This is a genomic window from Dysosmobacter sp. Phy (assembly GCF_054476235.1).
The window spans coordinates 1413892-1644577 of the sequence record NZ_CM136997.1 but is presented as its reverse complement, the minus strand read 5'-3'; the positions used below and the strand labels follow the sequence as shown (position 1 = coordinate 1644577).

The 230686-nt window shown below is 59.5% G+C and carries 196 protein-coding genes, 9 tRNA genes and 3 rRNA genes (2 of these 208 running past the window's edge); 79 read left to right on the top strand and 129 right to left on the bottom strand.

Translation table 11 applies throughout. The features are described 5' to 3' along the window. From ACVDHE_RS08000 to ACVDHE_RS07980, 5 genes are all read left to right on the top strand, one after another. Positions 1-814, top strand: partial view of a heavy metal translocating P-type ATPase gene (locus ACVDHE_RS08000; protein ID WP_458884259.1) — the 3' end only. Its footprint begins 1061 nt before the window's first position; only the last 814 of its 1875 coding nucleotides appear in the window; its start codon lies off the left edge, out of view; its stop codon occupies positions 812-814. 154 nt (positions 815-968) lie between these two features. Further along, positions 969-2909: an OPT family oligopeptide transporter gene (locus ACVDHE_RS07995; protein WP_458884258.1), complete on the top strand. Its 1941-nt coding sequence runs from the start codon at positions 969-971 to the stop codon at positions 2907-2909. Positions 2910-2987: 78 nt separating this feature from the next. Continuing rightward, positions 2988-3350 carry a PqqD family protein gene (locus tag ACVDHE_RS07990; RefSeq protein ID WP_213037525.1) on the top strand — a complete coding sequence of 121 codons (363 nt, stop codon included), beginning with the start codon at positions 2988-2990 and terminating at the stop codon, positions 3348-3350. Then, on the top strand, positions 3347-3691 hold the full coding sequence (locus tag ACVDHE_RS07985; protein WP_458884257.1) for a hypothetical protein: 345 nt from the start codon (positions 3347-3349) through the stop codon (positions 3689-3691). Before ACVDHE_RS07990 ends, ACVDHE_RS07985 begins: the two co-directional genes overlap by 4 nt. 35 nt (positions 3692-3726) lie before the next feature. Then, positions 3727-5166 (top strand): aminoacyl-histidine dipeptidase, encoded by a 1440-nt coding sequence (locus ACVDHE_RS07980; protein ID WP_458884256.1) that lies wholly within the window; start codon positions 3727-3729, stop codon positions 5164-5166. Positions 5167-5346: 180 nt separating this feature from the next. Here ACVDHE_RS07980 and ACVDHE_RS07975 read toward each other — a convergent pair whose 3' ends face one another. The 4 genes from ACVDHE_RS07975 to ppk1 form a co-directional block, all read right to left on the bottom strand. Then, positions 5347-6498 carry a YibE/F family protein gene (locus ACVDHE_RS07975; RefSeq protein WP_213037522.1) on the bottom strand — a complete coding sequence of 384 codons (1152 nt, stop codon included), beginning with the start codon at positions 6496-6498 and terminating at the stop codon, positions 5347-5349. Between the two features lie 68 nt (positions 6499-6566). Continuing rightward, entirely contained in the window at positions 6567-8150 is a 1584-nt protein-coding gene (locus ACVDHE_RS07970) for an alkaline phosphatase (RefSeq protein ID WP_458886163.1), read from the bottom strand. A 184-nt stretch (positions 8151-8334) separates the two neighbouring features. Next, positions 8335-9243: a Ppx/GppA phosphatase family protein gene (locus ACVDHE_RS07965; protein WP_458884255.1), complete on the bottom strand. Its 909-nt coding sequence runs from the start codon at positions 9241-9243 to the stop codon at positions 8335-8337. 28 nt (positions 9244-9271) lie between these two features. After that, the gene (ppk1, locus tag ACVDHE_RS07960) at positions 9272-11401 is read right to left on the bottom strand and encodes a polyphosphate kinase 1 (RefSeq protein ID WP_458884254.1); all 2130 of its coding nucleotides are present in this window, start codon (positions 11399-11401) and stop codon (positions 9272-9274) included. A 286-nt stretch (positions 11402-11687) separates the two neighbouring features. Between ppk1 and ACVDHE_RS07955 the strand changes: the two genes are divergently transcribed. Next, positions 11688-12491 (top strand): HAD-IIA family hydrolase, encoded by an 804-nt coding sequence (locus ACVDHE_RS07955; protein ID WP_249539243.1) that lies wholly within the window; start codon positions 11688-11690, stop codon positions 12489-12491. A gap of 273 nt (positions 12492-12764) precedes the next feature. On the opposite strand, the gene ACVDHE_RS07950 is transcribed toward ACVDHE_RS07955, so the two are convergent. From ACVDHE_RS07950 to ACVDHE_RS07905, 10 genes are all read right to left on the bottom strand, one after another. Then, positions 12765-13715, bottom strand: coding sequence for an Ig-like domain-containing protein (locus ACVDHE_RS07950; protein ID WP_458884253.1), 951 nt, complete (start codon positions 13713-13715; stop codon positions 12765-12767). Positions 13716-13800: 85 nt separating this feature from the next. Beyond that, on the bottom strand, positions 13801-14133 hold the full coding sequence (locus ACVDHE_RS07945) for a hypothetical protein (RefSeq protein ID WP_458884252.1): 333 nt from the start codon (positions 14131-14133) through the stop codon (positions 13801-13803). Further along, entirely contained in the window at positions 14134-15711 is a 1578-nt protein-coding gene (locus ACVDHE_RS07940) for a stalk domain-containing protein (protein ID WP_458884251.1), read from the bottom strand. It lies immediately after the preceding gene. 142 nt (positions 15712-15853) lie between these two features. After that, positions 15854-16765 carry a myo-inosose-2 dehydratase gene (iolE, locus tag ACVDHE_RS07935; RefSeq protein ID WP_213037517.1) on the bottom strand — a complete coding sequence of 304 codons (912 nt, stop codon included), beginning with the start codon at positions 16763-16765 and terminating at the stop codon, positions 15854-15856. Between the two features lie 12 nt (positions 16766-16777). Further along, positions 16778-17596 carry a sugar phosphate isomerase/epimerase family protein gene (locus ACVDHE_RS07930; RefSeq protein ID WP_458884250.1) on the bottom strand — a complete coding sequence of 273 codons (819 nt, stop codon included), beginning with the start codon at positions 17594-17596 and terminating at the stop codon, positions 16778-16780. 13 nt (positions 17597-17609) lie between these two features. Next, complete coding sequence (locus ACVDHE_RS07925; protein WP_458884249.1) at positions 17610-18590, bottom strand: Gfo/Idh/MocA family protein; 981 nt, start codon at positions 18588-18590, stop codon at positions 17610-17612. A 43-nt stretch (positions 18591-18633) separates the two neighbouring features. Then, positions 18634-19323, bottom strand: a complete 690-nt coding sequence (locus ACVDHE_RS07920) for a PIG-L deacetylase family protein (RefSeq protein WP_458884248.1) — start codon at positions 19321-19323, stop codon at positions 18634-18636. A 26-nt stretch (positions 19324-19349) separates the two neighbouring features. Continuing rightward, positions 19350-20312 (bottom strand): sugar ABC transporter substrate-binding protein, encoded by a 963-nt coding sequence (locus ACVDHE_RS07915; RefSeq protein ID WP_458884247.1) that lies wholly within the window; start codon positions 20310-20312, stop codon positions 19350-19352. Between the two features lie 73 nt (positions 20313-20385). After that, on the bottom strand, positions 20386-21348 hold the full coding sequence (locus tag ACVDHE_RS07910) for an ABC transporter permease (protein WP_458884246.1): 963 nt from the start codon (positions 21346-21348) through the stop codon (positions 20386-20388). 31 nt (positions 21349-21379) lie between these two features. Beyond that, positions 21380-22867 (bottom strand): sugar ABC transporter ATP-binding protein, encoded by a 1488-nt coding sequence (locus ACVDHE_RS07905; protein WP_458884245.1) that lies wholly within the window; start codon positions 22865-22867, stop codon positions 21380-21382. A gap of 293 nt (positions 22868-23160) precedes the next feature. Between ACVDHE_RS07905 and ACVDHE_RS07900 the strand changes: the two genes are divergently transcribed. After that, a complete protein-coding gene (locus ACVDHE_RS07900; protein WP_458884244.1) occupies positions 23161-24186 on the top strand; it encodes a LacI family DNA-binding transcriptional regulator in 1026 nt (341 codons plus the stop codon). Positions 24187-24489: 303 nt separating this feature from the next. Here ACVDHE_RS07900 and ACVDHE_RS07895 read toward each other — a convergent pair whose 3' ends face one another. The 10 genes from ACVDHE_RS07895 to ACVDHE_RS07850 form a co-directional block, all read right to left on the bottom strand. After that, a complete protein-coding gene (locus ACVDHE_RS07895) occupies positions 24490-25716 on the bottom strand; it encodes a CaiB/BaiF CoA transferase family protein (protein WP_458884243.1) in 1227 nt (408 codons plus the stop codon). A 156-nt stretch (positions 25717-25872) separates the two neighbouring features. Beyond that, positions 25873-27423, bottom strand: a complete 1551-nt coding sequence (locus ACVDHE_RS07890) for a BCCT family transporter (protein WP_458884242.1) — start codon at positions 27421-27423, stop codon at positions 25873-25875. 61 nt (positions 27424-27484) lie between these two features. Beyond that, positions 27485-27913 (bottom strand): aconitase X swivel domain-containing protein, encoded by a 429-nt coding sequence (locus tag ACVDHE_RS07885; RefSeq protein ID WP_458884241.1) that lies wholly within the window; start codon positions 27911-27913, stop codon positions 27485-27487. Beyond that, positions 27901-29166 (bottom strand): aconitase X, encoded by a 1266-nt coding sequence (locus ACVDHE_RS07880; protein WP_458884240.1) that lies wholly within the window; start codon positions 29164-29166, stop codon positions 27901-27903. Before ACVDHE_RS07880 ends, ACVDHE_RS07885 begins: the two co-directional genes overlap by 13 nt. A gap of 61 nt (positions 29167-29227) precedes the next feature. After that, positions 29228-29611 carry a RidA family protein gene (locus ACVDHE_RS07875; RefSeq protein WP_458884239.1) on the bottom strand — a complete coding sequence of 128 codons (384 nt, stop codon included), beginning with the start codon at positions 29609-29611 and terminating at the stop codon, positions 29228-29230. Positions 29612-29738: 127 nt separating this feature from the next. Next, a complete protein-coding gene (locus tag ACVDHE_RS07870) occupies positions 29739-30569 on the bottom strand; it encodes a YitT family protein (protein WP_458884238.1) in 831 nt (276 codons plus the stop codon). A 15-nt stretch (positions 30570-30584) separates the two neighbouring features. Further along, on the bottom strand, positions 30585-31121 hold the full coding sequence (locus ACVDHE_RS07865; RefSeq protein ID WP_458884237.1) for a 2-oxoacid:acceptor oxidoreductase family protein: 537 nt from the start codon (positions 31119-31121) through the stop codon (positions 30585-30587). Further along, the gene (locus ACVDHE_RS07860) at positions 31114-31860 is read right to left on the bottom strand and encodes a thiamine pyrophosphate-dependent enzyme (RefSeq protein ID WP_458884236.1); all 747 of its coding nucleotides are present in this window, start codon (positions 31858-31860) and stop codon (positions 31114-31116) included. The genes ACVDHE_RS07865 and ACVDHE_RS07860 overlap by 8 nt, the downstream gene beginning before the upstream one ends. A 1-nt stretch (position 31861) precedes the next feature. Beyond that, entirely contained in the window at positions 31862-32944 is a 1083-nt protein-coding gene (gene vorB, locus ACVDHE_RS07855; RefSeq protein WP_458884235.1) for a 3-methyl-2-oxobutanoate dehydrogenase subunit VorB, read from the bottom strand. Positions 32945-32959: 15 nt separating this feature from the next. Continuing rightward, positions 32960-33157, bottom strand: coding sequence for a 4Fe-4S binding protein (locus ACVDHE_RS07850; RefSeq protein ID WP_458884234.1), 198 nt, complete (start codon positions 33155-33157; stop codon positions 32960-32962). 280 nt (positions 33158-33437) lie between these two features. Between ACVDHE_RS07850 and ACVDHE_RS07845 the strand changes: the two genes are divergently transcribed. Further along, positions 33438-34214: an IclR family transcriptional regulator gene (locus tag ACVDHE_RS07845; RefSeq protein WP_458884233.1), complete on the top strand. Its 777-nt coding sequence runs from the start codon at positions 33438-33440 to the stop codon at positions 34212-34214. A gap of 817 nt (positions 34215-35031) precedes the next feature. Here the strand turns inward: ACVDHE_RS07845 and ACVDHE_RS07840 are convergent. Then, positions 35032-36453 carry an MATE family efflux transporter gene (locus ACVDHE_RS07840; RefSeq protein ID WP_458884232.1) on the bottom strand — a complete coding sequence of 474 codons (1422 nt, stop codon included), beginning with the start codon at positions 36451-36453 and terminating at the stop codon, positions 35032-35034. Positions 36454-36537: 84 nt separating this feature from the next. Between ACVDHE_RS07840 and ACVDHE_RS07835 the strand changes: the two genes are divergently transcribed. Together ACVDHE_RS07835 and ACVDHE_RS07830 are read left to right on the top strand one after the other, a co-directional pair. Beyond that, entirely contained in the window at positions 36538-37167 is a 630-nt protein-coding gene (locus ACVDHE_RS07835) for a hypothetical protein (RefSeq protein WP_458884231.1), read from the top strand. Between the two features lie 10 nt (positions 37168-37177). Further along, complete coding sequence (locus tag ACVDHE_RS07830; protein ID WP_458884230.1) at positions 37178-38056, top strand: GNAT family N-acetyltransferase; 879 nt, start codon at positions 37178-37180, stop codon at positions 38054-38056. Between the two features lie 710 nt (positions 38057-38766). On the opposite strand, the gene ACVDHE_RS07825 is transcribed toward ACVDHE_RS07830, so the two are convergent. From ACVDHE_RS07825 to ACVDHE_RS07815, 3 genes are all read right to left on the bottom strand, one after another. Then, on the bottom strand, positions 38767-38919 hold the full coding sequence (locus ACVDHE_RS07825) for a hypothetical protein (protein ID WP_458884229.1): 153 nt from the start codon (positions 38917-38919) through the stop codon (positions 38767-38769). A gap of 537 nt (positions 38920-39456) precedes the next feature. Further along, entirely contained in the window at positions 39457-39714 is a 258-nt protein-coding gene (locus ACVDHE_RS07820) for an HTH domain-containing protein (protein ID WP_458884228.1), read from the bottom strand. A 366-nt stretch (positions 39715-40080) separates the two neighbouring features. Beyond that, positions 40081-40872 (bottom strand): SDR family NAD(P)-dependent oxidoreductase, encoded by a 792-nt coding sequence (locus ACVDHE_RS07815; RefSeq protein ID WP_458884227.1) that lies wholly within the window; start codon positions 40870-40872, stop codon positions 40081-40083. 254 nt (positions 40873-41126) lie between these two features. Between ACVDHE_RS07815 and ACVDHE_RS07810 the strand changes: the two genes are divergently transcribed. Continuing rightward, positions 41127-42185 carry an aldose 1-epimerase family protein gene (locus ACVDHE_RS07810; RefSeq protein WP_458884226.1) on the top strand — a complete coding sequence of 353 codons (1059 nt, stop codon included), beginning with the start codon at positions 41127-41129 and terminating at the stop codon, positions 42183-42185. 67 nt (positions 42186-42252) lie between these two features. On the opposite strand, the gene ACVDHE_RS07805 is transcribed toward ACVDHE_RS07810, so the two are convergent. The 7 genes from ACVDHE_RS07805 to ACVDHE_RS07775 all read right to left on the bottom strand — a co-directional run bounded on the left by ACVDHE_RS07805 (position 42253) and on the right by ACVDHE_RS07775 (position 50209). Next, positions 42253-43080, bottom strand: coding sequence for an N-acyl homoserine lactonase family protein (locus ACVDHE_RS07805; protein ID WP_458884225.1), 828 nt, complete (start codon positions 43078-43080; stop codon positions 42253-42255). Between the two features lie 107 nt (positions 43081-43187). Further along, complete coding sequence (locus ACVDHE_RS07800; protein ID WP_458884224.1) at positions 43188-44495, bottom strand: NAD(P)H-dependent oxidoreductase; 1308 nt, start codon at positions 44493-44495, stop codon at positions 43188-43190. A gap of 40 nt (positions 44496-44535) precedes the next feature. Then, positions 44536-45450 carry a ribokinase gene (locus ACVDHE_RS07795; RefSeq protein WP_458884223.1) on the bottom strand — a complete coding sequence of 305 codons (915 nt, stop codon included), beginning with the start codon at positions 45448-45450 and terminating at the stop codon, positions 44536-44538. A 49-nt stretch (positions 45451-45499) separates the two neighbouring features. After that, on the bottom strand, positions 45500-46462 hold the full coding sequence (locus ACVDHE_RS07790) for an ABC transporter permease (protein WP_458884222.1): 963 nt from the start codon (positions 46460-46462) through the stop codon (positions 45500-45502). A 7-nt stretch (positions 46463-46469) separates the two neighbouring features. Next, positions 46470-47951 (bottom strand): sugar ABC transporter ATP-binding protein, encoded by a 1482-nt coding sequence (locus ACVDHE_RS07785; RefSeq protein WP_458884221.1) that lies wholly within the window; start codon positions 47949-47951, stop codon positions 46470-46472. A 102-nt stretch (positions 47952-48053) separates the two neighbouring features. Beyond that, positions 48054-49205 carry a sugar ABC transporter substrate-binding protein gene (locus ACVDHE_RS07780; protein ID WP_458884220.1) on the bottom strand — a complete coding sequence of 384 codons (1152 nt, stop codon included), beginning with the start codon at positions 49203-49205 and terminating at the stop codon, positions 48054-48056. Positions 49206-49276: 71 nt separating this feature from the next. Beyond that, the gene (locus tag ACVDHE_RS07775; RefSeq protein ID WP_458884219.1) at positions 49277-50209 is read right to left on the bottom strand and encodes a sugar phosphate isomerase/epimerase family protein; all 933 of its coding nucleotides are present in this window, start codon (positions 50207-50209) and stop codon (positions 49277-49279) included. 843 nt (positions 50210-51052) lie between these two features. Here ACVDHE_RS07775 and ACVDHE_RS07770 point away from each other — a divergent pair. The 3 genes from ACVDHE_RS07770 (at position 51053) to ACVDHE_RS07760 (ending at position 55486) form a co-directional block, all read left to right on the top strand. Next, positions 51053-51979, top strand: coding sequence for an AraC family transcriptional regulator (locus ACVDHE_RS07770; protein WP_458884218.1), 927 nt, complete (start codon positions 51053-51055; stop codon positions 51977-51979). Between the two features lie 134 nt (positions 51980-52113). Further along, the gene (locus ACVDHE_RS07765; protein WP_458884217.1) at positions 52114-54417 is read left to right on the top strand and encodes a pyruvate formate lyase family protein; all 2304 of its coding nucleotides are present in this window, start codon (positions 52114-52116) and stop codon (positions 54415-54417) included. Between the two features lie 166 nt (positions 54418-54583). Then, positions 54584-55486 carry a glycyl-radical enzyme activating protein gene (locus ACVDHE_RS07760; protein ID WP_458884216.1) on the top strand — a complete coding sequence of 301 codons (903 nt, stop codon included), beginning with the start codon at positions 54584-54586 and terminating at the stop codon, positions 55484-55486. A gap of 374 nt (positions 55487-55860) precedes the next feature. On the opposite strand, the gene ACVDHE_RS07755 is transcribed toward ACVDHE_RS07760, so the two are convergent. Further along, on the bottom strand, positions 55861-56040 hold the full coding sequence (locus tag ACVDHE_RS07755; RefSeq protein ID WP_458886162.1) for a hypothetical protein: 180 nt from the start codon (positions 56038-56040) through the stop codon (positions 55861-55863). 27 nt (positions 56041-56067) lie between these two features. Next, the gene (locus ACVDHE_RS07750; RefSeq protein WP_458884215.1) at positions 56068-56331 is read right to left on the bottom strand and encodes a hypothetical protein; all 264 of its coding nucleotides are present in this window, start codon (positions 56329-56331) and stop codon (positions 56068-56070) included. Between the two features lie 633 nt (positions 56332-56964). Here ACVDHE_RS07750 and ACVDHE_RS07745 point away from each other — a divergent pair. Continuing rightward, complete coding sequence (locus tag ACVDHE_RS07745; protein ID WP_458884214.1) at positions 56965-57438, top strand: tyrosine-type recombinase/integrase; 474 nt, start codon at positions 56965-56967, stop codon at positions 57436-57438. Positions 57439-58373: 935 nt separating this feature from the next. Here the strand turns inward: ACVDHE_RS07745 and ACVDHE_RS07740 are convergent. Further along, entirely contained in the window at positions 58374-58538 is a 165-nt protein-coding gene (locus tag ACVDHE_RS07740) for a hypothetical protein (protein ID WP_458884213.1), read from the bottom strand. 627 nt (positions 58539-59165) lie between these two features. Then, positions 59166-60215, bottom strand: coding sequence for a LacI family DNA-binding transcriptional regulator (locus ACVDHE_RS07735; RefSeq protein ID WP_458884212.1), 1050 nt, complete (start codon positions 60213-60215; stop codon positions 59166-59168). 358 nt (positions 60216-60573) lie between these two features. On the opposite strand from ACVDHE_RS07735, the gene ACVDHE_RS07730 reads away from it, so the two are divergent. From ACVDHE_RS07730 to ACVDHE_RS07695, 8 genes are all read left to right on the top strand, one after another. Then, entirely contained in the window at positions 60574-61641 is a 1068-nt protein-coding gene (locus ACVDHE_RS07730; RefSeq protein WP_458886144.1) for an ABC transporter substrate-binding protein, read from the top strand. Between the two features lie 145 nt (positions 61642-61786). Next, a complete protein-coding gene (locus tag ACVDHE_RS07725; RefSeq protein ID WP_458886143.1) occupies positions 61787-63268 on the top strand; it encodes a sugar ABC transporter ATP-binding protein in 1482 nt (493 codons plus the stop codon). 46 nt (positions 63269-63314) lie between these two features. Continuing rightward, positions 63315-64340 carry an ABC transporter permease gene (locus ACVDHE_RS07720; RefSeq protein WP_458886142.1) on the top strand — a complete coding sequence of 342 codons (1026 nt, stop codon included), beginning with the start codon at positions 63315-63317 and terminating at the stop codon, positions 64338-64340. 83 nt (positions 64341-64423) lie between these two features. Beyond that, positions 64424-65434: an ABC transporter permease subunit gene (locus tag ACVDHE_RS07715; RefSeq protein WP_458886161.1), complete on the top strand. Its 1011-nt coding sequence runs from the start codon at positions 64424-64426 to the stop codon at positions 65432-65434. 13 nt (positions 65435-65447) lie between these two features. Continuing rightward, the gene (locus ACVDHE_RS07710) at positions 65448-67037 is read left to right on the top strand and encodes a xylulokinase (RefSeq protein WP_458886141.1); all 1590 of its coding nucleotides are present in this window, start codon (positions 65448-65450) and stop codon (positions 67035-67037) included. Between the two features lie 28 nt (positions 67038-67065). Continuing rightward, positions 67066-68541, top strand: coding sequence for an L-arabinose isomerase (gene araA, locus ACVDHE_RS07705; RefSeq protein WP_458886140.1), 1476 nt, complete (start codon positions 67066-67068; stop codon positions 68539-68541). A gap of 67 nt (positions 68542-68608) precedes the next feature. Beyond that, positions 68609-69319, top strand: a complete 711-nt coding sequence (locus tag ACVDHE_RS07700; RefSeq protein ID WP_458886138.1) for an L-ribulose-5-phosphate 4-epimerase — start codon at positions 68609-68611, stop codon at positions 69317-69319. 15 nt (positions 69320-69334) lie between these two features. Further along, on the top strand, positions 69335-70372 hold the full coding sequence (locus tag ACVDHE_RS07695) for an aldose epimerase family protein (protein WP_458886137.1): 1038 nt from the start codon (positions 69335-69337) through the stop codon (positions 70370-70372). 458 nt (positions 70373-70830) lie between these two features. Here the strand turns inward: ACVDHE_RS07695 and ACVDHE_RS07690 are convergent. The 13 genes from ACVDHE_RS07690 to ACVDHE_RS07630 all read right to left on the bottom strand — a co-directional run bounded on the left by ACVDHE_RS07690 (position 70831) and on the right by ACVDHE_RS07630 (position 77233). Further along, positions 70831-70906, bottom strand: a tRNA-Thr gene (locus ACVDHE_RS07690). Between the two features lie 7 nt (positions 70907-70913). Continuing rightward, positions 70914-70990, bottom strand: a tRNA-Asp gene (locus ACVDHE_RS07685). A 60-nt stretch (positions 70991-71050) separates the two neighbouring features. Then, positions 71051-71126 (bottom strand) — tRNA-Trp (locus ACVDHE_RS07680). Positions 71127-71164: 38 nt separating this feature from the next. After that, positions 71165-71241: transfer RNA gene (locus tag ACVDHE_RS07675), tRNA-Ile, on the bottom strand. 54 nt (positions 71242-71295) lie between these two features. Then, positions 71296-71371, bottom strand: a tRNA-Asn gene (locus ACVDHE_RS07670). A 29-nt stretch (positions 71372-71400) separates the two neighbouring features. Beyond that, positions 71401-71516: ribosomal RNA gene (gene rrf, locus ACVDHE_RS07665) — 5S ribosomal RNA — on the bottom strand. Between the two features lie 71 nt (positions 71517-71587). Next, positions 71588-71662, bottom strand: a tRNA-Glu gene (locus ACVDHE_RS07660). Between the two features lies 1 nt (position 71663). Continuing rightward, positions 71664-71739: transfer RNA gene (locus tag ACVDHE_RS07655), tRNA-Lys, on the bottom strand. Between the two features lie 93 nt (positions 71740-71832). Further along, positions 71833-74674 (bottom strand): 23S ribosomal RNA (locus tag ACVDHE_RS07650). Positions 74675-74940: 266 nt separating this feature from the next. Continuing rightward, positions 74941-75017 (bottom strand) — tRNA-Ile (locus tag ACVDHE_RS07645). 79 nt (positions 75018-75096) lie between these two features. Then, positions 75097-75172: transfer RNA gene (locus ACVDHE_RS07640), tRNA-Ala, on the bottom strand. Positions 75173-75284: 112 nt separating this feature from the next. Beyond that, positions 75285-76814, bottom strand: a 16S ribosomal RNA gene (locus ACVDHE_RS07635). Together the 16S, 23S and 5S rRNA genes with 9 tRNA genes alongside form the textbook arrangement of a ribosomal RNA operon. A 245-nt stretch (positions 76815-77059) precedes the next feature. Further along, positions 77060-77233 carry a hypothetical protein gene (locus ACVDHE_RS07630; protein WP_458886136.1) on the bottom strand — a complete coding sequence of 58 codons (174 nt, stop codon included), beginning with the start codon at positions 77231-77233 and terminating at the stop codon, positions 77060-77062. 102 nt (positions 77234-77335) lie between these two features. On the opposite strand from ACVDHE_RS07630, the gene ACVDHE_RS07625 reads away from it, so the two are divergent. The 4 genes from ACVDHE_RS07625 (at position 77336) to guaA (ending at position 82940) form a co-directional block, all read left to right on the top strand. Then, on the top strand, positions 77336-79603 hold the full coding sequence (locus ACVDHE_RS07625; RefSeq protein ID WP_458886135.1) for an AAA family ATPase: 2268 nt from the start codon (positions 77336-77338) through the stop codon (positions 79601-79603). Positions 79604-79683: 80 nt separating this feature from the next. Beyond that, a complete protein-coding gene (locus ACVDHE_RS07620) occupies positions 79684-80505 on the top strand; it encodes an Mrp/NBP35 family ATP-binding protein (RefSeq protein ID WP_213037489.1) in 822 nt (273 codons plus the stop codon). A 204-nt stretch (positions 80506-80709) separates the two neighbouring features. Next, entirely contained in the window at positions 80710-81288 is a 579-nt protein-coding gene (locus ACVDHE_RS07615) for a xanthine phosphoribosyltransferase (protein ID WP_418725529.1), read from the top strand. A gap of 110 nt (positions 81289-81398) precedes the next feature. Further along, positions 81399-82940, top strand: a complete 1542-nt coding sequence (gene guaA, locus ACVDHE_RS07610) for a glutamine-hydrolyzing GMP synthase (RefSeq protein ID WP_458886133.1) — start codon at positions 81399-81401, stop codon at positions 82938-82940. Between the two features lie 175 nt (positions 82941-83115). Here guaA and ACVDHE_RS07605 read toward each other — a convergent pair whose 3' ends face one another. Both ACVDHE_RS07605 and ACVDHE_RS07600 read right to left on the bottom strand, forming a co-directional pair. Continuing rightward, on the bottom strand, positions 83116-84312 hold the full coding sequence (locus tag ACVDHE_RS07605; protein WP_213037486.1) for an ABC transporter ATP-binding protein: 1197 nt from the start codon (positions 84310-84312) through the stop codon (positions 83116-83118). 293 nt (positions 84313-84605) lie between these two features. Beyond that, positions 84606-85697, bottom strand: a complete 1092-nt coding sequence (locus tag ACVDHE_RS07600) for a tyrosine-type recombinase/integrase (RefSeq protein ID WP_458886131.1) — start codon at positions 85695-85697, stop codon at positions 84606-84608. 259 nt (positions 85698-85956) lie between these two features. Here ACVDHE_RS07600 and ACVDHE_RS07595 point away from each other — a divergent pair, with 259 nt between their 5' ends. Then, positions 85957-86496 carry a CarD family transcriptional regulator gene (locus ACVDHE_RS07595; RefSeq protein ID WP_458886130.1) on the top strand — a complete coding sequence of 180 codons (540 nt, stop codon included), beginning with the start codon at positions 85957-85959 and terminating at the stop codon, positions 86494-86496. A 71-nt stretch (positions 86497-86567) separates the two neighbouring features. Here the strand turns inward: ACVDHE_RS07595 and ACVDHE_RS07590 are convergent, their stop codons facing one another. Next, entirely contained in the window at positions 86568-88409 is a 1842-nt protein-coding gene (locus ACVDHE_RS07590; protein WP_458886129.1) for a peptidoglycan DD-metalloendopeptidase family protein, read from the bottom strand. Positions 88410-88726: 317 nt separating this feature from the next. On the opposite strand from ACVDHE_RS07590, the gene pta reads away from it, so the two are divergent. Then, the gene (gene pta, locus ACVDHE_RS07585; protein WP_213037483.1) at positions 88727-89707 is read left to right on the top strand and encodes a phosphate acetyltransferase; all 981 of its coding nucleotides are present in this window, start codon (positions 88727-88729) and stop codon (positions 89705-89707) included. Positions 89708-89774: 67 nt separating this feature from the next. Here pta and ACVDHE_RS07580 read toward each other — a convergent pair whose 3' ends face one another. Both ACVDHE_RS07580 and ACVDHE_RS07575 read right to left on the bottom strand, forming a co-directional pair. Continuing rightward, entirely contained in the window at positions 89775-90023 is a 249-nt protein-coding gene (locus ACVDHE_RS07580) for a hypothetical protein (protein WP_458886127.1), read from the bottom strand. Positions 90024-90044: 21 nt separating this feature from the next. Continuing rightward, entirely contained in the window at positions 90045-90518 is a 474-nt protein-coding gene (locus ACVDHE_RS07575; protein WP_458886126.1) for a DUF3795 domain-containing protein, read from the bottom strand. 148 nt (positions 90519-90666) lie between these two features. Between ACVDHE_RS07575 and ACVDHE_RS07570 the strand changes: the two genes are divergently transcribed. Both ACVDHE_RS07570 and ACVDHE_RS07565 read left to right on the top strand, forming a co-directional pair. Then, on the top strand, positions 90667-92238 hold the full coding sequence (locus ACVDHE_RS07570) for an N-acyl-D-amino-acid deacylase family protein (RefSeq protein ID WP_458886125.1): 1572 nt from the start codon (positions 90667-90669) through the stop codon (positions 92236-92238). 81 nt (positions 92239-92319) lie between these two features. Further along, positions 92320-93036 (top strand): helix-turn-helix domain-containing protein, encoded by a 717-nt coding sequence (locus tag ACVDHE_RS07565; protein WP_418725335.1) that lies wholly within the window; start codon positions 92320-92322, stop codon positions 93034-93036. Between the two features lie 46 nt (positions 93037-93082). Here the strand turns inward: ACVDHE_RS07565 and ACVDHE_RS07560 are convergent, their stop codons facing one another. Further along, positions 93083-94663 carry a peptide chain release factor 3 gene (locus tag ACVDHE_RS07560; protein ID WP_213037479.1) on the bottom strand — a complete coding sequence of 527 codons (1581 nt, stop codon included), beginning with the start codon at positions 94661-94663 and terminating at the stop codon, positions 93083-93085. A gap of 227 nt (positions 94664-94890) precedes the next feature. Here ACVDHE_RS07560 and ACVDHE_RS07555 point away from each other — a divergent pair, with 227 nt between their 5' ends. Then, the gene (locus ACVDHE_RS07555; protein ID WP_213037478.1) at positions 94891-95079 is read left to right on the top strand and encodes a hypothetical protein; all 189 of its coding nucleotides are present in this window, start codon (positions 94891-94893) and stop codon (positions 95077-95079) included. Between the two features lie 55 nt (positions 95080-95134). Here the strand turns inward: ACVDHE_RS07555 and ACVDHE_RS07550 are convergent, their stop codons facing one another. Next, on the bottom strand, positions 95135-95806 hold the full coding sequence (locus ACVDHE_RS07550) for a P-II family nitrogen regulator (protein ID WP_213037477.1): 672 nt from the start codon (positions 95804-95806) through the stop codon (positions 95135-95137). A gap of 25 nt (positions 95807-95831) precedes the next feature. Then, positions 95832-97379 carry a DUF1538 domain-containing protein gene (locus ACVDHE_RS07545; RefSeq protein WP_458886124.1) on the bottom strand — a complete coding sequence of 516 codons (1548 nt, stop codon included), beginning with the start codon at positions 97377-97379 and terminating at the stop codon, positions 95832-95834. A 185-nt stretch (positions 97380-97564) separates the two neighbouring features. On the opposite strand from ACVDHE_RS07545, the gene ACVDHE_RS07540 reads away from it, so the two are divergent. The 8 genes from ACVDHE_RS07540 (at position 97565) to ACVDHE_RS07505 (ending at position 106347) form a co-directional block, all read left to right on the top strand. Further along, the gene (locus tag ACVDHE_RS07540) at positions 97565-98431 is read left to right on the top strand and encodes a patatin-like phospholipase family protein (RefSeq protein WP_213037476.1); all 867 of its coding nucleotides are present in this window, start codon (positions 97565-97567) and stop codon (positions 98429-98431) included. Between the two features lie 228 nt (positions 98432-98659). Then, the gene (locus ACVDHE_RS07535) at positions 98660-100411 is read left to right on the top strand and encodes a Na/Pi cotransporter family protein (protein ID WP_418725340.1); all 1752 of its coding nucleotides are present in this window, start codon (positions 98660-98662) and stop codon (positions 100409-100411) included. A gap of 116 nt (positions 100412-100527) precedes the next feature. After that, entirely contained in the window at positions 100528-101139 is a 612-nt protein-coding gene (rbr, locus tag ACVDHE_RS07530) for a rubrerythrin (protein WP_458886123.1), read from the top strand. 279 nt (positions 101140-101418) lie between these two features. Further along, the gene (locus tag ACVDHE_RS07525; protein ID WP_418725342.1) at positions 101419-102255 is read left to right on the top strand and encodes an ABC transporter substrate-binding protein; all 837 of its coding nucleotides are present in this window, start codon (positions 101419-101421) and stop codon (positions 102253-102255) included. A gap of 94 nt (positions 102256-102349) precedes the next feature. Beyond that, positions 102350-103117 carry an amino acid ABC transporter permease gene (locus tag ACVDHE_RS07520; RefSeq protein ID WP_325227567.1) on the top strand — a complete coding sequence of 256 codons (768 nt, stop codon included), beginning with the start codon at positions 102350-102352 and terminating at the stop codon, positions 103115-103117. After that, positions 103104-103826 carry an amino acid ABC transporter ATP-binding protein gene (locus tag ACVDHE_RS07515; RefSeq protein WP_458886122.1) on the top strand — a complete coding sequence of 241 codons (723 nt, stop codon included), beginning with the start codon at positions 103104-103106 and terminating at the stop codon, positions 103824-103826. The genes ACVDHE_RS07520 and ACVDHE_RS07515 overlap by 14 nt, the downstream gene beginning before the upstream one ends. 218 nt (positions 103827-104044) lie before the next feature. Next, positions 104045-105403, top strand: a complete 1359-nt coding sequence (locus tag ACVDHE_RS07510) for a uracil-xanthine permease family protein (RefSeq protein WP_458886121.1) — start codon at positions 104045-104047, stop codon at positions 105401-105403. A 122-nt stretch (positions 105404-105525) separates the two neighbouring features. Further along, entirely contained in the window at positions 105526-106347 is an 822-nt protein-coding gene (locus tag ACVDHE_RS07505; protein ID WP_458886120.1) for a TraX family protein, read from the top strand. Positions 106348-106422: 75 nt separating this feature from the next. Here the strand turns inward: ACVDHE_RS07505 and ACVDHE_RS07500 are convergent, their stop codons facing one another. Both ACVDHE_RS07500 and ACVDHE_RS07495 read right to left on the bottom strand, forming a co-directional pair. Further along, a complete protein-coding gene (locus ACVDHE_RS07500) occupies positions 106423-107808 on the bottom strand; it encodes an MATE family efflux transporter (RefSeq protein WP_458886119.1) in 1386 nt (461 codons plus the stop codon). Continuing rightward, positions 107808-108257, bottom strand: coding sequence for a MarR family winged helix-turn-helix transcriptional regulator (locus ACVDHE_RS07495; protein WP_213037469.1), 450 nt, complete (start codon positions 108255-108257; stop codon positions 107808-107810). The genes ACVDHE_RS07500 and ACVDHE_RS07495 overlap by 1 nt, the downstream gene beginning before the upstream one ends. Positions 108258-108427: 170 nt before the next feature. Here ACVDHE_RS07495 and ACVDHE_RS07490 point away from each other — a divergent pair, with 170 nt between their 5' ends. The 4 genes from ACVDHE_RS07490 (at position 108428) to ACVDHE_RS07475 (ending at position 113578) form a co-directional block, all read left to right on the top strand. After that, complete coding sequence (locus tag ACVDHE_RS07490) at positions 108428-109273, top strand: DegV family protein (protein ID WP_213037468.1); 846 nt, start codon at positions 108428-108430, stop codon at positions 109271-109273. A 161-nt stretch (positions 109274-109434) separates the two neighbouring features. Beyond that, positions 109435-110658: an arginine deiminase gene (gene arcA, locus ACVDHE_RS07485; RefSeq protein ID WP_458886118.1), complete on the top strand. Its 1224-nt coding sequence runs from the start codon at positions 109435-109437 to the stop codon at positions 110656-110658. A gap of 520 nt (positions 110659-111178) precedes the next feature. Further along, entirely contained in the window at positions 111179-112177 is a 999-nt protein-coding gene (gene argF, locus ACVDHE_RS07480) for an ornithine carbamoyltransferase (RefSeq protein WP_458886117.1), read from the top strand. Between the two features lie 12 nt (positions 112178-112189). Beyond that, positions 112190-113578: a YfcC family protein gene (locus ACVDHE_RS07475; protein WP_458886116.1), complete on the top strand. Its 1389-nt coding sequence runs from the start codon at positions 112190-112192 to the stop codon at positions 113576-113578. 931 nt (positions 113579-114509) lie between these two features. Here the strand turns inward: ACVDHE_RS07475 and ACVDHE_RS07470 are convergent. Continuing rightward, a complete protein-coding gene (locus ACVDHE_RS07470; RefSeq protein ID WP_458886115.1) occupies positions 114510-114668 on the bottom strand; it encodes a hypothetical protein in 159 nt (52 codons plus the stop codon). A gap of 122 nt (positions 114669-114790) precedes the next feature. On the opposite strand from ACVDHE_RS07470, the gene ACVDHE_RS07465 reads away from it, so the two are divergent. Further along, positions 114791-115033: a helix-turn-helix domain-containing protein gene (locus tag ACVDHE_RS07465; RefSeq protein WP_458886114.1), complete on the top strand. Its 243-nt coding sequence runs from the start codon at positions 114791-114793 to the stop codon at positions 115031-115033. A gap of 62 nt (positions 115034-115095) precedes the next feature. On the opposite strand, the gene ACVDHE_RS07460 is transcribed toward ACVDHE_RS07465, so the two are convergent. From ACVDHE_RS07460 to ACVDHE_RS07405, 12 genes are all read right to left on the bottom strand, one after another. Further along, positions 115096-115809 carry an ABC transporter ATP-binding protein gene (locus tag ACVDHE_RS07460; RefSeq protein ID WP_213037462.1) on the bottom strand — a complete coding sequence of 238 codons (714 nt, stop codon included), beginning with the start codon at positions 115807-115809 and terminating at the stop codon, positions 115096-115098. Next, a complete protein-coding gene (locus ACVDHE_RS07455) occupies positions 115802-116644 on the bottom strand; it encodes an ABC transporter ATP-binding protein (RefSeq protein WP_325227315.1) in 843 nt (280 codons plus the stop codon). The genes ACVDHE_RS07460 and ACVDHE_RS07455 overlap by 8 nt, the downstream gene beginning before the upstream one ends. Then, on the bottom strand, positions 116637-117974 hold the full coding sequence (locus ACVDHE_RS07450; RefSeq protein WP_249539234.1) for a branched-chain amino acid ABC transporter permease: 1338 nt from the start codon (positions 117972-117974) through the stop codon (positions 116637-116639). The genes ACVDHE_RS07455 and ACVDHE_RS07450 overlap by 8 nt, the downstream gene beginning before the upstream one ends. A 14-nt stretch (positions 117975-117988) precedes the next feature. Beyond that, positions 117989-118864: a branched-chain amino acid ABC transporter permease gene (locus tag ACVDHE_RS07445; RefSeq protein WP_213037460.1), complete on the bottom strand. Its 876-nt coding sequence runs from the start codon at positions 118862-118864 to the stop codon at positions 117989-117991. A gap of 148 nt (positions 118865-119012) precedes the next feature. Beyond that, on the bottom strand, positions 119013-120233 hold the full coding sequence (locus ACVDHE_RS07440) for an ABC transporter substrate-binding protein (protein WP_458886113.1): 1221 nt from the start codon (positions 120231-120233) through the stop codon (positions 119013-119015). Between the two features lie 373 nt (positions 120234-120606). Next, entirely contained in the window at positions 120607-122472 is a 1866-nt protein-coding gene (gene ftsH, locus ACVDHE_RS07435) for an ATP-dependent zinc metalloprotease FtsH (protein ID WP_458886112.1), read from the bottom strand. A gap of 65 nt (positions 122473-122537) precedes the next feature. Further along, positions 122538-123092 carry a hypoxanthine phosphoribosyltransferase gene (gene hpt / locus ACVDHE_RS07430; RefSeq protein ID WP_458886110.1) on the bottom strand — a complete coding sequence of 185 codons (555 nt, stop codon included), beginning with the start codon at positions 123090-123092 and terminating at the stop codon, positions 122538-122540. Next, positions 123082-124443, bottom strand: coding sequence for a tRNA lysidine(34) synthetase TilS (tilS, locus tag ACVDHE_RS07425; RefSeq protein WP_458886109.1), 1362 nt, complete (start codon positions 124441-124443; stop codon positions 123082-123084). Before tilS ends, hpt begins: the two co-directional genes overlap by 11 nt. Continuing rightward, entirely contained in the window at positions 124427-125779 is a 1353-nt protein-coding gene (gene dnaB / locus ACVDHE_RS07420) for a replicative DNA helicase (RefSeq protein WP_213037455.1), read from the bottom strand. The genes tilS and dnaB overlap by 17 nt, the downstream gene beginning before the upstream one ends. Before the next feature lie 47 nt (positions 125780-125826). After that, positions 125827-126276: a 50S ribosomal protein L9 gene (gene rplI, locus ACVDHE_RS07415; RefSeq protein ID WP_418725310.1), complete on the bottom strand. Its 450-nt coding sequence runs from the start codon at positions 126274-126276 to the stop codon at positions 125827-125829. Between the two features lie 31 nt (positions 126277-126307). Beyond that, a complete protein-coding gene (locus ACVDHE_RS07410) occupies positions 126308-128302 on the bottom strand; it encodes a DHH family phosphoesterase (protein WP_458886108.1) in 1995 nt (664 codons plus the stop codon). A 135-nt stretch (positions 128303-128437) separates the two neighbouring features. After that, positions 128438-129463, bottom strand: a complete 1026-nt coding sequence (locus ACVDHE_RS07405; RefSeq protein ID WP_213037452.1) for a LacI family DNA-binding transcriptional regulator — start codon at positions 129461-129463, stop codon at positions 128438-128440. A gap of 432 nt (positions 129464-129895) precedes the next feature. Between ACVDHE_RS07405 and ACVDHE_RS07400 the strand changes: the two genes are divergently transcribed. After that, the gene (locus ACVDHE_RS07400) at positions 129896-131554 is read left to right on the top strand and encodes a ribonuclease J (RefSeq protein WP_213037451.1); all 1659 of its coding nucleotides are present in this window, start codon (positions 129896-129898) and stop codon (positions 131552-131554) included. A gap of 90 nt (positions 131555-131644) precedes the next feature. Continuing rightward, on the top strand, positions 131645-131944 hold the full coding sequence (locus ACVDHE_RS07395) for a DUF6506 family protein (RefSeq protein WP_213037450.1): 300 nt from the start codon (positions 131645-131647) through the stop codon (positions 131942-131944). A gap of 42 nt (positions 131945-131986) precedes the next feature. Here the strand turns inward: ACVDHE_RS07395 and ACVDHE_RS07390 are convergent, their stop codons facing one another. From ACVDHE_RS07390 to ACVDHE_RS07375, 4 genes are all read right to left on the bottom strand, one after another. After that, positions 131987-133045, bottom strand: coding sequence for a helix-turn-helix domain-containing protein (locus tag ACVDHE_RS07390; RefSeq protein ID WP_458886107.1), 1059 nt, complete (start codon positions 133043-133045; stop codon positions 131987-131989). A gap of 100 nt (positions 133046-133145) precedes the next feature. Next, the gene (locus ACVDHE_RS07385; protein WP_458886106.1) at positions 133146-133964 is read right to left on the bottom strand and encodes a polysaccharide deacetylase family protein; all 819 of its coding nucleotides are present in this window, start codon (positions 133962-133964) and stop codon (positions 133146-133148) included. Between the two features lie 202 nt (positions 133965-134166). Further along, positions 134167-135117: an SPFH domain-containing protein gene (locus tag ACVDHE_RS07380; RefSeq protein ID WP_213039877.1), complete on the bottom strand. Its 951-nt coding sequence runs from the start codon at positions 135115-135117 to the stop codon at positions 134167-134169. A gap of 2 nt (positions 135118-135119) precedes the next feature. Next, on the bottom strand, positions 135120-135596 hold the full coding sequence (locus ACVDHE_RS07375) for an NfeD family protein (protein ID WP_249539233.1): 477 nt from the start codon (positions 135594-135596) through the stop codon (positions 135120-135122). A gap of 192 nt (positions 135597-135788) precedes the next feature. On the opposite strand from ACVDHE_RS07375, the gene ACVDHE_RS07370 reads away from it, so the two are divergent. The 4 genes from ACVDHE_RS07370 to groL all read left to right on the top strand — a co-directional run bounded on the left by ACVDHE_RS07370 (position 135789) and on the right by groL (position 140219). Continuing rightward, on the top strand, positions 135789-136898 hold the full coding sequence (locus tag ACVDHE_RS07370; protein WP_418724867.1) for a THUMP domain-containing class I SAM-dependent RNA methyltransferase: 1110 nt from the start codon (positions 135789-135791) through the stop codon (positions 136896-136898). A gap of 69 nt (positions 136899-136967) precedes the next feature. Further along, entirely contained in the window at positions 136968-137894 is a 927-nt protein-coding gene (locus ACVDHE_RS07365) for a diacylglycerol/lipid kinase family protein (RefSeq protein ID WP_458886105.1), read from the top strand. Positions 137895-138056: 162 nt separating this feature from the next. Next, positions 138057-138341, top strand: a complete 285-nt coding sequence (locus tag ACVDHE_RS07360) for a co-chaperone GroES (protein WP_025544992.1) — start codon at positions 138057-138059, stop codon at positions 138339-138341. A gap of 252 nt (positions 138342-138593) precedes the next feature. Next, entirely contained in the window at positions 138594-140219 is a 1626-nt protein-coding gene (groL, locus tag ACVDHE_RS07355; RefSeq protein WP_213037445.1) for a chaperonin GroEL, read from the top strand. Positions 140220-140565: 346 nt separating this feature from the next. Here the strand turns inward: groL and ACVDHE_RS07350 are convergent, their stop codons facing one another. The 7 genes from ACVDHE_RS07350 to ACVDHE_RS07320 all read right to left on the bottom strand — a co-directional run bounded on the left by ACVDHE_RS07350 (position 140566) and on the right by ACVDHE_RS07320 (position 149180). After that, the gene (locus tag ACVDHE_RS07350; RefSeq protein WP_458886104.1) at positions 140566-141789 is read right to left on the bottom strand and encodes a MalY/PatB family protein; all 1224 of its coding nucleotides are present in this window, start codon (positions 141787-141789) and stop codon (positions 140566-140568) included. A gap of 159 nt (positions 141790-141948) precedes the next feature. Next, positions 141949-142836, bottom strand: a complete 888-nt coding sequence (locus ACVDHE_RS07345; protein ID WP_458886103.1) for an NAD(P)-dependent oxidoreductase — start codon at positions 142834-142836, stop codon at positions 141949-141951. Positions 142837-142872: 36 nt separating this feature from the next. Then, on the bottom strand, positions 142873-144600 hold the full coding sequence (gene lpdA / locus ACVDHE_RS07340) for a dihydrolipoyl dehydrogenase (RefSeq protein ID WP_458886102.1): 1728 nt from the start codon (positions 144598-144600) through the stop codon (positions 142873-142875). 15 nt (positions 144601-144615) lie between these two features. Continuing rightward, entirely contained in the window at positions 144616-145857 is a 1242-nt protein-coding gene (locus tag ACVDHE_RS07335; protein ID WP_458886101.1) for a dihydrolipoamide acetyltransferase family protein, read from the bottom strand. A gap of 13 nt (positions 145858-145870) precedes the next feature. Continuing rightward, positions 145871-146851, bottom strand: coding sequence for an alpha-ketoacid dehydrogenase subunit beta (locus tag ACVDHE_RS07330; RefSeq protein ID WP_213037440.1), 981 nt, complete (start codon positions 146849-146851; stop codon positions 145871-145873). Beyond that, complete coding sequence (locus ACVDHE_RS07325) at positions 146848-147837, bottom strand: thiamine pyrophosphate-dependent dehydrogenase E1 component subunit alpha (RefSeq protein ID WP_458886100.1); 990 nt, start codon at positions 147835-147837, stop codon at positions 146848-146850. Before ACVDHE_RS07325 ends, ACVDHE_RS07330 begins: the two co-directional genes overlap by 4 nt. Positions 147838-147863: 26 nt before the next feature. Then, positions 147864-149180 carry a GntP family permease gene (locus ACVDHE_RS07320; protein ID WP_213037439.1) on the bottom strand — a complete coding sequence of 439 codons (1317 nt, stop codon included), beginning with the start codon at positions 149178-149180 and terminating at the stop codon, positions 147864-147866. A 265-nt stretch (positions 149181-149445) separates the two neighbouring features. On the opposite strand from ACVDHE_RS07320, the gene ACVDHE_RS07315 reads away from it, so the two are divergent. The 6 genes from ACVDHE_RS07315 (at position 149446) to ACVDHE_RS07290 (ending at position 155773) form a co-directional block, all read left to right on the top strand. Continuing rightward, positions 149446-150363: a LysR family transcriptional regulator gene (locus ACVDHE_RS07315; protein ID WP_458886099.1), complete on the top strand. Its 918-nt coding sequence runs from the start codon at positions 149446-149448 to the stop codon at positions 150361-150363. A 291-nt stretch (positions 150364-150654) separates the two neighbouring features. After that, positions 150655-151650, top strand: coding sequence for a LacI family DNA-binding transcriptional regulator (locus tag ACVDHE_RS07310; protein WP_213037437.1), 996 nt, complete (start codon positions 150655-150657; stop codon positions 151648-151650). A 62-nt stretch (positions 151651-151712) separates the two neighbouring features. Then, positions 151713-152696 (top strand): ComEC/Rec2 family competence protein, encoded by a 984-nt coding sequence (locus tag ACVDHE_RS07305; protein ID WP_458886098.1) that lies wholly within the window; start codon positions 151713-151715, stop codon positions 152694-152696. 25 nt (positions 152697-152721) lie between these two features. Continuing rightward, positions 152722-153726, top strand: a complete 1005-nt coding sequence (locus tag ACVDHE_RS07300) for a Bug family tripartite tricarboxylate transporter substrate binding protein (RefSeq protein ID WP_458886097.1) — start codon at positions 152722-152724, stop codon at positions 153724-153726. A 67-nt stretch (positions 153727-153793) separates the two neighbouring features. Further along, entirely contained in the window at positions 153794-154258 is a 465-nt protein-coding gene (locus tag ACVDHE_RS07295) for a tripartite tricarboxylate transporter TctB family protein (protein ID WP_213037435.1), read from the top strand. A gap of 18 nt (positions 154259-154276) precedes the next feature. Next, complete coding sequence (locus ACVDHE_RS07290; protein ID WP_458886096.1) at positions 154277-155773, top strand: tripartite tricarboxylate transporter permease; 1497 nt, start codon at positions 154277-154279, stop codon at positions 155771-155773. A 216-nt stretch (positions 155774-155989) separates the two neighbouring features. Here the strand turns inward: ACVDHE_RS07290 and ACVDHE_RS07285 are convergent, their stop codons facing one another. The 4 genes from ACVDHE_RS07285 to ACVDHE_RS07270 form a co-directional block, all read right to left on the bottom strand. After that, positions 155990-157105, bottom strand: coding sequence for an ABC transporter ATP-binding protein (locus tag ACVDHE_RS07285; protein ID WP_213037433.1), 1116 nt, complete (start codon positions 157103-157105; stop codon positions 155990-155992). Then, on the bottom strand, positions 157102-158850 hold the full coding sequence (locus tag ACVDHE_RS07280) for an ABC transporter permease (RefSeq protein ID WP_213037432.1): 1749 nt from the start codon (positions 158848-158850) through the stop codon (positions 157102-157104). Before ACVDHE_RS07280 ends, ACVDHE_RS07285 begins: the two co-directional genes overlap by 4 nt. Before the next feature lie 277 nt (positions 158851-159127). Beyond that, complete coding sequence (locus tag ACVDHE_RS07275; protein ID WP_213037431.1) at positions 159128-160207, bottom strand: ABC transporter substrate-binding protein; 1080 nt, start codon at positions 160205-160207, stop codon at positions 159128-159130. A 233-nt stretch (positions 160208-160440) separates the two neighbouring features. Next, complete coding sequence (locus tag ACVDHE_RS07270; RefSeq protein ID WP_458886095.1) at positions 160441-160794, bottom strand: hypothetical protein; 354 nt, start codon at positions 160792-160794, stop codon at positions 160441-160443. A 20-nt stretch (positions 160795-160814) separates the two neighbouring features. Here ACVDHE_RS07270 and ACVDHE_RS07265 point away from each other — a divergent pair, with 20 nt between their 5' ends. From ACVDHE_RS07265 to ftsH (ACVDHE_RS07255), 3 genes are all read left to right on the top strand, one after another. Further along, positions 160815-161354: a TetR/AcrR family transcriptional regulator C-terminal domain-containing protein gene (locus ACVDHE_RS07265; protein WP_458886094.1), complete on the top strand. Its 540-nt coding sequence runs from the start codon at positions 160815-160817 to the stop codon at positions 161352-161354. Positions 161355-161514: 160 nt separating this feature from the next. After that, positions 161515-161988 carry a hypothetical protein gene (locus tag ACVDHE_RS07260; protein WP_458886093.1) on the top strand — a complete coding sequence of 158 codons (474 nt, stop codon included), beginning with the start codon at positions 161515-161517 and terminating at the stop codon, positions 161986-161988. Further along, the gene (ftsH, locus tag ACVDHE_RS07255) at positions 161985-163796 is read left to right on the top strand and encodes an ATP-dependent zinc metalloprotease FtsH (RefSeq protein WP_458886092.1); all 1812 of its coding nucleotides are present in this window, start codon (positions 161985-161987) and stop codon (positions 163794-163796) included. The genes ACVDHE_RS07260 and ftsH (ACVDHE_RS07255) overlap by 4 nt, the downstream gene beginning before the upstream one ends. A 68-nt stretch (positions 163797-163864) precedes the next feature. Here ftsH (ACVDHE_RS07255) and ACVDHE_RS07250 read toward each other — a convergent pair whose 3' ends face one another. From ACVDHE_RS07250 to ACVDHE_RS07230, 5 genes are all read right to left on the bottom strand, one after another. After that, positions 163865-164005, bottom strand: a complete 141-nt coding sequence (locus tag ACVDHE_RS07250; RefSeq protein ID WP_458886091.1) for a hypothetical protein — start codon at positions 164003-164005, stop codon at positions 163865-163867. Continuing rightward, positions 164005-164295 (bottom strand): hypothetical protein, encoded by a 291-nt coding sequence (locus ACVDHE_RS07245; RefSeq protein ID WP_458886090.1) that lies wholly within the window; start codon positions 164293-164295, stop codon positions 164005-164007. The genes ACVDHE_RS07250 and ACVDHE_RS07245 overlap by 1 nt, the downstream gene beginning before the upstream one ends. 23 nt (positions 164296-164318) lie before the next feature. Then, the gene (locus ACVDHE_RS07240; protein ID WP_458886089.1) at positions 164319-165296 is read right to left on the bottom strand and encodes a GntT/GntP/DsdX family permease; all 978 of its coding nucleotides are present in this window, start codon (positions 165294-165296) and stop codon (positions 164319-164321) included. Between the two features lie 244 nt (positions 165297-165540). Beyond that, a complete protein-coding gene (locus ACVDHE_RS07235) occupies positions 165541-166128 on the bottom strand; it encodes an acyclic terpene utilization AtuA family protein (RefSeq protein ID WP_458886087.1) in 588 nt (195 codons plus the stop codon). Then, positions 166091-166561 (bottom strand): hypothetical protein, encoded by a 471-nt coding sequence (locus ACVDHE_RS07230; protein ID WP_458886086.1) that lies wholly within the window; start codon positions 166559-166561, stop codon positions 166091-166093. Before ACVDHE_RS07230 ends, ACVDHE_RS07235 begins: the two co-directional genes overlap by 38 nt. 405 nt (positions 166562-166966) lie before the next feature. On the opposite strand from ACVDHE_RS07230, the gene ACVDHE_RS07225 reads away from it, so the two are divergent. From ACVDHE_RS07225 to ACVDHE_RS07205, 5 genes are all read left to right on the top strand, one after another. After that, positions 166967-167263, top strand: coding sequence for a hypothetical protein (locus tag ACVDHE_RS07225; protein WP_213037422.1), 297 nt, complete (start codon positions 166967-166969; stop codon positions 167261-167263). Positions 167264-167407: 144 nt separating this feature from the next. Continuing rightward, positions 167408-168415, top strand: coding sequence for a metal ABC transporter substrate-binding protein (locus ACVDHE_RS07220; RefSeq protein WP_458886085.1), 1008 nt, complete (start codon positions 167408-167410; stop codon positions 168413-168415). Positions 168416-168425: 10 nt separating this feature from the next. Beyond that, on the top strand, positions 168426-169148 hold the full coding sequence (locus tag ACVDHE_RS07215) for a metal ABC transporter ATP-binding protein (RefSeq protein WP_458886084.1): 723 nt from the start codon (positions 168426-168428) through the stop codon (positions 169146-169148). Further along, complete coding sequence (locus ACVDHE_RS07210) at positions 169132-169977, top strand: metal ABC transporter permease (protein ID WP_458886083.1); 846 nt, start codon at positions 169132-169134, stop codon at positions 169975-169977. The genes ACVDHE_RS07215 and ACVDHE_RS07210 overlap by 17 nt, the downstream gene beginning before the upstream one ends. Positions 169978-169980: 3 nt before the next feature. After that, positions 169981-170652: a hypothetical protein gene (locus tag ACVDHE_RS07205; protein ID WP_458886082.1), complete on the top strand. Its 672-nt coding sequence runs from the start codon at positions 169981-169983 to the stop codon at positions 170650-170652. 223 nt (positions 170653-170875) lie between these two features. Here ACVDHE_RS07205 and ACVDHE_RS07200 read toward each other — a convergent pair whose 3' ends face one another. The 4 genes from ACVDHE_RS07200 to ACVDHE_RS07185 are packed head-to-tail and all read right to left on the bottom strand — an operon-like array spanning position 170876 to position 177362. Further along, the gene (locus ACVDHE_RS07200; RefSeq protein ID WP_325285261.1) at positions 170876-171064 is read right to left on the bottom strand and encodes a hypothetical protein; all 189 of its coding nucleotides are present in this window, start codon (positions 171062-171064) and stop codon (positions 170876-170878) included. Positions 171065-171119: 55 nt separating this feature from the next. Then, a complete protein-coding gene (locus ACVDHE_RS07195; protein ID WP_458886081.1) occupies positions 171120-174560 on the bottom strand; it encodes a hypothetical protein in 3441 nt (1146 codons plus the stop codon). Further along, positions 174547-177072 (bottom strand): efflux RND transporter permease subunit, encoded by a 2526-nt coding sequence (locus ACVDHE_RS07190; protein ID WP_458886080.1) that lies wholly within the window; start codon positions 177070-177072, stop codon positions 174547-174549. The genes ACVDHE_RS07195 and ACVDHE_RS07190 overlap by 14 nt, the downstream gene beginning before the upstream one ends. Continuing rightward, complete coding sequence (locus ACVDHE_RS07185) at positions 177069-177362, bottom strand: hypothetical protein (protein ID WP_458886079.1); 294 nt, start codon at positions 177360-177362, stop codon at positions 177069-177071. The genes ACVDHE_RS07190 and ACVDHE_RS07185 overlap by 4 nt, the downstream gene beginning before the upstream one ends. Positions 177363-177700: 338 nt before the next feature. Here ACVDHE_RS07185 and ACVDHE_RS07180 point away from each other — a divergent pair, with 338 nt between their 5' ends. Then, positions 177701-178348 (top strand): TetR/AcrR family transcriptional regulator, encoded by a 648-nt coding sequence (locus ACVDHE_RS07180; protein WP_213037415.1) that lies wholly within the window; start codon positions 177701-177703, stop codon positions 178346-178348. 234 nt (positions 178349-178582) lie between these two features. Here the strand turns inward: ACVDHE_RS07180 and ACVDHE_RS07175 are convergent, their stop codons facing one another. The 10 genes from ACVDHE_RS07175 to ACVDHE_RS07130 form a co-directional block, all read right to left on the bottom strand. Next, positions 178583-179932 carry an MATE family efflux transporter gene (locus ACVDHE_RS07175; RefSeq protein WP_458886078.1) on the bottom strand — a complete coding sequence of 450 codons (1350 nt, stop codon included), beginning with the start codon at positions 179930-179932 and terminating at the stop codon, positions 178583-178585. A gap of 708 nt (positions 179933-180640) precedes the next feature. Then, positions 180641-181990, bottom strand: coding sequence for an NADP-specific glutamate dehydrogenase (gdhA, locus tag ACVDHE_RS07170; RefSeq protein WP_458886077.1), 1350 nt, complete (start codon positions 181988-181990; stop codon positions 180641-180643). A 15-nt stretch (positions 181991-182005) separates the two neighbouring features. After that, positions 182006-183190 (bottom strand): pyridoxal phosphate-dependent aminotransferase, encoded by a 1185-nt coding sequence (locus tag ACVDHE_RS07165; RefSeq protein WP_458886076.1) that lies wholly within the window; start codon positions 183188-183190, stop codon positions 182006-182008. A 39-nt stretch (positions 183191-183229) separates the two neighbouring features. Beyond that, complete coding sequence (locus ACVDHE_RS07160) at positions 183230-184564, bottom strand: acetyl-CoA hydrolase/transferase family protein (protein ID WP_458886075.1); 1335 nt, start codon at positions 184562-184564, stop codon at positions 183230-183232. A 12-nt stretch (positions 184565-184576) separates the two neighbouring features. Continuing rightward, positions 184577-185152, bottom strand: coding sequence for an indolepyruvate oxidoreductase subunit beta (locus ACVDHE_RS07155; protein ID WP_213037409.1), 576 nt, complete (start codon positions 185150-185152; stop codon positions 184577-184579). Positions 185153-185154: 2 nt separating this feature from the next. Next, positions 185155-186906, bottom strand: coding sequence for an indolepyruvate ferredoxin oxidoreductase subunit alpha (gene iorA / locus ACVDHE_RS07150; RefSeq protein WP_458886074.1), 1752 nt, complete (start codon positions 186904-186906; stop codon positions 185155-185157). A 172-nt stretch (positions 186907-187078) separates the two neighbouring features. Further along, complete coding sequence (locus ACVDHE_RS07145; protein ID WP_458886073.1) at positions 187079-188527, bottom strand: aminoacyl-histidine dipeptidase; 1449 nt, start codon at positions 188525-188527, stop codon at positions 187079-187081. A 35-nt stretch (positions 188528-188562) separates the two neighbouring features. Next, positions 188563-189672 carry a DUF917 domain-containing protein gene (locus ACVDHE_RS07140; RefSeq protein WP_458886072.1) on the bottom strand — a complete coding sequence of 370 codons (1110 nt, stop codon included), beginning with the start codon at positions 189670-189672 and terminating at the stop codon, positions 188563-188565. Positions 189673-189733: 61 nt separating this feature from the next. Continuing rightward, positions 189734-191044: a cytosine permease gene (locus tag ACVDHE_RS07135; protein WP_458886071.1), complete on the bottom strand. Its 1311-nt coding sequence runs from the start codon at positions 191042-191044 to the stop codon at positions 189734-189736. 166 nt (positions 191045-191210) lie between these two features. Continuing rightward, positions 191211-192800, bottom strand: a complete 1590-nt coding sequence (locus ACVDHE_RS07130) for a PucR family transcriptional regulator (RefSeq protein WP_458886070.1) — start codon at positions 192798-192800, stop codon at positions 191211-191213. Between the two features lie 325 nt (positions 192801-193125). Here ACVDHE_RS07130 and ACVDHE_RS07125 point away from each other — a divergent pair, with 325 nt between their 5' ends. The 10 genes from ACVDHE_RS07125 (at position 193126) to ACVDHE_RS07080 (ending at position 207957) form a co-directional block, all read left to right on the top strand. Then, positions 193126-194763 carry a tryptophanase gene (locus tag ACVDHE_RS07125; RefSeq protein WP_213037403.1) on the top strand — a complete coding sequence of 546 codons (1638 nt, stop codon included), beginning with the start codon at positions 193126-193128 and terminating at the stop codon, positions 194761-194763. Between the two features lie 780 nt (positions 194764-195543). Beyond that, a complete protein-coding gene (locus ACVDHE_RS07120) occupies positions 195544-195969 on the top strand; it encodes a hypothetical protein (protein ID WP_458886069.1) in 426 nt (141 codons plus the stop codon). A 1-nt stretch (position 195970) separates the two neighbouring features. After that, entirely contained in the window at positions 195971-197821 is a 1851-nt protein-coding gene (locus ACVDHE_RS07115) for a protein kinase domain-containing protein (protein ID WP_458886068.1), read from the top strand. Between the two features lie 262 nt (positions 197822-198083). After that, entirely contained in the window at positions 198084-200207 is a 2124-nt protein-coding gene (locus ACVDHE_RS07110) for a right-handed parallel beta-helix repeat-containing protein (RefSeq protein WP_458886067.1), read from the top strand. 94 nt (positions 200208-200301) lie between these two features. Next, a complete protein-coding gene (locus tag ACVDHE_RS07105; protein ID WP_458886066.1) occupies positions 200302-201990 on the top strand; it encodes a hypothetical protein in 1689 nt (562 codons plus the stop codon). Between the two features lie 38 nt (positions 201991-202028). After that, the gene (locus ACVDHE_RS07100; RefSeq protein WP_458886065.1) at positions 202029-202682 is read left to right on the top strand and encodes a hypothetical protein; all 654 of its coding nucleotides are present in this window, start codon (positions 202029-202031) and stop codon (positions 202680-202682) included. A gap of 654 nt (positions 202683-203336) precedes the next feature. Next, positions 203337-204911 carry an IS3 family transposase gene (locus tag ACVDHE_RS07095; protein ID WP_458885154.1) on the top strand — a complete coding sequence of 525 codons (1575 nt, stop codon included), beginning with the start codon at positions 203337-203339 and terminating at the stop codon, positions 204909-204911. 145 nt (positions 204912-205056) lie between these two features. Continuing rightward, complete coding sequence (locus ACVDHE_RS07090; RefSeq protein ID WP_418725850.1) at positions 205057-205356, top strand: DUF6809 family protein; 300 nt, start codon at positions 205057-205059, stop codon at positions 205354-205356. Between the two features lie 28 nt (positions 205357-205384). After that, positions 205385-206563 (top strand): tyrosine-type recombinase/integrase, encoded by a 1179-nt coding sequence (locus tag ACVDHE_RS07085; protein WP_458886064.1) that lies wholly within the window; start codon positions 205385-205387, stop codon positions 206561-206563. After that, the gene (locus ACVDHE_RS07080) at positions 206521-207957 is read left to right on the top strand and encodes a tyrosine-type recombinase/integrase (protein WP_458886063.1); all 1437 of its coding nucleotides are present in this window, start codon (positions 206521-206523) and stop codon (positions 207955-207957) included. Before ACVDHE_RS07085 ends, ACVDHE_RS07080 begins: the two co-directional genes overlap by 43 nt. Before the next feature lie 563 nt (positions 207958-208520). Here the strand turns inward: ACVDHE_RS07080 and ACVDHE_RS07075 are convergent. The 11 genes from ACVDHE_RS07075 to ACVDHE_RS07025 form a co-directional block, all read right to left on the bottom strand. Continuing rightward, on the bottom strand, positions 208521-209714 hold the full coding sequence (locus ACVDHE_RS07075) for a tyrosine-type recombinase/integrase (RefSeq protein ID WP_458886062.1): 1194 nt from the start codon (positions 209712-209714) through the stop codon (positions 208521-208523). Positions 209715-209802: 88 nt separating this feature from the next. After that, on the bottom strand, positions 209803-210015 hold the full coding sequence (locus ACVDHE_RS07070) for an excisionase (RefSeq protein WP_458886061.1): 213 nt from the start codon (positions 210013-210015) through the stop codon (positions 209803-209805). A gap of 423 nt (positions 210016-210438) precedes the next feature. Continuing rightward, a complete protein-coding gene (locus ACVDHE_RS07065) occupies positions 210439-210681 on the bottom strand; it encodes a helix-turn-helix domain-containing protein (protein WP_025654191.1) in 243 nt (80 codons plus the stop codon). After that, the gene (locus ACVDHE_RS07060) at positions 210674-211099 is read right to left on the bottom strand and encodes a sigma-70 family RNA polymerase sigma factor (protein ID WP_025654192.1); all 426 of its coding nucleotides are present in this window, start codon (positions 211097-211099) and stop codon (positions 210674-210676) included. Before ACVDHE_RS07060 ends, ACVDHE_RS07065 begins: the two co-directional genes overlap by 8 nt. A gap of 583 nt (positions 211100-211682) precedes the next feature. Continuing rightward, the gene (locus ACVDHE_RS07055; RefSeq protein WP_318271025.1) at positions 211683-213056 is read right to left on the bottom strand and encodes an ABC transporter ATP-binding protein; all 1374 of its coding nucleotides are present in this window, start codon (positions 213054-213056) and stop codon (positions 211683-211685) included. Positions 213057-213061: 5 nt separating this feature from the next. Further along, on the bottom strand, positions 213062-213757 hold the full coding sequence (locus ACVDHE_RS07050; protein WP_025654194.1) for an energy-coupling factor transporter transmembrane component T: 696 nt from the start codon (positions 213755-213757) through the stop codon (positions 213062-213064). Beyond that, complete coding sequence (locus ACVDHE_RS07045) at positions 213757-214356, bottom strand: MptD family putative ECF transporter S component (protein ID WP_025654195.1); 600 nt, start codon at positions 214354-214356, stop codon at positions 213757-213759. The genes ACVDHE_RS07050 and ACVDHE_RS07045 overlap by 1 nt, the downstream gene beginning before the upstream one ends. Continuing rightward, on the bottom strand, positions 214340-214960 hold the full coding sequence (locus ACVDHE_RS07040; RefSeq protein WP_025654196.1) for an L-2-amino-thiazoline-4-carboxylic acid hydrolase: 621 nt from the start codon (positions 214958-214960) through the stop codon (positions 214340-214342). Before ACVDHE_RS07040 ends, ACVDHE_RS07045 begins: the two co-directional genes overlap by 17 nt. After that, the gene (locus ACVDHE_RS07035) at positions 214957-216708 is read right to left on the bottom strand and encodes an ABC transporter ATP-binding protein (RefSeq protein ID WP_458886060.1); all 1752 of its coding nucleotides are present in this window, start codon (positions 216706-216708) and stop codon (positions 214957-214959) included. The genes ACVDHE_RS07040 and ACVDHE_RS07035 overlap by 4 nt, the downstream gene beginning before the upstream one ends. Then, a complete protein-coding gene (locus ACVDHE_RS07030) occupies positions 216705-218459 on the bottom strand; it encodes an ABC transporter ATP-binding protein (RefSeq protein ID WP_119980785.1) in 1755 nt (584 codons plus the stop codon). Before ACVDHE_RS07030 ends, ACVDHE_RS07035 begins: the two co-directional genes overlap by 4 nt. A 157-nt stretch (positions 218460-218616) precedes the next feature. Continuing rightward, complete coding sequence (locus ACVDHE_RS07025; RefSeq protein ID WP_025654199.1) at positions 218617-219234, bottom strand: TetR/AcrR family transcriptional regulator; 618 nt, start codon at positions 219232-219234, stop codon at positions 218617-218619. Positions 219235-219894: 660 nt separating this feature from the next. Here ACVDHE_RS07025 and ACVDHE_RS07020 point away from each other — a divergent pair. Continuing rightward, positions 219895-220224, top strand: a complete 330-nt coding sequence (locus ACVDHE_RS07020) for a plasmid mobilization protein (RefSeq protein WP_458886059.1) — start codon at positions 219895-219897, stop codon at positions 220222-220224. After that, positions 220185-221534 carry a relaxase/mobilization nuclease domain-containing protein gene (locus tag ACVDHE_RS07015; RefSeq protein WP_458886058.1) on the top strand — a complete coding sequence of 450 codons (1350 nt, stop codon included), beginning with the start codon at positions 220185-220187 and terminating at the stop codon, positions 221532-221534. The genes ACVDHE_RS07020 and ACVDHE_RS07015 overlap by 40 nt, the downstream gene beginning before the upstream one ends. 9 nt (positions 221535-221543) lie before the next feature. On the opposite strand, the gene ACVDHE_RS07010 is transcribed toward ACVDHE_RS07015, so the two are convergent. The 3 genes from ACVDHE_RS07010 to ACVDHE_RS07000 all read right to left on the bottom strand — a co-directional run bounded on the left by ACVDHE_RS07010 (position 221544) and on the right by ACVDHE_RS07000 (position 225749). Next, a complete protein-coding gene (locus ACVDHE_RS07010; protein WP_458886056.1) occupies positions 221544-223289 on the bottom strand; it encodes an ABC transporter ATP-binding protein in 1746 nt (581 codons plus the stop codon). After that, the gene (locus tag ACVDHE_RS07005) at positions 223286-225070 is read right to left on the bottom strand and encodes an ABC transporter ATP-binding protein (protein WP_458886055.1); all 1785 of its coding nucleotides are present in this window, start codon (positions 225068-225070) and stop codon (positions 223286-223288) included. Before ACVDHE_RS07005 ends, ACVDHE_RS07010 begins: the two co-directional genes overlap by 4 nt. A 61-nt stretch (positions 225071-225131) precedes the next feature. After that, on the bottom strand, positions 225132-225749 hold the full coding sequence (locus ACVDHE_RS07000) for a TetR/AcrR family transcriptional regulator (RefSeq protein ID WP_458886054.1): 618 nt from the start codon (positions 225747-225749) through the stop codon (positions 225132-225134). A gap of 217 nt (positions 225750-225966) precedes the next feature. Here ACVDHE_RS07000 and ACVDHE_RS06995 point away from each other — a divergent pair, with 217 nt between their 5' ends. Next, positions 225967-226302: a DUF6050 family protein gene (locus ACVDHE_RS06995; RefSeq protein WP_025654205.1), complete on the top strand. Its 336-nt coding sequence runs from the start codon at positions 225967-225969 to the stop codon at positions 226300-226302. A gap of 92 nt (positions 226303-226394) precedes the next feature. Here the strand turns inward: ACVDHE_RS06995 and ACVDHE_RS06990 are convergent, their stop codons facing one another. The 6 genes from ACVDHE_RS06990 to ACVDHE_RS06965 form a co-directional block, all read right to left on the bottom strand. Continuing rightward, on the bottom strand, positions 226395-227294 hold the full coding sequence (locus tag ACVDHE_RS06990) for a class I SAM-dependent methyltransferase (RefSeq protein WP_025654206.1): 900 nt from the start codon (positions 227292-227294) through the stop codon (positions 226395-226397). 123 nt (positions 227295-227417) lie between these two features. Further along, entirely contained in the window at positions 227418-228164 is a 747-nt protein-coding gene (locus ACVDHE_RS06985; RefSeq protein WP_458886053.1) for a class I SAM-dependent methyltransferase, read from the bottom strand. 108 nt (positions 228165-228272) lie between these two features. Then, a complete protein-coding gene (locus ACVDHE_RS06980) occupies positions 228273-229076 on the bottom strand; it encodes a class I SAM-dependent methyltransferase (protein WP_025654207.1) in 804 nt (267 codons plus the stop codon). A gap of 36 nt (positions 229077-229112) precedes the next feature. Continuing rightward, the gene (locus ACVDHE_RS06975; RefSeq protein ID WP_458886052.1) at positions 229113-229643 is read right to left on the bottom strand and encodes a hypothetical protein; all 531 of its coding nucleotides are present in this window, start codon (positions 229641-229643) and stop codon (positions 229113-229115) included. A 501-nt stretch (positions 229644-230144) separates the two neighbouring features. Next, positions 230145-230321, bottom strand: a complete 177-nt coding sequence (locus ACVDHE_RS06970; RefSeq protein ID WP_458886051.1) for a hypothetical protein — start codon at positions 230319-230321, stop codon at positions 230145-230147. Then, positions 230318-230686 carry the 3' portion of an antirestriction protein ArdA gene (locus ACVDHE_RS06965; protein ID WP_025654208.1) on the bottom strand. It continues 1110 nt past the right edge of the window, so the window shows 369 of its 1479 coding nt (coding positions 1111-1479); its start codon lies off the right edge, out of view; the stop codon is at positions 230318-230320. Before ACVDHE_RS06965 ends, ACVDHE_RS06970 begins: the two co-directional genes overlap by 4 nt.

Genomic DNA, 230686 nt, shown 5'->3' with positions numbered 1-230686 from the left:
GTCCGAGCATCCCCTGGGCAAGGCCATCGTCAGCGGCTGGAAGCAGGCGGAGGGCGGCGGCCTCCCCGCCGCCGGGAACTTCCGCATGATCCCCGGCCGGGGCGTGGCTGCGGAGGTGGAGGGCCGGTCCGTTCTGGCGGGCAGTCCGGAGCTGCTGGCGGAGCAGGGCGTGGCCTTCTGTCCGCCGCCGGAGGCGGAGGCGGCCCTGAGCCGGGGCTGCACCGTCACCTATCTGGCGGTGGACGGCGCCTTCGCCGGCTATCTCGCCCTGGCGGACACCCTCCGGCCCCAGAGTGCGGACATGGTGGCCCGCCTCTCCTCCCTGGGCGTCCGGCCGGTGCTGCTGACCGGCGACCACGAAAACGCCGCCCGGACCATCGCCGCGGCGCTGAACATCCGGGAGGTCCGCTCCGGCTGCCTGCCGGAGGACAAGCTCCGCTACATCGACGCCTGCCAGCGCTCCGGCGAGCCCGTGTGCATGATGGGTGACGGCATCAATGACGCCCCGGCGCTGAAGCGCGCCCATGTAGGCATCGCCATGGGCGGCGTCGGCAGCGACATCGCCGTGGACGCAGCGGACATTGCCCTGGTGGACGACGAGGTGAAGGAGCTGCCCCATCTGCTGGCCCTGTCCCGGCGGATGATGACCACCATTAAGCTGAACATGACCTTTTCCATGGCGCTGAACTTCCTGGCCATCACCCTGGCCATCACCGGCATCTTAAATCCCGTAGTGGGCGCCCTGGTCCACAACGCCGGGTCTGTGCTGGTGATCTCCAACTCGGCCCTGCTGCTGAGCTGGCGGCGGCGATAATTCCCAGGAAATCCCTAGGAACGAAAAGTCCTTGACGGAACCGTTAAGATTTTGTAAAATAACATGGTGATCTGCAACAGGCCGGACTCTGGAATACGAGGCCGGCCTGTTCAGCGCCATAAAAAAATTCTACAAGAGAAAGGAATTGGGTATCGTGGAAGAAAACAAATTTCGACCCTATATCCCCGCGGACAAGGTCATGCCCGAATTCACGGCGGTCTCCATCGTGCTGGGCGCCATCCTGGCCGTTGTCTTTGGCGGCGCCAACGCCTACCTGGGCCTCCGGGTGGGCATGACGGTGTCTGCCTCCATTCCCGCGGCTGTCATCTCCATGGGTGTCATCCGCAAGATCCTGCGGCGGGACTCCATTCTGGAGAACAACATGGTCCAGACCATCGGCTCCGCCGGTGAGTCCGTGGCCGCCGGCGCCATCTTCACCCTGCCGGCCCTGTTCATGTGGGCCAAGGATGGCCTGTGCGACGTGCCCTCCCTGGTGGAGATCGGCCTGATCGCCCTGTGCGGCGGCGTGCTGGGCGTGCTCATGATGATCCCCCTGCGCAGCGCTCTGATCGTCAAGGAGCACGGCGTGCTGGCCTATCCCGAGGGCCAGGCCTGCGCCGAGGTGCTCATCGCCGGCGAGGAGGGCGGCGCCAAGGCGTCCACCGTGTTCTCGGGTCTTGGCATCGCGGCGCTGTACAAGTTCATTGCCGACGGACTGAAGGTGTTCCCCAGCGAGATCACCTACGACGTGCCCGGCTACAAGGGCGCCGGCATCGGCATCGACGTGCTGCCGGCCCTGGCCGGCGTGGGCTACATCTGCGGCGTGAAGGTGTCCTCTTATCTGTTCGCCGGCGGCGTGCTGGGCTGGTTCGTGATCCTGCCCCTGATGGCCCTGTTCGGCGGCGACACCATCATGTTCCCCGTCACGGACATGACCATCAGTGAGCTGATTGCCAAGAAGGGTGTCTCCGCCCTGTGGAGCAACTACCTGCGCTACATCGGCGCCGGCGCCGTGGCCTGCGGCGGCGTGCTGAGCCTCATCAAGTCCCTGCCCCTGATCATCCGCACCTTCCGTGACGCCATGGGCGACTACGGCAAGGGCCGCACCGCCGGCACCCTGCGCACCGAGCAGGACATCCCCATGAAGGTGGTGCTGCTGGGCGTGCTGATCGTGGCCGTGGTGCTGTGGCTGGTGCCCGCCATCCCCCTGAACCTGTTCACCGCCCTGATCGTCATTGTCTTCGGCTTCTTCTTCGCCACCGTCTCCTCCCGCATGGTGGGCCTGATCGGCTCGTCCAACAACCCCGTCTCCGGCATGGCCATCGCCACGCTGCTGATCTCCACCCTGCTGCTCAAGGCCACCGGCACTGACGGCATCGAGGGCATGACCGCCGCCATCGTTATCGGCGGCGTGATCTGCGTGGTGGCCGCCATCGCCGGCGACACCTCCCAGGACCTCAAGACCGGTTTCCTGGTGGGCGCCACGCCCCGCAGGCAGCAGATCGGCGAGCTGATCGGCGTGGCGGTCTCCGCCGTGGCCATCGGCGCCATTTTGTATCTGCTGAGCATGGCCTGGGGCGGCTACGGCTCCAACGACCTGCCCGCTCCCCAGGCGATCTTGATGAAGATGATCGTCGAGGGCGTCATGGGCGGCAACCTGCCCTGGAACCTGGTGCTCTCCGGCGTGTTCATCGCCATCGTGGTGGAGGTGCTGGGCATCCCCGTGCTGCCCTTCGCCATCGGCCTTTACCTGCCCATCTATCTGTCCGTGCCCATGATGCTGGGCGGTCTGCTGCGCTGGTTCCTGGAAAAGCGCAAGTACAGCAGCGACAAGGTCAAGGACAACGTGGTCCAGTCCGGCGTGCTCTACTCCTCCGGCCTGATCGCCGGCGAGGGCATCGTGGGCATTTTGCTGGCGGTCCTCGCCATCATCCCCATCGGTGTAGACGAAAAGGGCGCCACCCTCTACGTCAGCAACGCCATCGACTTCAGCGAAAAGTTCAGCATCGGCCAGATCGGCGGCCTCATCTGCTTCGCCGTCATCCTGCTGACCATCTTCCTCTTTGCCACCAAGGAGCAGAAGAAGGCAAACTAACGATTGCATTCCCAAAAGCCGGGCTGTATACTTTGGTATGCAGCCCGGCTTGGGCTATTACCCGCAAGGAGCAGCGATATGGCAAAAAACAAACAAGACAACTATCTGGACCTGGTCCCGGTGAAAAATCCCCGCAACGGCTGGGATGCGGACGCGGACGGCTCTGTCACCATCCACATGGTCCACCGGGGCTTCTACGCCGCCATCGCCCAGAAATTCTTCCACACCCCCCGGGTCAGCCACATCCGGCTGGACGCGTACGGCAGCTTCCTGTGGAAGGAGATCGACGGGACAAAGAGCGTGGGCGACCTGGCCCAGGGGATGAAGGCGCAGTTCGGCGCGCAGGCGGAGCCGCTGTACGACCGGCTGGTGAAGTATATGCAGATCCTGCGCAACAACCGCTTCATCCTCTTCCGGGGAAGGGACAAGGTGGCGCCGTGAGCACTGGACAGATGATCCTGGGTATCCTGGGCTTCGCCCTGGTGACGGCGATCCTGTACGTGTGGGGCCTGCGCCGGAGCATGACCCAGGGCGCCGACCTGGAGCGGATCCTGCTGAGCAAAAGCGCCGGAAAAGTGGTACACTATCTGAAGGGGCACGACCAGATCGATCTTGCCCAGATGGCCCAGCTGTGCGCCGGCGTGAAGGCGGGGCAGTTCTGGTCCCGGCGGCGGGTGGCGGTGCAGGACTCCAGGGCCTTCGCCCCCCGGCTGGCCCGCTACATGGTGGACCAGCAGCTGCTGGAGGAGCTCTCCGGCGGCCGCTACCGGCTCAAGCCGTGATATCAGCGATCTTTCAACGAGAGGAGTTTTCAGCTATGAGCGTTTTGGAGCATTTGGAACCCCGCAGTGTGTTCCGGTTTTTCGAGGAGATGTGCGCCATTCCCCACGGGTCCCGGAACACCAAGGCCATCAGCGACTGGTGCGTGGCCTTTGCCAAAGAGCGGGGCCTGGAGTATCATCAGGACGAGAGCAACAACGTCATCATCATCAAGGAGGCCACCCCGGGCTATGAGGCCGCCAAACCGGTGATCCTCCAGGGGCACCTGGACATGGTGTGCGAAAAGGAGGCCGGCTGCGGCAAGGATATGAGCCGTGAGGGCCTGGATCTGGCCGTGGAGGGCGACTACGTCTACGCCAAGGGCACCACGCTGGGCGGCGACGACGGCATCGCCGTGGCCATGGCCCTGGCCATTCTGGACGCCGACGACATCCCCCACCCCCGGCTGGAGGCGGTGTTCACCGTGGACGAGGAGATCGGCCTGCTGGGCGCCACCGCCATGGACGTAACGCCGCTGAAGGGCCGCACCATGCTCAATCTGGACTCCGAGGCGGAGGGCATCTTTACCGTCAGCTGTGCCGGCGGCAACACCACCGCCTGCATCCTGCCGGTGACCCGGACCCCCTTTGACGGCTCCGCCGTAACCGTGAAGGTGGAGGGCCTCACCGGCGGCCACTCCGGCGCGGAGATCGACAAGGGACGGGCCAACGCCAACATGCTGCTGGGCCGGGTGCTGCGTGCCATGGCCCGGGAGACACAGCTGCGGGTGGTCAGCGTCAGCGGCGGCCTCAAGGACAACGCCATTCCCGTGGCGGCGCAGGCGCAGCTTGTGGTCTGTGATCCCGCCGCCGCTGAAAAGGCCGCCGGAGAGATGGAGGCCGTCTTCCAAAACGAGTACCGCACCACCGACGCGGCCCTGACCGTGACGGTGGAGATGTCCGCCGCCGGGGCCGTCCCCATGGACCAGGCCTCCACCGGCAAGGTGTTGTGCCTGCTCAGCTGCCTGCCCAACGGCATCCAGGCCATGAGCGCCGAGATCCCCGGTCTGGTGCAGACCTCGCTGAATCTGGGCATTTTGGTCACGGAGGGCGACGAGGTCCGGGCCTCCTTCAGCGTCCGCAGCAGCGTAGACTCCCAGAAGCAGATGCTCAAGGACCATCTGGCCTGCCTGACCGAGCAGCTGGGCGGTCATGTGGAGTTCTCCGGCGAGTACACCGGCTGGCAGTATCAGGAGCACTCCCCCCTGCGGGACCTGATGGTGGAGGTCTTTACAGAGCAGTACGGCAAGCCCCCCAAGGTGGAGGCCATCCATGCCGGACTGGAGTGCGGTCTTTTTGCCGGCAAGCTGCCGGGGCTGGACTGCGTGTCCATCGGTCCCGATCTGCTGGAGATCCACACTCCCCGGGAGAAGATGAGCGTCTCCTCCGTGCAACGGGTATGGACCTTCCTGCTGGAGGTCCTCAAGCGCTCCAGATGATCCCATCCCAACAGGCCGTCCTCCGGGCGGCGCGCAGCAAGAAAGGCACGACGCATGTCGTGCCTTTCTTGCTGTTTTTTTATCCGGCGGCAAGCTGCCGGACGATTTTCGAAAGCACAGCGGCCCATCCGGCGTCAGGCAGGCCGCCTTGCACCCTCCTGCCGTCCGGAAGAATGCTCTTCAGGGAGCGGTCCGCTCCGCCGTCCGCCTCGTCAGCAGCAGGCCGCTGGTAATGGCGGTCAGCGGAGCCACCGTCACCAGACCAAAGGACCCCACCACCGTGTGGACGATCTCCGCCGCCACATACTTATAATTCAGGATAAACTCCACCGGCGTCCCCTGGGCCATAAAGACCATCAAAAGCGCCACATAGCTGCCGGAATAGGCCAGCAGCAGCGTGGTCGTCGTGGATCCGCAGGCCGCCCGTCCCACGGCAAAGCCGGAGGCGATGGCCTCTCTGGGGCCGATATCCGGCCGCTTTTCCACCACTTCATGTACGGCGGAGCAGATATCCACCGACAGATCCATCACCGCACCGGAGGACCCCAGGAAAATGGAGGCCATGAAGATCAGGGTGAGGTCCAGGTTCTGATACCCGGCATAGAGCAGGCTCTCGCTGGACTCCATCACAGCGCCATGGATGCGGAACAGGTCCGTAAAGATCACACCCAGCACCGCTGTGACGGCGATGGCCAGCGCCGCGCCGGAGACAGCCGCCAGACACCGGCGGTCAAAGCCGTAGATCAGGCTGAGGATCAGCGCCGTCAGGACCAGTACCAGCCCCAGCGCCACCCAGACGGGGTTCCAGCCCCGCAGCAGACAGGGCACCAGCACCTTCCACATCAGCAAAATGGTATCCACGAAGGACAAGATGGCCCGCAGGCCGGTCCCTCCGGCAAACAGCACCAGCAGCAGCAAAAAGGCGCCCGCCAGCAGTGCCTCCTTGTCCAGCCGGTAATGGTCCGTCATGGAGACCACGGAGATGGCGCCGCCGCTGTGGCTGACCGTCACAAAGGCGATATCGCCGGGAGAAAACAGCTTGTCCTGGGCCAGGGAGCCGTTAAGCCGGTTCACCGCTTCCACGGTCTGTCCCCGGAACCGGCCGCCCAGCAGCGTCACTGTACACCGCTGCTCTCCGGTGCGGATCAGACCGGTGTCCACGATGTCGCTTTCGTCGGTGGCCAGCACCTCCGCCCGGACCCGGTCGGCGTTCTGATAGGTCAGATTTCCCTCAAAGCCCGTGGGCAGCACCAGCAGCACCGCCAGCAGGAGCAGAGCGGCCAGCACCGGTCCGTGGGTCTTTCTGGAAAATCGGAATACAGGGATCTTCATACTGCCTCCTGAAACAGCGGCACAGGGAGCGGCTGCGCCGCCCCCTGCTTCCGCGGAAGATACAGGTCTTACCGGACCTTGAGCATATTGGCCAGCTTGGTATAGATGGCGGTGTTGTCATAATAGCCGCCGAAGCTCTCCGCTCCGGTGCCCTCAGCAAATACCGCCACAGGCAGTCCGGTGTGAGAATAGCTTGTAAAATCAATGCCGGACTTGTTGTTCAGAATGTGGGTGACCGTGACGGAGAAGGGGTTATAGGTGCCATAGAGCACGTACTGCTCCTGGGTGTAGGCGTCGGAATCGTAGTCGCTCATGGCCAGCGCGTAGGCATCCTTCAGCCGCTGGACCTCATAGGCGGTCAGCACCAGCCGGTCGTTGGCGCTGCCCTTGAGCTTCAGGCCGAACAGCTCCTCCACATCCTTCATCGCGTCCGCAAAGGAGGTCTTTTCCGCCTTGTACCGAGCCACATACTGCTCGTCGAACTGGGCATAGGAGATCTTCTGGCTGGTCAGATTGGTGAGATAGGTGTCGTAGTCCGTGCCGGCATAGCCGATGGTCAGTCCGCCGGTCTCATGGTCGCCCGTCACCAGGATCAGGGTATCCTGGGGATGCTTTTTTGCAAAGTCCACAGCCACCTGCACCGCGTCGGCCAGCGCCAGGGTGTCGCTGACGGTGGAGCCGGCGTCATTGGCGTGGCAGGCCCAGTCGATCTTGCCGCCCTCGCACATCATGAAGAAGCCCTTGTCGTTGTCCAGGACCTCGATGCCCTTTTCCACATAATCGGCCAGAGCCCACTCGCCCTCCACGCGGTCCAATTCGTAGTCCATGGCGTCGTCGTCGGCAAGATGCTCGTCAATAAGAATGACCTTTTCATCCTGCGCGGTAACCTTGGCCGCATCGGCCTGGGTGGTCGTCACCTTGTATCCGGCCTCCGCAGCCAGCTCATACAGATCCCTCTGGGTGCCGTCGTTGCCGGTGGGTTTTTTCAGGGCGCCGCCGGCAAAATACTCAAAGCCGGACTCCACCATCTCCACGCCGATCTCATAGTAATTGTTGCGGCTGGCCTGGTGGGCATAGAACGCAGCGGGCGTGGCGTGGTTGAGGTTGACGGAGGAAATGACGCCCACCTTCCAGCCCTTCTGCTCATGGAGCTTTTCGGCGATGGTCTCATAGGTCTTTGTACCGGTTTCATCTGTGTTGATCATGCCGGAATAGGTCTTGTAGCCGGTGGCGATGGAGGTTGCGGTAGAGGCGGAATCCGGCGCAAAGCTGCAGGAATCGTAGGTGACGGCGGAGCCGGCCACTTCAAAGTCCATGAAGTTCAGCGCCTGAGGGCCGTTCAGCTTGGCGCCCTGATGGTCCTTCACACTGGGCAGGGCCTTGGTATAGTCAGGATCCGCCACAGCGCCCAAATAGTCCGCCGCGGCCTGGAACTGAGGATAGCTCATGCCGTCGCCGATAAACAAAAACACATATTTGGGTGCGCGCCCCGTCCACTGGGAATCATTTTGCACAGAGGCAGCCGCAAGGGTGCCGTCCAGCGATGCAGCCATCGGCTCTGCCTGTGCGCCGGGCTGCTGAGCGGCTGCGCCGCAGGCGGCCAGTCCCAGTACAGCGGCTCCGGCCAGCAGGCCCGCAAGAAGTCGTCTCATCATGGGGAGTTCCTCTCTTTTCTCAAAATATCGTGAAATACCGTGATCTCCGGGATCGCGCTCAGTATAAGCCAGGGCTGTGTAAAGCCGCTACCGCGGCCATGCAAAGAGTTGGTAAAATATCATCCCCCTGTCCGGCGCCGCCGGGCAGGGGGATGATACAAAGGCCGCCGGCTCCGGGCCGTCACGCCTGCACGGAGGGCTGGATCTTCCGGCGCAGATAGCCCTCCCGGACGCCGTAGTGGCTGACGGTGATGTCCTCCACGCCGTAGCGATCCGCCAGGAACCGCAGCACCATGACCCCGGGGACCAGGGTGTGGATGCGCTCGGGCTCGCAGCGCAGGATCAGATCCGCCGTGTCCTTTCCCGTCCCGCGCAGCTGCCTGTCCAGGGCCTCCAGCTGGGAGCGGGTAAAGGTCCGGCTGTCCTCCGGCAGGCCGAAGAGCCTGCGGCAGAGGCGCAGGGAGGCACGGGCCGTTCCCCCCACACAGACCAGGTGTGCCCGCTGCGGGAAGTCCCGGAGGTCGTCGCCTTCAAAGGCGGTCCGGACGGCCGCCTCGATCCGCCGCCGGGATTCCTTGCCCGGCAGGATCTTTTTCACGCACTCCCGGTAGAGCTTCAGGGATCCCACCGGCACGCTGGCGGCCTTTCGGACCTGTCCGCCGCCAAAGAGCACCAGCTCCGCGCTGGCGCCGCCCACGTCCGCAAACAGTCCGTCGGCGATCCGGATATCACAGGTGGCCCCCTGGAAGCCGTATTCCGCCTCGGCCTCCCCGGAGAGTACCTCCACCGGGATACCCGTGGCGCGGAAGATCTGCTCCACCGCCTGGGCGGTGTTGGAGATATTGCGCAGCGACGCCGTGGCAAAGACCGCCAGATTCCCGATCTGAAGCAGGTCCAGGGTCTGACGGAACTCCCGGAGGCTCTGGCAGGCACACTCGATGCCATCCCCGCTCAGCCGCCCGTGCTCCACGTATCCGGCAAGGCCCGCCATGATCTTCTCCCGGAACAGGATCTTAAATGCCGTCTGGTCCACGTCGTAGACCGTCAGCCGGATGCTGTTGGAGCCCATATCGATCAGCGCGTATTTCATTCCCGATTCCTCCGTTTCGCAGCTTTTATCAAGATATTCCCGCCTTTGCGCGAAACCATTCACCAAAGGAGCGGGGGCGTCTGCGCGGTGCCGGGGCGGCCTGCTGGGGCTCCGGCTGCTCGGCTGCGCGCTCATATGCCTGCCGGTAAAAATACTCCTGGGCGTTGAGCGCATCCTCCTGGGCGTGCAGGCGCACGTATTCCCCCGTGGGGCGCAGCTCCCGGGCCTGCTGGTTGTCCCGCAGCATGGTCTGAAACATCGCATTGACGCGGCGGCGCAGGTCCCCGTCCAGGATCGGAGCCGCCACCTCCACCCGCCGCAGGGTGTTGCGGGTCATGAAATCGGCGGAGGCCAAATACGCCGTCTGCCGCTCCTCCGGGCCGAAGAGGTAGATCCGGGAGTGCTCCAGGAAGCGCCCCACGATGCTGATGACCCGGATATGGTCCGTGAGCCCTGGGATGCCGGGCAGCAGGCAGCAGATGCCCCGGACGATCAGGTCGATCTGCACGCCGGCCCGGGACGCCTCGATCAGCCGGTCGATGATGGCCTTGTCGGTCAGGGAGTTGATCTTGACGCCGATATAGGCCCGCTGGCCCCGCCGGGCGAAGTCGGCCTCCCGGTCGATCAGCTCCAGCACCCGGTTTTGCAGGCACCGGGGCGCCACCAGCAGCTGACGGGAGGACTCCACCGTCTCCCCCTTGGCCAGGGCCTGGAACACCATGGCCGCCTCCAGCCCGATATCCGGGTCCGCCGTCATCAAAGAGAGGTCCGTGTACATCCGGGCGGTCTTTTCGTTGTAGTTGCCGGTGCCTACCTGGGTGAAATACTCGGTATGCCCCTTTTCCCGGCGAGTCACCAGGCACAGCTTGCTGTGGACCTTATAGCCCTCCAGACCGTAGATGACCTGGCAGCCCGCCTCTTCCAAACGGCGGGACCACTCGATGTTGTTCTCCTCATCAAAGCGGGCCTTCAGCTCCACCAGCACCAGCACGTTCTTCCCGTTTTCCGCCGCCTCGATCAGGGCCTCCACCACCTTGCTGCGCCGGGCCACCCGGTACAGCGTCATCTTGATGGACACTACGGCCGGGTCCCCGGCCGCCTCCTGCAAAAAGTCCAGGAAGGGCTTCATGCTCTCGTAGGGATAGGAGAGCAGCTTGTCCTTCTCCCGGATCTGGGCAAAGATCGGGCGGTCGGCGCGGAACTGAGGCGAGCGCTGGGGAAAGCGCTTTTCAAAAAACAGCTCCGGCCGCTGGCGCAGGGTGTCCTGGATCTGGGAGAGGAAGCTCAGCTCCAGGGGCGAACGGCAGCGGAACACCGCCTCGGGCTTGACCTCCGTATAGGCGCACAGTGTCTTGACGATGTCCCCGTCCAGCTCCCGGGACAGCTCCAGCCGCACGGGAGCCAGCCGCCGCCGGCGCTTGATGAGCTTGGCCATGAACTCCCGATAGTCCAATCCCTCGTCGTAAAGCGTGTCGGCGTCGATGTCCGCGTTCCGGGTCATCCGGAGCAGGGACTTCGCCACCACCCGGTTCCCTCCGAACACCTTGGGCAGGAAGTGGAGGATCAGCTCCTCGGACAGCATATAGGCCCCCGGGCGGCCCGGGACAGAGATCAGCCGGGGGATCACGCCGGTGCCGCAGGGAATGATGCCCAGCTTCTCCTTCCCGCTCTTCCCCACCAGAACGCCCACGGCATAGATCTCCCGGTTCTGCAGAAAGGGGAAGGGCTGCCGCCGGGTCACCAGGGTGGGAGAGAGCAGCGGCGCGATCTCTGCGTCGAAATACCGCTCCAGCTCCCGGCTCTCCTGCCCCTCCAGCTTTTTGAAATTCACCAGCCGGACGCCGCAGTCCTCCAGGCGGCTCATCAGCGTGGCATAGACCGCGTCCTTGCGCCGGTTCAGCCGGGCCACATCCTTCAAGACCGCCCGGATCTGCTCCTCTGCGGTCATGTGGGTCTTGCTGTCCCGCAGGTTTTTGGACAGCAGCATCCGGTCTGCCAGAGAGCCCACCCGCACCATGAAGAACTCATCCAGATTGTTCTGATAGATGGACGCGAAGCTCAGCCGCTCGCACAGCGGCACGCTCTCGCTCTCCGCCTCCTCCAAAACCCGCTCGTTGAATTTCAGCCAGGACAGCTCCCGGTTCCAATATGCATTCATCCCGCACCCACGCCTTCCCGTTCGACACGTTTCTTTTCAGTCTTTTTAGTATAGGAAAGCTGGAGAAAATCCGACACCCCGTTTGTGAAAAAGCTATGTGAAATCTCAGTAAAATGTTCCGGTGCCGGAAATGCCTGACAGTTTACGGTTTTTTTACCGTTTTTTCAGTGGCAGAGGCGGCGGATTTCGGGTATAATCAGAAAAACACCATCCACCGACGGCAGGCGCCCCGCCCCGATATCGTCCCCGGGGGCCGGCCCAGGCGGCATCGTCTTAGGAGGAGCACATGGAACATACACTTGACTTCAACCAAAAGCGCGGCTTCATCTGCGATATGGACGGCGTGATCTATCACGGCAATCAGGTCCTGCCCGGCGTGGCGGAATTCATCCGGTGGCTCCACGAGGAGCACAAGGAGTTCCTCTTTCTCACCAACAACAGCGGCTACACGCCCCGGGAGCTGCAGCAGAAGCTGGCCCGCCTGGGTCTGGACGTCTCTGAGGAGCACTTTTACACCAGCGCCCTGGCCACCGCGGCCTTTTTGAAGGAGCAGGCCCCCGGCTGCTCCGCCTTCGTCATCGGCGAGGCGGGCCTTCTCAACGCCCTCTACGACGCGGGCATCACCATGAACGACGTGAACCCGGATTATGTGGTGGTGGGCGAGGGCCGGTCCTACTCTCTGGACTCCCTGACCAAGGCCACCAACCTGGTCCTGGCCGGCGCCAAGCTGATCGGCGCCAACTCCGACGTCTCCGGTCCCATTGAGCACGGCATCGCCCCGGCGTGCCGGGCCCTGGTGGCCCCCATTGAAATGGCCACCGGCACCCAGGCCTACTTCTGCGGAAAGCCCAACCCCCTGATGATGCGGACGGGTCTTCGAATGCTGAACTGCCACTCCGCGGACGCCGTCATGGTGGGCGACCGGATGGACACGGACGTGATCTCCGGGCTGGAGAGCGGCATGTCCACTGTTCTGGTGCTCTCCGGCGTATCCACCAGAGACACCCTGAAAACCTACGCCTACCGGCCCACCGCCGTTTTGAACGGCGTGGGCGACATTGTAGAGCTGGCCCGCGCCGCCTCCCGGTAACGCTCATTAACGCGGCAAAAAAAGACGGCGGACACATGGGTGTCCGCCGTCGCAGAGTGTCGAAAAATTTTTCGCCGCTCTGCGCAAGTTTTTTGATCCTTTCAAAAGGTTCAAAAAACTTATGATTAAAAACGAAAGACACCCCTCCTGGGTTTCTTTCGTAACTATCTTCCTTCCCGGCGCGCAAGAATTGCGCCTTTTCCGGCAGGCTGAAACGGCGGACACCCATGTGTCCGCCGTCTCTTTTTCCGTTTCTTCCGTCCGGAGGCGCGCTCACTGAAACAGCGCGTTGAATTCATCCACGATCTGGTCGCAGTCCTCGTGGACCACCATCATCACGTAATTCCCGTTGGACACCACCCGGCTGGAGTTGGTCCACAGCTCCGTGGGTCCGGGGTACCAGGCGCCGGTCTCCGCCATATAATCGATGCGTCCCTGCAGGATCCCCTTCACGGTGTCCACGTCCGCCGCATCCGTCACTTCCACCAGACAGAATTCGCCGTTGTTCATGCTGAGCATCGTCCCCATGATCAGGCATTGCTTGGCGGCAACGCCGCTCATGCCGGGGTAATAGGCGTCCAGGATCTCTCCGGTGAATTCCTCCAGCGTCTGGAAGGTGTGCTTTGCCGTGGTATCCTGATAAAACGCGGACAGGTCCACGCTCTCATCCGCCGGTTTCTCCGCAGGCTTCTCGGCAGGGTCATCCGCCGCCTCCGCGGGCTCGTCCGCCGGCTGCTCCTCCGCCGTCCAGCGGCACCAGACCACGCAGGTGCGGCTCTCCGAGCCGCTGGTGACGGTGATGACCGCCTTGCCGGGCGATACCGCGGTGACGGTTCCGTCGCCGCCGACGGCTGCCACCTTGGGATCGCTGCTGGTATACGTGCAGGCCCCATCCGCCCCGGCGGCGGTAAGGCGGTAGCTGCTGCCGGCCTGGAACAGCGTGAAATCCGTTCTGCTGAGCGTCATGCCGCTCTCCTCCGGCGCAGAGGGAGGCGCCTCTTCCGCGGCGGCCTCCTCCCCGTCGGCCGGATCCTCCCCGGCTTCTTCGGGCTCCTGGGGAGGTGTTTCGGGCTGCTGGTCATTCTCTTCTGCAATGGGCTGCTCCGCCTGCGCGGGATCATCCGGGGCGTCTCCGCTCTCAGTTCCGCCGCAGCCCGCCAGGGCCAGCAGCAGCGTCAGCGCCGCCAGCAGCGCCAACAGCTTTTTCAGGTAGGGTTTGGTCATAGACTGCGTTCTCCTTTTTTCGGGCCGTCTGCCCGTTTACCGCCTTAGACGCAGCGGCAGGGAAAAAGGTTCCTGCCGCGAAGCGCTATTTCACGGTCTGGATCTCCCGCAGCATGATGCTGCCGGAGGGCTGGTCAAAGGTCAGCGTGATCTGGGTGATCCGTCCCAGATCCACGCCGGAAAATGCCGCCGTATCCAGCCGCAGCGTGCCCAGCGGCGCAAACGTGCTGTACTGGAGCAGGTCCTTCCGCCCCGCCACCGGGATCCGTTCCACAGTTCCCTCCTGCCAGGCAAGAGCCGGCGTGCCCGCCTCCGCTTTCACAGAGGCCTCCCGCCCTCCCGCGTCCCGCAGCGTCACCGTCAGGCTCTGGTCGGTCCGGCGGTTGCGCTGGTCTCCGCTGTCCTGCGCCAGATCCATCTACAGATAGACCGCCTGACGCAGATCGGCCGACACCGGAATCCGCACGGAAGCTGCGGCGCTGTCCCGGCTCAAGCGGGTCAGATCATAGCGCAGGAAAGATCCCGGGATGCGGAACGCCTCCGCCGTGTGATCCAGCGTGCTGCACGCATTCTCCGCCTCTGCCGCAACGCCGCTGGTCTCAAGTGCTTTTACGGAATCCCCGGACGCCTGGTAGAGCACCGTCCCACCGGCATCCACCCGGAGCATGACCGGGAAGTCTCCGTACATCCCCTCCAGAGTGGGCTTCGCCTCCAGCGGGGTTTTTCCCGTCTCCAGAACAGACTCCAGAAAATCCAGCACATAGGCGCCAAAAAACGCCTGCTGCCTCTCCGGTTCCATCACCAGCGGCAGCGTCTCCCGATCCGCAAAGGGATCCGGGCGCACCAGAGCGGTGCTGAATCCGCCGTGGTTGCCGTTTTTCAAGTAGATCAGATCCGTGCCGCTGCTCCGCTGCGGCGTATGCTCCAGCTGGTCGAAAAGGGTGCCGCCGTCCAGACTGGTCACGTCTCCGTCATACTGGGGAATGATGATCCCCACAGGCACATCCGCCAGCTCGCAGGACAGCGGGCTCACCAGCGCCGGAGCTGCCGACACAAGTCCCTGAACACCAAGGCCCTCCGCGCGGGCGGCCACCTCAAAGATATCATAGCCCGCCCAGGAATGGCCCACCAGGATCACCCGGTCCAGATCGCCCTTGTTCTTCAGATCGCAGGGAAAAATCCCCGTCTCCCCCTCAATGGCGCGCCGGAGAAGATCGCTCTGCTGCTCCACCACCTGTACCGTGCGCTCACAGCCCATGGGCTCTCCGTTTTCAAAGGAGTAATTGATGCCCACGTTCATGGACAGCGCCAGATATCCCGCGTCCGCCAGCTGGTCCACCAGATAGGAAAACCCAAGGTCATAGCGGTTTTCCGCCGCCGAACGGATGGGGTGAGCGCCGTGGAGGAGGATCACCACCGGACGGTCCTCCCCCTCCGGCACACCGATCACGCCCTGCATCCGGTAAGGGATCTCCCGCTTTCCCTGTGTCAGCACTCCCTCCCCCAGGTCGTAGCAGTACACATTGTCCCGGGGCTCATCGGTGACGACGACCGCCGTGTTGGTCGCGCCGTCCCAGTCCGCGGCGACACCCTCTACATAGTCAAACAGCTCAGCCGACACATAGGTAACTCCGTCCAGCACCACCGCCGCGGGGTCTGTCCAGAGTCGGGCTCCTTTCAGCGTCAGGTCTCCGGTGGCAGGGTCCAGCAGATACTCCCCGGAACCCTCCGCGGAAAAAACCGCGCCTCGGGCCCGGGCATCCCAGTCCACGGCATATCCGGCCTGCTCCAGGATGTTCCGCAGCGGCAGCAGGACGCCCCCCTCCAGATAGCGGGGCAGGGCCCCCTCCTCCACGGCCCGGCCATCCACCAGGAGACGGGTGGGATAGGCGGACAGGTCCGGCAGGGGGTCCAGGGCCGGTTCCAGAGCCTGGGCTGCCGAGCCCAGCAGGCACACCGCTGCGGCGCACGACAGCAAACGACGGACTTTTTTCATAGTGCACCTCCTGTAGGTTTTGATAATAAGGCGGAGAATCCCCCTGAAAAGTTCCCGGCATACAACAGTCCCCCGGAGCCCCTTAAAGGCTCCGGGGGACTGTGCTTATACGGCAGTGTTTGCAAAGCGGCCGGAAGGGCAATCAAAGCCCGGTCTGCTGGCGGATATACGATCTTGCCATTTTGGCAAAATGGAGCGCGCTCGGAGACGGCAGGTACTGCTCTGCCTCTACCAGCATCCAGCCCTCATAGTTGTGCTTGGCAAGGATCTCAAACACCGTCTGGAAGTCCACGGCCCCGTCATCGCCGGGCACAGTGAAGATCCCGAGCTTGACGGCATTGTTGAAGTCGATGCCGAACTCACGAACGACCTGAAGGACAAGCGGACGGATGTTCTTCAGATGGACATACTTGATGCGGTCAGCAAAATGATCATAGAACTCCGGAATGTTCACGCCGCAGAAGCACAGGTGTCCTGTGTCCGCCAGCAGATTCACATACTCCGGATCCGTCATGTCGCACAGCTTCTGCGTCTCATCAAACGTCTCGACGCAGGTGCCCGTATGCACATGATAGACGAGGGTGAGGCCGTTGTCCTTGCAGAAGCGCCCAGCCATGTTCAGTCCGTCGGTGAAGAGCTTCCACTCCTCTTCATTCAGCTTCTGAACGCCTTTCGCCGCACGGTACTCTCTGGGATCCCAGCAGGAGGAACCCGTTCCCTCTGCGGCGATCACGTACTTTGCGCCCATGTCCAGGAAGAATTTTGCCTTCTCCTTCAGCCCTTCAAAATATTCATCGCGCAGCTCCTTGCAGGCGAACATGGTGTCGCACCAGCCGGAGGTCAGTTCCAGACCCCGCTTGTCAAATTCAGGCTTCAGGACCTTCGCGTCGCGGGGGAATTTCCGGCTGTTTTCGATCCCCGCGTATCCCGCTTCCGCCGCCTGGTCGATGATATCATAAAATGAGTATCCATCTCCCAGCAGGGGATCCGTCATATCATCGTTGCACCAGTTGATGGGGTGCACGCCAATCCGTACGTTTTTCATCTGGACCATTACAAGCTCTCCTCATTCCTGCAAGCAGGCACGCACAAAATCCGTCACCTTTTTAATGTAGATCTTTTCGTCCTGCTCACCTTCATACTCAATAGACAAGGTACCATCATATCCGCTCTGCGTCAATACCTCCAGGATCAGCGGCAGATCATACACCGTGTCGTGTCCATCCTCCACCACCTGATTGACCTTCAGGTGGACATGCTTTTTCACCAGATGCGTGGTGGCGCGGATGCCGTCGATCCCATCCACATAATTGCCTGTATCCAGCAGCAGGCTCAAATTATCCCGCTTCACCTCATCAAACAGGCGCAGCACGTCTTTGGACGCAGAGAGGAACCCGCCGTGGTTGTGGTTCTCAATCACAATGGAGAGGCCCATGTCCTTTCCGTAATCACACAGCTCCTGCACACATTCCACCATTTCCGCCCATGCGGTCTCCGGCTTTTGAACGGCGGGCCCTTTTTTGTGGATCTCCGGGTCCGGTCCGCCCATCCAACCGGCAAACAGACGGAAATTAGGGCTGCCCAGCGCCTTTCCAATCGGCATCCATTCCTTTGCCCGGTCAATCTGCGCCCGGTTCTGCTGGGCGGTCGGATATCCAAAGCTGCAGTCGAACGCGATGTTGCACACTTTCAGGTTCTTTTTGTCAAAGTATGCCTTGAGTTCGGCCACATAGGCGGGGTCCGTGGAGGCAAAGTGCTTGTCCTCCACCTCAATGTATGTAACGCCAAGCACATCCGCACAGTAATCGGCAAAGTCAAACAGGGTGACCTTTCCCTGCATGAACAGGTGATCAAGAGACTGGGAGCTGCAGCTCAGCTTCATCATTTCGATCCCCTCCTCAGACGTCAAAGCGGATGATCTTGCCGTCCGCCCGGGCAGACTCATAGCAGGCCTCGATCAGTTCCACCACCTTGTAGCCGTCATCCACGCTGTTTTTCGGTGCCGCGCCGCCGAAGATGCACTCATTGAACATGTGATCATGCATCTGGGCATAGCCCCACTTCACATCGTGTTCCAGCGTAGAGAATTCGCGGCCCTCGACAACGGCCCCCAGCGCGGAGGAATATCGATAGCTGTCCAGCTCTTCCGTAATGACGCTCTTGTGATCTCCGACCACCTGCACACGCTCAAAGGGAGAGATCCAGGAGGCATAGCCGCAGGAGGAGATCACGCCGTAGGCGCCGCTCTTGAACTTCATCTGCACCGCAAAGCCATCCTCGATGGGATAGAAGGACGCCGCTCCCAAGGCTCGGATCTCACAAATATCCCCCAGCAGATACCGGGCCATATCCAGGAAATGCACCGTGGTATCATACATAAATCCGCCGGTCATCTTGATATCAGTGAGCCATGCGGGATTCTGCATATCGCCGTCATTCTGGATGATGTTCACATTGACAGGCTTGAAATCCGGCTGGGACACCGTCTTTTTGGCCTCCAGATACACGGGCGCAAAGCGGCGGTTATATCCCACAAACACATGCAGTCCCGTCTTGGCCTGGAGGTCCTTGATCTCCTTGGCATCCTTGAGATTGGTGGCCAGCGGCTTTTCCACGAACACATGCTTGCCGGCATTGAGCGCCTGGATGCAAAGCGGACCATGTGCAGTGTTGGGAACGGTGATAAACACCATCTCCACTTCAGACTCCAGCAAGGCCTCAACGGAAGCAAAACAGCGGCAGCCGAACGCGGCCGAAACCTTTTCCGCTCTCGCGGTATCCATATCCGTCATTCCGAACAGTTCCAGCTTCGGATTGGTTTTGATCAAACCGGCGTGCTGCTGGCCCATGTTGCCAACCCCAATGATACCAATTTTCATATGACTCACATTTCCTTTCCGATATGTTTTTCAAAAAATTGTTTTACGGCAGAACCGAGTAATCAGGCATCGATTCAAACAGCTTGAACCCCGTGAACGCTTCCGCGTATTTGACATTGTACTGCATTCCCCGGAATCTGGCCTGCACCTCCAGCATTTCCAGCCAGTGGGTATCCGCAGTCAACTGCGACTGGTGGCACAAAAGCGCTTTCTTCTTGATTTCAAATTGTTCTGTGATATCGACAAACGCCTCCGGCATCGGTCCGATTCCCGCGTAGTTGTCCACAAAGAACACCATGGGCTGCCGCTTGAGCGGCGGCTCTTCCACCCGTACATTTGACAGCGGTAGATAGGCAATACTGTTTCTGACCAATTCTCCAGTTGTAAAGTGATCGACATTTTCATCATATGGGGGATGCGTGAAAATCACATCCGGCTTTGCACGGCGGATCGCATTGATCACCTGCCGGCGCGTCTGCCGGTCATTGAACAGTTCTCCGTCATCCTGACGCAGGAACTGTACATCGGCCTCATAAAATTTCGAAGCCGCCAGCTCCTCCCGCTCCCGGCGCTCGATCAGCTCCCGGTCATCCGTTTCCCGGTGCGTGCCCGTCCGCCCGTTTGTTGCAACGATGATTGAGATCTTATGTCCCTTTTCCGCATACTTTCTAAGCGTACCGCCGCACCACATCTCCACATCGTCCGGATGCGCAACTACCGCCAAGATATTCATGCAGTCTCCTTTCGTCTCCGTGAAGCTCACTTCATGTACTCCGCCACGTTGTCCTTGGTAACGGCCTCAAAGGGGATATAGATGTCCTCCACGCTTTCTCCCTGCGCAAGCTTGCTGGCCATCTCCGCGCAAGCCTTGGCCTGCTCATTTGCATTCTGGAACGCGGACATTGCCATTTCACCGGCCTTAATTGCCACAAGGGCATCATCGACGGCGTCAACGCCGAGAACCTGCACGCCCTCCAGCCGCCGGGCGCCCTTCAATGCCTCAATGGCACCCAGCGCCATCTGATCATTTGCACAGACGATGGCATCAAATTCGTCATAGCTCTGGATCCAGTCCTCAGTGATCTGCATACCCTTTGCGCGGTCATAGTTTCCGTCCTGCTCGGCAATGATCGTGACATCAGGGCGCTCCGCTGCCAGCAGGTCCTTAAACCCGTTCATGCGCAGGGTCGTATGATTCATGCCCAGCGTTCCGGACATATACAGCACCTTTGCATTTTCCGGCAAATTCTCAATGCAATACTCCGCCTGCAGCTTGCCGGCGTCCTCATCATTGGAGCCGCAGTACACATAGTCGCCGCCGGAGATCTGTGCCCGGAAGGCAATGAAGGGAATGCCTGCCTCATTGGCCGCCTGAACGGAAGGAGTCAGCGCCTCATAGTCCAGCGGCAGCGCAATAATGGTATCAACACCCTGAGCAATGAAGTTCTCAATATCGGCAATCTGCTTTTCAATTTGGTTCTGAGCGTCGGAAGCCAGCACTTCCATTCCCTCATACTGCTTTGCATATTCCAGGAAGTACTCTTTGGTCAAGCGGCAGTTGACATCCGAATCCGCGAGATTGGCATACCCAACCTGGTACCCGGTCCCTTCTGTTTGCGCATCATTTTCCGCAGCCCCCGAATCAGACGATGTATTGGAAGAACAGGCAGCCAAGGTCAGGAGCATCGTCAGTGTGACAACAACAGTGATCAAGCGCTTCATTCTTAATTCCTCCGTTTTTCATGTTTTATTCGTCAGTCCCTGTATGAAAGAGACGTAACGCTGTCGGAAGCCGTCACTTTGAAGAGGTCTTTTTGCTCTTCACATCAATGATAACGGCAATCAGGATAACCAATCCTTTAACGATCTGCTGATAATACGCAGAGACGTTCTGCAGGTTCAGCATATTGTTGATAATACCGACGATCAGTCCGCCGGCAATGGTCCCGATAATGCTGCCGGAACCTCCGTTCAGGCTGATTCCGCCCACAACGCAGGCAGTGATGCCGTCAAATTCATATCCGACGCCAATCGCAGGCTGTCCGGAGTTCACCCGTGCCATCAAAATAATACCCGCAAGACCTACAAAACAGCCGTTCAGCAGATACGCCAGCACCTTGACCTTTTTTACGTTGATTCCGGATGCAACCGCCGCACTTTCATTTCCGCCAATGGCATAGATATACCGCCCAAGGGGACGGCGGCTCATAACGAACCACGTGACGAAAAGCACGCCCGCCATAATGATTACGGGAATGGGGATCGGGCCGAGATAACCCTGGCCCAAAGTGGTCAGGCGCCCGAGATTGGACACGGGTATGCCCCCGGTATACACAAGGGCAAGGCCTCTCGCGCTGGTTTGTACCGCAAGGGTCACAATAAAGGCGGGAATTCCGTAATGCGTGAGGACAAGACCGCTGAACAGCCCGCAGAGCGCGCCGATCAGGATGGAGGCCCCCACGGCCAGGATAATGCTGTCTGTTGCAACAAAGACCGATGTTCCGATAACACCCGCAAGCGCGACAACCGAACCGGGCGACAAATCGATATCGCCGCCGGTAATCACCAGCTGTTCACCGCAGGCGATGATCATGATTACAACGATCTGCCGCATAATGTTCGTAATGTTGGCCTGCGTCAAAAACCGGTCGTTCAGTAAAGCCGAGCCTATAATCATCAGAAGCAGGACGATGTATATACCGAATTTTTTAAAGATCATCGGCAGTTTCTTTTTCTGAACTGCGTGCATTTCGCTCATTTTTGACCCCCCATCAAATTATTCCGCATCTTCAGTCGGCAAGCGCAATCTTCATGATCCGTTCCTGGTTTGCCTCGTCCCTTTGCAGTTCTCCCTTCAGCCTGCCTTCATGCATGACCAGAATGCGGTCACTCATGCCAAGTACCTCAGGCAGTTCCGAGGAAATCATAATAATGGACATTCCCTCCTTTGCGAGCTGGCACATGATCTTGTGGATCTCTGCTTTCGCACCGATGTCTACACCGCGCGTCGGTTCGTCCAGAATCAGTACTTTTACATCGGAAATCAGCCATTTTCCAAGCACTATTTTCTGTTGGTTTCCTCCGCTGAGAGAATCCGCGCGATTATTTTGATCCTTGGTCTTGATTCGCAGCATATCAATGATATCCTGCGCCCTTTTCCCCTCTTTTCTGAGATTGATGGCAACTCCCGAGACAAACTCTTTCAGGAACGCCAGAGTAATGTTCTCCTTAATGGACATCCCTAGTACCAGCCCAGACACTTTCCGGTCTTCCGGCACCATGGCAATGCCATGTTTCAGTGCGTCGCCCGGGCTTTTCACGGAAATGGGCTTTCCATCCAAATAAATGCTCCCCGCATCGGCACGGTCCAATCCGAAAATACAACGCATGGTCTCAGTCCGGCCGGAACCAATCAGACCCGCAATTCCCAAAATCTCACCATGCCGGACAGAAAAGCTAATATCGCTGAAAGTACCTTTTCGAGACAGACCTTCTACCCGCAGCGCCTCTTCTCCGATCGGAGCGAACTCCTTGGGAAACACATTGCTCAGTTCGCGGCCGATCATCATGGAAATCACACGGTCATTATCCAGTTCCTCAGCAGGGGCAGTCCCAATCCACTGTCCGTCACGCAGCACCGTCACATCGTCTGCGATGCGGAACAGCTCGTCCAGCTTATGCGTAATATAGATGACTGCTACGCCCTCCCGCTTAAGCTCTTCAATGCATTCAAACAATGTATCGACTTCTGCATCTGTGATGGCCGAGGTCGGCTCGTCCATAACAATGATCTTCGCATTACAGGAAATGGCCTTGCAGATCTCCACCAGCTGCATGATGGAAACGCTTACCTCGCCCGCCTTTGTTGTAGGCGGATATTTAATTTTCATCCGCTTCATATAGGTCTCTGCATCCCGTAGCATGGCTTTGTGATCGATCGCACAGCCGCGCATCGGCTCCCGCCCCAGGAAAATGTTTTCAGCGAGGGTGAGATTGGGCGCTGAGCTCAACTCCTGATGTATCATCGCCACGCCAAGCGACGCCGCTTTTTTAGGGGTCAGTGCTTCCGCGCGCTTGCCGTCAATCCAGACCTCTCCTTCATCTGGTTGAATCAAGCCGTCCAGAATCTTCATCAGAGTCGATTTCCCTGCTCCGTTTTCTCCCATCAGCGCATGTACGGTGCCGGCTCTCACATTCAGATTCACCTTATCAAGCGCTTTTACGCCAGGGAAGGTTTTTGTAATGTTTCTCATGCTCAGTATGTAATTACCCTCCAATTTTCTCCCTCCTTCTTCCATTAATCTTTTTCTTTTCCTGTAATTTAATTTAATTTGTAATCTATATTTTACGTAATTTTTTTCTATTGTCAATAGTTTTTAGTATATAATGTAGAAAATCTTATTTTTAACAGAGTCATTTTTGTTTATTTTGTAAATTAATCACTTAATTAATTCATGATTTTTATGATTAAAAAAATTATAGCAAATTATTTACATTCTGTTTTTAATGGTTTATAATATTATCACACTAATGTTGCTACTGAAAGAAAACGTTCGGAAGAGGGAAATTTATGGAAAAGCGCATTACCTTAAAAGATGTTGCAGAAAAGCTAGGTGTTTCCCAAAACACCGTATCGGTTGCTCTTCGCGGCGGCAGCGGGGTCAGTCAGGAACTGCGGGAGCAAATCGTCACTGTGGCGGGAGATATGGGCTACTCCTCCAGGCGGATCTCAACCAAAGCGTCCATCCTCATATGCTCCACTGCGGAAAATTTCGGAGACACCTATTTCTTTTCAGATCTCTACCGCTTACTCTGCGCAAAAATCAAGGCACGGGGCGGGAATACCGTCACGATCAATCTGGACGCCTCATTATCGCCTGGAGAGATCGACCAGGTCATCTACAAAAACGATATCTGTGCAATCATCCTTCTGGGCGACTCTGACAAGCAGCTGGTCACGCACTTTGCAGGGACCAAAATTCCCGTTATCTGCTGCAGCTTTTTTTATCCGGATGTACCGACGGATGTGGTAATCGAAGACAATTTTGCCGGCACATATCTGTTGATGAAGCACCTGTATGAACACAACTACAGGAAAATAGGATTTATCGGCAATCCCAACCGCTACTTCTCTTTCTTCGAACGATACATGTATTTTAAAAGCGCCTGCGAACATTATGCGCTGCCTGTGGATCCGGATATATGCATCGCAGATCTGCCCCTGGATGAGCCGATTGCCTTGGAAAACATGGTCGCCCGGCTAAGGCATCTGCCCTACATACCGGAGGCATTCCTCTGCGCGGACAACCGCACCGCCGTCCTGACCATCAAGGCCCTTGAGGAAATCGGCTACAGCATTCCCGCCGACATTGCGGTCACAGGTTTTGACAACAACGACCTGTCCCGACTGTCCACCCCCGCTGTGACGACCATTGATACCATGATAGATCTGCAGGCCGAAACCGTTGCAACACAGCTATGGCGGAAAATCAACGCCGGCTCTGCAGACAGCGTGGACTGTAAGCGCATCTGTCTCCCCGTCCACCTGGTCAGCGGCGACTCTGTGGATTTGGAGCACAGGCTGTCTGCGGAATGATGCGGTTCCATCGCAAAGTTTTTTCTCCCCCCGATCATCAGAAATATTTTGTAACGTATCGTAAGCGCGGCTGGCGGCATTGAAAAGAGTTCTTTCCCGCAGCCTCCGCAGAAGCGCTGTAAACACAAAAACATACGCCGGAGAAGAAAATCTTCTCCGGCGTATGTTTTTTGATCAAGCATATCCCTGCGGGGGGCCGTTTCGTATCAGGCCGTAGCGCACGGCCATCTGGCAGCGGCACCAATGCCTGATGCACAGCGGATGTCCGGCAATGCCGCCCCGGGCAGTTCTGCATGTAGATAGTCAGACAACATGACCGTCGTGGAGCCGGCCGATCTCGGCCTCGTCCATTCCCAGTACAGCCCGCAAGAGCGCATCGGTATGCTCCCCCACCACAGGGGCAGAGCGCATCGCCGCATCGAGACAGCCGTGCATCTTGATGGGAGAACCGGGAATTTCGATCTCCTCGCCGATTCCGGTATCCTTTACCTTCCAAAGCATGTTCCGGTCCCGCAGCACGTCCTGGGCGCAGACCTGGTCCATGTTCAGGATCCGGCCAAAGGGGATTCCCGCCCCCACCAGCATCTGCTCCATCTCATCCACGGTATAGCCGGCAGCCCACTGGGCAATGATGCCGCGCAGCTCATGGATGTAATTTTCGCAGCGCTTGGCATTGGTGACAAAGCGCGGGTCCTCCGCCAGTTCCGGGCGGTTCATCAGGCCGCACAGCGCTCTCCAGAACCCATCCGTTCCGCAGGCCATAACAAAGTTCCCGTCCTTGGCGCTGAAGGAGTCGAAGGGAGAGATACCGGGATCCCGGTTGCCCTCCGGCTTGGAAACGTGGCCGTTGATGGTGTACTCCACCGCCCCGGCCTCCAAAACGGAAAAGATCGTATCCACCATGGACACATCCAGCCGGCGGCCCAGGCCGGTCTTGCTTCTCTGATACAGCGCCATCGCAATCCCCAGCGCCAAATAAGTACCGGAATAGTTGTCGGCAATGGCCGGGCCGACCTTCGTCTGCTGATCGCCGAAGCCCGTCATGCTCATCATTCCGCCCATGGCCTGTGCAATGATGTCATAGCAGGGCCGCTGGGCCAGCGGGCCCTCCAGGCCGAATCCGGAAATGGAGGCATAGATGAGGGAGGGGTTGATCTCCTTGAGGACATCGTAGCCGAGGCCCAGGCGCTCCATCGTGCCCACCCGGAAATTCTCACAGACTACATCGGACTGCGCCACCAGCTTTTTGAAAATCGCTTTGCCCTCTTCACTCTTCAGGTCCAGGGTCATACCGTATTTATTGCGGTTGATATAGGCGAAATAGCCGCTGGAGCCGTTTTTGAAGGGGGCCCAGTTTCGGCTCTGGTCCCCTTTTCCGGGGACCTCGATTTTGATGACCTCCGCGCCCTGGTCCGCCAGATGCATGGTGCAGAAAGGCCCGCTATACGCGTGGGTCAGATCCAGAACACGGACGCCGGTCAGCGGCTTGTCAGCCGGATTGCACTGGGCGGCCGGGGCATGTTGATTCATAGGTAGTCTCCTTTTCAAATACGATCAGATACGGTTGCGGCTGCCGCAGGGGCATCCCCCCTGCGGCGAAATGAAACGTCAGCGGGCACGGTTCCCGCGGATTTCTGCCCGGCGGCGCAGGTTCTGCGCCGCCGGACCTTTTTCAATGGGGCAGCCTTATTTCTTTGCCTCAGCAGGATCATCCAAAAGCATATGATCCTCCTTTGCCGCGCACTTTCCGGCATTGCGGAATGCAGAGACGATAATCACCATCATAATGAAGGCGATGGGGAAGCCGATGATGACCCACATTCCCTTGACGGAACTGACGCCGCCGGAGGCCACCAGCAAATAGGCGACGGTACCCATAATGATGCCGAAGAGGATCTTCAGCGTGCGGGGCGCCTCGTCATCCACACTGAGGCCATGGGTGCTGATGGTAGCCAGCGCGGCAGCCACAGGGTCCGCCATGGTGGCAAAGGATGTGAAAATGGAAATCAGGAACACCGCGATCAGGACCTTGCCAAGGGGGAAGGAACCCAAAATGTAGAAGATGGTGGACTCCATGCCGGTGGTGTTCACTGCATTCCAGATATCGAAGGAGCCGGTGCTCTGCATATTCAGTGTGATGCCGCCGAACGCCGCGATCCACACCATGCAGAAAATGGACGGAGCCAGCACATTCACCAGAATGAAGGAGCGGACCGTGCGGCCCTTGGCCATACGGCTGAGGAACATACCCAGAATCGGCGCGTACACAATGAAGGAGGCCCAGTACTGAACGATCCAGTCGGCATACCAGGTGTCCTCGTCCGCCATGGTATTCAAAATGGCCGTGTGGGTGAAGGTGTTATCCAGCAAACTGGCAAAGGACTCCGTTCCCAGCTTTGCCATAAAGGTGGAGGGGCCGAACACGCACACAAACACCAGCATGGCGATAAACACGATCGTAGTAAAGGAGGAGAGCTTTTTCAGGCCCTTTCCGATACCGGAGACGCAGGAGACGGTAAACAGGACCGTGATGATGACGGCCACCACCAGCCAGACACCCACGCCGGTCTTGAGGCCCGCGAGATACTCCACGCCGGCGCCGATCTGCATCAGGCCGACGCCCATGGAGCAGGCCACGGCGCCGCACATGGTAAAGATCGTCAGGCCGTGAACGACGGTCTCCAGCTTGCTGGCGTTTCTGTTGAACGCGCTGTTGAGCACGGGGCCGTAGGCCAGGGGCTTGCGCATGTTGTAGGCCGTCAGGGCAAAGGCCACAGCGCAGATGGTGTACATGCAGTACTGCGGAATGGACCAGTTCCACATGGTTTGGGAGATGGAGAAGATGGCCGCCTCCCGGCTGCCGGCCTCCACACCCGCCGCCACCGGAGGCGTCATGAAGTGGTAGATGGGCTCGCCCATGGCCCAGAACAGCAATCCGGTTCCAATGCCGCCGCACAGGGACATCGTGATCCAGTTCCAGGTCTTGAAATCCGGCTTGGCGTCCGGACCGCCGATCTTGATGCTGCCGAACTTGGAAAATGCCAGCACGAACGTCAGGATGATGCAGATAATGGCAAACAGCTCAAAGAACCAGCCCGCCCGGTCTGCCATGCCGTAGAGAATGCTGTTGAGGAGGGAACCCAGGGCGTCTGTCGCAAAAATACCAGCGCCGACCAGAATACACAAACACACCAGCGCAGGCCAAAAGGCGGCTTTATTAATATTTGTATTTTTCATATATTCTCCCTACATCTTTCTCAAGCTTCAACGAAAAATCGGGATCGCGAAAAGCAGCTCCTTATTCGTAGTAGATATCGATTTCGTCCCGGTCGTCATGGAACTCCACCTCTTTGGCGCCTTCCAGCTTGGCATAGTCCTCCTCGCTGAGGTTGACCACGGGGATGTCAACGCCGTAGAAGCGCTTTGCGATGATGGGTCCGGTGAGGACCACGGGGTCGCTGCGCAGATTGATGATGGCGGCGGGCGCACAGCCGGTCCGGATCTGCTCCAGGATGATCAGGCCGGTGCCGCTGCTGCCCTTGGGCGTGGTAAAGGCCAGAACCTTGCCGGCCATGTTCTTCATATAGAGGGAGTGACGGTTGTCCCGGATCGTTCCGCTCTGGGGGTCCACGGTGCCCCAGAAACTCATGGGCTCATTGGCATAGAGCAGTTCTGCACGGACATTGCCATAGACGGCAGTCTTGCACTTGACGGTCACTTTCTCCATGGTTTCGCCTCCTTCATGACTTTACCCGCCACGGCGGATTCAATGCACTCCTTCATGCTGCCAAACACCGGCTGGAGCCCGCGCATGGCAAAGCAGTAGGTGTCGAACTTTCCGGAGTTGGACATCATGGTGTTGGTGCCCAGATTCTTGTTCCGGTACTCCAGGATACACCCATCGCTGTAAATCTCCACGCCCAGACGGATCAGTCGCTCGTACAGGCCGCTGTCCTTCAGGCGGTCCGCCACGCTTCTGGGGGTGATAAGCCAGAAATGGACGTTCTCATGGACCCGGCGTCCGCGGAACAGCTCCTCGACCTTGGCGCACTCGTTGTAGGAGCAGTGGGGGCAGCCCAGGACAATGGCGTCAATATCCGTGACGTTCGGATTGGTGATCTGGCGCTCGGCTTCCGCCAGGTCGGAAAGGTGGATCTCCACCACTTCCTTGGGCTCCTTCCCGCCAAAGGCCTGCTCCTTGGTCTGGGCCTCCGGCGTCACGCCGATCATATGGAACAGCGCGATGCCGCCGGAGGAGGCCGCCGTGGCGCTGAACTGCTTCAGGATCTCATTGGTGATCCCCTTGGTGGGCATTCCCTCCAGTGCCCAGACGCGGTCGGCGACGATGGAGCCATAGGCATAGGAGATCAGATTGAAGATGTCCTCTTCCACAAAATACTCCGGCTTGATATCAGCGCCCAGCTTCACCAGGCCCTCCGCGAAGCGGTTTTCGGGCTTATGGAGGCCGAAGTAGGGCGCGCGGCCGGCGATGCCGCACAGCAGCTCCAGAGGACCGGCGTAGCGGTTGGTACGGGCGCCGATGATGGAGTTGTAGTAGCAGATCACGTTGGACTCGGCGCTGGCGAACTGCTGTCCGAAGGAGGGCGCCACGCCGGCATGGTAAGGTGCGCAGGACCAGGTGGGGATCGCGCCCATTTTTACGTGCGCCGCCTCAATGCGGCGGGTGGCGGACATGGTCTCCACATCGTGCTTTTGTCTGTCCCAGAGGTTGAGGTCGCACGCCGTGGCGTTGGTGGTGGTGGGCACTGCAAACTTGGCGCCCTTGGCGGCCAGATGTTCCGCGAAAGCAACCTGGGCCTCGCCGGCGTAAACCGTGCTGTCATCGTGGCAGCCTACGATCTCCACGAATTCCTCCACGTCGTAAAACGCCGCCAGGTCACACAGGGCCTGGAGGGCCTGCTGGCGCATTTCTCCCTGTTCGCCGTCCAGCATCGACTTCTCATAGTCTGTCAGTTTCATTGCTATCCCCTTTCTTCCGGCGGATATTGTTACCCGCTGATTTCCCTCATATCAGTCAGATTCAATCGCACACGAATGCGGTCATGGCAGCTTCCAGCTTGGCTCCGGCCGGCAGGTCCCCTACCTGCACCAGCACCCGGGCCGGGCGGTGGTCACCGAAGAACTCCGTGTACACCTCGTTGATGGCCGCAAAATCATCCAGCGTCTTGACGAACACGTCGACCTTGGCAATGCTCTCCTTGCAGCCGCCGCCGGCCTCCACGATGGAGAGGAGGTTGTTCAGCACCGTCCGGGTGGCCGCCTTGATCTCCGTCACCATCTCATTGGTATCCGGGTCCAGGGGGATCTGTCCGGAGGTGATGATCATATTGCCGTACTTTCTGCCGTGGGAATAAGGTCCGATTGCCTTCGGTGCGTGTTCACTCTTGAGTTCTTCCAGTTTCATTTTGCTTGCCTCCTGTAATTTTTTGCTGTGCGCCCGGGCCTCCGGGTCCCGCCCGGACGCACAGGGTGTTTTTTATGTGCAGCGTACAGATGGATGGGGCGATCCAGTCTGCTCCGGAGGATCTCCCTCAGCCTTGACGGTCGATCCCGCCGAAGGAATAATCCAGATTCACGCAGGCGCACACCATCTCCGGGTCACAGGCCTGCGCAGCCCGCTGGATCTTGCTGACAAGGGACTTCTTGCAGTAGCACACCAGCCCGGCGCCCTCCGCGAAAGGCACTGTCCGGCAGGGGAAGCTGCTTTGCAGGGCGCGGGCCACTTCCTCCGCTCTGGGGGTGTAAAGCACCGCCGCGCACTTGACATCAAAGCCGTACATCACCTTGTCGATGGCGATGACACACACGTACAGATCCAGCACGGAGTACAAAAACAGATCCCAGTCCTGCAGCAGGATGGAGCCCACCGTGATGATGATGAAGTCGCCGATCAGCAGGATTGTCCCAATGGGGAGATTGGGATACCTGCGCACGACCAGCCGCCCCACCACAGTGGTGCCGCCGGTGGTGGCGCCGCCCTTGAGGATCATCCCCAGGCCGATTCCCATCACCACGCCGCCGAATACCGACGCCAGGAGCATATCCTCCGTCAGCGGCGGAAGCACCGCCCACCAGTCAATGAACACAGAGGTGAGCACGACCGTGATGACTGTATAGACCAGCAGCTTTTTCCCCAGGAAGAACACAGCGATCAGCACCAGCGGCACGTTGATGACCAGGTTCAGCGCGCCGATCGGAATGCCGAACAGCGCCTTTGTCACCACTGCGATGCCGGTCACGCTGCCTGGGATGATATGCACCGGGTCCAGGAACCACACCATGGACAGGGCATAGAGTACACAGCCGCCCAGTATGTACGCCAACTCCAGAAGCGTCTGCTTTGTCTGCAAGGTTTTGCCCATCCGCCTCTGTCCTCCTTACAGTTCCTTGACCGTCTCCATGCCCTGCTTGTAGCAGGCCAGATTGGACGGGGTATTGCGGCCTTTCTTCTCGAAGTAGTGATCCAGGCCCTGTCCAAACTCCTCCGGGTCGATCAGGCCGGTGGCCTGCATCATGGCGCCCAGCATCACCAGGTTGGCCGCCCGGCCGTTTTCCAGGCTGTTGGCGATATTGGTCGCGTCCACGCCGTAGACCTTCACATGCTTGGGGTATTCCCGCTGGCCCATCAGAGAGCTGTTGACGATGACGCAGCCGCCCTCGCGCATATCGCCGATGAACTTATCGTAAGAGGGCTCGTTCATAGCCAAAAGGATGTCCAGCTTGGTGGGGTAGGGGCTGCCGATCTCCTCGTCGGAGATGACCACGCTGCAGCTGGCCGTGCCGCCGCGCATCTCCGCGCCGTAGGAGGAGGTCCAGCTGACCTCCTTGCCCTTCTGGGCAGCCACATCAATCAGGATCTTTCCGGCAGTCAGGATGCCCTGTCCGCCGAATCCCGCCAAAATCATATCAGCCATTGCTTTCACCTCCGCGATCCACATAGACGCCCAGGGGGAACACTTTCTCGTTTTCGTTCCTGATCTTCTCGTTGGCCTGCACCGGCGTCAGCTTCCAGTTGGTGGGGCAGGGAGAGAGGACCTCGATCAGGGAGAAGCCCTTCTTGTCGCGCTGGTTTTCAAAGCCCTTTTTGATGTACTTCTTCGTCTGATCGATGTGCTTGGGGTCATAGATGGCACCCCGGGCCAAAAACTCCACGTCAAAGGCGGAAAACGCCTTGAGCATATCCACGGGATGGCCCATGGTCTCTTTTTTCCGGCCGGTCTTGCTGCTGAGCGTCTTGTCACCGATGAGGGTAGTGGCCAGGTTCATCTGTCCGCCGGTCATGCCGAAGATGCCGTTGTTCACCACGATCATGGTGATGGGCACATCGCGGATGGCGGCGTAGGCTGTCTCGTCCAGGCCGATCACGTAGGAGCAGCCGTCGCCGGCATGGACGTACACGGTGGTGTCGGGCCGGACCTTCTTGATGCCGGTGGCCACGGAGGCGCAGCGGCCGTGGGGGCCGGCGATGAACTCAAAGTTCAGCGCGTCCTGCGACCAGAAGGCACAGGCGATGTCCACGCAGGCAATGACCTGATCCTGCAGGCCCAGTTCTTCAATGCTCTCGGCGATCAGCCGCTGAATGATGCCGTGGCCGCAGCCGCCGCAGTATCCCGCGGTTTGAATGATGGATTCCGGTTTTTTGTAAACAGGCATCTTATAGCACCTCCATGGGCTGAATCTTCCCTGCCAGGACCTCGCTGCAATAGGCGATGATCCCCTCCACGGTGGGCAGGTCCTTGGTCGTGAGATAGCCGTAGAGCGGCTTGGTGTAGCGGGTGGCAGTGAGGATGTCCTCCCCCATCTGGGAGGTCAGGCTCATCTCCACAGAGACATAGCCCTTCACGCTCTCAGGCACATTGGCAAAGGCCTTGCGGGGATAGGGCCACACGGTAATGGGCCGGATCAGTCCCAGCTTCATGCCCTCCTTCCGGGCCTGGCGGACTGCGGAGCGGCACACCCGGGAGGAGATGCCGTAGGCCACCAGGACCAGTTCCGCATCCTCCACCATGAACTCCTCCCAGCGCTGCTCCTGTTCGAACATGGTCCGAATCTTCTCCCGCATGTGCTGGTTGTATTTCTCGTAGCCCATGTAGTAGCTGACGTTGTACGCCTTGTTTTTCTTCTGGTCTCTGGGCTTGCCGGTCAGTGTCCAATCGAATTGATCCATGTCATGTTCTTTGGCCTCCGGCAGGTAGCACTTCTCGATCATCTGACAGATGGCGCCGTCGCTCAGGATCTCCACCACATTGCGGTACTTTTCCGCCAGATCAAAGGCCAGATAGGTCAGATCCGCGCACTCCTGTACGGAAGCCGGTGCCAGGACCAGCAGCCGCTTATCGCCGTGGCCGCCGCCGCGGGTGGATACCCAGTAGGAGTCCTGACCGGCAGTGATCTCACCGTCGCCCAGGCCGTACCGCATGGCGTTGACGATGACGGCGGGCAGCTCCGCGGCGGAGAGGTAGGAGATCTCCTCCTGTTTAAGGTCAAAGCCCGGGCCGGAGGAAGAGGACATGCACCGGGCGCCGCAGGCGGCCGCACCGTACAGCATGCTCATGCTGGCGATCTCATTTTCGCCCTGGATAAAAACGCCGCCCCGCTTTTCCATGTTGTCGGCCATGTATTCCAGGATCTCGCTCTGGGGGGTAATGGGATATCCGGCGTAAAAACGGCAGCCGGCCCGCAGCGCCGCTTCCGCGACGGCCTCGTTGCCTTTCAGCAGCTTGTAGGATTCACTCACTTCTATTCTCCTTTCTCACTCCACCGTAAAGACATAGTCCGGGCAGATCTTGTAGCACATGCCGCAGCCGATACACAGGTCCTCGTCCACCCGGATGATCTCATAGCCCTTTTTGTTGACGGTCTCCAATGGAATGATCGCTTTTTTCGGGCACACGCCAACGCACAGACGGCAGCCCTTGCACAATTCCGTGTTTGTTTTTGCCTTTGCCATTTTTGGTTTCCCCCCAACAGTAAGTTTTCATTTTTGAAATGATTGTATTGTATTTTGAAACGCAAGATTATAATACTTCTAAGGATTTTAAAAGTAAATACCTCATTTTACTTTTCTACATATGTCATAACCATTTTAAAATTTTATTGTCTATTTTGATATTTCGTTACACCGTTTCAAAATTTGCGCACTTTTTTCATTTGACGCATATACATTTCATGTATATAATAGAAAATGACAGAATAAATTGACGTATTTGCACAAAGGCAGGTTTGATTTTATGCCCACTTCTTCACCCTCCAGCGGGTCTGTCCAGTCCATCGACCGTGCGTTTCTGGTTCTGGAAACTGTGGCCAGAAACGACTCCATAAGTCTCAACAGTCTCCATAAGGAACTCGGTTTGAATAAAGCCTCGCTGCTGCGGATCGCCATGACACTGTGCGACAACGGCTATCTGCTGCGGGATGCAAAGACGGGGGACTACTCGTTGTCCCTGAAGGCCTTTGAGATCGGGGTGCGCGCGGTCCGGAATCTGGACTACATCAACCTGGTCAAGGGGGAGCTGGAAACGCTGTCCAACGAGCTGGGGATCATCGCCCAGTTTTCCGTGGAGGACAACAATGAACTGTTGTGTCTGGAGAGCTTTGACAAGAACAATTCTCCCTTTTCCATCTATACGCGGGTAGGCGGCCGCTCCCCCCTGTACTCCACCAGCGCCGGAAAGGCAATCCTGAGCACGTATTCAAACGAGGAGATCCTCCGCAAGTGGGAGCTGATGGAGGCCAAGCCTCTGACGCCCAACACCATCCGCACCGCCGATGAACTGATGCAGGATATCGCCCGCATCCGGGAGAGAAACTACGCACTGGATATGGAGGAAAATGAACCGGGGCTGTTTTGCGTGGGCACGGTATTGATGAATTACAACCGCAAGCCCCTGGGTGCCATCAGTCTTTCCAGCCGTTCCATGACGGAAGAGGATCAGGCCCGATATGCCCAGGCTCTGCTCCAGCACACCCAGCGCCTGTCCTCCATGCTTGGCTATTCTAATCGTTGAACTCGTTATACGGCGAGAATAAAGTCATAATTTGATTATTTTCTCAAAAAAGGTATGATCTTTTGATCACCAGCGGGCCGCAAAGAAGCCGTATACATTCAAAATTGAGGGCTTTGGTCGGCCGCTTTCTTTTGCGGCCCGTCGGTTTGAAGCATGGTTCCGCTTCGCAAGACTGATATATTTCTATTCAGGTGAATATGCAAAAAAGCCTGTTCCCTTGCCGGGGCAGGCTTTTCGCTTATCGTTTCCGCGCGTCCGCTCGTTCCGCAGCGCAGCGGACCGGCCATATCAGGATCCGCGTGCCTATCCGTTTCCCCGGGATACAGCCGATCTCATTCGCGGGAAATGTCTAGCCGCTGACATGCCGGCAGAGGAACTCGTCCTTTCACTGTCTCTTCCTTGATGCGCATATCACCCTCTCAGTGGCCAAAGCATGGTGCCCCGCAAAAGCTCCCAAAACGCAGAAACCCCCGCTGTTTTCAGAAGAAAACAGCGGGGGTTTGATCTTGTCCAGCTCAGAACCGCACTAGCAGGCCGGAAATTGGAGCGGCAGAGAAAGTCCCGGTGTGCATCCCCTGCGGGCGGATGTTTTTCCGGCAGATATTGCTTCGCCACAGCCCCGTAAAACAGCAGGAATGAAACAGCCATATCTGATATTCCATACCGCATCGTCAAGATCCGGCTGTAAAAGCCGTCATGGCACGGCTCGGGCAGAGGGAGAAAGGCAGGCACCGGGCGGCGCGCAAAGCTTCCCGCCCGGCGCCTGTTCGCTTCTTTCCATGCAAATCAATTCCCGGCAGCCCTCACCCCGGCCATATCATCTGCACTCGCGGCTCCCCATTCGGTCAACAGCCAGTCTATCGGCTTTTCGCCCGTGTTCAGGAAAATGCGCTTTTTGTTGGCCCGCAAAATTCTTCCTGCAGTCCCAACCATAAAGGACCAGGCAGATCACTGTCAGCAAGGCCTCCACCACAGGCTGCGCGGCAATAACGCCAGCAAGCCCCCACAGATGGTTGAGCAGAATAACCGCAGGAATAAACAGCACAGCGTTGCGCAGCACTGTAATGCTCAGAGAATAAAGCGCCTTCCCCAACGCCTGAAAATAGCTGGTCACCATGTTGATGATTCCCAGCGCAGGAGCCGACAGGCACAGCACCCTCAGGAAATTTCCTGCCTGAGCAGCCAAAATATCCTCATGCAGGAAAATTCCCGCCAGCTGCTGTCCAGTAAGCAAAAACAGCAGCGTAAACACCGAACCCAGCAAAACTCCATACAGCGTGGAAAGCCGCATCGTAGCTGTCATACGCCCCGACTGCCCTGCGCCGAAGCAGTAGCCAATGAGAGGGGTAACCCCCTGAGACAGGCCTACCGACAGCATAATCGGCACCATGTCGATTTTATAGGCAATGCCATAGGCCGCCACAGCGTTGGAGCCATAGATGGCAATATAGTTATTGAGCACAATGTTGGCCACGCTCATCAAAACAGTAATGAGGGCTCCCGGAATCCCGATGGACACCACACTGCTCACCATACCGCGGTCCGGGCAAAATGCCCGGGGCGATACAGAAAACAGAGGATCGCCCCGCCGGTTTTGATTGACCATGCAGGCGAGATAATACACACTGGAGCAGACAAACCCCAGAGAGGTGGCGGCAGCGGCTCCTGCGGCCCCCCAGCCCAGGGGGATGATAAACACGTAATCCAGCACAATATTGATGGCATTGCCTAAAACAAGGCCTACCGTACTCTCCCGGATAAGTCCGGCGGAGCGAAACAGATGGACAAATCCATTGGAAAGCATGATAAAAGGCGCACCCAGGAACACATAACGGAGATAATCCTGCGTGTAACCCAGGTTCTCCGCATCCGCTCCGGCAAGCTCCGCCAGCGGAGCAAGCAGCAGAAGCCCCAAAACAGCCGTAAACACACCGGACAACGCCATGGCATAGGTGCAGAAATTTACCGTTTTTCCGGCGTACTCCTTCCGTCCCTCTCCCAGAAGACGGGCAATCACGCTGCTGCCGCCCATACCAAATACACAGGCAATGGACATGATAATCAGCAGAACCGGAGTACACAGGGTCACTGCCGCGATCATGGCGGGCTCCTGGGTCAGGGAAACAAAAAAGGTGTCCGCCATATTGTAGATCAACGTGGTAAGCTGGCCCAGCATGGCAGGCAATCCCACCCGGGCGATGGCTCTGGACAGATTGGTTTCATCAAATACCGATGTCATCGTCATTCCTCCCTTGCAAACGCCTCGATTATACCGTAAACTAAAGAGGCGAACCCGGACATATGTCCCGTTTTGGGAGGCGCTATGGAAAAAATTTATGACGCGCAGGCCATTGCAGTCTGGGCAGGAAAAAGCCGATACCGCATGGTTTTGGAACAGCTGAGGCCCAATCTTGTTTTACTGCGTTATGAAAAAGGGGAGCTGGTCACCTCCCCTCTGCTGGAAGAGGCCTGGTTTCAGGTTGTTGTCCAAGGAAGTCTGAACATTTATTTCATTCGGGACGATGGCGGCCGTTACTCGCTTTCCAGCGGCAAAACGGACTATATCCTTGGCGATATGGACTTGTTTCATTCCAGTATAGGCAGTATTTATACGGAAGCGGCAGAACCGCTGCTTTGCCTCGCTCTGTCCATATCGCAAAACCGGGATGCACTTTTGGCAGACAATCTCTTCCTGCAAATGATCTGTCAAAGTCTGACGGATAAAATGGCCGCCATCACCGCATTGAATGCGGCTCCCGGGTCCCTTTCCGACCGTGTTCTCTCCTACATGCGCTATAAGTGTCAGGATGGAGTCTTGCAGGGAATCGAACGGGAGGCATTTCGCCTGCACTGCAGCGCCCGCCAGCTTCAACGGGTCCTGAATGCGTTGGAGCGGCAAGGGGAAGTTTTAAAAATCGGCAAGGGCGCATACCGCCTGTCCCCGGCCAGATAAAACAGCCCACATGGATCAAAACCGTGCATTTTGCAGAAAGCAGGACGGAGTCATGTATCAATACAAAAATCTGCAGGGGCTTCCCTTCCACAAAATTTCCGCATGTCTGAACTGTGCCTTTTCCGACTATGCGTTCCCGATCCACCTGGACGAAAAGGCGCTGGCCGAACTTTTGTCGGCGACCGGTGTGGACAGATCGTTGTCTTTCGGTGCTTTCTTGGATGGAACGTTGATCGGGTTTATGTTTAATTCCTGCGGTCTTTATCAGGGCCATCGGGCGGCCTTTGATGTGGCAACCGGTGTGATTCCGGTACATCGGGGCAAGCAGGTCTTTACCCGTCTCTTTGCTTTTGCCAAGAGAGCACTCAGGCAGCAGCAAATCGAGCGGTACTATCTGGAGGTGCTTCAGGAAAACGAGCGGGCCATCGCGCTTTATAAACGGCAGGGATTTTCCATCACGAGAGAGTTTGCCGTCTTAAGCGCCAGTACCCCAAAGGGGTACAGTCCGTCAAGGCAGGTGCAATTTTCCAGCCTTGCGGCATTTGATTTCCAGCAAGCCGCTGGTCTCAACCGGAATCTGCCGTCATACGAGCATTCAGACCGCGTGCTGTGGCTGCACCCGGACCGTTATGAGGTTGCATTCATCAAGGGACAAACGATCTCTGCCTGGTGCGTATTTTCAAAGGAAAACGGGCAAATTTTTCAGTTTGGCTGGAACGGAATCAAGGATTTGAGAGAGGTGGTGCTGGCACTTCTTCTTCGATATCCGCATGTTGCGGCGAAAAATATCGAATCCAACCAACAGCAGATCTTGGAAATGCTGGAATCTCTCTCCTTTAAAGTGATCACAAGACAATACGAAATGGTCCATACTCTTGATTACGCGTGATTTGCCGGCTTTGTATGAAAAGATCCGGCACGCTCTGGAGGCGCAGCCGTAATCCTTCTGCTCGTTTCTGCCGGACAGCCTGTAATAAACTTTATTTTTATTAAGGGGTACGGGCATATCTTTCCGCAGAGGGCATCATAGTCATCTTGGCAGCAGGAGAATCTCACTCCGGCAAAATTCCCCCGGTTCCAAACGCCCCCTCTTCCGATGTCTCTCTTCTGAAAATGGAACAGAACCAGAGCGGGCATTCCCGTTTGAAAGCGGAGGCGGACAAGCCATAACAGGAGTACTTGCGGCCTGTCATAGGGAAAGCAGTATGATTGCCCGTATGTACTAATCAATGAAATCGGGGGCGCAAACCCGGATCCAGAAGCAGGGTTCAGCGGCCGGACGACCATAGGAGTCCTCATACAGGTCATGCAAAAAGAAACGACAGCAAAGAGCGCGCACCGGGCGGGAAGCAAAGATCCCTGCCCGGTGCGCTTTAAACCTTTTCAGACATGCCGGCACGCCAAAAGGATATAAGCAGGCAGTAATCTCTAAAACCGCAAACCGCCAGCCAAAGCGGGTCTGGAGTTTTTTCCCAGTTAAGAGTATTTCCAATTGTTCCTTGGCTGGAGTCTGCCGTCGGGATATTCTCCTGTAGTGATATATCGGCAGTATTCATCCGGTGATAGCTTTGCTAAATCCCACTGGCAGTGGTCACGGTTTTAGTAGTCCATCCAGCGGTCAACGGAGGCCGTGGCCTCCGCGAAAGACATCCAGTTCAGGATCTCACCTGCCATTTCGCCCTTCAAGTGTCTGAAGGTACCCTCCTGATACGCATTGGCCCAGCAGTTTCCCCGGACGACATAGACCAGCACAGCTCTCGGCTCCTCGCCAGCCGGATAAGTTCAAACTAGAATATAGTGCCTTGGTCGCTACGGATTACGGTCTTTTTGCTTAGTGAGCCCCTGTATCTGCTCTACCGTCTCCAGGATAAAATCCACCCCCAAAGCCTTGTTCAAAGCATAGGCCACGATCAGCTTCTTGAAGACGTTCAAGATTGTGAACAGGTGACAGAACATTTTGTTAAAGGGTAGATGATGTCAGTCAGCAGCATAGTTCTGAGACCGCTGGACTCACCCCCCCGAGTTACCAAATCCTCCGCCGCAGTACCCATCCGAATGGACTTCTGCAATCTGAGATATGGGTTCGGTTTCTGGATAGGGCAAGATAGATTGTATTTCCACATGAGCGGTCAAATCTTCTTCACATTCATGCAGATGCCCATGTCCGGCGAGTCATGCAGCTTCATGACTTTTTAAGAAAGCCTTCTACTGGAGCACTAGGGTTCCCCGCTTCATGCATTGGCCTCATCCACCAGTGCTGCTTGTGAGACGCACGTCCTCCCAAGAGCCCTAGCAAAGTCCTTCCGATAACTTGATAGCTGCCCTTCGGATACGCTCGGTGGTGTTGTAAATACGTTCACGACCCTGGATTTCTCTGTTGTAGTCCAACTTGCAGAAAGCATCCTTGCCAGTGTAGCCCTGGCAGTTGAAGACCCGGAACATCTGCTTGAAGGCCAGGGTATAAGAGATGATGTCCGGGATGGCCCAGGATACATTGTGATCTGCTCTGAGGAGGTTCAGTCCTTCCCATGTAAATTTTCTTGTCATTCGTATATTGTACTTTCATCCGGTAATCTCATCACACCGCAGATGCCGCCATTTGACCCGATGAGGTAAATGTATGTCCACCCACTGTGGCCGTGGGCAATTTCCCGTGTCCATTTTATTGGGTACAGTTTATTTCACGTGTGAGTTACCGTGCAGCTCAAATGCTTAATTCACATTTTACCCACGCAGAAAACACAAATCTACAGCAGAAGCGCAAAACTTTAAAATCTTCGGGTGCTTTTTGAACTACTGAGTGAATTTGAATCTCCGCCACGTCCTTACCAATTGATGATAAAATGATAATTGGACAGTCCAAATTCAGAAGCATCATCAACTGTTCAAACAATTGGTAACCAATTTCAGATATTACTCTGCCTCTGATTGGAATGAAGCATCCATCAAGCCACCGGTAATATACAGTTCCGTTCCGGAAACCTGCTCAGCATAATCCGACAATAAATAAAGGATGCCCGCCACATTATCCTCAAAGGTCTGTATCTTACCCATGGGGAATACTTGACTTCCAATACGATTGATCCACTCCATTCCTCCTTTGCATTCGCGCAGCGCTAATTCGCCAGGCGTAGCAATCCAGCCAATTGTAATCCAGTTACAGCGGATATGATATTTCGCATAGTTTTTTGCTATATGCAGCATCAACGTACGCATAGCCCCTTTTGATACCGCGTAGGCTGCCCGATCTTCTTCGCCCCCATAAGCATGCAGTGATCCCATGTTGATGATACTTCCGCTTCTGGCTGGTTTCATATACCGCAGGGCATATTTTGCACAAAAAAACGCACTTTTCGCGTTTGTATCCATAATGGATTCATACAGTTCCTCCGTTGTATCCAATATGGATGCGACAGGCAAAATCCCCGCATAATTGACCAAGCCATCAATTTTTCCATAGGCAGCGTATGCACGCTCCATCAAATGTTCGCACTCTGCAGCTTTTGAGACATCTGTGCGCACAAACATAGCGTCTCCTTTGCCCTCCGTCCGAATAACACCGATGATTTCTTCAGCCGCAGCGGCATCCCGCCCAGCTATGACAACTTTTGCTCCCTCCGCTGCTGCAGCAATAGCGGCAGCGCGGCCAACACCTTTTGTTCCACCGGTTATAACGATAACTTTGTCCTTCAATAAATTCTGCATAATTGTTCATCCTTTCCTTCATCGAATTGTTAACCTTACGTTTTAATGCCCGTATCCGAATGAAAATCCAAGCAAGAACAAATCACAACGCAAGCATATTCCTTCTATGGCTCATATAAGGGTTCATACCATTTTTGGCAATTATATGATACAAATCCGCAACAAAATCAATGCATTTGCAGTCCCTTTTCGGTAAGCTGGAGATACTATCAAGTAAAGGAGGGTATCCAAACCGCGTCTGGATACAAAAGCGTATGGACATTCATTTGTTGCAGCATATTGGGGATATGTCACAGCTCGCCGGAATCACCCGAAGTGAGATTTCTTCTGGTCCGGCAAGAGGCGACGGCATCATAGAGGTGTATAATGCCGCTGGATTAAGATTCCGCGTTCTTGAAAGTAAATGTCTGGATATTCTCGATCTCTCATACCAAGGCATAAACATGGGATTTATCAGCAAAAACGGAATTGCAGCTTCCTCTTCTTTCAATGCATTGGACGGTGAATTTCCATATTACTTTATTCCGGGCATGCTTACAACCTGCGGCCTCGCAAATATCGGAAACGCCTGCTTTGATAATGGCGCCTTTAGAAATATGCATGGCAGGATCAGCAATAAACAGCCTGAATATATTTCCACCGATGCTCACTGGGAGGGCTCCGATTATATTTTATCTGTATCCGGCAAAATGAAAGACTCATATCTATACGGATACAACCTGCATCTGGATCGGAAAATGGAGGTATCCTTATACGGCAAACATATTGATATTTATGACCAAATCACAAATGTCAGTTCTGTGCGCCAGCCTTATGCAGTTCTCTACCATTTCAACTTTGGCTATCCGCTTTTAGACGCAGGGGCAAAGCTTGTGAAGGGCCCCGGCGCAATGCTTCCAAGAGATGCGGATGCAGAAGCGGGGCTGGCAGTGTGGGACCAAATCACTGCTCCAATCCCCCAGGAGCCCGAGCGCGTTTATTACCATACAAACATTGCCGATGAGACCGGATATTGTTATGCCGGCATTTACAACCAAGCGCGAAAGCTGGGCGCGTATATTCAATACTCCGCAAACAATCTACCGTATATCACGCAGTGGAAAAGTATGTGCGCCCATGATTATGTCTTGGGACTGGAGCCCTGCAACAGCTTCCTGCGGGGCTGTGCAGTAGAACAGTCCGAAAAAAATATGAGGTTTCTTGAGCCGTATGAAACAATTCATAATCATCTTCGCTTTTGCATCATTGACGGGGATCCTTCATATCAGGCCCTTCTCAATATCGTCCACAGCATAGAGGATCCCGCCAAATGAAATAACCGGAAATCATTTACCTAAGGCAAAAGACTTGCTATTTCAAACGGCAAGTCTTTTGCCACAATTATTCATAAAAATCCGGAGAAAACTTATACTGCTTTGCAGACTCGTCATCATGAGGAAATATCAGTTTTGCCTGATACTGTTTTTCAATACGGTACAATTTTTTGATTGAATCATAGAATCCCAGCGTGTCATAAATGATTCCTGGCAATTTTGCCGGTGGGCCATAATTAATAGTAGAATACGCCGCATCGCTGGGGAACAGATAATTTCCACTTTCAAGTTCCAGGAGCATACCCATAACACCGGGGGTATGCCCTCCCAACATAATCAAATGCATCCCCGGCAAGAATTCACAGTCCTCTTCCAGAAGGTGGTATTCCAGGCCAGGAATATCCATAATACTGCGAAAATAGGCAGAGTCCGAGGTCGCCTCATCATCCCTGAGATGTGTTTCTACCAATGCATACTCGAATTCCTTTCTGGACACATAGATATTCTTCCCCGCTCTGGTATTGCTAAAGAACTTCAGCCCATGTGCATGATCCCAGTGAAGATGAGACAAGACAATCATTGAAATGTCATCCACTGTCAGCCCCAACTCCGCCAAACGCCTGTCAATAAAGCAGTCACGGGTAGCTTCCATCGGGAAATACTCACTGTGAATTGGAGAACGCCCCCCTGCCTCATCTCCCGGAAAGGTCCCCACATCGTAGAGAATATATCCAGCGTCAGGATGATAGATTAACGTCATCAAAAAGGGAACCCGCCAAAACTCTGCCGGAGGGTTAGGATTTGATTTCGTGCCAGGGTGCGGCAAGGCAACATGCCAGGCCTTATCATTGTAGCCGCATCCGTTATCCATAATCCAGAATTTAAGTCCTTTCATAATATCGCCCTTTCCCAATGAACTAGATCCTAAAGAACACCCTTTTGCTGAAGTTACGCTTGTGTGGGTTGACAAATATTTTGCCAACCCACACAAAAAGCCGATTGTTAAAATAGCAGATCCTGCAGCGCTCTCAGTCTATTGATAAAGGCCCCTTCTTCCAGTTCAACCATGTCGTAGGTAATCAGATCTCCGCATTTTACATCCTGCAGCAACTTGGCCTTGGGGGAAACCAGGCCAAGGGGCAGCGCCCGGCTCTTGACCGCATCCTCATGCTTCATCATCCAGCCGCGGACAGTATAACCGCCGCCGCCATCCAGATGAGATCCTGCCTTCAAATCAGTCTTGGCCATACAGCAAGTCTCAGAAACAAAGCCATCCATGGGCACAATGGTAGGCTTGTTTTCCAATACCGCCATGGCCACACTGTGCAAAGTCTCCAGACTAGTCAGATGATACGGTCTCCACAGAATATAGTTGGGACCATCACCCTGGCTCAGATATTTCAGTTCTGCACGGACCTCTGGGTTGTCTACAGTATAGGTCACGAACACCCCCGGCGCCATGCCGTTGATATATTCAACAACCCCATACTGGTTTAAAATCCCGCCCTCTTCTTTCAGTCTGAGAAGATCCAGAAAGGGCTTGACCCGCTCAGGGGTATAGACATCCGCCGTGCCTCCATGGCAGCCAGGCACATCCGGCACGAGGCCAGTGGCATTGGAGATGCAGGTCAGTTCCACCATCGTCTTTGTATTGTCTTTGAAGGAACAAAGCATCTTGGGATTCATGCCGCGGCGGAGCGCTTCTTCGCGGACCGTGTCAGGGGTACAGGTAAAATCAAGCACATTGTTGGGGCTTTTGCCTGCAGATAGGACACGATAGCCGGAAGCAATCGCAAAATCATAAAGGCCCTTGACAACACCCGGTTCATCACCGGCGGAGACAGTATACACAACGCCGCACTTCTTCGCCAATTTATTGAGAATCGGTCCCACAACAACATCGGTTTCCACCGTCAGAAGGACTACATGCTTGTGGTTCATAATGGAATCATACGCAACCCGGGCAGCAACATTGGGCACACCCGTGATGTCCACGATCGCGTCCACTTTATCCATGGCGACTCCAATGGAAAAATCTTCCGTTACAACGGTTTTGCCTTGTGCCAAAATATCATTGGCCTCAGAGAGGGTATTTGTGATACGAAAATCATCGTCACTCATACCAGAGGACTTCAACGCCTTAACCGCCACTTCTGTATTCAAATCCGCCACTACGCCGATTTTCATGCCTTTGATCAGGGAAGCTTGGCAGATCATACCGCGTCCCATTTGCCCGGCGCCTATCACACCAACAATAATTGGACGGCCGTCTTCCTCTCGTTTTGCGAGTTTGTCATTAATGCCATACATTTCCCATCAACCCTTTCAATAAAATATAGAATCAGCTTATTCAAACTGATATCTTTCCGTTGATCAGCCTCGGCATAGAGGCTTGCGCTCCCATGCCTCCTACAGTGAGCCCCGCCGCCCTGCTTGCAAAAACGCAGGCATCCAAGTCATCCATATGGTTTATTTTGCAATATGCAAAAGCACCGATATAAGAGTCTCCTGCCCCCGTAGTATCCACAACGTCTTTAATTTTTTGCGGCTGTATCCAGTGCTGATCACCTGACTGATCACCCAGAAGGCTTCCATTGGCCCCCAGAGTAATGATCAAACTTCCACGGATCATCTCCAGCAAAATCGGTGCTGCACTTTTAGCAGTCTCCAAGTCTGAAACTTTAACGCCGGAATAGTAAGAGGCCTCTGTCTCATTTACAATGAAATAATCCACCTTGCACAAGGCTTCTTTGGAAATGCTTGCGGCCGGAGCCGCATTTAATATGATCGGAACCCCAGCGGCGAATGCAGCTTCAATGATCCTCTCATTTGTTTCCTGCGGGATCTCCATCTGCAGAAGGACTATCTGTGCATCACGGATATACTCGCTGATTGCAGACAAATACGCAGTATCCGCCATGGCGTTTGCCCCTGAAGAAATCGAGGCGTAAACTGTTCCGTCCTCAAGAGTATGGATGATACCCATCCCGGTCTGCACAGCACATCTTTGAACGAGCGACGTATCAACGCCAAAGGCATTCATATCCTGAAGAATCTGCTCTCCCATGGGATCGGGGCCAATTAGACCCGCCATGCGGACCGGAAGGCCAAGCTTTGCACACTGGACTGCCTGATTGGCGCCTTTTCCTCCCCCCGCACAGCGAACACCGTCAACAACATAGGTCTCTCCCGCCCGGGGAAGCCTCTTTTGGCAAAGAATGATATCGTAGTTGATGCTGCCAATCACAAGTGCGTAGTCTCCCAAAGGAACCTCCTCCTGTTCTTGTGTGTTTTGGGCACCAGAGCAGCCATAATCAAGCGTGTTTCTGCCTCATCATGGAAAGCTGATTTCTCGCGGTTTCAAAATATGCCGCAATCACAATGATCGCACCGGTCGCCACCCGCTGCCAGTATGGGTCAACGCTGACTACCACCAAACCAGTTTTCAGGGTCTGCAGCAATATAGCTCCGATCAGCGTAGCAACCACATTGCCCTTGCCTCCGGCAAGGCTTGTTCCTCCGATAGCCGCAGCGGCAATGGCATACATCTCATATCCATCACCTGCGGACGGCTCTGCCGAGCCAAGGCGCGCAATCATTACCAGGCCCGCCAGCGCTCCGCCCATACCGGATATGCCGTAAGCCAAAATCTTATAAAGATCAACATTCACGCCGGAGAGCTTCGTGGCGCTCTCATTGTTTCCCAGAGCATAGGTGTAGAGGCCAAATTTGGTCTTTCGCAGCAGAATATGGCAAATGGCCATAAAAATGACCATCATGACCAATGCGGACGGAAGCCAGCCGAACAGATCCCCATCAACCAGATCCCGGAAATTTTCCGGAATATTCATGATTGGCCAGCCACCAGTGTAGATATATGTCAGTCCGCGAAGGGCGCTGCATGTACCAAGGGTCGCAATAAACGGCTGAAGTTTGAGTTTTGCAATCAAAATCCCATTCAGGCAGCCCATAGAAAATCCTAAAACCATGCCAACCAGGACTGCCACCAGGGGGGCCATTCCGTTGACCAGCCACTGCCCGACCAGCACGGCGGTCATACCCAAGATCGCGCCAATGGACAAATCAATGCCGCCGGTCAAAATCGCCAGAGTAATTCCAACTGCCAAAAGGCCATTGATCGTCGTCTGGTCTAAAATGTTGATCAGGTTTCGAGGGGTAAAAAAGCTGGAATTGATCAATGTGAAGATAACACCCATCAAAACAATTGCTACGACAAGCGTTACCTCTCTGCTTGCGCCTTTTAATAACTTTTTCATTGATGTTTTATCCTCCCATTGAGTATTGCAAAAGCAGTTCTTCCGTCAGTTGGTCGCGGTTGAGATAAGCGGTCATTTTTCCTTCGTTCATTACAACCACATGATCGCTCATCCCTATAATCTCTGTCAGCTCCGACGAAACCATTATGATGGATTTCCCATGCTGAACAAGGTCTTCCATAACTGCATATATTTCAGCCTTTGCACCCACGTCGATTCCCTTTGTCGGTTCATCAAAAATAATAATATCCGCATCCGCTGTCATCCATTTTGCCAAGATTACCTTTTGCTGATTACCTCCGCTGAGGGACGATGTGATAAATTCAGGGTCAGGTGGAGAGATCTGAAGCAAATTAATATATTTGATGCAGTTCTCCTTTGCCTTTCGCCAATCTATAAACAAACCGCCTTTTAAAAAGTTTTTAACTGATGCGATCGCGATATTATCCTTATTAGTAGTGTCCTGAATAAAGCCATGTGCCTTTCGATTTTCTGGCAGCAATGCAATTCCATTCTTAAGGGAGTGACTGGGGGAATCGTTATGGATGACTTTGCCGTTTTTCTTAATGGTACCGGAAACATATGGATCCGCACCGAACAATGCCATCATAACATCCGTACGCTTGGCTCCGACGAGCCCGGAAAAACCCAGGATCTCCCCCCGGTGCAGTTCAAAACTGATATCTTCAAACACCCTCGGCCGCGTCAGGTGCTCTACCTGTAGAACAACCTCCTCTGTCGCGCGCAGAGGCTTGTGACGCTTTGCATAGGCTGAAACATCCCGGCCCACCATATTTCGGATCAATTCGTCTTTTGTAATTTTATTCACGTCATAGGTACCGATATAATGGCCATCCCGCATGACACTCGCTCGGTCACATATCTGGAAAATCTCATCCATACGGTGGCTAACATAAAGAATGGTTTTTCCTTGCTTCTTTAGGTCTCGGATAATATCAAAAAGCCGATCTGTCTCTCGCTGTGACAAAGACGCCGTCGGTTCATCAAAGGATATGATCCGAGCGTTGTGATAAAGCGCTTTTGTAATTTGGATCATTTGCAAATCGGCCGCGCTTAGATCTTCAACCCTCGCAGTACTTGTGAAATTGCAGCCCAGACGGTCCAAAAGTTCATCCGTCTTTTTGAACATCTGCTTTCGGTTAATAAATCCCATTTTTGCAATTTCATAGCCAAGCGCAATATTTTCACCGGCCAGAAGCCCCGATACGACATTTACCTCCTGATGCACTTTCGCGATGCCAAAGCGCAGGGCATCATAGGGAGTCTTGAATTGGACAAGCTCGTCCTCAATAATGACCCGTCCCTGATAGTCGCTGTAAATACCATGCAAAATATTGAGCAGCGTCGATTTTCCGGCGCCGTTTTCTCCTAGCAGCGCGTGAATTTCTCCAGATTTGATTTCAAAGTCGACACTATGCAGAACCGTGCTGATCCCAAACTGTTTTGTGATATTTTCAAATCTCAGCATGAGGCATTCACCCCTTCTTTCGCGTGCCTTTTAATAACGTTCCGACGAGTTTTACTCGTCGGAACGTTAAACGGGAATCCCTTTAGAGCCCTATTGCAATGATTATTCAAATACCGGCTCCGTCCAATTAATCAACTCTGCAGGATCCATGTCACAATTCGTCGCATCGATCAAAACCTCGGGTGTTCTAATGACCGTGGGCAGCTGCTGCCCGGCCTGAATGCGCAGCAACGCCTCAAATGCAAACTGAGCCATATAGCGGGGGAAAGAGTCCACTGTTGCAGTCAATTCACCGGCACGGATCTTCTCATAGGCCTCACTAGTGCCGTCCACACCAATTACCATAATATCGCGGCCAGACTCTTTTACCGCTTCAATAACACCCAGCGCCATCGTGTCATTGTTGCAGAAAATTGCATCCAAGTCATCGTGTTTATTGATCCAGGTTTCAGCCAAATCCTTCGCAAGGGCACGGTCCCAGTCTGCGTTCTGCTTTTCAGCGATCTCAATGTTGGGGAATTTCTCCGCTATAGTTTCCTCAAAACCAGCCGTGCGCTGACGGGCAGCATAGGCCTTGGGCATACCCATAACAATGGCAACCTTGCCTTCACCGCCCAGCTTTTCGCCCAGGTAATCGGCAGCCATTTGACCGGGCTCTTTGCCGAAGGGGAGCACGAAATGCTCCGCATTGGGGATAATGCCATCATTCACGCTCAAAACAGGGATGTTCTCCTTCATAGCATCTTCAACTCCCGGGGTAAGACAGGAGTCGGAAATCGGAGAGAGCATCAGGCCATCGTAGCCCTTGTTAATCATGTCATACACAATGGAGAGCTGGCCCTCTTCGTCCTCTTCGCTGGAAGCAGAGCGAACATCAATCGTAATATCAATGCCCTGATCGTTGAGCTTCTGGCCAAATTCCTCATAGCCCTCCTTCAGCGTTCTCCAGAACTCGTTTTCGAAAGCCTTAGCCACACCGCCAATCACCAGCGGTTCGGTCGGGAGCGGAATCGCGCCAAACTGTTCACGCATCTCGGCCGCAGTGATACCTTCCGCATCGTCCGGGCTGAAGCTTGTGTCCTGCTGAGAAGTGTCCTCGGTCTGCTGACCGCCGTCTTCTACCGTGCTGCTGTCCGTAGGCTCATCGCCCGTCTGGCCGCTTTCGCCTCCGCTGCCACATCCTACCAGGGACAAAAGCATTACCAACACAAGAGCCAGTACTAATCTTTTCTTCATTTCTTCTGTTCCTTTCATATTTTTTTATATTCTCGCTTTTTCATTTACATGAAAAAGCGAAAATACCTCACGCCGCTCTGTCAATTCTCTTATAACTCCCGGATCAAAGTTTCCAATGTATGCGCGGCATTGTTGTTCTCTATTGCCGCCGCGATCTGCTCCATTCCAATCCTGTCGAGCAATTCCTCCATTTTTCTGCACATGGACAAATTGGCTCGGGTCTCATCAATATCTGCCTCTCGTTTGGGAAAGGTATCAAAGTAAATAATGCCGTCAAATTGGTACTTACGCAGATAGTAAAAAACCTCCAGTGTTTGAAAAAAGTTTGCCGCGCCAACCATCAGCCCATCATCTCCGGAGCCTTCCCCATCATTCAAATGGACACTGAAAAGTTTATTCTTCTCCAGCAGCATAGCGGTAACAAAGCCGGGTGATTCTTTTTTCATCAGAGCATGGCAAAAATCCAATGTAACACCCAGGTTTTCTGCACCCACATCCCTGATGAGGTTCCAGGTAGCACTATAGCTGTCCAACAACGTATGAACACGCTCTTCGTACGGCTTGTACTCGATACTGATTGGAAGATCTGTATACGCACATACCTCCCGGAAAGCAAAAACCAAGTCGCCCCAAGCCTTCGCATAGTCTATCTGGAAAGAATAATCATAGCCATCGTCTTTCAGCCAGACAATAATGTGATTTCCCTCAAGAAAACGACACGCATCAGCCGCCTGTTTGGTCAACTCGATCGCATCCCGTCGAATTGCTGAGTCCTTGTTCGTAAAATCTCCGTGGATATACTTGTCTCTAAAACGGGTGGCAACCGCATTCAGCCGAAGTCCCCTTTCGAAAAGCATACGCCGGATCTCTTCCAAGGAGTGGTCTTTAAAGTGTTCTGGATAGTTGAGATCAACATAATTGATACCGTTTTCTCTCAACTGAGCAATTTTATCCAGGGCAGCACAGAGATTTTTTTCCGTCCTTAAAAATGAATTGATCCTTACCGCATATTTCGTTACCACTTCAGTCTCCTTTACTTGCTGGCACGCTGGCCTACGATATTTCTCCAAAGCTGTTTATACGGATTGCTTTTACTGAACTCCTTTGGGGGCCAATGCCACGAATGGCTATGACCATATGCCATTGTTCTGCCCGCTCCACGCTCCATCACCGTGATAATAGGATTCCGGTATTTCGCACAACTATAGTGTCTTCCTTGTCCCACGCACGGTTAGAGTCAAATACCGGAAGTAAAAATGTGGTTGTGTTGCAGTCGCAAGTCTAGTAATAGTTAAGCTTATTTTTCCATCGGTTTTTCCGCGTTTTTCTAAAATCCGATTAGGGCAGACCCCTTGGTCCATGATAAAACGAGATTTCCTCCGGCTCCGGAGAGCCGCGCGCAAATCAGATGATGCCCTCATAATAATTGCATGAAAGCAGCTCCGCACCTCTAAACAGTTTCAAATGCACATTGCAGCATCCAAATTAACCAGCTTCCTATTCTCACATCCCATCCTTTCTTTCGGTGTCGTTCTTCTTGATCCATATACTTTTCCAATGCAAGTCGTCGCTTCATTGAGAAGTAGTTCCCATCGGATAACACGCGGCTCCATTTTTTCGGCAAGCAAAATCTTCCTGTTTTTTGCCCATTTTTATCCACTTGCAAATTGAAATTTCCGGGAAGCAAATCCGTTCCTTGCATTGAATCATAATTGCGCAATCTCTTTCAGATTATTCGTATACATTTATGAGTTTTTAGCAATTAATATAAGCTAACTTACTGATAATTATATTGTAAAAAATGTAACTTGTCTTCATTGGTATTGTGTGCTATATATATTATATTGCTTTAGATTTTTGCTGTAATGCAGAACAAGTTTTTGCATTCAAGCTGTAAAATTCCGGTTCCTGGAAAGCCGGCTTTTATTATTTACCGGAAGAGAGTGGTTGCAATGGATGAAAAAACGATAGCGGAATATGAAACCAGTGCCATAAAGTATGTACACCTCTTGTCGACTTCAGGCGCACACCAGATTTTTGAAATGGACAACCACGACTTTAATGAGTTCTACATTTTGTTGCAGGGAAATATTGTCTATGAACTTAACGGGTATCAGTACATGCTGCAACCCGGTGATATCCTATCCATCAACAAACATTCTCTGCACCGTCCTATTGTGCTGCCCTCCGTCTGTTATGAACGAATCTACATCCATATCTCTCCTGACTACATCTGTCCCTATATGGTCTCATTTTCTTCTCTCTTCTCTCTGTTTAAATCTGATAGCCGCCCGGCAAGCCATCTCATCAGGTTGGATTCCTCGCAACAATCCATACACGCTTCTGTTTTGTTGGAGCTGGAAAGTGCGATCCACGCGAAAAACGGAAGCACGATTGACAAGCTTATCATGCATTTAATGTTCATTTATAGTCTTTCCTATCTGGACGGCACTAGTGGCCTGCAAAAGGGTGAAAAGATAGACGGACGCTTATTGCCTATTATTGATTACATTGAAAATCACTATACAGACCATATCAAGTTGGACGATCTCTCCAAAGAATTCTTTATTAGCAAATATCATCTTTGCCACACTTTTAAAGAAACCATGGGGTTTACGCTGATCAATTATGTTAATTTCAAGCGCGTCCGCAAAGCAATGGATTTAATCAAAAGCCAGGTGCCTATTGTTGAAGTTTGTTATAGTGTTGGATTTTCAAATTACTCAAACTTTTATAATATATTCAAGAAGTTCGTAGGGATTGGTCCCAACGAGTATGCAAAGTCTCTCTGAGTTCCGTCCGCTTTAACCGCAATATAACAAACTTACTGCGCAAAAAAGATGTTTGCCGTAGTGCTAAAAGCATGTATAGTGAAGCTGTATAAGTTTCGGGCCTTTCAAGATCCGCCTGGGGAAAGGAGTTAATCATGAGCGAAACAAATTCAACTTCCAAGACACGGTTTGAGAGATTAAAAGCCAGATTATTTGATAAGGAATTTTTTACGAAAAAAGAATGGTGGGGGGAGAACACCACCATTCTCGATCAACCGGGCGTTGCGGAAGAGCCCCTGATCGTCCGCAAGGCTTTAGCTGTGGATTATACGTTACAAAATATCCCGGCAGAACTGAAGCCAGACGAGTTGATTGTCGGAGTTGCAAACATGGCAATGGTCGGCTTTGGGCACCTTTTTCCCCACTATGCGACTGATGCGGAACTGGAAGCCGCCAAGGAAATTGGTTTGAATGAACGCTCTGTCTGGGGGCATCATCCTCCGGATTACGAAAAGCTATTGACTAAGGGAGTCCGCGGGATCAGGTGCGAGATTCTTGAAAAAATGACACAAACCGGGGATGAGGAAAAGCTCTCCCTCTACCGGGCCATGTTGATCTGCTTGAATGCCCTCAGCCGCTATGCCGACCGGTATGCCGGGCTCCTTCTTAAAGCTGCCACCGAAGAGACAGATCCTCTTCGGCGAAAAGAATTATTCTCCATGTATCAGGTATGTACCCGTGTGCCGGAAAACCCCGCAACGACTTTCCATGAAGCTTTACAATGCCATTGGTTCACATATGCGGCGTTTCACTCCTGCCTTGAATTTGTTCCCATTGGACGAGCCGATCAATATTTATACGCGTTTTATCAAAAGGACCTTGAGAGCGGACTTATTACCAAGGAATGGGCGGAAGAATTGTGTACCAGTTGGCTTGTAAAATTTAGTGAGCGGGTGCAGATAAACAGCAGCGATTGGGAAGACCATTACTCTTTCGGTGATTTCTCCCTTGGCGGAAAATCTTGGATGTCCTTGGACCGGGAAGCCGGTAGTGGTCCCTCAGACCTGCGGGAGTCTTCTTATACGCTAGCCTCAAACCACTGGTTATCCAATATGATACTGGGCGGCCAGGACTCTGATGGAAATGATGCGACCAATGAACTCACCTTCCTAATCCTTAACTGCTGGGCAAAGCTGGAGGTCGTTTCCCCTGTTCTGTCCGTCCGGCTCCATGACCATGCGCCAAGAAAGCTGTTTACCAGATGCGCGGAGATTTTGGCCGCAGGAAGCGGAGAGCCCGCTCTTTATAATGACGAGCCTATCATACAAGGCCTTGTAAATTTGGGAATTCCTCTTTCAGATGCCCGCAATTATGCCAATGACGGTTGCTGGGAAACATTGATTCCCGGAAAAACTGACCACGCATATTGGCACATTGAGCTTGTTCAGATGTTGGAATACGTACTCTTTCACGGCAAAAGTCTGGTGCGGGGCAAAGTGGAGGCCTCTGATGTTGGTGATCCATGCACCTTCACTTCCATAGAAGATGTCTATGACGCAGTTATGCGTCTTATAAAGGAACACGTAAAAAAAGTTCTTGATAACCGTATTGAATATTATGGATCTCTTTATGGAATCGCTCCTGATCCGCTTCTTTCTGTGTTAATGTCAGATTGTATTCAGCGCGGCAAAGATGTGACTCAAGGGGGAGCAAAGTATACCATTTTTACCCCCATTCTCACAGGTGTTGCCAATTTCTGCGACTCCATGGCCGCTATCAAGCAACTGGTTTTTGAGGAAAAGTCGCTGACCATGGAGCACTTGATCGCCGCACTGAAAAATGATTTTGCCGATGAGGAACCCTTGCGGCAAACATTGTTGAATAGGGTGCCGAAGTTTGGAAATGATAACGATTATGTGGATTCTTTTGCCATACGTATTTTGAAAGACTGCTCCGAGGTCATTAAACAAGCGCAAAAGGACATTCCTTGGATGCTCATGCCCATTGCCATTGGGACCTTTGAAAGTTTCGCTGTGTTCGGCGAAAAGCTCGGAGCATCTGCCGATGGCCGGTATTTTCAAGAAACGCTCAGCTCAAACTATTCTCCCGTATTTGGTATGGATAAAGAAGGTCCCACCGCATCGATTCTCTCTGCCACAAAGCCGAACCTGCTCCCTTATATCAGTGGTTGTCCCCTAGATTTACAAATCAACTCCAATGAGGCCTGCGGCAAAGAGGGTATCGAGCGTCTTGTTGGCTTGATTCAGTCTTTCCGTGCCTTGGGCGGAATTATTCTTACGCTTAACGGTGTCAGTGAAGCAGAAATGCGCGATGCTCAAGTTCATCCAGAAAAGCACAAAAGCCTCCGTGTACGCTTCGGTGGTTTTTCCGGCTATTTTATTGCGCTTCCAAAAAAGCACCAGGACATTTTTATTAACAGAATCAAACACAACATTTGATTTTTTAGACAAACGCATTATAAACTGTCAGTTCGATCGCCTTTGATGTAATGAAAATAATGCCCCGGGCCAAATGGCCCGGGGCGTCCTTCCCCACGCAGGAGTATATGACAGTTTTTGGCACATATTTAGTAGCTATTTGAGGATCTGAATAGGAGGCTGCACCGTGGGATGGGTATCGCAAATACAGCGTTTTAGCGTACATGACGGTCCGGGTATTCGTACCATTGTCTTTTTCTCTGGCTGCCCGCTTCGTTGCCAGTGGTGCCAAAATCCGGAAAATCTGGCACTTTCCGCTTCGATTGGATTTTTTGCAGACAAATGTATAGGATGTCGCCACTGCCTAGAAGTCTGCCCCACCGGTGCTATTACTCTGGCGGAAGGCTTTCTGCATACCGACTTGCAAAAATGTATCCGATGCGAGGAGTGCTGTCAGCAATGTCCAACAGAGGCCCGTACAATTTCCGGCAAACAGATGACTGTTCAGCAGGTTATGAAAGAAGTCCTGCGGGATAAGGTTTTTTATCAAAACAGCAACGGCGGTGTAACGCTTAGCGGTGGTGAGGCCACGATGCAACCTCAATTTGCTGCTGAAATACTGGCTTCCTGCCATGCGGAAAATATTCACACAGCGATTGAAACCTGTGGATACTGCCGCGAAAAAGAATTTTTATCTGTCATTGAACATACCGATTTAGTATTATTCGATATCAAGCACGTAGATCCGGAACGACACAGGCAATACACCGGTGTATCCAATTCGTTAATCCTGTCAAATTTCCGGCGGATCGCAGGTAAAAAGCAAATCATTGTTCGGATTCCTCTGATTCCCGGTTTTAACGACGACGCTCCGACATTAAGAGAAATTGCGGATATTTGCGTGCAAAACAATGTATGTAGTGTTCATTTATTGCCGTTTCACCAGGCGGGCGAAGGAAAATGGAAAGCGTTTGATCTTGTATATCGTTTTGCTGACATTAAGCCGCTTACCGCAGAGGCTGCCGAGCAAGCCAAAGCCACTATGAATGAACACTGTCCCGCTTTAAACATCCAGTTGGGCGGCGGATGACCATCTTCTGAATATTTGTTTCTCCCTATACGATGGTTCCAGGTCACGCTTCTCAACCTTTTGAAAGCGCCGAAAAACTGCTCTAATAATCCGCACGAATCAGTACACAAATATTAGTCCTGCCTTCTCTAAAAAATCTTTTTAGCTCATCCACTTACTTATCACCCTTGACACCATAGAAATTCGGCAGGAGTCTATCAGACTCACCAAGGAAGTACGGTGGCGGAACAGTATGACAGAATGGAGAACTGATCAGCGCAACTTATAAGCATAGTCCAAAGCTACCCTGCCAAAAGACTGATGAAATACAACAGCCATACAAATATTAAACAGGTTCTCTTAGCTGGAAAAAGACACTTTTCAGCCCACTTGATTCATTTGATCATCCGCTTCAGATTCCATGCGGTCACTGACAAGAGGCTGTAGTCCTCCGGTGCCCTTGTGCCTCGCCGCAGGAACCAGTCAAACCTGTGCCCTTCCTTCTGCGCCGCAAAGGATCCCTTGCTCCATATCTGTCGCTTGCGCAAAGCCCTCTGGTATGCCGGGCTGTCCAGCCCCTTCAGATCCTCCCGGATCTCTCTTCAGAAATAGTCGCGTTCCAGGCACTCGGCCACTCCTTTCCCACGCGCTTCGCTTTCAAGGGACAGGCTGCGCAGTCGCTCCTGTCCACATAATACACCGGGATAGGTATAGAAATCTCGCTTCTCATTGTATGTAAAGGTAGATCCTGAAACTCCACCCAGAGGCGACGCAGAGCGGGTCAATAGACGGACATAAAATCGGATACTCTGGTCCCGCAGCCCCTGACAGAACAGCAGCAAATCGTAGGCTACATCCACCCACATGGATGGGGATGCTCTCCTGTTGGACAGACTCGATCTATCTCAGATATGGTACCGCATTGTTCACTTTCCAAGAGATCACCGCGATATCTAGCAGTCCATCGCTTGATGAGACAGATGGGGATGCCCTTTGGCTTTTCGGGACAGTTCAGGTGTCCCGACTCCGGATTCATACAGCCAGCCCATTTCCGGTCATACCGATGAAGGTTTTTAACCTGCCTGCCCCCTCCTTATTGCCTCAACACCAGCTCCTCCAAGCCCTCTTCCTCATATGCGTCCATCTATGCCCAGTACGCCTCCAGCTCCTCTGTTACTTCTGCCAAGTGCTCCGAGGCTGGAGGCGCGTTCACCTTCACATAGGTGGAATCTGTTACCACCAGCCGTAAGATTCAAAAACTCTATAAAGACCTACTGGAAAATAGTAGGCAGTGTGAATATCAGAGGAAAAGGAGTCAGGTTTCAGGGGCTCCACGGTACCGGGCGTCCACACCATGCTCTACAGCTCCAGCGGTTGCTCATCCCAATTCCGCGGGCAACTAAGTGGTTCCCAAAATCCCGTATTAGGAGATGAAAACACTCCGTCCCGAAACCCCGAAAACCTATCTGGACGCCGCAGGGAAACAAGGGGCTCTGTCCATGTTCTATCTAGAGTTGGTTTGTGAAATCCGTAAGGGCGATTTGTTGGCACTGCGATGGAAGAACTTGGGCATTCCCAGAAAAACCATCTCCGCCAGCAAACAGGCCACCAAGAGCAAGGGCAACCAACCTGATCGTGTCATACCCCAAGGAGGAGAACTCTATCTGGCTGGCTTCCATCTCTCAGAAAGCGGTGGAGCCGCTGGCCCAGAAACACGCCAAGCCACCCTGCTCAAACGAATTTTCAAAGATGCTAGGCTAAAGCACTTTCGGTTCTACGCCTTCCGCCATACCTTCTCCACACTGGCTCTCCGGGACGGCGTGGACATCAAGATCGCCTCCGCCATGCTACGCCACTACGACACCGGATTCACTCTGCGAGCCTACACCCACATCATCCATCAAAAACAGGGTGAAATTGCCCAAGCTATGGGATGGCCTTATGGCGCAGGTACAGTAACACTTATCACTTAAACAGAACAGTGCACCGGTTGGGAAGCCGAACTTCCCTGCCGGTGCACTGTGTTTTTTTCTAAAGTGCTCCTCAAGTCAAGGGCAAATTCATTTGACCCATGGTGGCAGCATGCCGGATCATTCACCTGTGGTGATGTAGCGGTAGTATTCATTTGATGAGAGTTTCGCTCGGTACATTGGCAGCAATTGCAGTTGTAGCATCCCATCCAGCGGTCAAGAGAGGCCTTTGCCTCTACAAAGGATATCTAGTTCTGGATCTCCCCCCTTGCTTGTCCTTTATGTGCCCGAAGAAACTCTCCTTAGGCACACTATCCCAGCAGTTTCCTCTACAGGACATAGACCGGCGCAGCTCCCGACTCTCCACCATCTGTATGAATCTCAAACTGGTATAGTGTACCTCTGTCGCTGTGGATTTCAATTTCTTTGTTCAATGAAACTCTGTGGTGCTTCACCATCTGCTCCGCCGTCTGCAGGAGCAAAATCCACCTCCAGAGATTCGTTCATGGCATACACCAGCACCTACTTTGTACAGACAGCCAGGATTGTGGACAGGTAGCAAACCCCACCGCATAGCGGAATGTAAGTGATGTCGATGAGCAGCACAGCCCTGGGAGCGTAGGACTCAAACTTCCGATTCACTATATTCTCCGCTACGGAGCTTATTCGAATGGCCTTCCGTAACCTGCAATAGGGGGTAGCTTCCAGATGGGACAAGTAAGCTCATACTTGTGCATGAAATGTCAGATCCTTTTCACGTTCATGCAGATGCCGCCTTGTCCTGTTCCTCCCGGGGCTCCTTGGCCTACCGGAAACTTATCTAGTCAGTTGTAGTACCCGGGGCAAGAGACACCGGCCAGTGGGCACAACTCCTTCACCGTCAGAACATTGCTCCGGCTCGTCATGTAGCTTCATGACTTTTTTAAGCAGGCTATCCGTTACTGGAGCACCAAGCTCTCCCGCTTCATGCGCCTGGTGGCCTCGTTCTCCGGTACCGTCGGCCCCATCCCGCCTTTCAATCGGGTACTCTTGCCAAGTTCCACCCGTGACTTGGCCTGCCGTCGGATGCGCTTGGTGGTGTTGTGGAGCCGTTCAAAGCCCAAGGCTTCCGTCTCGGGCCCATACTATATACCTCCATCCGGTAATTTCATCATACCACAAATGAAGCCATTGACCCGATGGATTAAATGCGTGTCCACCAATCAGGGCCGTGGGCATTCCCACAGGTCTCCTTTATAGGGTACGGTTTAAATGTGGTGTAGGGCCAGAAAAGTGGGCCACTCCATAAAAACAAAAAATACAACGAAAAAGCCTCGAAAATCGAGGTTTTAAAGCTGTTAGGCAGATTTGAGCTCGGTCCTCGCTCTTACCAACGGATTGGGTACATTCCAACCTTTGCATTTCAACGCTCCCCGCTCTTTTTGCTCCAAAAATATGATGTCAGCGGCATCATTTGCTTCATTGCTTCTGTCCGCTCGTTTCCCCGCGTGGGGCAGAGTGTAGGTCAATCCTCCAAGTCTTTCCCACTAAGCAGGTTGGCCCCGGCGCCTGTTTGATCTCCTCTACCCCAAATCTTATAGGAAAGTATATCGATAATACAAAAACAACAAAGCAAACAGCCTTATAAAAGCGCACACATTCCTGCAAAAACGTTGCAGCATCGGGCGCTGGGCCAATATCGCCGCTTCGGGCGGACATGATCCCTACGCCCGCGCTCTCCCTGCGGATCCTCAACCAAAGCTGCGGGCAACGCTCTCCCGCTCCACCAGGTGGGTGGAGACCGTGGTGCGCAGCATATCGGTCCGCTGATCGCAAAGGGCGCGGTTACCCTCCCGGATACGCTGATGCAGGAGATCCATAGCCAGCATCCCCATCAGTTCCTTGGCGATGTGGATCGTGGTCAGCGGCGGATCCACCATGGTGCAGATGGGCATATCATCAAAGCCCACCACAGAGACATCCCCGGGCACCTGATAGCCGTGGGACTTCAGAGCCCGGATACAGGAGGCGGCAATGATATCGCTGTCTGCAAACAACGCCGGCAGGGGCTTGCCCCCCTGGCCCAGCCAGGCGCTCATATCGTAAAAAGCCTGCTCCGAAGAGATGCCCACGCCGATACACTGCATCGGTGCCTTTCCCAAAAGTCCCCGCTCCCGGCGGGCCTTGATGACGCCGGCCTCCCGCTCATCAAAACTGTCGATGCGGACCGTGGAGCGCAGATATCCCACATCGGGATAGCCCTTGCTGAGCAGATAAGAGGCCGCCCGATAAGCGCCGCCGCGGTTGTCGGCCACTACGCAGTCAATGTCCACCAGGCTGGTGGCGTTATCCACCATGACCATGGGCAGATTCAGCTTTCCCACGCCGTGGGCCCGGGCTATCTCAATGTGCTGGTCCGCGACCTCTGTGCCCAGAACAATAAGGCCGGAAATATCCTTGCAGATGGCAGCGATCTGTTCGTTCCAGTCGTGACTGGTGTCGAAATAGCTGATCAGCACGTTATATCCATACTCCTTGGCTCTGGCCTCAATGCCCTGAAGCACAATAGAGTAAAAGGAGGTCTCCTTAACGGCGTCCCCTCGCTCCAGAAAGATCACATATCGAATATTGGGGGCCGCTTCCGCAGATCCCTTCTGCGTGATATACCCCATGCGGATGGCCTCTGCCAGGATCCGCTCTCTGGTGGCTACACTCACTCCTGGTTTTCCGTTCAAAGCCAGAGAGACCGCAGACGGGGATACCCCCAGACGTTCCGCAATGTCTTTTGCGGTGATTCCCATTGCTCTCTCCTCCCCTCGTTCCCAAAATGCCGTCTGGCGCTGGTTTTTCGTTTATTATAGCGCGGCGCTAAAGGAAAAGCAACATCAATAACTAAATTTCTATATAAATTAAAAAATTATTTAGTGTTTTTTAAGATGGGCCGCAGATGTTTCTACCAAAAGAACTCTTGCTTTTTTGTACTATACGTAAGAAATCGTTTACCTTTCAAAAACATTTGTTGACAATTTAGAAAAATATGCTAAACTTTTACTCAAGAAAAATAAATATAGAGGAAAAATTACTCAATCTTTTTCAGCGCTTCTGTAACTCCCGCGTCGGGTGACGCGAAATTATATTTTATCAGAAGGAGCGTTCACTATGAAGAAGTTTTTGGCCCTTGCTCTTGCCCTGCTGATGTCCCTGGCTCTGGTGGCTTGCGGCGGCGACACCGCCGCCGAGGATACTGCCGCTGAGGACACCGCCACCGAGGATACCGCCGAAGAGACCGGCGGTCTGATCACCGTAGGCTTTGCTCAGGTGGGCCACGAGTCCGACTGGCGTACCGCCTCCACCAAGTCCGCTCAGGATGTGTTCTCCGAGGCCAACGGCTACGAGCTGTCCTTCGTAGACTGCGACAACGACTCCGCCAAGCAGCTGGAGGCCGTCCGCAACTTCATCCAGCAGGGTCTGGACTACATCATCATCGATCCCATCGTCTCCACCGGCTGGGACGCCGTCCTGACTGAGTGCGAGGACGCCGGCATCCCCGTCATCGTTATCGACCGCACCATCGACGACTCCGACAAGTATGTCTCCTGGGTCGGCTCTGACTTCAAGGTCGAGGGTCTGGCCTGCGGCGAGTGGCTGAAGGCCTATGCCGCCGACAAGGGCATCACCGAGATCAACGCCCTGGTCATCGAAGGCTCCACCGGCGCCTCCGCCACCATCGGCCGTACCGACGGTTTCAAGGAGATCGCCGACCGTGAGGGCTGGACCATCCTCGACTCCCAGTCCGGTGACTTCACCGAAGCTGGCGGTCAGGAGGTCATGGAGTCCTACTGCCAGAGCTATGCCGGCCAGTTCAATGTGGTCATCTGCCAAAACGACAACGAAGCCGCCGGCGCTATGACCGCCATGGACAACGCCGGTGTCACCTACGGCGTGGGCGGCGATGTGATCCTGGTCTCCTTCAACGCCAACAAGCCCTATGTCCAGATGGTCATGGACGGCAAGATCAACGCCAACTTCGAGTGCAACCCCATGGCCGCTCCCACCGTCGCTGAGATCATCGGCCAGCTGGAAGCCGGCGAGACTCCCGAAAAGGAGATCTACGTCACTGAGTCTTGGTTCGCCGCTGAAGATAACGTCTCCACCATCACCGTCAACGGTGAGGAGCAGGACGTGATCTTCGTCACCCAGGAAGTTCTGGACGCCCGTCCCTACTAATCAGTCCCGCTCCCTGCGGTGGTCCGTGAAGGAGTAGGTATATAAAACCCGAGGGAGGACCCACAATCGCTTCAGGGTCCTCCCTTTTTCTTCGAGGTGATAGGAATTGAAAGACAATATTGTTTTGACGGCGCGCGGGATCAGTATGACCTTCCCCGGCGTGAAAGCTCTGGACAATGTGGATTTCACCCTGCGCAGAGGGGAAATCCACGCCCTGATGTGGGAAAACGGCGCGGGCAAGTCCACCCTTATCAAGTGCCTCACCGGTATCAACGACTTTGAGGCCGGCGAGATCTGCGTGGACGGGATTGAGGTGCCTGTGAAAAACCGCTCCACCCTGGACGCCCAGCGGGTTGGCATCTCTACCGTGTACCAGGAGGTGAACCTCTGCCCCAACCTGAGCGTGGCGGAAAACCTGTACATCGGCCGGGAGCCCATGACAGCCTTCCGCACCATTGACCGCCGGACCATGCACAAAAAAGCCGACGAACTGGTCAAGCGCCTGGATATTAAGGTGGATGTAAGCCAGAACCTGGAGAATTACTCCCTGGCCATTCAGCAGATGATCGCCATTGCCCGGGCGGTGGATATGGACTGCAAGGTACTGATCCTGGATGAGCCCACCTCCTCTCTGGACGACAACGAGGTGGAAAAGCTCTTCAAGATGATGCTGCAGCTGAAGGAACAGGGCGTGGGCATCGTGTTCGTCACCCACTTCCTGGAGCAGGTGTACGCCGTGTGCGACCGGATCACCGTGCTGCGCAACGGCACCCTGGTGGGCGAATATCCCGTGGCGGAGCTGCCCCGCGTGAAGCTGGTGGCCGCCATGATGGGCAAGGACTTCGACGACCTGGCCTCCATCAAGCCCGAGGGCTTTACATACGACGCCCAGGCCCCTCTGGAGATCTCCGCCCGGGGCCTGAGCCACAAGGGCACCATCAAGCCCTTTGATCTGGATATCCACAAAGGCGAGGTCATTGGCCTCACCGGCCTGCTGGGCTCCGGCCGCAGCGAGCTGGCCCGGGCCATTTACGGTGCAGACAAGGCCCAGACCGGCACGCTGAAGGTCGCCGGCAAGGATGTCAAGATCAACCAGCCCATCGACGCCATGAACATGGGGATGGGGCTGCTCCCCGACGACCGCAAGGCCGAGGGCATCATCGGCGATCTGTCCGTCCGGGAGAACATCATCCTGGCCCTCCAGGCCAAGCGGGGTATGTTCAAGCAGCTGCCCCGGGCCAAGCAGGAGGAGATCGCCGACCGCTACATCGACCTGCTGCAGATCAAGACCGCCAGCCGGGAAACCCCCGTCAAGCAGCTTTCCGGCGGCAACCAGCAGAAGGTCATTCTGGCCCGCTGGCTGGCCACAGATCCTGACTTTTTAATCCTGGATGAGCCCACCCGCGGTATCGATATCGGGACCAAGACAGAAATCCAGAAGCTCATCATCAAGCTGGCCGGCGAGGGCAAGAGCGTCATGTTCATCTCCTCCGAGATTGAGGAGATGCTGCGCACCTGCAACCGCATGGCGGTGCTGCGTGACGGCGCCAAGGTAGGCGAGCTGGACGGCGAACTGACCCAGGAGCGGGTCATGGCCGCCATTGCGGGAGGTGGAAAGAATAACTAAATTAAAAAAACTCACCCAGCAGCGGCTCTTTTTACCAATTTTCTGCATGCTTCTGGTCCTGTGCGTCAATATGATTTATGACCTGGCTCAGGGCAACGACTTCTATAACTTCTTCAAGATCACAATTACCAACGGCCTGCTCAGCGGGCGGATCGTCAATATCCTCAACCGCGGCAGCGAGGTGGCCATTCTGGCTATCGGCATGACCCTGGTAGTCTCCGCCTCCGCAGGAACGGATATCTCTGTAGGCTCCGTTATGAGCCTTTGCGCCTCCTTCTGCTGCATGCTGGTGGCGGGCTTCGGCGTGTCCTCCGTGTCCAGTGCCGAGGAGTTTGCCATGCCTCTGGCGGTGGGCCTTCTGGGCGCCCTGCTCATGGGATGCCTGTGCGGCGCCTTCAACGGCACACTGGTGGCTTACCTGAATATCCAGCCAATGGTGGCCACCCTGATCCTCTGGTCGGCGGCCCGGGCCATCGGACTGCTGCTGTGCAACAACCTGATCGTCTATATCCGGGTGCCGGAGTTTGGCGTCTTCGGCGGCTACATCGGCCCTGTGCCCACGCCCATCATCATCGCGGCGGCGTGCGTGGCGGTGACCTCCGTGGTGCTGAAAAAGACCGCCATGGGCATGTACATCCAGTCCGTGGGCATCAACAAGAAGGCCAGCCGCATCGCCGGCCTCAACTCCAAGCGAATCATCTTCACCTGCTATCTGCTGTGCGGACTGTGCGCTGGTATCGCCGGCATCGTGGCCTCCTCCCGGATCACCAGCGCCGACTCCAACAACATCGGCCTGGATATGGAGCTGGACGCCATTCTGGCGGTGGCCCTGGGCGGCAACAGCCTGGGCGGCGGCCGGTTCAACCTGGCCGGCTCCATCATCGGCGCCTATACCATCCAGGCCATCACCACCACCATGTTCGCCATGGGCGTGTCCACCGCCGTGAACCCGGTGTTCAAGGCCATCATCGTCATCGCCATCGTGGCGGTGCAGGCGCCGCCGGTGAAGGCGTGGTTCAAAAAGCGGGCCGCCGCCAAGGCGGCCGTCCAGAAGGAGGTGGCCAGCGTATGAAAAAGAGCGGAAACGTTCTGGACAGAAAGGACGCCGGTGCACAGGCACCGAAAAAGGGCCGCACTCTGAGAGACCGCAGGCAGATGAACAGCAACACCATGCTGCTGTACATCACCATCGCCCTGTTCGTGATCCTGTATGCCGCCGGCTGCGTGGCATACGCCAGCAAAGGCTTTACCAACCTGCAGACCTTCCTGAATCTGTTCCGCACCAACGCGGGCCTCATCTGCGTGGCCTGCGGCCTGACCTGCGTCATGCTGACCGGAGGCATCGACATCTCCGTGGGCTCTCTGGTGGCACTGGACTGCATGCTTCTGGCCTACGGCATGAGCGAGTGGCACATGAGCGCGCCGGTGATGGTGCTGCTGGTGCTGGTCATCGGCATCGTCTTCGGTCTGGTACAGGGATTCTGCGTGGGCTATCTGGAGATCCAGCCGTTCATCGTCACCATGGCAGGCATGTTCTTCGCCCGGGGCATGACGGCGGTGATCTCCACCAACCAGCTGTCCATCACCGCCGAGATCAACCAGCTGTTCTATGATATGGCAAACTTCCGCATCTATCTGCCGGAAGCTCTGGGCTATGCCAACAAAAAGGGCATCATCCAAGTGCCCTACATCGGCATCGGTGTGGTGGTGGCTCTGCTGGTGCTGGTAGTCATCTTCCTGGTACTGCGGTACACCAAGTTCGGTCGGTCCCTGTACGCCGTGGGCGGCAATGAGCAGTCGGCGGCCATGATGGGCCTGGATGTGAAAAGGACAAAGCTGAAGGCCTATGTGCTCTCCTCCTTCCTGTGCTCCGTGGGCGGCATCTGCTACTGCATGAACACCATGTCCGCCAGCGTCTCCCAGGCCACCGGCATGGAGATGGACGCCATCTCCTCCGCCGTCATCGGCGGCACCCTGCTGACCGGCGGCGTGGGCAACGTGATCGGCACCCTCTTCGGCGTGCTCATCAACGGCACCATCTCCACCATTGTCCAGACCAACGGCAAGCTGGCCTCCTCCTGGCCCAACATCCTGACGGCCGCCCTGCTGTGCTTCTTCATCGTGCTGCAGAGCATCTTCGCCCGGATCAAGGAAAAGAGCAAGTAAGGGGGACGGCGAAATGGATATGAGAGAAGCGATCCGCTCCGGCGAGACCTATCTGGGCATCGAGCTGGGCTCCACCCGCATCAAGGCAGTGCTGATCGGTCCGGACCACGCCCCTCTGGCCTCCGGCGAGTACAGCTGGGAAAACCGTCACGAGGGCGGCTACTGGACCTATCATCTGGAAGACGTGTGGTCGGGGCTCCAGACCGCCTACGGCCAGCTGGCCGGACAGGTGGAGGCCGCCTGCGGCGAAAAGCTGCGCCGGGTGGGCGCCATGGGCTTTTCCGCCATGATGCACGGCTACCTGCCTCTGGACCGAAATGGAGAGGCCCTGGCGGCCTTCCGCACCTGGCGCAATACCACCACCGGCCCCGCCGCCGCCCAGCTGACGGAGCGGTTCCGGTTCAACATCCCTCTGCGCTGGTCCATCGCCCATCTGTACCAGGCCATTCTCAACGGCGAGGACCATGTGCGGGACATTGATTCCCTCACCACTCTGGCCGGATACGTCCACTATAAGCTCACCGGCAAACGGGTCCTGGGCGTGGGCGAGGCCAGCGGCATGTTCCCCATCGACAGCAGACGCTGCGATTATGACCAGGCGATGGTGGACTCCTTCGACGCCCTGGTGGCCGGCAAGGGCTACCCCTGGAAGCTGCGGGACATCCTGCCCCAGGTGCTTCCCGCCGGTGCCGACGCCGGTGCCCTGACACCGGAGGGGGCAAGGCTCCTGGACCCCACCGGCACTCTGGGCAGCGGCATCCCCCTGGCGCCGCCGGAGGGCGACGCCGGCACCGGCATGGCCGCCACCAACGCCGTGGCGGAGCGGACCGGCAACGTGTCCGCCGGCACCAGCATGTTCGCCATGATCGTGCTGGAGAAGCCCCTCTCCAGGGTCTATCCTGAGATCGACATGGTGACCACTCCCACCGGCAAGCCGGTGGCCATGGTCCACTGCAACAACTGCACCAATGAGATCAACGCCTGGGCCACAGTATTTCAGGGCTTCCTGGAGGCCATGGGCCAGCCGGTAGACAAAAACGTCCTCTTCACCGCCATGTTCCGCTCCGCCCTGGACGGCGAGAAGGACGGCGGCGGGCTGATGCTGTACAACTATCTCTCCGGCGAGCCCGTAACCGGGCTGGAGGAAGGACGTCCCCTGCTGGCCCGGAGCCCGGAGGGCCGTCTGACCTTTGCCAACTTCATGCGCACCCAGCTCTTCAGCGCTCTGGGCGCTTTGAAGCTGGGACTGGATATCCTGGCCGGAGAGCAGGTGAAGGTGGACCGTCTGCTGGGCCACGGCGGCTTCTTCAAGACCCCCGAGGCAGGGCAGCGTCTCATGGCCGCCGCGGCCGGAGCGCCGGTGTCCGTCATGGAGACCGCCGGTGAGGGCGGTCCCTGGGGCATGGCCCTGCTGCCCGCCTACCGGGCCCGCCGCCGGGACGGCGAGACCCTGGAAACCTATCTGGCGGACCAAGTATTCGCCGGCCAGCGGGCCGATACCGTCCGGCCCGACCCGGAGGATCAGGCGGGCTTTGCCGCCTTCATGGAGCGCTATGTCCGCGCTCTGCCCGTGGAGCGGTGCGCCGTGGAACATCTGAAATAAGTACGAACGTGATTGGAGGTACATTCACATGAATAACAAAGTGTTCTGGTTTGTGGTGGGCAGTCAGTTCCTGTATGGCCCCGAGGTCCTGGAGACCGTTGACAAGCGGGCCGCCGAGATGGCGGAGACCATGAGCGCGTCCGGCATCCTGCCCTGCAAACTGGTGTACAAGGCCACCGTCAAGACCGACGCGGAGATCACCGCCATCATGAAGGAGGCCAATTACGACGACTCCTGCTGCGGTGTGGTCACCTGGTGCCACACCTTCTCCCCCAGCAAAATGTGGATCCACGGCTTTGACCTGCTGCAAAAGCCCTACTGCCACCTGGCCACCCAGTACAACCGGAAGATCCCCAACGAGGAGATCGACATGGACTTCATGAACCTCAACCAGGCCGCCCACGGCGACCGGGAGCACGGGTTCATCGGCGCCCGGATGCGCCTGCCCCGGAAGGTCATCGCCGGTTACTGGCAGGACGCGCCCGTCCAGCAGGAGCTGGCCGCCTGGATGCGGGCCGCCATCGGCTATGACTTCTCCCGCCAACTGCGGATCGTTCGCTTCGGCGACAACATGCGGGATGTGGCCGTCACCGAGGGCGACAAGGTAGAGGCCCAGATCAAGCTGGGCTGGCAGGTGGACTATTGGCCCGTGGGCCATCTGGTGGAGACCATGAACGCCGTTACCGAGGCGGAAGTGGACGCTCAGATGGAGCAGTACAAGGACCGCTATGACCTTGCCACCGACGATCTTGCCACCGTTCGCTACCAGGCCAGGGAAGAAGTGGCCATGCGGAAGATCTTGGAGCGCGAGGGCGCCCAGGCCTTCATCAACAATTTCCAGGACCTCTACGGCATGGAGCAACTGCCCGGCCTTGCGAGCCAGAACATGATGGCCGACGGCATCGGCTACGGCGGCGAGGGCGACTGGAAGGTGGCCGGCATGACCGCCATCATGAAGAAGATGGCCGAGGGGCTGGAAGGCGGCACCCTCTTCATGGAGGACTATACCTATGATCTGGAGCCCGGCAAGGAGGTTTCCCTGGGCGCTCATATGCTGGAGGTCTGCCCCTCCATTGCCGCCAGCCGTCCCCGCATCGAGATCCATCCTCTGGGCATCGGCGACCGCCAGCCCCCCGCCCGCCTGGTGTTCGAGGGCAGGGACGGCCCCGGCATCGTGGTCAGCCTCATCGACATGGGGGGCCGGATGCGGATGATCATTCAGGACATCCAGGTCATCAAGCCCATTCTGGAGATGCCCAACCTGCCGGTGGCCCGGGTCATGTGGAAACCCATGCCGGATCTGCTGACCGGCGTCAAGTGCTGGATCCACGCCGGCGGCGCCCACCACACCGTCCTCTCCACGTCCCTGACCGCCGAGATGATGGAGGACTGGGCCGAGATGACGCAGATCGAGTGCGTCCACATCACCAAGGACACCACGCTCAGCGATTTCAAGAAAGAGCTGTTTTATAACGACATCGCCTGGAAACTGAAAGAATTCTAAAAGGCGCGCCGGGCGGGGCCTGCGGGCTCCGCCCGGTCCCTTATCAAGCAACGAGGAGATGCGCACTATGCTGGAAAAACTGAAAAAACAGGTCTGCGAGGCCAACCTGCTGCTGCCCAAGCACGGCCTTGTGACCTTCACCTGGGGCAACGTGTCTGGCATTGACCGCCGGCAGGGGCTGGTGGTCATCAAGCCCTCCGGCGTGGAATACAACGATATGAAGCCGGAGGACATGGTGGTGGTGGACCTGGACGGCAAGGTGGTGGAGGGCCGCTACAAGCCCTCCAGCGACACCGACACGCATCTGGTCCTGTACCGGGCATGGCCTGCCCTGGGCGGCATCGTCCACACCCATTCCCGCTGGGCCACCAGCTTTGCCCAGGCGGGCCGGGGCATCCCCGCCATGGGCACCACTCAGGGGGACTATTTCTACGGGGAGATCCCCTGCACCCGCCTCATGACTCCCGCTGAGATCGGCGCTCCGGAGGACCAAAACAGCTACGAGCGCGAGACCGGCAGCGTCATCGTGAAGACCTTCACCCAGCGGAACATCGATCCGGCCACCGTGCCCGGCGTGCTGGTCAACAGCCACGGTCCCTTTGCCTGGGGCACAGATCCATTCAACGCTGTTCACAACGCCGTGGTCATGGAAGAGGTCGCCTTTATGGACTTCCATGCCCTGGCACTGGAGCCGGGCCGGGGAGCCATGCAGCAGGAGCTGCTGGATAAGCACTATCTCCGCAAGCACGGTGCCCACGCCTATTACGGTCAGAATTGAGAGGGAGGCGCAGCCATGGACATGACCAGCAGGCCCTTCGGGGCCACCCGGGGCGGCCAGGCCGTCACCTGCTTTACCCTGCGCAACCGTTCCGGTATGTCGGTAGAGCTTTTGGACTGGGGCTGCGTGGTCCGCTCCATCGTCGTGCCGGACCGGGACGGTATTCCAACAGATGTGGTTCTGGGCTACGACGACCTCTCCGGCTATGAAAGCGGCTCCTGCTTCTTTGGCGCCTTTGTGGGCCGCTATGCCAACCGCATCAAAGGCGCGGCCTTTGAATTGAACGGAAGGACCTACCGGCTGGAGAAAAACGATGGAGAGAACCACCTCCACGGCGTCTACTGCACATCTTTGTTCGCGGCGGAGGCCGCCGGAAATACCGTGACCTTCCGCCGCCGCAGCCCCGAGGGAGAGGAGGGCTATCCCGGTACTTTGGAAGTGGAGGTCTGCTACACGCTGACAGAGGAAAACGAACTGCGGATCCACTATACAGCCAAAGCCGAGGGGGATACAGTGGTGAATCTCACCAACCACTCCTATTTCAATCTGGCGGGCCAGGGCCGGGGCAACATCATGGATCACCGCCTGTATCTGACCTGCGACCGCTTCACCGCGGGGGATGCCCAGACGCTTCCCACCGGCCGCGTGCTGCCTGTGCAGGACACTCCTATGGACTTCCGGACGCCGCGCCTGCTGCGGGAAGGCCTTTGCAGCGCGGATCCCCAGCTGGTGCTGTGTCAGGGCTATGACCACAACCTGATCTTCCCTGAGGGTCAGGAGGGCCGGGGCTTTGCCGTCTGTCCCCGCAGCGGCATCCGCATGGATCTGCGCACTAGTCAGCCGTCGGTCCAGCTGTACACCGGCAACTACGTGGATGGCGACAAGGCTCCCTGCGGCAAGGGCGGCATCCGCTATCCCCGGTACGGCGGATTTTGCCTGGAGACTCAGCACTACCCGTGCAGACCCAATTTTCCTCAGTTTCCCAGCACCGTGCTGCGGTCGGGGGAGACCTATCAGTCGTACACCGTTTACCGCTTCTCCACAGAAAAATAACGGGACCTCACACGGTTCCCGTGTGGAGTGCGCTCTCACCGACTGCGGGGGAACTGTATCCGCAGCCTGTAAGGACAATCAGATATTCAGATATCCGCAGCAAAGGAAGCCTGCCCCAACAGGGACAGGCTTCCTGCCTTTTCACCGTTTATTCCGTTTCCGCGCATACCTCTTCCGGGCCATCTGCTATGCCACAAAGGCACCCTTCGTTGGTGCCCGGTCTCTTTCCACCTACCGAGTCCACGCATCTATGGCGGTCTGTTCCCATTATTTCCGAGGCCTCAATCGGTTAGGTTCGATCGTATTCACCGGCAGCCTCTCCGGCGTCTCCTCCCGCTCACGAGTTTCCTCCTTTCAGAGGATCTTCCCATCAATTCCCGGCACCGCTCAGCTGTAATATCAAATATTGTATCTTTAAAAAGGAAAACACCCGAAATCCGAAGATTTCAGGTGTTTTCTGGAGCTGCTGGGCGGATTCGAACCGCCGACCTCATCCTTACCAAGGATGCGCTCTACCGACTGAGCTACAGCAGCATAAAAATGGCGACCCGGAACGGGCTCGAACCGTCGACCTCTAGCGTGACAGGCTAGCGTTCTAACCAACTGAACTACCGGGCCATTTATTAGGCTCGACCTAAATAACTATATCACATACAACCCATGTTGTAAAGACTTTTATGGCAGGGGCAGAAGGATTCGAACCCTCGGCACGCGGTTTTGGAGACCGCTGCTCTACCAGCTGAGCTATACCCCTATTTCGCTTGCGGTATCCCGTCAGGCGAACGACCATAGTGGTGGGCCTTCAGGGATTCGAACCCGGGACCGGCCGGTTATGAGCCAGCTGCTCTAACCAACTGAGCTAAAGGCCCGTATCCATTCTCTTAAAGAGAAGTACTGCCGCCACCGCAGTGGCGGCAGTACACTGGCTCCCCCTGTAGGACTCGAACCTACGACAGCGCGGTTAACAGCCGCGTGCTCTACCAACTGAGCTAAGGAGGAATATGTCAGGCTCTGAAAACCAGAGCCTGTGTTGGCGCTACCTATTTTCCCGGGCCGTCGCCAGCCAAGTATTGTCGGCAGGAACGAGCTTAACTACCGTGTTCGGAATGGGAACGGGTGGACCCTCGCCCTAATCAGCACCAACTTCTGTCTTCCGGCTTTGCCGGAGAACATCCTGTATTATATTGTCTTTTGCTCTCTTTGTCAAGAAGAGTTTGGTGACCCGTACCGGATTCGAACCGATGTTAACGGCGTGAGAGGCCGCTGTCTTAACCACTTGACCAACGGGCCATGGTGCACCTTCACGGACTCGAACCGGGGACCCACTGATTAAGAGTCAGTTGCTCTACCAACTGAGCTAAAGGTGCATACTCTTCTTTTCACGAGCGTGCGCTTTTCGCTGCACCCTCAAAACCGAACAATGTGACATCCACTTCTTCAGGCCGCCTGCTTTCTTCTTGTAGGTCAAGCCCTCGGGCTATTAGTACCGGTCAGCTGCATGCATTACTGCACTTCCACCTCCGGCCTATCTACCAGGTAGTCCTCCTGGGCCCTTACCCTCTTTCGAGGTGAGAGATCTCATCTTAGGGGGAGTTTCACGCTTAGATGCTTTCAGCGTTTATCTCGTCCGTACTTAGCTACCCAGCTATGCCCTTGGCAGAACAACTGGTGCACCAGAGGTACGTCCATCCCGGTCCTCTCGTACTAAGGACAGCTCCCTTCAAATCTCTTACGCCCGCAACAGATAGGGACCGAACTGTCTCACGACGTTCTGAACCCAGCTCGCGTGCCACTTTAATCGGCGAACAGCCGAACCCTTGGGACCGAATTCAGCCCCAGGATGTGACGAGCCGACATCGAGGTGCCAAACCTCCCCGTCGCTGTGGACGCTTGGGGGAGATCAGCCTGTTATCCCCAGGGTAGCTTTTATCCGTTGAGCGATGGCATTTCCACTCACATACCACCGGATCACTAACTCCAACTTTCGTTACTGCTCGACCCGTCGGTCTCGCAGTTAGGCTGGCTTCTGCGTTTACACTCACTGCACGATTTCCGTCCGTGCTGAGCCAACCTTTGAGCGCCTCCGTTACACTTTAGGAGGCGACCGCCCCAGTCAAACTGCCCGCCTAACAGTGTCCCCCGACCGGATTCACGGCCGCAGGTTAGAAAATCAGCAATCCAAGAGTGGTATCCCACCGGCGACTCCACCCAAGCTGACGCCCGGGCTTCCATGTCTCCCACCTATCCTGTACATGAATTACCGATTTCCAGTATTAAGCTGCAGTAAAGCTCCATGGGGTCTTTCCGTCTAGTTGCGGGTAACCGGCATCTTCACCGGTACTACAATTTCGCCGGGCGGGCTGTTGAGACAGTGCCCAAATCATTACGCCTTTCGTGCGGGTCAGAACTTACCTGACAAGGAATTTCGCTACCTTAGGACCGTTATAGTTACGGCCGCCGTTTACCGGGGCTTCAATTCAATGCTTCACCTTGCGGCTGACATCTCCTCTTAACCTTCCGGCACCGGGCAGGCGTCAGCCCATATACGTCATCTTTCGATTTAGCATAGACCTGTGTTTTTGGTAAACAGTTGCTTGGGCCTTTTCACTGCGGCCTCTTTCGAGGCTCCCCTTATTCCGAAGTTACGGGGTCAACTTGCCGAGTTCCTTAACAACCCTTCTCCCGTTGGCCTTAGGATTCTCTCCTCATCTACCTGTGTCGGTTTGCGGTACGGGCACCTTAGTATACCCCAGAGCTTTTCTCGCCTCCAAGCATCGCCGACTTCGCTACTATATTTCGCTCCCTTTCGCCCGGGTCAACCAACGCCCGGGTTCGGCTATCTCAAAGTGTCCCTCTGGCTTAAAGTTCGGTGGTTACGGAATTTCTACCGTATGTGCATCGACTACGCCGTTCGGCCTCGCCTTAGCTCCCGACTTACCTTGGGCGGACGAACCTTCCCCAAGAAACCTTAGATTTTCGGCCATTATGATTCCCACATAATTCTCGCTACTCATTCCGGCATTCTCACTTCTGTACAGTCCACCGCTGCTCCCGCTGCGACTTCGCCCCGTACAGAACGCTCCCCTACCACTGTCTTTCGACAATCCCAAGCTTCGGTTATACGCTTAGCCCCGTTACATTTTCCGCGCAGAGTCACTCGACCAGTGAGCTATTACGCACTCTTTTAATGAGTGGCTGCTTCTAAGCCAACATCCTGGTTGTTTTCGCAATTCCACATCGTTTTCCACTTAGCGTATATTGGGGACCTTAGCTGTGGGTCTGGGCTGTTTCCCTTTTGACAATGAAACTTATCTCACACTGTCTGACTGCTATGCATCAATTAGCCGGCATTCTTAGTTTGATAGGCGTCGGTAACTTTATCAGCCCCTAAACCATTCAGTGCTTTACCTCCGGTAATCTAACATAACGCTAGCCCTAAAGCTATTTCGGGGAGAACCAGCTATCTCCGAGTTCGATTGGAATTTCACCGCTACCCACAAGTCATCCGCCACCATTGCAACGGGGGTCGGTTCGGTCCTCCATGGGGTTTCACCCCCACTTCAACCTGCTCATGGGTAGGTCACCCGGTTTCGGGTCTATGGCAACGAACTTTACACGCCCTATTCAGACTTGCTCTCGCTTCGCCTCCGGTACTGAATACCTTAAGCTTGCTCGTTACTATAACTCGCCGGACCGTTCTACAAAAAGTACGCCATCACGCATTAACGCGCTTTGACTGCTTGTAAGCACAAGGTTTCAGGTTCTCTTTCACTCCCCTCCCGGGGTCCTTTTCACCTTTCCCTCACGGTACTGCTCCTCTATCGGTCATCAGGTAGTATTTAGGCTTGGATGGTGGTCCACCCGGTTTCCCACGGGGTTTCACGTGTCCCGCGGTACTCTGGATCCGATCGAGTGCACATCGCCTTTCGCCTACGGGGCTCTCACCCTCTGTGGCGGGCCTTCCCAGACCCTTCGGCTAAACTAGTGCACCGTATGATCGTCCGCAACCCCGGAGAATAAATCCTCCGGTTTGGCCTCCTCCGCGTTCGCTCGCCACTACTAGCGGAATCTCGGTTGATGTCTTTTCCTCGCCCTACTTAGATGTTTCAGTTCAGGCGGTTCCCCGCGTACGCCTATTTGATTCAACGCACGCTACACAGGTATTGCCTGTGTGGGTTGCCCCATTCGGAAATCTCCGGATCACAGGATATTTGCTCCTCCCCGAAGCTTATCGCAGCTTATCGCGTCCTTCGTCGGCTCCTGATGCCAAGGCATTCCCCTTGCGCTCTTTCCAGCTTGACCTTTCAGTCAGAGAAATCTTGGTTCTCTTAAGAATTATGCAGGCTTCACAAAGATTGAAATTGTAATCGTTACCCTCATCTTTTCAGATGTGTTCCACAATTAAAATTTGCTTGCCGCGTCTTTTGACGCAGCAACCTCTCTGTTGCCTTACTTCATACATGTCACATTGTTCAGTTTTCAAGGTGCAGCTTTTCCAGCCTCGTTTGAAGCCAGATCTCAAAGTCCAATCCCTTGGGCTTTGAGATCCGACAGCAAATGCCGTCTTCTGGTGGGCCCGAGTGGGCTCGAACCACCGACCTTACGATTATCAGTCGTACGCTCTAGCCAGCTGAGCTACGGGCCCGTCTCTCTCAGATCTTACGACCTGTTGAAAGCGCCTTATTAAAGTTTTCTTTGCCTACTTTCTTTTTCAAAAGAAAGTATGGTGGAGATAGTCGGGATCGAACCGGCGACCTCCTGCTTGCAAGGCAGGCGCTCTCCCAGCTGAGCTATATCCCCTCGTATCCCCTAGGGCGTGTACCCTCTAAATTAAACAACGTAACTACTCGACGCTCCAAACGTCTGACCAGGATGTTACGACCAGATGTCTCACTGATCGAGGTCTCCTTAGAAAGGAGGTGATCCAGCCGCACCTTCCGATACGGCTACCTTGTTACGACTTCACCCCAATTATCGAACCCACCTTCGGCCGCGCCCCCCTTGCGGTTAGGCTACGGACTTCGGGTGTTCCCGACTCTCATGGTGTGACGGGCGGTGTGTACAAGGCCCGGGAACGTATTCACCGCGGCATGCTGATCCGCGATTACTAGCGATTCCGACTTCACGCAGGCGGGTTGCAGCCTGCGATCCGAACTGGGACGGCTTTTAGGGGTTCGCTCTGCCTCGCGGCTTTGCCTCCCTCTGTTGACCGCCATTGTATTACGTGTGTAGCCCAGGACATAAGGGGCATGATGATTTGACGTCGTCCCCACCTTCCTCCGTTTTGTCAACGGCAGTCTCGCTAGAGTGCTCTTGCGTAGCAACTAACAATAGGGGTTGCGCTCGTTGCGGGACTTAACCCAACATCTCACGACACGAGCTGACGACAACCATGCACCACCTGTCTCTGCTTTCCCCGAAGGGCACCTGATGTATCTCTACTTCGTTAGCAGGATGTCAAGCCCTGGTAAGGTTCTTCGCGTTGCTTCGAATTAAACCACATAATCCACCGCTTGTGCGGGCCCCCGTCAATTCCTTTGAGTTTCAACCTTGCGATCGTACTCCCCAGGTGCAATACTTATTGTGTTAACTGCGGCACGCAGGGGGTCAGTCCCCGCACACCTAGTATTGATCGTTTACAGCGTGGACTACCAGGGTATCTAATCCTGTTTGCTCCCCACGCTTTCGCGCCTCACCGTCAGTTGTCGTCCAGTAACCCGCCTTCGCCACTGGTGTTCTTCCTAATATCTACGCATTTCACCGCTACACTAGGAATTCCGGTTACCTCTCCGATACTCAAGACCGACAGTTTCAAATGCAGTTTGGAGGTTGAGCCTCCAGATTTCACATCTGACTTATCAGCCCGGCTACACGCCCTTTACACCCAGTAAATCCGGACAACGCTTGCCACCTACGTATTACCGCGGCTGCTGGCACGTAGTTAGCCGTGGCTTATTCGTCAGGTACCCTCTTCTACTGTTCCCTGACAAAAGAAGTTTACAACCCGAAAGCCTTCTTCCTTCACGCGGCGTTGCTGGGTCAGACTTGCGTCCATTGCCCAATATTCCCCACTGCTGCCTCCCGTAGGAGTCTGGGCCGTATCTCAGTCCCAATGTGGCCGGTCAACCTCTCAGTCCGGCTACTGATCGTCGCCTAGGTGGGCCGTTACCCCGCCTACTAGCTAATCAGACGCGAGGCCATCTTCCAGCGATAAATCTTTGGCATGTCCGGGATGCCCCGATCATGCGTCATGCGGTATTAGCAGTCGTTTCCAACTGTTGTCCCCCTCTGGAAGGCAGGTTCCTCACGCGTTACTCACCAGTCCGCCACTAAGCATTCCCTTCACTTGGCCGAAACCTCGATCAGGGGTGCTCCGTTCGACTTGCATGTGTTAAGCACGCCGCCAGCGTTCGTCCTGAGCCAGGATCAAACTCTCTATAAAATGGCATCAACACGAGCCGTAGCTCGAGCTAATCTTTCATAGAGCTATTTTCCATAGCTTCATCTTTTGCCTCCGCGACCGGTAATTGACTCAACCCGGTCCTTCGGCTTCTTTGGTTCTTCTTCCGTGATCTCTCACAAAAGAAGCGTCCGTCTGGTGCTTTCTTTTCGTTACGTTGTTTAATTTACAAGGTGCACGCCGCTCCCGGCGGAACATTGCTATTATATCAGGTCTCTCTTCATTTGTCAACCACTTTTTTCTTCTTTTTTTCGAAGTTTTTGTGGCTCACATCCGGTCGTCCCGAACAGCTTGCTTAGAATACCACTCCTGCCACCACTTGTCAACACCTTTTTCGCAATTTCTTTGATTTTTTTATAACCGCCATTATACACGCTTATTACATAGGCCGTTTCTGCCATCGGAACAGAAAACACTCTGGGCAAAACAGGGGGCGCAGTGCTATAATGAACCAAAACCTTGAATTTTATGTATAAGGAGGGATCCTTCTGCTGATCCGCCGTATGACTGCCACCTTCGGCCAGCTCCAGGGCCGCACTCTGGAGCTGCAGGAGGGGCTGAATATCCTGCAATCCCCCAACGAGAGCGGCAAGTCCACCTGGTGCGCCTTCCTGGCCTCCATGCTGTACGGCATCAACAGCCGGGAGCGGGACCGGGCGGGCTTCATCGCCGACAAGAACCGTTATACCCCCTGGTCCGGCGCCGCCATGAGCGGGCGGTTGGACTGCGGCACGGACCTGGGGGAGCTGACCCTGACCCGGACCACCCGCCGCCAGACCAGCCCCATGGGGGAATTCTCTGCCGTTTATGCAGGCACCGGAGACGCCGTGCCGGACCTGACCGGCCGCACCTGTGGGGAGACCCTGCTGGGCGTCAGCCGGGAGGTGTTTGAGCGCAGCGCCTTTATCCGTCAGAGCGGCCTGGCCGTCACCCAGGACGCGGGACTGGAGCGGCGGATCGCCGCCCTGATCTCCGCCGGGGAGGAGGACACCTCCTATACGGAGGCGGCGGACGCCCTGAAAAAGCAGCTGAACCGCCGCCGCCACAACAAAACCGGACTGCTGCCCGCCCTGGAGGCAGAGCTGGCGGAGACGGAGCGGCAGCTGTCGGAGATCGGCGAGTTAGAGGGTCAGCTGTCCCAGGCCCGGGCCCAGGCGGAGGAGCTGGCCGCCCGGGAGGCCTCTCTCACAGAGGAGCTGGCCGCCCACGACCGCTGGGAGGCCGCCCAGAGGCGGCAGGCCCTGTCCGGCGCTGAGACCGCTGCCCGGGAAGCAGCCGAGCGGGCCTCCGCTCTGCGGCGCCGGGCGGAGGAGGAGCGGCTGCCGGAAAACGACACCATCGCCCGGCTCCGGGGGGCCATCGTGAACCTCCAGACCGTGCGCAGAAGCGTGGAGAAGGCCCGGGCGGAGCGGGACGAGGCCATGAAGGCCCTGTTGAAGGCCGAGGCCAACCTGGGTGAGAGTCCCTTTGCCGGGCAGACGCCGGACAGCGCCCGGAAGGAGGCCCAGCAGGCGGCCCCGAGCGATAAGGTCCCCGGCGCCGTGGCAGTCCGGGAACTGGCCATCTTCTTTTTGTTTCTGGCTGCGGCAGGCGGCGTCTTTGCCCTGCTGTATGCCCGTACCTCCACACTGGACCTGCCGCTGATGCGGATGGTTCCCTGGCTCCTGCCGGGAGCCGTGGCCGCCGTGGTAGCCGGGGCGGGCACCTATATTTCCCGCCTGTATCGAACGCATACGCTGGAAGCCATGCGGCACACCGCCCTGACCAAGCGGTTCGGCACCGCCGATCCGGACGCCATTGCAGGCATGGCCGACACCTATTGTAAGTTGTATGAAGCCCGGGAGGCGGCCCAGGAGGCGGTCAACGCCAAGACCGCCGCCGCGGACACTTTATATAGCTCCCTCAGCTCTAATGAGCAGGGTATTTTGCTGGAGGTCCGCCGTTTCGCCCCCGCCGCCTTCGACATTCCCACGGCGGACAGCCTGCTGCGCCAGTGCGCCGTGCGCCGGAGGGAGCTGGCGGAGGCAGAGACCGCCGCCCGGGACGCCCGGCTGCGGTGGGAGGTCCAGTCCCAGCAGTTGCCCCAGGCGGAGGAGGCAGAACGCCCCGCCCCGCCCGTGCGGAACCGGGAGGCGGTGACGGCAGAGCTGGAGGGCACCCGGGAGGCTCTGGCCGCCGCCAAGTCCGCGGCGGACCGGCTCACCGGCCGTCTCCACGCCGTAGGCGACCCGGCGGTGCTGGCCTCCGTCCGGGAGGAACAGCTGGCACAAAAGGAGCAGCTGGAGGGCGAATACGCCGCCCTCCAGCTGGCCCTGGAGGCCCTGGACACCGCCAACACCACCCTGCAAAACCGCTTTTCCCCGGAGCTGGGCCGCAGGGCGGCGGAGATCTTCTCCGGCCTCACCGGCGGGCGGTACGGCGGCGTGGTGCTGGACCGGAGTTTCCGCCTGTCGGCGGAGCCCGCGGGTGAAGGCGTGTACCGGGAGGCGGAGCTGCTGTCCGCCGGAGCTCTGGACCAGCTGTATCTGGCGGTGCGGCTGGCCATCTGCGACCTGGTGCTGCCGCCGGAGAAAACCGTGCCCATCGTGCTGGACGACGCCCTGGCCAATTTCGACGACAGCCGCTGCGCCGCCGCCCTGCGCTATCTGAAGGAGGCGGCCCGGGGCCGCCAGATCCTGCTCTTCACCTGTCACAGCCGGGAGGCGGACTTTTTCACCGGAGACGATGAAGTTTCCGTCCAGCGGTTGACGGCGGGGGCAGATCGGGTATAAGATGGGAGATGTCTCCGGGAAAACCGGAGCAAACGAGCAAAATGACCGCGCCAAAGCGCGGAAAAAGGAGATTTCGTATCATGAGCGAGTGCACCCACGATTGCTCCACCTGCGGCGAGAGCTGCGCGGAGCGGCAGGCGCCCCAGTCCCTGCTGAAGGAGCACAATCCCGCCGCCCGGGTGGGCAAGGTATTCGGGATCGTGTCCGGCAAGGGCGGCGTCGGCAAGTCCATGGTCACCAGCCAGCTGGCGGTCACCATGCGGCGGCGGGGCTATCAGGTCGGCATCCTGGACGCCGACGTCACCGGCCCCTCCATACCCAAGGCCTTCGGCGTCCACGGCCAGGCCATGGGCAGCCAGGAGGGCCTGTATCCCATGACCTCCCGCACCGGCATCCAGATCATGTCCACCAACCTGCTGCTGCCCAATGAGACGGACCCGGTCATCTGGCGGGGTCCGGTCATCTCCGGCGTGGTCCAGCAGTTCTGGACCGACGTGCTGTGGAACTGCGACTATCTGTTCGTGGATATGCCGCCGGGAACCGGCGACGTGTCTCTCTCCGTGTTCCAGTCCATCCCTCTGGATGGGCTGATCATCGTGGCCTCTCCCCAGGAGCTGGTCAGCATGGTGGTGGAGAAGGCCGTGAAGATGGCGGAGATGATGGAGGTCCCCACCCTGGGTCTGGTGGAGAACATGAGCTACGTGGCCTGCCCGGACTGCGGAAAGAAGATCTATCTCTTCGGCCAGGGCAAGACCGCCGAGGCCGCCGCCCGGCATCATCTGCCGGTGCTGGCGGAAATGCCCATCGACCCCGCCCTGGCGGCTCTCACCGACGCCGGGGACATCGAGTCCTTCCAGGGCACCTGGCTGGACGGCGCCGCCGATCGCCTGGAAAAAGCATAACGCCCGCGACCCGCTCCGTGTTCCCCACGGGGCGGGCCGTTTTGCCTTTCCACAAACAAGCGGCGCGAAAAACCTTCCTTTTTGTCGGAAAAACAGTTGCAAAAACTATCGAAATCCGGGATAATAGGACCCATAGCGCAGCGTTCATAAAACCCGGGCTGAAGCCCAATACTTTAATAGATAGAAATTGAGGGGGAAATACGTATGCAGGAACTGAAAGACCGTATCGTCAAAGAGGGCAAGGTGCTGCCCGGCAACATCATCAAGGTGGACGGCTTTTTGAACCACCGCATCGACACGGAGCTGATGACCCACATCGCCGATGAGTTCGGCAAGCACTTCAACATGGACGAGGTCACCATGATCCTCACTGCCGAGGCCAGCGGCATTGCCCTGTCCGCCATTGTGGCCCAGCGCTTCCACAAGCCCATGCTCTTTGCCAAGAAGGCCAAGAGCGACAACATTGAGGGCGGTCTTTATCAGAGCGATATTTTCTCCTACACCTACAAGAAGAAGGTCACCTTGCTGGTGGCCAAGGACTGGCTCAGTGCCGACGACAAGGTGCTGATCATTGACGACTTCATGGCCAACGGCGAGGCCATGCGTGGTCTGTGTGACATCGTGGAAGCCGCCGGCGCCACCCTGGTGGGCATCGGCTGCGCCGTGGAAAAGGGCTTCCAGGGCGGCGGCGACCGCCTGCGGGAAGCCGGCGTGAACCTCAAGTCCCTGGCCATTATCGAGTCCGCCGAGCCCGGCCACATCGTCTTCCGGGACGAGGTCTGATCCCCCACACCCGGCCCGGCAGGGCCGGGTGTATCCGTTTTCCCCGGCATCCCAAAGTGGCTGTCCGGGTGCCATGAACCGCAATTTTACTTTGTAAGGAGGAATCCCCCTTGTCCCACCAGACTGTGATCGTCCTGGACTTCGGCGGTCAGTACAACCAGCTGATCGCCCGCCGGGTCCGGGAGTGCGGCGTCTACTGCGAGGTCAAGCCCTACACCACCTCTCTGGACGCCATCCGGGCCATGGATCCCATTGGCATCATCTTCACCGGCGGCCCCAACAGCGTCTATGACCCCGCCTCTCCCCAGGCGGACCCGGGCCTGTTCACCCTGGGCGTGCCCATCCTTGGCATCTGCTACGGCTGCCAGCTGATCGCCCACAACCTGGGCGGCCGTGTCACCGCCGCCACCGCCGACTCCGCCCGGGAGTACGGCAAGACCGAGACCTATTTCGACACCGCCTGCAAGCTCTTCAAGGGTCTGCCCGCCCAGGGCGTCACCTGGATGAGCCACGGCGACTATATGGAAAAGGTGCCCGAGGGCTTCACCCTGGTAGCCCACTCCGACGCCTGCCCCAATGTGGCCATCTGCGACGAGGCCCGGGGCTTCTACGGTGTCCAGTACCATCCGGAGGTGAACCACACCGAACACGGCACCGATATGATCCGCAACTTCCTCTACGAGGTCTGCGGCGCCAAGGGCGACTGGACCATGGGCGACTACAAGGCCACCGCCATCCAGGCCGTCCGGGAGAAGGTGGGCGACGGCAAGGTCCTGCTGGCCCTCTCCGGCGGCGTGGACTCCTCCGTGGCCGCGGCCCTGGTGGCCGAGGCCGTGGGCAACCAGCTGACCTGCGTGTTCGTGGACCACGGCCTCATGCGCCTCAACGAGGGCGACGAGGTGGAACAGGCCTTCGCCAAGTGGGACATCAACTTCGTCCGGGTCAACGCCGAGAACCAGTTCCTCATCAAGCTGGCCGGCGAAAACGAGCCGGAGCGCAAGCGCAAGATCATCGGCGAGGAGTTCATCCGGGTCTTTGAGGCGGAGGCCAAGAAGATCGGCAAGGTGGACTATCTGGTCCAGGGCACCATCTATCCCGACGTGATCGAGTCCGGCGCCGGCAACGCCGCCGTCATCAAGAGCCACCACAACGTGGGAGGCCTTCCCGACTACGTGGACTTCAAGGAGATCATCGAGCCCCTGCGGATGCTGTTCAAGGACGAGGTCCGCCAGCTGGGCCGGGAGCTGGGGCTGCCCGAGTACCTGGTCATGCGCCAGCCCTTCCCGGGTCCGGGCCTGGCCATCCGCTGCCTGGGCGACATCACCAAGGAGAAGCTGGACATGCTGCGCCTGGCGGATTTCATCTTCCGGGACGAGATCGCCAAGGCGGGGCTGGAGGGCACCATGAACCAGTACTTCGCGGTGCTGACCAACATGCGCTCCGTGGGCGTTCAGGGCGACGGCCGCACTTACGACTACGCCCTGGCCCTGCGGTCCGTGACCACCAGCGACTTCATGACCGCCGACTGGACCCGCATCCCCTACGAGGTGCTGGACCGGGTCAGCGTCCGGGTGGTCAACGAGGTGCCCCACATCAACCGGGTCCTCTACGACATCACCAGCAAGCCCCCTGCCACCATCGAATTCGAGTAAACCGAAGCCCGCCGGCCCCCAAGGAGACCGGCGGGCGTTTATTTTCCTGCATATCCAACTTCTCCCGTTGCCCGCTGTCGGCCGAGACGGCCCCGCCTCTTTCCCCGACATGCGCAAAAAAAGAGCGCCGGCTTCCGCCGGCGCTCTTTTGTTTTCTTAATGGAACGGAGCGTGCTCAGAACTCCAGGTTCTTGCCGTCCTTGTCGAACACATGGCAGGCGCTTCCGCGGAAGGTAAACGCCAGGTCCCGTCCCGGAGCAAAGGTCTCGGTATAGCTGCCGTTCAGATCCATGGTGGGGACGATGATCACTACGTCTCTGCCCTCGGCGGTAACGTGGAGGTGGATCTCGTTGCCCATCATCTCAAACACGTCCATCTTGGCGGGAACGCTGTCTCCCTGCTGGTCCAGAACGATGTGATTGGGCCGCACGCCCAGGGTGATGCTCTGGCTGCCCACGCCCTTCTTGGCGAGATTGGCGCACTTGGCCTCGGACAGCTGCACCTGATAGCCGCCCACGGACACCAGGTACTTCTCACCGTCCTTCTTCAGCTCCGCGTCGAAGAAGTTCATCTGGGGCATGCCGATGAAGCCCGCCACGAAGAGGTTGGCCGGATGGTCAAATACCTCCTGGGGGGTGCCGATCTGCTGGATGAAGCCGTCCTTCATAATGACGATCCGGTCGCCCAGGGTCATGGCCTCGGTCTGGTCGTGGGTCACGTACAGGAAGGTGGTATCGATCTTCTGGCGCAGCTTGATGATTTCCGCCCGCATCTGGTTGCGCAGCTTGGCGTCCAGGTTGCTGAGCGGCTCATCCATCAGCAGGATCTTGGGCTCCCGGACGATGGCGCGGCCGATGGCCACGCGCTGGCGCTGGCCGCCGGACAGGGCCTTGGGCTTGCGCTCTAAGTACTGGGTGATGTCCAGGATCTCCGCCGCCTCTTTCACCCGGCGGTCGATCTCATCCTTGGGGACCTTGCGCAGTTTCAGGGGGAAGGCCATGTTCTCATACACGGTCATATGGGGATAGAGGGCGTAGTTCTGGAACACCATGGCGATATCCCGGTCCTTGGGGGCCACGTCGTTCATCAGCTTGCCGTCGATGTACAGCTCGCCGCTGCTGATCTCCTCCAGGCCGGCCACCATGCGCAGCGTGGTGGATTTGCCGCAGCCCGAGGGGCCCACCAGCACGATGAACTCCTTGTCGGCCACCTCCAGGTTGAACTCCTGAACGGCCACGACGCCGTCCGCGGTCACCTGCAGGTTGACCTTCTTCTCCTCCTGCTGTTCGCCCTTCTTGGCCTTCTGGGCCTTTTTCTGGTCGTTGGAGGGGGGATAGACCTTCTTGATGTTGACGAGAGATACTCCTGCCATCTTTCTCCGGCTTTAGCCATGCGGCATCCGCGCGCATCGCCTCACACCCCGCCGCTGGGACGGCGGTGCTTTGCGACAGGTCTCCAACACTGCCGCACCGTAAGCCGCAACGGTTGTTTTTTCCTCCTTTTCAGGTCCCCGCGCAGCTGGAAGATGGAGAGCGTACGCGGGCCTATTGATTCATCGGCGTATACCGACGAGTTTAGTTTACGATGTTTTTCTCCCGGGGAAAAGCCCGCAATATAGCCAAATTTTTCCCCTGTTTCTTGGCGGATCTATTGAAAATCCCCGCGTCAGGCCTGCTCAATGGCCCGGGCAACAGCGGCCAGGGCGCCGCTTTCGGTACTGTCAAAAAGATGGGTGTAAATGTTGCTGGTGACCGCCAGGGAGCTGTGGCCCAGGGTCCGGGAGATGTCGAACATGGGGACCCCCTGGCTGTTGGCCACGGAGGCGAAGCTGTGGCGCAGACCGTGGAGGCTGATGGGCGGCAGGCCCCGCCGCCGGACCAGCCGCCGCAGATCCCGGGTCAGCTGGTCGGGATCCGGGGCCCGGCCGTCCTCCCGCAGCACCACCCAGGCTCGCGGGTCCGCGCTGGGCCGCCGTTCCCGTGCCCGGGCCAGCACCTCCCGCAGATCCCGCAGACCGGCGATCCCCAGGCGCCGGACGGAGCTGCGGGTCTTGGGCTCCTTCAGCACCACCTCGCCGCCCACCTCCGTGCGCACCTCCCGGACAGACAGCAGTCCCGCCTCCAGATCCACGTCCTGCCACCGCAGGCCGCAGATCTCGCTGCGCCGCAGCCCCAGGTAAGCCGCCAGCTTTACCGGCAGCTCCAGCATGGTACCCTCCGCTGCGGAAAAGAGCATCTGCAGCTGCTCCGGCGAGTAAAAGCGGTAATGGCTCTCCTGCCGCTTGGGCGGCGTCACCCGGTCCAGTGGACTGCGGTCCAGCACCTCCAGCCGCACCGCCAGACCCAGAGCCGTGGTCAGCAGCACATAGTGCTTGATGACCGTGTTGGGTGACAATCCCTGCTCCATCCGCTCGAACAGATAATTCTGAACCTGATAGGGCGTCAGCTCCCGCAGCGGCACCTCTCCCAGCGCCGGCAGCAGATGGCACCGGGCCATATTCCGGTAGGCATACAGCGTGCTCACCGCCCGGTCCCGGGCTGCCACCTCCTCCAGCCAGAAGGTCAGCCACTGCCCAAGGGTGCAGTTTCGCCCCGGAAGGCACTGCCGCTCCTCCCTCCGTTTTTCCAGCGCCGCCTCGGCCTCCGCCAGTGTGCGGTAGGTACGGGTGCGGCGGCGCCCATCCCTCTGGAACACGGCGTAGTAGAGACGGCGCTCCGTATCATAGGACAGGTTCTTCTGAATGTTCTTTCTTGCCATAGCTGCCTCATTCTCTCTTTCTTTCAGTCTGCCTCCGCCAGCTCCCGGCCGGGCCAGAAACGCGGGGGATCTTTTGATTTTATCTCATCTCGCTTGGGACGCCCATAGGTTTCCCCGGAAGCCGTTAAAAATTTTCCTCACATTTTTTTGAGAAAATATGGTAAACTGTAAAGGGAGAATACGGCCCCTGGCAGGGGCCTGGTACCAGGGCCGCCGTTCCGGAAGGAACGGCGGCCCGCCGGAGCAAGGAGGCTCATTGATGTATCAAACAGGGGAACTGGTCGTCTGCGGCACCACCGGCGTGTGCCGGGTGGAGGGTGTTACCTGCCCGGAGATGCCCGGGGAGGACCGAAGCAGGCGGTATTATCTGCTCAAGCCGCTCCACCAGGACGGCATCATCTACACCCCGGCAGACAGCGGCAAGGTCCCCATGCGGCCGGTGATCTCCGCCCGGGAGGCGGAGGCGCTGATCGACCTGATCCCCACCATCCAGGCAGAGGCGGTGTACAGCCCCACCCTCCAGGCCCTGGCCCAACACTACCAGTCCGTGCTGCGAACCAGTGACTGTGCAGATCTGCTGCGGCTGACCATGTCCATCTACTGCAAACAGCAGGCAGCCCAGGCAAAAAAGAAGCGGCTGGGCATGGTGGATGAGCGGTATATGAAGCAGGCGGAGCGCCTGCTTTACGGGGAGCTGTCGGCGGCGCTGGGGATTCCTTTGGAGGCGGTGCAGCCCTATATTGCACGCCGGGTGGCCGGGGCGTCCGCCGGCTCTGCCCGGGAGCGGCTGGCCCAGTGACCTTTAAAACGTAAAACAGCGCCCGGCCTTTTGGCCGGGCGCTGTTTTGTCTGTTCCATGTGGGGGATCCGTTACGGCAGGTAGTTCAGCGGGTTCTTGGCCACACCGTTGTAGCGGACCTCAAAGTGGCAATGGTTGCCGGTGGAGTTGCCGGTGGAGCCCATACGGGCAATCTGCTGGCCCTTGTAGACGTGCTGTCCCACGGACACCAGCAGACTAGAGTTGTGGCCGTAATAGGTCACATAGCCGTTGCCGTGGTTGATCTGGACCAGATAGCCGTAGCCGCCCATCCACCCGGCGTAGGTGACCGTGCCGCCGTCGGCGGCGTAAATGGCCGTGCCGTAGCCGTTGGCGATGTCGATGCCCTTGTGGTTGGTGGAGCCGATGCCGCCGGGGGAGGCCCGTCCGCCGAAGGTGGAGGTGATCCGGCCGGAGGTGGGCCAGCGGAAGGTACCGGTGGGCAGCCAGGTGGGCCGCTCCTTGGTGCCCCGGAGCTGCTGCTCCGTCACAGGCTCTTTCAGCGTCACAGAGGAGAGCACCGTCCGGGCGGTTTCCTCGCCGTTGACATAGGTGACGTTGGCCACCACGTCGGCGGCGCCGTACTCGCCCTTGGAGGTCACTTGATAGTCGCCCTGATAGAGATTGGCGGTATCGGTATACTCGATGTCGTACATGACGTCCTCTACGTAGTGCTCCCGCTGAACCACAGTCATGGTCAGGTAGGGCACGGCGGCGGACAGGGTCAGCACTTCACCGATCTGGATCTTATTGATATCATAGCCGGGGTTCATGGCCAGCAGTTCCTTGGAGGTCATGCCGTGGTCCTCGGCGATCTCGGACCAGGTGTCGCCCTTGACGACGGTGTAGGTGACCTCCTCCTGCTTGGTGCTGTACAGAGTCTCGGCCAGGTAGCCCAGATTCACGATCTGGTCGGAGGGGACCAGCTCCTGCTTGATCTCCACATCCTCGGCAAAGGTGCAGGAGATGGTGTTCTCATCCGTCGCGGCGCCCTGGAGCTGACTGAGCAGTTCATCCAGCGCCCCCTCATAGGGCGTGGCGCCGACCAGCTCGCCGTTTACATACAGGCAGTAGGCGGAGGTGACCACACCCAGTTCCTGAGACAGGTCCTCCTCCAAAGTAGTCTGGTCCACCATCTCCTGGCGGGAGACCAGGCCGTCGGAAAACTGCAGCAGGGAATCGTCGATGGTATAGGTCTGGCCCAGGGTCCGGGCGGTGACCTGCTCCAGATCGGAGCGGACCTCCTGCGCGGTGGCCTGGGAATCCACCACGGCCACCACCTCGCCGTCGTAGCTGACAGTGGTGCCAAAAGTGTAGAAGGAGAAGAACAGCACCACTGCGGCCACGCAGCAGGCACCGCCCAAAAACACGGCAGGATGGAACCGGTGCGGATCCAGCCAGCGGCCCATGCGGTTCATGCGCTCATGGACGCGCTTGCGGCGGGCCAGGGACCATTCGCCCAGTAGCCCCGCCGCCATGGGCACCAAACTCCAGAAAAACAGCAGCAGCGCCAGCAGCGGCCGGTCGGACTCCGGGAAACGCTTGGCTCTCTTCTCCCGCACAATGTGGCGCCAACGGCGCCGGGCCAGGCGGTACTCCGTGGAGAGAATCTCCCACAAAATAATGAAGGGGCTCTCGGAGCCCTCCTCCGCCCGCAGGTAGTGCCAGAAGCCGTCCCGATGCTGCTCACCGGTCTCCGGCCCCTCCTGGGGCAGCGGCTCCTCCGCCCAGGCGGGAATGGCGGCCTGAACCACAGGCTTGGCCTGCTCCGGCTCCTGGCGGAGGCGGTGGGCCTCCCGCCGTGCCGGCTGCGTGGAAACCGCCGCCCGACGGGGGCGGCGTCCGCTCTTACCGGTCTCGTTTTTCTCGTCCAGGCAGATAGTGGTTTCTTTCATATTACGCATATCGTCTCCTGTGACAACGTCCAAGAAAAAAGTTACAATTTGTTACCGTTTCATGATACCTTCTTTTCCCTGGTTCGTCAAGCCCTGTCTTGGTAAAAAAGTGCCGAATTTTCGGTTCTTTTCCTGTTTTTTTGTACCATGCCTGCCAATGCCGCGCCAGTTCCTTCCAAACGGCGGGGCGCGGCGAAAAGAATCTGTAAATTTTTGTGCCGGGAATTTTATTTTTTAATTGACCCGGCGGACCAGTGGTGTATAATGAAACCGGTATAATTCAGACCCAAACCCATACATTTTTGGAGGAAACGCACATGTTTGAATTTCTCATCAAAAAGCTGAAGGCCCATCCCCGGAAGATCGTGTTCACCGAGGGCACCGATCCCCGTATTCTGGAGGCTTCCGCCCGCCTGCTGTCCGGTACCTTCCTGACCCCCGTGCTGGTGGGCAACGCCGAGGAGATCCAGGCCGCCGCCGAGGAGATCGGCTTCAACATCCGCGGCGCCGAGATCGTCGATCCCGCCACCTTTGCCGACATGGACAAGATGGTTGCCGCCATGGTGGAGCTGCGCAAGGGCAAGATGACCGAGGAGCAGTGCCGCGCCGCCCTGCAGCAGGCCAACTACTTCGGCACCATGCTGGTGAAGATGGGCTACGCCGACGCCCTGCTGGGCGGCGCCACCTACTCCACCGCCGACACGGTCCGTCCCGCCCTGCAGATCATCAAGACCAAGCCCGGCAACAAGATCGTCTCCTCCTGCTTCATTCTGGTCCGTCCCTCCGCCACCGGCGAGAACGAGGTCCTGGCCATGGGCGACTGTGCCATCAACATCAAGCCCACCGAGGACGAGCTGGTGGAGATCGCCCTGGAGACCGCTGCCACCGCCAAGGTGTTCGGCATCGATCCCAAGATCGCCTTCCTGAGCTATTCCACCCTGGGCTCCGGCAAGGGTGAGGACGTGGACAAGATGCGCAACGCCTGCGCCAAGGCCAAGGCCGCCGCGCCGGATCTGGCCATGGACGGCGAGCTGCAGTTCGACGCCGCCGTCGCTCCCCGCGTGGCCCACACCAAGTGCCCCGATTCCCCCGTGGCCGGCCATGCCAACACCTTCATCTTCCCCGACATCAACGCCGGCAACATCGGCTACAAGATCGCCCAGCGCATGGGCTCCTTCGACGCGTACGGCCCCATCCTGCAGGGCCTGAACGCCCCCATCAACGACCTCAGCCGCGGCTGCAACGCCCTGGAGGTCTACTCCATGGCCATCATCACCGCCGGCCTGTGCCAGGACTGATCCTCGTACATTAACATAAAAAAAGCGGACGCCCTCAGGGCGTCCGCTTTTCTTATATATCTCTTTCTTATAGAGCTGCATCTTCCCCCGCGGGCGGCAGAGGCGGGTCCACCGGCCGCAGGTCCCGGAAGAACCGTCCGGTTTTCCACAGCATCACCAGGTGCGCGATGGCGCAGCCCGCCAGCACCAGCGCCGCCACCAGCGCGCCGACGAGGCCCAGTCCGATGGAAATGCCCAACACGCTCATGAGATCCGACACCGCCGGGCCGGACGCCGCGCGGAACAGCGCGGGCAGCATCGCCGCGATGGCCGCCACACCCACGATCTGGGTGGCCAGCTACAGCCGCCACACCAGCCGCAGCCGCCCCGACAGGACCGACAGCTTCCAGTAGGCCACCAGGGCCGCGATCCCCAGGGCCAGGCTCACCGCACTGAGGGCCAGAGAGAGCCACTGGCTCAGGGGCAGCCGGTCCGCCAGGTTCAGCGCCATACTCACAAGGCTCAGCCAGAACAGCACCGGCAGCCATTTCTCCAGGACCGGCGTCCGCCGGGCCAGACCCGCCCGCCAGTCCGCCTGCCGCTTCTGCTCCTCCTGCTCCCACTGCTGCCGCAGCCGCTCCATTTCCTCCGGCTTGGGGCACCCCTGGCGGGAAGGACATTCGCCGCAGTTCTGCATTCCCTGGCTGTGGCAGCAGGCCGTCACCCGGCAGCCGCCCCACACGGGATTGCCTCCCGTCTCCAGACATCCCCGGCAGCCATACCGCTGCCGGTCCTCACAGCCCATACAGTCCCTTCCGCACACACCGGCCATGGAAATGCCTCCTTTTTCAGCGTTATCCACTTTTTTCAGCATATCACATTTCGGCGCTCCCGTTCCTTACAAAAAGGTTACAACTGCGTCCCTTGCAAAGCCTCCGGCGGGGTGCTACACTGGTCCAAAACAGCAAGGAGGCGGGTGTATGTTCGACTATCTCATCCAAAACGCCGCCGTTCTGGACGGCTCCGGTGCCGCGGCGGTCTCCGCCGACGTGGCCCTCTCCGGCGGGACCATCGCCGCCGTGGGAGACCTGCACGGCGCGGAGGCCCGGACGGTGATCGACGCCGCCGGGCGGTATCTGACCCCCGGCTTCATCGACATCCACCGCCACGGCGACGCCGTCATGCTGACGGCGGACCACGGCCGGGCGGAGCTGGCCCAGGGCCTGACCGCGATCCTCAGCGGCAACTGCGGGCTGTCCCTGGCCCCGGTGGCGGGGCCCAACCAACAGGCGGTGCTGGACTATCTGGCCCCCATCACCGGTCCGGGGGAGGCCTTTCCCACTCTGGCGGACTACCGGGCCCGGCTCACCGCCGCCCGGCCCGCCCTCAGCGCCGGGATGCTGGTGGGCATGGGGACCCTCCGGGCCTGCGCCGCGGGCTTCGGGGCCGGCCCCCTCTCCGATGAGGCGTACCGGGCCATTCACGCCGCCCTGGAGCGGGCCCTGGCGGACGGCGCCCTGGGGGTGTCTCTTGGCCTTGGGTACGCGCCGGAGTGCTTTTACGACACAGAGGGCCTGATCCGGGCCCTGGCGCCCCTGCGCCGGTCCGGCCGGGTCGTCACCGTCCACATGCGCCAGGAGGGCGACGGCGTGGAGGCCGCCCTGGAGGAGATGCTGACGGCGGCAAAGGCCCTGGAGACGCCGGTGGAGATCAGCCATCTCAAGGCCATCGGCCGGCGCAACTGGCGCGGCGCCGTGCCCCGGATGCTCGCGCGGATCGCCGCGGCCCGGGAGGAGGGCCTGGACGTAAGCTGCGACGTGTACCCCTACCCCGCCGGGTCCACCCAGCTGATCCACGTGCTGCCGCCGGAGTTCCTCTCGGGCGGCACGGCGGCCCTGACCGCCGCCCTCCATGCCCCGGAGCAGCGGCGGCAGATGCGGCGGCGGATGGAGACCGGCCGGGACTTTGAAAACATCGCGGATCTGGCGGGCTTTGACAACATCCTGGCCGCCTCATTGAAGCGGCCGGAGCACCGGGCCTTTGAGGGCAGGTCCATCGCCTATATCGCCGACGCCCAGGGGAAGGATCCCTTTGACGCACTGTTTGACCTGCTGGCGGCGGAGGACTGCGGCCCCTCCATGATCGACTTCATCGCCCACGAGGACGACATCGCGGACATCCTCCGCGCCCCCTTCTCCGGCGTGATCTCCGACGCCACCTATCCCGCCGGGCTCCTGCACCCCCGGGTGTACGGCACATACCCCCGGCTGCTGGAGACCTATGTGGCCCAAAGGGGCGTGCTGACACTGCCCCAGGCCGTCCACAAGATCACCCGGCAGGCGGCGGACCGCTTCGGCCTCACGAAAAAGGGCCGGATCGAGGCGGGCGCCGACGCGGACCTGTGCCTGTTCTCTCTGGAGCACATCCACGAGACGGGCACCTGGGCCGATCCGGAGCAGCTGGCGCAGGGCATGGATTACGTGTTCGTGAACGGCGTCCCCGCCGTGGCGGAGGGCCGCTTTACCGGCGCGCGGAGCGGAACGGCCCTGTAAACCGCCGGTGCAAAGACTCTTTGCGTGACAATCCCGGTCCCTCTGCCGTACAATGGAGCCGGAAAAGGAGGGGGTGAGCCCATGCGGGACATCGGAAAAAACATCCGCACGCTGCGGACCCGGCGGGGCCTGAGCCAGGATCAGCTGGCGGAGGCCCTCCACGTCACCCGGCAGACGGTCTCCAACTACGAGACCGGCCGATCCCGGCCGGACGTGGAGATGCTGACGGCCCTGGCGGAGGCCCTGGGCGCCGACGTGACGGAGGTCCTCTACGGTCCGGCGCAGACGGACCGGACCGCCCGGCTGCGGCGTGTGGCGGCGGGAGCAGTGGTGAGCGCGCTGCTGCTGGTCTTGGTCTGGTGGGGCGGCCGGCAGGCCGCGGACCTGTTTGAGCGGACGTACATCTCCGCTCCCTTCTTCCTGTGCAAGCTGATCCTGCTGCCCCTGTCCCTGGTGGCCCTGGGGTGGACGGCGGCCCAGGGCGCCCTGGCGCTGCTGAACGCCCGTCCCCCGGACCGTCCCTGGGCGGCGTGGACCCGCCGGGGCATCCTGGCGGTGCTGGCGGTATGGCTGCTGACCATGCTGCCGCTGACGGTATCCCTGATCCAGGGCACGCTGGAGCTGCTGGCGCTGCGGAGCGCCGGGGGCGGGTATTCCTTCAGTCAGGAGATCTCCGCCAATCCCATCTCCCTGTTCACCGTCCGTCACACGGGCCTGCTGCCGCCCCTTTCGTTTCTGGCGGGAGTCGTACTGGGTCTGCTGGGCTTTCCCGGGCGGAGAAAGCCGCCGGAGCAATAAACAAACAGCGGGAGAGGCGTTTGCCTCTCCCGCTGCTCTTTCCTTTTTATACAGACAGCGACTCCGCCAGAACCAGGCCGGGGTTGTGCTTGGTCAGGAAGCCCACGGACCACTCGCCGCCGAAGGCGATCAGCAGCCGGCCCTTGAAGTCCTCCAGCAGCGCCGCGCCGGTGCAGAGGACCAGGTCGGCGGGCTCGCAGGGGCACTCGGTCACCACCCGCAGGTGGTCGAAGGGCAATCCCTCCATCCGCAGCTCCACGCCGTACTCGCTGCGCATGCGGTACTGGAACACGTCAAACTGCAGCGTGCCCACCACGCCCACGATGACCTCCTCCAGACCGGCGCCGGGGACCTTGAAGATCTGGATGGCGCCCTCCTGGGCGATCTGCTCCGTGCCCTTGATGAACTGCTTGCGCTTCATGGTGTCCATGGGGCTGACCCGCATGAAGTGCTCCGGCTCGAAGGTGGGGATGCCGGAGAAGCGGAACTTCTTGCCGGGCACGGTGATGGTGTCGCCGATGGAAAAAAGGCCCGGGTCGAATACGCCGATGATGTCCCCGGCGTAGGCCTCGTCCACGATCTCCCGCTCCGCGGCCATCATCTGCTGGGGCTGGGAAAGGCGCAGCTTCTTGCCGCTTTGCACGTGGTAGTACTCCGTCTCCCGCTTGAACTTGCCGGAGCAGATCCGCATGAAGGCCAGCCGGTCCCGGTGGGCCTTGTTCATGTTGGCCTGGATCTTGAACACGAAGGCGGAGAAGTCCTCGGAGAACACGTCCACCTCCCCCTGGTCGCTGACCCGGGGCAGGGGCGGCGTGGTCATCTGGAGGAAGGCCTCCAGGAAGGGCTCCACACCGAAGTTGGTGAGTGCGGAGCCGAAGAACACCGGGGAGAGGGTGCCGTTGCGCACGGCCTTGAGGTCGAACTCCCGTCCGGCCCCCAGCAGCTCCACCTCCTCCCGCAGGGCGGCGGCCCGGGTCTCGCCGATGGTGTGGTCCACCACTTCGTCCTCCAGGTCCACCTCCATGGCGGCGGCCTTTTTGGCGTGGCCCTCGCCGGAGAAGAAGAGGATGTGCTTTTTCTGGCGGTCGTAGACGCCCTGGAACTCCCGGCCGCAGCCGATGGGCCAGTTGACGGGATAGGTGTCGATACCCAGCTCCCGCTCCACCTCTTCGCACAGCTCCAGAGGGTCCCGGGTCTCCCGGTCCATCTTGTTGATAAAGGTGAAGATGGGGATATGCCGCAGGGCACAGACCTTGAAGAGTTTGCGGGTCTGGGGCTCCACGCCCTTGGCCCCGTCGATGACCATGACGGCGCTGTCCGCCGCCATGAGGGTGCGGTAGGTGTCCTCGGAGAAGTCCTGGTGGCCGGGGGTATCCAGGATGTTGACGCAGAAGCCGTCGTGCTGGAACTGCAGTACCGAGGACGTGACGGAGATGCCGCGCTGCTTCTCGATCTCCATCCAGTCCGACGTGGCGGCCCGGGCCCGCTTGCCCTTGACCTCGCCGGCCTGGGCGATGGCCCCGCCGTACAGCAGGAATTTTTCCGTCAGGGTGGTCTTGCCGGCGTCGGGGTGGGAGATGATGGCGAAGGTCCGCCGCCGGGTGATCTCTTCATTCAGGGTGGGCATATGTTTCCTCCTCTTTCTCAGGAACCCGCTTTCACCGGCAGGGAAGGCCCCGGGCGTTCCCTGCCCGTGAACACGGGTTCTCGACTGTTCAATGTATCATACTCCGCGGCGGTTTGCAAGATTTTCCCGTCTGTTCGGCATTGGAACAAAAAAACGGCGTTTTCATCTTCCCCACCTGGCCTCCCGGTGATACACTGGAAGCAGAATCGGAAAGAGGAGGACTGTACATGGCTTGCGACAATACCCGTCCCTGCCCCTGCACCTACAACTGCCCCCGGCACGGCAAGTGCTGTGAGTGCGTGGCCCACCATCGGGACCACGGCGAGGGGGTCCCCGGCTGCTTCTTCTCTCCGGAGGCGGAGGCCACCTACGACCGCAGCGTGGAGGCTCTGGCCCGGGACCGGGGGCTGCTGTGAAAAACGCGCTCCCGACGCAAGACCGGCCCGCCGCTGAAAGCGGCGGGCCGGTCTTTTATTCCTCCGTATCCAGGGTCCGCAGGCCCGCCAGTCCGCTGACCGGCAGGGAGAACACCAGGGACTGGGCCTTGCTGTTCATGCCTGCCTGGTCCATGACGGCCTTCATGATGGGCTTTTTGTCCTCCACCCGGGCCAGGATGAAGATCAGCTCCCGCTCCGAGGCGATGGACACCCCGAAAAACCGCTTGGCCAGCTCCGTGCCGGTGCCCTTGGCGTGAACGGCGGTGCCGCCGGTAGCCCCGGCGGCCCTGGCAGCGTCCATGACCTGGTCCGTATAGCCCTGATTGGTGATGACCACGATCAACTCGTGGGTTTTCTCTTGCTCCGTCATGGGGGACTCTCCCTCCTGCTGATGCAGCAGATATTCCTTGGCGGTCCGCCCGCCGATGCTGTCCACCGGCACCGCCATCAGTACGCCGTTGCCCGGCACGTCCAGCCACAGCTCCCGTGCCGCCCGGCGGATCAGGCGGGGGGACCGGGGCGCCACGCACAGCAGCACGGCCTTCTCTGAATCCTCCAGCCCCAGGCAGTCCAGGATCTCCGTGGTAGCGGTGCCCCGGCCCAGCGCCGTCAGCACCAGAGGAATGTCCTGGCTGCAAAACCAGGCGGTGAAGTCCTCGCACCGGTCCCGGTCGGTGATGGTGATGATGAGATCCACTCCCTGCATAGGCGTCCCTCCTCTCTTAAGGTTCTCACAGATCGATGATCTCCTCGTCCTGGACCTGCGCCTGGGCCTCCGCCCGGCGGAGCTTGCTCTGATACAGCAGGCCCAGCATCTGAATGGTCAGCAGCGGCGTCATAGCCACCATGGCCACCACGCCGAAGGCGTCGGTGACTACGTTGCCGCCCAGGGCCTCGCAGGCGCCCATGGCAAAGGGCAGCAGGAAGGTGGCGGTCATGGGTCCGGAGGCCACGCCGCCGGAGTCGAAGGCGATGGCCGTGAAGATCCTGGGCACGAAAAACGACATGACGATGGCCGCCAGATATCCCGGCACCAAAAAGGCGTAAATGGACACGCCGGTCATGACCCGCACCATGGCAAGGCCGATAGACACAGCCACGCCCACGGACAGGCTGGTGCTCATGGCCTTTCCGGGGATGGCGCCGGAGGTGATCTCCTCCACCTGCTTGTTGAGCACATGGACCGCGGGCTCCGCCTGGACGATAAACCAGCCCATCAGCATGCCGATGGGCACAAGGATCCAGTTGTAGGGCAGGCCGGCGATCTGGCGGCCCAAGTAGCTGCCCGCCGGCATGAAGCCCACGTTGACGCCGGTGAGAAACAGTACCAGCCCCAGATCAGTATATAGGATGCCCACGGCGATTTTCAACACCTTTTTCCGCTTCAGCTTCAGGGCAAACACCTGAAACAGGGCGAAAAAGGCAGCAATGGGGGCAAGGCACACGGCCACCTCTTCCAGATAGGTGGGGAACCCCTCCTCAAACAGGCGCCACAGCGCCCGGCTGTCCGCTGCATCGGGCAGGGCCACCGGGGTATAGGTCCCGGCAGCGGGATAGATCATGGCCAGGATCAGCACGGCCAAAATGGGACCGATGGAACACAGGGCCACCAGGCCGAAGCTGTCCTGCGAGGCATTCTCGTCGCTGCGGATGGAGGACACGCCCAGGCCCAGGGCCATGATGAAGGGCACGGTCATGGGGCCGGTGGTCACGCCGCCGGAGTCAAAGGCGATGGCCAGGAAATCCTCGGGCACCAGCAGCGTCAGGCCGAACACCGCGATGTAAAACACGATCAGGATGCGGCTGAGGGGAATGCGGAAAAGGATACGCAGCATGGCGATCACCAAAAACACACCCACGCCCAGGGCCACGGCGCCGACCAGCAGGGCGTTGGGTACGCCGGGCACCTGGGTGGCCAGCACCTGCAGGTCCGGCTCCGACACGGTGACGATAACGCCGATCAAAAAGCCCACCAGGACCACCACCCACAGCTTCCGGGACCGGGTCATGTGGGCGCCCACCCGCTCGCCGATGGGGGTCATGGCGGTGTCCGCACCCAGGGTGAACAGCCCCATGCCCACGATCAGCAGCGCCGCGCCGACCAGAAAAGCCAGCAGCGTGGCCGTGGGAAGAGGGGCCACGGTAAAACTCAGCACCAGCACAATGGCGGTAATGGGCACCACGGAGGCCAGAGCCTCCCGAATCTTTTCCCCCAGGATGGTCCGGTTGCGGTCCAGCCGCTCCCGCCAGATCATTTTTTTCTTCCAGGGCAGCGCCATCGCCTCCTTTCCAGGTCTTTGAAAGTTTATTATACCGAACGCTTCACCCGCGTGGCAAGAAGAGAATCGCACCTTTCAAAATTTTTTACAGTTTCTTGGCAAGGTTTTCTTTCGGACCGACTCGTGCTATAATAGTTTTATTCCGGCGGAGGCCGGAAAGTCTCCATACAGGGAAGTGACCTCTCATGAAAACCGCTCTGGTGCTGGAGGGCGGCGCCTTCCGCACCATTTTCTCCTCCGGCGTGTGCGACGCCTTTCTGGACGCGGGGCTGCCCATGCCCGACTATACGGTGGGCGTCTCCGCCGGCATGGCCTACGGCGTCAGCTACCTCTCCCGGCAAAAGCGCCGGAATCTGAAGCTGCTGATGCACTATGCCAACGACCGCCGCTACATGGGTCTGCGGAACTGGATCAACCCCCGCAACCGCTGCTACTTCGGCCTGGAATTCGCCTATGAGACCATTCCCAACCGGCTGGTACCCTTTGATTACGACACCTTCGCCGCCTATCCGGGTCTGGCGGAGGCCGTGGTCACGGACCTGACCTCCGGCCGGGCGGCCTATCTGCAGGTGCCCCGGCGGGATGATAAATTCCTGCTGCTCCAGGCCACCTGCGCCATCCCGCTGCTGTTTCCGCCCATCGTCATCGACGGCGTGCCCTACCTGGACGGCGGCTGCGCCGACGCCATCCCCTGGCGCCGGGCCCTGGAGCTGGGCTGCGACCGGCTGGTGGTAGTGCTGACCCGGGAGCGCGGCTACCGCAAGCAGCCGGACCATGCGGGGGCGGTGATGGAGCGCGCCTTCCGGAAGTACCCGGCGTTCCTCCACACCCTGTCCGACCGGGCGGAGCGATACAACCGGTGCCGGGAGGAGCTCTTTGCCCTGGAAAAGGCGGGGAAGGCGCTGGTGATTGCCCCCAAGAGCACCCAGGGCTTCTCCCGTATGGAACGGGACACCCGGAAGATCCTGGCGCTGTGGCAGGACGGCTATTTTGCCGGCCGGGACGCCGCCGGCGCGGTCCGGCAGCTATGGACCAGCGACTCCTCTGTTTGAACAGTTTTCCGAGACAGCACCTCCGCCAGGAGGTGCTGCTTCTCTTTTGCACAAATGCAAACGGTTTCGTTGTGCACTCTGCCGATCATTTTACGCAAATTTTGCGAAATCTTGTCCAACCCCCTTCCCAGCAGGTTTTTTTACATATATAATGGTGGCGCGCCATACATAGAATGGATCACCGCCGCCCCCCCTTGGGCGGCGCGAAAAACGGAGAGGATCGACGACATGGACATTTTTTCCATCTTTACCCTCTGCGGCGGCCTGGCTTTCTTCCTCTACGGCATGACCACCATGTCCAAGAGTCTGGAGAAGATGGCCGGCGGCAAGCTGGAGCGGATGCTCAAGCGCATGACCTCCAACCCCTTCAAAAGCCTGCTGCTGGGAGCGGGCATCACCATCGCCATCCAGTCCTCCTCGGCCATGACGGTGATGCTGGTGGGCCTGGTGAATTCCGGCGTCATGGAGCTGGGTCAGACCATCGGGGTCATCATGGGGTCCAACATCGGCACCACACTCACCGCCTGGATCCTGGCCCTGACGGGGATCGAGAGCGAGAATGTCTTTGTGAATCTCCTGAAGCCGGAGAACTTCTCCCCCCTGCTGGCTCTGGCGGGCATCATCCTCATCATGGGCTCCAAGAAGCAGCGCCGGCGGGACATCGGCCGGATCCTGGTGGGCTTTGCCATTTTGATGTACGGCATGGAGCTGATGAAGCAGGCCGTCAGTCCCCTGGCGGATATGCCGGAGTTCTCCAGCCTCCTCACCGCCTTCAACAATCCCCTTCTGGGCGTGGCCGTGGGCGCCGTCTTTACCGGCGTCATCCAGTCCTCCGCTGCCTCCGTGGGCATCTTGCAGGCCCTGGCCCTGACCGGCTCCATCACCTACGGCATGGCCATTCCCATCATCATGGGCCAGAACATCGGCACCTGCGTCACCGCCCTTTTGAGCTCCATCGGCGTCAACCGCAACGCCAAGCGGGTGGCCGTCATCCACATCTCCTTTAATATTATCGGCACCGTGGTGTGTCTGATCCTCTTTTACGGCGGCAATCTGCTGCTGGACTTCGCCTTCATGGACGCCGCTGTGGGTGCCGTGGGCATCGCCTTCTGCCACACCGCATTCAATGTGTTCACCACCCTCATTTTGCTGCCCTTCTCCCGCCAGCTGGAACAGCTGGCGCGGAGAGTGGTCCGCAGCGAACGCGCCGGCGAGCAGTTTGCCTTCCTGGATCCCCTGCTGCTGCGCACCCCCGGCGTGGCCATCAATGAGAGCGTGGCCATGGCCAACCGGATGGGCCAGCTGGCCCACGAAAACCTTCTGCTGGCTCTGGAACAGCTGGACCGCTGGAGCGAGGAGCGAGAGGCTCTGATTGTGGAAAATGAGGACAAGCTGGACATTTACGAGGACCACATCAGCAACTACCTGGTAGAAGTATCCCAGCACGGCGTATCCATGGACGACATCCGCACGGTCTCCCGGCTGCTCCACGCAGTGGGCGACTTTGAGCGTATCGGCGACCACGCCCTGAACATCCAGGACTCCGCCCGGGAGCTCCACGACAAGGACCTGGCCTTCTCCGGCAGCGCCGAGGCCGAGCTGGGCGTGCTGATCGCCGCCCTGCGGGATATCTTGGACAATGCCTTCCACTGCTTCCAGGCCGACGATCCTGCAGATGCCGCGGCGGTGGAGCCCCTGGAGGAGACCATCGACCGGCTGATCGAGGCCATCCGGGACCGGCACATCCGCCGGCTCCAGTCCGGTCAGTGTACCATTCAGATGGGCTTTGTGCTCAACGACCTGCTGACCAACTGCGAGCGCGTCTCCGACCACTGCTCCAACATCGCCGTGTCCGTGATTCAGGAGCACGACGGCGGTCTGGACAGCCATACCTATCTCCACAGCGTCAAAACTGCCAGCTCCTTTGACGAGGATCTGCGCAGGGATCTGCGCAAATACCGCCTGCCGGAGGAATCCTGACGGACAAGCCTCCGCGCCCCCGGTGAAAGCCGGGGGCGTCTTTTTGTTCGGCGCGCATAAAACCGTCCCCTCCGGCGGAAACTGTTCCCAACCAATTTGTACGGGAGGGAACCGCTATGTCTGTGGATTTCGCAAACAGCGAGACGTTGAAAAACCTTATGCGGGCCTTTGCCGGCGAGAGCCAGGCCCGCAACCGCTACACCTTCGCCGCCGCCCAGTGCCGCGCCCAGGGTCTGCATGTGCTGGAGGCGGTGTTTCAGTTCACCGCTCACCAGGAGAAGGAGCATGCGGAGATCTTCTACCGGCACATGAAGCCCTTTGCCGGAGGCACCGTGGCCATCGACGGCGGCTATCCGGTAGACCTGACGGAGGACCCGGTGGTCCTGCTGCGCCGTGCCTGCCACGGGGAGTATCAGGAGCATCAGGAGATCTACCCGGCCTTCGCCGAAACCGCCCGGCAGGAGGGCTTTGACCGGATCGCCGCTTCTTTTCAGCTGATCGCCGCCATCGAACAGGCCCACGGTGACCGCTTCGGCGCCCTGGCCGATCTCCTGGAGCAGGGGAAGCTGTTCTCCGGCGGCGCGGGGCAGGGCTGGCTGTGTCTCAACTGCGGCCACATCCACCAGGGTCCCGCCGCTCCCGGCGCCTGCCCGGTCTGCGGACACAACCAGGGATTCTTTCTGCGGCTGGAGACGGCCCCTTTCGGAAGTCCCGGCGGGGTGCAGTAAGCGGCCTCTCGCCTGTATATTCACTCAAATATTCACGTTTTCCTCCCTTCTCTCTGCGGCTTGCTGCGGAGAGAAGGGCATTTTTGCCACTTTTTTTCAAATTCTCTTCCAGGTTTTTGGACTATTTCAAATATTTATTCACTTTTCTGTGAGAAAGTATTGACAAGCCCATAGGGAAGTGATAAGGTATGCGTGTTCCGAAGGCGGGCCTGTCCCGCTCCGGTCCCATTGGAAAACGCCCCGCTCACCGCGGGAGCACATGAAAAGAAGGAAGATATCATGAAGAAGTTATTTGCTCTGCTGCTGACGCTGGCCATGGTCCTGAGCCTGGCTGCCTGCGGCGGCGACAGCACCGAGACCACCGAGGAGACCACTGAGGACACCCAGACCGAGGAGACCACCGACTCCACCGGCACCGCCGAGTTCACCACCGTGGAAGAGGGCAAGCTCATCATGAGCACCAACGCCGCCTTCCCTCCCTATGAGATGACCGACGACTCCGGCGCCGTGGTGGGCATCGACGCCGACATTGCCGCCGCCATCGCCGAGAAGCTGGGCCTGGAGCTGCAGATCGACGACATGGACTTTGACTCCGCCCTCCTGGCCGTCCAGCAGGGCAAGAGCGACATCGTCATGGCCGGCGTGTCCATCACCGACGACCGCCTGCTGGTCATGGACTTCACCGACAGCTATGCCACCGGCGTGCAGGTGGTCATCGTCAAGGAGGGCTCCGACGTGACCATGGACAACCTGGGCGAGAAGATGATCGGCACCCAGCGCGGCACCACCGGCTATATCTATGCCTCCGACACCCCGGAGAACGGCGGTTACGGCGAGGACCATGTGGTGGCCTATGACAACGGCATCACCGCCGTCCAGGCCCTGATGAACGGCCAGGTGGACTGCGTCATCATTGACAACGGCCCCGCTCAGGAGTTTGTGGCTGCCAACGCCGGATTGACCATCCTGGAGACTCCCTGGGTGGAGGAGCAGTACTCCATCGGTGTCAACAAGGGCAACACCGCCCTGCTGGATGCCGTGAACGGCGCCCTCAATGAGCTGATCGCCGACGGCACCGTCCAGTCCATCATCGACAGCTATATCACCGCCGAGTAATCGGTCCCCGGCAAACCAAAAAGGGCGGCTCCTGCCGCCCTTTTTTCGGCATATCCCCAACCAAACAGAAAGAGAGAGGTGATCCCCTGTGGACCTGGCAGCCTATTACGAGCTGTGGAAGCCCATGCTGGCCGGCGGCGCGGACCTGGCCTGGTGGCAGGAGTTCTTTGTCAAGTTCTATCAGGCATTTTTGGAAGCGGACCGCTGGAAGCAGTACATCGGCGGCGTGGGCACCACCCTGGTGACGACCGCCCTGGCCCTTGCCATCGGCATCGCCCTGGGCGTGCTGGTGGCCATGATCCGCACTGCCCACGACCAGCAGCGCCCCGGTATCCACAATCCCGCCCTGGGTGCGGCCAATGTCGTGGCAAAGGTATATGTCACCATCATCCGCGGCACTCCCATGATGGTACAGCTGCTCATCATGGGCCTGGTCATTTTCAAGTCCAGCCGGAACTTCACCGCTGTGGGCGCCCTGACCCTGGGCATCAACTCCGGCGCCTACGTGGCGGAGATCATCCGGGGCGGCCTTATGAGCCTGGACCCGGGCCAGAGCGAGGCGGGCCGGTCCCTGGGTCTTGGGTATCTGGACACCATGCGCTTTATCGTCATTCCCCAGGCCTTCAAGGCCATTCTGCCGGCCCTGGGCAATGAGTTCATCATCCTGCTCAAGGACACCTCTCTCATCACCTGCATCGGCGGCAAGGAACTGCTCTATGCCGCCCAGGGCATCTACGGCCGGACTTATGAGGCCATGTTCCCCCTGATCGGCACCGCCTGCATCTACCTGGTGCTGGTCATGGTGTTCTCCTGGCTGCAGGGCAAGCTGGAAAGGAGGCTGCGTCAAAGTGATCGACGTTAAAAACCTCAGCAAGTCCTTTGGGGACCATCTGGTACTGGACAACCTGAGCCAGCACATCTACCCCGGCGAGAAGGTAGTGGTCATCGGGCCCTCCGGCTCCGGCAAGTCCACCTTCCTGCGGTGTCTGAACCTGCTGGAGATCCCCACTGCCGGCACCATTACCTTCGGCGGCCATGAGATCACCGACCCCAAGGCCGACATCGACAAGCTGCGCCAACAGATGGGCATGGTGTTCCAGCACTTCAACCTGTTCCCCAACATGACCATCCGGAAGAACATCACCCTGGCCCCGGTGCGCACCAAGCTCATGACCCAGGCCGAGGCGGACGATACCGCCACCGCCCTGCTCAAACGGGTGGGCCTGGAGGAGAAGGCCGACGCCTACCCTGCCCAGCTCTCCGGCGGCCAGAAGCAGCGCATCGCCATCGTCCGTGCCCTGGCCATGAAACCCAAGGTCATGCTCTTTGACGAGCCCACCTCCGCCCTGGACCCCGAGATGGTGGGCGAGGTGCTGGACGTGATGAAGGAGCTGGCCCGGGACGGCATGACCATGGTGGTGGTCACCCATGAGATGGGCTTTGCCCGGGAGGTGGCCAGCCGGGTGCTGTTTATGGACGAGGGCCATATTCTGGAAGAAGCTCCCCCTGAGCAGATCTTCTCTCATCCCCAAAATCCCAGATTGCAGGACTTCCTCAGCAAGGTGCTGTAACCCCTGGAGGACGCGCATATCTGCGCGTCCTCTTTTTTTGCGTGGTTTTTGCGTGAAGTTTGCCTGGAGTTTGCGCCGTGGCAGATGTTTCCATTTTAAAACAGCTAAAAATTTTTCTTCTTTCCAAAATTTTTGTTTGCTTTTATCAAAATACATGTTATGATAGAATCAACTTTAGAAAACCTCACAATTCTGCCCGCCCGAAAGGAGTCCTGACTATGGATCGCCCCGCCACCGGCCGGGAGCTGCTTTTCCAGTTCCACGGCGTCCCTCCCATCGGCACCTCCGTTTCCCTGGCATTACAGCATCTGGTCGCCATGATCGTGGGCTGCGTCACGCCCCCCATCATGATCGCCAGCGCCATCGGACTGTCTTTGTCGGATCAGGTCCTGCTGATCCAGGCGTCCCTGGTGATGTCCGCTGTGTGTACGCTGCTGCAGCTCTACCCCATCGGCGGACGGTTCGGTTCCGGCCTGCCGGTGATTTTGGGCGTCAGCTTTGCCTACGTGCCCAGCATGCAGGCCATTGCCGCCAGCGGCGGCGGCGTCGCGGCCATTGCCGGCGCCATGATCGTGGGCGGCATCGTTGCCGTCCTGGTGGGCCTTTTCGTCAAGAAGATCCGGCTGCTGTTCCCGCCGGTGATCACCGGCACGGTGGTATTCACCATCGGTCTGTCCCTGTATCCCACCGCCATCAACTACATGGCTGGCGGAACCGCCAACACCCTGGAGTCCGTCACCGCCAAGGGGCTGCCGGAGGCGCTGGCCTACGGCTCCTGGCAGAACTGGCTGATCGCCGCGCTGACCCTGGCGGCGGTGCTGATTCTCAACAACAAGGCCAAGGGCCTGTGCCGTCTGGCCTCCATTTTGATCGGCATGCTCTTCGGCTATGTGGTGGCACTGTGCTTCGGCATGGTGAGCTTTGCCGACGTGGGCGGCGCCGCCTGGTTCTCCCTGCCCCGGTTCATGCACTTCGGCGTTTCCTTCGACCTGTCCTCCTGCGTGGCCATCGGGCTGCTGTTCGCCATCAACTCCATCCAGGCCATCGGCGACTTCACCGCCACCACCGTGGGCGGCATGAACCGGGAGCCCACCGGCAAGGAGCTCCAGGGCGGCATCGTGGCCTACGGCGTCAGCAACATCCTGACCGCCCTCTTCGGCGGCCTGCCCACCGCTACATACTCCCAGAACGTGGGCATCGTCACCACCAATAAGGTGGTCAACCGGACCGTCTTTGCCCTGACCGGCGCCTTTTTGCTGCTGGCAGGCCTGTCTCCCAAGTTCGCCGCCGTGCTGACCACCATTCCCCAGTGCGTGCTGGGCGGCGCCACCATCACCGTGTTCTCCACCATTGCCATGACCGGCATGAAGCTGATCGCCTCCCAGGACCTGACGGCCCGGAACACCACCATCGTGGGCCTGTCTGCCGCTCTGGGCGTGGGCATCTCCCAGGCCAGCGCATCTCTGAGCCAGTTCCCCGACAGCTTCACCATGATCTTCGGCAAGTCCCCGGTGGTCATCGCCACCATCATGGCGGTGCTGCTGAACCTGATTCTGCCCAAGGATGGGAAACACTGAGCCCCGCGGGCCGCCGGTCACGGCGGCCCGTTTTTTCAGCCGCCATTTAAGAAATCTGTAAGGAGTTCGCCCGGCCGCTGTAAGATCTTTATGAGATACTTCCGGAAAAAGGAGGTCTTCCCATGAATTTTAAACAGCTCAAACTCCTGGCGCTCTGTTGCATGGTCTTTGACCATGTCACCCGCATCTTCCCCCCGTCGGAGGCGCTGCTCCCCCTGGCGGCGGCTCTGGAGACCGCTGGTCATCTGGACGCGGCGCTCTGGCTGCTGGAGGACGTGCCCCTTCTTCTGGCGTACATCGGGCGTCTGGCGGCGCCCATCTTTCTCTTCTGCGCCGCCAACGGCTTCGCCCACACCCACGACATCCGGGCCTACTGCCGCCGCATCCTCCTCACGGCCCTCCTCGCCCAGTTGCCCTACACCCTGTTCGACCTGGCAGAGCAGCGGCTGTACGGCCTCACAGGGAACTGGCGCGGCACTAACCTGAACATCCTCTTCACCCTGTTCCTGGGGCTTGCGGCCCTGTGGGCCTGGGAGCGCCTCTCCGCCGCCGGACGCCGCCCCCTGGCATATCTGGCGGTGGCGGCCGCCGCCCTGCTGGCCCACCTGCTCCATACAGAGGGCAGGGAGGGCTACATCCTGCTGATTTTCGTCTTTTATCAGACCCGGGGCCTCTCCCGCCCCAGGCGCGCCCTGTGGCTGCTGCCCGCCACGGCGCTGTCCCGGTGGAACCTGATCCGCTGGGCCGTGACTGCGGCTACCTCTACCGCCGTCGCCAACTGCGTGCTCAACGCCTTCGGCAACTACTTGGGAGCTCTGGTCACGCTGGCCTACAACGGGGAGAAGGGGAACGCAGGACGGCGGTCTCAGTGGTTCTTCTACGTCTTCTACCCCGCGCACTTCGCCCTGCTGGCCCTGATCGGCTGGCTGCGGCCGCCCTTCTGAACATCTGCAGACACAGCGTCCCCCGCGCTTCCCAGGAAGCGCGGGGGACGTTTTTATCTGTGAAGGCGGGAAAAATCAGGTGCCGGTCTCGGGGGCCTCCAGGGCCGCCATGCTCCTGCGGAACTGCACGGAGAACATGACGGCGGTGGTGCAGACCGCCAGCAGATCCGCCACCGGCTCCGCCAGGAACACAGCGAATGCCTTGTCGGCGAAGAAATTGGGGAGAATGTAGATCAGGGGGATCAGCAGGATGATCTTGCGCAGCACGGCCAGAAACAGCGAGATCTTGGCGCTGCCCAGAGCCACGAACGTCTGCTGGCAGGCGATCTGGATGCCGAAGATGCCGGTGGCCGCCATGTAGATGCGCAATGCCCATGCAGCATAGTCCACCAGGGCCGGGGAGTTGTTGAAGATCAGCACGAACATCTCCGGGAACAGCTGCACCAGCACCCACAGTGTCAGCGAGTAGACCAGGCAGGCCTTCAGCAGACAGCGAAAGGCGGCCCGGACCCGGTCCGAATTCCGGGCGCCGTAATTATAGCTGATGATGGGCTGCGCTCCCTGCGTCAGGCCCTGGAGAGGCATCATGGCAAACTGCATGATACTGGTCAATACCGTCATGGCGCCTACGGCGGTATCGCCGCCGTACTTGAGCAGGGAGGAATTGAAGCACACGGCGATCAAACTCTCCGTGGACTGCATGATAAAGGGTGACAAGCCCAGCGCCAGACTGGGCAGCACCACCTTGGCCCGGGGCCGCAGGCAGTCCCTGCGCAGACGCCATTTGGTCTTGGGCCCCGTCAGGAACCGCAGCACCCAGGCGGCGCTGACCGCCTGGGACAAGATGGTAGCCAGGGCTGCACCCCGGACACCCATACCGAAGGCGAAAATGAACACCGGATCCAGCACCGTGTTGAGCCCGGCGCCGATCAGCACGGTTTTCATGCCCACCACCGTGAAGCCCTGGGCGGTGATGAAGGCGTTCATGCCCAGTGTCACCTGGACGAAGATGGTCCCCAGGCAGTAGATCCGCATATAGTCCAAGGCGTAGCCGATGGTGTTGTCGCTGGCGCCGAAGATGCGAAGCATGGGCTCCGCAAACGCCATGAATACCGCCGTCAGCACCAGCGCCGCCGCCACCAGCAGCGTGAAGCTGTTGCCCATGATCCGCTCGGAACCGGGCACGTTCCCCCGCCCCTCCTCAATGGAGGCCCGGGGCGCACCGCCCATGGCCATCAGGGCCGCAAAGGCGGAGATCACCATGATGATGGGCAGGCACACGCCCACGCCGGTCAGCGCCAGTTTTCCCACGGTCTCCACCGGCTGCATATGGCCGATATAGACTCGGTCCACCAAATTGTACAGCATATTGACAATTTGAGACGTAATAGTGGGCAGTGCCAGAGAAAACAGCAGCTTTCCTACCTTGCCGCTGCCAAGATCCACACCTTGTCGATTCATTACTCTACTCCTTCCCGCAATGTGCTTTCCGCACCCTTCAGAACTTTTTCCAGCAGGGCTTGAAATTGTTCGGCTTCCGCTGCCGTCAGCGGAGCAAACACCGCCTGCGCGCAGGCCGCCTGGATCTCCTGTGCCTCCCGTCCCAGAATGGTTCCGGACTCCGTCAATATCAAATGCACCACCCGCCGGTCCGCTTGGTCCGGCAGCCGCCGCAGAAGTCCCCGGGCCGCCAGCAGCTCCACCGCCCCGGAGACCTGGGATTTGGGAAGTCCCCGCAGCTCCGCCACATCCCGGGCTGTATCTCGGCCCGGATTATTGGCCAGAAACAGCAGCACGTGGAGATCCCGCATGGTCAGGGCTTCTCGGTCCAGGAAAGCAGAGAAGCACGCCTCGTAATACCGCTTGAACTGGCGGGAGACCTTCAGCAGCTGGGAACTGGTGATCGCCATAGTTGCCTCCCCTTTATTTGTTCTTTTTTTAATTGTTCTTTTCAGAACTTTTTGAGAATACCACTTTTCCGTCTGTTTGTCAACTTTTACGGATTCTTCATTGACAAACCGGAGCAGGTATATTATGATAACTTATGTGATATCGAAAACCATATTTCGAGGTGTTTCGTATGATTTGGAATATTGTCAGCGACAGCAGCTGCGACCTGCGAACCTCCGCTTTCCACAGTGACCGCGTTCTGTTCCACTCTGTTCCCCTGCGCATCCAGGTGGGCGATCAGGAGTTTGTGGACAACGACGATCTTTCGGTGCCGGAGATGCTGCGGGCCATGGCAGCGGAGAAGTCCGCCTCCTCCTCCGCCTGCCCCTCTCCGGCGGATTTTGCCAAGGCCTTTGAGGCAGGGGACTGCACCGTCTGCTTCACCATCTCCTCCAATCTCTCCGGAACCTATAACTCCGCCATCATGGCCAGAGACATGGTGCTGGAGGAGTATCCCGAAAAGCGTGTCTGCGTCATTGATTCCCGTGCCACCGCCGGGGCCATGGTGCTGCTGATCCGCCGGGCCAAGGAGCTGATGGAGGCCGATGAGACCGGGGATTTCGACGGCATCTGCGCCCAGCTGCGGCTGTATCAGGCAGCGCTGCGGACCTGCTTCACCCTGGAGAATTTCGACAATCTCATCAAAAACGGCCGGATGCGGCCTCTGGTGGGCACATTGCTTCACTCTCTGGGCATCCACGTCATTGCCGACGCCACGCCCCAGGGCACCATTCATGTGGCCGACAAGGCCCGGGGAGAGGCCAAGACCTTCCGGTCCATTACTGCCCTCATGCGCGCCAGCAAGGAGTGCGACGGCGCGGAGGTGGTGATCTCCCACTGTGAAAATCTGGAGGGCGCCATGAAGCTCAAACAGCAGATCCTGGAGGACCTGCCGGTCAAGCAGGTGGAGATTATTTCCTGTCGGGGTCTCACCAGTTTTTATGCCATGGAAAAGGGTCTGATCGTGGGATACTGATTTCCAAACACAAATCAATATCAGCAAGAACGCCGGCGAGATCTCGCCGGCGTTCTTTTTTTGCAAAAAACAGGCTCTGCGGCGCATGAAACGAAAAAAAACAGGGACCCTAACAAAGAACGAATCCCCTGATCCTTTCAACCCAAAAAGGAGTGAGCGTTTTGGAAAGCGGAATTCACAACACCTCCGAAATCGGACGACTTCGGAAGGTGATGCTCCACCGCCCCGGCGGCGAACTGGAGAATCTGATGCCGGAATACCTGGAGCGGCTGTTGTTTGACGACATCCCCTATCTGCGGGAGGCCCAGCGGGAGCACGACTCCTTTGCCGCGTGCCTGCGGAGCCAAGGGGTAGAAGTCGTATACCTGGCAGATCTGGTGGTCCAGTCTCTCACCGACGGGCAGGTCCGGGAAGAGCTGATCCGCCAGTTTCTGGAGGAATCCGGCGTCAAGGACGACCGGACCCGGGAGAGCCTGGAGGACTTCTTCACCGCCCTGCCGGACAAGGAGATGGTCCAGGCCATGATGGCCGGCGTCCGCAAGAGCCAGCTGCGTGCCTCCAGCGCCCGGCTGGGAGACTACCTCTCCGCCGCCGGCGACGACTATCCTTTCGCAGTGGATCCCCTGCCCAACCTGTATTTCACCCGGGACCCCTTTGCCACCATCGGCACCGGCGTGTCCATCCACAAGATGCACACCGCCACCCGGAACCGGGAGACCCTCTTCGGCAAATTCATCTTCGAGCACCACCCCGACTACCGCACCGCCCCCCGCTGGTACGACCGGGGCGAGACCTCCTCCCTGGAGGGCGGCGACATCCTGATCCTCTCGCCCCAGGTGCTGGCGGTGGGCATCTCCCAGCGCACCCAGGAGGACTCCATCGACCAGCTGGCGGAGACGGTGCTCTCCCAGAGCAAGACCTTCCGCAAGCTCCTGGCTTTCGACATCCCCAAGACCCGCTCCTTCATGCACTTGGATACAGTGTTCACCATGGTGGACTATAACAAGTTCACCGTCCACCCCAACATCCTCCAGCAAATCACCGTATTCGTCATGGAGCTGGACGAGAACCGCCGCATGACCATCCGCCAGGAGGACGGCCGTCTGGAGGATATCCTCAAGGAGCACCTGGAGCTGGACCGGGTCCAGCTGATCCCCTGCGGCCAGGGCAGCGAGATCGACGCCGCCCGGGAGCAGTGGAGCGACGGGTCCAACACCCTGGCCATCGCCCCCGGCGAGGTGGTGGTCTACTCCCGGAACTACGTCACCAACCGCTCCCTGGAGGAGGCGGGCATCCGGGTCCACACCATCCCCAGCGCGGAGCTGAGCCGGGGCCGGGGCGGTCCCCGCTGTATGTCCATGCCCCTGTGGCGGGACGATCCCTGAGCGGCTGGGGCCGGAGCGAACCGCCCCACCATCCGCCGTTGGCGGGAGGACACGCATCTCCCGCTCCGCCGACCGGCAGAAACGGGCGGATACAGGATCCGCCCCTACGGGCATAACGGCCATCCGCGTATGCCAGGGCAGCGCCCAGCGACCATGCAGGTCATCAAGCGCCGGTTGACAGGCCTTCGGCATCTGCCAGACAAGCGGCAGCGGAAAGGGACGCTGGTCGATCCGTTGACCTCCCCGTTTATTCGCCGCAGTCGTCATGCGGGGACCAGATTCTTCAAGCACCGGGGTAAGGCGCAGGGACAACGGGGTTTCCGATGCCCGCCGCACCGATCCGCACGACCCCCGCATCTGCCAAACCTTGCGCCGGCGGCGCAAGGTTTGGCACAGAGCGTTTTTTCTCTTCCACCGGGCGCGGCGCATTCTCTTTTTGACGCTTCAAAAAGAGAATGGGGGGCGCATCCCGCGGGGGACTCCCCGCACCATCCTGCAAACAAAAAAGGAGAATGACATTATGGCAGTCAATCTGAAAGGCCGCAGCTTCCTGACCCTGGAGGACTTCACTCCCGGGGAGATCCGCTATCTTCTGGACCTGGGCCACGACCTGAAGGCCAAGCGCCGCGCCGGTACCCCCGGCCGGGCCCTGGAGGGCAAGCACATCGTGCTGCTGTTTGAAAAGACCTCCACCCGCACCCGCTGCTCGTTCGAGGTGGCGGCCACCCAGGAGGGCGGCCACGTCACCTACCTGGACGCCGGCAGCTCTCAGATGGGCAAAAAGGAGTCCCTGGAGGACTCCGCCAAGGTCCTGGGCCGCTTCTTCGACGGCATCGAGTACCGGGGCTATGAGCAGAAGGTGGTGGAGGACCTGGCGAAATTTGCCGGCGTCCCTGTGTGGAACGGCCTGACCGACGCCGACCACCCCACCCAGATCCTGGCGGACATGATGACCATTGAGGAGCACTGCCCCAAGCCCCTGAACCGGGTAAAGGTGGTGTTCCCCGGCGACGTGCGCAACAACATGTGCTACGCCTGGATGATCGGCGCCGCCAAGATGGGCATGCACTTTGTGGGCCTCGGGCCCCAGGAGCTGGTCCGAGAGATGGACAAGGCCCTGGTGGACCGGGTCATGGCTATCGCCCGGGGCACCGGCGCCGTCATCGAGATCACCGATGACCGCAGCTCCCTCAAGGGCGCCGATGTGATCTACGGCGACATCTGGGCCTCCATGGGCGAGGAGGATCTGATCCCCAAGCGTGCGGAGCTGCTCTCCCCCTTCCGGGTGACAGAGGAGACCATCAAAGCCACCGGCAACCCCGCCGTGCTGTACCTCCACTGCCTGCCCTCCTTCCACGACTTCGAGACGAAGCTGGCCAAGGAGTGGCAGGGCAAGGGCGTGGACATCCGGGAGGTCACCGACGAGGTGTTCCGCAGCCGCCACAGCGTGGTTTTTGACGAGGCGGAGAACCGGATGCACTCCATCAAGGCCGTGCTGGTGGCCACAATCGGAAAATAAGGAGCTGATGGCGTGGATAAACCCAGATTCCGGATGCCCACAGCCTACACCATCCTCTTCCTGCTGATCGTGCTGGTGGCCCTGGCCACCTGGCTGATCCCGGCGGGCAGCTACGAGTACGCGGACGGCGTGCCGGTGGCGGGCACCTACCACGCCGTCCCGGCCAATCCCCAGGGCGTGGGCGACGTGCTCAAGGCGTCCTTCTCCGGCTTCTATGACGCCGTGGACGTGTGTCTGTTCATTCTGACGGTGGGCGGCTTTCTGGGCGTGGTCATGAAAACCGGCGCCATCGATGCCGGAGTGGTCGGGGTCATCCGGCTGCTGGGCGGCCGGGAGAAGTGGCTGATCCCCATTCTCATGATCTTCTTCGGCCTGGGCGGCACCACCTACGGGATGTGGGAGGAGACTATGGCCTTCTATCCCCTGCTGATCCCGGTGTTCCTGGCAGCGGGCTACGACGCGGTGGTGGGCATCAGCGTGATCCTGCTGGGAGCCGGGGCCGGCGTCATCGCCTCCACGGTGAATCCCTTCGCCACCGGCATCGCCGCGGGCTTTGCGGGAGTGTCCCTGGGAGACGGCATTTTGCTGCGGCTTTTGCAGTGGATCGTCTTTGAGGGCGCCGCCATCTGGTTCGTCTCCGCCTACGCCGCCCGGGTCAAGCGGGACCCCTCCCGGTCCGTGGTGGGCGTGGGCGTGGGCAAGCTCCAGGTCAGCATGGAGGATCCGCCGCCCCTCACCGCCCGCCGCAAGGCCATCCTGGTCGTGTTCGCCCTGGTGTTCCTGACCATGACCTACGGCGTGATTCCCTTTGACGAGATGGGGCTGCCGCTGCCGTCTCTCGGCTGGTGGTTCCCGGAACTCAGCGCGCTGTTCCTGGTGGGCGGCGTGATCGTGGGGCTCATGGACCGCATGAGCGAGGAGACCCTGGTGGAGACCTTCGTGGCCGGCTGCGCGGACCTTTTGGGCGTGGCCTTCATCATCGGCATCAGCCGGGGCATCACCGTGCTGATGAACGACGGCGGCATCACCGACACAGTGCTCCACTGGGGCGAGACGGCCCTCAGCGGCGCCGGCCCTGTCAGCTTCGTGCTGCTGGTGTTTTTGATCTACCTGCCCCTGACCATCCTGATCCCCTCCTCCTCGGGACTGGCCACGCTGTCCATTCCCATCATCGCCCCCCTGGGCCGGTTCGCCGGCGTGGGCGGCGACCTGGTGGTGACGGCCTTTCAGTCCGCCAGCGGCCTGGTGAACATCATCACCCCCACGGCGGCGGTGGTCATGGGTGCCCTGGCCCTGGGGCATGTGCCCTACGACCGGTGGGTCAAGTACGTGTGGAAGCTGATCCTTTACTTTCTGCTGTTGACCCTGGCGTTTTTGGTGCTGGGAGTCTGGCTGGGGTGATTGTCCCACGGAGCCCGTCCCCTCCGGGGAAGTCGGCATTTGTACCGCAAATCACGGATGAGGAGCCGCTTGCACCTCCCCGCCTTTTTCCGGCAGGCAGGGAAGGACCGCGGGTTCCCTGCAGGGATCCGCCCCCATTTTCTTTTGCTGGCGGCAAAAGAAAACGGCCGCGGCCGGTCAAAAGAAAACCGCTTGGACGAAAGGGCGGCCCTTTTGGGCCGCCCTTTCGTGTAACGGGGGGCGTGCGAATCGGTCCGGCAGGCGTCGGTGGCCCCGCCGTCCCTGCGCCGGACCCGTCCCGCGAAGAACTGCATCCCCGCATAACGGCCTTGGGTGGGCGGACGGGACGCAAAACCGAATTGGCGTATTTCTGCTCCCGCGCGTTCCGCTTCGCTGCGCGCTGCCCCGGCGGTCGCAGTGAGCCGTCCCCGTGGGGACGGGACCTGCCGTGAAAGCGGCAGCCGCTTTGGACCGCAGTCGTTTTCTCCCCTCGCAAAAACCGGCGCTTTATTTCCATCGAAAACGCCCACGGCAGCCGCCCAACCGGCGGCTTCTCCCCAAATGCCCCGGCAGCGCGCAGCGGAGCGGAACGCGCGGAAAGAGAAGCAGAGGCAAATGCGTTCAGCACCCCGGCTATCCGGCCAGGGTGGTTATGCGGGAGCCAGGCTCTTCAACTGCCGGGGCGGGGCGCAGGGACGACGGGGCCGGCGGGGATAACCCGACCGATTCGCACGACCCCCGTCATCACGAACAGGAGGGCCGGGCGGCCCTCCTGTTCGTCCCGGCGTTTTTCTCTTACACCGGGCGCGGCGCGGAAGGTGAATTGTCCCGAAGGGACAAGAGAAGCCCCTCTGGAGGGTTCTCTTTTGCCGCGGCAAAAGAGAATGGGGGCGCATCCCCGCAGGGAAGCTGCGCCCCCGGAACGGCGTCCTCACTTCCGCGCCCTCTCCATGGCCCCCGCGGCGGCCTCTCCGGCAAACCGGAACAGGGCGTCGGCCATGACCTGCTCGGTGCTCCGCCCGACCTGCGCCGCCACCTTCGCATAAAAGGCGTACAGGTAATCTTCCACGTTTAACTCCACAGTTTTCATAGCGTTTCCTCCCTTTCTTATTAGGGACAGTTTACTTCAAAATACGATATATTTCAATCATTTTGTGGAGTAAAACTTTTTCTTTTTTCATGCTACCATAGTAAACAGCAGGAGGTGAGACGATGCAGGAGAAGCGCGAGGAATTCCGGCCACAATTTCAGATGCTGGGCTTGCGCATTGCTCTGTATCGTAAGAAAGCCGGTATGACGCAGGAACAGCTTGCAGAAAAGCTGGGATGCAGTTGGAGTTTCATCAGCAGAATTGAGGCCAACAACGGCAAAACCATTACAGGGGCTTCCCTGTACATGATCTTTAAGATCGCCCAGGTCCTGGACGTCCCCGCCTCCAAACTCTTTGAAGAATAACACCCGTTTGACAAATGAAACCCGCCCGGCCCCCTGTGGGACCGGGCGGGTCTTTGCGTTTCTCAGTTCCGGTGCTTGCCCAGATACGCTTCTTTCACTTTCTCGTTGGCCAGCAGCTCCGCGCCGGTGCCGGACATGGTGATGTGTCCCGTCTCCAGCACGTAGGCCAGGTCCGCGATCTTCAGCGCCATGTTGGCGTTCTGCTCGATCAGCAGCACGGTGACGCCCTGGCGGTTGATCTCCCGGATGATGGAGAAGATGTCCTGCACCACCAGGGGCGCAAGGCCCAGAGAGGGCTCATCCAGCATCATCAGCTTGGGGCGGGACATCAGCGCCCGGCCCACGGCCAGCATCTGCTGCTCGCCGCCGGAGAGCGTGCCGGCCAGCTGCCAGCTGCGCTCCTCCAGCCGGGGGAACAGCTCGTAGACCCACTTGAGGTCCTTCTCGATCTCCGCCTTGTCCTTGCGCAGGTATGCGCCGATCTTCAGGTTCTCCACCACCGTCAGGTCCGCAAAGACCCGGCGCCCCTCGGGGCTCATGGCGATGCCGGCAGAGACGATCTTGTCGATGGGCTTGCCCAGCAGCTCCTGGCCGTTCCAGAGGATGGACCCGGCGCTGGCCTTCACCAGGCCGGTGATGGTGCGCAGGGTGGTGGACTTGCCGGCGCCGTTGGCGCCGATCAGCGTGACAATCTTGCCGTCGGGCACCTCCAGAGAGATGCCCCGGAGGGCCTGGATGCCGCCGTAGCTGACGTGGAGGTTTTCGATTTTAAGCATCTTCCGCCACCCCCAGATACGCGTCGATGACGCGCTGATTGTTCTGGATCTCCGCCGGCGTGCCCTCGGCGATCAGCTTGCCGAAGTCCAGCACGTAGATGCGGTCGGAGATGTCCATGACCAGATCCATGTGGTGCTCGATCAGGAACACCGTCAGGCCGAACTGATCCCGGATCTGGCCGATGAAGGCCGTCAGCTCGTCGGTCTCCTGGGGGTTCATGCCCGCCGCCGGCTCATCCAGCAGCAGCAGCTTCGGCTCCGCCGCCAGGGCCCGGGCGATCTCCAGCCGCCGCTGCTTGCCGTAGGGCAGGGAGGTGGCCAGTTCATCCTTCACGTCCAGCAGTCCCACGGTCTCCAGCAGCTGCTCCACGTTCCGGCGCTGCTCCGCCTCCTCCTTCCGGTTGAGACGGAAGGTGGCGGAGAGGAAGTTGGTGTGGGTGCGGCAGTGCTTGGCGATCAGGACGTTGTCAAACACGGTCTGGGACTTCCACAGCCGGATGTTCTGGAAGGTCCGGGCCATGCCCAGCTGGGTGATCTTGTCGGGGGTAGGGGCGATGACGTGGGTGTACTCCCCGGCGTGCTCCCCCTTGTACATGGCGCGCATCTTGCCCTGGGGGTGATTCTCCACGATCTTCTCCCCCTGGAACCAGACGGCGCCGTTGGTGGGCTGGTATACGCCGGTGACCACGTTGAAGGCGGTGGTCTTGCCGGCGCCGTTGGGCCCAATCAATGCCACGATCTCCCCCTTGTCGATGGAGAGGTTCATATTGTCCACGGCCACCACGCCGCCGAACTGCATGGTGACATTTTCTACTTTCAGCACGTTCTCAGCCATTGGCGCCGCCTCCCTTCACCGCTTTGGCGGGTCTTTTTCTGCGGAACAGGTCCGGCAGCTCCTTGTCTCCCATGAGGCCGCGGCGGAAGAACAGCACCACCACCATGATGACCAGGGAGAACACCACCATGCGGAAGCCGTTGCGCAGGAAGGGCATGGTCATGGAACCGCCGGCCAGGTACATGGCGAGCCAGCCCATGAGGGCCAGGGCCACCACGCCTGTGACGATCTCCTTCCACAAAACCTTCTCGCCCCTGCGGTCCCGGAGGATCAGCAGCACGGCGCCGCCCACCACCACGATGGCATAGATGGCGATGAAGGCGATGCGCCGGGGGTCGGCGGGAGAGGTGAAGGTGACGCTGGTGTCCAAAAACCGCAGCCACCACTCGCTGGCAGCCACGTACAAGAACGCGGCGATGCAGCTGCCGGAGATGGAGCCGATGCCGCCGATGACCACGATCAGCAAAATCTCGTAGGTCATGGCCGTGGTGAAGGTCTTGGCCTGGGCCTGGTTGGCGAACATGGCGAACATGCCGCCTCCCACCCCGGCGAAGAAGGAGCTGATGCAGAAGGCCAGCCGCTTGTGGCGGGAGAGGTTGATGCCCATGGCCTCGGCGGCCACCTCATCGTCCCGGATGGCCTTGAAGGCCCGGCCGTAGGTGGAGTTGATGAGCAGCAGGATGCCGCCGATGCACAGCGCCCCCAGCAGGAAGGGCACAAAGGTGGACAGGCGCAGGGCAAAGCCCGGCAGCTCGATGTTGAAGCTGGAGAAGGTGGGGAAGCTCTTGAGGGCGTTGGCGCCGTTGGTGACGGGGCCCAGTTTGTCCCACTGGAAGATGGCCCGGATGATCTCGCCGAAGCCCAGGGTGGCGATGGCCAGATAGTCGGACTTCAGCCGCAGCACCGGCAAGCCGATCAGCCACGCCACGGCGGCCGCCACGATGCCGGAGAGGATCAGAGCCAGCAGCACGCCGATCACAAGGCCCACGGCGCCGCCGCCGAAGAGCTCCGGCAGGGAGAAGTTGATGGCGGAGCCCTGGTAGATATAGTACACACTCTCCCGGGCCGCCACAGGGATGGTCAGGATGGCGTAGGTGTAGGCGCCCAGCAGCATGAAGCCGGACTGGCCCAGAGAGAACAGGCCGGTAAAGCCGTTGAGCAGGTTCATGGAGGAAGCCACCACCGCGTATACCGCGCCCTTTTTCAGCACGGTGAAGAGCATGTGGGTGGACTTCATGGTGTTCTCCAGCAGGATCACCAGGGCCAGCAATGCCACGGTGCACAGGAGGACCACCAGCGTGCCCCGCTTGCTTTTCTTTTCTTGCAGCACAGTTGATCCCTCCCTTACACTTTGTCGGTGATCTTCTCACCGAACAATCCGGTGGGCTTCACCACCAGAATGATGATCAGCAGCGCGAAGGTGAACGCATCGGAGAACACGGACCAGTCGGAGCCCTTGATGACGCTCTCGGAAATGCCGATCAGGAATGCGCCCACCACGGCGCCGGGGATGGAGCCGATGCCGCCGAACACCGCCGCCACGAAGGCCCGCAGGCCCGGCAGGGCGCCGGACAGGGGCACGATGGACTGGTAGTTGGTGAAATACAGCATGGAGCCCACCGCCGCCAGGAAGGACCCGATGACGAAGGTGAAGGAGATCACGGAGTTGATCTTGATGCCCATGAGCTGCGCCGTCTCAAAGTCCCGGGAGGCCGCCCGCATGGCCATGCCGATCTTAGTGTGGTTGATGAGCTGGGTCAGGGCGATCACCAGCACCACCACCAGCACCGGGGTAACCACGGTGACCCACTTGGTGGACACACCCGCGATGGTGACCTGGCCGGAGAGGCCGGGAATGGAGGGGTACATCTGGGGAAGGCCGCCGGTGATATAGGTAGCAAAGTTCTGGAGCAGATAGCTCACGCCGATGGCGGAGATCATGACGCTCATCCGGGGCGCGGTGCGCAGGGGCTTGTAGGCCGCCCGCTCGATGAAGAAGCCCAGCGCCACCACCAGCACGATCATCAGCGGCGCGGACACGGCCAGGGGCATGCTGGCGCTGAGATACACCATCATAAGGCCCGCGGCCATGAACACGTCGCCGTGGGCGAAGTTGATCAGGCGCAGGATGCCGTACACCAGCGTGTATCCAATGGCGATCAGGGCGTACTGGCCTCCCAGCGAAATGCCGGAGAGCAGGATGGAGATGCCGTATTGCACGGAAAATCCTCCCCTTTCTTTTTATCAGTTTACAAGTCAGGACCGTCTCGAAAAGGGCCGGGGAACACTCGGCTGCTTTCGAGGCGGCCCCAGCAAAGCAAGAACCGCCTGGCGGGGGCGCGCCCCCGCCAGGCGTCGGGTTCAGGGATCAGCCGGCAACGGTCTGCACCGTCTCCAGCGTCCAGGCCACATTGGCATTGTCCGCGGTCTTGATATAGGCGGTGTCGCGGATGGCGTCGCCGATCTCATCGAAGGCGATGGCGCCGGACACGCCGGTATAGGTGACGGAAGGCAGAGCGGCCTTCACGGCGGCGGGATCGGTGGAACCGGCGGCCTTCAGAGCCTCCAGCGCCACATAGTAAGCGTCATAGCCCATGGCGGTGACGGCGGCGATGGTGTCGTTGCCGCCGTTGTTGGTCATGGCGGTGGAATCCTCGTTCAGCCAGGCCTTGATGCCCTCGTCGAACTCAGGAGAACCGCCCTCCTGGTAGAAGGTGGAGCAGTAGATCTGCACGTTGGAATCGGCGGCGGCCTCCAGGACCATGTTGCTGTCCAGAGTGTCGGAGCCCAGAATGGGGATCTCCAGGTTCATGGACTTGGCCAGCGCCACGATCTGGGTGGAGTAGGCAATGGACACGGGGCAGAAGATGACCTCGCAGCCCTCGCTCTTGGCCTTGTTGAGATAGGTGGTGAAGTCAGAGGTGTTGGTGGGGAAGGAGTCCTTCACCACGGAGCCGCCGGCGGCGGTAAAGGCCTGCTCGAAGTAGGTGATGAGGCCCTGGTCATACTCGTTGCCCAGCTCGCCCAGCAGATACGCCTTCTTGGCGGAGAACTTCTCCTGGGCGAAGTTGGCGAGGACGGTGCCCTGGAAGGGATCCAGGAAGCAGATGCGGAAGTAGTAGTCGTTGCCCGCGGTCACCTGGGGGTTGGTGCAGGTGACGCCGATGGCGGCCAGGCCCGCCTCGTCAAAGGTGGGGCCGGCGGCGATGGACACGCCGGAGCCATAGGAGCCCAGGACCAGGGAAACGTCCTTGCTCACCAGCTCGGAAGCGGCGGTGATGGCCTTGGAAGAGTCGGAGCCGTTGTCGGCATAGACCAGCTCGACCGTATAGGTCTCGCCGCCGATGTCCACGGTGGGCGTCTCCTTGTTGGCGTACTGCATGCCCAGCATCTCCTGCTTGCCGCCGGCACCGGAGTCGCCGGTGGCGGGCTCGAACACGCCGATGCGGACAACCTTGTCGCCGGTGGCGGTCTCGCCGCTCTGGGCAGCATCGTCACTGGCAGCGGAATCGCCGGAAGTGCCGCCGCAGCCGGCCAGCAGACCCAGGACCATGGCCAGCGTCAGCAGCAGCGCAAAGATCTTTTTCATTCTTTTCATCCTCCTGTTTTTGGGTTGCGCGGGACTTCTCCCACAGCATGGGTATCATTTTACGAGGTTTTTCCATGCAATGCAAGATGAATAATCACCAGAAAGAAGCCGTCGCTTTTCCAAAAAACGGCTGATTTTCTCCGTACAAGCCGTTCATTTGTCCCCGTACGGGAGACAGCCGCGAACTGGCAGGAAAAATCAGCGGTCAGCTGTCCGCGTATCAGAGACAGGCGTTTTGGTGATTCTGCCGGTCGGCCCCTTTTAAAAAAGATGGTTTTTTTCCGGTCTCTAGTCTTTTCCTTTGTTGTAGCCCTTATTCCGCAGGGAGCGCAAAAGCGCCGCCGGAAACTTCCGGCGGCGCTCTTATTCCTTCTTACCGGGTGCTTTCCGGCAGGGGCTTGGGCGTCTCACCAAAGACGGCCAGGAACTCCTCCTGCTCCATGGTCTCATGCTCCAGCAGATACGACGCCACCGCCTCCAGCTTGTCGCGGCTGGCCTCCAGGATCTCCTGGCACCGGGCGTAGGCCTTGGCCACCAAGGCCTTGACCTCTTCGTCGATCTGAGCGGCCACCGCCTCGGAGTAGCTGCGGCCCTGGGACATGGTGCGGCCGATGAACACCTCGTCGTGTCCGGACTCGAAGGAGACCGTGCCGATCTTGTCGCTCATGCCGTAGGAGGCCACCATCTTCCGGGCGATCTGGCTGGCCCGCTGGATGTCGTTGCTGGCGCCGGTGGAGATATCCCCCAGGCACAGCTTTTCGGCCACCCGGCCGCCCAGCAGCGCCACGATCTGGTCCTCCATATACCGCTTGGAGAGGTAGGACCGGTCCTCCTCCGGCAGGGAAATGGTCATGCCGCCGGCCTGGCCTCTGGGGACGATGCTGATCTGGGTGACGGGGTCGTGGTCCGGCAGGGCGTGCATGACCACGGCGTGGCCCGCCTCGTGATAGGCGGTCAGCTCCCGCTCGTGCTGGGGAATCACCCGGCTCTTCTTCTCCGGGCCGGCGATGACCTTGATCTCCGCCTCTTTCAGGTCCCCCATGGTGATGAATTTCCGCTTGCGGCGGGCGGCCAGCAGCGCGCCCTCGTTGATGAGGTTCTCCAGGTCCGCGCCGGTAAAGCCGGGAGTTCCCTGAGCCAGCTTGCGCAGGTCCACATCCTCCGCCAGAGGCTTGCCCTTGGCGTGGACCTTCAGGATCTCCTCCCGTCCCTTGATATCCGGCAGGCCCACGTAGATCTGCCGGTCGAAGCGGCCGGGCCGCAGCAGCGCCGGGTCCAGCACGTCGGCGCGGTTGGTGGCCGCCAGGACCACCACGCCCTCGTTGGCGGCAAAGCCGTCCATCTCCACCAGCAGCTGGTTGAGGGTCTGCTCCCGCTCGTCGTGACCGCCGCCCAGGCCCGTGCCTCTCTGGCGGCCCACGGCGTCGATTTCGTCAATGAACACGATGGCCGGGGCGGTCTTTTTGGCCTGGTCAAACAGGTCCCGGACGCGGCTGGCGCCCACGCCCACGTACAGCTCCACGAAGTCGGAGCCGGAGATGGACAAAAAGCCCACGCCGGCCTCTCCCGCCACGGCCTTGGCCAGCAGGGTCTTGCCGGTGCCCGGAGGGCCCACCAGCAGCACGCCCTTGGGGATCCGGGCCCCCAGTGCGATGAAGCGCTTGGGGTCCTTCAAAAACTCCACGATCTCCTGGAGTTCTTCCTTCTCCTCGTCGGCGCCGGCCACGTCCTCGAAGGTGACCTTTTTGTCCTTGTCCGTCAGGGTCCGGGTCCGGGCGGAGCCGAATTTGGCCATCTTGTCCGGCCCCATGCCCCCCTGAGCCCGGGCCATCATGAAGTACCAGAACACCGCCAGCACCGCCGCCACCAGCACATAGGGCAGCAGCAGCGCCAGCCAGTTGGTGCTCTCCGGGTCCGGGTAGTCGTAGGCGGTGATGACGCCCTTGGCGTATTGCTCCTGAACCAGATCGTTGAAGTCATCATAGAACAGCTGGAAGTCGTAGAGCTGGTAGCGGACGATCTCGCTGCCGTCCACCGCCTGACGCAGCTGCATGGTCAGCATGCCGCCGCTGTCGATGGTAAACGCCTCCACCTTCTCCTGCAAAAACAGCTGGCGCATCTGGGAGTAATCGACCTGCTGCTCCCGCATGTCCGCCTGCCACAGCCAGCTGACGCACAGCAAAATCACCAGCGCCAGCAGGGCGAAGCTCAGGTTGGAGCGCTTGTATTGTCTCGTCACAAATAATCCCCCTTTTCCTGCCGGCCCGTGCCGGCCGGAAAATCCGTTCCCTCTGCCGGAGCGGATCAGTGGTTGGAGTAGACCTCCGGTTTCAAAACGCCGATATAGGGCACGTTCCGGTACTGCTGGCAGTAATCCAGCCCATAGCCCACCACGAATTCGTCCGGCACCGTGAAGCCGGCCAGATCCGCGGTGATGGCCTTGGTGCGGCGGGAGGGCTTATCCAGCAGCGTCACGATGGTGATGGAGGCGGCGCCCTTGGTCAGGAAGTAGTCCTTCAAAAAGGCCAGGGTGTTGCCGGAGTCCAGAATGTCCTCCACGATGATCAGATGGCGGCCGGTGATGTCCTGCTGGAGGTCATGGGTGATCTGCACCCGGCCGGAGGACACGGTGGCGTTCTGATAGGAGCTGACGGCGATGAACTCCACGTCGCTTTTGACCTGGCAAGCCCGGACCAGATCCGCCATAAACACGAACGACCCCTTCAAAACACCCAAAAACAGCGGATCGCGGTCGTGGAACTGTTCGTACAGCGCCTCGCCCATCTCGGCAATACGGGCTTTGATCTCCTCCTCCGTGACCAGCACCTTCAGGATATCCTTCTCCATCTCACTTCTCATGGCTGTTCTCCTCTGTATGTTTCAAAATTTGAATGAACCGGCAGGGGCCCTCCCCCTCCGGCAGAAATTCCGTATCCACACCCAGCCGCCACACGGCGGCAAGCCGGTCTCCCGCGTAGACGGCAGGCAGCCGGTCCCGCTCCGCCAGGGAGATCCCCCGGTCCAGGCACAGCCGCTTCACCGTGCGGCCGCCGCCATGGGTCTCCGGCAGGGTCAGCCGCGCCCCACCGTCGCAGGGGCCCACGGCCACCCGCTCCGGCCCGGGCCGCAGGGGCAGTCCCGCCCCGGCTCTCCGGTCCAGCAGAGTCAGCGTGTAATCGCCCCATCGCAGGGGACAGCCCTCCACCAGCTCCGCCCGGGAAGGGGGCGGCGGCAGCGTCTCCAGGATCAGCCGGGAGGCTGCCAGGCGGGCTGTAACGCCGTGGGGCAGACTGATGCGGGCGTCGTTGCCATGGCTGTTCCACAGCGCCTGCAGCGCCTCCAGGTGGACGGTGCCGATGTCCTTCCGCCCCGCGCCCAGCAGGTCGAACAGCCCCAGCAGCACCTTCGGCCGCAGGAAGTCCGGCACCTCCGCCAGCTTTCCCAGGGGGACCGTCACCCGTCCCGGCTGGACGGAGGCGGCGCGCAGGTACCGCTCCGTCAGATCCGCCAGTCCCTCGTCCGTCTCCCGCAGGAGCGCGGCGGTGCGGGCCATATGGGCCTCGGCCCGGGGATTGAGCTGCCGCAGCAGCGGCAGCACCTTCAGCCGCAGCAGGTTCCGGGCGGCGGCGTCCGGGTCGGCGTTGGTCTCGTCCTCCACATGGGGGATGCCGTGAGCGGCGGCGTAGGCGGCCAGCTCCTCCCGGTTCAGGCCCAGAAAGGGCCGCAGGATGATGTCCCGCTCCGGCGGGATGCCGCAAAGGCCCCGGAGGCCCGTGCCCCGGATCAGGTTCAGCAGCATGGTCTCGGCGTTGTCGCCGGCGTGGTGGGCGGTGAGGACGGCTGAAAAGCCCTCCCGCTCCGCCGTCTCCCGCAGGAAGTCATACCGCAGCTTCCGCCCGGCCTCCTCCAGAGAGAGGCCCAGGTTTTCAGCCAGGCCCCGGACTTGGCCGGAACCAGCGTAAAACGGGATGCTCCGCCCGGCGCACCAGTCCCGGACAAAGTCCTCGTCCCGGTCCGCGGCGGGCCGCAGGCGGTGGTTGAAGTGGGCGGCGCCCACGGAAAAGCCGTGCCGCCGTCCCCAGGTATCCAGATAGTGCAGCAGGCACATGGAGTCCAGCCCGCCGGAGACGGCGCACAGCACCCGTCCGCCCGCAGGCATCCGCTCCGCCAGGAAGGCCCCGGCGGCGGAGAGTTCACTCCTCGTCGTCATATCTCGTATCCAATGTGGAGAAGGTGGTATACTCCGGCATCCACCGCAGCTCCACCTTGCCGGTCTCGCCGTGGCGGTTCTTTGCCACGATGCACTCGGCAATATTATGCTTCTCCGAGTCCTCGTTATAATAATCGTCCCGGTACAAAAACAGAACGATGTCCGCGTCCTGCTCGATGGCGCCGGACTCGCGCAGATCCGACAGCATGGGCCGCTTGTCCTCCCGCTTCTCGTTGGCACGGGAGAGCTGGCTCAGGCAGATCACGGGGACGTTGAGCTCCTTGGCCATGATCTTGAGCATTCGGGAGATATCGGAGACCACCTGCTGGCGGTTCTCGCCGCTGTATCCCCGGCCGCCGGCGGAGGTCATCAGCTGCAAATAGTCGATGACCACCAGGGCCAGGTTGTCCAGCCGCCGGCACTTGGCGTTCATGTCCGCCACCGACAGCATGGGGTTGTCGTCGATCCGGATGTCCACCCGGTTCAGCACCGTGGCGGCGCCGGCGATCTTCTCCCAGTCGGTCTCCCGCAGGGAGCCGGTCCGCAGGCGGTTGTTCTCCACCAGGGCCTCGGCGCTGAGTAGCCGCATGGCCAGCTGCTCCCGGGACATCTCCAGGGAGAACACCGCCACCGTCCGGTGGGTGCTCTTGGCCACGTTCAGCGCCATGTTCAGCGCCATGGAGGTCTTGCCCATGCCGGGCCGGGCGGCCAGCAGAATGAGGTCCGACTTGTTCAGGCCCGTGATCTTCTGGTCCACGGCGGACATGCCGGTGGAAAGGCCGGGCAGGCGGGAGTCGCTCTCGCTCATCTCCCCCAAGCGGTCCAGCACCTCCGGCAGCACCTGCCGCAGGGGGACCATGTCCTGGGCGCTCTGGCCCCGGCGGACGGCGTAGACCTTCTGCTCCGCCGCCTCCAGGATCTCCCCGGCGCCGCCCACGCCCTCCTGCACCAGGGCGGTGATCTCCGCCGCCGCCTGGGCAACGCCCCGCAGCAGGGCCTTGTCCCGGACGATGGCCACGTACTCCATGACGTTGGCGCTGGTGGGGGTGATCTCCATCAGCTGGGCCAGATACGAGCGGGTGGTCTGGGGGTCGTAGGTGCCCAGCCGCTGCATCTCCTCGCAGACGGTGATGCCGTCGATGGGCTTGGCATAGGAGAACATGGAGTAGATGGTCTCAAAGATCTCCCGGTTCTGCCGCAGGTAGAAGTCGTCCGGCCGCAGCTTGTCCATGACGTCCTTGACGCAGCCGGCGTCGATCAGCATGGAGCCTAAAACCGCCTGCTCGCCCTCCAGGGAGTGGGGCATCTGCCGCAGCAGCAGATCTTCATTTGCCATGGACGTTCACCTCCCGGTATGGTCGTTCAGAGGCCCTGCGCCCCCGCTCACTTCTCCTCGAACACGGAGACGTACACCGTCCCCGACACCTCAAAGCCCAGCTTGGCCTTCACCTGATAGCTGCCGAAGGACTTGATGGGGTCCTCCAGCACCAGCTTCTGCTTGGGGATGTCCAGTCCGAACTGGGCCTTGAGCCCGTCGGAGATCTCCTTGGTGGTGACGGCGCCGAAGAGCCGTCCGCCGCTGCCGGCCTTGGCGGTGAGCTTCACCATGCACTCCTTGAGCTTTTCAGCGGTGGCCTCCGCCTCCGCCTTCTGGCGGGCCTCCTCGGCCTTGCGGGCCTTCTCCTTGAGGTTCATGGTGTTGATGGCGTCCGTGGTGGCGGCGATGGCCAGCTTCCGGGGCAGAAGGAAGTTCCGGGCATAGCCCTCGGAGACCTCCACCATCTGGCCCTTCTTGCCCTGGCCCTTCACATCCTGCTGTAAAATCACTTTCATACTACTGTCTCCTTACCGTGATCCGGTCGGATCACTTCTCAAAATACGCGTCGATGGCCTCCGTCAGCTTTTCCCGGGCGGTGAGGACATCGCAGTTTTCCGCCTTGCCACCGGCGGTGGTGGAGTTTCCGCCGCCGCCCAGGGCCTCCAGGATCACCTGGACATTGATCTCGCCCAAAGACCGGGCGGACATCTGCACATTGGGGCCGCTCTTGAACAGCACGAAGGACGCCTTGACCCCCTTGAGGCCCAGCAGCTCGTCCGCCGCCTGGGCCGCCGCGACGCGGTCCACCCCGTCCTGGGGGATGACGGCGATGGCGAAGCTGTCCCGGTACATCTCCGCCCGGCGGATGATGTCGTAGCGGGAGACCATCTCGCTCAGGTCGTTCTGGAACAGGCGCTGGACATCGGTGGTGTCGGCGCCGGCCCGCCGCAGGAAGGCCGCCGCCTCAAAGGTGCGTCCGCCGGTGCGGAGCGTAAAGTGCTTGGTGTCCAGCACGATGCCGGCCAGCAGGCTCTCCGCCTCCTCCCGCAGCAGGTCTGTGGCGTCTACCAGATATTGCAGCAGCTCCGTCACCAGTTCCGAGGCGGAGGAGGCATAGGGCTCATGGAAGCTGAAGGCCGCGTTTTCGATATAGGTGGCCGCCCGGCGGTGGTGGTCGATGACCGCCACCCGGTTGCAGGACTCCAGCAGCTGGGGATCCTCCACCAGATCGGGGCGGTTGGTATCCACCACGATCAGAAGGGCCCCGGGCTGCATCTTCAAAAAGGCGTCGCCGCCGGTGGTGAACACATCCTCATACTCCGGCAGGGCCCGCAGCTTCTGCAGAACCGGCTTGGCAGCGTTGCGCTCCAGATCGATGACCACCTGGGCCCGCTTGCCCCGCTTCCGGGCGATGCAGCAAAGGCCCGCCGCGGCGCCCACGGCGTCCATGTCCGCAAAGCTGTGACCCATGATATAGATTTGAGTGGCATCGGCGATCAGCTCGCTGAGGGCGTTGGCCATGACCCGGGACTTGACCTTGGTGCGCTTCTCTGTGGCCTTGCTGCGGCCGCCGTAGAACTCAAAGTCCACCTTGCCGCGGACCACCGCCTGGTCGCCGCCTCGGCTGAGGGCCATCTCCAGGGACAAGTTGGCGTTTTTGTACAGCTCCTCCATGCTCTCGGCGCTGCGGCCGATGCCGATGGAGAGGGTGGGGTGGACGCCCTCGCCCACCTTGATATCCCGGATGGCATCCAGAATAGAGAATTTCTCCTCCACGAAATGCTGATAGTGCTGCTCCTCGAAGAGGAACAGATACCGGTCCCGCTCGGTTTTCAGCAGCAGCCCCTGTCCGGCGGCGGCCCAGCTGTTGAGCTTTTCGTCGATCTGGGCCAGAACGGCGCTGCGGGCGGTGTCGGCGCAGGCCTTCATCAGGTCCTCGTAGTTGTCCAGCATCAAAATCGCCGCCACGGTCCGGGTGGCCGCGTACTTCTCCTGGATGGCGTCGGCCTCGGTGGTATCCACCCAGTAGGTGGTGGCCACCAGGTTCTGCTCTTCGCCCCGGCCCTTGGCCCGGACCAGGCTGCCGTAGACCCGGAAGCGGCGGCTGTTCATGTACACCCGCACCGGGCACTCCTGCTTGCCCTCCAGCAGCCACTGGACGGAGAAGTCCGGCACCGCGTCCTCCACCTTCATCTCAAAGAGGTGCTCCCGGACGCCGGCCAGCTGGAGGAAGTTCTCATTGCTCCAGATGACCTCCCCGGTGTCCGGCCGGAACACCATGATGGGCAGAGGAGAGTTGATGAGAGTGGACTTGCTGGCGGTGTCCACGCTGCCGGTCAGGTTATCAATGTACTGTATGATCCCCTGGCGGCGCTTTTTGCTGCTGCTGGTGAAATACAGGTACAGTCCGCCGATGGCGCACAGCTGGATCAGGCCCAGCAGCGGGTCCACCAGCGCGGTGGCGATGGCAAAGACCACCATACACAGAAAATACAGCTTCAGATTGGGCTCCAGCAGGCGGGAGAGCTTTTTGTTTGTCATAAGAGATTCTCCTTTGCCGCAAAAGCATATTTATAGATATATCAGTATATCAGTTTTCCCCGGAAGGTGCAACTGTTAAAACCGCCCGCTCCCGGGCGCGCAAAGCCCCGGAGAGCAGTGCCCTCCGGGGAAGGTTCAGCAGTTTTCTGCGGTGAGGATGGGACTGTCGGGATAGTAGCTGTCCTTTTGGGGACGCTTGTGCTCCAGCACGGCGTCGAACAGCACCGACAGGGCCTTCCGGGTCTGATAGGACAGGTTCTGATCGATGGTGAAATCCAACACGCCCTCCCGCAGCAGCGCCCGGATCTCCGGGCTGTTGTCGTGGGCCAGCAATCGCACCTTTCCGGCCAGGCCCGCCCGGCGCAGGGCCTCGGCGCAGGCGGTGACGCTGCGGTTGGCCATGTAGATGCACCGCAGCCCCGGGTCCTCCGCCAGGGCGGCGCTCACCGCCGCCAGCGTCTCATCATAGTCCTCGTGGGTGGCGGCGATCCGTACGCCCGCCCGGGGAAAGCCCAGCTCCCCCAACCGGTCCAAAAAACCGTCCGCCCGGCCCTTGTGGCCGGCGTACTCCGGCCCGGCGTAGACCAGCAGCACCCGGTCCTCCGGCCCCAGGAATTTGGAGGCGATCTCTCCGGCCAGGCGGCCGGCCCGGTGGGCGTTTTCCCCCACGAAGCACAGCCGCTCCGCCCCGGCGATATCAGAGTTGAAGGTCACCACCGGGATCCGCCGGCGGGACAGGTCCGCCAGCGCCTGGCGGACAGCGGGACAGTCCGAGGCGCACAGCGCGATGCCCTGAACGCCCTCTGCCGCCAGTTCCTCCAGATGCCGCAGGCACTCCGCCGTCCGGCCCTGGCGGTAGGTCCGCACCGCCACGGAGAGGTTGTAGTCCCGCCGCTCCTCCCGGAATTTACTGATGCCGGCGGCAATGGCGTCGCCCACGTAGCCTTCCCAGGCGGGCTGGACCACCGCGAAGCGGCGGCTGGTACCGCTGAGGGCCAGAGCGCTGGCCATACGGTTAGGGCGGTAGTCCAGCTCCTCCATCACCTGGAGGACCCGCTCCCGCACCTCCGGCTTCACATAAGGCCGGTTATGGAGCACCCGGTCCACGGTGCCGATGGAGACACCGGCCTGCTCCGCGATCATTTTGATGGTGGCGCGCATCCGGCCGCCTCCTCTCTCCGCAGGGAAAAACCGCTTCAAAAAATGATGTATACAAATTCGGTTTCCTGTGGTATAATAGTGCAAAGTATCATGTGAAAGCTCTTTCCTGCCGTTGGCAAAAGGCCCCGTCAGACGTGAGCGCCACACCTGACAGCATATCAAATTTCGCGTCGAGAAGCAACCGCTTTTCCGCACTTTTTCCGTATTTCACTGAAGCGGAGCGGACCTCTGCATCAGTTAAATAAAACCTCCATATGGAACGACTGCATGACGTGACCGAACCCCTGGCGGCGAAACGGGGCCGCACAGGCAACGGGCGTCTCTTCTTTGCGTGCGCCTTTTTGGCGTCTGCAGGGCGGATCGCGCCCACATGTCCGCGTACCAGGGAGGATATCTACATATTTTGTATTTCAAAGGAGTATTATCGACACTATGGCAGAAAAACTGAAAATCATTCCCCTGGGCGGTCTGGACGAGATCGGCAAGAACATGACCGCCTATGAGTACGGCGGCGAGATCATCGTGGTGGACTGCGGCATGGCCTTCCCCGGGGACGACATGTACGGCATCGACTGCATCATCCCCGACGTCACCTATCTCATCAAAAACCGCGCCCGGATCCGCGGCCTCTTCATCACCCACGGCCACGAGGACCATGTGGGCGCCATCCCCTACGTGCTCAAGCAGATCAACCTGCCCATCTACTGCACCCGTTTCACGGCAGGCCTCATCAAGCTGAAGCTGGAGGAGCACGGCCTGGTCAAGTCCACCAAACTCATCACCGTGGAGCCCGGCAAGACCGTCCGGGCCGGCAAGTTCAACGTGGAGTTCATCCATGTGAACCACTCCATCGCCGACTCCGTGGCCTTCGCCATCCACACCAAGATGGGCACCGTGGTCCACACCGGCGACTTCAAGATCGACTCCACCCCCATCGACGGGGAGGTCATCGATCTGGCCCGCCTGGGCGAACTGGGCAAGGAGGGCGTGCTGTGCCTGTGCGCCGACTCCACCAACGTGGAGCGGCCCGGCTTCACCCCCTCGGAAAAGACCGTGGGCGCCACCTTCGCCCGCCAGTTCCAGAACTGCGAGGAGCGGATCATCGTCACCACCTTCGCCTCCAACGTCCACCGGATCCAGCAGGTGCTGGACGCCGCCGCTGCCTGCGGCCGGAAGGTGGCCGTGACGGGCCGGTCCATGGAGAACATGATGAAGGTCTCCACGGAACTGGGCTACATGAAGGTGCCCAAAAACACCCTCATGGACATCAACAAGATTAAGGGTCTGCCCAAGAACAAGCAGGTCATCGTCACCACCGGCTCCCAGGGCGAGGAGATGAGCGCCCTGTACCGCATGGCCTTCTCCACCCACAAGCAGGTGGAGCTGGGCGCCGGGGACAAGGTCATCATCTCCGCCTCCGCCATCCCCGGCAACGAGGTCACCGTGGGCCGGGTCATCAACGAGCTGTTCCGCAAGGGCGTGAAGGTCATCTACGACCGGGCCGACATGCTCCATGTCTCCGGCCACGCCTGCCAGGAGGAGCTGAAGATCATCCACGCCCTGACGAAGCCCCGTTTCTTCGTCCCCCTCCACGGCGAGCAGCGGATGCTGCAGATCCACTCCCAGGTGGCCCAGCAGATGGGCATGGACCGCAACCACATCGCCATCGCGGAGAACGGCTCCGTCATCGAGATCACCGGCAAGACCATGAAGCTGGGCGGCACCGTTCCCGCCGGCGAGGTGTATGTGGACGGCTCCGGCGTGGGCGACGTGGGCGCCGTGGTCATGCGGGACCGCAAGCGCCTGGCCGAGGACGGCATGGTGGTGGTCGTGATGCCCGTCTCCAGCCACGACGGCGCGCTGCTGAGCCAGCCGGAGATCATCACCCGGGGCTTCATCTACGTCAAGGAGTCCGGGGACCTGATGAAGGAGCTGCAGAACGTGGCCATGGATGCCGCCGAGGGCGTGACCCGCAAGCGCAGCCGGGACGACGGGGAGCTCAAGGGCGCAGTGAAGTCCGCGGTCAGCAGCTACCTCTTCAAAACCACCAAGCGCAATCCTATGGTCATCCCCGTGGTGACCCGCCTGTAAGCAAACGCACCCTCCGGGGGCGCCCTCCGGCGCCCCCGGTTTTTCCGTACATCCGCTTACCGATCCGAATTTCGAAAGGAGCTGTTTGTTATGGCATTGGAGGCCGCGTTTCTTTTTCTGGCGGGCGACGCCGGTCCGGACACCCGGGCCGTGGTCCCCACCGGAAGCGTGAACCTCAACGTGGTGGGCTGCCGCAATTATGACGAGGCGGAGGCCGCCGCCCGGCAGCTGGCGGCGGCGGGCGTCACTGCCATCGAGCTGTGCGCCGGCTTCGGCAACGAGGGCATCGCCCGCATCCAGCGGGCCGTGGGGCCCCAGGTGGCTGTGGGCGCGGTGAAGTTCGACTTCCACCCGGGCCTGGGCTTCCAGAGCGGCGACCGGGTCTTTTGAGCCGCGCAAAAAAGCGGAGGGACTTTCGTCCCTCCGCTTTTCTCATGCCTTTGGCCGCCAGCGCGCCGTCAGGCCGGCATACTCCGGCAGTTCCCTCAGAAAGGCGCAGTCCGGGTCCGCCTCGATCTGCTCCAGCAGGCACGGGATCAGAGCATCCCGTCCCTCCCCGGCGTCCTCCTTGGTGTCCAGGTGGCGGTACAGCAGGGACCCGCTCAGGTCCCAGGGCGCCGTCAGGCTGCAAAAGAGCCGTTCCAGCAGGGCAAGGACCCGAGTGCCGTCCCGCTCCGCCACAGCCAGCTGAAAGGGCGCAGACACCACCGCATAGTCCGACAGGTCCAGCACCGCTCCGGCCCGCTCCGCCGTCTCCGTCAGCCCCTGGGCCCGGTCCTGATCGCCCTCCGCCATGGCCCAGTCCGCCATGGTCAACAGGATGCTCTCGATGGCGTGGGCCCGGTCGAACAGCTCCCGCTCCAGCAGTGTCCAGCCCTCCTCCGTCCGCCCCTGCTTCCGCCGCAGGGACGCCAGGGCCTCCCGCTTGGACCGGTGGGTGTCGGACAGGCCGCTCAGCAGCTCCTCCGCCCGATCCAGCTCTCCCCGGCCCATGCACCGGTTGGCCGCCGTGTAAGCGGCCCACTCCCGGAGCCGGGCGTCGGCGCTGTGGAGGACGCGGTCATAGAGGGCGTCGATCTTCCCCTGCCAGGCGGTCCGCTCCGCCTCGTCCCCGCCGGGGTACAGGGCCAGAATGCCCGCCAGCAGCCCGGCTGCGCTGTACGCCAGGCGGTCGCTGCCGGGAAATTGCCGGAGCTTTTCCTCCGCCAGGGCAAAGGCGGCGGCGCAGCCCCTTTGCCGCCCCTCCTCGTGGAGGCGGCACAGAAATTCTCCGATCTCCCGCTCCGTCAGATCCTCCTGAAAGGACAGCAGGGTGTTGAGATCCACTCCCAGGGTCCGGGCCAGTACCGGCAGCAGCGTGATATCAGGGTAAGAATTGCCCCGCTCCCACTTGTTGACCGCCGGGGCCGACACCCCCAGCTTTCCCGCCAGCTGCTCCTGGGTCAGGCCCAGGGCCTGCCGCCGGGTACGGATGATCTGGTGAATCTTCATGCGGTAGCCCTCCTCTTCCGGATGGCTCCATCATAGCAGGCCCAAGCGTCTCCGGCAACCGACGGCTGTTCAACCCCTGCGGGCATTTCTTAACTTGGGGTTAAGTTCTCTTGAGCAGCTTCTCCAGCGGCGTGTCCATGGTCACCGTCAGCCGGGGCATCTGGCGGGTTCCCTTCCGCAGATCTGTGATACCGGGGCGGGTGACCGCTGTCACCGGAAACAACTCCTCGATCAGATCCTCCGCCTCCGGCTCGACCACGCCGAAGGGATAGGCGAAAAAGGTGGGCCGCCCCACCTCCCAGGTAATGCGGTCGTAGCTTTTCTGGATATCATCCAGGACCCGGGCGCGGAACTCTTCGTCGCTCTCCGCCGGGTCCCGCTGGATGCCGTTGATTCCGTCCGGGTCGAAGCAGCCGCCCCGGTCTCCCAGATTGTGCAGGTGATTGGTATGGGAACCGATCTCCACCAGGCCGGAATCGGTCATCTCCCGGCACATGTCCCAGGAGAGGAAATTGTCGGCAGGCAGGTCCGGCATGCAGGTGATAATGGAAATCACAGCCTTCATCCGGTATTTTTCCAACAGCGGGTAAAGCAGCTGATAGTTGCTGCGGTAGCCGTCGTCAAAGGTCAGCAGCACCGCCTTTTTCGGCAGGTCCTCCCCATCGGCCAGTTCCCGCGGCAGCACTGTGTGATATCCGTTGTCCCGGAGCCACTTGAGATCCTCCTCCATGCGGCCCGCGGTGACGGTCATATCGTTGCAAGGTTCCCCGTCCGCCACCAAATGATGGTACATCAGGACCGGCAGGGCGTATTTTGCCGGCACCGGCGCCTGGCGCAGGGCGGCGCTCCAGAAGGCCGCCGAAGCCAGCAGCAGCGCCGTCATCACCAGCGCCGCCCGCCGTGTTCCCTGTCTTTTCATGGCTGATCTCCTCTCCGAACCCGCCCCGCCGGGCGTGTTTTTTCGCCGCCGGTGCACTGGACGCGCCGGCGGATTTGCCTCATCATAGCCTGCCCCTTTTTTTCTTTCATGAACCAACTGTGAACAATTCCCCTATGCCGCCTCAAGAGGTCTGCAAAAAAAGGCCGCCCCGCATGGGGCGGCCCTTTGCTGCCGGATGGATTCACTGTGCCTTGGGCTCCTCGCTTTCAAACACGGCCTTGGCGCTGGCGGCAAGGCCCGCCAGGCCCTGGAGCTCGCTGGGAATGATGATCTTGGTGGCCTTGCCGTCGGCCATCTTCTGCATGGTCTCCAGGGCTTTCAGCTTGACTACCTGATTGTTGGGGGCGGCCTCGTTCAGCAGCTTCAGGGAGTCGGCCAGGGCCTGCTGGACCTGCATGATGGCCTGGGCCTCGGCCTCGGCGGCCATGATGCGGGCCTCCTTCTCGCCCTGGGCCTTCAGGATGGCGGCCTGCTTGGCGGCGTCGGCCTTCAAAATGGCGGACTGCTTTTCACCCTCGGCCACCAGGATCTGGGACTGCTTGGTGCCCTCAGCCTGGAGGATGGACTCGCGGCGCTCCCGCTCCGCCTTCATCTGCTTCTCCATGGCGTTCTGGATCTCCTTGGGCGGGATGATGTTCTTCAGCTCCACCCGGTTGACCTTGATGCCCCAGGGGTCCGTGGCCTCGTCCAGGATGGCCCGCATCCGGGTGTTGATGGTGTCGCGGCTGGTCAGGGACTGGTCCAGCTCCATGTCGCCGATGATGTTGCGCAGGGTGGTGGCGGTCAGGTTCTCAATGGCGTTCATGGGGTGCTCCACGCCGTAGGTATACAGCTTGGGGTCCGTGATCTGGAAGTAGATGACGGTGTCGATCTGCATGGTGACGTTGTCCTTGGTGATGACCGGCTGGGGAGCAAAGTCCGCCACCTGTTCCTTCAAGGACACCTTCTTGGCCACCCGCATGATAAAGGGCACCTTGAAGTGAAGGCCCACGTTCCACACTGTGTGGAAGGCGCCCAGGCGCTCCACCACATAGGCCCGGGACTGCTGGACGATGTGGATGTTGCTGATCAGCAGCACCAGCACCAGCAGCACCAGGATCACGACTACCGCGACGCTGATGAGATTTCCCATGTTCATACCTTCGCACCCTCCGTCTTTTCACATAATTTCACAAAGAGCTTCACGCCCTCCATGGCCGTTACCTCCACCCGCTCTCCGGCATGGATCACGCTGCCGTCGGCGCTGCGGGCGGTCCAGGTCTTGCCGTCCACATAGACGGCGCCCCGGGAGTTTTCATTGTCGATGGTCTCCGTCACCTTGGCGGCGGCGCCCAGCACACGGTCGGCGTTGGTGGCCACGGCCTTTCCGGCGGTCATGCGCCGCACCAGGGGCCGGGTGGCAGCCAGGGCCGCGGCGGACACCACGGCAAACACCACCACCTGCACCAGGATGCCGGCGCCGAACAGGCCCGCCAGCAGCGCCGCCAGGGCGCCCACGGCGAACCAGATGCACACCAGTCCCGCCGTGGCGGCCTCCACCACCGCGAACACCACCAGCGCGATCAGCCACAGCCACACCGGCAGGTCAATACTCTGCAAAAATCCGCTCAAAAAAACGCCTCCTCTCGTCCCGCGGTCCGCGGGCAATCCTTGTGTTTGGCAACAGTGTACCACAGCGCCGCCGCAAAAGCTATTTCATTTTGGTAACAATCCCTGGTCGATCATATGCGCATTGCGCCGGGGCGTTTTTCCTGCTATACTGCTCCTATATGAAATCGTTTCTTTAGGAAGGAGGCGGGCGCCATGACGTTGACGGTCCCGTGTCTTTTGGGGCTGGAGAGCCTGGTGGCGGAGGAAATGCGGCGGATGGGCCTTGCGGAGGTCCGGGCGGAGAACGGCCGGGTCCACTGCACCGGCACCATGGCCGACATCGCCCGGCTGAACATCGGCCTGCGCTGCGGCGCGCGGGTGCTGATGGAGCTGGGGTCCTTCCCGGCCCCGGACTTTGAGGCGCTGTTCCAGGGGACGGCCGCCCTGCCCTGGGAGGACTTCATCCCCCGGGACGGGGAGTTCCCGGTGAAGGGCTACTCCCTGAACTCCACCCTCCACTCGGTGCCCGCCTGCCAGGCCATCGTGAAGAAGGCCGCCGCCAGGCGGCTGGGCGGCGCGTATGGGCTGGAGACCCTGCCGGAGACCGGCAGCCGCTATCAGATCCAGTTCTCCATCGTCAAGGACACCGCCACGCTGTATCTGGACACCTCCGGCGAGGGGCTGTACAAGCGGGGCTACCGGGCCAGGAACATGGGCGCGCCCCTGCGGGAGACCCTGGCGGCGGCGCTGGTGCTGCTGTCCCGCTACCGGGGGAAGGACCCCTTCTGCGACCCCTTCTGCGGCAGCGGCACCATCCCCATCGAGGCGGCGCTGATTGCCAAGAACCGGGCCCCGGGCCTGGACCGGCGCTTCGCCGCCCAGAAGTGGAAGAACATGGACAGCAGGCTCTGGATGGACGCCGCCGACGAGGCCCAGGACAAGGAGTTCCACGGCACCTACGACATCTGGGGCGGGGACATCGACCCGGCGGCGGTGGAGCTGGCTGGCCACAACGCGGCCCTGGCCGGGGTGGACGAGTGCATCCGCTTTGAGGTGGCCGACGCCGCCAAATTCCACCGCGACAGCGAATACGGCCAGCTGGTGACCAACCCGCCCTACGGCGAGCGGCTGCTGGAAAAGCAGGAGGCCGGGGAGCTGTACCGGGCGTTCGGCCGGTCCATGGCCCAGATGCCGCCCAAATGGCGCATCCTGATCCTCTCGTCCCACACGGAGTTCGAGCAGTGCTTTGGCCGCGCCGCGGACAAGAAGCGCAAGCTCTACAACGGCATGATCAAGTGCGACCTGTTCATGTACGGCAAATAACCGCGAAACAGGCAGAGAGGGACGTTCTCTCCACGTATTACTTCTAACCTGAAAAAAGGTGGTGTATCCATGCGCCACATCTTCATCATCAACCCCGCCGCCGGAAACCGCGACCAGACCACCCGGATCTACGCCATGGCGGACCGGCTGCGGACAGCCCACGGCCTGGAGTGCCAGTGCCTGCTGACGGACCGGCCCGGCGGCGCAACGGAGATGGCCCGCCGTCTGGCGGAGAGCGGGGAGCCCCTGCGCTTTTATGCCTGCGGCGGCGACGGCACCATCCACGAGGTTGCCAACGGCCTGGCGGGCTTTTCCAACGCCGCCATGACCTGCATCCCCGCCGGCACCGGCAACGACTTTCTCAAGAACTTCGGCGCCGACATGACCAAGTTCGCCGACGCGGAAAACCTCTGGGACGGGGACCAGTTTCCCCTGGACCTCATCGACTGCAACGGCCGGTACTGCCTGACCATCGCCTGCAACGGCATCGACGCCCAGGTGGCCGAGAGCGTCCACCAGCTGGGGTCCTCCCCCCTGCTCAGCGGCCGGGGCAGCTACCTGGTTTCCGTGGCGGTGAACTTCCTGTTCCGCCAGCTCGGCCACCGTTGGACGGTCTTTCTGGACCAGGAGCGGCTGGAGGGGGACTACGCCCTGATCTCCATGTGCAACGGCCGGTACTACGGCGGCGGCTCCACCCCCGTCCCCGTTGCCCGGATGGACGACGGCAAGCTCCACACCATTTTGGTCCGCAGCGTCAGCCGCGCCACCTTCGCCCGGCTCTTCGGGGCCTACTCCGCCGGAAACGCCGACCGGCTGCCCCGGCTGGCCCGGATCTCCGACGCCCGGGAGGTGCGCATCCTGTCCCCCGGAGCGGACATCGTCACGTGCCTGGACGGGGAGTGCTTCCGGTCCCGGGAGGTGACCATGCGCCTGGCGGACAAACGGCTGAACTTCTTCGGCCCCAAGGGCTGCGATCCCAACGCCACCGCCCGGTGAGCCTCCTTTGGGAGGATTTACAAATTCTTCATAACTTTTGTGAATTTTCCCCTTTACAAACCGGATAGACTGTACTATGATAACAGCGTTAGCACTCGAGAGAGTTGAGTGCTAACGCTGAATTTCGTTTAACTTTTTGATAACTATAAGGAGGAACCCAACATGAAACTCACTCCGCTTGCAGATCGTGTCATCCTGAAGATGGTGGAGACCGAGGAGACCACCAAGGGCGGCATCATCCTCACCGGCTCCGCCAAGGAGAAGCCCTCCGTGGCCGAAGTCATCTCCGTGGGCCCCGGCGGTAACGTGGACGGCAAGGACGTGGTCATGACCGTGAAGCCCGGCGACAAGGTCATCACCAGCCAGTACGCCGGCACCAAGGTCACCCTGGAGGACGTGGAGTACGTGGTCGTCCGTCAGAACGACATTCTGGCCATCGTCGAATGACCTTCGGTCTTAAAGAGGGGACTGCGTCCCCCCTTTAGATCCCCCTCACCAGTGACGTCGGTCACTGGTGTGCGCGTCCCCCGGACGCGCGGGTCGGGGTATTTTCGCCAGGTACACGCCCCGGCGAAAATGATCTCATTTTCTTGATTTGCCTCCGGTAAATCAACCGGGGAAACCGGAGGTTGCCCCTGGCCCTCTTCCGGGGGCCGCTGTAAAACGTAAACTCATCTTCAAATTGGAGGTTTGATTATCATGTCTAAGCTCATCAAGCGCGGCGATGAGGCCCGCAAGGCTCTGGAAGCCGGCGTCAACTCTCTGGCCGATACCGTCAAGATCACCCTGGGCCCCAAGGGCCGCAACGTGGTCCTGGACAAGAAGTACGGCGCTCCCCTCATCACCAACGACGGCGTGACCATCGCCAAGGAGATCGAACTGGACGATCCCTTTGAGAACATGGGCGCCCAGCTGGTGAAGGAAGTCTCCACCAAGACCAACGACGTGGCCGGCGACGGCACCACCACCGCCACCCTGCTGGCCCAGGCCATGATCCACGAGGGTCTGAAGAACCTGGCCGCCGGTGCCAATCCCATCGTGGTGAAGAAGGGCATGGCCAAGGCCGTGGAGGCCGCCGTGGCCGAGGTCAAGAAGCAGGCCAAGACCGTGGACGGTTCCAAGGACATCGCCCGTGTCGGCGCCGTCTCCAGCGGTGACGAGGCCATCGGCACCCTGATCGCCGACGCCATGGAGAAGGTCAGCGCCGACGGTGTCATCACCATCGAGGAGTCCAAGACCGCCGAGACCTATTCCGAGGTCGTCGAGGGCATGCAGTTCGACCGGGGCTACATCACCCCCTACATGGTCACCGACACTGAGAAGATGGAAGCCGTTCTGGACGATCCCTATATCCTGATCACCGACAAGAAGATCTCCGTCATCTCCGACATCCTGCCCATTCTGGAGCAGCTGGTCCAGGCCGGCAAGAAGCTGATGATCATTGCCGAGGATGTGGAGGGCGAGGCCCTCAGCACCCTGATCGTCAACCGTCTGCGCGGCACCCTGACCGTGGTGTGCGTCAAGGCCCCCGGCTTCGGCGACCGCCGCAAGGAGATGCTGCAGGATATCGCCACCCTGACCGGCGGCACCGTCATCAGCGAGGAGGTCGGTCTGGAGCTCAAGACCGCCACCATCGACATGCTGGGCCGTGCCCGTCAGGTGAAGGTCACCAAGGAGAACACCACCATCGTCGACGGCGCCGGCGATTCCCAGGCCATCAAGGACCGGGTCGCTCAGATCCGCTCCCAGATCGCCGTCACCACCAGCGACTACGACAAGGAGAAGCTGCAGGAGCGCCTGGCCAAGCTGGCCGGCGGTGTGGCCGTCATCAAGGTCGGCGCCGCTACCGAGACCGAGATGAAGGAGAAGAAGCTGCGCATCGAGGACGCCCTGAACGCCACCCGCGCCGCTGTTGAGGAGGGCGTTGTCGCCGGCGGCGGCACCATCTTCGTCAACGTGATCCCCGCCGTGGAGGCTCTGCTGAGCACCGTGGAGGGCGACGAGAAGACCGGCGTCCAGATCATCGCCAAGGCCCTGGAGGCCCCCATCCGTCAGATCGCCGCCAACGCCGGCCTGGACGGCTCCGTGATCCTGGAGAAGGTCCGCTCCTCCGGCAAGAACGGCTACGGTTTCGACGCCTACAAGGAGGAGTACTGCGACATGGTGTCCTCCGGCATCATCGACCCCGCCAAGGTGACCCGCAGCGCCCTGGAGAACGCCGCCAGCGTCTCCGCCATGGTGCTGACCACCGAGTCCCTGGTGGCCGACAAGCCCGAGCCTCCCGCTCCGGCTCCCGCTGCTCCCGACATGGGCGGTATGTACTAAGCAAAAGGAACCCGTATGCCCCCGGCCAGATGGCCGGGGGCTTTTTCCGTGGGGGCTCGGGCGTTTCCTGGGGCCCCCGCAAAATCGAAGATTTTGTGGGGAGAGGAGGAGCGGCGGAGTGAGCAAGCCCCGCCGCATGCGTCGGGGCGCGGGATACGGAGCCCGTGACGACGCAGCCCCCCGCACCCGCTCCCGCTGCCCCCGACATGGGCGGCATGTACTAAGCAAGTACTTTCCATTCCCCGCAGGCCAATGGCCTGCGGGGAATTTTTTGACCAGACAGCAAGGCCCGGCGCCCCATTGTGGGGCGCCGGGCCTTGTTCCGTAATATGACGGCCGGAACCGCTCATGCCTTGCGCAGGTACGGCTCCCGGTGCCTGGTGTTGACCGCCTCGCAGATGCGGCGCAGGCCCTCCTCCAGAATGGAGCGGGGGCAGGCCAGGTTCAGCCGGATGAAGCAGTCGGAGTTCTGGACGAACATGTTCCCGCCCTCCAGCAGCACCCCCGCCTCGTAGGCGAAGAACATGGTAAGGGACTCCTCCGGCCGGAAGTACGCACTCAGGTCCACCCAGGCCAGATACGTGGCCTCGGAGACCCGGTATCCGGCCCGGGGCAGGTGCTCCGCCAGGTACTTCCCGGTGAAGGCAAAATTTTCGTCCAGATAGGCCTGGAGCTCCTTCAGCCAGGGCTCCCCCTCCTCGTAGGCCGCCTGGGCGGCGGCGATGCTGAGGGGGTTGTCGAAGTTGTAGTGGCGGCTGAGCCACTTGGCCCGAAGGGCCTCGTCCCGGATGAGGACGTTGGAGATCATGAGCCCCGCCATGTTGAAGGTCTTGCTGGGGGCCATGCAGGTAATGAGCCGCCCGTAGTCCGGCATGACCTTGCCCATGGGCGTGTGGGTCAGGTGGGACCGGGTCAGGTCGCAGTGGATCTCGTCGGAGATCACCCACAGGCCGTACCGCTCCGCGATGGCGGCGATCCGCTCCAGCTCCTCCCGCCGCCAGACCCGGCCGGTGGGGTTGTGGGGATTGCAGAAGATGAACAGCGTGGTCCTGGGGTCCGCGGCCTTTCGCTCCAGATCGTCAAAGTCCACGGCATAGCTGCCGTCCTCGGCCCGGACCAGGTCGCAGCACACGCAGCTGCGGTGGTTGTGGTCGGCAGCGTACTTGAAATAGGCGTAGGAGGGCGTCAGGAACAGCACCTGCTCGTCCGGCGCACTGATGTACTCCACCAGCTCATACAGCGCCGGGATGATGCCGTTGGACATGACCAGCTGCTCCCTGGGGAAGTCCCAGCCGTAGCGGCGGCGGCACCAGGCGGCGAAGGCCTGGTAATAGGCGTCCTCAAACACCCGGGTGTAGCCGAAGATCCGCCGGTCCAGACGGCGGCGGATGCCGTCGATCACCACGTCCGGAGTGGCGAACTCCATGTCGGCCACCCACATGCGGATGAACTCCTCGTCCTTGTAGGGGAAGGTCATGGAGTCGTCAGCGTGGAAGATGTAGTCCCGGAAGCCGTCGGTATTCAGGGCGTTGGTGTGGCGGCGGTCGATGATCTCGTCAAAATCATACATGGTGCGGTCCCTCCCATCGCGGTCTGTCCGCGTGTTTTTTTCTCTATATGATTGTACCAGCGGCGGCGCCATCCGTCAAACGGTCCGGCCCCGCCGGGGCAAAAAATCGCCCCGCCTGCCGGGCGCGGGGCCTGACAGGCGGGGCGGTTGCTGATTGGGTTACCGGTCGGACCGGATCTCCACACCCATGGCGTCCTCGTAGTACTTCACCAGGGCGCACTGATCCTCGTCGATCATGCCGTGGGCATCCATCCAGTCCATCTGCTCCTTGACGATTTTGGTCATGGGCAGATCCACGCCCAGATGGCCGGCCAGCTCCATGGCGTTGTTCACGTCCTTGAGGTGGACGGCGATGCGGGCGCTGGCGGAGAAGTCCCGGCTGAGGGTCTTGGGCACCTTCACGTCCATAACGGCGCTCTGGGCAAAGCCGCCCTTGATGGCGTCGAAGAGGGTCTGGGGATCCAGGCCCGCCTTCTTGGCAAAGGCGAAGGCCTCGCCCATGGCCAGCAGGTGGATGCCCACCATCATGTTGTTGGCCACCTTGGCGGTGCTGCCGCAGCCGGAGGGCCCCATGTAGGTCACGGTCTTGCCCATCATCTGCAAATAGGGCTTCACGGCCTCAAAGACCTCCCGCTCGCCGCCGCACATGATGACCAGGGAGCCGCCGTTGGCGCCGATCTCGCCGCCGCTGACGGGAGAGTCCAGCAGATGGAACCCCTTTTCCAGAGCGGTCTTGTGCAGGTCCTGGATCACGTAGGGAGAGGTGGAGCCCATGTCCACCAGAATGGTCCCGGGTCGGGCGATCTCCATGATCTCCGTGATGGTGGCCTTGACGATGGCGTTGGTGGGCAGGCACATGAAGATGATGTCGCAGGTCTCATAGAGGGTCCGGGCCTGGTCCAGGGCCTTGCCGCCCCGGGCGGCGAACCGCTCCCGCAGGGCGGGCACCGGGTCGTAGCCATAGACATCGCCGCCGCTCTTATCGATCAGGTTGGACGTCATGCCGTAGCCCATGACGCCCAGGCCCAGATATCCGATGGTTTTCATGCTCGCGTTCCTCCTGTTGTCAAGATAATGGGGCTCTTATTTCTTCTTCCGGGGCGGGATGTGGACCGCCCGGCCCAGGGCGTCCAGGGCGCACTCCCGCATGGTCTCGGTGACGGTGGGATGGGAGTGGATGGTGGCGATGATCTCGTCCAGGGTCATCTCTCCGCCGATGGCCAGGGCGCCCTCGGCGATGAGATCCGTGGCCCGGGGCCCGATGATGTGCATGCCCAAAACCTCGCCGTACTCCGCCCCGGCGATGATCTTCACCAGGCCCTCGCCGCCGTTGAGGATCAGGGCCTTGCCGTTGGCGCTCATGGGGAACTTGCCCACCTTGTAGTCGATGCCCTTGGCCTTGGCCTGCTCCTCGGTGAGGCCCACGGAGGCGGCCTCCGGCTCAATGTACACGCAGGTGGGGTTGGTGGACTCGTCGTACTTGGCGTCCATGCCCATGATGTTCTCAGCGGCCACCTCGCCCATGGCGCTGGCGGTATGGGCCAGCTGGGCGCGGCCGAACACGCAGTCGCCGATGGCGTACACGCCGGGGACGTTGGTCTCCATCCTGTCGTTGACCAGGATGCGGCCCCGGTCGTTGTTCAGCCCGCCGGCCTCCAGGTTCAGGCTGGCGGTGTTGGCCTTGCGGCCGATGGCCACCAGGACCTTCTCCGCCTCAAAGCTGACGGTCTCGCCGGCCTTGTTCTTGCAGACCACCTTGGCGCCCACGGGGGACTCCTCGACCGCCTGCACGGGGCACTCCAGGTTGAACTCCATGCCCATCTTCTTCATGTGGGCCACGCCGATCTTGGTCAGATCGCCGTCCAGCATGGGCAGCATGTGGTCCATGGCCTCCACCACCGTGATCTTGGTGCCGAAGGCGGCGTAGGCACAGGCCAGCTCCAGGCCGATGACGCCGCCGCCGATGACCACCATGGACTTGGGCAGGGCCTCCAGGCTCAGAGCGCCGGTGGAGTCGATGCAGTTGGGGTTGTCCTTGATGCCGGGGATGGGAGGCACGGCGTTGATGGAGCCGGTAGCCACGATGATGGCGTCGGCGGTCATGGTCTCCTTGCTGCCGTCGGCCTTGGTGACCTCCAGAGTCTTGGGGGCGGTGAAGGTGGCCTCACCGTCGATCTTCGCCACCTTGTTGGCCTTCAGCAGGGCGGCGATGCCGCCGGTCAGCTGCTTGGAGACGGCGTTCTTGTGGGCGATGACCTGGGGGAAGTTCACCTTCACGCCCTCCACCTCAATGCCGATCTCCCTGCCCTGGGTCCAGATGTCCTCCATCAGCTCGGCGCTGTGGAGCAGGCACTTGGTGGGGATGCAGCCGATGTTCAAACAGGTGCCGCCCAGGTGCTCCTTCTCCACCACGGTGACGGAGGCGCCCAGCTGGGCGGCGCGGATGGCGGCCACGTAGCCGCCGGGGCCGCCGCCCACCACGATGACGGTCTTGGGTCCTGCCGCGGCAGAGACCGCAGCGGGCGCAGGGGCCGCCGCAGAAGCGGCAGGCGCGGCGCCGGGCACGGCCTCGCCGCTCTGGCCGATCCAGCCCAGGGTGCCCTTTACGGGCACGTCGTCGCCCTCCCGGGCCACGATCTTCAAAAGGACGCCGCTCTGCTCGCTGGCGACCTCGTTGGTCAGCTTGTCGGTGGTGATCTCCAGGACGGCCTCCCCGGCCGCCACGGCGTCGCCCTCCCGCTTGAGCCACTTGGAGACGGTGCCCTCCTCCATGGTCAGCCCCAGCTGGGGCATTTTCAGTTCATAAGCCATTGCACGCGCCCTCCGTCACAGCAGGATCCGCATGGGCGCCTGCAGCAGGTCCCGCAGGTCCAGGGCGAACTTGGCCGCCACGGCGCCGTCGATCAGCCGGTGGTCAAAGGTGAAGGACACCCGCATGACCTGGTGCTTGGAGATGGTCCCCTCGTCGTCCATGACCAGCTCGTCCTCCACGGCGCACACACCCAGGATCCCGGCGTCCGGCTGGTTGATGATGGGCGTGAAGCTCTCCACGCCGAACATGCCCAGGTTGGAGACGGTGAAGGTGGAGCCCTTGTACTCGTCCGCCGTGAGATGGTTGTTCTTGGCCCGCTCCGCCAGGTCCCGGGCGGCGGCGGACAGGGCGTCCAGGCTCAGCCGGTCGGCGTCCCGGATCACGGGGACGATGAGTCCCGCGTCCAGGGCCACGGCCATGCCCAAATTCACATGGGCCCGCTGGATCATCTGGCCGCCGTCGTAACTGACCAGGATCTCCGGGTGCTGGCGCAGGACCTTGGCAACGGCCTTGAGGATCAGATCGTTGACGGAGTACTTGGTGCCGCTCTCCTGCTGGAGGAGCTTGCGGAACCGCATCAGCTCCGTCACGTCCACCTTGGTGGTCTGGGTCACGGAGGGGATCTCGCTGTGGGACCGGGACATCCGCTCCGCCACCACCTTGCGCATGCCGGTGAGCTTCGTCACGGTGTCGCCCTCCATCAGCTCCAGCCCGGCAGACGCCGGGGCGGGCGCAGGCGCGGGCACAGGGGCGGGCGCAGGGGCCGCAGCGGTCTCCTTTTGGGCCTGGGCCGCGGCCAGGATATCCCGCTGGACGATCCGGCCGGAGGGGCCGGTGCCCCGGAGGGCCGTGTAGTCCACGCCCAGCTTGGCCGCAGTCTTGCGGGCCAGGGGGGAGATGCGGATCCGGGCGCCGTTGGGCGCGGCCGCAGGCGCGGGCGCGGCAGGCGCGGCAGCCGCAGGGGCAGCCGCGGGTGCGGCGGGTGCGGCATCAGGGGCGGAGCCGCCCACGGCCTCGCCGCTCTGGCCGATGTAAGCCAGCAGACCCTTGACGGGGATGTCCTCCCCCTCCTGGGCCACGATCTTCAAAAGGACGCCGTCGTGCTCGCTGAGGACCTCATTGGTCAGCTTGTCGGTGGTGATCTCCAGGATGGCCTCCCCGGCCTTCACGGCCTCGCCCTCCTGTTTGAGCCACTTGGAGACGGTGCCCTCCTCCATGGTCAGCCCCAGCTGGGGCATCAACACTTCATATGCCATGCTCGTCCCCTCCTTACTTGTTCAGAACCCGCTTGACCGCCCGGACGATGTCCTCCGGGTGGGGGAAGTTCTGATCCTCCAGCACCGGGCTGAAGGGCGAGCAGATGTTCAGGCCGCATACCCGCTCCACCGGGGCGTCCAGCTCGTCGAAGAGCTCCTCGGCGATCTGGGCGGAGAGTTCGCCGGCGTAGCTGCCGCGCTTGACCTCCTCGGAGACGATGACCACGTTGTGGGTCTTGGACACGGAGCGGACGATGGCGTCCCAGTCCAGAGGCACCAGGCTCCGCAGGTCCAGGACCTCCACGCTGATGCCCTGGGCGGCCAGGGTCTCCGCGGCCTCCAGAGAGAAGTTCACCTCCCGGCTCCAGGTGATGACGGTCAGGTCGGTGCCCTCCCGCTTCACCTCCGCCTGGCCCAGGGGGATCACGTACTCGCCCTCGGGGATCTCCTCCTTGCGGGCGTAGAGCAGCTTGTGCTCCAGGAAAATGACGGGGTCGTCGTCCCGGATGGCGGCCTTCAGCATGCCCTTGGCGTCCTTGGCGGTGCAGGGGGCCACCACCTTCAAGCCCGGGAAGTGGCAGAAGAAGTTTTCCAGGGACTGGGAGTGCTGGCCGGCGTTGCGGCGGCCGGCGCCCATGGGGGCCCGCAGGACCATGGGCACGTTGCACTGGCCGCCGGTCATGTAGCGGATCTTGGCGGCCTGGTTGAACAGGGGATCGGCGCACTCGGTGGCGAAGTCGTCGTACATCAGCTCCACCACGGGCCGCATCCCCCGGACGGCGGCGCCCACGGCCATGCCCACGAAGCCCTCCTCGGAAATGGGGGTGTCAATGACCCGGTTGGGGCCGAATTCCTCCAGGAAGCCCTTGGTGATGGCGAACACGTTGCCCATGACCGCCATGTCCTCGCCCATGATAAAGACCTTCTCGTCCCGGAGCATCTCCTCGTGCAAAGCCTCGCCGATGGCCTTGCTGACAGTGATCTTCTTGCTCATCTCGCCACACACCTTTCGTTGTCGCTCACATACATGTCATCCAGCACCGTGGCAGGATCGGGATAGGGGGACTCGTCGGCGAACTTCACCGCCGCGGCCATCTCCTCCTCTGCCGCCTGCTTGACGGCCTCCAGCTCCTCCGCCGTCGCACCGGCGTCCAGCAGGCGCCGGCCCAGCTTCTCGATGCCGTCCTTTTCCAGGGCCTCCTCCATGTACTCCTTGGGCCGGTATACCGCCGGGTCGCCGCAGTAGTGGCCCTGATAGCGGTACACCTTGGCCTCCACCACGTAGGGGCCCTGGCCGGAGCGGGCGTGGTCCATGGCGGTGACCATGGCCTCGTAGACCGCGGTGGCGTCGGTGCCGTCCACTACGGCGTAGGGCACGCCGTAGGCCGCGGCACGGGAGGCCAGGTCCGGCGTGTTGGTGACCCGGTGGATCTCCGTGGACACGCCGTAGCAGTTGTTCTCAATGAACCACACCAGGGGCAGCTTCCAGGCGGCCGCCATGTTCAGCGCCTCGTGGAAGGAGCCCTCGTTGGTGGAGCCGTCGCCGAAGCACCCCACGGTGACCGCGCCGTCGCCCATGATCTTGGAGGCCAGGGCGCTGCCGGCGGAGATGGGCTGGCCCGCGCCCACGATGCCGTTGGCGCCCAGGTGGTTCATCTTCTCCATGTCCGCGATGTGCATGGAGCCGCCCTTGCCCTTGCAGTAGCCGGTGGCCTTGCCGAACAGCTCCGCCATGGCCAGATTGGGGTCCGCGCCCCGGGCGATGGCGTGGCCGTGGCCCCGGTGGGTGGAGGTGAAGTAGTCCTGGGGACCGATGGCCGCAAAGGCGCCGGCCTCCGCCGCCTCCTGCCCGATGCTCAGGTGGATGTTGCCCGCCAGCATTCCCTTGGTGAAGCACTCGGCGGCCTTCTCCTCAAAGGCGCGGATGCGGACCATGGTGCGGTAGAGCTGCATCAGGAAGTCTTTTTCATAGGTTGCCACGATTTCACACGACCTTTCTCGTTACTTCAGTGGGTGATGGAATAGTAAAGGAACACAGGGATCAGGGACAGCAGCGGCAGGATCACCGTCTCCACCGCCACGTGCTTGTAGCCCTTCTTGTAGGACACGCCGGACAGGGCAAACAGCATGACCACGGTGCCGTTCCAGGGCAGGGTATCCAGGCCGCCGCAGGCGATGGAGGCCACCCGGTGGATGATCTCCGGGGTGTAGCCCCAGGACATGAAGGTCTCGCCGAACAGCTCCAGGGCGATGGTCAGACCGCCGGAGGCGGAGCCGGTGATGCCGGCGATGATGGTGGTGATGGCCGCCACCTTCAGGAGGCCCGGCAGAGGCAGGTTGATGATGTTGCCCTGGATCAGGGCGAACACATCCGTGGCGGAGATGACCTTGCCCACGCCTACCACGGAGGCGATGATGATGCAGGGGAAGATGCCGTTGTTGAAGCCCTCGGACACCACGTCCCGGATACCGGTGAGGCCGCCCAGGGACTTCCAGAACATCAGCACCGACAGCACGCAGCCGGCGCCCAGACCGTAGAGCAGCTCCACCTTCACACCGTTGATGAGGACGAAGGCCACCACCATGGGGATCAGGGACACCCAGAAGCCCGGGGCCCGCCCCTCCAGCTCCGCCTCGTCCAGGGTGCCGCCCTGGACCTGATAGAGCTCAATGGCCGCCTCGGGGGTATCCCGGCCCTTCTTGGCCTCCCAGGAGAGATAGCCCACGCCGAACACCACCATGAACAGCGTGGCCAGCACGCCCTCCACCGGGGCGGCGGTCAGGGACGTGCCCAGGATCTGAGAGGGAATGATGTTCTGCATCTGCAGACTGCCGGGCATCTGGCCCATGGCAAAGGTGGCGATGGCCAGGCCGGTGATGCCGGGGAACAAGTACCAGGGGATGCCCGCCTTGGGGAAGAGGATCTTGGCGAAGGGCAGCAGCACGAAGATCATAACAGTGACCTGGATGCCGCCGTAGACCAGGAGGCCGCCCACCAGCACGTAGATCAGCAGGGTCCACTGGGTGCCCGCCTTGTTGATGAGGGTGCTGCTGATGCGCCAGGTGGCGCCGCTCTTGTCATACAGCGCGCCCAGCAGGGCACCCATGGCGAAGATGACCAGCCAGCTGCCCACGAAGTCCTTCATGCCGATCAGGAAGGGGCCCTCCGCACCCACCATGGACGCCGCCACCGGCAGGCCGCTGAACAGCGCCACCAGGGACGCCGCAATGACCGCCGCCAGGAACATGCTGATTTTTTTGTACGCCGCAAAGACCAGGACGCCAAATGCCAGGAGAATTCCTACCACGCTCAGTACGATCATATCTCTCTTCCTTTCGATCTTTGTTGGTCCCGGCTCACGCCGGTTCGGGATATGCCTCCTTTTTGAATTCAATTTCCCTATGTCGTATTGTAGAGCGTGGCGAGCTTATAGTAAAATACCGATAAATTATCCATAAATAACAAGAATTTATGGTTGGCTTGTGAAAAATTTATCTATAGTATCCACTAGCATAAGGCCGTCTTGACTTTTTTATAACTCTATCTTATTCTTTAGTCAAGAAAATTCCGGAAAGGCGGGTACGGCAATGTTCAATCTGCGGCACCTCCAGTATCTCAACGCGGTATATCGGTATAAGAATTTCACCAAGGCCAGCGAGGCCCTCTATGTCTCCCAGCCGGCCATCTCCAGCGCCATCAGCGCTTTGGAGACGGAGCTGGGCGCCAAGCTGATCGTACGCAACTCCAAAAAGGTGGCCTTTACCTATGAGGGCGAGCAGTTCATGGTCTGGACCCAGCGGATCCTGCGGCTGTGCACGGAGACAGAGAACGCCATGCAGGATCTTGCCAACTCCGCAGAGCAGCGGCTGCGGCTGGGGATGTCCCACGCCTTCACCGACCTGGTCCCCCGGATCTTCTCCACCTTCACCGAGCAGCATCCCCGGGCCCAGATCTATCTGGACGAAGGCTCCATGAACAAGCATGTGGAGATGGTGCGAAGCGAGCAGCTGGATCTGGCCTACAATGGTTTTCCCGAGGGACCCGGCGCGGAGGACTTTGAGCGGATCCCCATTGTCAAGGCGGAGATCCACGCGGTGCTGCATCCCGACTCCCCTCTGGCGGAGCTGGAGCGGATCCCCCTGCGGCTCCTGGCCCAGGAGAGGCTGATCATGATGGACGTGCAGTCCAAGGTGTGCCGGGTCATGACCCAGGAATTTGAACGATATCAGATCACCCCCAACATCGTGCTCAATTACAACCAGATCCTCTGCATGGTAAACCTGGTGTGGTCCTGCCGCCACGTGGGCATTATCAGCGCCGTGGAGGGCCAGCGGGTGCCCGGCTGCGAGGGGCTGGTCCTGCGCCCCTTTCAGGAGCCGCTGGTCTTTGACGTAGGAATTTTTATGAAAAAGGGACGGTATCTGCCCAAGCTGGGCTGGGAGCTGATCCGCTTTCTCCGGCAGACCTGCCCGGCATCCCCCGCAGCCTCTGGTGAGGGATGCTGAACTGCTCCGCCGGAGCGCCATGCCGCGGGTCTGCCCGCTTCAAAACCAGGTCCGGGCGTCTGCTCTGCGCGTGAGAGCAGGCGCCCCTTTTCTTTACCCCGCTTATGGCGCCGCGCAGAAAAACGGCTGTTTTTTGCTTCTTTATCGCCCAAATTGTAGAAAATTTCCCGCCCCGTTTGTCCAATCATACAAAATCATTCGTTTTTTTAAGTCAATATTGACTTTTCCTCCAATATCCATTTATGACGGTCTCAACAGATGAGAACGTTCTCAAAGCGTTAGGAGAACCCTATGGCAGCAACGATCATTGATGTGGCAAAGCTGTGCGGCTACTCCAAGGCCACCGTGTCCCGGGCCTACGCCTCGCCGGAGACGGTCAGCGAAAAGACCCGGGAGAAGGTATACGCCGCGGCGAAAAAGCTGAACTACGCCCCAAATGCCATCGCCAGAGCGATGGTCCGTCAGCAGACGGAGAACATCGCCTTTATCATCCACGAAAAGCAGTATCCCGCCATTTTGAACCCCTTCTACTCCCCGCTGCTGGAGGCAGCCATGCAGGAGGGGACCCGCCGTAATTACAGCCTCTTCGTCACCACCAGTCAGGACATCCGGCTGCCCAATGGCGACGTGTGCATCAAAAAGCACATGGACGGCGTGATCTTTGCCGGCGAGGCCGACCTCCAGGCCATCGAGGCCTACCGCAGGCAGAACATCCCCGTGGTGCTGGTAAACAACCGGCTGGACCTGGAGGGTCTGCTGTGTGTCTCGGCGGACCACTACCACGGCGCCGTCCTGGCCACCGCCCACCTGTGTGAGCGGGGTCACCGCAAAATCGGCCTGCTGGCGGGCCGGTTCTCTCCCCAGGTCCGGGATGCCCGGGCGGAGGGGTTCTTTCGGACCCTGTCTGATCACGGTCTCACTGCAGATCCCCGGTTCGTGGTGGAACTGGATCCCACCCTGGAGGACAGCGAAGAGACCGCAGCCCGGCTGCTGCGCCAGCCGGACCGCCCCACGGCCTTCTTCTGTACCAACGACACCATCGCAGCCGGCGCCATGAAGGCGGCCTTCCGGGCGGGGCTGAGAATCCCCGAGGACCTGGCCATCGTCGGCTTTGACGACAGCTTTATCAGCCGTGTGGTGGCACCGGAGCTGACTACCGTGCGGATCGACGTGGATCAGATGGGCCGCCTGGCGGCGCAGAAGCTCTTCGACCTGATCGGCGGAGAGGAGATCCGCGAGACGCAGATCGAGATTCCAACTGAGCTGGTGATCCGGGGGACCACCTGACGGCGAAGCCGCCGAGACCCCGGATTCCGATAGAAGCTATTTGACAGAAAAGAGGTGAATGGATGCACGTTACAGTGATCAACGTGGGATACGGCGACACGATCCTGGTGGAACCCTCCGACCGCTTCCGGCTGCTGCTGGACGGCGGAAGCGCCCTCCCCTCGGAATTTGAGGGGGACCCCTACCGGATCCGGGCGGCGTCGTATTTGAAGGCCCGGGGGATTCGGCAGCTGGACGCCGTGGTGATCTCCCATATCCACGAAGACCACGTCTGCGGCCTGGAGGCCGTTCTGGAGCAGACAGAGGTGGGCCGCATTTACGTGCCCTACCCGGTGGAGCCCTTCCTGGCCGGCTGCGAGCTGGCCCCTGCCGCCGGCGCCGCCCGGAGCGTCCCGCTCTACACCAACGCGCTGAATGCATACCGGCGGATCCTGCTGCGTGCCCGGGAAGCGCACATCCCCATCACAGTGGTGCGGGCCGGGGACACCCTGGACCTGGACGGCGCCGCCCGGATGCGGGTGTTGGCGCCGCAGGAGGAAGTCCTGTCCGACTATATGGACCTGGTGGAGCAGGCCTATCGCCAAAGGGAGGATGCATCGGCCGTCACGGCCTGTCTGACACGGCTGGATGCCCTGTCCAACCGGACCAGCCTGCTGCTGCGCTTTGAATTGGGGACACACGTCCTGCTCAGCGCCGCGGACAGCTGTCCCAAGGAGTGGTCCCAGATCCCTAAATTTTTACTCGAAAATGTAAACGTTCTCAAATTGCCGCATCACGGGCAGATCGATTCGATTTCCGAACAATTCATGGCGAATATGCCCTTGGCGTTCGTTATTACCACCTCCGCCTCCGACCGGCGCTACAACAGCGCCAACCCGGCGGTCTACCAGCGGCTGGCCGCCCTGTTTCCGCCGGAGCGGGCCCCGCAGTTCCTGTTTTCCGACGAGCGGGAATACCCCCCCTATTTCTCCCGCCCCGAGGGATTCCAGGCCATCACCCTGGCAATGGATTCCGGTGGGATCATTCCGGAATTCGTGAAAGTATAAAAATTCAGAAAAAGGAGAATTCACGATGAAGAAACTGATGTCTCTGGCTCTCGCCCTTCTCATGGTCCTCAGCCTTGCGGCCTGCGGCGGCAAGGACACCGCCTCCGACGGCGGCTCCCAGGACGCCCAGCAGACCGCTGACGCCTCCTGGCCCGAGAAAGAAATCACGATCATCCAGCCCTGGAGCCTGGGCGGCGGTCCCGACGTCATCACCCGGCAGATCGCCTCTTACAGCCAGGAGTACCTGGGCGTGCCCATGATCGTGGAGAACCACACCGGCGGTTCCGGCACCATCGGCATGAACGACTTCCTGGACGCGGCGGATGACGGCTACACCCTGTTCTACTGCAACGGTCCCCTGTTCTCCCTGACCCCCAGCTTCATCGACGTGGACTACACCATTGACGACATCACGCCTCTGGCCGGTATCCGCATCACCGAGTTCGTGGTCCTGGCCAACGGCTCCAGCGGCATCACCAACATCCAGGAGCTGGTGGACTACGCCAACGCCGGCCACACCGTCACCTACGCCACCACCGGCGGTCCCGGCAACGACAGCTACACCATGATCTCCGCCCTGTTCGCCATTCTGGACATCCCCTCCGAGCCCGTGGTCTATGACGGCGGCCAGGAGGCCATCAACGCCCTGATGGGCGGCCACGTGGACGTGGCCATCGGCTCTCCTCCGACCTACCGCGACTACGTCATCAGCGGCGACCTCAACTGCCTGGGCACCTTCATCCCCGAGGGCCTGGACGTGGAGGGCATCGGCCACATTGACTCCTTCAAGGACCAGGGCATCGACGTGGAGTTCACCGGCATGGACTACTTCGCCGTCCGCTCCACCGTGGACGAGAGCAAGCAGGAGATCCTGCGGGAGTTCATCCAGAAGGTCTACGCCGATCCCGAGTTCCAGGAGTTCATGGAGGGCATGGGCAACGCCGTGTGGAACGCCGGCTCTGAAGAGATCCTCAGCATGGTGGCCGCTCAGTCCGAGGCCATGACCAAGTACATCCCCCTGGTCCAGTAATCCTTCGGCGCCCCATGGTCGCATCGGGCATGGGGCGCCTCCTTCCTCAACATGGAGGTACATCGACATGAAGATCAAATACAATACGGAGATGATCTCCGGCACCGTGTTCACCATTCTGGGCGCGGTGATGTGGTTCCTGATCCCCTCCCAGATCCGGACCATGGAAAAAACCGCCATCAATGCCCAGACCCTGCCCCGCATCGCCATCGGCGGGATTTTTCTCTTCGCCGTCTGCCTGCTGCTGGAGGGGATCTTTGCCCGGGAGAAAAAAGAGCTGGTCATCACCCGGGAGAGCTTCCGCTCCGAGGGGTTCCGCAAGGAGATGCGCTCCGTCCTGTACGCGCTGTTCCTGGTGGCGTACTGCTTTGCCGTGGAGCCGTTGGGCTTCATCCTCTCGACCGTCATCCTGGTGGTCGCGATCATGATCTACTTCGGCGCGCGCAAATGGTATTATTACGCGATCCCCCTTGCCATGGTCGGCGTGGTGTACTATGTGTTCGCCGTGTTCCTCCATGTCTCGCTGCCGTGATGAGAAAGGAGAATGCTTGTGGAACAATTTTTAGGCGGGCTTGAGATCCTGGCCCAGTGGCAGAACTTCCTGGTCATCCCCCTGGGTCTGGCCATCGGCATCGTGGTGGGCGCCATCCCCGGTCTGACCTCAGACCTGGGACTGATTTTGTGCATCCCGCTGACGTACAGCATGGATCCCACCATGGCGATTTTGATGCTGCTGGCCATCTACTGCGGCGGCACCTACGGCGGGTCCATCACCGCCATTCTCATCAACACCCCCGGCACCTCCGCCAACGCGGCGACGCTCTTTGACGGCTATCCCATGACCGTCAAGGGCAAGGCTTTCAAGGCGCTGCAGATGGCGCTGTATGCCTCCACCGTGGGCGGTCTTATCAGCGCCCTGGCGCTGCTGTTCCTGGCGCCCCCCATTGCCAAGATCACCCTGCTGTTCGGCCCCGCGGAGTATTTCGCCCTGGCGGTGTTCGGCCTGTCGGTCATCGCCGGCGTGTCCAACAACAGCATCTTCAAGGGCCTGATCGGCGCGTGCATCGGCCTGTTCATGGCCACGGTGGGCACGGACGCCATCAGCGGCACGGCCCGGTTCATCTTCGGCCAGCGCAAGCTCATGGCCGGCATCGACCTGATCATCGCCCTGATCGGCCTGTTCGCCATCTCGGAGATCCTGATGAAGTCCCAGTACAACCCCAAGACAGACCACAAGACCATCAGTGCCTCCGCCATCACCAAGGACAAGATCACCAAGGACGAGTACCGCCGCTGCCGCAAGCCCATTGCCATCGGCTCTCTGATCGGCGTGATCATCGGCGCCACGCCCGGCACCGGCGGCGGCCTGGCGGCGTTCATCGCCTACAACCAGACCAAGCAGCTGTCCAAGCACCCGGAGACCTTCGGCCACGGCGAGATCGAGGGCGTGGCGGCCTCCGAGTCCGCCAACAACGGCGCCTGCGGCGCCACCATGATCCCCATGCTGACCCTGGGCGTCCCCGGTGACGGGTCCACCGCCATCCTCATGGGCGCCTTCATGCTCCATGGCATGGTGCCCGGCCCCACGCTGTTCTCTGAACAGGGGAGCGTACTGTACGCCATCATGCTGGGCCTGATCGTGGTGAACGTGTTTATGTACATCCTGGGCAGCGGCTTCACCCGCTTTTACGCCCACATCACCCGGATCCCCTATGAGATCCTGGCGCCCATCGTGCTGACCTTCTGCATTGCGGGCTCCTACTCCACCAACAACCGGGTGTATGACATCTACATCATCCTGATCTTCGGCATCGTGTCCTATTTCCTGCGCCGCATGGACTTCCAGCTGGTGCCCATCCTGCTGGGCATGGTGCTGGGCCCCCTGGCCGAGAAGAACTTCCGGCGGGCCATGGTGGTCTCCGGCGGCAGCGCCGAGATCTTCTTCACCCGCCCCATCAGCTGCGCCTTCATCCTGATCGCCGTGGGTTCCGTGCTGCTGTTTGCCTGGCGGAACTACAAGGCAAGGAGCAAAGCCAAGCAGGCGTAAGCGCCCCGCATCTCCACACCTGGACCCCTGGGATCCTCTGGATCCCGGGGGTTCATCATGGTTTCGAAGTCCCGCGCTGCGCAAGGGGGCTTTGCTCCCCGGGCCCTTCCGGACCGCTCCGGAAGGGCGGATCCCCTTTTCCGCTTCCATCCAGCAGAATTCCGCATCCGCAGCAAGAGCCGGCGCCGCATCAGCGGCGCCGGCTCTTGTTTTCTCTCAGCGAAGGACCCGCACGCAGCGGTCGATCAGAGTCATATAGACCTCGTCTCCCTCGGTGAAGCGCTCTGTCAGCTGGGGGTTGTAGACCTCCACAATGGTGGGCTGGTCACCCAACATGACCTCGTACTCCACCTTGGCACCGTAGTAGGTGGCCCGGGATACCCGGCCCGGCAGCTGGCCCTGGTCGGCGGAGAGCTGGATGGACTCCGGCCGAACCGCCAGGCAGCAGGGACCGTCCTTCTGGACATCCTGCATCTTGCCGGGGACGGGGATGGAGATGGTCTTGCCCCCCACCTCCACCAGGGCGGTCTGGCCGTCCAGCCCGCGGAAGGTGCCGTCGATGAAGTTGGCCTTTCCGATGAAGTTTGCCACAAAGCGGCTGTTGGGCTGCTCATAGATCTCCGTGGGGGAGCCCTGCTGGCAGATGACGCCGTCCTTCATGATGACCACCCGGTCGGAGATGGCCATGGCCTCGGACTGATCGTGGGTCACGTACAGGGAGGTGATGCCCAGCCGCTTCTGGAGCGCCCGCAGGTCATCCCGCATGCTCTCCCGCAGCTTGGCGTCCAGGTTGGACAAAGGCTCGTCAAACAGCAGCACGCTGGGCTCGATCACGACAGCCCGGGCCAGGGCCACCCGCTGCTGCTGGCCGCCGGATAGCTGGTTGGGGAACCGCCGTTCCAGCCCCTTGAGCTGCATCATCTCCACCACGCCGTTGGTCCGCTCCACCAGCTCGCTCTGGGAGACCTTGGCCACCTTCAGTCCGTAGGCAATATTCTCCCAGATGTTCAGGTGGGGAAACAGGGCGTAGCTCTGGAACACCATGGAGATGCCCCGCTTGTTGGGGGGGACCTTGGCCACGTCCCGGTCGCCGATCAGAACGCTGCCGCTGGTGGGATACTCAAAGCCGGAGATCATCCGCAGGGTGGTGGTCTTGCCGCAGCCCGAGGGGCCCAGCAGCGTCACCATCTCCCCGTCCTGGATGTGGAGGTTGATATGATCCACCGCCACAAAGTCCTTGCCGGTGTCCGGCTGCTGGAAGATCTTGGTCACATCTTTCAAAATTACGCTGGAGCTCTTCTTGCCCAGGCGTTCCGTGGTCTGATTGCTCATTTCGTTTCCTCCGTTTTCTCAGGGTTTGCGCCGACGCCCTTGGGCACCCGGGACCGCGGTGCCAGCAGCAGGTTGATCAGGCCGTTGAAGATGCCGATGAATACCAGCAGAATGACCACCATCATGGTGACGAAGGCCGCCGCCTGGCTGTACTTGGCCTGGTCGAACAGGGTATAGATCTTGCTGGTGACCAGGTTCCACCGGGGCGAGACCAGGAAGATGACCGCGCTGACGGCGGTGATGGCCTTCACGAAGGAGTACACGATGCCGGAGAAAAAGGCATTGCGCAGCATAGGCAGCGTGATGCGGCGGAAGGAGTAGCCGCTGCCGGCGCCCAGGATGGTGGAGGCCTCCTCAATGGAGTTGTCGATCTGCAGCAGCGTGGTGGTACCGGACTCGATGGCCACCGGCATATTGCGGAACACGAACACGATCACCAGAATGGCGGCGGTGCCGGTCAGCACCAGGAAGCCGGTGTTGAAGGCCAGGATATAGGCGATGCCCAGCACGGTGCCGGGAACCGCGAACATCAGCACGGAGGACACTTCAATGAACCGCTTGCCGTAGTAATTGCGCTTGGCGGTGATGTAGGCGATGACCATACCCAGAAGTCCGCCCAGCAGCGCGGCCACAAGACCCAGGATCATGGAGTTTTTCAGGCTGTCCCAGCCCTGCTGCAGGGCCCGGCTGTACTGGTCCAGGGTCAGGGAGTAGTTGTAGCCCCACGTCTGGACAAAGGAGCCGAAGACCACGGTGCCGTAAAAGAGAATGATGACGGCAGCCACCAGCATACAGAAGATGAACAGGGGCCACTTGATGTGGGCCTCGTCCATCAGCTTGCGGGCCTGGGTGGGCTTGCCGGTGACGGTGACGAAGCTCTTCTTGTTGACCCAGTACTTGTTCAGCAAAAAGGCCACCATAGCAGGCACCAGCATCAAAAGGGCCAGAGCGGAGCCCTTGCGCATATCGTAGCTGCCGTTGATGATCTGGTAGACCTCCACGGAGAGGGTGGTGAAGTCGCCTCCGATGGTGGCGGGGTTGGAGAAGTCCTCCAGGGACTGGATGAACACCAGCAGGCACCCGGAGATGATGCCCGGCAGGGACAGGGGGAAGGTCACCGTCCAGAAGGTATGCCACCGGCTCGCGCCCATGTTGCAGGCGGCGTCCTCTACCGAGGCGTCAATGGAGGAGAGAATGCCGGATAGGGTCATGTAGGCGATGGGGAAAAAGCTGATGACCTGCACCACCACCAGACTGCCCATGCCGTAGACGTTATTGCCCGTGATGCCCAGCAGCTCCTTGGTGATGAGTCCCTGCTTGCCGAAGAGGAAAATGATGGACAGGGACAAGATGAAGGGCGGGGACAGGATGGGCAGTGTGGCAATGGTTTTGAGAAAGCCCTTGCAGGGCACGTTGGTGCGGGTGATGGTGAAAGCGAAAATATAGCCGATAAAGGTGGAGATCACCGCCACCACCACGCCCAGGGCCATGGTGCGGCCGAAGGTCTTGAGATACCGGGTGGTGGTGAACAGCTGCTTCAGGGAGGCCAGGGAGACCGCGCCGGACTCATCCGTGACGCTGAAGAGCAGCACCTTGGCCAGGGGGAAGATGACGAAGAGCACCAGAAGGGCAATGGTGGCCAATACGGCGATCAGCAGCACCGGCTGGCGCAGAATCATTTTCGTCTCATTGCGCTTTTTCAGACGGGCGGCGCTCTTTCCGCCCGTTCCGGGAGAATTTGCCATGTATGTTCCTCCTGCGTTTGATGGATTCCCTTGGAAAGGGGCCTTCCCCCCGTGAAGGGGGGAAGGCCGAAGCTTTCGAAAAAGCGAAAAATCTTGTGCGGCGGGAAGGAAGAGAGTTACGAGAGGAACCCAGGAAGGGTTCCTTTCGTTTTCAATCGTCCGTTTTTGCGCCTTTTGGAAAGGCGCAAAAACCTTTCCCAGCCCGTTGAAAAAATTTTTTCAACGGGCTGGGCCTTCCCCCCTTCACGGGGGGAAGGCCGTCAGGTATTTCAAAGAATTATTCCGCGGGAGCGCCGGCGATGTTGGCCTCGAACTGCTCGGTGAAGGCGGTCTTGTTCTCGGCGGCCCAGACGGCGTCATAGTCGATGACGGCCACAGAGTCCAGGGTCACCAGGCCCTCGGCCGGGGTGGCCTGGGTGTTGACGGGCACCCGGAAGGAGTTGTTCTCGGCGTACAGGTTCTGACCCTCAGCGGAGCACATGAAGTCGATGAACTTCTTGGCGTTCTCCTGCTGATCGGCGGGGCCGCCCTTGATCAGAGCCATGGCGCCCACCTCGTAGCCGGTGCCGTCAGTGGGGAAGCTCAGCTCGATGGGATAGCCCTCCACGGTGGGCTGCAGGCCGTCGTGAGAGAAGGTCAGAGCAATGGCAGCCTCGCCCAGCGCCACGGAGTTGGGGGCGTTGGCGCCGGATTTGGTGTACTGGGACATGTTCTTGTCCAGCTCCTTCAGGTAATCCCACACAGCGTCCTCGCCCTTGAGCTGGATCAGCGTGGCCAGCACGGTGTAGGCGGTGCCGGAGGTGGCGGGGTGGGCCATGATGACCATGTTCTCATACTTGGGATCCAGCAGGTCGTCCCAGCTGGTGGGATAGTCGTAGCCCTTCTCGGCGAACCACTCCTTGTTGCAGGCAAAGGCGATGGCGCCCACATAGATGGGGTTCCAGGTGCCGGTGGGGTCGATGTAGGTCTCAGGGGCGTTTTCCAGCTCCGGAGACTGATAGGGCTCCAGCAGGCCCTGGTCCACAGCGGCGATGTAGTTGTCGGTGGAACCGCCGAACATCAGCGCAGCCTGAGGATTGTCCTTCTCAGCCGCCACGCGGGTGAGCATTTCACCGGCGGACAGGCGCAGGGCGTTGACCTTGATGCCGGTTGCCTCCTCAAAGGCGTTGAAGTAGTAGGCCACCTCAGCCTCGGGGAACGCGGTGTAGACGGTCAGCTCATTGCTGCCGGAGGCCTGTGCCTCGCCGCCGTCGCTGTCGCCGGCAGGCGCCGTGTCTCCGCCGCCTCCGCAGGCAGCCAGGGCCAGCAGCATCATCGCAGAGAGGAGCAGTGCCAAAAAGCGCTTCGTTTTTTTCATCGTACAGCCTTCCTTTCTTGTCCGTTGGGGGTAAAGTGGGATGTGGTATCCACGACCGCATGGATCGGAAACCGTTGTGGTACCGTCCTCTCCCGGAGGGCGGCAAAGCGGTCCGCCGCAAATGTAAGCGGATACATTGAAGATTCCGCAGCAAAAACGGCGGGAAGGGGCAATGCAATGGGTACTCGGTGCTTTTTGATGGACCCAACCAGATCCAACGCAAGGAAATCCTTCTATTTTCCGGCATCAAGAACTCCGGCAGCATTTAAAAAAAGCGCCCGAAGTTGAGTGGAAACGCAAGAAAAAGTCTTTAAAAATTCAGATCGCTTTACTTTTTCTTCGTTTTTCCCGAAAAAAGGAATTTCAACTAAAAAGTTTTGTTTTTTCAATCGCCCTCCCCTTCTACTGTGAAAATATACAAAAAATAGCAAATTAAAGCATCTTTTTTGTGTGCCCTTATCATAGCAGATAACAGAAAGCAATGCAAGCTTATCTTTTCCTTGAAACCGCTTACATTTCCAGTTTGCTTTTATCTGTCCGCAGCGTTTCTGGACAGGCGGCCGGTTCTTGTGGTAAACTGTCCCCATCAGCTGAAGGAGGTGCCGCCATGCCGGTGAATGTCAAAGGGATGATCGCCGATACGTTCATGCAGCTGTCCCGGGAGAAAAATGTGGACAAGATCACAGTCAAGGACCTGGTGGAACGGTGCGGCATTTCCCGGCAGACCTTTTACTATCACTTCCAGGACCTTCTGGAGGTCATCGAGTGGTCCATGCAGCAGGCCTTTCAGACCCTGCTGACACGCAGCCTGTCCTCCGACGACCCGGAGGCGGTCCTCCGGGACTTCATCTCCGCCTCCGCCGAGGCGGACGTGCTGCTGCAAAAGCTGCTGCATTCTCAGCGTCGGGAGCAGATTGAGGGGATCATGGTGCGCTCTGTCCGGACCTACCTCCAGGAGCTGCTGCGCAGCAAGGGGGCCCGGAACAATCTCTCCTATGAGGACACAGAGATCGCCCTGAGCTTCTGCGCCTGCGGTATCGTGGGGCTGCTGCTGGAATACGGCGGGAAGAACGTGGACCGGGAGAAGCTGGCCTGCCAGATGCGCCGTCTGCTGTTCGACCGCACCGGCCAGGCCCCGGAACGCTGAGCGGACCCGCGGGTCCGGCGCACCATCCTGACAAAATCCCCGGAGTGTCAAGGAATTTGACACTCCGGGGATTTTGTCTGAACATACGGCGGGATCTGCCCATGGCGGTCCCGCCGTCCGTCTGCTATAACCATATATCAAAGGAAGCCGCTGAGAGGAGATGGGGCCAACGTATCCCAAGGAAGAGATTTTTTCCGGCAAGCTCCGGGAGCTGGCGCGGCAGCAGCAGCAGACGGCAGCGCAGTTCCGCCGGTATGAACAGGCAGATCTGCAGCAGATCCGCCTGGAGCTGGAGCAGCTGCAACAGGAGGAAGCGGATGCGGAGCGGCGCCTGCGGCAAAGCGCCGACACCGGCCGCTCCCCGGCGGTAGCGGCCCTGTCCCGGGCCCAGCTGGACTACCTGCGCCGGGTCCGAGTCATCTTGCAGGAAAAGCTGCCCGGCTATCTCCACAGCGAGGGAGCCGACGCGCTGGAGGACCAGGCGGAAGCGGCGTGCCTCTATGGTGAATACGCCATGGACGCGGCCGCCCAGGCCATACACCATGCCCTGCTTGCGGCGCTGCGGGCCAAGGAGCTGCGGATGCGCTGCCAGGAGCAGGCATCACCAAACCACACCGAGGAGGAATCCACATGAACGAAGTGAAGTCACCCAAAAAGCCTCTGCTGTACTATTACGGCATCGTACTGCTGGTACTGATGCTCTTCAACTTTCTGGCCATGCCCTGGCTGGCCCAGCGGCAGGTGCGGGAGGTGGACTACGGCACCTTTATGACCATGACCGAGGAAAAGCAGATCGGCCAGGTGGAGGTGCAGGAGAACCAGATCCTTTTCACCGACAAGGACAGCGGACAGATCTACAAGACCGGTGTCATGAACGATCCGGACCTGATCTACCGGCTGAAGGACTCCGGCGCGGTGTTTGCCAGCGAGATCGTGGAGCAGATGTCCCCCTTCCTCTCCTTCCTGCTGAGCTGGCTGCTGCCCATCCTGATCTTCGTGGGGCTGGGGCAGCTGATGTCCCGGCGGATGATGAACAAGGCCGGCGGCCCCAACTCCATGATGTTCGGCGCGGGCCGCTCCAGCGCCAAGATCTACGTAAAATCCGCCGAGGGCATCAAGTTCTCCGACGTGGCCGGTGAGGACGAGGCCAAGGAGAGCCTCACCGAGGTCGTGGAATACCTCCACAACCCCGGCAAGTACAGGGAGATCGGCGCTTCCATGCCCAAGGGCATTTTGCTGGTGGGCCCTCCGGGCACCGGCAAGACCATGCTGGCCAAGGCCGTGGCCGGCGAGGCCAGCGTCCCCTTCTTCTCCATCTCCGGCTCCGAGTTTGTGGAGATGTTCGTGGGCATGGGCGCCAGCAAGGTCCGGGACCTGTTCCGCCAGGCCAAGGAAAAGGCCCCCTGCATCGTCTTTATCGATGAGATCGACGCCATCGGCAAAAAGCGGGACGGCCAGATGGGCGGCAACGACGAGCGGGAGCAAACGTTGAACCAGCTGCTCACCGAGATGGACGGCTTTGAGGGCAACACCGGCGTCATCATCCTGGCCGCCACCAACCGTCCCGAGTCCCTGGATCCGGCCCTGACCCGTCCCGGCCGCTTCGACCGCCGGGTGCCGGTGGAGCTGCCGGACCTGAAGGGCCGGGAGGAGATCTTAAAGGTCCACGCCAAAAAGATCAAAGTGGCGGACGACGTGGATTTCCGCCAGATCGCCCGGATGGCCTCCGGCGCCTCCGGCGCGGAGCTGGCCAACATCATCAACGAAGCGGCCCTGCGGGCTGTCCGGGACGGGCGGCGCTTTGTCACCCAGTCCGATCTGGAGGAGAGCATCGAGGTGGTCATCGCCGGCTACCAGAAGAAAAACGCCATCCTCACGGACAAGGAGAAGTGGACCGTGGCCTACCACGAGATCGGCCATGCCCTGGTGGCCGCCAAGCAGAACCACTCCGCCCCGGTCCAGAAGATCACCATTATCCCCCGGACCTCCGGCGCCCTGGGCTACACCATGCAGGTGGAGGAGGGCAACCACTACCTGATGACCAAGGAGGAGATCGAAAACAAGATCGCCACCTATACCGGCGGCCGCGCAGCGGAGGAAGTGGTGTTCGGCACCATCTCCACCGGCGCCTCCAACGACATTGAACAGGCCACCAAACTGGCCCGGGCCATGATCACCCGGTATGGCATGAGCCGGGACTTCGACATGGTGGCCCTGGAGACGGTACACAACCAGTACCTGGGCGGCGACGCCTCCCTGACCTGCTCCGGCGAGACTGCGGCGGAGGTGGACCGGCAGGTGGTGGACCTGGTGAAAAAGCAGCATGAAAAGGCGGCGTCCATCCTGCTGGAGAACCGGGAAAAGCTGGACGAGCTGGCCAAATTCCTCTACGAAAAGGAAACCATCACCGGCGAGGAGTTCATGCAGATCCTGAACAAGTAAGACGGCGGTCAAAGCCGGCGCCAGGCGCCCAAAGCATCTGGCCGGGCCCCAGTGTCGGAGGTCCCGTGTCAAAAAACGCGCGGCAGCATCCGGCACCCGCCGGCCGGAGTCGTGCCAAACGGCAGCCCGTCGATATTTTTTCCTTGTCCGGCGCGATCCCAAATGCAGAAATAAATTGCAGCCTGGAATATCCAGGCTGCAATTTTCATTACGCCAGTCCGAACAAGGCGCACAGCGGGATCAGCAGCAGCGTCTCCACGATAGGCGCGATGGCCGACACCACGCACACGTGCCAGTAGCCCTGCCGGTGCGTGGTATGGCTGTGGGTGAGGATATTGCACACGAAGCCGCTCTGGGGAGTGGAGTCCAGGGTGCTGGAGGCCACCACGATCACCCGGTGCAGTGCCTCGGCGTTGACGCCCATGGCCAGAAACCGCTCGCCCAGGATGGGGCAGACAATCGCCATGCTGCCGGAGGAGGAGTTCATGACGCCCGCCATGAGCATGGTCGCAATGCCGGCGATCAGCAGAAGGTTCCCACCAGGTTCAGCACGAAATCCGTGATCTCCTGGAAGGCGGGGGTCGCAGCCACCACCGCGCCGTAGCCCGCGGCAGCGGCGGTGATGGAGATGGTCTTCAATCCCGCAAAGACACTGTCCTGCACCTCGGCGCTGATCTCCTTCAGGCTGTGAGGCATGTGCCTGAAGTAAAAGATGAAGGCGGCCACTACACCGGCCAGCAGAGAGGTAACGATGGGCTGCTTGACCACATTCAGCACCACCAGGATCACCAGCATCGGCAGGACAGAGGCCAGCACAGAGGGGCCGGCGGCTTCTCTCGTCACTTCTGCCGCGGCGTTCTCCCCCTCCAGTTCCTCAAAGTGTTCGCCGCGGTTCTTGGCCCGCTTGACCACCCACATCACATAGGCCGTGCAAAGGGTCAGCTTCAGCACCGTGGAGATCATGCCCGGAACTGTTGCTGCGGCCACTGTGGTACCCAGGTAGACGGTGGGCGTGGCGTTCTGGATGGAGGGCGTGAAGGGGGCGGTCATGGTCACGCCCACACAGCCGGCAAAAGAAGCGGCCGGGAAAAATTTGCGGGGGATGTCCGCCTTGCGGAACATGGCCAGAGGGTGCATGGTAAACATGTCCACAAACAGGTTCACGCCGTCCAAGGTCAGGATGATACCCATAATAATCAGGCCGACGATCGCAAAGCGGTCGCCAAAGGCCCGGAAAATAAAGGTGGAAATGCTGTTGGCCGCGCCGCTGATCTCCACCAGCTTTCCGAAGAGCGCGCCCAGCATAAACAGCAGGAAGAAGTCCCGCACGTAGTTCCCGAAGCCTGTCATATAGGGGGCAGTGATGCCCTCATACAATCCCATCCGCCGGGTCAGCAGCAGGAAGATGGATGACAGGATGGCGGCAATGACAGTGGGGACGTTTTTCAAAACCAGCGCGATGAACAGCGCAATAGCCAGCAATAAAAACAGAATGTTCATTCAGCAGCCTCCTGGTTTGACACTGGGTAGACCCTGTGTTCCAGTACATGCACGCCATGACCGGGGATGATTTTGATGTGCCCGGATCGCTCCAGCGCTTCGATCTTTTCGTAGGTTTTGAAGTAAGCCTTCACATCGGAATGCAGTCCGCCGATGATGTGCGGAAGTTTTCCGTTGCCCTCCCAGTTTTCATATATTCACCTTGTCACCGGTGGGGGAGTGTGCGATTTCCAGCAGCTTCATCTTACAGGACCTCCTCCACATAAGAGGTTTCAATGTCCTCATGGGGGACCAGAACGGACAGCACGGCCACCAGCTCTGTAATGTGGCGCTCCATTCCGCCGCAGTTGGCGGGCCTGTCGATGGTAAAAGCATCCACCTCGTTGAAGATCATGGTGAACGTCTCCTTGTCGGCGTCGCGCTCGGCAACCCGCAGCCGCAGTTCCAGCGGCTCGGTGCCGCCGGGGAAGCCCTCGGACAGATCCCTGGGATACAGGGAGTTGTAGCCGATGATGTCCACCCGATGCTCGGCGGGATGATAGTAGGTCTCGCTGATCTTCTCCACCATCTGCACCGCCAGCACAGTGCGCTCAAAGCACTTGGGTCCGCCGAAGCTCAGTCCGCAGCTGCCGATGTAGCCGTCCTTGTATCCCACGCTCGCCTCCAGCGTGTCAGTCCGGGGACGACCCGCGGCGCCGCTTACCCGGACGCGGTCTTTTCCAGCCTGCTCAGAGGAGACGTTGGAAAAGTCCGCCACGCAGTCGGGAGTATAATAGCAGGCCGGAGCACGGATCTCATAGATCAGCTGCTCGGAGCAGGTCTGCACGTTCACGCGGCCGCCGGTCCCCTCCAGCTCCCCAGTAATCCACGCCCATCGCCCTGGTTTCCGGCCAGGTCAAAGCCGCCCGGATCGAGAGTGCTCCGGATCCGCCCCCCACCTCCAGCATGGAGCCCTCTCTCTGGCTATCAAGATGGGAGAGCACGGTCCGGTGTACCTGTTCCATGATTCCGCCGCCCCCAAAGGCATACTGCCGCCGGATCCACGTGATCCAGCCCAGCAATCCCAGCAGGGCCGCCGTAATCACCGCGCATACAGCGCCCGCAGCGGTCACCCGGAAAACTGCAAAGGAGATGACCGTCAAGACGGCAGCCAGTATAGTTATGCCGCCGAGGATATAAAATACCGGATTTGACATCCAGTTTCCATAGTCCTCTCCGTGGGTACCCAGGGAAATCCTCTCCTGTTCCGCTTTTGTTATCCTCAAACGTAACACCTGCTTTCCAAAACAAAAAATTTATTCGTTTGCCATGTTGTCTTGCCAAACACGGCAACATCTTCTATAATTATAGTTAGCTTTAACTAACACATCAAGCAACTGATTTTTGAAGCCGAACGCATCCCCATAAGTGATCATTGACGGCTGATCGCGTACGTGCTATATTGATTTGCAAATCATTCGCAAATTGGAGCAGGGCACGCCGGCCAACAGCGCTGCGCTCAGGTCCCGCGCCCGATGCGTGCCCTTTTGGCATGGCCCTCCCGCAAAGCGGATATCCCGCGCCGCGAGAGCCGAAGAGCTTTGAGCCGGTCATCTCCAATCCCATCCCGCACGGCACGTGTCAGTGCCGGCGCGGTCCATAAGTATATCGTACAGAGGAGGGAGAAGAACTTGACAAAACGAATGCGTTTTGCCGCCGTCTGTGGAGCGGCGCTGCTGATCGCAGCCCTGATCTTCTCCGCATTCTTTGTGGCCGCTGAGGCTGACCACGACTGCAGCGGCGATCATTGCACCATATGCCACCAGGTCCAAATCTGCCAGGTCCTGCTGGAGCAGCTCTCCACGGCTCATGCGGCATCTGCCGCTGCGGCGGTGCTCTGCTTCTTTACCCTGCTTCTCGCCCCGCGGCCGCAGAATGCGATTGTCGTACCTTCGCCGGTCTTGCTGCGGGTAAAACTGCTGAATTAAACAGAAACCACAGACAAGGGGACGAGTCTGCCCAATCGGGGCAGGCTCTCTTGGCGCACGCCTGGATCCCCTTGTATTTTTGCGCCCTTTTTTCAGTTTCTGTATCAATTCGGAGGTTTTATCGATATGAAAAAAATAGTCTGCATGTCCCTTTCTCTCGCGCTGGCAATGGGAGCGCTGACCGGCTGTCAAACCCCTTCCGCTTCCAAAAGCAGCGGTGAAAAGCTGCGGATCGTCACCACCATCTTTCCCGAATATGACTGGGTCCGGGAAATTCTAGGGGATCAGGCCGACCGCGTGGAACTCACCATGCTCCTGGATGACGGCGTGGATCTCCACAGCTTTCAGCCCACGGCCGACGACATGGTGGTTATCTCCAACTGCGACCTGTTCCTCTATACAGGGGGAGAGTCGGACGACTGGGTGGAGGACGCTTTGACCAACTCCGCCAACCCCAACCGGGCAACAATGGATCTGATGGACATTCTGGGGGACGCTGTAAAAGCAGAGGAGATGGTTGAAGGGATGCAGGAAACCGAGCATCATCACAGCCATGAGGAGGACCACGAGGAAGACCACGATCATGAAGAAGACCATGATCACGAGGAACACGACCATGATGACGAGCACATCTGGCTCTCCCTGCGGAACGCCGCTGTGCTCTGCGGCGCCATTGCCGATACTCTGGGAGCCATTGACCACGAGCATCAGACCACCTACGCAGAAAATGCCGCCGCATACATTCAAAAGCTGATCGACCTGGACGGGCAGTATCAGGCTGCTGTGGACGCCTCTTCCACCCGCACGCTGCTCTTTGCCGACCGTTTTCCCTTCCGGTATCTGGTAGACGACTACGGGCTCACTTACTATGCCGCGTTTTCCGGCTGCTCGGCGGAAACGGAGGCCAGCTTTGAAACGGTGGCCTTCCTGGCCGGCAAGGCGGACGAGCTGTCGCTGCCCTGCGTGCTGACCATCGAGGGGACTACCCACGGCATTGCCGAGACGGTGGTCGGCAATACCAGCGGGAAGAACCAGGAGATTCTCACGCTGGATTCCATGCAGTCGGTGACAGCCGCCGATGTTGCGGCCGGAGCCAGCTACCTCTCCATCATGGAACAAAACCTGGAAACCCTGAAGGCTGCGCTGCGCTGAGAGGAATTCCATGATCCAGATGAACTGCCAGGGCCTGACCCTGGGCTATGATTCCGCCCTTGTCCGGGATCTGAGCTTTACCATCCACGCCGGAGACTATCTGTACATCCTGGGGGAGAACGGAACGGGGAAATCCACACTGATGCGGACCATCCTGGGCCTTCTGCCCCCCTTGGAGGGGTCCGTGGTCCTGGGCGGAGGCGTGCTCCCCGCTGAAATCGGCTATCTGCCCCAGCAGACCCAAGCCCAGCGGGACTTTCCCGCCACAGTTTGGGAGGTGGCCCTTTCCGGCTGTCAGGGCCGGTGCGGCCTGCGCCCCTTTTACACCCGGGCGGAAAAGGATCTGGCCCGGCAGTCCCTCCGGCGTATGGATATGGAGCGTCTTTCCGGGCGCTGTTATCGGGAGCTGTCGGGAGGCCAGCAGCAGCGGGTGCTGCTGGCCCGGGCTCTTTGCGCGGCCCAAAAAATGCTGCTGCTGGACGAGCCGGTATCCGGCCTGGATCCGTCCGCCAGCCGGGAGCTGTATCAGGTGATCTCCCAGCTTAACAAACACGACGGCGTCACGATCCTTATGATCTCCCACGACGTGCAGGCCGCGCTTTGTCACGCCAGCCATATTCTCTGTCTGGGGGAGCAGGTGTTTTTTGGCCCCCGGGACGCCTTTGTCCGGTCCGCACCCGGCCAAAGGTATTTGAAGCAGAGAGGAGGGGTCTGCCTTGGCGGCGCTGATTGAGAAGCTGGTCCAGTACTGGGCTTATCCCTTTGTGCGGTACGCCCTTGCGGTGGGGGTGCTGGTGGCCCTGTGCGCCTCCCTTCTGGGGGTGACCCTGGTCCTCAGGCGATTTTCCTTTATCGGAGACGGCTTGTCCCATGTGGCCTTTGGCGCCATGTCGGTGGCATCCGTTTTGAATCTGACTTCCGACATGCCCCTGGTCATGGGTGTCACCGTGCTGTGCGCCGTCCTGCTGCTGGGCACGGGCCGCAGCGCCAGGGTCAAGGGCGACGCCGCCATGGCCATGCTCTCGGTGGGCGCCTTGGCGGTAGGCTACCTGGTGATGAACGTGTTTTCCGCCTCCGCAAATCTGTCCGGAGACGTGTGTACGACTTTGTTCGGCTCCACATCCATCCTCACCCTCACGGAAACAGAGGTATGGCTGTGCGTGATCCTGTCGGTTTTGGTCGTGCTTTTGTTTCTCTTCTTTTATCACAAGATCTTTGCCGTCACCTTTGACGAGAGCTTTGCCTCCGCCACCGGAACCAGGGCGAAGCGATACAACCTGATCCTTGCCGTGGTGACGGCGGCGGTCATCGTAATGGCCATGAATCTGGTGGGATCTCTGCTGATTTCGGCTCTGGTGATCTTTCCGGCCATGTCCGCCATGCGGCTGTTCAAAAGCTTCCGCGCCGTCACGCTCTGCGCCGCCGTTTTCTCTGTCTGCTGCACTGCCGCTGGGATCCTCACGTCTATTCTGGCGGGCACACCAGTGGGATCCACCATCGTTGCCGTGCAGATCCTGCTCTTTGCCCTTTGTTCTCTGGCCGCACGGATCGGAAGGAGGTAAGCCATGAAGCGATGGACCATACTGATTCTCACAGGGGCGTTGCTTCTGTCCTGCACTGCATGCGGAGGCAGCAAAAAGCCCCCGCAGAATACGGCGCCGCTCACCTCCCCTGTTTCCCAAGAGGCAGAGCCTCTTCCGGGGGAAGATGCGCCCGCCGCGCCTGATACCGCCCCCCAGCAGTCTTTCGTGGAGCCGATTCTCTCCGAACGGGAAGACGCGTTGGAAACTCCTCTGCCCCCACAGGCCTCCGCCCCCGGCGCCGGGGCGGAACAGGAAACTCCGGCCAACGGCCCGCAGCCGGATCCTTTGGAAGGCCCTCCCACTCCCGTGGATCTGGATTTAACGCCCCTCAGCAGTACCATGATATACGCAGAACTATTCAACATGATGTCGGCGCCGGATGATTGTATCGGAAAGACTATCCGAATGAAGGGGAGTTTTTTCGTGTATCAGGACCCTAATACGCAGCAGGTCTACTGTGGCGTAATCGTACAGGACGCCACCGCCTGCTGCGCCCAAGGATTTGACATTGTAATGCCCGCTCAGGCCCGCTACCCTGAGGACTATCCGCCCGCCCAATCGGAGGTGACCGTCGTCGGCACGATTCAAGCAGATCGAACCCGGGAGGAATACGGTATTCTGGTCCTCCGTCTGGAGGACGTCAGTTTTGATTGACCGTGCGCTGTCACGGATCTCCCGGCGGATATGGAGCGCCGGCGGCCTCAGCCAAGTGGGAGAAGGCGCCGTGCCCCTTCCGCGGGATCGTCCGGCGCACAGGGGAAGCAGTCAGCAGCGGCAGACGGTTTCCGCCCGCTGCTGTCGTGTTCCAACAGAGCCTGTCGCCATATGGGCCGGCACAAAAGCGGAGATTTAAAAAAGTTCCTGATTTCTCACGAAATCAGGAACTTTTTGGTAAAAAGCGCCGGGTTCTAAGCAGCAGTTCCCCGCACACAAGCAAACGCCAGAAAATTTCCCCATGGTTTTTGCTGACTTTCGCCTGTTTTTCATGTTCATAGGCACTTTTGAAGAAATATCCCGGCGCACCCTCCACTGTTCCACATGCTTGCGCGGCGCAAGCTGCGGTCATAACCGTTGCGGCCGTCGAAGGCTTGCCCTCCGGGCAGCACGTTCGGTCCTGCCGATTACGGCAAATGGGATTTTGGATCAACTGTCCCCCGCTCCTCCGGGTTTCCCTTTTTGCCCCGTTTCTTCCACAGGAGCGCCAAGCCGCCGGCCGCAACAACACCGATGATAATTCCAAGGATCAATACTCCCGGATTTGCCGTGTGCTCCTGAACGGCGAAGGTGACGGAGTCCCCATCCGCCCGGAACACCAGGTAGCGCCCGTCGGTCTGCGCCTCCTGCTGCACCCACCCCTCCGGGGTGCTGATCCACACGGTGCCGCCGGAGCCGCCGGACAGTCTGTACTGGATCTGGAAATCGGCGACAGGCTGAACCGGGTCGGTGATCGTCACGGTGTAGACCGTGCCGGTGTGGGAGGCCCCGTGGGCATCCGCCCAGGTGTCCTCCTCCGCGGAGACGGCCAGGGTGCTGCCGGAGCTGAAGGTTCCCTCCGCCACGATCTGCGGCGGGTCCCCCAGGGCGGTCAGGGCGGTGGAATAGGCGGTATACTCCGCCTCCAGCGTCTGGGAGAAGGTCAGGTGGCCGTAGTCGATCTCAGGCCAGCTGGCACTGTACCCCGTCTTCTCCGGAATGTCCGGCAGCCGGGTCAGGGCGTCGCCGTAGGAGAAGTCGTAGGTCTCCACCACCTTGCCGTCGGCAATGAACACCAGCCGGAACCGGGTGAAGGCGGCGGGAGCACCCTGGGAGAGGGTCTCAAAGTCCACCGGCTCCGCCTGCCCCAGGTAGCTGATGCCATCGATGCCCCCCAGGGTTTCGTGGGTGAAGAGGTTGCCGGACACCGTTCCGTCCTCCTCCGCGTCTCCCAGCACGGCGCCCAGGCAGGCGGAGCCCTCGTCGATCTCCACCAGGGCGCGGCAGCCGGTGACGGTCTTACCCAGGCCCGCCACGCCGCCGATGCAGTCGTTCCCGTTCAGGGCGCAGCGTGCCCAGCAGTCCCGGATGGAGGACCAGGCCGCTCCCGCGATGCCGCCCACATAGTCGCCGCCGGTACTCTCCACGGCGGCGTAGCTCTCGCACCGGGACACGGTGCCCAGATCCATGCGGCCCACGATGCCGCCCACGTAGTCCTTTTTGCCGGTGACCGTCCCGCTGTTGACGCACCCCTCGGTCAGGGCGGCGGCCTGATAGCGGAAGTTCAGGGACCGGTCGCCGGAGGTGGTCAGGTCGTCCTCGGGGTCATAGTCGTACTCGATGGCCATGGACCCCACGATGCCCGCCACGTTCACGTCTCCCTCCACCGCGCCGGTATTCCGGGCGTTGGTGATGCGCCCGGCGTCCTCGTCGGTCTCGGTGGCCTGGTCGGACACGTCCTCCAGCAGCTCTTCGTCCTCCTCCGCCTCCTCGCTGTCGCTGTGCCGGCGGAGCACATCGATGACCCGCCCGAACTGGGCGTTGATGGCCCGCAGATCCGACAGGAGTAGGTCGGAGGAGGCCGACAGGGTGTCGTTCAGGCTCTGCATGGCGTCGCTCAGTCCGCCCATGGCGTCGTCCAGCACGTCGCCCGTTTCGCCGACCGCCTCCCCCACGGGGCGGAAGGAGATCTCCGGCTCATCCGCCAGGTCGGACATGACGCCGCTGAAGGTCTCACCGGCATCCTGGAGCTGTCCGCAGGCGCCCCCCAGGGTCTGCGCCGCTTTTTTGAGCAGCGCGGCGGCGCTCTCCCCCAGGGGGGCAATGGCCTCCAGATGGTCCAGGGCGTTCTGGAGGTGTCCGCCGGCCTGGCCCATGCCGGCAAACCCGGCCCGCAGGTTCTCCGCCGCGGCGGCGATCTCCTCCAGCGCCTCCCGGAGATAGCCGTCCGCCACGGTTCCCGCGCCCTCCAGGGCCAGGCGCAGCGCCGCAAGGGCGCTCTCGACCTGATCCGCTGCGTCGCGCATCTCGCTCAGCGCCGCCAGGACCCCGTCCCAGTCGGAGCCGCCCTGGCCGTAGTGTTCGCCTAGGGCCGCCATCAGATCGCCGAAGGCGTCGGAGAGCAGGCCGAAGGCGTCCATCAGCTCATCCAGGGCCGCCTCCACATCCTCCATGGCCGCGGCCATGTCCTGGCTGCTGCCCAGGGAGGCTCCCAGCTTCTCCAGCGCGGCCCGGACATCGTCCAGGGCGTCGGAGCAGGCCTGCGCGGCGCTCTTCACCTGCGCCAGGGCCAGGCGCACATCCGCCAGGGCGTCCTCGGACAGGCCGCTGATCCGGCCGGCCGCGTCCAGGGCATCGTCCGCCAGATCCGCGGCGTCCCGGATCCGCTCCAGGGCGGCGTCCGCCGCGTCGGAGATGGGCTCCAGCCGGTCCAGGACCCAGGAGACCCGGGCGGAGGCGTCGTTGATGGTCTCGATATTCCCGTCGGCCCAGCCGGTCATGGCGTCCGAGAGGTCGGAGGCCGCGTCCTTCACCGCATCTGCGCTGTCGGTCAGGCCGGTCATCCGGCCGGAGAGGTCGTCGGAGACCCCCTCCGCGTGGGAGATGGCCTGGTCCATGAGGGCCTGGAGGGTGTCCAGCTCCTCCCAGAGGTCATCCAGGCTGTCGGCGTCGAAGAGCAGCGTCAGCCGGGGCTCCATCTGTCCGCAGATGCCGCCCACGTCCTTCCGGCCCCGGACGGTGCCGTTGTTGACGCAGCTGTCCAGCCAGCCGGACTGCCGGCCGGCGATGCCGCCCACGTTGTAGCCCACGTGCTCGTACCCCACGTCGCCGTTGTTGGTGCAGCTCTGGAGGATACCGGAGGAGGCCCCGGCGATGCCGCCGATGTCGGTGCAGGCGGGGACGCTCTCCGTGGAGCGGATGGTGCTGAGATCCATCTCCTGGATGGCCACCGTGGTCTTGACCTCGGTGATGTTGACGTCGCCGTCGTTCCGGCAGCGGATCACGCTGCCCTCGTTCTGGCCCGTGATGCCGCCCACATAGTGCTCGCCCAGAAGCGTGCCGGAGTAGGTGCAGTTGATGATCTGCCCGGTGGGCCGGTTGCAGCCCACCAGGCCGCCCGCATTGGTCCCGGCCTTTACGTTGCCGTAAAAGGCGCAGTTGAGCAGACTGCCGCTGTTGACGCCCACCAGGCCGCCGATGTTGTCCTTCCGGTCGCTGGGGGAGACGGAGCCGCAGACCGTCAGGTCCTGGACGACGGCGCCGCCCCGGACATAGCGGAAGAAGCCCCGGTCGTCCCCGCTCCCCGTGAGGGAAAAGCCGGAGACGGTGTGGCCCTGGCCGTAAAAGGTGCCGCAGAAGATGGGGATGGGCCGGAACTCCGTTCCGGACAGGTCGATGTCCGCATCCAGATAGACCGTCTTTCCCACGGACCAGCCGTCCACGGAGCAGCTCCGGGACAGGTCCGCCAGATCCTGGGCGGTCCGGATGTGGACCGTGCCGCTCTCCGCCGCCAGGGCGGGGGCCGCCAGGGACCCCGCCAGGAGCAGGGCCAGCAGCAGCGCGATCACGCGCTGTTTATTTCTGGTCATGTCCGTCCGCCTCCTTTCCCGTCTCTTCCGTGCCGGCCGGCAGCCGGTCGGGCTCCGGCGCCGGACTGATGTTGCCGGTGTCCAGTACCGCGGACACGTCGCCGCGGATGATGCCGTGGACAGTGGCGTCCACGATGCCGTTGACCCGGCCCCGGATGCGGCCGTTGACGTAGACCGTGCCGGTGACCGTGCGGGTCACCTCCGGGACCTTGATGTTGAACCGGGTCTTTTCCACGATCAGGTCGCCCAGCAGCAGGATCTGGGGCAGGACGAACATGACCAGGATGATGGAGATGAGGGTGCCCCGGCTCAGGTTCTCGCCGATGCCCACGATGGCGGGCTCCGAGGAGAGCTTGCCGATCAGGTAGGCCGCCACGGTCAGGATGGTGCCGGAGGTCAGCACCGTGGGGAAGGCCAGGTCCAGGGCCTTGATGATGGCCTTTCTGGGCGGCATGAGTTCCTTCATCTCGCTGTACCGGGAGGAGATGACGATGGCGTAGTCGATGTTGGCGCCCATCTGGATGGAGGTGACCACCAGGTAGCCCATGAAGAAGATGGGCTCGTCAAAGACGGTGGGGAAGGAGAAATTGATCCAGATACTGCCCTGAATGACGCAGATCAGCAGGATCGGCAGTCCCACCGACTGGAAGGTGAACAGCAGCACCAGGATGACGAACACCACCGACAGCACGCTGATGAGGATGTTGTCCCGCTCAAAGGAGGCGGACAGGTCGTAGTCGCTGGTGGAGTTGCCCACCAGATAGACCTGGTGGGCCGGGTAGTACCGCTCTGCCTCCCGGTGGATGGTCTGGAGGAAGGCAAAGGTCTCCTCCCCCTCCTCGGGAAGGTTCAGGTTCAGGATCATGCGGGTGTAGTTGTCGCCCAGCATCTGGGCCTGGGCTTCGGTGAGGGCCTCATAGAGGTCGTTGATGTCGGCCTCCGTCTCCTCGTCCAGGGTGACGAAGCCCTCGTCCACCTGGTCGTGGAGGAAAAAGAACATATCCATCAGGGGCACCGCGTAGGTGTCTACGCCGCTGACCGCCTTGCCCAGCTCGTCATCCCTGGCGGCGTAGGCGGTGTACAAAAGCTCGATGATCTCATAGTCCATATCGGTCATCTCGGCAAACTGGCGGGGCGTGAGCTTGTCGGTGAGGGTGTAGCCGTCCAGGGCCTCGATGTTGGAAAGGCCCATGGCGTAGTCCACCTCGTCGTACTGCTCCAGCCGGTGCAGCAGCGCCTTTTCGCTCTCGTAGTCCCCCTTTGGCACCAGCAGGGCCATGATGTTCTGGGCGCCGAAGGTCTCGTTGACCCGCTGCTCGGCGATCTGGTTCTCGTTCTGCTTGGTGGTCACCAGCTCCGAGTAGCCGTAGACATAGGGGCACTTCTGGGACAGCACGAAGCCCACCACCAGCAGCAGCGCAAAGACCGGCGCCCCGATGTAGCGGAGCTTCACCACCAAATTGCCCCACTTGTCGATGTGGGGGACGAAGCTGCGGTGCTGGGTCTTGCGGATGGCATTGGAGAACAGCATCAGCAGGCCCGGCATCAATGTGAACACGGAGAGCATGCTGAAGCAGATGGCCTTGATGAGCACCAGGCCCATGTCGAAGCCCAAGCCGAACTGCATGAACATCATGGCGGCCAGGCCGGAGATGGTGGTCAGGGAACTGGAGGAGATGGCGGGGATGGAGTAGGACAGCGCGGCGATGCAGGCCGCCCGGTCCTCCCCCAGCCGCTCCCGCTCCTCGGTGAAGCGGTGGAGCAGGATGATGGCGTAGTCGATGGCAAGGGCCAGCTGCAGCACCACCGTCACCGAGTTGGAGACAAAGGAGATGGTGCCGAAGATGAAGTTGGTGCCCATGTTCAAAAGAGCGGCCGAGCCGAAGGTCAGCATCAGCACCGGCAGCTCCGCGTAGGACCGGGAGGTGAACAGCAGCACCAGTACGATGACGATGAAGGCGATGACCAGGATGACCCGCATCTCCGAGGCCAGGTTCCCGGCGGCGTCGTTGCCCACGTCGCTGCTGATGTAGGCGTCGTAGGGTTCCAGCAGGGCTTTGAGTTCATCCATGGCGGTCAGACTGATCTCGTCCTCCGCCTCGCCGTCAAAGGTGACGCTGATCAGCACATCGGAGCCGCGGATGTAGTCGGAGAGGTCCTCCTCATCGTCCTCCCCGCCGGGCAGGCCGGAGCCCACGACGGCGGAGGTGACGCCCTCGATCTGCCCCATCCGGTCCGCCAGCCGCTCCGCCAGTTCTCCGGACGTGTGGGAGACCACGACGCGGGCCGTTCCGTAGGTGGTCAGCTCCTTCTCCATAATGGACAGTCCCTGCCGGGTCTCGGTGTCATCGGGCAGGTACGCGGTGATGTCGTTCTCCACTTGGACCCAGCCCTGAGAAAACACGGAGAAGATCATAGCGGCAATATAAAAGAAAAAAATCAGGTTCCGCTTGTCGACGATAAACGCCGCCAGCGATTCAATGGGCGACCTGCGCTCCTTTTCCGGGTTCAATGGCTCTCCGCCTCCGTTTCTTCAAATTGCTCTCCGCTCCAGGTCATGATCACTTCTGGCTGCGGTTTTCCTCCACTCCAGGGGGCCTTTGAAGGATCCATCCGGAGTTCTCCCGACAAGGTTCCCCCCGTATCCCTCAAAACGGACCGGCAGGGATAGGTGCTGACGGCCGTTACCACCTGATGGTCCAGATACAGCCGCCCGTCCGGCGCGCGGCTGCCGCTGACGGGAAGCTCGCGAGAGAGGAGGCAGAGCGTTCCTGTAATCGCTCCACGGTCCTCCTTCAGCATCAGGGTCCCCTTCTTGGGCCCCATCTGACTGTGGAGGGTTACATGGTATTTTCTGAACATTACGTTCGCCTCCGCCGATATATACGCGCGTTGCGCACACACCCGATTTTTGTCCCGATCTCATACCTCTCCCGCCGAAGCCCGCAGGCACATCACAAAAGATAGAGAAACCGGCAGGAATCCTCAATACACAAAGGGGAAAAACTGTGTCATTTTTCACACTTCGGCATATCTGCCGCAGAAAAGCCACGCCTTTTAAAAATGGCCGGAGGCTTGCGCTTTTTTTCAAGACTTGTTATACTAGCCACAAAATCCCGGTTCTGTCTGAGGTGAAAACGATGGCAAACAGCGCCTCGGAGCGTACAAAACGAAATCTGGCCGCCGCACTCAAGGAGAAGATGGCAAAAAAGCCCCTGGAGCAGATCACCATTCAGGAGCTCACAGAGGCGTGCGGCATGCAGCGCCGCGCCTTTTATTATCATTTTGAGGATATCTATGCCCTGGTGCGATGGATGTTTCAGGAGGAGGCCCTCTCTCTTCTGCAGCAGCAGGAGGGCGCGCTCCTCTGGCAGGAGGGTCTGCTGCAGCTGTTCCACTATCTGCAGGAAAACAAGGCCGTGTGCCTGTGCGCCCTGCGCTCCTCAGGCCACGACGCGCTCAAGCGCTTTTTCGGGGCCGACCTGGAGGGGATTTTCAGCAAGGAACTGAAAAAAATGGCCCAGCGGCTGGAGCTCGACCTGGATCCGGATGGCATCCCGCTCTTTGTGAGCGCGCTGGGCGGCATTATAGAGGCTTGGCTGCTGGACCTCTTTCCTGATACGCCGGAGAAAATGGTCAGCAGGATCAACAGCTTTCTGCAAAGCCACATCTATGGTCTGCAGGTCCTGCAGCACCACCCCGAGTGGATCTGCACCGCCGGAAACGGCTTCATCGGAGATGCGGATTTGCCGGCGCAGCAAGGCGATGATGGAGATATAAAAGAGTAAAAAAGCCAAACAGGCGCCCTTAGCAATTGGTCTGCTTTTGCGGATCTGTGATTTGCGGCGTTCCTCGGCATCAGACAAGCTGTGCCCATGCGGCTCGTGCGCGCAGCTCCCCGGCCCAAGGGGCTTCCCGCACCGAGGACCCGCAATCGTATCCCGAAAATGAATTGCACGCCATTTGCCAAGCAGCCCGACATGCTGCATAACAAATGGCGTGCACGTTCGTTTTTGATGCGATCAGCAAGGGGAGAGGCTGCGGCGCAGATGCCGGTCGTAGATCAGGCAGGCCAGCAGATTCACCACGGCGGAGATTGGGACTGCCAGACTGATGACCAGCATATCTGCACCGGGCATCAGGCTGAGAAGATAGGATAGGGGAACCCGCACCAGAAAAGCGGAGGCCAGGCCCTGGACCATAACGAACGGTGTGCGTTCCATACCATTGAAGTACCCCAGCGTACAGAAGATGGCGGGAGTGAGCAGATATTCCAGGGAGCTGCCTCTGAGATAGGCAGCGGTGGCGGCAATGACGGCTGGGTCGTTTTCAAAGATTGCAGCCAGCAGGCCTCCGCCGAAGAAGGTGAGCAGAAAGATGCCCGCGCCGAATACCACAGAGATGCGGCGGGCAATCAGCAGGGATTTTCTGGCACGCTCAGGCTGCCCGGCCCCCATGTTTTGGGCCACAAAAGTGGAAAGGGCGGACATGAACGCCATGGGGATGATGGAGAGGAATACGAAAAGCTTCTCTGAAATGCCGATGCCGGCAGACTCTGCCACGCCCAGGCGGTTGACGATGCTGGTGATCATCAAAAAGGAGATGTTTACCAGAAAATCCTGCAGGGCGATCGGCGCGCCCAGGGCGGCGATCCGCAGAACGCAGCCGCGGGCGCGAAAGCTCTCCCGGGTGAGGACAAAGGGGAGCGGACGGCGCCGGATATAGAGAACGGAGAACAGGACGCTGCATGCCTGGGCGGCCACTGTGGCCAGCGCGGCACCGGCGGCATCCATATGGAAAACGCCCACCAGAAGAAGGTCCAGGAACACATTGACGATGCAGGCGATCAGGACGAACAGCAGAGGGCTTTTGGAGTTGCCCAGTCCGCGGAAGATGCCGCTGATGCCATTGTAGGCCGTGATAAACACCATACCCCCGGCGCAGATGCGGATATAGGCGATCGTCTGCTCCAAGGCGTTGGCAGGGACGTTCATCCATCGGCAGCTAAGAGGCGCAAAAACAGTAACCAGCCCGGTCAGAAGGATTGCCACTGCCGAAAAAAGTTTGATCTGTCCGGCGGCGATCCGCCCTGCCTGCTGGAAATCACCAGCTCCCACAGCCTTTCCCACCAGAATGGTCACGCCCATGGTCAAACCGGTGACCAAAGACGTGACGGACTGCATCATCTGGCTGCCGGTGGCCACAGCCGCAGTGCTGGCCGTGGAGGAGAATTTTCCCACTACGGCAAGATCCACGGCTCCGTAAAGCGCCTGGAGCAGCAGCGAGAGCATCAGGGGCAGAGCAAACCGGATCAGCGGGGATAAGATGGGACCTTGTAAAATCTCGTTATGAGCGGACGTTGTCTGGCTCACTGCGGCATTCCTCCTTGCACAGGATCGACACAAAAAGAAAAATCGCCAACAAGCATACACTTGTTAGCGATAATGTACCAAACGAAGCGTTCCCAACGCGACACAAATTATAGCAGTTTATTTCTGTTCAGTCAAGCACGAGGAAGGGAGGGGCGCGACGGCCCGGAAGATACTTCTCGGGGAGAAAGACTGCCAGAACATCTATTTCTCCGAAAAGCAAAGCAAAAGTATACATTTTTCAAAATCAGGAATTTTTTGACGGAGACTACCGTACTCAAGCCAGCGGCCTGCTGCGTGTGAAGATCCGTTTGGACATCAAATATCTGCCATCAGGCCCTTTCCGGCAGGGTTTGCTCCGTTTTTTCAGAACAGGCAAGAGGTCGTTGTCCGCTGTGTCCCCCCGCTGATATCCGGATATTGGTCATCGCATTGGTCAAGTCCCCGGCTCCGCTCATCAGGCGGAGCCGGGGACTCTTTCCACAAAAAGCAATCTTGCTGTCGTGATCGCAGCTTGCTATTGGGAGAATGTCAAGAGCTGTTTTCGGTTCAGGCAATTTTCCATGCACGGCCCCTGCTGCACCGCGTGGTGGGGAAATGTATCAATAAAACGAATCATAACAAAAAATTCCCGGAAGCATTTAGGGGTGATACCATTGGCATCTTTTGCTTTGCTGTAAGCAACCAGGATTCCATCTGTTTTCATCCCGATCAGAAGATGCCCTGGGCCATCATGGCGTCGGCCACTCTCTGGAAGCCCGCGATGTTTGCACCGGCCACCAGGTTATAGCCCAGGCCGTATTTCTCGGCGGCGTCCACGCTCATCTGATAGATGGTGTTCATGATCTGCTTGAGCTGCTTGTCGACCTCCTCGGCGGTCCACACCAGCCGCTCGCTGTTCTGGGCCATCTCCAGGGCGGAGGTCGCCACGCCGCCGGCGTTGACGGCCTTGCTGGGCGCCACGATGACGCCGGGCTGGTCCATCAGGAACTTCAGCGCGTCGTTGGTGGTGGGCATGTTGGCCACCTCGATGTAATACTTCACGCCGGCCTGGGCAATCTTCTGGGCGTGTTCCATATGGACGTCATTCTGCATGGCGGAGGGCATGCAGATATCCACCTTCACGCCCCAGGGCTTCTCGCCCGGGTGGAACTCCACGCCGAACTTGTCCGCGTAGTCCTTCACCAGGTTCCGGCCGCTGCCGCGCATCTCCACCAGATAGTCGATCTTCTCCTGCGTCGCCACGCCGTCGGGATCGTAGATGTAGCCGTCGGGGCCGGAGAGGGTGACCACCTTGGCGCCCAGCTCCGTGGCCTTCTTGCAGATGCCCCAGGTCACGTTGCCGAAGCCCGCGCAGGCAATGGTCTTGCCCTTGATATCCTCGCCCTCGTGCTTGAGGACGTTCTCCAGATAGTACACCGCGCCGTAACCGGTGGCCTCGGGACGGATGCGGCTGCCGCCGTAGGAGAAGCCCTTACCGGTGAGCACGCCGTTTTCAAAGCTGCCCTTCAGGCGCCGGTACTCGCCGTAAAGATATCCGATCTCCCGGGCACCCACGCCCATGTCGCCGGCGGGCACGTCCACGTCGGGCCCGATATAGCGATAGAGCGCCTGCATGTAGCTCTGGCAGAAGCGCATGACCTCGGCGTCGGACTTGCCGGCGGGGTCGAAGTCAGAGCCGCCCTTGCCGCCGCCGATGGGCAGGCCGGTCAGGGAGTTCTTGAAGATCTGCTCGAAGCCCAGGAACTTGATGATGCCGGGGTATACGTTCTTCTGGAACCGCAGGCCGCCCTTGTAGGGGCCGATGGCGCCGTTGAACTGGCAGCGGTAGCCGATATTGGTATGCCAGGAGCCGTCGTCGGCCATCCACACCACGCGGAAGGTGAACATCCGCTCCGGCTCCACCATCCGGTTCAGAAGGTCGGCCTTCTCGTACTCCGGATGCTTTTCGATCACAGGCTCCAGGGAGGAAAAGACCTCCTCCACGGTCTGGACAAATTCAGGCTCGCCCGCATGCTTGGTCTTGACGTTCTCAATCACACTGGACAGATATGCGTTCATGTTCATAATCCCCCTTTATTTGTATGCTTGTATCAATTCTTTAAAAATAGGCAGACTTTTCAGGATCATATCATGGCTGACGCAGGTGCTGGCCCGGAAAAAGTCCGGGCAGCCAAAGTCACCGCCGGGGACAATCAGCAGGTTTTTCTCCCTGGCATGGTTCGAGAATGCCTGGGCGTCGCCGCCCGGCGCCTGAACGAACAGGTAGAAGGCGCCCTGGGGCCGTACGCACCGGTAACCGTAACTGGTCAGGGCTTCGTAGAGGGTTTTGCGGTTTTCGTCATAGGCCGCCAGGTCCGGCCGCACCGCCGCGCACAGCCCCGCCACCAGCTGCTGCATGGACGGCGCACACACGTGGCCCAGAGCCCGGGCGGCACCGGCCACCGCAGCGTAGAGAGCCTTGCTGTCCGCCGCCTGGTCCGGTACGCAGACGTACCCGATCCGCTCTCCCGGCAGGGACAACGACTTGGACCAGGAGTAGCACACCACGGTGTTGGGATAGAGGTTCGGGATGAATGGTACCTCCGTCCCGTCGTATACCAGCTCCCGGTAGGGCTCGTCGGCAATAATGTAGATAGGGTGGCCGTACTCCGCCCCCCTCCGGGTCAGCACCTCTCCCAGGGCCAGCAGGTTCTCCGGAGAGTAGATGGCGCCGGAGGGGTTGTTGGGAGAGTTGACGATGATGGCCTGGGTATGGGCCGTCAGGCGCTTCTCCACCTCTGCCACCGGGATTTGGAACGTCTGCGTGTCGGCGGGCACCACCGTAAATTTTGCCCCGCTGCTCTCCACGAACGGCCGGTACTCCGGGAAGAAGGGGGCAACGGCCATGATCTCCGCTCCTTCCACCGCCAGGGCCCGGATCACAGAGATCAGTGCCGGAGCGGCGCCGCAGGTAAGAAACAGGTTCTCCGCACGGATGTCAGCCCCAAACCGCTTGTTCAGGTCCGCCGCCACGGCGGAGCGGGCCTCCATGCTGCCGGGGGCGGGGGTATAGCCGTGGACGCTAAGGCTGTCCTCCCGGGCAATAAGCTGGGAGAAGGCCTGCCGCACCTCCTCCGGCGCGGGAATGGAGGGATTGCCCAGGGAGAAGTCGTAGACGTTCTCCTTCCCCACCACCGCCGCCTGGCGCAGGCCGTACTCAAACAGTTCCCGGATACAGGAGCGGCTGGCTCCCAGCTGATACATCTCTTGCGCGATCATAGGCAAAAGTCCCCTTTCCAAATTTCCAGAGTTGATCAGTCAGCGCTTGTTGGACCGGCGCCAGATCTTCTGCCGCTCCGCCGCGGCGGTCAGCTCCTCCCGGAAATCCGGGTGGGCGATGGAGATCAGCAGCTCCGCCCGCTCCCAGGTGGACCGGCCCGCCAGATTGACGGCGCCGAACTCGGTGACGATGTAATAGGCCTGGCTCCGGGGATCTGTGACGATGTCGCCTTCAAAGTGGGGCAGGATGCGGGAGCGGCGGACCACCGCCTTGTCCACAAAGGAGGACGTCATGCAGATGAAGGCCTTGCCCCCCTTGGCGTCCGCCGCGCCGGTGAGGTAGTCCAGCTGGCCGCCGGTGCCGCTGATGTGCCGCAGCCCCGCGCTCTCGGCGCAGACCTGGCCGTAGAGGTCGGCGGAAATGCAGCTGTTGATGGACACCATGTTCTCCAGCTGCGCGATGGTGGCCGGGGCGTTGATGTACTCCAGGGGCGCCGCTGTCACGGCCGGGTTCCGGTCCACCCAGTCGTACAGCGCCCGTGACCCGAACACGATGCCGGTGAGGCCCTTTCGTGGATGGAGGGCGCAGCGGGCATTGGTCAGCTTTCCGGCTTCATACAGCCGGAAGTAGGCATCGCCGCACAGCTCCGTGTGCATGGTCAGATCCTTCACGTCGGATTGGGCCAGCAATGACCCCACCACGTTGGGCATGGACCCGATGCCCAGCTGCAGGGCCGCCCCGTCCCGGACATAGGGCACCAGCAGCTCCGCGATGCGGCGGTCCTCCTCTGTGGCCTCCGCCACCGGGAACTCCGGCAGGGGATCATGGGGACCCTCCACGATGTAGTCCACCTCCGAGAGGTGAATGGACTCGTCGAAGCCGCCGTAGATGTCAGGCAGGTGCTCGTTGACCTCCAGGATCACGATATCGGCCTTGTCCAGGATCCCCCGGGCCACGCCCGTGGCGCAGGAGAGGTTGAAATACCCGTGCTTGTCCATGGGCGGCACGCACATCATGGCCACATTCACCGTGAGAAAATGGCGGTAGTAGGGCACCACATTTCGGAAAATCATGGGGATGTAGCTGCAAAGGCCTCGATCAGAGAGCTTGCGCTCATAGGCAGAGCAGTGCCAGGAGTTGTAGCAGAAATGCTCTCTTGTGGGGTCGCACTCCACGATCTGAAGCGGCCCGAACAGGAGGTTTCCCCGCACCTTGACGTCAGTCAGCTCGTCCCGGCGCTTTGCCAAGGCGGCGTCCAGCAGGGGCGGGAAGCAGACGTTGGTGGTGTAGTCCACCCAGTCCCCGCTTTTGACGGCCTTCACCGCCTCCTCCGGCGTCACCAGCTTTGTCTGGTATTCCTGATGGAGATTCACGCATTTCCTCCTTTACGCCACGGCCTCCCGGCCGGCACGGTACGCCCGCAGGTTCAGCTCCAGGGAGGCGGCGGGCACTGTCCTGCGGATGACGGCCTCCCAGTCGATATTGTCCATTCCCAGGGCACGGGTCATAGCCCCGAACAACACCACGTTCATGCACTTGGCATTTCCCAGCTCCAGGGCGATGCCCCCGGCGTTGAGGGTCAGACAGCGGAAATGGCTCTTCATGGCCTCCAGGCAGCCCTGGGGATATTCCGCCAGTCCGGCCGCCACGGTAGAGGATGGGATCTCGTAGTCGTTGATGACCGCCACGCCCTCGGGCTTGAGGAATTCCGCGTAGCGGACCGCCTCCATCTTTTCAAAGGCCACCATCACATCCGCCGCGCCGGGGCCGATCACCGGAGAGTAGACTTTTTCCCCCCAGTGGACCTGGGTGGAGACGCTGCCGCCCCGTTGGCTCATGCCGTGGACCTCGCTCATTTTCACATCATACCCGGCCTCCATGAGACCCGCCACCAGGATCTTGGCCGCCAGAATGGCTCCTTGGCCGCCTACGCCCACCAGCAACGCGCTTTTTCGCTCCATGATCACAGCTCCTTTCTTGTGATGGCGCCCACAGGACAGACCTGGGCGCAGACGGTGCAGCCCACGCACTGGGTGGGATCAATAAAGGATCTGCCGTCTTTCATCATGACCGCAGGACAGCCCACTTTCAGGCATTTCTTACAGCCGATACATTTGTTGGTGTCCACCCGGCACAATCCGATGTCGTGATGCTCACGCTTGATCAGCAGGCAGGGCCGCCGGGCAATGATCGCCGCCGGCGTCTCGGAGGCCAGGGCGTCGTCCACCGCCTTCTGCATGGCGCTGAGGTCCTGGGGATCCACGATGATGATGTTCTGGTAGCCGTAGGCCCGCAGCACATCCTCGATCCGGATGGCGGCGGCCGCCTCTCCCTGGAGCGTATAGCCGCTGCCGGGGTTGTCCTGATGGCCGGTCATGCCGGTGATGTGGTTGTCCAGCACCACCGGGATCACGCTGCCCTTGTTGTAGAGGATCTCCACCGCGCCGGTCATGCCGCTGTGGAAGAATGTGGAGTCGCCCATGACGCCAAAGACCTTTTTGGATGCGCCGGCCGCCTCGAAGCCCCTGGCGAGCCCCATGGCCACGGAGAATCCGCCGCCCATGCACACGCAGGTATCCATGGCGCTCAGGGGAGCGGAGGCGCCCAGTGTGTAGCAGCCGATATCCCCGCTGACGACGAAATCCTTTCCCTTGGACATAGTGTAGAAGAATCCCCGATGGGGGCAGCCCGGACACAGCGTGGGCGGACGGGACACCGCCTGCACCGGCAGCTCCACAGTCTTCGGCTTCTCGCCGAGGATCCGCTGGCGCAGCAGCTGCGGGTTCAGCTCATAAAGCCGGCCCGTCAGGTCCTTGCCTGTGCAAGGAATTCCAGCGGCTTTGATCTGCTCTTCCATGAAGGGTTCCAGTTCTTCAATGACGTACAGGGTCTCCACCCAGGAGGCAAACTCCCGGATTAGATCCATGGGCAGCGGATAGGTCAATCCCAGTTTCAAAAAGGAGGTGTCCTCCGGGAAGGCATCCTTGGCATATTGGTAAGCGGCGGAAGCCGTAATCACGCCCAGCTTCCTCCCCCGCCGCTCCACTTTGTTGAGGGGACTGGTATTTCCGTAGCGCTCCAGTTCCATCAGGTTTCGCTCCACTTTGGGATGATTCCGGTAGGCATTGGCCGGAGAACTGACATTTTTGGCGGCGTTCCGGGTATAGGCCACCGCAGGCACCGATTCCCGATCCCCAAGGACCGTCAGGCTCTTGGAGTGAGAGATCCGGGTGGTGGTACGGAACAGGACCGGCATATCGAACCGCTCCGAGATCCGGTATGCCTCTTTTAAAAAGTCGATGCACTCCTGGGAATCCGAGGGCTCCACCAGGGCCATCCGGGCAGCTCTGGCGTAATGCCGGTTATCCTGCTCGTTTTGGGAGGAGTGCATACTGGGGTCGTCGGCGGTGATGATCACAAAACCGCCGGCCACACCGTTGTAAGCGGCGGTGAACAGGGGATCAGCCGCCACGTTCACGCCCACGTGCTTCATGGCGCAGAGGCTGCGCACGCCGGAGATGGCAGCGCCGTAAGCCACCTCCGCAGCCACCTTCTCGTTGGGCGCCCACTCGCAGTAAAGGTCGCCCGCATACTGGGGCAGTGCTTCAAAAATCTCTGTGCTGGGGGTGCCGGGATAGGCCGAACACACCCGGGCGCCTGCCTCCCAGGCGCCCCGGGCAATGGCCTCATTACCGGATAACAGATGCTTTTCCATGTGGCGTTCTCCTTCTTTTCTCTTGTGATTTGAAAGGCGCCTCTTTAAAGGGCAAAAGAACACCGCCCTTCGGTTTTCCGACCGAAGGGCAGTGTTCTTTGGAAACAGGGGACGTTCCGCGACTGCCCAAACAGTCACAGAGGTATCCGTATGCCGCGTATTTGATTGATGGTCATTTGCTCCGGGCCAGGACCTCTTTCAGCAGAGCGAAAGTCCGGGCGGTGGAGGAAATGCTCAGATGCTCCTTGGGAGTGTGGACATCCGCCATATCAGGGCCGATGGACACACAGTCCAGATCGGGGATACTGTCGGCGAAGAGACCGCACTCGATGCCGGCGTGGACCGCCTCCACGGTGGCTTCCTTGCCGAACAGATCCTTATAAACCGCCAGGATCGTGTCCTTTACCACAGAGCGGGGATTGTAGGACCAGCCGGGATAGCTGCCGGAGACCTCCGTGGTCCCTCCGGCCAACTCCGCCACAGCGCGCACCTTGTCCAGGATCCACAGTTTCTGGGTAGTCATGGAACTGCGGACCGTGTTGGCGCAGTACAGCTCAGTATCCTTTAGTTTCAAAATGCCAAAGTTCAGGGAGGTCTGCACCAGGCCCGGCATATCCACGCTCATGGCCTGAACCCCGTCGGGTAGGGCCTGCAGCACTCGGGTCACCAGGGCGGTGCTCTCCGCCGTCAGGGCACTGACCGTCTCAGAAGTCAGCGCCTTGGCAATCACCGTCAGGCCCGGCTCCGCCGCCGCATATTCCTTGGCGAACACGGCGCCGCAGCTGCCCGCGATCTCCGCTGCCGCGTCCGCACTGTCCGCAGCCACGCCGATCACCGCCGTGGCGGTGGCCGCAATGGCAGTTTCCCGGGAGCCGCCCTCCAGTTTTACCAGCTGATAGGGAAGTTTTTCTCCCAGGGCGCCCAGCAGCCGGCCCATCAGCACGTTGGCATTGGCCCGGCCCTTGTGGATCTCCACACCGGAGTGACCGCTGGCAAGACCGCTGACGGTTATCTCCACCAGCCGGAGGGCAGTCTCCTCCCGCTGAACGGGAATGGTGGAATAGGCATTGGCGCCGCCGGCGCAGCTGCACATCAGCACGCCCTCATATTCCGAGTCCAGGTTGATGAGCTTATGTCCGGTCAAGTGCGAGCAGTCGAAGGCGAAGGCACCCACCATGCCGGTTTCCTCATCGCTGGTCAGCAGGGCCTCGATCTTGGGATGCTTCAGATCCGGATCGTCCAGCAGCGCCAGGATCATGGCCACGGAGATACCGTTGTCGGCGCCCAGAGTGGTGCCGTCGGCCCGGAGGGTGTCGCCCTCCACGATGGGCCGAATGGCGTCCTTGGTGAAATCAAACTCCACGCCGGGGGCTTTCTCGCACACCATGTCCGTGTGGGCCTGCAGGATCACCGTGTCCGCTGTCTCGTGGCCTGGGCTGGCGGGTTTGGTCAGCACCACGTTGTTGGCCGCATCCCGATACCACGCAAGGCCCCGGTCCTGAGCAAACTTCACCAGATAGTCGGCGATGGGACCGGTGTTTCCGGAGCCGTGGGGGATGCCGCAGATGGTTTCAAAATAGCTGAATACCGCCTTGGGTTCCAGCTGATCCAATACGCCCATAGGATTTCCTCCTTATCCGCACGATTGTCGCCGACTCAGTAGCGGACCTGATCGCCCTTCATGCCCACACGCTCCAGCTCCGGCAGCCAGCAGGTATAGGCTTTGTGGGCCTCATCCCACCAGTTGGGATGGGCGGGCGTCATGGTGACCAGTACCCGCATACCCACCTTGGTGTCCGCATTGGTCAGCGGCATCAGGGTGTCCATATCCAGCATCCCGATTCCCTCCGGCGCAGTCAGGCAGGTCTTGCCGCCCTCGTCCCGCAGGATCAGGTTCTCATTCTTGAAGTCGATGTAGTAGAGGTGGCCGTCGTCGCCCTTGACCACAGTGGTGCCGAAGTCGAAGCCGCCCTCGGCCTTGATGTCCAGCTTTTCAATGGTTCCGCGGCAGAACTCCCGGACCTCCATTGCCTTTTTCAGTTCCTCCATGACGTCGGCGCCCTTCTCACGGGCCGCCAGGATGGCCTTGCCGATGTTCTGAGCCTTGGTGACACAGCCGACATCCAAAGCCTCTGCCATCTCCGCCTTGTTCATGCCCCAGGTGGCAAAGCCGATGCGCATTTTGTAAAGCATGCACATCTGCCGGGCGATCTGTTCGCCGGAGTGGTCGTTGATGGGATCCACGATGATCTCGTCACCGTAGAGGCTGCCAAGGCCCATGGGCTTGGGGGGATGATTGTAGTAGGCGTTGAGGGTGGTGTTCAGCTCCGGCACAGCGCGGCCGTTGCTGTCGACGTCCAGGAACTTGATGCGCTTGGCGGGGTCCTTGTCGGACAGGATGGCCACCAGCATGGGAGTGAAGGTATTGAAGCCGCCCATTTCGCCGGAGTACAGGTACTTGCACTCCTTGCCCTCCGCCCGGAATGCCTTCTGGAACGCCCGGTAGGCGTGGACGGCATCGGGGCCGAACATGGGCATATCGGGATCCAGCATAGCCACGGGGGAGCCCAGGCCCGCCACCATGGCGGCATACTCGTTGTCACCGATCTCAGAGAGGTCCAGCAGATCCAGCTCAATGGTTTCGCCGGAGGCCTCCAGGCTGTCCAGCATGCCCAGGCCCTGGGACAGAGATCCGCCGCCGCCGGCACCCAGCAGGGTCGCTCCGTACAAAATCTCAATAATGTCCTGTTTGTGCAGCTTTCTCATGGTGACTCCTCCTTAATATAATCTGTTGAAAGCAGTTGCTTCTTTGTTGTGGGGCCTATTTTCATACGGGGTCCGTCTTATTATCGGCTGGTTCTTCCGATGCTTTTTTGCCCAGCAGAGGGAACAGAATCAGGTACAGGATACAGGCCACCACAATTCCATTGACCGTTGGCACCAGCACCGTCGGAAAAGCCAGCGCTACTACAGAGCCCACCAGCCAGGACAGGATACCCGCAAGATTCGCTCCGGCCGTGGGTTTCCAGGCCTCAGGGTCGGCCTTGCTGATGATAAAGTAATCCACAATGACCACACCAGCCACTGGGGGAATAAACGCAGCCAGGACATTGAGGAAGCTGTTGAAGTAATTAGTGATGCCCAGTACCGCCAACAGCGTGCCCAGCACACCGGCCAACAAGGTGAAGAAGGCCCGCTTTTCATCCTTGGCCCGGGTCAGGCTCAGAAGGGCAAAGCCGGCGGAGTAGGCATTTGAAACATTGGTCGTCCATGTAGCCAACACCAGTACCAGCAGTCCCAGGACAGGAGAGCCGATGCTGGAGAGCATATTGACAATGCTGCTGGTATCCATACCCACCGCGCCGGAATGAATCGCCAGCACTCCGCCAGCCAGCATAGTGCCTACGCCCATGGGAATGACACCAATGATACTGGAGAGGATGACATCCCGGCGGCTCTTGCAGTAACGGGTCACATCTCCGGAGAGTACACTGCCGGTGGCAAAACCGCCCACCGCTGTGCCAATGGCGACCACCATGGGGGCGTTGGCTGCAGGGGCATAGTTGGAAATGGCGGCCACCGACTCCGGATCCTGAAACACTACGATCATGGCATATACCAGAATCAGAATCAGCGCCGGTACCGACACCAGGTTCAAAATCTTGATCCAGTTGATACCCACCACGGCGGTGATGCACATGACCAGGCCCCACAAAATGGTAGAGGCCACCCCCGGAAGAGGAATGCCATAAGTATTGAGAATGGCAGCGAAAGCCTCACCGCAGATGACCGCCTGGAATCCGAACCAGCAGATAAAGCAGAACGCGATGATGAAGGAAACCACATAGCCCGATCCAATTTTTCCGAAAGCGCCAGAGGCTGCCACCACTGTCGGGATTCCCTTGTCGGCAGAGAGAATACTCATCAGGATCATCAAAAGCACACATATCCCGTATCCAATGCACATGGCCAGGGCCGCCTGACCGAAGGTCAGGCCCATGGTGATACCGGCGCCCACCATCAGCGCGGGAACACAGCACACAGAACCCGCCCAGATAAAGGCAATGCTGAGCCAGCTTTTGCGATCTTCCGGCCGGACCTGACCGAGTCCGGAGGCCTCGATTGTTTTCTTTGCCATTTCTTCTTCCCTCCCATAAAGTTGTCATTAATCGCTGTGTGATTTGCACAAATCTTATAGGAATATTGTAAAGCAACTTGTGCTCTTTGTAATTGTCCGCTGAGACAAAAAAAGAACAGGCCCGCTTATCCGAACAGGACAAGCGGGCCCAGGAGAAACGGTTGTTTTAAGTTTCCTCACCGGAGATCCGGTTGATTGCAGCGCCAATGTACAGGGAATACGCTCCCGGCAGCTGGGTGGGAGAAAAGCCGGTCAGCTCCTGCACCTGCCGTAACCGGTACTTCACCGTATTCAGATGAACGTACAGCAAGCGGGCAGTCTCCGCCATGCTGGAACCGGCATCCAGCAGATAGACGGTCAATGTGGGAATCAGTTCTGCGTTGGCGCTGCGCAGGCTGGAGATGATTTTCAGGTATTGATCCAAATTCTCTCGGCTAGACATAATTTCCTGACACAGCTTAGCAAACATCACATCCTCTGTCCTTAACACCTTGGCTCTGGGGTAGGTTTTCCTGGCGGCCCGCCAGTGCGCCATGCTGACCAGATACGCTTGGCGGGCGTCCGTGCTGTTGTCAAGACAATCGCAGCAGATGATTTCGTATCTCCGGAGAACACAGTCCAGCCGCTCTGGAGATCCAAACAGTTCTCCCTCATCCTGTTTGCCGTTCCGGAGAGCACGAGTAAACACCACCAGTGTATCCTCGTAATAGCTGACCAACACAGGATCGGAGAACGCGGAAAAGTAATCGGTACAACTGCGCAGCAGCTGTTCGTCATGTTCTGTCTGTTCCTGGCGGGGAATGAACAGCCACATCTGGTTCAGATCCTCGATTCGTACCCGAAACATCTGGGCCAACTGCTGTTTGTGGACTGGCTCGTCATTGATAATGGCGCGAACCAGTTCGGAGATCACAAATTTCCCATGGTTTTTGTTCCAGATATGAATAAACAGCCGCACACATTCGCTGGCCTGCCAGAGCATGTCCTCCGATAAGGGCTCGCGGTATTTGAGAATAAACAGCCGCAGATTGTCGGAATCCCCGGACAGATAGGGACAGCTTTGGAGATAGCCCTCGCCGTCACCTAGAGGAACCCGGATCTGGTTGCTGCCGCCCAGTTCTTTCAGCCAGACGGGCAGCTGGTCAGTGATGACTGGACTCAAAGACCGGGGCCAGAAAACGGCGGTATTGAGTACCTGGCGCCGTTCCGTCAGGATCACGGACACCCGCAGATGCTCGCTGAGCATCTGCAATAGCGTCTCCATGCTGCGCTGCTGGGCTGGCAGGCCGGAGATTCGATCCAGCAGGGTGCTGACGAAAAACTGTTCCCGCTGCTGCTCCCGGTAAACCTCAAACAGCACCTCGCGAATGACCTCACTATACCGCAGGCTACTCTGACCCCGGGGCATACAAATCAGCGGAAATCCCAGCTCGTTACACAGGTCCATCAGCCGCTGGTCGATCTCCGGGACGATGATACCTACATAATACAGCACCAGTCCCACTGAGCCCACGGCATGGTAGCGGCGGACGTTTTCACACTGGGCATCCACATCATCGGCAATAGAGGCCAGGGCGGAGATCAGCAGTTCGTTGCCGTCAAATGTATTGGAACGAAAGAAGTGATTCAAAAGCTCCGTGGGCCAGCCGTACTCCAGCACGTTCACCGACTCCACCGGATGACCCAGTCCGTCTCGACCGGCCACGACTTCAGCCCCTACCATGCAGGGCAGTTTCATCACATCGCCCACGGTCATATCTGTCGCCCCCTGTCCTTTATGATCATCCCAGTATAAATTCCTATTCAACACTATATAAAATTGCCTGCGCCTTTGCAACCGTTTTTGACCTTTGACTTCACTCCGCTTTGTCCGGCAGGACAGAATTTTTTCAGATCCCTTGTCCGGCGCAACAATTACACCAGTGAGGCTTTCCGCTATAATGAAAAAAGAACCACTCCCCTCTTTGGCCTCTTGGGAAAGGCCGCGGCAGTCATACCGTCCGCCAGCCGGCACCAGCCGGTGACCGGGGTATCTCCAAATCTGACAGTGCACAGCACCAAAACATGGAGGTAAAAGGTCTATGAAAATGTATCCGCTGAATGTTCCCACCCCCCGCCACTGCGCCTTCGCCGTCCGCGACCTGCCTACGGTTACCGTGGAACAACGGGAGCGGGCCCTGAAAGCCACCCACTATAATGAATTTGCTTTCCCCTCCGGCCTTTTGACAGTGGACATGTTGTCGGACTCCGGCACCACCGCTATGACCAATCATCAATGGGCCGCGCTGTTCCTGGGAGACGAGGCATACGGCCGTAACACCGGCTACTATGTTTTGCTGGACACCTTCCGGGACATCTTTGAGCGGGGCGGCGAGAAGAATTGGAAGAAGTCCATCGATCTGGTCCGCACTGACTGCCGGGATGTGGAAAAGATGATGGACGAGCTGTACCTTTGCGAGTACGAGGGCGGCCTGTTCAACGGCGGCGCTGCCCAGATGGAGCGGCCCAACACCTTTATCATCCAGCAGGGACGGGCCGCCGAGTCGGTACTGATGGAAATCGTACGGAATATCCTCTCCGCCCGGCATCCGGGCAAGGTGTTCACTATCCCCTCTAACGGCCATTTCGATACCACGGAGGGCAACATCAAGCAGATGGGCTCCATTCCCCGGAACCTGTACGACAAGGAACTGCTCTACCAGGTGCCCGAGGGCGGCCGGTACGAGAAGAACCCCTTCAAGGGCAACATGGACATCGAGAAGCTGGAGCAGCTGATTCAGGGCGTGGGGCCGGAGAACGTACCCCTGGTCTTCGCCTGCATCACCAACAATCCCATCTGCGGTCAGGCGGTGTCCATGGCCAACCTGCGGGAGATCAATCGGGTGGCCCACAAGTACAACATCCCCCTGGTCTTTGACGCCGCCCGCTGGGCGGAGAACGCCTACTTTATCAAGACCAGTGAGGAGGGCTACGCCGACAAGTCCATCGCCGAGATCGCAACGGAGATGTTCTCCTATTGCGACGCCTTCACCATGTCCGCCAAGAAGGACGGCCACGCCAACATGGGCGGCATGCTGGCCTTCCGAGACCGCGGACTGTTCTGGAAGAACTTCTCCGACTTCAACGCCGACGGCACCGTCAAGACCGACGTGGGCGTGCTGCTGAAGGTCAAGCAGATCTCCTGCTACGGCAACGACTCCTACGGCGGCATGTCCGGCCGGGACATTATGGCCCTGGCCGTGGGCCTGTACGAAAGCTGCAACTTCGGCTATATGAGCGAACGTGTAGCGCAGTGCAACTACCTGGCCGAGGGATTCTACAAGGCCGGGATCAAGGGCGTGGTGCTGCCTGCCGGCGGCCATGCTGTGTACATCAACATGGACGAATTCTTTGACGGAAAGCGGGGCCACGACACCTTCGCCGGCGAGGGCTTCTCCCTGGAGCTGATCCGCCGGTACGGTATCCGGGTCTCAGAGCTTGGCGACTACTCCATGGAGTACGACCTGAAGACCCCGGAGCAGCAGGCGGAGCTGGCCAATGTGGTGCGCTTTGCCATCGACCGCAGCCGCCTGACCCAGGAGCATCTGGACTATGTGATCGCTGCGGTGAAAGCCCTGTATGAGGATCGGGAGAATATCCCCAACATGCGCATTGTCTGGGGCCACAATCTGCCCATGCGCCATTTCCACGCCTTCCTGGAGCCTTATCCAAACGAATAATCTTCCTCCCAATTATCTGATACAGAAGGGTATCAACGATACGAAGGATAACAAAATCAAAACCTTTACAGCAAAGAAAGCCTGTCTCTTTCGGGACAGGCTTCTTGCTTTCTCATTGAGGCAAACTTTTTGGCGGAAACTGCTGGACTCGAACCAGTAACCTCCTGCGAGTGAAGATCCGTCTGTGCGTCAAAGCCCTGCTATCAGGCGCTTTCCGGCGCTTTTGGTTTCACTTTTTCAGAACGAGCAAAAGGTCATTGTTCACTGTGTCCACCCGCTGATATCCGGATATTGGTCATCGCATTGGTCAAGTCCCCGGCTCCGTTCATCAGACGGAGCCAGGGACTCTTTCCACAAGAGGTGGCATTGTTTCCGTAATGGCAGCTTGCAGCCGAGAAAATGTCAAGAGCTGTTTGCAGGCCAGACAATTCATCCTGCGCCGCCCCTACTGCACCAAGTGGTGGGAACTATATCAACCAGACGAATCATAACAAAGTTTAGGCAGGGCAATGAATTTGGAGATGTTTCTTTCCTCTGGCGCAATTTTGCTTTTTGCGGTAGAATAAAGCATAAAAGCGTATGCAGCATAGATTTGCGCAAAAAGCAAAGGCATCAAGAACCTTCCGCTATTCGCAAAACTCTTTTTGCTTGAACTTCATTGATATCGGATATCGCTTTTGGAGCCCTGATCATCTGAGTCAGCATGAGGATTCGTAAATTCTGTTTTTCCAGCCCGATTGGCTGACGGGCTTGCGGCAATGATGGAGAGGAGAGGGGTATATGCCCGAAACCACAAGCAAGTTGTTCCACAGGCTGCGCGGTCGAGAGAGCGGTAAGGCCCTTTTAATCCAGGAGCGGACGGACCCCACCTGCGCGCAGGTTCTTCAGGAGCTGTTGGAGCTGGCGGGGGTATCGGCTCCAGAGTGGATCGCTGCTGCCGACATCAGCAAATCCTACGCATATCAGGTTTTGCGCGGTGAGCGGATCCCGGGCCGGGACATCCTGCTGCGCACAGCACTGTCCCTGTCCTTGAATGTAAAAGAGGCCCAACGGTTGCTGATGGTGGGAGGCTGCGGGGCGCTCTACCCGAAAATACGCCGGGACGCAGCGGTGATTTTTGCCCTGAACCAGCACATGACCCTTCTGGAAACAGAGGACCTGCTTGCCTCCCTGCCCGAGCGAAGCCTCTATGCCAGGGAGAGTTGATATGGAGGCACGGGAACAGTTTTTGCGGGAGTATCAGACTCAGGTACTGGATGATCTTTTGCTGCCCCCCTGTCTGAGTGCCCAATATATTCCCCAGGCTTGCCTGAAAGATGGGGAGCGGAAAGTGTATCTGGTCCATGATCGGGCCGGATGGCCCGCAGTGCTGAAGATCCAGCCCGCGGGGCGGGAGGATGCCCTGAAGCAGGAGTATGAACTGCTGCGGGAACTGCGGCATCCGCAGCTCCCCCGCCCTCTGTCTTATCTGGAATGGGAGGGAACGGAATACCTGATTCGGGAGTATGTGGACGGTGTCAGCCTCCATGAGCAGGTAACGGCCCAGGGCCCCCTTCCCCCGGACAACGTGCGGGGGGCAGCGCTATCCCTGTGCCAGGTGCTGCAATACCTGCACAGTCAAAATCCGCCGGTCATCTGCCGGGATGTCAAGCCCCAGAATGTGGTTTTGGACCCGTCGGGCCGCTGCCACCTCATTGACCTGGGGGCCGCACGGCGCCACCGGCCGGAACAGCAGGGAGACACCGTGTTCCTTGGGACCCAGGTCACTGCTCCGCCGGAGCAATTCGGCTATCAGCAGACGGATCAGCGTTCCGACCTTTACAGTCTGGGCATCCTGATGCGCTTTTTGCTCACGGGCAGTTTTGACCTCTCCAAGCAGGATATGGGCCCCGGATACCTGCGCCGTGTGATCCGGCGGTGCACGGCCTTCGATCCGAAAAACCGCTATTCCTCTGTCCGTGCGGTGTACCGGGCGCTGAAATACCGCTGGCTGCGCTGGGGCGCCGCAGCTGCCGCCGTCGTGACAGGTGCGGCGATCATCCTCGGCATTTTGTGGGGCTCCGCCGCTGAGGCGCAGCCGCAGTCATCCCTGCTGGAGGCTGCCCTTCGTCAGGAGTTACAGCTGGAGGACGGAGAACCCATCCCCACGGAGCGGCTGGGTGAGGTGGAGCAGCTGCTGGTATGCGGAGAGGCTCTGATGGGCACTCTTCAGGAGCACGAGGACCGAGTTGGCTTCGCCCACGACCGCTATGCGGTGGAGACCGCCCATGGGGACATCAGTGACGGTGACCTGGAGCTTTTGGCACAGTGCACCAACCTGCGGGTACTGATCCTGGACTACCAGCAGATCTCGGATGTATCCTTCCTGGCGGAGCTGCCCTTGGAGTATCTCAGTCTCACAGGAAACCAGATTTCCGATCTGAGCCCGCTGGCAGGCCAGACGGAGCTGCGTGTGCTGGACCTGGGGGAAAACCCTGTGCGATCCGCGGAGGCACTGGCCCAGCTGACCGCATTGCAGGAGGTGACATTGGAAGCGACCGGCATCACCTCGGTGGAGGTCTTTGAGGGAAGCGGTATCCAGTCCCTGAACGCGCGGGGCACCTGGGTCACGGACTTCTCCCCGCTGGAGTCCTGTCCCAATCTCACCCGACTGATTGTAGGGGAGCTGCCCGGCGGGGCGGCAGATACCCTGGCGGGACTGACCGGACTGGTGGAACTGCGGCTGTACGCTACACAGGATGTCGACCTCTCTCATCTTACAGGTCTTCAAGCCCTGCGGGATCTGGATCTGTACGGCAGCGCCGTCTCTCACCCGGAGGCGCTTACCCTTCTGTCCAGTCTGCGCTATTTGAATCTCGGGGAAACAGGGGTGAGCGACCTGTCTTTTCTGTCTGAAATGCCCGTCATGACGGATGTGGATCTGCGAAACAATCCTTTTACCGACCTCACCCCGCTGCTGGACTCTCCCTGGCTTTCGCTTCTAACCCTGAGCAAGCAGCATCAGCCCTTGGTACAGGAGCAGTTGTCTCAAGCGGCGTTTCAGATCCAGTATCAGTGAAAAGATACGGTGCGCAGACTGCGCACCCGATATTCAGGCGTGTATGATAAACTATTCCCCAAAGAGGAGCATACGGCCCTCTTTGGGGAATTTCTCTTTTTTAACCTATCCCGCGAGAAAGGATCACGGCATCATGAGACGATTTTCTGCTCTTCTTCTGGCAATTTGCCTTCTGGTTTCCCTGTCTGCCTGCGGCACAGAGAAACAGTCTATTGCTCCGACTGCCACTGTGGAAGCGGAGGAGTTTTCTGCGGAAATCCCTATGGACGAGTGGGAGCGTACCGCCTGGTATGGCTTTTTGCCGGAGGATGCGGGAGATCCGGACAGCGCCGTTACCTGGGCCCAGTTCTGTGCCATGCTGGGGAAAGCGATTTCCCTGTATGACAAGAGCAGGCTGCCGGCGTGGGAGGAGGAGACCGCTGACGCGCCGGAGGAAGAAATGCGGCGGGACGGCGGCATGGTGGCGCTGCTGTTTGGGGCAAAGACCATGGGGCTGGCCTCCTTTAACGCATTGGCCGGAGACTGTTTTGGGGCATACGCCGGCCGGGTGTGGGAGGTGGTCACCATGGACTATCCCCTCTTCGACTGGGACACCCCCATTGATCTGGGAGAAGGCTGCGCGGACAACAACCATGTGGGTCCGGCCTATGACTTCTCCCAGCGGCGGGTCTCCCTGGTGTCCGGCCTTCCCCTGCTGGAGTTTGACGAGGCCGGGGATCTGCGGCTGGAGCAGCCCTTTACCATCGAGGAGGCGGCGCTGGCAGTCCTGCGGCTGTATGAGTCGGAGGAGAGCTGTGCCGCACCGGCCATAGAGGCCCGGGACGAGGCCTTCTTTTCCACACCGGAGGTGCAGGCAATTTTAACTCAGGCGGACGAGCGCCGGGAAGCCATCCGGAGCAGTGAAACAGCCATCGTCAAAAGCGATACCTTCGTCAGGGGTGAGACCTACATCGGTACCGCCTACTATGTCTCCAACGGCGGCAGCGACGACCAGGACGGCCGCAGCCCGGAAACCGCCTTTGCCACCCCGGCGGCCCTGGATCACGTGACGCTTCGATACGGCGACGCGGTGTTCTTTGAGCGGGGCAGCGTGTGGCGCGGGGTCAGTCTGCCCAGCTCGGCCGTGTGGACAGAGGGGATCACCTTCTCTGCCTACGGGGAGGGAGAAAAGCCCCGGTTTCTGGGCTCCCTGGAAAATGGTGCCGGCAAAGAGAAGTGGACCCTCGCCTATGAGGGGGCGGACGGGAGAAAGATCTGGGTCTATTCCACGGAGATGACCGAGGTGGCCGGTATCGTGCTGAACGAGGAGACTGTGGCAAACCGGGCCAAGGCCTATTGGAACGGCAGCGAATATCAGGTGGTGGACGAGAACTACTGGCCTTTGGAGGAGGAAACCGTCTACTCGGTGGAAGAGCACCTGCCCGACGGGTACTGCTTCCCGGACCTGCGCTACCCGGAGGACCGGCAGGGGCTCTACAACGACCGCATTTTCCATACCTGGAATGAGGCGGACAGCCGCTACGACTATGTGACAGGGAAGCTGTACTTCCGCTGCGACGCGGGAAATCCGGGGGAACTCTACGAGAGCATCGAGTTCATTCAGCCCTTCCCCCTGGTGGACGGCTTTGCCGACAACCAGGTATACGACAATCTGTGTATCCTGTTTTCTTCCATGACCTTCGTCAGCGGCAGCGCCAACGGCATTCCCACCGGCAACCACAGCCTTCTTCAAAACGTGGAGGTGGGCTTCATGGGAGGCAATGTCACCGGGTACAGACCTGCCTCCGGATCGGATGACCACATCTCCTACAACTGCGGCTCCATGGGCTGCAACGGCGGCGGCATGGCCTTCAACGGCAGCGGCATCACCGTGCGGAATAACTATGTCCACCACACCTTTCAGGAGGGAATCGCCTTGGAGTTGTTTGAGGACTGCCCCGCCATGGAAGGCTGTACCATCTCCGGCAATCTCATAGAATACTGTACCCAGGCCATTCTCCTGTGCAACTGGGACGAGGAGGCAGTGGACGGGCACATCTTCCGGAATATGGCGGTGGAGGACAATCTGGTGCTGTACTCCGGTCAGGACAACTGGTTCAACAGCGTCTGGGAGGAGGCCTTCTGTGACGCGGTCGTTCTCCAGGGCGGGCCCTGCGCCCATGACGGCACCGTGCAGGTGCGGAACAACACCTTTGCCTTTGCCTCGGGAGCGCTGATCCTGGTGGACCGGTACTCAGAGGAATACAGCCGTATTTTTACGGGCAACACCTATGTGCAGAGCCCCGGCGGCACCGGTCTTTATCTGGCGGATAGCGGCACCGCCCTCACGCTGACAGAGGGCCTCGAGCTTCTGGGCGATGACAGAGGGGTGGTGATCGAAGGATGACGGTGTCTGTGTGCCGTTTGCGGCACGGGCGAAAGCAAAGTCACCGCCGGTTTCCACTGTCCCCACGCAACATTCTGAACAGGGGGGCTTTATGATGAGAAAACGACAGGGTATGTCCATTCCATTGGGGCTGACCGTTGTCCTCTTGCTGTCCGGATGTACCGCAGGTGCGGGAGCGGGTCACCAGGGCGGAAGTGCAGGCAGCTCCGCCGGTCCCATGGATGAGGACGTGGCCGCCGCCACGGCTCTGCTGGAGGAGGCGGTGGAGCGACGGGAAACCATCCTGACCAGTGAAACCCAAATTGTGTGGGATGAGACGCTTGTTCCCGGTGAGACCTACACCGGTACTGCCTACTACGTGTCCAACAAGGGCGATGATGGAAATGACGGGCTCAGCCCCGAGACCGCCTGGGCCACGCTGGACCGGGTCAACAAGGCTGCGCTGGAGCACGGCGACGCGGTGTTCTTGGAGCGGGGCGGTGTCTGGCGGAACACCACCGTGGAGACAAAAGAAGGCGTGACCTACTCCGCCTACGGCCAGGGGGCAAAGCCCCGCATTTGCGCCTCCCCGGAAAACGGGGGAGATCCGGCTCTCTGGTCCCTCTGGTGGGAGGGAGAAAACGGGGAGAAGATCTGGCTCTATCACCGGGACATGCCAGACTGCGGTGCCATGGTGCTCAATGAGGAGATCGTTGCCCAGAAGGTGCTGGGCTACTGGAGCGGCACGGAGTTTCTCCACTATATCGGCCCCGCCAACTGGACGCCGGAAGACTTCGATCTGGAGGAGCAGCTCTCCCAGGCACCCTTTGATGTGACAACGGAGCTGACGGAAAACCTGACCTTCTTCTCCCAGGCGGACAGCACCCTGCCGGACACCCTGCCCATCTACCTCACTGGCCAGGGGGATGGACGCATCCCCCTGGGAGAGTTGTACTTCCGCTGTGACGAGGGAAATCCAGGGGAGCTCTATGGGAGTATTGAGTTCCAGGCGCAGTGCCCTCTCTTTGACAACATTGCCGATGGCTGTGTGCTGGATAACCTGTTCATCGGCTTTGCCGGAGACGGGGTGGTTACTGTTGGCGAGGGCGATGGCGTAACGATTCAGAACTGCGAAGTGGGCTGGGTCGGTGGTATTATCGGGGCCTACAACACCGGCGATGCAATCACCGGATACGGCGCCGGCATTCAGCGGTTGGCAGGCGCCTTGGGCGGCGGTAATCACGGTACCCGGTATCAAAACAACTATGTCCACCACATGTATCACGCCGGCGGCGGAATCGAAATTTTTGAGGAACAGGGTTTTGAATCAGGCAGTGTCTATGGCGTGCAGTTTGTGGGGAATCTCTTCTATCAATGCGCCTCCGGTCTGACCTTTTTCAACTGGGATGAGGAGGCGAATCCGGAGCGCAAGTTTGTGGACTGTCTCTATGAGGACAACTGGGTGCTCTTTACCGGTCTGGAGGACTGGATGGATCAGAGCTTTTCCCCCGCCTTTACCCATGAGGGCGGCCCCAATCTTCAGGAGGGGTGCGCCATTCGGAACAACGCGTTCTTCGTGGCCCGGTCGGCCCTCGTTTACATCCAGACGTATGTAGAGGAGTACTTTCCCGACTTTGAGGGCAACACCTATGTGCAGTATGCCGACATCCCCCTGATCCACAGCGACAGCGCGAATCTGGACATGGACATCTACGATCCGCAGACCGCTCTGGAGGTGCTGGGGGACGAGTCCGGTACGGTCGTTTTATTGGATGAGGACATCTGGGGCAACCGACTGGGATGACCAGTCATCAAATACGCAAGAAGAAAGGAAATTCGATGATGAAGAAACTGTTTGCATTTCTGATGGCAGCCATGCTGCTGGCGCTTTGCGCCTGTTCCGGCGCAGACACCTCTGCACCCGCCAATGACTCCAATGCACCCCAGGGAGATGACTCCAGCGGCGATGCTGCTGAGGTACAGTACGATTATCAGCTGAAAGCGGGTGAGACGACCGAAGTCTATGATGTAGCCTTTGATGAGATGGTCACCGTAACAGTCGATCCCGCCAGTACACGGGATGGATCCATTGATCTGCGCAGCGGCATCTATTTTGACAACTGCACCTTCAACGGCGGCCTTACGATCCTGGGCGACTATCACGCTATGGTCAGCTTAGGCGGCGGCTGTTCCTTTGGGGAAGGGTCCGTCGTAACCTGCAAAGAGGTTACGTCCGGAGCCGGAGAGGACATGGGGCTGGAGGACAACTTCGTCAAAGTGTTTGTCTCCTGCGAAGGGGTTGCGGTGGAGACGGAATACGCCGTGGGTGTAGTGACGGACGGCCCTGATGTAACCTTCAACGGCACTGTTTACAGCAAACAGGAGCTTGCGCCGGATACCGCCCTCCTGGGCGTTTACAGCATGTGTGAAAATGACGGCATGTCCTATATGAAGCTGGCCATCGGTGAAGATGACAGCATAGAAGTTTTAGATTGATTCCATACGCATGCAACAGGCCCTCTGCCGCTTAAGCCGGCAGAGGGCCTGTTAATTTTTTGGCTTTTAAGAGGAAACGGCTCATTCCAAATATGACTGACGGGCCTTTTGTTAGAGGGGAAAAACGCTTTTACCCAGCTCTGTGTATTCAAAAAACGAATTACAGCCTTGAGACGCGCTTTTCCTGCCGCATGATGGATGATCAGAGAGGATTTTCTTGTAACGGATATTGTTTTCCTTACAACGCATTCAGTCGCTGTACATACGCTTCTTTATCAATTTCCTCCTTCCGCAAAGGCGTCCTTCAGCCGTTGAGCGGCCGCAGCCTGTTGGTTCCACAGGTCCGTGGAGATGGTCCTCCTCTGCTTGCGTGCTTTCAGCTTTATGGACCGCAGCGGCACCCACACGAAGTAGGCAACACGCGCCAAGGGAAAACTGGTGGTGAGCCAGCCCAAGACTCACAATTTCATCCGCGTCCTGCTGGTGGAGGCGCACAAAAAACACCCGGAAAATCCCTACACGTTCCCGTTATCCAAGACGGGTAAAATGTTTCATTCGGATTCCTTACGGCATACCCACCAGAAGATCGTCAAGGCCATCGGCGCGGGACGCATTGGGACTGCGGACAAAAAGCTGGACCGGGAAGGGGCAAGAATGTATCCATATGAAGAGCGGATACGGGCGGTGAAAGCATACATCGCATCAGGGTATCAGGCCAATCAAACGATCCGGAAGTTGGGATACCCATCCCACGAAGCACTGCGGGGCTGGTACCGGGAGTATCGGGAAAACGGGGATCTGCACCGGGATTTCATCAGAGCGCCTCTGCACACGGAGGAGCAAAAGGCAACGGCTGTGGCCCATTATTACGCCAACGGATGCAACTACACCAGGACCTCCAAAGCCCTGGGGTATGTGGATCGGGAGCGGCTGCGTCAATGGGTGCTGGAATCCGGCCCACCGGAGGGACAGCCTTGTATCTCCAGGCAAAGTGCCGTAAAATGTACACCAGAGCAGAAGCGCGAAGCCGTGGTGGAATTCTGCGCCAGAGGCGGTGGCGCTGAAAAGATCGCAAACAGATACGGAGTGAGCCACTCCAACCTGTATTTCTGGCGGGAAAAGCTGTTTGCCGGGGAGTGTACAGATGAGATGAAAAAACCGGAGGAACCGCTGAGCGAGGCGGCACTGGAGGCATTGCGGGCGGAAAATGCCGCGCTGGTGGAAGCGGTGGAGTCTCTGCGGCGAGAGAACATGGAGTTGGAGAAGACCCGCCACCGGCTGCAGCTGGAGGTAGATGTCCTGAAAAAGGCGGACGAGATCCTAAAAAAAGAAGAGGGCGTCAATCCAAATAACCTGAGCAACCAGGAAAAAGCCGCAGTGATTGACGCCCTGAGAAACGCATATCGGCTGAAGGAACTGCTGGACTGCCTGCATCTGTCCAAAAGCAGTTACTTTTATCAGGAACGAGTGTTGAACAGACCGGATAAATACCAAAACCTGCGGCAGGAGATCCGGGAGGCCTTTGCGGCTGTGAATGGCTGCTACGGCTACCGGCGGCTCCACGCCGTCTTGAAAGGCCTCGGACGCAGCGTGTCCGAGAAAGTCATTCGCCGTGTAATGAAAGAGGAATGCCTTGTGGTCCGAAACATCAGACGCCGGCACTACAACTCTTATCTTGGCGAGATCAGCCCGGCGGCGCCCAATCTTATCAACCGGGATTTTCATGCGGAAAAGCCAAACGAGAAGTGGCTGACAGATATCACGGAATTTCGTTTGCCTGCAGGCAAAGTGTATCTTTCCCCGATCATTGACTGCTTTGACGGCATGGCGGTGACCTGGGCGATCGGGACATCTCCCAATGCCCGGTTGGTCAATTCCATGCTGGATGCGGCGATTTCCGGGCTGCGGGAAGGGGAACGGCCCATCCTCCATTCGGACCGGGGCGGGCATTACCGCTGGCCGGGCTGGATCCAGCGCATGAGAGCAGCCGGCCTGCGGCGCTCCATGTCGGCGAAAGGCTGTTCTCCGGACAACGCTGCCTGCGAGGGATTCTTTGGGCGGCTGAAGAACGAGATGTTCTATGGAGTTTCCTGGGAGGGCGTATCTCTGCGGCAGTTTATTTCCATCCTCGACAGTTATTTGCACTGGTATAACCGGGAGCGCATCAAGCAGTCCCTTGGCTGGCGCAGCCCCATGGACTTCAGGCGCAGCCTGGGGCTGACTTGTTGATTCGTTTCCATATCATTTGGTCCAACTTTTCGTCCGCAGGGCCCTCGAACCACGCAAATGATAATTCTTTCTGAACTGTGGTCAAAATCCCTGGATATTCTCTGCGTCTTACGGTATTGTGTGTCGCTAAGAGGAGGCGAGACACATGAATGACTATCTGCGGGCGCTGCACCAGCGGTTCTTCCGGGAACCGGAGTGTGCGGACGTGCGAAGAGAGATCGAGGAGCTCCGGCAGGAACTGCGGGAGCAGCTGGACCGGCAGAACCGGGAGAAGCTGCTCAAGCTGGTAGACCTGGGCATCGAGCTCCGGGAAGAGACATCCCTTGCCAGCTTCATGACCGGGTTCAAATTGGCCTGGGGCCTGGCACAGGAACTGGAGGCAGACGGGCTGTACTCCTTCGAGGACGAGGAAGAGGCCAGGGCCTGCCGACGGGCGGAGGTGTAGTCATGGGCGCAGACCGTCCGGGGACGGCATGGTCCGCAAACGAGAGGACGGACGCTGGGAAGGCCGCATCGTGGTGGGCCACAAGGAGAACGGCGACTCCATCTTCCGCTACGTATCCGCCGGGAATCAGAAAGTCCTGACGGAAAAGCTCCACCGGGAGATGAGTACCTACCGGGGCGTGGATCTCACCGAGAACAGCCGCATGACCCTGGGGGAGTGGCTGGACCAATGGCTGGAGGAGTTGGTGGCCCCCTCCGTGCGGGAGAGTACCCTGGAAAGTTACGGCCATCATGTCCAGTGTTACATCAAGCCCCGGCTGGGCAGCAAGCCCATCAGCAAGATCACCCCGGACGATGTCCGGAAGCTGTACCGGGACGTCCAGAAGCATGGCCGTGTCCGGGAGGACCCGGAGTATGGACACGCCCTGTCCGCCTCCACCGTCCGCCATCTCCACGGGGTGCTCCACCTGGCCATGGACGCGGCGGTGCGGGCGCGGCTCATTCCCCAGAATCCCACCCAGGATGTCACCCTGCCCAAAAAGGAGATGACCCCCAGGAAGATCCTCAATGACGCCCAGCTGGAGTGCTTTATGGAAGAAATCAGAAAAGATCCCATCTGGTACGACTTCTTCTACACAGAGCTGACCACCGGCCTACGGAAAGGCGAGATCTGCGGCCTCATGTGGTCGGACTTCGACAGCAAGCAGGGGACCATCTCCGTCCGCCGCACCATCCACCGCCGGAGGGGCGGAGGCGTCACTGCGGGAGCCACCAAGACGGGCGCCGGAAAGCGTGTCATCACCCTGCCGCCCAGCACAGCAGAGCTGCTGCAAAAGCGGAAGAAGCGCTCCTGCTCCCAGTGGATCTTCTGCCACCCGCTTCTGCCGGAGCAGCCCCTGCCGCCGGACATGGCCTACAACCGGATGAAGGCATTGCTGAAGCGGGCGGGACTGCCGGAGCTGCGGTTCCATGACCTCCGGCACACCTTCGCCACCCATGCCCTGGCCAGCGGCGTGGATGCCAAGACCCTCTCCGGCATCCTGGGCCACACCAAGGCCAGCTTCACCCTGGACACTTACGCCCACGTCACCGGCGATATGCAGCGGCAGGCGGCCCAGGCGATGGACACCTTCATGACAGACATCTTCGGAAAGGAGCTGGCACCATGGCAAAGCGGCGAAAACCCGGCAGCGGCAGCGTCCACCTGAGAAAAGACGGCCGCTGGGAAGGGCGGTATGTGGTGGGCTACGATGAGCGGGGCTATCCTAGGACGAAGAACTGTCTGGCCAAAACAAAAGGGGAATGCCTGCAAAAGCTGAAAGCCCTGCGGGAGCAATGCCGCCCTCCGGAGCAGCCTAAAGAAATTGAATCGGGCATGACCTTCGGGGCGTGGCTGGATCACTGGTATCAGACTTATTCCATGCCCGCCCTCCGGCCCAGCACCCAGCAGGAGTATGAGCTGCGGATCTACCGGCACATCATCCCGGTTCTGGGGGAGATCCCCCTGAACAAGCTGACGGAAGCGAACCTCCAGCAGTTTTACCACCAGCTCAAGCACAGCGGGCGGCTGAACAGAACGGACCTCTACGGTCAGGGACTGTCTGACCGCTCTGTCCGGGGCTGCCACATCACCTGCCGGGCGGCACTGGCCCAGGCGGTGGAGGAGGGGCTGATCCCCATGAACCCCGCCGAGGGCTGCAAGCTGCCGGGAGAGGGAAGACGGGAGATGCAGGTGCTGACCCGGGAGGAGATGCAGCGATTGCTCATCCAGGCCAAGGAGGACGGCTGCTATGAATTGCTTCTTCTGGAGTTGTCCGCAGGACTGCGGCGGGGGGAACTGCTGGCCCTTCAGTGGGACGACCTGGACCTGGGAACCGGCGAGCTGCGCATCAGCAGACAGGTCTCCCGGGTGCGGGGAAAGCTGACCGTGTCCCAGCCCAAGACGGACGCCGCCGTCCGCACCATCGTCCTCTCACCCGCTGTGACGGAGCAGTTGCGGCACTATCGCAAACAGGTGGATTCCCGCTGGATCTTTCCGTCCCCCAAAAAGGAGGACGCACCCCGGGACCCGGCGGCAGTCCGGAAGCTGCTGAGCCGGGTCCTGAAACGGGCCCAGTGCCCCAAAGTTCGGTTCCACGATCTCCGGCACACCTTCGTGACCACGGCGCTGGAGTACGGCATGGACGTGAAGACCCTCTCGGCAGTGGTAGGGCACCGGTCCTCCAGCACAACATTAAACGTCTACACCCACGTGACGAAAGCCATGGAGCGGCAGGCAGCGGCCAAAATCGACCAGGGAATCGGGAAGCAGGAGGTGCCAACCGAGGAAGCCGAAGAGGCGAAGCAGCCAGCTATGACCACCTTCCGGGCGGACCCTGGAAAACGGCGCAAGCCCGGCACCGGCTGCGTCCATCAGATCGGCGACCATCTCTGGGAAGGACGGTATTCCCCCAGAGGGCCGGACGGCAAACAGCGTTCCCGGAATGTCTACGGCCACACCCTGGAAGAGTGCGAGGAGAAGCTGAAGGTACTGATTAAAACCATGAAAGCAGAGATCCAGGAGGAGCGGAGACAACTCCAGAAAGCAGGGAACCGGCCATGAAAGCGAAAAAAAGAAACTCCCGCAGATGCGGGAGTTTTCCTGTCTGTGGTATTTCTGTGGTCAATCAAAAACGGAGAAAAATCGGGACACCGTAAAGTTGCGAAAAAGTTGCGAAAATCAAAGAAAAGTTCCTGATTTCGCAAGAAATCAGGAACTTTTTGGTGGAGACTACTGGACTCGAACCAGTGACCTCCTGCGTGTGAAGAGCCGTCCGGATGTCAAAGTCCTGCTATTGGGTGCTTTCCGGTACTTTTTGCTCCGCTTTTTCGGAACAGGCAACAGGTCATTGTCCACTGTGTCCACCCTCTGATATCCGGATATTGGTCAGCGTATTGGTCAAAGTCCCGGCTCCGCTCAATGCGCGGAGCCGGGGACTTTTTCCACAAAAAGTTTTACCGATTTTCTGATTATCTTGGCACCACTTCGCAAATGTCGGAATTGCTTGGAATATCAAGCATTTCCGGCATTTTGCGTTTCGGAAGATACCCCGCATATCATGGCATATCGGAGCCTCATTTGGCGGTCAAAAGTAGTAAAAGCGTAGTAGAAAACCGGCCTTACTACTAAGCCGCCAGCTTGTCCATCGCCGCTTTCGCAGAGGCGTAATCCGCATGAGCGTAATAGTTCAGCGTCATGGTGATGTTGGAATGTCCCATGATGTATTGCAGGTCTTTGGGGTTCATTCCAGCCTGGGCAAGCCGAGTGCAGAAAGTGTGCCGCATGGTATGGGGCGTGATGTTCGGCAGGGCCTCATCAGGCTTGTGGTGCTTGTTGTACTTCCTGACAAGCCCCTGGAACATGCTCTCGTAGCAGGACGCCGTTTTGGGAAGGCCGCTTTGGTTGAGGAACAGGAAGTTGGTGTAACCCCCGATATTGACCGGGGCGGCCTTGCCCCTGTTCTTCACAGCCCGCTTCAATGCCTGGTAGACCTTCTCGCTCATGGGGATTTGGCGCACACCGTTCTTGGTCTTGGGCGCGTCCACATAGTAGCCGAGCTCGCTGTCCCGCAGAAGCTGGTGATCCACATCGATCCGGCGGTTCTCAAAATCCAGATCCACCGTCAGGCCGCACAGCTCGGAGACGCGGAGGCCGGTCCCCAGCAGGACGATGATCTCTTCGCAATACTTCCGGTAGACCGGGTCGCTGCCGGCGAAGGCCAGGAGGCGGTCCTCCTGTTCCTGGGTCAGCGCGACTTTTTCCTCCGTGTCATCCTCCAGGACCGTGTCCATAGCAAAGTTGAACGGGTTTTTTCGGATGCAGTCATCCTCAATCGCCGTGTAAAAGGCCGCTTTCAAAGACCGTTTCCAGTTATTGATGGTCTTGTAGGCGTAGCCCTTCTCGCTCATCCTGATGGCCCATTCCTTGGCGTCCGAGAGCTTCACCGTGTCAATGCTTCGGGAGCCCAGGGGGTCGCTTTTCAGAACGGACATCAGGTATTCCCGGCCCTTCTCGGTGTTCCGCTTGACATTCTTCCGATGGCTGTTCTGACGGGCATAAAGCTGGCAGACCGTCATCTTCTTGCCGATGGTGTCGATCCCATCGTTCAGGTCTCGCAGGATCTCCTTGACCTTCTCACGAAGCGAGATGTCATCCCGCTTGCCCGTGGGGGTCTTGTCGGTGGGGACCAGTTTCCAGGCATACACGAATTGAGTCTTTCCGCAGGCGTCCGTGTACTTGTAAGCGTATCTTCCGTCTTTTCTCTGGCTCTCTCCAGTTCTTAAAATTCGACCTTTGCTATCGCGTCTTTTCCCTGACATGATGTAAAGCTCCCTTCCATCGCTGGAATGAGCCTCGATACGCTATACATATTATACCGCGCCCCGGGCCCATTGTCAGCCGGCTTCCTCAAATAACCTCCAGCTCGTCGATGACTTTCTCAAACTGCTTGCGCTTGATCTGGAGGCGGTTGCCGTTCATAATGAGCCAGTTGGCGTCAGGGTTTTCCTCGGCTAAACTGCGGAGCTTCTTTTCCCCAATGCGAAAATATCTGGACGCCTCCTCAATGGAAAGCGTGTATTTTTGCCAGATAGGAATATCGTTCGTGTTCAAATACAACACCTCCTAAAAATTTGCGCGTCCCCTTTCAAGAGGACGGTGTTGCAAAGAATAAGAGGCAGAAAACGGATGGCCGCCGGCTGCGGCTCCACGGGAATTTCACCCCGGCCCATGCTGATGGGTGCGGCGCACGATGCTTTGCGGGCGTCCAATGCGCGAGTCTCATTATCCTGTCTGCGCGTCCTCGCCCACAGGCTGCCACACCTGCTTCACGGCCTGGTGTTCATCGCTCTCCTGTTTAGTAGGGGTCCCGTCCTGCGGACTTGCAACAGGGTCATGGCGCACCGGCCGAACGGCTCGGCACAAACAGATCGTATCCGTCTGCCTTATACTGCGCCGGAGGCCTCCCGCCGGGCTTTCTTTGTCAAGGAGCTATTTGGGGACGCCGCGTGGAAAGGGGGAAAACACGCAGCGCCCGGCCCTGGGTCAGTTCAGATCAAAGCCCAGGATGGAGATAATCAGCTTCGTTTCCAGCCGCCGGCGCAAATCTTCATCTACCTGGGGACGAGGAAAACCGTCAAGGTCATAGCTTGTCCTCGTAGACAGCGCGGCGATGTAGCCGGAATAGTGCCGGACTACCCGGTTCACCGCTTCGGGGTTACCCCCGACAGCGGCGGCGATCACCGGATAAGGGATCAGCGACGCCCGCGTGCACGCAGATTTAATCATCCGCTTCACCTCCCATCAGCTCCTTCAGCAGCCGATAGGCTTTCTGCCTGCGGGTGTTGACCGTCCGGCGGGCCATGTTCATGTACTCGGCGATCTCGCGGTCCGCCATGTCCAGGAACCAGTACATCAGGAAGATGTCCCGGTTATCCTGGGGCAGGGCGTTCAGCGCCTCGGCCAGCCGGTCATCCTCAATCAGAATCACAGCGCCTCCCACGGGGAAGTCCGTGTATTCCCAGGAGTAGCGGTCATAAACTGCAAGCTGGGCCAATTCCTCCTCTGACAGTTCGCTGAACAGTGCCTCACACTTCTGGCGGCGCCTGATCTCACGATAGCCGTTGTACGCCTCGTATTTCAGCACCTTCTTGCAGTAGCTGTCAAAGGCGTGCTGCTTGTGCTCGTAGTGGCGGTCAGGTTTCAAGTTCTCACCTCCCTTCGTGCCGGGAGGCAGTTCTTTTCTTCCCCTTTCGCTCACTACTCGTTCAGCGGAGGGCCGTTTTGGCTTCGCTGTGGGGGGATTATATGTAAATTTCTTGCCGCTCATAGATAAGCTCCTTTCGTTTCGTTCAGACCAGTGGGTCGGAACGAAACGGGGCGGGGAGCGGCAGTTTGGCTGAGCGATAGAAATAGCGCGGACACAGGAACAGGAGAATCCCACTACTGCGTCCGCGCTATGTTGTTGTGATTTATTGACTACTAATTGTTCCGAACAAGGCCGCAATAATACACAGAAAAATGAAAATTCCTTAAGCCTCTTGTATGTATTTACGGCCTCTTATAATGTTAATTATAAAATGGCATATTGACAATTAACAAACCATTTTTCTCACTCATAATCATATCCCCCTCAAAAATCGCAGGCCAACGCAGGGCAATCATAAAAACAACTCTTCAATCATTTCACATACAATTCTTATAATGCCATTTTTGTTGAGCTTCCTTGCTCTATGGGAAAAACAAACTCCATCAAAAAAGAATATAATTTGAAACTATATTTTACTAAATTATCCCATCTTGACCATACGATCACAGCAGCGGCGGATCAGCTCCACGTCGTGGGTGATCACCAGGATGGTTTTCCCTTTGTCTGCCTCGTTTCGCAGCATATCGGCAATAATCCGCATGTTCCCGCCGTCCAGTCCACTCGTTGGCTCATCAAAAATGAGCACATCACGCCCGGAGAGGATTCCGCAGGCCAGGGAGAGGCGCTGCTTTTGTCCGCCGGAAAGGGTGGCCGGATGGGCATCTTTATACGCATATAGCCCCAGCCGCTTCAAAAGGCCTCCGGCCTGTTCCAGCCGGGTCTGCGAGTGGTGGTCACCCAGCAGCAGTTCCTCTGTGACGCTGTTCGTAAAAAACTGTGTGCCGGTATCGTTGGCGCTGTACCAAGCCCGCCTGCGGCGCCCTGCGGCGCGCAATTTTTCCCCGCCGATTAGCACACTGCCGCCGCTCTCTTTCCACAGGCCGGACAGCGCCATCGCCAAACTGGTTTTCCCCGCCCCATTACGGCCAGTCACAGCGGTAACCTGCCCGGCGCAGACTGAAAGTGAGAGATGGTGAAAAATCAAATTGCCTTTTCTTTTGCAGGATAGGTCCTCTGTCCGGATAAAAACATCGCCGCTTTCCGGCTGCGGCAAATCCGGGAAAGGCGACTGCGTCACTTCCCGCAGGCCGTAGGTTTCCCGTTCCCCTTCGCTCATGTGCGCCATCTCCACCGGGCTTTTTTCCCACAGGATACGTCCGCCGTCAAGATACAGGAAACGGTCAGCGATGCCAGAGAGCCATGCCAGCCGGTGCTCGGCGATCACCAGGGTGCAGCCCTCGGCCTTGAGTTTTTTCAGGGTTTCAGCCAGCTGCTCTGACCCCTCTCCGTCCAGGTTGGCGGTTGGCTCGTCGCAGACATAGACGCCGGGGCGCAGCGCATAAACGGAGGCAATCGCCACCCGCTGTTTTTCTCCGCTGGAGAGTACATCCAAACTGCGACCCCGCAGATGCTCCAGGGAAAAAGTTTGGATGGCGGCATCGGTCCGGCTGCGGACCTCCTCCCGGGCCATCCCGTAATTCTCACAGGCAAAGGCCACCTCGCCGGCAAGCTCTGAAGAAAAGAACTGGCTTTTGGGGTCCTGGAATACGCTGCCCACCCGGCGGCCAACGGCATATTGCGGCAACGTTTCCAGAGGTGTATCGTCGAGGAAAATATGTCCCTCCATGCTGCCGGTATAATAAGCCGGCGCAAGTCCGTTCAAGAGCCGCGTCAGCGTGGTCTTGCCTCCTCCTGACGGGCCGGTGAGTACCACGCATTCCCCGTCATGGATGGTCAGGTTGATGTCCTTGACCCCTTGTTCACAATCCGCATAGTGAAAGGAGACGTTTTCCATCCGTATCACAACCGCATCCCTCCCATCCACAGAAACAGTACCGTAACAACCGGCCACAGCACAAGCTGGCACCAGTCCAAAGTATCCATCTTTCTCTCATGATAACTGCCCCGCTTCCCCGGGGCTTCCGCTCCCCGGGCCACCGCGGATACGGAAAGCTGGTCGGCAAGCTGCAGGCAGCGTAGCAGCATGGGCACCAATACATATTCGCAGGAGGCCGCCGGATGGGTGAGCAGCCGTGCCGGGGCCGTCAGTCCCCGGTTGCGCATGGAACGCCCTACGCCTTTCAGTTCCGCCTTCATGGTGGGAAAGAAACGGAACAGCACCAGCAGCCCCAATATCACAGCAGTGGGCATATGAATACGGGAAAGAAAAGCGGCTAGCTCCCCCGGCGGCGTGGTGATAAGGTCCCAGCCCACCAGGAATACGGGGGACAGGTTCCAGAACATCAGCACATAGAACTCGGAGAACACCACCATGTGCAGGCCATGATACCGGATCAGGTACAGCAGCAGCGCCAGTATCCCGTAAAACAGAGCAAAGCCCCCCATCAGCCGCCAGTTTTTCTGTACGGCCAGATAGAGAAAACATGCCGCTGTGAGTACGCAGGTCAGCATCGCATTGCCGGTCAGGGAGATCCCCAGGATGGTCCAGAGCAGCGCCCACAGCTTTACAGGCACCGCCAAATTCCGCCTCTGCATCAGAGGACGCCCGCCTTCTTGAAGTGTTTTCCAATGAGCTTACCGCCGATGAGGCTCCCCACAAAGCCGCATACCGTGGTGAACAGGAGGATGAACACCAGCCAACCCAGGGAGGAGTAATACCGCACAAAGGAGTCGATATAGCTCTGTTCCATGCCGCTTTGCAGGGCAAAGGTCTCGTAGGTATCCCAGAAAAACCAGAGGGGCAGCAGATTGACGCCGTTATAGAGCAGGCTGGCCACCGTCCAGGACAGGGTCATCTTCTTTTTGGATTCCCAGCCGTTTTTCCACAGGATAGCCTCGCAGATCACGCCGACGATCATATAATAGGGCAGCAGATACCAGTTTCCCATCATGAGGAACACCAGGCCCAAAATCGTCATGTAGACCAGAGAGACAAATCGCTTACGCACCCGGCTGACCATTAGAAAGTAGACAGGCGCGCACAGCAGCATCGTGATCCCCACCGACAGGACCATGCTGACAAAATCATTCACCATGCACACCATATTGATTACCAGTTGGATCAGGATCAGCACCACGGTAAGCAATACAGTGGTGATCACGTCTCTGACCGTCCATCTATTGTTGTTTGTCATCTTGATTTTCCTTTCGCGTGTTGATAAAACGGAAGTTGCAGAGTGCGTCGCCCCTTCCGATGGTCTTGGTCCGTCCCCATCGTGCGCCGGGGATATTTCCGTACATCACATCGTCGCTCTCGCAGAAGATGGGCGTCAGCTCCGGCACTCCATAGCGGCGGAATACATTGGCGTACAGGCAGGCGTGGCAGTCCCACTCGATGGCGTAGGCGTCGTTGCGCTTCCATTCAAACCGCCAGCCCTCCGGCCCAAACCCTGCTTTCGTAGACGCCGGGCACATGACCCGGAACAGTGGGAAGAAAAACGGCAGTTTTCCAAATCCCTGAAAGAATTTTGCCATGGGCTTGGAAGCGTTAAGGACGGAGGTGCGGATAAGCCGCCTGGCCTCAACAGGTTTCCAGCCCTGTTCCTGTAAGCCCCGGTATATTGCTACCGAGGGCAGGATGCTGCCTGCCATGTGCCGCGCCAGCATCTTATTGGACAGGTCGTTCTCTTTGAGAAGGGCATCGTAGGTCTGGAGCACCGCCTGTCTATCCGCACCGTTTTGGATTTCCGCATAGGCTTCTCCCAGGCGGCTCCTTTGGAGTTTCTTTTCCAGGTTCATGCTTTTTCCAGCCTCCATCCCAGGGCCTGTTCCCGCACTTCCACAAAGCGGCGGTACAGGCCCTCCTGTTTTATCAGTTCGGTGTGGGTACCATGCTGGACGATACGGCCTTTGTCCAGCACGATGATCTGATCGGCGTCCCGGACCGTGGAGAGTCGGTGGGCGATCATCAGGATGGTCTTATCCCTGGTCAGCTCCCTGACGGCTTTTAACAGCTCCTGCTCATTCTCCGGGTCTACGCTTGCAGTGGCCTCATCCAGAACGATGATGGGAGCATCTTTCAAAATAGCTCGGGCGATGGAGATCCGCTGGCGCTCCCCGCCGGAAAGGGTGGCGCCGCCCTCTCCTACACAGGTCTGATATCCCTCCGGCAAAGCCTCGATAAAATTGTGGCAGCAGGCTTTCTTTGCCGCTTCTATCACCTCATCCTGCGTGGCGTCCGGACGGCCAAACTTGATGTTGTTTTCAATGGTATCCTCAAAAAGATAGACATTCTGGAATACAATAGAAAAGTTGCGCAGCAGGCTGTCGCAGGTGTACTCCCGCACATCATGCCCGCCGATGCGGATACTCCCTTTTCCCACATCCCAGAATCGGGCTGCGAGGCTCACCAGAGTGGATTTGCCGGAGCCGGAGGGGCCTACGATGGCGCAGGTGGTCTTCTCTGGGATGGTCACGCTCACATCATGCAGGACATCCTCCTTGCCATAGGCGAAGGAGACATGGCTGATCTCGATATCAAAACGCTCCGGATTCAGATCCGTCCCTTGCTCATCCATGACCGGGGTATCCATCACGGCGTCCAGCCGGTCCAGGGACGCCTCGATCCCCCGGGCCACAGAGGCCATGCTGCCCACCATCTCCACGGCAGAATAGATCATAAAGCTGGATACCAGCAGGAGCAGGCACTTTACCGGCGTGATCCCGCCGCCCAGCAGCAGATAGGGGGCGATCACCAGAATGGCGGCCCGTGCCAGCTTGAATACCGTCTGATAGACCCCGGTCAGTGCGGAGAAAGTGCTTTCCAGGGCAATATTGGCGTCGGCGCTTTCATCAATGGCCTGATTTACCGCTTTGCCCGAGCGTTCCCCCAGACCGAAGGCTTTCACCACACCCATGCCCTGGATGTATTCCAGGAACGCCGTCACCAGATTGGCCTGAGCGGCCTGCCGCCTCGGTGCAAGGCGTTTGGCCGCCTTCTGCATGACGGCGTAGACCAACATGGCGAGGATCAGTCCTATAAACATAGCAATTCCGACACGCCACTCATAAAAGAGCAGCCACACGCCGATGACCAGGGCATGGATGAAGCCGCCCGCCACCTGCTCCAGGATTGTGACCGCATTGTTCTCCACATCCGAGAGCGTGGTGGTCACAGCGGCGGTGATATCTCCCAGGCGATTTTCGTTGAAATAGCCCATAGGGACCCGCTTCATGTGCTCTCCGATTTCAAGCCGCTTTTCAGCGCACATGGAAAAGCTGCCCAGAGTGCGCCTGCCAGCGGACAAATTGTTGAACACGATCCGCCCCAGGATACTGACTACCATAACAGCCAGCGATATCCAGATGGTTTGCGCCGGCATGACGCCGCCATCGGCAGCAGCCAGCAGGCCAGCGAGTACCGTAAGGATGGCCAGGATGGGCAGCATCTGGAATACAGAGTCCAATAAGGTAAATACAAAGGACAGCAGCAGGGAACCCCGCTCTTTGCCGGAAAAATCCAGCAGCCGTTTTATCAGTTTGATCATAGTGCATCCTCCTCTCCCGTATCTTTGGCGCTGATATGCGCATTCCAAAGTTCACGGTACAGCGGACAGCTGACCAGAAGTTCTTCATGGGTCCCTAAAGCCTCCACCTGTCCATGGTCCAATACCACGATCCGGTCCGCATGGATAATGGTGGAAAGCCGGTGGGCAATGACGATCAGCGTTTTCCCCTGTACCAGCTGGTTGATAGAAGCCTGGATCACTGCCTCGTTCTCTGGGTCAGTGAAGGCGGTGGCCTCGTCCAGCACCACCACAGGGCTGTCCTTCAAAATAGCACGGGCGATGGCAATGCGCTGCCGCTCGCCCCCGGAGAGACTGCCTCCGCCGTCTCCCACCAGGGTATCATAGCCCTTTGGCAGAGCCGTAATGAAGTCATGGCAGCTGGCCAGTTTTGCAGCGGCAAAGACTTCCTCGTCTGTGGCGTCCGGCCTCCCCAGCCGGATGTTTTCTTTCACCGTCAGGTGGAACAGAAAATTGTCCTGTGAGACATAGGCCACTGTTTCCATGACCTGGGAGAGGGGGATGTTCCGAACATCCACGTCGCCCAGCTCCACTGCGCCGTTGTCCGCCTCCCAGAAGGATGCGATGAGCCGGGCAACTGTGGATTTTCCTGAACCGGAGGGGCCTACGATGGCGGTCATCCCGCCCGGCACCACATCAAAACTCACACGGTGCAGCACCTCCTGATTCCCGTAGCCAAAGGAGACATCACGCAAGGAGATATTGGTGTTATCCAGCCGCACCGACTGGGCAGGGCGGTGCAGTTCTTCCGCCTCCAAAAGCCCGGCGATCTCCTTGACGGTGGAATCTACCATGGCCAGGCTGTCCGTGTACCGCAATGCCTGGATCAGCGGCGACACCAGCCCCAGTGCCAGGATCACACAGGTGATCAGGGTAGGGGCCGTGATGCTCCCCTGCTGAAAGAGCCATGCCCCCAGAGGCAGAACTCCCAGCAGGCAGGAGGGCATGATGGCGATACCGGCAATATAAAAGCCATTGGTCTGGCGGAACCAGGTGGCCTTTGCCGCCTCGTTCTCCTTTACGGCATCCGCATATTTGGCATAAGAGGCAGTCCCCTGATTGAACGCCTTGATGACCTCGATGCCGCCGATGTACTCCACGATAGCGGCGTCCATGTTCTTGCTGGCGTCCAGCACCCGGTTGTAGCGGACCTCGTAATCCTTCATCATGCCCATATAGCAGACAAGGCCGATGGGGATCGTGATCAGGGAGATCAAGGCCATGCGCCAGTCCAGTACAAAGAGATAGGCAAGCATGAAGATGGGAACCAGAATATTTGCGGTGAGTTCCGGGATCATGTGGGCCAGGGGCAGTTCCAGTTTTTCCACCGTATCCACCAGCATGGTCTTGAACTTGCCCGATGGCGTGTCTAGGATATACCCCATGGGGACCCGGGCAAGTTTTCCCGTCAGTTCGGTGCGGATGTTTTTCAGAATGGTAAAGGCGCTGCGGTGGCTGAGCATGGTGGAGGCCGTTCCAAACCAGGTGCTTCCCAAATAACCCAGAAGGGCAGCGAAGGTCCACAGGGCGATGGGCGCCAGCTCATATTGCCAGCCGCAAACCAAAATGACGATCCGTGACACTGCAAAATACGGGACTACACCGCAAAATGCGCCCGCCACCGCCAGCAGAACCGACAGAATCATCTTCCCTCTGCATTGAGCGGCAAGGCGCAGAAGCCAGTGAAATGCGCTGTTCTTTTTCTGTTTCATTTGCCTCTCCTTTCATTTGTTTTTCGTGTATTTTATGGTATCCAGTAAAAACCGGGGATGTTTCATTGTGTCTGAGACATAAGTTTAAGGATTGCCGGGTAATAGAGCTATTATCATAAGTTAGTGTACGCTAACCGTTTGACAAAAAAGTTAAGGCTCATTTGAGCCTTAACAGCCCATCCCACCCGCAGTTGAAAAAGGTGGCCAGTTCCTCAATATAGCTCATGGCCCGTTCACGATTCATGTCGTGAACTACAGTCTCAAATACCGCAGTGAAATAGGCGCTGGTGATGAGATGATGCAGCTCATGGCTGATATGCCCTTCGATCTTGCCTCGCCGCTCCAGCTCATTATAATAGCGTTCCGTCTGGCTGACCTCAAGCTCTACCAGTTCGTGGACGTAATTTTCATATCTCGTCCCGGCAGAACAGCAGAGGATCAGTTTGAAAGCGTCAAAATGATCGTAAATATACCCGAGAAAATACCGCAAATACTCCGTGGACAGCCTCCTGCTGTCGATGGTTCGCTCTGCCGGGATCAGGTCAAAGTGGGCCTCCTGAGCCGCCTTGAACTGTTCCACAAGTCCGTCCGCAGCTTCCGATACCAATGCGTCAAAGAGTGCGGCTTTATCTGGATAATATCCGTAAAATGCCCCCTGGGTAAACCCGGCCTCTTTAACAATGCCGCGCAGAGAAGCGTCCTTGAAACCTTTGGCAAGGAACTCCTTTTTCCCAATTTCAAGTATCTTTCGCTGTGTTTCTGTATACTCTTCCATGTGCTCACCGCCTTATGATCTTATCTCTGTGCGTTTGCGTTGTTATATCAATGATATATATCACTGATATAATAACGCATTTGATCTTCTTTGTCAATATTTTTTACGCTTTGATTTCTATTTTTTCATAGCACCAGATAATTCTTTGAAGCACCCACCAAAATCTTCTTTTCAATACCTCAGAGCATTCTGCATAAATCTGTTGACGGGTAGGCGGATGCAATGTTCTCAACACTGGTAGAGCAGGTGGTGGAATGGGAAAACACAGCATCTGTTTGTTATTCTTTCCATCCTCTACCCAAGGAAAGAGGGCAGTGACAGTCACAGAGCGGTTCCATACGATTGCTATGGAGTTCTGGGCCAATTTGGAACATCAGCCTCAATAAAAAATGAAATGAATTTCTACCAAATGGTGAAGAATTATTTGATATCTCAAAGGCCAGTGCAGAACTGAATCTATAAAAATGGATAGTTTGCCATTTTTGCCAGTAGGAAGTGTAGTATTAGTAGAGGGGAAAACGAGGGAAGGGTTGTTGTAGCAAGCACAGCCAGCGAGTACCCACTGGCGGATTTTCGGTTTAGGGGGACCCCTGCCCCTAAACACGAAAATTGCTTGCTGGGATAGTCCCAGACCCTTATAAGAAACGGAGGCGAAGCGGAATGGTAAACAGAAAGCGGAACATCCAGATGAAGTTCTGGGTGACGGAGGAGGAGAAGCGGCTCATCGACGAGAAGATGGCGCAGCTCCCCACAAAGCGGTATGGGGCATATCTGCGCAAGATGGCGATTGACGGATATATCATCCATGTGGATACAACCGATATTAAGGAAATGACGAAAACCCTGGGCGCCATCGGCCGGAACATCAACCAGATCGCCAAGCGGCTGAACGCCGGCGGTTCGGCCTACCAGGCCGACATGGAGGAGATCCGGGAGAGGATGGACCAGATATGGCAGTTACAAAGACGCATCCTATTAAGTCAACGCTGAAAGCGGCCATCGACTATATCTGCAATCCCGACAAGACGGATGGAAGGCTGCTGGTGTCCTCCTTCGGCTGCTCCGCCGAGACCGCCGATATTGAGTTTGCCTGGACCCGCCGCCATGCCATCGACAAGGGCACGAACCTGGGCCGCCACCTCATCCAGGCGTTTGAGCCTGGGGAGGTCACGCCGGAGGAGGCCCACCGGATCGGCATGGAGCTGGCGCGGGAGGTCCTGGGGGGAAAATATGAGTTTGTCCTCACCACCCACATAGACAGGGATCACGTCCATAACCACCTGATTTTCAATGCGGTCAGTTTCCAGGATCACCGGCACTACCACTCCAATAAGCGGAGCTACCATGAGATCCGCCGCACCAGCGACCGAATCTGCAAGGAGCATGGCCTGTCCGTCATCGTCCCAGGCCGGGACAAGGGCAAGAGCTACATCGAACACCAGGCGGAACAGAACGGCACCAGCTACAAGGCGAAGCTGCGCTCCGCCATCGACCGGCTCCTGCCCGGCTGCGCCGGCCTGGAGGACCTGCTCCGCCGCCTTCAGCGGGAAGGGTACGAACTGAAACGGGGCAAGTACATCTCCGCCAGGGCACCGGGCCAGGAGCGGTTCACCCGATTGAAGGCCCTGGGCGCCGACTACGCAGAGGAGGCCCTGACCGCCCGGATCGCCGGCAGGCCCAGCCCCTCCCGCCAGCCGAAGCAGCGCACCGGGAAGCCCAGCCTGCTCATCGACATCCAGAACAATCTCAAAGCCCAGCAGAGCGCCGGTTACAAGCACTGGGCGACCATCGAGAATTTGAAGCGGGCCGCCGAAACGCTGAACTTCCTGACCGAACATGGGATCTCCAGTTATGAGGAACTGGCCGAGCGTTGCGACGGGGCGGCGGCCGCCACCGCCAGGGTGAAGGCAGACCTCCGGGCAACAGAGAAGGAAATGGAGCGGCTGACTCTCACCATGAAACACGCCGACACCTACCGCCAGCTCCGTCCCCTGTATGACCAATACCGCCAGTCCAGGGACAAAGAGAAATTCCTCCGGGGGCATGAGGGGGAGATCATCCTGTTTGAGGCGGCGGCAAGGGAGCTGAAGCGCCTGGACGCCGTACCCCTGCCTGCCACCAAACGACTCCGGGCCGAGATGGACGAGCTCACCGCCAGGAAGTCCGCCCTGCAATCGGAATATCGAAAGGCACAGCATAAAGAACGGGAGTACGATACCCTTAGTCAAAACGTCAGCATGTTGCTTGAACAGCCAAAGGATATTGTACTCCCGAAGGAAAAAACGAATGAACTTGAATAGACGGAAAAATTAACCCAGCCGCCACTGGGCGCTCTCGTTCTGAAGCTCCACCATGCGGCGGTAGAGGCCGCCCTGCTCCATCAGCTCCGCCGGAGTGCCCTGCTGGACCACATGGCCGTCCTCCAGCACCACGATGTGGTCGGCCCCCGCCACGGTGCGCATCCGGTGGGCTATCACCAACACTGTCTTGCCTTGAAGCAGACGGGAGAGGGCGGTCTGGACGGCACTCTCGTTCTCCACGTCCAGGCTGGCGGTGGCCTCGTCCAGCAGCACCACCGGCGCGTCCTTTAGAAGTGCCCGGGCGATGGAGATCCGCTGCCGCTCCCCGCCGGAGAGGGTGGAACCGTTCTCTCCAATCACCGTCTGGTAGCCCTGGGGCAGCTTACGGATAAACTCATCGCATTGGGCGGCTTTGGCGGCTTCCAGCACCTCCTCATCGGTGGCGTCTCGGCGGCCCAGACGGATGTTCTCCATCACCGTGTCCCGGAACAGCACCACGTCCTGGAACACCATGGAGTAGGAGCGCAGGAGAGCCTCCGGGTCTACCGTGGACACGTCCGTTCCACCCAGCGACACCTTCCCGCCGGTGACGTCCCAGAACCGGGCAGCCAGCTTGCAGGCGGTGGACTTCCCGCCCCCGGAGGGACCAATGAGGGCGGTGACCTCCCCCTGGCGGGCGGTGAAGCTCACATCTTCCAACACCCCTGCACCCTCCCGGTAGGCAAAGGAGACATGGTCAAAGGTGATGTCGTAGCTGGACGGACGGAAGTCCTCTGTTCCCGTCTGCACCGGCTGCTCCAGGATGGAGCGCATCCGTTCAATCTGCAGCTTGGTGTTGAAGGTGGCGGCGATGTTCTGGAGCACCACCCCCAGAGGATCGTACAGCCGGGCGGCGGCAAAGAGGAAGCCCAGGAAATAGAGGAAGGAGAGCTCCCCGGCCAGCAGCAGTGCCCCGCCGGTGAGCACCGTGGTGGCAAGCCCCAGCCGCAGGAAGGCTTGAGCGGAGCACACGAACACGCCGGTGGCCAGTTCGGAGCGGATGGAGCTGCCCTCCATAGCGGACAGCTTTGCCTCCAGATCGCCAAGATACCGCTCCTCCCGGTGGCAGGCCTTGATGTCCCGGATGGTCTCCAGCCCCTCCTGGATGCAGTCGGCCACCGCCCGCTTGTTCAGGATGTTTTTTGTCCCGAAGGCATCCTGAATCTTTTTGGAGCCCGCCGTCAGCGCAACCGCCACGGGCACCACCCACAGCACCGCCAGGGCCATGCGCCAGTCGCAGGCGAACATGCACACCCCGATCACCAGCGTGGAGCCGATGGAGGCAAACAGCTGGGGCACATAGTGGGAAAACATCTGGTCCAGGCTGGAGCAGTCGGCGATCATGGTGGAGGTCAGGTCGCTGAGATCCCGGTTCCCGAAAAAGGACAGTGGAAGCCTGCGCAGCGTCTCCGCCAGGCTCACCCGGCGGTTTGCGCTCTCCCGGTAGGTGGCGATATAGAGGGAGGCGTACTGGAACCAGTGAAGGACGAACAGTAGGACCAGCACCGCCAGGGCAAAGCCCACATAGAGCCAGAACCCGTCCGTGGGACTGCCGCCGCCCTCCAGACAGCCAAGCAGGTGTTGAATTGTAAACAGGACTGCCCCGATGGGGAACATAAGAGCCAGATTGCACACAAAGCACCAACTCACGGCCTTCGCCAGATCCTTGGCCCCCTTCTCGCTGAGGGCGAAGATGTGTTGTAATTTCTTTATCATACCGCCGCCTCCTTTCCAACCTTCCACTGGGCGCTGCGCTGATAGTCCGCCCACATGGCGGCGTAGACGCCGTTTTTCTCCAGCAAGGCGCCGTGGCTGCCCTGTTCCGCGATCTTCCCCTCGCTGAGGACGATGATGTTGTCCGCATTCTGCACCGTGGATAGCCGGTGGGCGATCATCAGCACCGTTTTGTTCCGGGTCAGCGTCTCAAAGGCCTTTTGGATCTGATGCTCGTTCTCTGGGTCGGCAAAGGCGGTTGCTTCGTCCAGCACCACGATGGGGGCGTCCTTCAAAATGGCCCGGGCCAGGGCGATGCGCTGCTGTTCTCCACCGGAGAGATAGACGCCTCTGGCTCCCACCACCGTGTCCAACCCCTGGGGCAGTTTTTCCAGGATGTCATCGCACTGGGCGGCATGGGCGGCGGCAAGCACCTCCTCCCGGGAGGCATCCGGACGGGCAGCCCGGATATTTTCCAGCAAGCTCTCCTTGAACAGCCGGGTATCCTGGAACACAAAGGCCACCTGCCCCATGAGGGCAGCGCTGTCCAGCTCCCGTACGTCCGCACCGCCCACGGTGACGCTGCCGCTGTCCACATCCCAGAACCGAGGGATCAGGCTGGCGGCGGTGGTCTTTCCCCCGCCGGAGGGGCCCACCAGGGCCACCACTTCACCGGGCTGGACGGAAAAGCTCACATTCTCCAGCGCGGGCCGGTCCGCGCCGGGGTAGGTGAAGGTCACATGGTCAAAGGTCACGGCGTCGTTGACCGGCCTCTTTTGGACCTTCGGCTCCTCCATAGGCTGCTGGCTCAGGATCTCGTCCAGACGGCCGATGGCCTCGTCGGCCTCCATCACGGCCTCGCTCATATACATGATGCGGTTGATCATCTGACCGCAGGCGGGGGCGAACAGGGCGTAGAAAATCAGGTTCACCAGCGCGGTACGAACATCCCCGCCGGAAGCAATGAGCAGCGCTGCCGGGATCAGCAGGGCGAAGGCCCCGTTGATGAAGGTGAGGAAGCAGGTCTGGCCTGTCCGACAGCTCATGGCGTACTGGCTGGCCAGGTTACTGTAATCCTGAATGGCGGCGTAGAAGGCCTTGAAGGAGTAGACCGTCTGCTGGAACATCTTTACCACCGGAATGCCCCGGACATACTCCACCGCCTCGCCGCTCATGCGCTCGATCTCCTTTTGATAGCGGTGGAAGAAGCCGGCATTCTTGCCGCCCATCATCAGGCACATGGACAGCAAAGCCAGCACCATGGTGAGCAGGCACAGAAGGCCCATCCGCCAGTCAAAAAGGAACAGCACGACGATGGCAGCGATGGGCGTCACCGCCGTGGCGGCCAGGTCGGGGAGCTTGTGGGCCAGCAGGTCCTCGGTGAGCCCGGCGTTGTCGTCGATGAGCTTGCGCAGCCGCCCCGATTGATTCCCGGTAAAAAAGCCCAGGGGGAGCTTCAGCACATGGGTCATAGCGGCGCGCCGGATGTTCCGGGCGGTGCGGAAGGCTGCGATATGGGTGGACATAAGGGCGGCAAAGTACAGCAGGATGCTGCCAATGGCAAACCACACCGCCATCCAACCAAAACGGCCCAGATCCCCGGCCCCGTCCAGGCTGGGCCAGGCGGCCAGTATGCTTCTGGCCACCAGCCAGACATACAGGTAGGGTGCCAGCCCCAGCACCGCCGACAGGGCGGACAGGATACAGCCCAGGATCGTCAGGTTCTTATGCCCGCCCGCATAGCCCAGGATGCGGGTCAGGCTGCTTGGTTTCTTTTGTTTCAAAGTGATCCCTCCTTGTTAAAACAGTTAGTTATTGCTAACTTATATCCAAAAAAGATAGGGGTCAAGCCCCCATCAATTTCAGCCATCCGGCAGTGTAGAAATCGCGGAGTTGATCCACATCCCGCAAGGCCTGTTCCCGGGGCATATCGTGGATCACGATCTCGAAGATGCCACTCATCATCCCGCTGGCAATGATGTGACATAGGGATTTGTCCAGCACAGGAATGTCCCTTCCCAGGCGGCGGAGCACCTCCATATATTGGAGGGTATACTCGACCTCCACCTCCACCATGTTGTGGACGAAGTGCTCGTAGCTGGTACCCTCTGAGCGGGTGAGGAGCAGCTTCACCGGCTCCCGGTGCTGGCAGATGTAGTCCACCATCCAGTGGACGCAGTGGGAGGACTCCACCCCCATGTGATCGGGCTGCTGTTCCTCGGGCAGTTCGGCAAAGGAGGTCTGAGCCTCCATAAACTTACCCATGAGGGCGGCGGCGTGGGGCTCCACCAGGGCGTTGAACAGGGCCTCCTTGCTGGAGAAGTAGCCGTAAAAGGCCCCGGTGGTCACCCCGGCGTTCTTCACGATCTGCCGCAGGGATGCCCCCTGAAATCCTTTGTCAAGAAATTCCTGCATGGCAGCCTGCTGTATGCTCTCCAAAGTGGCGCTTATCTTTTCTTCCATATCTTTCTCCACATAACACTGTAATATAACACTGTTATAATACATCGCTTTTCCTATGCTGTCAAGATGGCTGGCGAAATTCTTTTTTCAAAATGCACTTTGGTCATATTGGAAAGCTGGAATGGCGGGGATTGTGCGCTTTGCCGGACTTTTCAAAAGCCCCTGGGCGCGGTCAGATTTTCCCGGTATAATGGAGGCAGGAATGGAGGTGCCGCCAATGACGAGAACCGAAGCCATCAAGGAATTTTTCAAGAAGGCAGTTTTGCCCGTCGCCATCGCCGGGCTGCTGTACTGCATTTTCAAATCCGCCTGCATCAGGAATGGAGAGCTGGATCTTCTCTGGCTCTGGATACTCTGCGGCCTGCCCTTCGGCATCCATCGGATGTGCGTCTGGATCGTGCCGGGCGGCGGCTCCCTGGGCGGCGGCTCCGCGCTGTTCGTTCTGAACTTCATCATCGGCGGCCTCATCGGGGGCTTCGTCCTGGTGTGGCGCCTGCTGGTGGCGGCATGGTATGTGCCCCTCACCATTTACCGCCTGATCGTGGGATATTAAGATGGACAAACGGCAAAGAGCCGGCTGGTCAATTCCAGCCGGCTCTCCTCATGGTGTCCGCTCCAGAATAAGTTTTGTTCAGATCCGCGTACTCATCCAGCCGCACCATCAGCGCCAGGTACCCGCCGGTCAGGTCGGTGACCACCGTGGGACTTTTGGAACGCCATCCGCACGATCCGCAGCTTCAGCGGCCCATCGGCAGTCCTGGCCAGAAGACGGTGGATGGCGCGGACTCCGGGCCCCCGTAGATCCTGATAGCCCAACATATAGCCACGGCTGGATACGGTAATGCGGTCCGACCAGGCAGGCAATTCTCTTTCTGCGTCCTGGACGGAAAAGTATGCCCCCACATCCCGGATGCCCGCCTGCTTGACCCAGGTTTTCAGCATCAGCTTTACCGCTGTCGGCCCGGCGGCATCGAATACCAGCCGCCCGCCCGGAAACCGTTCCGCCATGGCCGCGCAGAGGGCGCGCACCTGTTCCGTTCGGAAGTAGTAGAACACCCCAGCGGCAAAGAACACAGCCCCGTCCTCCGCCGGCGTGTCAATGGCGTCGAACCAGGAGAGGTCATTTAGGTCGGCGGCTAGGTTTTTCTCCCGTTCCCCGGCGGGCAGCAGCGCCTCCCGCACCGCCATCACGTCGGGCAGGTCGATGTTATAGATGCGGCACTGCCCGTTGTCGCAGGACCGGCCCGTCTGATCCAGTCCGCAGCCCAGGTTCACCACAGCCGCACAGGGATGGCCCCGCAGGTAGTCCTTCACCTCCCAGGACAGATCGCTCTGGCGCATGGCCGCCTCCATGGCCCCAAAGGTCTGCATCAGGCCGCCGGACGCCTGCTCTAGGGCAGAAAAATCGTAGTCTAGCCGCTCCAGCAGTTCCACAGACAGCGGATCGGAAAATAGGTGGGGAAACCGCCGGGTACACAGTGCCCGGGCGTACAGGGGGATCACCAGCGTCTCTTGTATGGTGTTCTTCTCAATGTGGTATTTCATCGGCACCATCCTGTGCTAAATTCGTTACTACTGGCCGGAGTACAGCATTCGCATACAGTCCAGTCAACAGGACATAAAAGGGGTTGTTTTTTGTTTACGTCATGGAAAGCCTATGCGCCGGCACTATTTGCGTCCCACCAGCATCCGGGAGTCGCCCAGCATCATCATGGCCGCCCGCCGGCGGGAGCCGAAGGCCTCCAGGGCCGTGTCGATGATGTGTACGTCCTCATACCCCATGTCCCGCAGCTCTTGGGCAAAGGCCTCCATGTCCCCGTACATGCGGGGCTTCATCTCATCGTTGAGGGCGAACACGCCGCCCTTTTTCAACACCCGCAGGGTTTCCAGCAGCAGTGTCCGCTTGTCTGAACCCATGATATTATGATAGACATAGTTGCTCACCACAGCGTCGAAGCTCTCATCCGGGAAGTCCAGCTTGTTGGCGTCCCCATGCTGGAACCGGCACCGGGCGGCTACACCTTCGCTTGCAGCGTTTTTCTCGCACATAGTTTGGTTGTAGCCGAAGTCTACGCCCCAATAGTCAATGCCCACCACCTGGGCCGACGGCCAGGTGAGAGCCGCCCGGATGGACAATGGCCCGGAGCCGCAGCCCACTTCCAGCAGTTGCCCCTGCCCGTCAAAATCCAGATGGGAGAGGATGACCAGGTGGGTCCGCTCCATCATACCGCCGCCCCCAAAGGCATATTGACGCCGTATCCAGGCGCACCACAGGAACAGCGCCAGCAGGATCACTGCGGCAATCACGAACACCACACCCAGCGCCGTGATATGGAACACCGCAAAGGACAGCACGGCCAGCACAACGGCCAAGGCAAAAAGGCCGCCTACCACATAGAAAACAGGGTTTGACATCCAGCTCCCGTAATTCTCCCCATGCGTCCCAAGGCGGATTGCCGCCTGCTGGTAATTCCTGTCCTGCATGATAATATCATCTCCTTACTTAGCTAAATCTTTCTTGCTTTATTTCACATGCACCATTTTCACCATACAAAATCGGTCGGATACGTTCATGCTGAGCTTTGTGGAGAGCTTCAGCCCGGCCTTGTCGATATGGCGGTAATAGGGTTCCTCTGCAATCGCGCGGGCATCAATGCCAATTTTATGAGCGAGTGCCGCCGCGGAATCCACATAGAAAAACATCCTCGCGTCAGCATGGCCCATCTGCTTCATGTATTTTTTCCGCATCATATCCATTCCGCTTTTGCTCACGCTGTCGAACACGACCTCCATATTTCCGAAGCTTTGCAGCATCCGCAGAAGGGCAAGCACTTTTTCCTCTTCAAAATAGTGGAGCAGACCGCCGGCAGTAACCAGCACCGGCGCATCCGGTGCATCGATACGAATCTTCCTGATCCAGCCATCTGAAAAGGCATCGCCGGCAAAGTATGTCTGTCGCTCCGGTTCCGGGAGCAGCGTCTTTCGGTATTCCATGACATCCGGCAGATCGACAGCGTACCAGCGGGTATGCCCATCGTCGTTCCGGTAAAAGGTGGTCTCCAGCCCGCACCCCAGCTCCGCAATTACGCCGTCTGGTTTGCGGCGGAGAAAGTCCCGGATATATCGGTCCATATTGGCGGAACGGGAGGCAGAGGCCAGCAGGGTATACTGGCTCTGGGAACCGGTTTCCACCAGACTTTTGGGCAGCACATCTTTCAGCGACAGGGCCTTTTCATCATACAAAATGTTTTGAAAATGCTCGCTGATATAGATCCTGCCCAGCATGGGAATGAACAAAGTGTTCTCTACGGCGTTGAATTCCGGCATGGTATCCCTCCTTATAAACATAAACATTGCAAACGACTATACTGCCTGCCACAGCGCATTCATGACCAAACCCAGCCCTGCCTGTATTGCCGCCAACAAAGGGCAGAGGATCAATGGCCATTGCAGCAAGTGCTCCGGCAAGGCATAGCTTTTCATCCACGCCTTGAACCCATAGCCGGGGTGCCCTTCGGTTCCTGGGATGATAAAACGGCGTTTTGCCTTCCTCTGTATCAGCCAGAGGTCCAGAAAGAGCAGGTCACAGACATTGACGATCATCCACTGGATATACCCCGTCAGGGCGGGACACCAGAAGCCTGTTGTCCCGCCCTCCACAGTGCTGGCCGCACCGTAAAGAAGGAGGGGCAGCAGTTCCCCAAAGCAGATCCAAAGCCAGTAAAAACGATTTTCGGCCTTTGTCGGCGGATCTTTTGCCGCCTTGATGATGGCGGGCGGATAGCAGGGAAACATCAGCCGGGGCTGATACAGCGCCACCGCCGCGGCGAACAGGTTAAAATAGGCCGCCATGGCGAGCCCGTCCAGGATGGCACGCGTCCAGTTCACATACATCCCCCTTTCGCTTGTAAGCAAATCAAAAGGTTAGCATTAACTAACCAGTATGTATTCAGTATATCTTATCCCGCATGAAAAAGCAATGCACCATTGATGCCATCCTGCAATTTTGCACGATGGAAATGTGGAAAACGGCCGCTCCGCCGATGGAAAACAGATATTCACGGTCCGATGGAAAAGCCGTCGACTTTCCCACAGCCCGCAAACATCGTTTCCCACAGCTCCGCAAGCATGACCGTTTACGCACATTCCCACAGCGCCTACTACTGCGAATATCCTTCCTGTCCGGTCCTGATAGAAAGAGAAAAGAGGACAAAAAAAGAAGCGGGAGCGTCACCCTCGGCTCAAACCGAAGGCGGCGCTCCCGCTCTGCTATGGAAAAGTGTTCAAAACTGTTGCTTTGCGCCCCTCAAACCGGAGGGGCAGGCCCACATGGGAAATCATAAGGGCGGCTCCCGGAAAAGCCGCCACAGACGGTTTTACAGCCCATTTCCTACCCTAAACCCTACGCTTTTTCGAGCGTGCGGACTGGTAATGGGGACAGGAGATAAGAACCGCCCGAAAACTCTGCTTGCAGGGGTGGACACAGCCCTTGCAGACCTTGTTGTACTTGCGGCGGCCGTTCTCCCCCAGGAAGAAGGACCACTCCAGCCGCCACTTCTTGCTCCGGCTCATAGGTCGCGCTCCGGGGACTTCTTCTGGTGGGCCTTGTCCGGGGGCTTGCGTTCACCGCACTCCTTTTTCGCCTCCGCCAGCCGCTCCCGGATGGAGGGGCGCTTCTCCGGGGAGGTCCGGGCTGCCTCGGCCTTCGCCGCCTCCAGTTCCTCGCCCTTGCGGCCGTTGTTGATGACCCCATCGATCATCCCATAGTCGTCCTCCAGGGTCATCTCGGCGGTTCGGAGGGGGTTGTCTTTTTCCGGCTGCTCCGCCAGAACAGCAAAAGCTCTGGCGCCGTTGCCCATGATAAGATACTTCCCATCGTCAGACTGATGGTGCAGGCCGTACCCGGCCGCCTCCATCTGCTCCCGGCTCATATCCGT

Excerpts from the sequence above, each read along its gene's own strand:
- ACVDHE_RS07915 (WP_458884247.1), bottom strand. The coding sequence starts at position 20,312 with ATGAAGCGCTTGATCACTGTTGTTGTCACACTGACGATGCTCCTGACC.
- ACVDHE_RS07695 (WP_458886137.1), top strand. The coding sequence starts at position 69,335 with ATGGACATGACCAGCAGGCCCTTCGGGGCCACCCGGGGCGGCCAGGCC.
- ACVDHE_RS07970 (WP_458886163.1), bottom strand. The coding sequence starts at position 8,150 with ATGAGACGACTTCTTGCGGGCCTGCTGGCCGGAGCCGCTGTACTGGGA.
- ACVDHE_RS07955 (WP_249539243.1), top strand. The coding sequence starts at position 11,688 with ATGGAACATACACTTGACTTCAACCAAAAGCGCGGCTTCATCTGCGAT.
- ACVDHE_RS07055 (WP_318271025.1), bottom strand. The coding sequence starts at position 213,056 with ATGGAAAACGTCTCCTTTCACTATGCGGATTGTGAACAAGGGGTCAAG.
- ACVDHE_RS07195 (WP_458886081.1), bottom strand. The coding sequence starts at position 174,560 with ATGACCAGAAATAAACAGCGCGTGATCGCGCTGCTGCTGGCCCTGCTC.
- ACVDHE_RS07870 (WP_458884238.1), bottom strand. The coding sequence starts at position 30,569 with ATGGGCAAAACCTTGCAGACAAAGCAGACGCTTCTGGAGTTGGCGTAC.
- ACVDHE_RS07090 (WP_418725850.1), top strand. The coding sequence starts at position 205,057 with ATGAATGACTATCTGCGGGCGCTGCACCAGCGGTTCTTCCGGGAACCG.
- ACVDHE_RS07295 (WP_213037435.1), top strand. The coding sequence starts at position 153,794 with ATGAAGATCAAATACAATACGGAGATGATCTCCGGCACCGTGTTCACC.
- ACVDHE_RS07310 (WP_213037437.1), top strand. The coding sequence starts at position 150,655 with ATGGCAGCAACGATCATTGATGTGGCAAAGCTGTGCGGCTACTCCAAG.
- ACVDHE_RS07000 (WP_458886054.1), bottom strand. The coding sequence starts at position 225,749 with ATGGAAGAAAAGATAAGCGCCACTTTGGAGAGCATACAGCAGGCTGCC.
- ACVDHE_RS07925 (WP_458884249.1), bottom strand. The coding sequence starts at position 18,590 with ATGAAAATTGGTATCATTGGGGTTGGCAACATGGGCCAGCAGCACGCC.
- ACVDHE_RS07720 (WP_458886142.1), top strand. The coding sequence starts at position 63,315 with ATGCTTCTGGTCCTGTGCGTCAATATGATTTATGACCTGGCTCAGGGC.
- argF (WP_458886117.1), top strand. The coding sequence starts at position 111,179 with ATGGCAGTCAATCTGAAAGGCCGCAGCTTCCTGACCCTGGAGGACTTC.
- ACVDHE_RS07285 (WP_213037433.1), bottom strand. The coding sequence starts at position 157,105 with ATGAGCAATCAGACCACGGAACGCCTGGGCAAGAAGAGCTCCAGCGTA.
- ftsH (WP_458886092.1), top strand. The coding sequence starts at position 161,985 with ATGAACGAAGTGAAGTCACCCAAAAAGCCTCTGCTGTACTATTACGGC.
- ACVDHE_RS07525 (WP_418725342.1), top strand. The coding sequence starts at position 101,419 with ATGAAGAAGTTATTTGCTCTGCTGCTGACGCTGGCCATGGTCCTGAGC.
- ACVDHE_RS07950 (WP_458884253.1), bottom strand. The coding sequence starts at position 13,715 with ATGACCAAACCCTACCTGAAAAAGCTGTTGGCGCTGCTGGCGGCGCTG.
- ACVDHE_RS07900 (WP_458884244.1), top strand. The coding sequence starts at position 23,161 with ATGGAAAAGCGCATTACCTTAAAAGATGTTGCAGAAAAGCTAGGTGTT.
- ACVDHE_RS07280 (WP_213037432.1), bottom strand. The coding sequence starts at position 158,850 with ATGGCAAATTCTCCCGGAACGGGCGGAAAGAGCGCCGCCCGTCTGAAA.
- iorA (WP_458886074.1), bottom strand. The coding sequence starts at position 186,906 with ATGGAAAAGCATCTGTTATCCGGTAATGAGGCCATTGCCCGGGGCGCC.
- ACVDHE_RS07715 (WP_458886161.1), top strand. The coding sequence starts at position 64,424 with ATGAACAGCAACACCATGCTGCTGTACATCACCATCGCCCTGTTCGTG.
- ACVDHE_RS07920 (WP_458884248.1), bottom strand. The coding sequence starts at position 19,323 with ATGAATATCTTGGCGGTAGTTGCGCATCCGGACGATGTGGAGATGTGG.
- pta (WP_213037483.1), top strand. The coding sequence starts at position 88,727 with ATGTTTGAATTTCTCATCAAAAAGCTGAAGGCCCATCCCCGGAAGATC.
- ACVDHE_RS07320 (WP_213037439.1), bottom strand. The coding sequence starts at position 149,180 with ATGATCGTACTGAGCGTGGTAGGAATTCTCCTGGCATTTGGCGTCCTG.
- ACVDHE_RS07590 (WP_458886129.1), bottom strand. The coding sequence starts at position 88,409 with ATGAAAGAAACCACTATCTGCCTGGACGAGAAAAACGAGACCGGTAAG.
- ACVDHE_RS07725 (WP_458886143.1), top strand. The coding sequence starts at position 61,787 with ATGACCTTCCCCGGCGTGAAAGCTCTGGACAATGTGGATTTCACCCTG.
- ACVDHE_RS07110 (WP_458886067.1), top strand. The coding sequence starts at position 198,084 with ATGGACGAGTGGGAGCGTACCGCCTGGTATGGCTTTTTGCCGGAGGAT.
- iolE (WP_213037517.1), bottom strand. The coding sequence starts at position 16,765 with ATGGTCCAGATGAAAAACGTACGGATTGGCGTGCACCCCATCAACTGG.
- ACVDHE_RS07980 (WP_458884256.1), top strand. The coding sequence starts at position 3,727 with ATGAGCGTTTTGGAGCATTTGGAACCCCGCAGTGTGTTCCGGTTTTTC.
- ACVDHE_RS07730 (WP_458886144.1), top strand. The coding sequence starts at position 60,574 with ATGAAGAAGTTTTTGGCCCTTGCTCTTGCCCTGCTGATGTCCCTGGCT.
- ACVDHE_RS07380 (WP_213039877.1), bottom strand. The coding sequence starts at position 135,117 with ATGGGAAATCTCATCAGCGTCGCGGTAGTCGTGATCCTGGTGCTGCTG.
- ACVDHE_RS07600 (WP_458886131.1), bottom strand. The coding sequence starts at position 85,697 with ATGGCAAGAAAGAACATTCAGAAGAACCTGTCCTATGATACGGAGCGC.
- ACVDHE_RS07570 (WP_458886125.1), top strand. The coding sequence starts at position 90,667 with ATGTTCGACTATCTCATCCAAAACGCCGCCGTTCTGGACGGCTCCGGT.
- rbr (WP_458886123.1), top strand. The coding sequence starts at position 100,528 with ATGTCTGTGGATTTCGCAAACAGCGAGACGTTGAAAAACCTTATGCGG.
- ACVDHE_RS07300 (WP_458886097.1), top strand. The coding sequence starts at position 152,722 with ATGAAGAAACTGATGTCTCTGGCTCTCGCCCTTCTCATGGTCCTCAGC.
- ACVDHE_RS07735 (WP_458884212.1), bottom strand. The coding sequence starts at position 60,215 with ATGGGAATCACCGCAAAAGACATTGCGGAACGTCTGGGGGTATCCCCG.
- ACVDHE_RS07385 (WP_458886106.1), bottom strand. The coding sequence starts at position 133,964 with ATGAAAAGACAGGGAACACGGCGGGCGGCGCTGGTGATGACGGCGCTG.
- ACVDHE_RS07155 (WP_213037409.1), bottom strand. The coding sequence starts at position 185,152 with ATGGAGCGAAAAAGCGCGTTGCTGGTGGGCGTAGGCGGCCAAGGAGCC.
- ACVDHE_RS07780 (WP_458884220.1), bottom strand. The coding sequence starts at position 49,205 with ATGAAAGGAACAGAAGAAATGAAGAAAAGATTAGTACTGGCTCTTGTG.
- ACVDHE_RS07145 (WP_458886073.1), bottom strand. The coding sequence starts at position 188,527 with ATGGGCGTATTGGATCAGCTGGAACCCAAGGCGGTATTCAGCTATTTT.
- ACVDHE_RS07405 (WP_213037452.1), bottom strand. The coding sequence starts at position 129,463 with ATGCGCGCCACCATCAAAATGATCGCGGAGCAGGCCGGTGTCTCCATC.
- ACVDHE_RS07365 (WP_458886105.1), top strand. The coding sequence starts at position 136,968 with ATGCGCCACATCTTCATCATCAACCCCGCCGCCGGAAACCGCGACCAG.
- ACVDHE_RS07100 (WP_458886065.1), top strand. The coding sequence starts at position 202,029 with ATGAAGAAACTGTTTGCATTTCTGATGGCAGCCATGCTGCTGGCGCTT.
- tilS (WP_458886109.1), bottom strand. The coding sequence starts at position 124,443 with ATGACGACGAGGAGTGAACTCTCCGCCGCCGGGGCCTTCCTGGCGGAG.
- ACVDHE_RS07455 (WP_325227315.1), bottom strand. The coding sequence starts at position 116,644 with ATGGCTGAGAACGTGCTGAAAGTAGAAAATGTCACCATGCAGTTCGGC.
- ACVDHE_RS07020 (WP_458886059.1), top strand. The coding sequence starts at position 219,895 with ATGGTAAACAGAAAGCGGAACATCCAGATGAAGTTCTGGGTGACGGAG.
- ACVDHE_RS07470 (WP_458886115.1), bottom strand. The coding sequence starts at position 114,668 with ATGAAAACTGTGGAGTTAAACGTGGAAGATTACCTGTACGCCTTTTAT.
- ACVDHE_RS07265 (WP_458886094.1), top strand. The coding sequence starts at position 160,815 with ATGCCGGTGAATGTCAAAGGGATGATCGCCGATACGTTCATGCAGCTG.
- ACVDHE_RS07565 (WP_418725335.1), top strand. The coding sequence starts at position 92,320 with ATGCGGGACATCGGAAAAAACATCCGCACGCTGCGGACCCGGCGGGGC.
- ACVDHE_RS07085 (WP_458886064.1), top strand. The coding sequence starts at position 205,385 with ATGGTCCGCAAACGAGAGGACGGACGCTGGGAAGGCCGCATCGTGGTG.
- ACVDHE_RS07750 (WP_458884215.1), bottom strand. The coding sequence starts at position 56,331 with ATGTGGGTGGATGTAGCCTACGATTTGCTGCTGTTCTGTCAGGGGCTG.
- ACVDHE_RS07400 (WP_213037451.1), top strand. The coding sequence starts at position 129,896 with ATGGCAGAAAAACTGAAAATCATTCCCCTGGGCGGTCTGGACGAGATC.
- ACVDHE_RS07345 (WP_458886103.1), bottom strand. The coding sequence starts at position 142,836 with ATGAAAACCATCGGATATCTGGGCCTGGGCGTCATGGGCTACGGCATG.
- ACVDHE_RS07460 (WP_213037462.1), bottom strand. The coding sequence starts at position 115,809 with ATGCTTAAAATCGAAAACCTCCACGTCAGCTACGGCGGCATCCAGGCC.
- ACVDHE_RS07045 (WP_025654195.1), bottom strand. The coding sequence starts at position 214,356 with ATGACAAACAACAATAGATGGACGGTCAGAGACGTGATCACCACTGTA.
- ACVDHE_RS07510 (WP_458886121.1), top strand. The coding sequence starts at position 104,045 with ATGGATCGCCCCGCCACCGGCCGGGAGCTGCTTTTCCAGTTCCACGGC.
- ACVDHE_RS07535 (WP_418725340.1), top strand. The coding sequence starts at position 98,660 with ATGGACATTTTTTCCATCTTTACCCTCTGCGGCGGCCTGGCTTTCTTC.
- ACVDHE_RS06975 (WP_458886052.1), bottom strand. The coding sequence starts at position 229,643 with ATGTATGTGAACTGGACGCGTGCCATCCTGGACGGGCTCGCCATGGCG.
- ACVDHE_RS07745 (WP_458884214.1), top strand. The coding sequence starts at position 56,965 with ATGTTCTATCTAGAGTTGGTTTGTGAAATCCGTAAGGGCGATTTGTTG.
- ACVDHE_RS07015 (WP_458886058.1), top strand. The coding sequence starts at position 220,185 with ATGGCAGTTACAAAGACGCATCCTATTAAGTCAACGCTGAAAGCGGCC.
- ACVDHE_RS07630 (WP_458886136.1), bottom strand. The coding sequence starts at position 77,233 with ATGGCAGAAACGGCCTATGTAATAAGCGTGTATAATGGCGGTTATAAA.
- ACVDHE_RS07180 (WP_213037415.1), top strand. The coding sequence starts at position 177,701 with ATGGCAAACAGCGCCTCGGAGCGTACAAAACGAAATCTGGCCGCCGCA.
- ACVDHE_RS07605 (WP_213037486.1), bottom strand. The coding sequence starts at position 84,312 with ATGGCAGGAGTATCTCTCGTCAACATCAAGAAGGTCTATCCCCCCTCC.
- groL (WP_213037445.1), top strand. The coding sequence starts at position 138,594 with ATGTCTAAGCTCATCAAGCGCGGCGATGAGGCCCGCAAGGCTCTGGAA.
- lpdA (WP_458886102.1), bottom strand. The coding sequence starts at position 144,600 with ATGGCTTATGAACTGAAAATGCCCCAGCTGGGGCTGACCATGGAGGAG.
- ACVDHE_RS07830 (WP_458884230.1), top strand. The coding sequence starts at position 37,178 with ATGGATCAAAACCGTGCATTTTGCAGAAAGCAGGACGGAGTCATGTAT.
- ACVDHE_RS07615 (WP_418725529.1), top strand. The coding sequence starts at position 80,710 with ATGCAGGAACTGAAAGACCGTATCGTCAAAGAGGGCAAGGTGCTGCCC.
- ACVDHE_RS07785 (WP_458884221.1), bottom strand. The coding sequence starts at position 47,951 with ATGCTGAGATTTGAAAATATCACAAAACAGTTTGGGATCAGCACGGTT.
- ACVDHE_RS07035 (WP_458886060.1), bottom strand. The coding sequence starts at position 216,708 with ATGATCAAACTGATAAAACGGCTGCTGGATTTTTCCGGCAAAGAGCGG.
- ACVDHE_RS07050 (WP_025654194.1), bottom strand. The coding sequence starts at position 213,757 with ATGCAGAGGCGGAATTTGGCGGTGCCTGTAAAGCTGTGGGCGCTGCTC.
- ACVDHE_RS07700 (WP_458886138.1), top strand. The coding sequence starts at position 68,609 with ATGCTGGAAAAACTGAAAAAACAGGTCTGCGAGGCCAACCTGCTGCTG.
- ACVDHE_RS07260 (WP_458886093.1), top strand. The coding sequence starts at position 161,515 with ATGGGGCCAACGTATCCCAAGGAAGAGATTTTTTCCGGCAAGCTCCGG.
- ACVDHE_RS07800 (WP_458884224.1), bottom strand. The coding sequence starts at position 44,495 with ATGTATGGCATTAATGACAAACTCGCAAAACGAGAGGAAGACGGCCGT.
- ACVDHE_RS07135 (WP_458886071.1), bottom strand. The coding sequence starts at position 191,044 with ATGGCAAAGAAAACAATCGAGGCCTCCGGACTCGGTCAGGTCCGGCCG.
- ACVDHE_RS07275 (WP_213037431.1), bottom strand. The coding sequence starts at position 160,207 with ATGAAAAAAACGAAGCGCTTTTTGGCACTGCTCCTCTCTGCGATGATG.
- ACVDHE_RS07065 (WP_025654191.1), bottom strand. The coding sequence starts at position 210,681 with ATGATTAAATCTGCGTGCACGCGGGCGTCGCTGATCCCTTATCCGGTG.
- ACVDHE_RS07595 (WP_458886130.1), top strand. The coding sequence starts at position 85,957 with ATGTATCAAACAGGGGAACTGGTCGTCTGCGGCACCACCGGCGTGTGC.
- ACVDHE_RS07495 (WP_213037469.1), bottom strand. The coding sequence starts at position 108,257 with ATGGCGATCACCAGTTCCCAGCTGCTGAAGGTCTCCCGCCAGTTCAAG.
- ACVDHE_RS07370 (WP_418724867.1), top strand. The coding sequence starts at position 135,789 with ATGACGTTGACGGTCCCGTGTCTTTTGGGGCTGGAGAGCCTGGTGGCG.
- ACVDHE_RS07315 (WP_458886099.1), top strand. The coding sequence starts at position 149,446 with ATGTTCAATCTGCGGCACCTCCAGTATCTCAACGCGGTATATCGGTAT.
- ACVDHE_RS06980 (WP_025654207.1), bottom strand. The coding sequence starts at position 229,076 with ATGCCGGAATTCAACGCCGTAGAGAACACTTTGTTCATTCCCATGCTG.
- ppk1 (WP_458884254.1), bottom strand. The coding sequence starts at position 11,401 with ATGAATGCATATTGGAACCGGGAGCTGTCCTGGCTGAAATTCAACGAG.
- ACVDHE_RS07240 (WP_458886089.1), bottom strand. The coding sequence starts at position 165,296 with ATGAACATTCTGTTTTTATTGCTGGCTATTGCGCTGTTCATCGCGCTG.
- ACVDHE_RS07115 (WP_458886068.1), top strand. The coding sequence starts at position 195,971 with ATGGAGGCACGGGAACAGTTTTTGCGGGAGTATCAGACTCAGGTACTG.
- ACVDHE_RS07965 (WP_458884255.1), bottom strand. The coding sequence starts at position 9,243 with ATGAAATACGCGCTGATCGATATGGGCTCCAACAGCATCCGGCTGACG.
- ACVDHE_RS07845 (WP_458884233.1), top strand. The coding sequence starts at position 33,438 with ATGCCCACTTCTTCACCCTCCAGCGGGTCTGTCCAGTCCATCGACCGT.
- ACVDHE_RS07625 (WP_458886135.1), top strand. The coding sequence starts at position 77,336 with ATGACTGCCACCTTCGGCCAGCTCCAGGGCCGCACTCTGGAGCTGCAG.
- ACVDHE_RS07250 (WP_458886091.1), bottom strand. The coding sequence starts at position 164,005 with ATGAAAATTGCAGCCTGGATATTCCAGGCTGCAATTTATTTCTGCATT.
- ACVDHE_RS07395 (WP_213037450.1), top strand. The coding sequence starts at position 131,645 with ATGGCATTGGAGGCCGCGTTTCTTTTTCTGGCGGGCGACGCCGGTCCG.
- ACVDHE_RS06990 (WP_025654206.1), bottom strand. The coding sequence starts at position 227,294 with ATGAAATACCACATTGAGAAGAACACCATACAAGAGACGCTGGTGATC.
- ACVDHE_RS07095 (WP_458885154.1), top strand. The coding sequence starts at position 203,337 with ATGTATCCATATGAAGAGCGGATACGGGCGGTGAAAGCATACATCGCA.
- ACVDHE_RS07490 (WP_213037468.1), top strand. The coding sequence starts at position 108,428 with ATGATTTGGAATATTGTCAGCGACAGCAGCTGCGACCTGCGAACCTCC.
- ACVDHE_RS06995 (WP_025654205.1), top strand. The coding sequence starts at position 225,967 with ATGACGAGAACCGAAGCCATCAAGGAATTTTTCAAGAAGGCAGTTTTG.
- ACVDHE_RS07890 (WP_458884242.1), bottom strand. The coding sequence starts at position 27,423 with ATGAAAAATACAAATATTAATAAAGCCGCCTTTTGGCCTGCGCTGGTG.
- ACVDHE_RS07990 (WP_213037525.1), top strand. The coding sequence starts at position 2,988 with ATGGCAAAAAACAAACAAGACAACTATCTGGACCTGGTCCCGGTGAAA.
- rplI (WP_418725310.1), bottom strand. The coding sequence starts at position 126,276 with ATGAAAGTGATTTTACAGCAGGATGTGAAGGGCCAGGGCAAGAAGGGC.
- ACVDHE_RS07440 (WP_458886113.1), bottom strand. The coding sequence starts at position 120,233 with ATGAAAAAGATCTTTGCGCTGCTGCTGACGCTGGCCATGGTCCTGGGT.
- ACVDHE_RS07030 (WP_119980785.1), bottom strand. The coding sequence starts at position 218,459 with ATGAAACAGAAAAAGAACAGCGCATTTCACTGGCTTCTGCGCCTTGCC.
- ACVDHE_RS07130 (WP_458886070.1), bottom strand. The coding sequence starts at position 192,800 with ATGACCGTGGGCGATGTGATGAAACTGCCCTGCATGGTAGGGGCTGAA.
- ACVDHE_RS07505 (WP_458886120.1), top strand. The coding sequence starts at position 105,526 with ATGAATTTTAAACAGCTCAAACTCCTGGCGCTCTGTTGCATGGTCTTT.
- ACVDHE_RS07120 (WP_458886069.1), top strand. The coding sequence starts at position 195,544 with ATGCCCGAAACCACAAGCAAGTTGTTCCACAGGCTGCGCGGTCGAGAG.
- ACVDHE_RS07140 (WP_458886072.1), bottom strand. The coding sequence starts at position 189,672 with ATGAGAAAGCTGCACAAACAGGACATTATTGAGATTTTGTACGGAGCG.
- ACVDHE_RS07620 (WP_213037489.1), top strand. The coding sequence starts at position 79,684 with ATGAGCGAGTGCACCCACGATTGCTCCACCTGCGGCGAGAGCTGCGCG.
- ACVDHE_RS07075 (WP_458886062.1), bottom strand. The coding sequence starts at position 209,714 with ATGTCAGGGAAAAGACGCGATAGCAAAGGTCGAATTTTAAGAACTGGA.
- ACVDHE_RS07215 (WP_458886084.1), top strand. The coding sequence starts at position 168,426 with ATGATCCAGATGAACTGCCAGGGCCTGACCCTGGGCTATGATTCCGCC.
- ACVDHE_RS07335 (WP_458886101.1), bottom strand. The coding sequence starts at position 145,857 with ATGGCATATGAAGTGTTGATGCCCCAGCTGGGGCTGACCATGGAGGAG.
- hpt (WP_458886110.1), bottom strand. The coding sequence starts at position 123,092 with ATGAGAAGTGAGATGGAGAAGGATATCCTGAAGGTGCTGGTCACGGAG.
- ACVDHE_RS07500 (WP_458886119.1), bottom strand. The coding sequence starts at position 107,808 with ATGAATCGACAAGGTGTGGATCTTGGCAGCGGCAAGGTAGGAAAGCTG.
- ACVDHE_RS07940 (WP_458884251.1), bottom strand. The coding sequence starts at position 15,711 with ATGAAAAAAGTCCGTCGTTTGCTGTCGTGCGCCGCAGCGGTGTGCCTG.
- ACVDHE_RS06970 (WP_458886051.1), bottom strand. The coding sequence starts at position 230,321 with ATGAGCCGGAGCAAGAAGTGGCGGCTGGAGTGGTCCTTCTTCCTGGGG.
- ACVDHE_RS07945 (WP_458884252.1), bottom strand. The coding sequence starts at position 14,133 with ATGGATCTGGCGCAGGACAGCGGAGACCAGCGCAACCGCCGGACCGAC.
- ACVDHE_RS07820 (WP_458884228.1), bottom strand. The coding sequence starts at position 39,714 with ATGACAAGAAAATTTACATGGGAAGGACTGAACCTCCTCAGAGCAGAT.
- ACVDHE_RS07850 (WP_458884234.1), bottom strand. The coding sequence starts at position 33,157 with ATGGCAAAGGCAAAAACAAACACGGAATTGTGCAAGGGCTGCCGTCTG.
- ACVDHE_RS07815 (WP_458884227.1), bottom strand. The coding sequence starts at position 40,872 with ATGCAGAATTTATTGAAGGACAAAGTTATCGTTATAACCGGTGGAACA.
- ACVDHE_RS07550 (WP_213037477.1), bottom strand. The coding sequence starts at position 95,806 with ATGCAGGGAGTGGATCTCATCATCACCATCACCGACCGGGACCGGTGC.
- ACVDHE_RS07410 (WP_458886108.1), bottom strand. The coding sequence starts at position 128,302 with ATGACAAACAAAAAGCTCTCCCGCCTGCTGGAGCCCAATCTGAAGCTG.
- ACVDHE_RS07220 (WP_458886085.1), top strand. The coding sequence starts at position 167,408 with ATGTCCCTTTCTCTCGCGCTGGCAATGGGAGCGCTGACCGGCTGTCAA.
- ACVDHE_RS07540 (WP_213037476.1), top strand. The coding sequence starts at position 97,565 with ATGAAAACCGCTCTGGTGCTGGAGGGCGGCGCCTTCCGCACCATTTTC.
- ACVDHE_RS07805 (WP_458884225.1), bottom strand. The coding sequence starts at position 43,080 with ATGAAAGGACTTAAATTCTGGATTATGGATAACGGATGCGGCTACAAT.
- ACVDHE_RS07105 (WP_458886066.1), top strand. The coding sequence starts at position 200,302 with ATGAGAAAACGACAGGGTATGTCCATTCCATTGGGGCTGACCGTTGTC.
- ACVDHE_RS07040 (WP_025654196.1), bottom strand. The coding sequence starts at position 214,960 with ATGAACCTGGAAAAGAAACTCCAAAGGAGCCGCCTGGGAGAAGCCTAT.
- ACVDHE_RS07555 (WP_213037478.1), top strand. The coding sequence starts at position 94,891 with ATGGCTTGCGACAATACCCGTCCCTGCCCCTGCACCTACAACTGCCCC.
- ACVDHE_RS07165 (WP_458886076.1), bottom strand. The coding sequence starts at position 183,190 with ATGATCGCGCAAGAGATGTATCAGCTGGGAGCCAGCCGCTCCTGTATC.
- ACVDHE_RS07350 (WP_458886104.1), bottom strand. The coding sequence starts at position 141,789 with ATGTATGATTTTGACGAGATCATCGACCGCCGCCACACCAACGCCCTG.
- ACVDHE_RS07770 (WP_458884218.1), top strand. The coding sequence starts at position 51,053 with ATGCAGAACAAGTTTTTGCATTCAAGCTGTAAAATTCCGGTTCCTGGA.
- ACVDHE_RS07200 (WP_325285261.1), bottom strand. The coding sequence starts at position 171,064 with ATGACCGCAGCTTGCGCCGCGCAAGCATGTGGAACAGTGGAGGGTGCG.
- ACVDHE_RS07765 (WP_458884217.1), top strand. The coding sequence starts at position 52,114 with ATGAGCGAAACAAATTCAACTTCCAAGACACGGTTTGAGAGATTAAAA.
- araA (WP_458886140.1), top strand. The coding sequence starts at position 67,066 with ATGAATAACAAAGTGTTCTGGTTTGTGGTGGGCAGTCAGTTCCTGTAT.
- ACVDHE_RS07330 (WP_213037440.1), bottom strand. The coding sequence starts at position 146,851 with ATGAGCAAGAAGATCACTGTCAGCAAGGCCATCGGCGAGGCTTTGCAC.
- ACVDHE_RS07125 (WP_213037403.1), top strand. The coding sequence starts at position 193,126 with ATGAAAATGTATCCGCTGAATGTTCCCACCCCCCGCCACTGCGCCTTC.
- ACVDHE_RS07710 (WP_458886141.1), top strand. The coding sequence starts at position 65,448 with ATGGATATGAGAGAAGCGATCCGCTCCGGCGAGACCTATCTGGGCATC.
- ACVDHE_RS07245 (WP_458886090.1), bottom strand. The coding sequence starts at position 164,295 with ATGGCGGGCGTCATGAACTCCTCCTCCGGCAGCATGGCGATTGTCTGC.
- ACVDHE_RS07560 (WP_213037479.1), bottom strand. The coding sequence starts at position 94,663 with ATGCCCACCCTGAATGAAGAGATCACCCGGCGGCGGACCTTCGCCATC.
- ACVDHE_RS07840 (WP_458884232.1), bottom strand. The coding sequence starts at position 36,453 with ATGACATCGGTATTTGATGAAACCAATCTGTCCAGAGCCATCGCCCGG.
- ACVDHE_RS07860 (WP_458884236.1), bottom strand. The coding sequence starts at position 31,860 with ATGCCTGTTTACAAAAAACCGGAATCCATCATTCAAACCGCGGGATAC.
- gdhA (WP_458886077.1), bottom strand. The coding sequence starts at position 181,990 with ATGAACGCATATCTGTCCAGTGTGATTGAGAACGTCAAGACCAAGCAT.
- ACVDHE_RS07880 (WP_458884240.1), bottom strand. The coding sequence starts at position 29,166 with ATGAAACTGACAGACTATGAGAAGTCGATGCTGGACGGCGAACAGGGA.
- ACVDHE_RS07910 (WP_458884246.1), bottom strand. The coding sequence starts at position 21,348 with ATGAGCGAAATGCACGCAGTTCAGAAAAAGAAACTGCCGATGATCTTT.
- ACVDHE_RS07790 (WP_458884222.1), bottom strand. The coding sequence starts at position 46,462 with ATGAAAAAGTTATTAAAAGGCGCAAGCAGAGAGGTAACGCTTGTCGTA.
- ACVDHE_RS07575 (WP_458886126.1), bottom strand. The coding sequence starts at position 90,518 with ATGGCCGGTGTGTGCGGAAGGGACTGTATGGGCTGTGAGGACCGGCAG.
- dnaB (WP_213037455.1), bottom strand. The coding sequence starts at position 125,779 with ATGGCAAATGAAGATCTGCTGCTGCGGCAGATGCCCCACTCCCTGGAG.
- ACVDHE_RS07080 (WP_458886063.1), top strand. The coding sequence starts at position 206,521 with ATGGCAAAGCGGCGAAAACCCGGCAGCGGCAGCGTCCACCTGAGAAAA.
- ACVDHE_RS07025 (WP_025654199.1), bottom strand. The coding sequence starts at position 219,234 with ATGGAAGAGTATACAGAAACACAGCGAAAGATACTTGAAATTGGGAAA.
- ACVDHE_RS07185 (WP_458886079.1), bottom strand. The coding sequence starts at position 177,362 with ATGCTGAAGGAGGACCGTGGAGCGATTACAGGAACGCTCTGCCTCCTC.
- ACVDHE_RS06985 (WP_458886053.1), bottom strand. The coding sequence starts at position 228,164 with ATGTCAAACCCTGTTTTCTATGTGGTAGGCGGCCTTTTTGCCTTGGCC.
- ACVDHE_RS07810 (WP_458884226.1), top strand. The coding sequence starts at position 41,127 with ATGGACATTCATTTGTTGCAGCATATTGGGGATATGTCACAGCTCGCC.
- ACVDHE_RS07865 (WP_458884237.1), bottom strand. The coding sequence starts at position 31,121 with ATGGCTGATATGATTTTGGCGGGATTCGGCGGACAGGGCATCCTGACT.
- ACVDHE_RS07975 (WP_213037522.1), bottom strand. The coding sequence starts at position 6,498 with ATGAAGATCCCTGTATTCCGATTTTCCAGAAAGACCCACGGACCGGTG.
- ACVDHE_RS07390 (WP_458886107.1), bottom strand. The coding sequence starts at position 133,045 with ATGAAGATTCACCAGATCATCCGTACCCGGCGGCAGGCCCTGGGCCTG.
- ACVDHE_RS07205 (WP_458886082.1), top strand. The coding sequence starts at position 169,981 with ATGAAGCGATGGACCATACTGATTCTCACAGGGGCGTTGCTTCTGTCC.
- ACVDHE_RS07930 (WP_458884250.1), bottom strand. The coding sequence starts at position 17,596 with ATGATGAAGCTGAGCTGCAGCTCCCAGTCTCTTGATCACCTGTTCATG.
- ACVDHE_RS07270 (WP_458886095.1), bottom strand. The coding sequence starts at position 160,794 with ATGGGGACAGTTTACCACAAGAACCGGCCGCCTGTCCAGAAACGCTGC.
- ACVDHE_RS07465 (WP_458886114.1), top strand. The coding sequence starts at position 114,791 with ATGCAGGAGAAGCGCGAGGAATTCCGGCCACAATTTCAGATGCTGGGC.
- ACVDHE_RS07875 (WP_458884239.1), bottom strand. The coding sequence starts at position 29,611 with ATGAAACTGGAAGAACTCAAGAGTGAACACGCACCGAAGGCAATCGGA.
- ACVDHE_RS07545 (WP_458886124.1), bottom strand. The coding sequence starts at position 97,379 with ATGGCGCTGCCCTGGAAGAAAAAAATGATCTGGCGGGAGCGGCTGGAC.
- ACVDHE_RS07360 (WP_025544992.1), top strand. The coding sequence starts at position 138,057 with ATGAAACTCACTCCGCTTGCAGATCGTGTCATCCTGAAGATGGTGGAG.
- ACVDHE_RS07895 (WP_458884243.1), bottom strand. The coding sequence starts at position 25,716 with ATGAATCAACATGCCCCGGCCGCCCAGTGCAATCCGGCTGACAAGCCG.
- ACVDHE_RS07010 (WP_458886056.1), bottom strand. The coding sequence starts at position 223,289 with ATGATAAAGAAATTACAACACATCTTCGCCCTCAGCGAGAAGGGGGCC.
- ACVDHE_RS07885 (WP_458884241.1), bottom strand. The coding sequence starts at position 27,913 with ATGGAGAAAGTGACCGTCAAGTGCAAGACTGCCGTCTATGGCAATGTC.
- ACVDHE_RS07835 (WP_458884231.1), top strand. The coding sequence starts at position 36,538 with ATGGAAAAAATTTATGACGCGCAGGCCATTGCAGTCTGGGCAGGAAAA.
- ACVDHE_RS07305 (WP_458886098.1), top strand. The coding sequence starts at position 151,713 with ATGCACGTTACAGTGATCAACGTGGGATACGGCGACACGATCCTGGTG.